Annotated in this window: 69 protein-coding genes and 5 pseudogenes (2 of these 74 cut by a window edge); 21 read left to right on the top strand and 53 right to left on the bottom strand. The window is 55.7% G+C overall.

The annotated features are described in order from the left end of the window. From CIG75_RS10305 to CIG75_RS10320, 4 genes are all read left to right on the top strand, one after another. Positions 1 to 15,807 carry the 3' portion of a non-ribosomal peptide synthetase gene (locus tag CIG75_RS10305; protein WP_094236592.1) on the top strand. Its footprint begins 8,580 nt before the window's first position, so 15,807 of the gene's 24,387 nt are visible here — the last part of the coding sequence; its start codon lies off the left edge, out of view; it ends in the stop codon at positions 15,805 to 15,807. Positions 15,808 to 15,836: 29 nt separating this feature from the next. Beyond that, the gene (locus CIG75_RS10310; RefSeq protein ID WP_094236593.1) at positions 15,837 to 22,229 is read left to right on the top strand and encodes a non-ribosomal peptide synthetase; all 6,393 of its coding nucleotides are present in this window, start codon (positions 15,837 to 15,839) and stop codon (positions 22,227 to 22,229) included. Next, on the top strand, positions 22,230 to 38,729 hold the full coding sequence (locus tag CIG75_RS10315; protein ID WP_094236594.1) for a non-ribosomal peptide synthase/polyketide synthase: 16,500 nt from the start codon (positions 22,230 to 22,232) through the stop codon (positions 38,727 to 38,729). 62 nt (positions 38,730 to 38,791) lie between these two features. Then, a complete protein-coding gene (locus CIG75_RS10320) occupies positions 38,792 to 40,087 on the top strand; it encodes an MFS transporter (protein ID WP_157729501.1) in 1,296 nt (431 codons plus the stop codon). A gap of 128 nt (positions 40,088 to 40,215) precedes the next feature. On the opposite strand, the gene CIG75_RS10325 is transcribed toward CIG75_RS10320, so the two are convergent. From CIG75_RS10325 to CIG75_RS10335, 3 genes are read right to left on the bottom strand one after another with little or no spacing between them, the layout of a single operon-like run. Then, positions 40,216 to 41,388 (bottom strand): Ger(x)C family spore germination protein, encoded by a 1,173-nt coding sequence (locus tag CIG75_RS10325; RefSeq protein WP_094236596.1) that lies wholly within the window; start codon positions 41,386 to 41,388, stop codon positions 40,216 to 40,218. Next, positions 41,375 to 42,916 carry a spore germination protein gene (locus CIG75_RS10330; protein ID WP_094236597.1) on the bottom strand — a complete coding sequence of 514 codons (1,542 nt, stop codon included), beginning with the start codon at positions 42,914 to 42,916 and terminating at the stop codon, positions 41,375 to 41,377. The genes CIG75_RS10325 and CIG75_RS10330 overlap by 14 nt, the downstream gene beginning before the upstream one ends. Then, entirely contained in the window at positions 42,891 to 43,991 is a 1,101-nt protein-coding gene (locus CIG75_RS10335; RefSeq protein WP_094236598.1) for a GerAB/ArcD/ProY family transporter, read from the bottom strand. Before CIG75_RS10335 ends, CIG75_RS10330 begins: the two co-directional genes overlap by 26 nt. A 458-nt stretch (positions 43,992 to 44,449) precedes the next feature. On the opposite strand from CIG75_RS10335, the gene CIG75_RS21210 reads away from it, so the two are divergent. From CIG75_RS21210 to CIG75_RS21430, 8 genes and pseudogenes are all read left to right on the top strand, one after another. Beyond that, a complete protein-coding gene (locus tag CIG75_RS21210; protein ID WP_227874196.1) occupies positions 44,450 to 44,692 on the top strand; it encodes a hypothetical protein in 243 nt (80 codons plus the stop codon). 174 nt (positions 44,693 to 44,866) lie between these two features. After that, positions 44,867 to 67,531: a non-ribosomal peptide synthetase gene (locus CIG75_RS10345; protein ID WP_094236599.1), complete on the top strand. Its 22,665-nt coding sequence runs from the start codon at positions 44,867 to 44,869 to the stop codon at positions 67,529 to 67,531. Positions 67,532 to 67,560: 29 nt separating this feature from the next. Then, the gene (locus tag CIG75_RS10350) at positions 67,561 to 80,379 is read left to right on the top strand and encodes a non-ribosomal peptide synthetase (protein WP_172844448.1); all 12,819 of its coding nucleotides are present in this window, start codon (positions 67,561 to 67,563) and stop codon (positions 80,377 to 80,379) included. Between the two features lie 164 nt (positions 80,380 to 80,543). Next, a pseudogene (locus CIG75_RS10355) lies at positions 80,544 to 91,427 on the top strand (amino acid adenylation domain-containing protein); the annotation flags it as partial. A 75-nt stretch (positions 91,428 to 91,502) separates the two neighbouring features. Then, positions 91,503 to 93,224: pseudogene (locus tag CIG75_RS21680) on the top strand (amino acid adenylation domain-containing protein); the annotation flags it as partial. A gap of 90 nt (positions 93,225 to 93,314) precedes the next feature. Continuing rightward, positions 93,315 to 94,100 (top strand): annotated as a pseudogene (locus CIG75_RS21685) (thioesterase domain-containing protein); the annotation flags it as partial. Positions 94,101 to 94,177: 77 nt separating this feature from the next. Next, positions 94,178 to 94,867 (top strand): tryptophan 2,3-dioxygenase family protein, encoded by a 690-nt coding sequence (locus CIG75_RS10360; RefSeq protein ID WP_094236602.1) that lies wholly within the window; start codon positions 94,178 to 94,180, stop codon positions 94,865 to 94,867. Between the two features lie 45 nt (positions 94,868 to 94,912). Further along, positions 94,913 to 95,038 carry a hypothetical protein gene (locus CIG75_RS21430; protein WP_265415029.1) on the top strand — a complete coding sequence of 42 codons (126 nt, stop codon included), beginning with the start codon at positions 94,913 to 94,915 and terminating at the stop codon, positions 95,036 to 95,038. A 542-nt stretch (positions 95,039 to 95,580) separates the two neighbouring features. Here the strand turns inward: CIG75_RS21430 and CIG75_RS10365 are convergent. Further along, positions 95,581 to 95,940, bottom strand: coding sequence for a VOC family protein (locus CIG75_RS10365; RefSeq protein ID WP_094236603.1), 360 nt, complete (start codon positions 95,938 to 95,940; stop codon positions 95,581 to 95,583). Between the two features lie 142 nt (positions 95,941 to 96,082). After that, complete coding sequence (locus tag CIG75_RS10370; protein ID WP_094236604.1) at positions 96,083 to 96,508, bottom strand: DoxX family protein; 426 nt, start codon at positions 96,506 to 96,508, stop codon at positions 96,083 to 96,085. Positions 96,509 to 96,700: 192 nt separating this feature from the next. On the opposite strand from CIG75_RS10370, the gene CIG75_RS10375 reads away from it, so the two are divergent. Further along, a complete protein-coding gene (locus CIG75_RS10375; protein ID WP_094238404.1) occupies positions 96,701 to 97,219 on the top strand; it encodes a helix-turn-helix domain-containing protein in 519 nt (172 codons plus the stop codon). 438 nt (positions 97,220 to 97,657) lie between these two features. Here CIG75_RS10375 and CIG75_RS10380 read toward each other — a convergent pair whose 3' ends face one another. The 3 genes from CIG75_RS10380 to CIG75_RS10390 form a co-directional block, all read right to left on the bottom strand. After that, entirely contained in the window at positions 97,658 to 98,350 is a 693-nt protein-coding gene (locus tag CIG75_RS10380) for a LexA family transcriptional regulator (protein ID WP_094236605.1), read from the bottom strand. A 5-nt stretch (positions 98,351 to 98,355) separates the two neighbouring features. Next, on the bottom strand, positions 98,356 to 99,237 hold the full coding sequence (locus tag CIG75_RS10385) for an acyl-ACP desaturase (protein WP_094238405.1): 882 nt from the start codon (positions 99,235 to 99,237) through the stop codon (positions 98,356 to 98,358). A gap of 456 nt (positions 99,238 to 99,693) precedes the next feature. Next, positions 99,694 to 100,218, bottom strand: a complete 525-nt coding sequence (locus tag CIG75_RS10390) for a hypothetical protein (RefSeq protein ID WP_094236606.1) — start codon at positions 100,216 to 100,218, stop codon at positions 99,694 to 99,696. Between the two features lie 68 nt (positions 100,219 to 100,286). Here CIG75_RS10390 and CIG75_RS10395 point away from each other — a divergent pair, with 68 nt between their 5' ends. From CIG75_RS10395 to CIG75_RS10405, 3 genes are all read left to right on the top strand, one after another. Then, positions 100,287 to 101,249: an MBL fold metallo-hydrolase gene (locus tag CIG75_RS10395; RefSeq protein WP_094236607.1), complete on the top strand. Its 963-nt coding sequence runs from the start codon at positions 100,287 to 100,289 to the stop codon at positions 101,247 to 101,249. 605 nt (positions 101,250 to 101,854) lie between these two features. Next, the gene (locus CIG75_RS10400) at positions 101,855 to 103,513 is read left to right on the top strand and encodes a GGDEF domain-containing protein (RefSeq protein ID WP_094236608.1); all 1,659 of its coding nucleotides are present in this window, start codon (positions 101,855 to 101,857) and stop codon (positions 103,511 to 103,513) included. A 275-nt stretch (positions 103,514 to 103,788) separates the two neighbouring features. Then, positions 103,789 to 105,360, top strand: a complete 1,572-nt coding sequence (locus CIG75_RS10405) for an aldehyde dehydrogenase family protein (RefSeq protein WP_094236609.1) — start codon at positions 103,789 to 103,791, stop codon at positions 105,358 to 105,360. 277 nt (positions 105,361 to 105,637) lie between these two features. Here CIG75_RS10405 and CIG75_RS10410 read toward each other — a convergent pair whose 3' ends face one another. The 14 genes from CIG75_RS10410 to CIG75_RS10475 form a co-directional block, all read right to left on the bottom strand. Beyond that, positions 105,638 to 112,012 carry an amino acid adenylation domain-containing protein gene (locus CIG75_RS10410; RefSeq protein WP_094236610.1) on the bottom strand — a complete coding sequence of 2,125 codons (6,375 nt, stop codon included), beginning with the start codon at positions 112,010 to 112,012 and terminating at the stop codon, positions 105,638 to 105,640. Positions 112,013 to 112,122: 110 nt separating this feature from the next. Next, positions 112,123 to 113,370 carry an MFS transporter gene (locus tag CIG75_RS10415; protein ID WP_094236611.1) on the bottom strand — a complete coding sequence of 416 codons (1,248 nt, stop codon included), beginning with the start codon at positions 113,368 to 113,370 and terminating at the stop codon, positions 112,123 to 112,125. A gap of 67 nt (positions 113,371 to 113,437) precedes the next feature. Next, positions 113,438 to 114,409, bottom strand: a complete 972-nt coding sequence (hutG, locus tag CIG75_RS10420; protein WP_094236612.1) for a formimidoylglutamase — start codon at positions 114,407 to 114,409, stop codon at positions 113,438 to 113,440. Next, on the bottom strand, positions 114,406 to 115,695 hold the full coding sequence (hutI, locus tag CIG75_RS10425; protein ID WP_094236613.1) for an imidazolonepropionase: 1,290 nt from the start codon (positions 115,693 to 115,695) through the stop codon (positions 114,406 to 114,408). The genes hutG and hutI overlap by 4 nt, the downstream gene beginning before the upstream one ends. Positions 115,696 to 115,728: 33 nt before the next feature. Beyond that, positions 115,729 to 117,396: a urocanate hydratase gene (hutU, locus tag CIG75_RS10430; protein ID WP_094236614.1), complete on the bottom strand. Its 1,668-nt coding sequence runs from the start codon at positions 117,394 to 117,396 to the stop codon at positions 115,729 to 115,731. Positions 117,397 to 117,432: 36 nt separating this feature from the next. Then, positions 117,433 to 118,959, bottom strand: a complete 1,527-nt coding sequence (gene hutH / locus CIG75_RS10435) for a histidine ammonia-lyase (RefSeq protein WP_094238406.1) — start codon at positions 118,957 to 118,959, stop codon at positions 117,433 to 117,435. Positions 118,960 to 119,260: 301 nt separating this feature from the next. Next, positions 119,261 to 120,142: a nitrilase-related carbon-nitrogen hydrolase gene (locus CIG75_RS10440; protein ID WP_094236615.1), complete on the bottom strand. Its 882-nt coding sequence runs from the start codon at positions 120,140 to 120,142 to the stop codon at positions 119,261 to 119,263. A 16-nt stretch (positions 120,143 to 120,158) separates the two neighbouring features. Continuing rightward, positions 120,159 to 121,544, bottom strand: coding sequence for a dihydropyrimidinase (hydA, locus tag CIG75_RS10445; RefSeq protein WP_094236616.1), 1,386 nt, complete (start codon positions 121,542 to 121,544; stop codon positions 120,159 to 120,161). After that, positions 121,541 to 122,806, bottom strand: coding sequence for an NAD-dependent dihydropyrimidine dehydrogenase subunit PreA (gene preA, locus CIG75_RS10450; RefSeq protein WP_094236617.1), 1,266 nt, complete (start codon positions 122,804 to 122,806; stop codon positions 121,541 to 121,543). Before preA ends, hydA begins: the two co-directional genes overlap by 4 nt. A 15-nt stretch (positions 122,807 to 122,821) precedes the next feature. After that, positions 122,822 to 124,180, bottom strand: a complete 1,359-nt coding sequence (locus CIG75_RS10455; protein WP_094236618.1) for an NAD(P)-dependent oxidoreductase — start codon at positions 124,178 to 124,180, stop codon at positions 122,822 to 122,824. Next, the gene (locus tag CIG75_RS10460; protein WP_094236619.1) at positions 124,180 to 127,422 is read right to left on the bottom strand and encodes a non-ribosomal peptide synthetase; all 3,243 of its coding nucleotides are present in this window, start codon (positions 127,420 to 127,422) and stop codon (positions 124,180 to 124,182) included. Before CIG75_RS10460 ends, CIG75_RS10455 begins: the two co-directional genes overlap by 1 nt. Before the next feature lie 34 nt (positions 127,423 to 127,456). Further along, positions 127,457 to 134,002: a non-ribosomal peptide synthetase gene (locus tag CIG75_RS10465; protein WP_094236620.1), complete on the bottom strand. Its 6,546-nt coding sequence runs from the start codon at positions 134,000 to 134,002 to the stop codon at positions 127,457 to 127,459. Positions 134,003 to 134,025: 23 nt separating this feature from the next. Continuing rightward, positions 134,026 to 138,606, bottom strand: a complete 4,581-nt coding sequence (locus tag CIG75_RS10470) for a type I polyketide synthase (RefSeq protein ID WP_094236621.1) — start codon at positions 138,604 to 138,606, stop codon at positions 134,026 to 134,028. Positions 138,607 to 139,466: 860 nt separating this feature from the next. Continuing rightward, positions 139,467 to 146,642 (bottom strand): non-ribosomal peptide synthetase, encoded by a 7,176-nt coding sequence (locus CIG75_RS10475; RefSeq protein WP_094236622.1) that lies wholly within the window; start codon positions 146,640 to 146,642, stop codon positions 139,467 to 139,469. Between the two features lie 170 nt (positions 146,643 to 146,812). On the opposite strand from CIG75_RS10475, the gene CIG75_RS20715 reads away from it, so the two are divergent. Beyond that, entirely contained in the window at positions 146,813 to 146,968 is a 156-nt protein-coding gene (locus CIG75_RS20715) for a hypothetical protein (protein WP_157729503.1), read from the top strand. Between the two features lie 165 nt (positions 146,969 to 147,133). Here CIG75_RS20715 and CIG75_RS10485 read toward each other — a convergent pair whose 3' ends face one another. The 4 genes from CIG75_RS10485 to CIG75_RS10495 all read right to left on the bottom strand — a co-directional run bounded on the left by CIG75_RS10485 (position 147,134) and on the right by CIG75_RS10495 (position 156,965). Next, positions 147,134 to 153,967 (bottom strand): amino acid adenylation domain-containing protein, encoded by a 6,834-nt coding sequence (locus CIG75_RS10485; RefSeq protein ID WP_094236624.1) that lies wholly within the window; start codon positions 153,965 to 153,967, stop codon positions 147,134 to 147,136. A 134-nt stretch (positions 153,968 to 154,101) separates the two neighbouring features. Beyond that, positions 154,102 to 154,332: a hypothetical protein gene (locus CIG75_RS20720; RefSeq protein WP_157729504.1), complete on the bottom strand. Its 231-nt coding sequence runs from the start codon at positions 154,330 to 154,332 to the stop codon at positions 154,102 to 154,104. A 358-nt stretch (positions 154,333 to 154,690) separates the two neighbouring features. After that, complete coding sequence (locus CIG75_RS10490) at positions 154,691 to 155,317, bottom strand: fumarylacetoacetate hydrolase family protein (protein WP_094236625.1); 627 nt, start codon at positions 155,315 to 155,317, stop codon at positions 154,691 to 154,693. Positions 155,318 to 155,588: 271 nt separating this feature from the next. After that, complete coding sequence (locus tag CIG75_RS10495) at positions 155,589 to 156,965, bottom strand: S8 family serine peptidase (RefSeq protein ID WP_227874198.1); 1,377 nt, start codon at positions 156,963 to 156,965, stop codon at positions 155,589 to 155,591. An 865-nt stretch (positions 156,966 to 157,830) separates the two neighbouring features. On the opposite strand from CIG75_RS10495, the gene CIG75_RS10500 reads away from it, so the two are divergent. Then, positions 157,831 to 158,403 carry a hypothetical protein gene (locus tag CIG75_RS10500; protein ID WP_094236626.1) on the top strand — a complete coding sequence of 191 codons (573 nt, stop codon included), beginning with the start codon at positions 157,831 to 157,833 and terminating at the stop codon, positions 158,401 to 158,403. 75 nt (positions 158,404 to 158,478) lie between these two features. Here CIG75_RS10500 and CIG75_RS10505 read toward each other — a convergent pair whose 3' ends face one another. Both CIG75_RS10505 and CIG75_RS10510 read right to left on the bottom strand, forming a co-directional pair. Then, positions 158,479 to 159,174: a pirin family protein gene (locus CIG75_RS10505; protein WP_094236627.1), complete on the bottom strand. Its 696-nt coding sequence runs from the start codon at positions 159,172 to 159,174 to the stop codon at positions 158,479 to 158,481. Between the two features lie 114 nt (positions 159,175 to 159,288). Next, a complete protein-coding gene (locus tag CIG75_RS10510) occupies positions 159,289 to 160,239 on the bottom strand; it encodes a phosphatase PAP2 family protein (protein ID WP_157729505.1) in 951 nt (316 codons plus the stop codon). A gap of 169 nt (positions 160,240 to 160,408) precedes the next feature. Here CIG75_RS10510 and CIG75_RS10515 point away from each other — a divergent pair, with 169 nt between their 5' ends. Then, positions 160,409 to 160,648, top strand: a complete 240-nt coding sequence (locus CIG75_RS10515; protein ID WP_094238408.1) for a glutaredoxin family protein — start codon at positions 160,409 to 160,411, stop codon at positions 160,646 to 160,648. 164 nt (positions 160,649 to 160,812) lie between these two features. Here the strand turns inward: CIG75_RS10515 and CIG75_RS10520 are convergent, their stop codons facing one another. Next, complete coding sequence (locus CIG75_RS10520) at positions 160,813 to 162,042, bottom strand: glycosyltransferase (RefSeq protein ID WP_094236629.1); 1,230 nt, start codon at positions 162,040 to 162,042, stop codon at positions 160,813 to 160,815. Positions 162,043 to 162,164: 122 nt separating this feature from the next. Here CIG75_RS10520 and CIG75_RS10525 point away from each other — a divergent pair, with 122 nt between their 5' ends. Next, positions 162,165 to 162,893 carry a hypothetical protein gene (locus CIG75_RS10525; RefSeq protein ID WP_094236630.1) on the top strand — a complete coding sequence of 243 codons (729 nt, stop codon included), beginning with the start codon at positions 162,165 to 162,167 and terminating at the stop codon, positions 162,891 to 162,893. A 103-nt stretch (positions 162,894 to 162,996) separates the two neighbouring features. Here the strand turns inward: CIG75_RS10525 and CIG75_RS10530 are convergent, their stop codons facing one another. From CIG75_RS10530 to CIG75_RS10550, 5 genes are all read right to left on the bottom strand, one after another. After that, positions 162,997 to 163,485, bottom strand: coding sequence for a VUT family protein (locus CIG75_RS10530; RefSeq protein ID WP_094236631.1), 489 nt, complete (start codon positions 163,483 to 163,485; stop codon positions 162,997 to 162,999). 107 nt (positions 163,486 to 163,592) lie between these two features. Then, a complete protein-coding gene (locus CIG75_RS10535) occupies positions 163,593 to 163,817 on the bottom strand; it encodes a beta-ketoacyl synthase N-terminal-like domain-containing protein (RefSeq protein WP_157729506.1) in 225 nt (74 codons plus the stop codon). A 98-nt stretch (positions 163,818 to 163,915) separates the two neighbouring features. Continuing rightward, entirely contained in the window at positions 163,916 to 164,098 is a 183-nt protein-coding gene (locus tag CIG75_RS10540) for a hypothetical protein (protein ID WP_094236633.1), read from the bottom strand. Positions 164,099 to 164,103: 5 nt separating this feature from the next. Further along, a complete protein-coding gene (locus CIG75_RS10545; RefSeq protein WP_094236634.1) occupies positions 164,104 to 164,703 on the bottom strand; it encodes a hypothetical protein in 600 nt (199 codons plus the stop codon). Further along, positions 164,684 to 165,292 (bottom strand): GTPase, encoded by a 609-nt coding sequence (locus CIG75_RS10550; RefSeq protein WP_094236635.1) that lies wholly within the window; start codon positions 165,290 to 165,292, stop codon positions 164,684 to 164,686. The genes CIG75_RS10545 and CIG75_RS10550 overlap by 20 nt, the downstream gene beginning before the upstream one ends. 444 nt (positions 165,293 to 165,736) lie before the next feature. Between CIG75_RS10550 and CIG75_RS10555 the strand changes: the two genes are divergently transcribed. Next, a complete protein-coding gene (locus CIG75_RS10555; RefSeq protein ID WP_227874199.1) occupies positions 165,737 to 166,294 on the top strand; it encodes an ATP-binding cassette domain-containing protein in 558 nt (185 codons plus the stop codon). Between the two features lie 133 nt (positions 166,295 to 166,427). Here CIG75_RS10555 and spoVK read toward each other — a convergent pair whose 3' ends face one another. The 19 genes and pseudogenes from spoVK to CIG75_RS10645 all read right to left on the bottom strand — a co-directional run. Continuing rightward, the gene (spoVK, locus tag CIG75_RS10560) at positions 166,428 to 167,405 is read right to left on the bottom strand and encodes a stage V sporulation protein K (RefSeq protein ID WP_407701288.1); all 978 of its coding nucleotides are present in this window, start codon (positions 167,403 to 167,405) and stop codon (positions 166,428 to 166,430) included. Positions 167,406 to 167,535: 130 nt separating this feature from the next. Then, positions 167,536 to 167,838, bottom strand: coding sequence for a hypothetical protein (locus tag CIG75_RS10565; RefSeq protein WP_094236637.1), 303 nt, complete (start codon positions 167,836 to 167,838; stop codon positions 167,536 to 167,538). A gap of 235 nt (positions 167,839 to 168,073) precedes the next feature. Beyond that, on the bottom strand, positions 168,074 to 168,331 hold the full coding sequence (locus CIG75_RS10570; RefSeq protein WP_094236638.1) for a response regulator: 258 nt from the start codon (positions 168,329 to 168,331) through the stop codon (positions 168,074 to 168,076). Positions 168,332 to 168,398: 67 nt separating this feature from the next. After that, the gene (locus tag CIG75_RS10575; protein WP_094236639.1) at positions 168,399 to 175,619 is read right to left on the bottom strand and encodes an amino acid adenylation domain-containing protein; all 7,221 of its coding nucleotides are present in this window, start codon (positions 175,617 to 175,619) and stop codon (positions 168,399 to 168,401) included. Positions 175,620 to 175,655: 36 nt separating this feature from the next. Beyond that, the gene (locus CIG75_RS10580; protein WP_094236640.1) at positions 175,656 to 176,930 is read right to left on the bottom strand and encodes an MFS transporter; all 1,275 of its coding nucleotides are present in this window, start codon (positions 176,928 to 176,930) and stop codon (positions 175,656 to 175,658) included. Between the two features lie 19 nt (positions 176,931 to 176,949). Next, positions 176,950 to 183,360 (bottom strand): non-ribosomal peptide synthetase, encoded by a 6,411-nt coding sequence (locus tag CIG75_RS10585; protein ID WP_094236641.1) that lies wholly within the window; start codon positions 183,358 to 183,360, stop codon positions 176,950 to 176,952. Between the two features lie 15 nt (positions 183,361 to 183,375). Beyond that, a complete protein-coding gene (locus CIG75_RS21215; RefSeq protein ID WP_322348612.1) occupies positions 183,376 to 185,292 on the bottom strand; it encodes a non-ribosomal peptide synthetase in 1,917 nt (638 codons plus the stop codon). Between the two features lie 15 nt (positions 185,293 to 185,307). Beyond that, positions 185,308 to 186,423 (bottom strand): annotated as a pseudogene (locus tag CIG75_RS21220) (condensation domain-containing protein); the annotation flags it as partial. Then, on the bottom strand, positions 186,330 to 188,438 hold the full coding sequence (locus tag CIG75_RS21225; RefSeq protein ID WP_227874201.1) for a non-ribosomal peptide synthetase: 2,109 nt from the start codon (positions 188,436 to 188,438) through the stop codon (positions 186,330 to 186,332). The gene CIG75_RS21225 and the pseudogene CIG75_RS21220, both read right to left, overlap by 94 nt. Before the next feature lie 1,398 nt (positions 188,439 to 189,836). Then, positions 189,837 to 189,986, bottom strand: a complete 150-nt coding sequence (locus tag CIG75_RS20725) for a hypothetical protein (protein WP_157729507.1) — start codon at positions 189,984 to 189,986, stop codon at positions 189,837 to 189,839. Positions 189,987 to 190,026: 40 nt separating this feature from the next. Then, positions 190,027 to 190,488, bottom strand: a pseudogene (locus CIG75_RS10600) (AAA family ATPase); the annotation flags it as partial. Positions 190,489 to 190,925: 437 nt separating this feature from the next. Further along, positions 190,926 to 192,206, bottom strand: coding sequence for an ACP S-malonyltransferase (gene fabD / locus CIG75_RS10605; RefSeq protein WP_094236643.1), 1,281 nt, complete (start codon positions 192,204 to 192,206; stop codon positions 190,926 to 190,928). Positions 192,207 to 192,295: 89 nt separating this feature from the next. Beyond that, entirely contained in the window at positions 192,296 to 193,528 is a 1,233-nt protein-coding gene (locus CIG75_RS10610) for an MFS transporter (protein WP_094236644.1), read from the bottom strand. A gap of 84 nt (positions 193,529 to 193,612) precedes the next feature. Then, positions 193,613 to 200,545 (bottom strand): non-ribosomal peptide synthetase, encoded by a 6,933-nt coding sequence (locus tag CIG75_RS10615; protein WP_094236645.1) that lies wholly within the window; start codon positions 200,543 to 200,545, stop codon positions 193,613 to 193,615. 20 nt (positions 200,546 to 200,565) lie between these two features. Next, a complete protein-coding gene (locus CIG75_RS10620; RefSeq protein WP_094236646.1) occupies positions 200,566 to 211,917 on the bottom strand; it encodes a non-ribosomal peptide synthetase in 11,352 nt (3,783 codons plus the stop codon). A 1,052-nt stretch (positions 211,918 to 212,969) separates the two neighbouring features. After that, positions 212,970 to 218,945 (bottom strand): non-ribosomal peptide synthetase, encoded by a 5,976-nt coding sequence (locus CIG75_RS10630; RefSeq protein ID WP_094236648.1) that lies wholly within the window; start codon positions 218,943 to 218,945, stop codon positions 212,970 to 212,972. A gap of 26 nt (positions 218,946 to 218,971) precedes the next feature. Next, complete coding sequence (locus CIG75_RS10635) at positions 218,972 to 221,902, bottom strand: type I polyketide synthase (protein ID WP_094236649.1); 2,931 nt, start codon at positions 221,900 to 221,902, stop codon at positions 218,972 to 218,974. A 12-nt stretch (positions 221,903 to 221,914) separates the two neighbouring features. Continuing rightward, a complete protein-coding gene (locus tag CIG75_RS10640) occupies positions 221,915 to 225,304 on the bottom strand; it encodes a non-ribosomal peptide synthetase (protein WP_094236650.1) in 3,390 nt (1,129 codons plus the stop codon). Continuing rightward, on the bottom strand, positions 225,301 to 230,686 hold the end of the coding sequence (locus CIG75_RS10645) for a non-ribosomal peptide synthetase (protein ID WP_094236651.1). It continues 6,848 nt past the right edge of the window; only the last 5,386 of its 12,234 coding nucleotides appear in the window; its start codon lies off the right edge, out of view; it ends in the stop codon at positions 225,301 to 225,303. The genes CIG75_RS10640 and CIG75_RS10645 overlap by 4 nt, the downstream gene beginning before the upstream one ends.

The raw sequence follows: 230,686 nt of genomic DNA on the forward strand, positions 1-230,686 counted from the left end.
CACAGCTTGCAGGAGATCATCGACCGTCATGATGCGCTGCGTACCACTTTCACAACCGAGGGCGGGGAAGTGATGCAGGCGGTCGCAGATCACCACACCCTCGTGGTGGAAAAAGCCGACCTGTCGCATAAACGATCAACCGCTCGGGAGCGCGCTTTGCACAGCCTGTTGCGAGCAGAGGCAGCCCGCCCGTTCGATCTTCACAGCGGCCCACTGGTGCGCTTTCTGCTGGTGACGCTCAGTAAAAAGCAACATGTGCTCTTCCTGAACATGCATCATATCGTCGCAGACGGTTGGTCGATGGGGGTGCTCGTCCACGAATTTACTGAGCTGTATACGGCGTTCGTGCAGGGTGCGGAGGCGTGCTTGCAGGCACTGCCTGTGCAGTATGCAGATTTTGCTTTGTGGCAGCGCGAATGGTTAGAAAGCGGCGTGCTGCAGTCGCAGTTGCACTACTGGAACGGGCAGTTCAGAGATGACCTCCCGCATTTGCAACTACCGTTCGACCGACCTCGCCCGGCGGTGCAGACCTACCACGGCGCCGAATATTCATTTGCTCTGTCTGGTGAGCTGACTCGACACCTGCACACATTAAGCCGTGAACACGGTGCAACGCTGTTCATGACTTTGCTCGCCGCGTTTAACGCGCTTTTGGCCCGCTACAGCGGCCAAAAGTTGACTGTGGTCGGCACACCGATCGCAGGGCGTACCGAGCAAACGGTCGAGCACCTGATCGGATTTTTCGTCAACACGTTGGCTTTGCGAATCGATCTGTCTGGCGCACCGAGCTTTACCGAACTGCTCAACCGAGTCAAAGAAACCGCTTTGCAAGCGTACGCGCACCAAGATGTACCGTTTGAAAAACTGGTCGAAATGATCCAGCCACATCGAGACCTGAGTCGTTCGCCGTTGTTCCAAGTGATGTTCATATTGCAAAATTCGCCGTTGGCACAGCTCGAGCTTCCTAACTTACAAGTGCAGCCGATCACAATCGAAAGCAGCACTGCCAAGTTTGATCTGACGCTCGCATTCGTTGAAAGCGAATCGGGATTACTTGGGTCGTTCGAGTTCAACACCGACCTGTTCGATGCGACGACGATCGAGCGCATGGCCGGACATTTTACGTTGCTGTTGACCGCGTTGGCTGAAGATCCTGCCCGTTCCATTTATGAAGTTCCGCTGCTGACTGAAGAGGAGCGCGAACAACTGCTCGTCTCGTTTAACGACACGGAACAAGACGATCCACTCGACTTCTGCATTCAGCAGTTGGTCACACATCAAGCGATGAAAACGCCCGATGCAACCGCAGTGGTGGCCGGGGAGGTGCGCCTGACTTACCGCGAGTTGAATGAGCAGGCGAATCGAGTGGCTCATCGTTTACAACAGATGGGCGTAGGTCCCGAATCGCTGGTCGGCGTGTACATGGAACGCTCGCCACAGCTGATCATCGGCATGCTCGCCGTGCTAAAAGCGGGTGGGGCATACGTTCCGCTCGACCCGAGCTATCCACAAGAGCGCGTTCTGTACACGATGCAAGACGCACAACTGGCTGTCCTGCTCACCGAGGAACATCTGTTTGCTGATCTGCCGACATGTGAGGCGCCAGCGTTGTGCCTGCCATGGACAGGAGAATCTTCGGCAGACGAGCCGAGCACTGAGGTCCACGCAGGCAATCTCGCGTACGTCATTTATACGTCTGGCTCGACAGGCCGTCCGAAAGGAGTGGCGATCGAGCACCACAGCGCTGCGTCATTGATTCACTGGGCACTTGGGGAATACTCGGCAGAGCAATTGGCTGGCGTGCTGTTTTCCACCTCGATCTGCTTCGATTTGTCTGTGTTTGAGTTGTTCGTCACGCTATCTACTGGCGGCAAAGTGATCTTGGCGGAAAACGCCCTGCACCTGCCACATTTGACAGCCCGCGATGAAGTGACCTTGATCAACACCGTCCCGTCGGCGATCGCCGAACTTTTGCGCCAAGACGGAATTCCAAAGAGCGTGCTCACAGTCAACTTGGCGGGTGAAGCGCTACCGTTGCAACTGACAAAAAAACTGTACGCGCACAGCACCATCGAAAACGTCTACAACCTCTACGGACCGTCAGAAGATACGACGTACTCCACTTTTACTCTGCTTGACAGAGAGATCGAAACGGCGCCGACGATTGGCCGTCCGTTAGCCAACACACAAGCGTACGTTTTGGATGAGCACATGCAAGTGGTACCGCTCGGGGTGCCTGGCCAACTCTACCTGGCAGGCGCTGGTCTCGCGCGCGGCTATCTCGGTCAACCCGATCTGACTACGGAGAAATTTATCCCCAATCCGTTTTCCGACCAAGCAGGGGCGAAGATGTACGCGACGGGCGACCTCGTACGATGGCTTGCGGATGGCAACCTCGAATACATGGGACGGATCGATCATCAAGTAAAGGTCCGCGGTTTCCGCATCGAACCGGGCGAGATCGAAGCGGTCTGCTTGCAACATGCGGCGGTCGAGCAATCTGTCGTGCTTGTGCGCGAAGACGTTCCGGGAGATCGACGTCTCGTCGCCTATGTTGCAGGGGATGTGAATGCGATCGAATCACAAGCATTGCGCAGCTTGCTGAAGGAACGCCTGCCCGATTATATGATTCCCTCCACTTTTGTGGTCCTCGACACCTTGCCGCTGACTCCGAACGGCAAAGTGGATCGCAAAGCGTTGCCTGCACCGACTTGGTCTACACCAGATGCGGTCGGTTACGTCGCACCGCACACCGAAGAGGAGATCGTGCTGACTGCCATCTGGGCGGAGGTGCTGCGCGTGGAAGAAATCGGCGTGCACGACAATTTCTTTGACCGGGGTGGCCACTCCTTGCTCGCCACACAGGTGTTGTCGCGCATCCGCGAACAATTTGGCATCGATTTGCCTCTGCGCGCCCTGTTTGAAACGCCGACCATCGCCGATTTGGGACGTGCGATCACCGCTACTAGCGGAGCGCGCATCGCACTTGGCGAGATCGTGCGGCAGGACAGGAGCGGACACTTGCCGTTATCTTTCTCACAACAGCGCCTTTGGGTGATCGATCGCCTGCTTGCCGACCGAGCCGTCTACAACATGCCGTTTGCCGTTCGCCTGCAAGGAGCACTAGACCGCTCGGCGGTTGAACGCTCGCTCGCTGCGATTCTGGAGCGGCAGGAATCGCTGCGCACCACCTTTGTCGAAAAGGACGGCCATCCCGTGCAAGTGATTCTGGAGACGGTAGAGTTACCGCTGTTCAAACGCGATTGGCGAACCGTGTCGCCCGAGCAGCGAGACCTCAAACTCGAACGGTTGCTTCAAGAAACGGCTCAAACACCATTCGAGCTGACGCAAGGCCCGCTCGTACGCTTCGGACTCGTACAGCTGGGCGAATATGAACATGTCCTGATCGTCAACATGCATCACATCATCTCAGACGGTTGGTCGATCGGCGTGTTCACGCAAGAGTTTTGCGCGCTGTACACGGCGTTTGTGACCGACAGGGAAGCGAGTCTGCCACCACTGACCGTGCACTATGCTGATCTCGCAGCTTGGCAGCAATCCCACCTGCAAGGCGAATCGCTCGAGCGACAGATCGAGTTTTGGAAACACCAGCTTGGCGGCGAGCTTCCGCCGCTGCAATTGCCAACCGATCATCCTCGCCCCGTGGTGCAATCATACCGAGGCGCAACGGAGCTGTTCACCATTTCCCAGTCGCTCAGCACTGGTCTCCATGCGCTGAGTAAGCAGCAGGGCACCACGTTGTTCATGACCTTGCTCGCCGGGTTCTTCACGCTCTTGCACCGCTACAGCGGTCAGGAAGACTTTGCGGTCGGTACACCGATTGCCGGACGCACACGCAAAGAGATGGAGCACCTGATCGGCTTCTTTGTCAACACGCTGGCTCTGCGCGCCGACCTGAGTGGAGCGCCGACATTCGTCGAACTGCTCGGGCGTGTCAAAGAGACCGCGCTCAGCGCGTTTGCGCATCAGGACGCCCCGTTCGAAAAATTGGTCGAAGTTCTTCAGCCCGAGCGCGACATGAGCCGCTCTCCGCTGTTCCAAGCGATGTTTGTGTTGCAAAACACCGCACAAGTGCAGGCAGAACTTCCCGGCATTACACTCACCCCACTCGAGGTGAATAGTCAGACGGCCAAGTTCGACCTCAACATGCTGCTGAAAGAGCAACAGGACGGCGGGCTGTCCGGCTGGCTGGAATACAGCACCGACCTGTTTGACCGTACGACGATCACCCGCATGACCGAACATTTTGTCACCCTGCTGGAAGCTGTGGTCGCACAACCTGCACAGCGCATCGCCGATCTGCCGTTGTTGCAAGCGAAGGAGCGTCAACAACTGCTTGTCGATTGGAACGACACGGCAACGGACGTCCCGATCGGCCGCATCGAACAACTGTTCACCGCACAAGCGACACGAACTCCAGATGCAACAGCCATCTCATTTAACGGACAGCAGTTGAGTTACCACCAACTGAACCAACGCGCAAACCAAGTGGCGCACCGTCTGCAAAAGCTCGGGGCAGGGCCAGATGTTCCGGTCGGATTATCGATGGAACGCTCGCTCGACATGATCGTCGGTCTGCTCGGAATCATCAAGGCGGGCAGCGCTTATGTACCGCTCGACCCCGCGTATCCACAGGAACGCCTGCATTACATGATGGAAGAGACGAGCATTCCCATCCTTGTAACCCAGCAAGGCGTGATGGCAAGCGATGCATTGCCGAGTGTGCAGAGGATCGAGCTTGACACCGATCTCTCCCTGCTCGACGAAAGTTGCGAGAACCCGGCCACTCAAGCTACACCTGACCATCTGGTCTACTTTTTGTACACGTCGGGATCGACTGGCCTCCCGAAAGGCGTGGCGATGGAACACCGTCCGCTAGCCAATCTGCTCGGCTGGCAACTGCGAGCATCCCTGAAAGCGGACGCCCGCACTTTGCAATTTACGTCCCTGAACTTTGACGTCTCGTTCCAAGAGATTTTTGCGACGCTCTGCGCTGGTGGAACGCTGGTGCTGATCGAGGAAGCGATGCGTCAAAATCTGCTAGAACTGCCAAACTTGATGATCGAGGAGAAGGTTGAGCGCCTGTTCTTGCCCTTCATCGCCCTGCAACATCTTGCCGAAGTCTGCGTAGAGCGCGATCTGTTCCCACGCCATCTGCAAGAAGTGATCACAGCAGGGGAGCAGTTGCAAATCACCTCCGCAATCGGACGCTTCTTCACAGAACTGCCGAACTGCACGCTGAGCAACCAATACGGCCCGACCGAAAGCCATGTGGTCACCTCGCAGACGCTAAACGGCCCCGCCGAATCCTGGCCGCTTCTGCCGCCGATCGGACGTCCGATTGCCAATGCCCACGTCTACGTGTTGGATGCGGCGATGCAGCCGACCCCCATCGGCGTACCAGGCGAACTCTATATCGGCGGTCCTGTGCTAGCCCGCGGATATTTCGAACAGGAGGAGCTGACAGCGGAGCGCTTCTTGCCAAGTCCGTTTTCGAAACAGGAGCGCCTCTACAAAACGGGCGATATCGTGCGTTGGCTAGCCGACGGGACGATCGATTACCTTGGCCGCATTGACAATCAAGTGAAAATCCGCGGTTTCCGCATCGAGGTAGGGGAGATCGAAGCGGTGCTGAACCAACACCCTGACATCGGTGATGCGGCGGTGATCGCGCACACCGACGAGGCGGGCAACAAACGACTGGCCGCGTACGTGACGAACGCTGGTCACACTGGTCACGCTGAACTCGCTGTGCCGAACCTGAAACGCTTCCTGCAAGCCAAACTTCCTGAGCATCTGGTACCGCACGTGTTTGTCACGCTGAAACAACTTCCGCTCACACCGAGCGGAAAAGTGGACCGCCGCTCCTTGCCACAACCGGACTTCACCACGTTTGAGCGAAACGAGTACGTTGCACCGCGAACGCCGCTGGAAGACATTCTGAGCTCCGTCTGGGAAGATGTGCTCGGACGCGAGCGCATCGGTCTGGATGACAATTTCTTCGAGCTCGGCGGTCACTCGCTGTTGGCCACCCAAATGATCTCCCGCATCCGCAGCGCGGTCGGCGTCGATCTGCCATTGCGCACGCTCTTTGAATCGCCAAACGTCGGAGCTCTGTCCGCCGCTATCGAAACAGCGCGCCAAGGGTTCGACGCTCTGCCTACGATCTCTTTGGTGCCGCAAACTCGCGACGGCGGCACACCACTCTCCTTTGCACAAGAGCGCATCTGGTTTCTCGAACAGCTCGAACCGGGCAACCGTGCGTACCACATGCCGAGCGCCCTGCGGTTAAGTGGGGAACTGAACATTCAAGCTGTGCAAGCGGCGTTCCAAGCGATCGTCAACCGCCATGAAGCGCTGCGCACCTCGTTCCGCATACAAGAGGGAGTGCCGATGCAAGTGATCGCAGACGAAGCGCGCTTGCAGATTGCGATCCACGATTTGGTTGGGGTCGCCGATGCAGAAGCGGAGGCGTTGCGCATCGCGGCAGTTGATGCCGATCGTCCGTTCGACTTGACCCAAGATCAGTTGCTGCGCGTCACGGTCTGCAAGTTGAGCGAAGCGGAGCACCTGCTGTTTACAACGATGCATCACATCGTGTCGGACGGCTGGTCCATCGGTCTGCTGGCACAAGAATTTACGGCACTGTATCGCGCGTTCACAAAAGGGGAGTCGTCACCGCTGGCCGCTCTGTCTGTCCAATATGCTGACTACGCGATCTGGCAGCGCAACCGACTGCAAGGTGACAGGCTCAATCGGCAGTTGTCTTTCTGGAAACAGCACCTCAGCGGCACATTGCCAAGGCTGTCTTTACCGCTGGACCTGACAGCAGGTGAACCAACCAGCGGCCAGCAAACGCTATGCCTGAGCGGTGAACTGACTCGCTCCTTGCAAAAGCTGAGCAGACAAACGAACGCCACGCTGTTCATGACGTTGCTCGCCGCGTTTAAACTGTTGCTCGCACGGCTCTCTGGTCAGGATGACATCATCGTCGGAACGCCGATCGCGGGTCGGGATGGCGTGGAGACGGAGCGTTTGATCGGCTTGATGCTCAACACATTGGCCTTGCGCAGCGACCTGTCGGGCAACCCAACATTCTGCGAACTGCTCGCGAACGTGCGCGAAGTGACGCTGAATGCCTACGCCCACCAAGACCTGCCGTTCGAAAAATTGGTCGAAGAGCTACAACCGGAACGCTCGCTGAATGGCAACCCCATTTTTGATGTGCTGGTCAACTTTGTGAACTTGCCGCAAATCGACGCAGAACTGCCCGGCCTAACCGTCTCGGCGGCACCGACAGCCACTCCAGAATCGAAATTCTTGATGACGCTTTATCTCCACGACAAAGCAGAAGGATTAGAATTGCAGATGGTCTATCGTCAAGACCGCTTCTCTGCGCAACGCATCCAGACGATGCTCAATCAATTGGAGCACCTGCTGGTGCAGATCATACACGACGCCATGCGCCCGATTGGCGACTACTCGCTGCGGACGGAGGAAGCTCGTGCGCTACTGCCAAATCCGAGCGTCAATCTGGCCACGCCTGCACTGGCGCTTGTACCAGCACAGATGGCAGCTTGGGCCGATCGAGCACCGAATGCGATCGCCGTCAAACAAGGCAGGAGCGAATGGACATACGACGAGTTGCAATCACGCGCAATCGAGTTGACCCATCATTTGCTGGCAAGCGGTGTGGCGCGCGGCGAAACGGTCGCGGTGGTCGGTCACAGAAGCTTTGGCTTTATCACCGCCATGCTCAGTGTGTGGATGAGCGGCGGAGTGCTTCTGGCGATCGATCAAAACCTGCCTCTCTCGCGTCAGGAGTTGATGCTCCATGAAGCGCGCGCAAAACGGGTGCTCTACGTAAGCGAAACCACCTTGACGAGACACTTTGACGCCGATGTGGTCATGTTCGTCGAACCGAACACCGGCCTGTGGACAGACGATACGAGTTTACGCGATGCGCACTCAACACCGCTGCCCGCACTGTCTCCAGACGAGGCGGCGTACATCTTCTTCACGTCCGGCACGACAGGCGTTCCCAAAGGCGTGCTCGGCACGCATCAAGGCTTGAGCCACTTTTTGAACTGGCAGCGCGATCAGTTTGGCGTAGGTCCGAAAGATCGCAGCGCTCAGTTGACCAACCTTTCATTCGACGTGGTGCTCCGCGACATCTTCCTGCCTCTGACCAGCGGTGCCATGCTCTGCCTGCCAGAAACGCTCGATGACTTGAGCGCCGAAACGATCTTGCCGTGGCTGGAAGAAGAAGCGATCACCCTCTTGCACACGGTGCCGTCTCTGGCTAGCTCTTGGCTGCACAACAGGTCACAGGGCATCCATTTGTCAACTCTGCGCCTGCTGTTTTCCGCGGGGGAGCCGTTGACCGACAGCTTCGTACAAAAATGGCGCTCTGCGTTTAAAAACGATGGCGAGATCGTCAACCTGTACGGACCGACCGAAACATCGCTCGCCAAATGTTACTACGTCGTACCGCCCGAGCCGACCGCAGGCATTCAGCCGGTCGGACAGACTTTGCCACAGACGCAAGCGTTGATCGTTTCCGAAAACGGCCAACTCTGCGGGATCGGAGAGGCGGGCGAGATTGTCATCCGCACACCGTTCCGCACCAAAGGCTATCTGAACAGGCCGGAAGAACAGGGGCGATTCGTACAGAATCCACACCGTGACGACCCAGACGACCTGCTTTACTATACGGGCGACCGCGGGCGTTATCGGCTCGACGGTTCGCTGGAAATTCTCGGTCGACTCGACGATCAAGTGAAGATTCGCGGCGTGCGCATCCAACTGAACGAAGTCGCGGCGACGCTCGCTCGTCACGACAGGGTCGAATCCTGCGCCGTCATCGATTGGAAAGATGAGCACGATCAGACCTATTTGACCGCTTATCTCGTTGTCAAAGCGGGAACAACGATCACCGCCCAAGAATTGCGACAATTTTTGGAGAATCGCTTGCTGTCTGCGATGGTGCCTTCCGCTTTCGTCCTCCTCGATGCACTGCCGCTCAATCCGAACGGCAAAATAGATCGCAACGCGCTACCCAAGCCGGAGAAGGGGAGTGCGGAGGAATCGACGTTTGTCGCGCCGACGACACAAACCGAAGTTGCGCTCGCCAGCATTTGGGCAGCGTTGCTCAAACTGGACAAAATCGGCATCCACGATAACTTCTTTGTGCGCGGCGGGCATTCACTCCTCGCCACACAGGTCGTGTCACGCATTCGAAATGAGCTGGGCGTCGAACTGCCGTTGCGAACCCTCTTCGAACGACCGACGATCGCCGCGCTGGCCGCAGGTCTTGAAGAAGGCATTGAGACTCGTTTGCAAAATGAATGGCCGATCACAGCCGTCTTGCGCCAAGGTGAATCCGCGCTGTCATACGCGCAGCAACGTCTGTGGTTTATCGATCAACTCGACCCGCACAACAGCGTGTATAACATCCCATTGGCGGTTCGGCTGAGTGGAACCATTGACCACGCGATCTTGCAACGCGCCTTCCAAGCGATCATCGACCGCCATGATGTATTGCGCACCAATTTCACTGGCGCAAACGGGGCAGGTAGGCAGATGATCCGACCAAACGCAACACTTGCGATGCCGATCACCGACCTCAGCTCATGGCAAGCAAACGTGCAGGAATCGGAAGTCGAGCGCCTGCTGCGTGAAGAAGCAGCAACGCCGTTCGATCTGAGTCGAGACCTGTTGGTGCGCACGCATCTGGTCAAGCTGAGCGAGACGGACCACCTCGCGATGGTCACCGTACACCATATCGTGTTTGACGCTTGGTCGGTCGGCTTGTTCATCCACGAGCTGACTGTGCTCTACGATGCGTTTGCAAACGATAAGCCATCGCCGCTGCCCGAATTGGAAATTCAATATGCGGACTACGCCAACTGGCAGGCGAACTGGTTGCAAAGCGGAGTGCTCGACCACCAGATGGGCTATTGGAAGCAAAAGCTCGGCGGCACGCTTCCCGTACTCCAACTGCCGACCGATCAACTGCGCACCGCTCACCAGACCAATCGTGGCGCCACACACCAATTCGCCTTGGCGAGCAGTTTGATGCAGCAGCTCGAAACGTTGACACATCAAGCAGGCGCGACGATGTTCATGACCCTGTTCGCTGCCTTCAACACGCTTTTGTATCGCTACTCCGGGCAAGACGACATCCTGCTTGGCACACCGGTCGCAGGACGCAGCCGCCGCGAGATCGAGACGTTGATCGGCTTCTTCGTCAATACGCTGGTTCTGCGCACCGACCTATCCGGCTCGCCTTCGTTTGCCGAACTGCTCGCCCGCGTCAAAGAGACCGCCTTGCAAGCCTACGCGCACCAAGACAGTCCATTTGAAAAACTGGTCGAAGAACTGCAACCGGAGCGCGATCTGAGTCGCACACCGCTGTTCCAAGTTTGCTTCGTACTGCAAAATGCGCCGCTACCCGAAATCGAGCTGCCAGGTATCACAATACAGCCGCTCGTACCAGAGCGCCAGTTTGCCAAATTTGATTTGACAATCACGCTCGAAGCGAGCGGAGTTGGCGACATGCTCGCCACATTGGAGTACAACACCGACCTGTTTGCCGCAAAGACGATTGAGAGAATGGCTCAACATTTTCAAACGCTGTTAGAAGCGATCGCTACCGATCCCGAACAGCCGATTGGAATCCTGCAACTGACCACCGCCAAAGAGCGCGATCACCTGCTGAACTGGCAGCAAGGCGCCGCCAACTTTCCACAGACGCGCACGATTCATGAGTGGTTTGAAGCACAAGTTGCCAAAACACCCGATCGCACAGCGGTAGTCTGTGAGAACGAATCTTTGACGTATGCCGAGCTCAATCAGCGGGCGAACCGCTTGGCCCACTATCTGCAACTGCAAGGTGTCCAGACGGAAACGCTGGTTGGGCTCTGTGTCGAGCGCAATGTGGAGATGATCGTCGGCTTGCTGGGAATACTCAAAGCGGGCGGAGCGTATGTCCCGCTTGACCCAACCTATCCGCCTGAACGATTGGCGTTCCAGGTGGCCGACGCGCAGATCTCGGTGCTCGTCACGCAGGAGAACCATCTGAACGCCTTGCCGTCGCACGGTGCGTTGACGTTCTGTTTGGACCGAGACTGGACGACAATCGAGGCGCACAGCGCTGAAAATTTGAACAGTGGGGCGACAGCAGATTCGTTGGCCTACGTCATCTACACCTCAGGTTCAACAGGCAGACCAAAAGGCGTCTTGATCCCACACGGCAATATCGGCCGCCTGATCGAAGCCACCGAGCGCTGGTACAAATTTGACGAACAGGATGTGTGGACCGTCTTTCACTCCTATGCGTTCGACTTCTCCGTCTGGGAGATCTGGGGCGCGCTCTTGTACGGCGGCAAATTGGTCGTCGTCCCGTACTGGCACTCCCGTTCTCCTGAAGCTTTTTACGAATTGCTCATCTCCGAACGGGTGACGGTGCTCAACCAAACTCCGTCCGCTTTCCGTCAACTGATGCAAGTGGAAAGCAAAGTCGGGCAGGCGGGTGAATTGGCACTGCGCTACGTCATCTTCGGCGGCGAAGCGTTGGATCTGCAAAGTTTGAAGCCTTGGTATGACCGCCACGGCGACAAAAAGCCGCAGTTGATCAACATGTACGGCATCACCGAAACGACCGTCCACGTCACATATCGCGCCTTGACGCAGGAAGATGTGGAAGGGGGAGCGGGCAGCCTGATCGGGATTGCGATCCCCGATCTGCAGGTCTATGTGCTCGACCAACATCTAGAACCTGTACCGCTCGGCGTGATTGGTGAAATGTACGTCGGTGGGGCCGGAGTGGCCCGCGGCTATCTCAACCGTCCGGAGCTCACAGCAGAACGTTTCCTCGAGCACCCGTTCGCAAATGATTCCAAGCTGTACAAAACGGGTGACCTAGCTCGCTTGTTGCCAAGCGGCGAGTTGGAATATTTGGGTCGGATCGACGAACAAGTCAAAATTCGCGGCTTCCGCATCGAGCTCGGCGAAATTGAGGCGGTGCTCGCACAGCACCCTTCGATCAAAGAGTGCGTGGTCGTCGCCCGCGAAGATCAACCGGGCGATCAGCGGCTGGTGGCCTATCTGGTCACCGAACTTCTGCACCCGGCGGAACCTCGTGAACTTCGTGCCTACTTGAAAGAACGACTGCCCGAATATATGATCCCATCCGTCTTTGTTTCACTTGCGTCCATTCCGCTGACCGGAAATGGCAAAGTGGACCGTCGTGCACTGCCGACGCCAACTGAGGAGCAAGCTCTGGGTGCTGAGTCCGAACCGACACTGCCACGCACACCGCTAGAAGAAATTCTGACCGTGATCTGGGCCGATGTGCTCGGTCGTGCGCAGATCGGAATCCATGACAATTTCTTTGAACTCGGAGGCCATTCGCTTTTGGCGACACAGGCCGTCTCAAGAATGCGAGAAACATTCAACGAAAATATCTCCTTGCGCCTCCTGTTCGAAGCCCCAACCGTTGCAGGTATCGCCGCACAACTGGCGCTACGGGGAAATTGCGAAGGAGACTATACCGCGGTCTCGATCCAACCGCTCGACCGCTCACAACCGCTTGCGCTGTCATTTGCTCAGCAACGGCTCTGGCTGCTCGATCAACTGTTGCCAGGCACCGCGGTGTACAACATTCCGCTGGCGGTGCGTCTGCACGGGACATTAGATCTGCCCGCGCTGGAACGCAGTTTGCAAGCGATGATCGAACGCCACGAAGTGCTACGTACTACATTCGCTGAACAGGACGGGCAACCGGTGCAGGTATTGGCCGAGTCGTCCACACTACAACTGCCCTTACTCGACCTACGAACGTTTTCCACGGCAGAACAGGAAGCGGAAACGAAACGTCTGCTCCAAGCAGAAGCTTCAACACCGTTCGATCTAAAAACGGGCCCGCTCCTGCGCAGCCGCGTGCTCCAACTGGGAACGGAAGCGCACATCCTGTTGCTGACGATGCATCATATCATATCGGACGCTTGGTCGTTAAACGTGTTCGTGCGCGAAATATCCGAGTTGTACGAGCAGTTCCGGTCTGGCAAGGCTGCAGAGCTCTGTGAATTGCCGATCCAATACGCAGATTTCGCCGCTTGGCAGCGAAATTGGCTTCATGGCGCAGTGCTGGAGGAGCAACTGAACTATTGGAAACGGACGCTTGGCGGTGCAACTCCTGTCTTGCAGTTGCCGACCGATCGTGTTCGACCTCCGGTGCAGACGAACGCTGGAGCAACGGAAAGGTTTACGCTCTCCAAAGAGCTGACCAGCAGCATGAAGCACCTGAGCCGCCAAGCGGGTGTGACGACGTTCATGAGTTTGCTCGCCGCGTTCCAAACGTTGTTGGCGCGATACAGCGGCCAAGATGACATCTCCGTCGGCACGCCGATCGCCGGACGCAACCACAAAGTGACCGAAGGACTGATCGGTTTCTTTGTCAACACCTTGGTCATGCGCGGCGACCTGTCGGGCAACCCGAGCTTCCTTGACTTGTTGTATCGCGTCCGCGAGCTGGCTTTGTCTGCCTACGCGCACCAAGATGTACCGTTTGAAAAACTGGTTGAAGAACTGCAACCAACGCGCGATGTGTCCCGCTCGCCGTTGTTCCAAGTATTCTTCGCGCTACAAAACGCACCCGTCACAAAAATTGAACGCACCGATCTGTCATTTGAGCTTCTGGAGGTCGAAAATCGATTTGTCAAATTTGACCTCGAATTGGTGATGTATGAGGACGGGGAAGAGATGGTCGGCATGCTGAAATACAACACCGTGCTCTTCGAACGCGAGACGGTGCTACGCATGATCGGCCACTTCACCAATCTGCTTCAGGCGATCGTGCAAGATCCACTGCAGCGCGTTTTTGAAATGCCGATGCTCGCCGAGGAAGAGGCGAGCGCGTTGCTCTATTGGAGCGTTGCTCCCCGCGAAGACCATTACGGAGTTTTGACTCATCAGTTGATCGAAGCGCAAGTCGCACGCACGCCCGAAAGCATCGCAGTAACTTGCGCAGACGATTCCTTGACCTACCGCGAGCTCAACGAGCGCGCCAACCGCTTGGCCCATCATCTGCAGACTTTGGGAGCGGGGCGAGAGGTATTGATCACGCTCTGCGTGGAACGTTCACTCGACTTGGCGGTCTGCCTGCTCGCGATCTGGAAAGCGGGTGCGGCCTACGTGCCGCTCGATCCCAGCTATCCACAAGAGCGCGTCGCTTTGATCCTCGCAGATTCGGGAGCACCCCTCTTGGTCACACAATCTGAGCTGTTGCCCGCTCTGCCAAAATCGAGTGCCCACGTTGTCTGCATCGACCTTGACGCAGAGCAGATCGCCAACCACCCGGCGACCAATCCCGTTTCGACTGCGACTGCAGACAATCTGGCCTACATGATCTACACATCGGGCTCGACGGGACGCCCGAAAGCGGTCATGGTCGAACATGGCAATCTGGTGGCCACGCTTTGGGCGAGCCAAGCGCAATTTGGCTTCACCGAAACGGACATCATGCCATGGATCGCATCTGCTGCCTTTGACATCGCCCTGTTCGAACTGTTCAACCCGCTGTTGTGCGGAGGCACCAGCGTGATCTTGACGCGCGAACATGTGCTTGACCTGTCCAGATTGGTTCAAGACATGCAGCGCTATACAGCGATTCACACCGTCCCAAGCTTGATGCGCCAGATCGTACAGACCATCCGTGAGCAAGCGGTGGCGCTGCAAAATTTCTCCGCGCTGCGCATGATCTTTATCGGAGGCGACGCAGTTCCGCCAGACTTGCTGACCGCGATGCACGAAGTCTTCCAACACGCACAGATTCACGTGCTCTATGGCCCGACCGAAGGCACGATCATCTGCTCGCAATACGCGGTGCAAAGAGGGCAAACGCTCGACAAGTTTTACATTGGGACTCCACTGCCGAACGCCAATTTGCGCATCTCTGACGCGTACGGAGGTATCACCCCGATTGGCGTGCCGGGTGAATTGTACATCGGTGGGCAAGGGGTGACGCGCGGCTATTACGGCCAACCTGAGTTGACACAGGATCGTTTCATCGAGCGAGACGACCGCCGATGGTACCGCACCGGTGACTTGGTGCGCCGCCTAGCAGACGGAACGATGGAGTTTCTGGGACGCATCGACAATCAAGTGAAAATACGCGGCTTCCGCATTGAACTTGGTGAGATCGAAACGGTGCTCGCCGAGCATGAAACGGTCGCCGAAACGATCGTTGTTGTCGGGGAAGCGGGCGGTGAGAAGCGTTTGATCGCCTACCTCGTGGCAACAGAAGGGCAGGCGGTGGACGTAACCATTTTGCGCGCGCACCTCAAAGACAAACTGCCTGAGTATATGATTCCATCCGCGCTGGTCGTGCTCGACACGATGCCGCTCAATCCGAACGGCAAAGTGGACCGCAAAGCATTGCCTGCACCTGAACTGGCCGTCCAAGACGAACGCGTTTATCTCGCTCCGCAATCGCCGATCGAAGAAAAACTAGCCGCGATCTGGGCCGATGTGCTCTCGATGCCGCGCGTCGGACGAGCTGACAACTTCTTTGAACTCGGTGGGCACTCCCTGCTGGCGACGCAAATCATCTCCCGCGTGCGTCAAGAGTTTGGCTTGGAGCTTCCGTTGCTCGACCTGCTAAAAGCACCGACGATCGGCGACTTTGCCAACTTGATCACCGCACGAAGCACGCAGATCGAAACAGATCGGGCACGGCCGAAGATCCAAAGCCGATCCCGCGACGCTTACCGTCGCAAAAAGTAGACCTCATAACAGATTCGGAGGAACGAGCTATGTCAGAAACAACCCCAACTGACATTTTGCAAACTGAAGAGGATGTCTACCTCTTGCCCGCTTCGTTTTCGCAACAAAGGCTCTGGTTTATCGACCGATTGCTCTCCGAACATGCGCTCTACAACATACCGTTTGCAGTCCGTTTTTCAGGATGTCTGCATCATCAGGCGCTGGAGGCGAGCATTCGAGAGATCATTTCGCGCCATGAGGTTTTACGCACGACATTCGATGTGGAAGCAGAACAATTGCTACAAGTCGTTTCGCCTTCCTCCCATTTTCAACTGCCGCTGGTCAAGCTGCCTCAGCTCCAGGCTGCCGAGTTAGAAACGATGGTCAAAGAGCTGGCGAGCAATGAAGCGAACACTCCGTTCGATCTGCAAAAAGGGCCCTTGCTTCGCGCCCAACTGCTTCGCCTCAGTGCCGAAGACCACGTCCTGCTATTCACCATGCATCACATTATCTCCGATGGCTGGTCATGTGGCGTGCTGATGCGCGAGTTGATCGCGCTGTACCGCGCGATCATAGCAGGGCAACCGTCTTCACTGCCCGACCTGCCGATCCAATATGGCGACTACGCAGTCTGGCAGCGCGAATATCTAGAAGGCGACGTTCAAGAGAAGCAAATGAGCTACTGGAAAGACCAACTTTCCGACCTGACCGCGCTGCAGCTGCCGACCGACTTTCGACGTCCGCCCATGCAAACGTATCAGGGAGCGGCCGAAAGCTTTGAACTGTCTCAACAGGTTGTGTCCCAGCTTCGCGACTTGAGCCAACAGCAGGAAGTGACCTTATTCATGACGATGCTTGCCGCCTTTCAAGTCTTCCTTGCCCGCTATTGCGGGCAAGAAGACTTCGCGGTCGGCACTCCGATCGCCGGGCGCACCAGCGAGGAGCTGGAAGGACTGATCGGCTTTTTCGTCAACACGCTGGTGATGCGCGCCGACCTGTCGGGCAACCCGACATTTGACGATGTGCTCGCGCGCGTCTGTGAGACGGCATCCCGAGCTTATGCACACCAAGATCTGCCGTTCGAACAACTCGTCAAAGAACTGCAACCGGAGCGCGACCTGAGTCGTTCTCCTTTGTTCCAAGTGCTGTTCGCCTTGCAGAATGCACCGCAAGGACACATCGAGTTGCCAGGTGTCACCATCAGCCCCGTCGAGTTCGATTACAACATGGTCAAATTTGACCTCTCCTTGCAACTGAACGAAAGCGATGGGCGCTTATGCGGAACTTTCAGCTACAACACCGACCTATTCGGCAGAGAAACGATACGGCTGATGATCGACAGTTTCCAAACCTTGCTCGCAAGCCTCGCAAGCGACAGTTCGCAACGCTTATCCGATCTGACCCTCTTGTCGGACACACAGCGCCAGCAATTGCTGATCGACTGGAATGATACGTCTACCGCCTATCCGCAAGAGACGATCCATCGGTTGTTTGCCGCTCAAGCGGAACAAACGCCCGATCACATCGCCGTAACATTTGACGACGTCAAGGTGTCGTACCGAGAGCTGAACGAACACGCCAACCAGTTGGCCCATTTTCTGAAAAAGCAAGGAGTTACTCCGCAAGCGCGCGTCGGTCTCTGCATGGAACGCTCGATCGAAATGATCATCTCCATGCTCGGGATTCTCAAGGCAGGCGCGGCTTATGTGCCGATCGACCCAGCCTACCCAGCCGATCGTTTGGCCTATCTGGCCCAAGACTCCACGGTCTCAGCGCTGTTGACACAGGCGCATCTGTGCGAAAGATTGCCGACCAATCTGCAAAACCTGCTCCTGTGGGAGACGATCGTAGCAGACGTGTCTGGAGAAAGCAGGGAAGAGCCACGATCAGAATCCGATCCGGAACAGCTCGCCTATGTCATGTACACCTCAGGCTCGACCGGTCTGCCCAAAGGTGTCTGCATCCCACATCGCGCGGTCATCCGGCTCGTCAAAGAGACCGACTATCTACCATTTGACGCACGACAGGTGTTCTTGCAATTCGCTTCGATCTCTTTTGATGCTGCCACGTTCGAAATCTGGGGCGCACTGCTCAACGGAGCACGTCTGGTCATCTATCCATCCGAACTGCCGACGCTGGCTGAACTCGGACGGGTGATACGTCAAGAAAACATCAGCGTACTGTGGCTGACCGCAGGTTTGTTCCATCAGATGATCGATGAACGCCTCGAAGACCTGTCCGGGCTCCATTTTCTGCTGGCAGGGGGGGACGCGCTCTCCGTCACACATGTGCAGAAAGCGCTCTCGCATCTGCCGAACACCAAGCTGATCAATGGCTACGGTCCGACCGAAAGCACTACGTTCGCCTGCACGCATCTGGTGTCGAGCTCAGACGATCCCCAAAGGTCCGTACCGATCGGTCGCCCTATCACCAACACGACCGCATACGTGTTCGATGCGTTTCATCAGCTCGTACCACGCGGCGTGCCAGGTGAGCTTTACATCGGTGGAGACGGCTTGGCCTTGGGCTACCTGAACCGTCCTGACCTGACGGAGGAGCGATTTGTCGCCCATCCGTTTGCGAAAGGGAAGCGCTTGTACAAAACGGGTGACCTCGTGCGCTGGTTGCCAAACGGCACGCTCGAGTTTCTTGGCCGACTTGACAATCAAGTGAAAATCCGCGGCTTCCGCGTTGAACTCGGAGAAATCGAAGCGGCGCTCACCGAGCACCCATCTGTACGAGAGTCGGCTGTCATCGTCTGCGAAGACATGCCCGGCGACAAACGCCTCGCCGCCTACTTGACCGTCTTGCCATCCGAACCCTTGCCAGCAAGTGCCGTGCGCGCCTTTCTCAAAACACGATTGCCTGCGTACATGATTCCATCTGCCTTTGTCATCCTCGACACGTTGCCACTTAACGCCAACGGCAAAGTGGAGCGCCGCCTGCTGCCCAAACCTGAATTCATCCAGAACAGCGGGGAGTACACCGCACCGCGCAACGAAACGGAAACCTTGATCACAAAAGTCTGGTCGAACATTCTGCACATCGATAAGATCTCCGTTCACGACAACTTCTTTGAGCTTGGCGGACACTCGCTTTTGGCGATGCAAGCTGTGTCTCGGTTGAGTAGCGCGCTATACCTCGCACTGCCGCTGAAAAGCCTGTTCGAAGCCTCGACGCCAGCACAACTCGCCGAATGGATTGATCAGGTGAGCGCCGACCGGAACGATTGGCCAGCCCCTCCGCTGAGCAAAGCGACCCGCGATGGACGGTTGCCGATGTCATTCGCGCAACAGCGACTCTGGCTTGTCGATCAGTTGCTGCCAGGATCTCCCGCCTACAACATTCCGTATGCGGTGCGTTTGGATGGGACGCTGAACCGTTCCGCACTCGAGGCGAGCATCGGCGAGATCATCTCGCGCCACGAAGTGTTGCGCACCACTTTTGCCGAACAAGACGGTGAACTGCAGCAGATCATCAAGCAATATCACCCCCAACCTCTGCTCAATACCGATCTGCGCAACTGGCCGGACGAAGCGCGCGAAGCCGAATTACAGCGCCTCGTGCAGGAGCATGGCGGGCGGCCCTTCGATCTGGGTGCGGACAGTCTGATCCGCCTGCAATTGGTGCAGATGGCAGACGATCAACACGTCCTGCTGCTCAACATGCACCACATCATCTCCGACGGATGGTCGATGGGTGTCTTCACGGAGGAACTCTGCAAACTGTATACAGCACAGATCAGAGGGGAGAAGTCGCCGCTGTCCGAATTGCCGCTTCAATATGCCGACTATGCGGCGTGGCAGCGAGATTGGCTCCAAGGCGAAGTCCTCGCACGTCAGGTGAGCTACTGGAAGGAGCAACTCAGCGCCCTCCCAGTGCTGGAACTGCCGACCGACCGTCCGCGCCCCGCCGTCCAGACGTACAACGGGGCGAACGAAACGTTCGCACTGACCCGTGAGCTCTCAGAAGCGCTGCTCATGCTGAGCAAACGCCACAACGTCACGCTGTTCATGACCTTGCTGTGCGCCTTCCAAACCCTGCTCGCACGCTACAGCGGCCAAGACGACATCCCTGTCGGTACTCCGATCGCTGGGCGCAACCGTCAGGAGACGGAAGGACTGATCGGCTTTTTCGTCAACACGCTCGTCCTGCGCACCGACCTCTCCGGCAATCCGACTTTTGCCGAATTGCTCGCCCGTGTTCGCGAGCGGACGCTCGACGCGTACGCACACCAAGAAGTGCCTTTTGAAAAATTGGTGCAGGAATTGCAGCCGGAGCGTGACCGAAGCCGCTCACCGTTGTTCCAAGTGATGTTTCTGTTGCAAAACACTCCGCAAGCAACTGTCAACCTGCCTGATCTGTCCTTGTCGAACTTCGAATTTGACCGTCCTGTGTCCAAATTTGATCTGTCGCTCGGTCTCTCCGAGGCAGAGGATGGCATAATCGGCACCTTAACCTATAACACCGACCTGTTCGAGCAAGCGACCATCCAGCGCATGATCATGCATTTCACCAACTTGCTACGAGCGTTCTCCGACAATCCAGAACTCAAGGTCTTACAAGCGCCACTGCTCACGGCGCAGGAACGTCATCAACTGCTCTTCGAGTGGAACGACACAGCAAAAGAGGAGCAGACAAGCTTCTGCATCCAGCACCTGTTCGAAGCGCAGGTCGAGAAAACGCCAGATGCGACCGCGCTCGTTTTTGCAGATACCGCCTGGACGTACGACGAGCTGAACAAGCGCGCAAACCGTCTGGCCCATCTGTTGCAGGCAAAAGGGGTCGGTCCTGAAGTCATCGTCGGCATTTTGGTCGAGCGATCTCCCGAGATGGTGCTGGCCGCTCTGGCGGTGCTCAAAGCAGGGGGAGCCTATCTGCCGCTCGACCCGAGCTACCCGCAAGCGCGCCTGAATTATATGGTGCAAGATGCCCAACCGCATCTACTGCTTGCCCACAGAGCGCTGAACGGGAGCTTGCCCACCTATGAAGGCGAAGTGCTGTGGCTCGACGATGAGCCACACGCGTTGAACGACCGCTCAGAACAAAACTTGGAACATTCGGCAACTCCGGACTCGCTTGCCTATGTCACGTACACATCCGGTTCGACGGGCAACCCGAAAGGCGTGCTCTCCACGCATCGAGGGGCTGTCAACTATCTGCGCTACATCGCGGACCGCTACGCCCTCACGTCGGAGGACACCGTGTTGCAACTGGCCTCCTTCTCTTTTGACGCCTCCGTGCGCGATCTGATCGGACCGTTGTTGACCGGAGCAAAAGTTGTCATCGTGCCCGACGAAGTGGCCAAGCACCCGCCCGCATTGCTCGAACAGCTCGAAACGCGGCAGGTTACGGCGATCCTCAGCATCGTGCCTACATTGCTTCACGCGCTGACAAAAGCAGCATCGGAGGCAGGAAGCCGCTTCCCGAACGTGCGCCTCGCGCTGGTGAGCGGCGAAGTCCTGTACGGCTATGTGGTTCAACAAGCGCAACAAGTGTTTGGCGCTGAAGTGCTGGTCGTCAACCAGTACGGACCGACCGAATGCACGATGACGTCCACCTACCATCCGATTCGCGGCCAGGCGAGCGAGCGCACGACGATGCTGGCAGGCCGTCCGATCCCCGGCAATCGCCTGTACGTGCTCGACGCTTTTCTAGAACCGGTGCCACTCGGTGTAGCAGGTGAAGTTTATCTGGGCGGTGCAGGCGTTACACGCGGTTATCTGAAGCAGCCGGAGTTGACCGCTGAAAAATTTATCGCGAGCCCATTTCTTCATGGGGAGCGGCTGTACCGAACGGGGGATAAGGCACGCCTGCTGGCCGATGGCAACCTCGAGTTTCTCGGACGGTTGGACAACCAGATCAAGCTACGCGGTCTGCGCATCGAACTTGACGAGATCCAAGCCACGCTGTCTACACACCCAGAGGTGCGCGAATCACTGGTCATCCTCGGTGCCGACGCAGGAGGTGAACAACGCCTGATCGCCTACGTCGTACCGAAAGTGGGAGGCGAGCTAAGCGTCCATAACCTACGCATCTTTTTGAAAGAAAAACTGCCGGAATACATGATTCCCACAGCCTTTGTGACGCTCGCGAAACTGCCGCTGACACCAAATGGCAAGATCGACCGCCGCGCCTTGCCCGTTCCAGCTCAAGCGTCAACTGTTGAATATGTCGCACCGCGCTCGCCGATCGAAGAGACGGTCTGCGCCATCTGGAGCGAAGTGCTAAACGTCGAACGGGTTGGCATCCATGACAACTTCTTTGAACTTGGCGGCCACTCGCTGCTCGCCACACAGATCATCTCGCGAATCAATGCGGCCTTCCAACTGAAAATCTCCTTGCAAAGCCTGTTTCAGGCGCACACGGTCGAATCGCTGTCAGCGATCATCGAAACCTCGCTGTTTGAAGAAATTTTAAATCTGGATGACGGAGGTATTTGATTGGATACGAAAGCTGGATTCTGGGATCGCATGTCAAAACTTTCGCCGGAACAACGCGCTGTGCTGGAAAAACGCTTGCAGGCGGCGCAAACACCAACCCAAGCGCTAGAATTGATCCCCAGACGGAGCGGTGAGGGGCCACTGCCTCTCTCCTTTGCTCAACAACGGCTCTGGGTGCTCGACCAGCTCGACCAAGGTACGACCGCCTACAACATGCCGTTCGCAGTGCGCCTGAGCGGATTCTTGGACGTTCTCGCTTTAGAAGCGACGCTCAACACGATCATCGCGCGCCACGCAACACTGCGCACGAAGTTTGCCAAAGGGGAGGATGACGGACAACCGATGCAGTTGATCGCAAGTGAACTGCACCTGCCGCTTGCCTTTATCGATCTCCAACACCTCTCGCAGGCAGAACAAGAGGCGGAAACGAAAAGGCGTCTGATCGCTGAGACGAAGACGCCTTTTGATCTGAGCCAAGGCCCGCTGATTCGTTTCTCTTTACTGCAACTCGGCACAAGCGAGCAGATCTTGCTGCTCAGCATGCATCACATCATCTCCGACGCTTGGTCGATCGGCGTCGTTTTTCTAAAAGAGTTTGCCGAGCTGTACGGCGTCCTTTCCACCGGACGACCGTCACAGCTCGCCGAACTGCAAATTCAGTATGCCGATTACGCAGCCTGGCAACGCCAGCGCTTGGCAGGCAGTATGTTTGATGAGCAAGTGTCTTACTGGAAGCGACAGTTGGCCGATCTGCCCGCCTTACAGGTGCCAACCGACCGTCCCCGTCCACCTGTTCTGACACACAACGGTGCCCAAGAGCGATTCACGCTGAACAACGAGTTGACCGAAACTTTGCAAACGCTCTCCAACCGTATCGGCGCTTCGTTGTTCATGACCTTATTGGCCGCATTTCAAGTCATATTGTCACGCTACACAGGACAGGAGGACTTTGCGGTCGGCACGCCGATCGCTGGACGAACGAGCAAAGAGACAGAAGCATTGATCGGGTTCTTCGTCGGGACTTTGGTGATGCGCGCCGATCTGACAGACAACCCGACATTCGAAGAATTGATCGAACGCGTGAAAAAGACGGCCCTGCAAGCGTACGATCATCAAGACGTTCCGTTCGATCAGTTGGTCAACGAGTTGCAGGTAGAGCGCGACATGAGCCGTTCGCCCTTGGTTCAAGTGATGTTCACTTTGCAAAATGCGCCGCTGACCTCTGTCGAACTGCCCGGATTGACGATTTCCGCACTGAGTCTGGAAAGCATCACCGCCAAATTTGACCTCGAGCTTCTGTTCCACGAATCGCCAGACGGGCTGGTCGGCCATTTGAAATACAACACCGATCTGTTTGAACGGGACACGATCGCACGCTTCACCAGCCACCTGCAGACACTCTTGCAAGCTGTTGCAGGCAACCCCACCTGCCCAGTGGCCGACTTGCCGCTCATGCCACAATCGGAGCGAGAACGGCTTCTCACAATCGGAAGCGGGAGGCAAGCGGCGCACGAACCTGCACCACTCTGCGCACACGATCTGGTTGCCAAACAAGCACAGCGCACGCCTGATCGAATCGCTGTGATCTTTGAGGAGCAACGGCTGACCTATCGCGAGCTAGATCTCCGTGCCAATCAGGTCGCGCACTACCTGCGCGCGCTGGGAGCTGGCCCCGATACGCTGATCGGCCTGTATGTAGAGCGTTCGGCAGACCTCGCGATCGCACTGCTCGGGATCTTCAAAGCGGGGGCCGCCTACGTTCCGATCGACACGGCCTACCCCCGTGAACGCGTTGCTTTGATCCTTGAAGACACTGCGGCACCGTTGCTGCTCACACAGTCCGCTCTGTTGGAACAATTGCCGGAACACAATGCGACAACGGTTTGCCTTGACACGGAGCGGGCCGTGATCGCCGAACAGCCACACACAGCACCTGACAGCGGCGTAAGGCCGGAACACCTCGCCTACATGATCTACACGTCCGGCTCTACGGGGCGACCGAAGGCGGTCATGGTCGAACATCGCAACCTGGTCAGCGTGCTGTTGACCTCGCAACAAGAATTCGGGTTTCAAACGGGCGATACCATGCCGTGGATCGCCTCGGCCGCTTTTGACATCGCGCTGTTCGAGCTGCTCAATCCGCTGCTCTGCGGAGGCACATCTGTCGTCTTGACCAAAGATCATGTGTTGGACATCGAGCGTTTGGTCGACGATCTGCAGACCTACACGGCGCTCCACACCGTCCCAAGCCTGATGCGTCAGATCGTCGAGGGCATCCGCGCGACTGGCATCCCGTCTGCCGCTTATCGCGCACTGCGTCTGATCTTCATCGGCGGCGATGCGGTGCCGCCCGATTTGCTGACCGCGATGTATGAAGTGTTTCAAGACGCGCAGATTCATGTGCTCTACGGCCCGACAGAAGGCACGATCATCTGTTCACAATTTGCAGTTCCGCGCGATATTGCGCTCAACCGCTTGCAGATCGGCACGCCGCTACAACACGCCACACTTCGGGTCTGTGATTCGGCCAGGCGCATGCAACCGATCGGCGTTCCCGGCGAACTGTTGATCGGGGGCCGGGGAGTCACTCGCGGCTATTTCCGTCAAGCGGAACTGACACGCGACAAATTCACCACACTTGAGGGACAACGCTGGTACAAGACGGGCGACCTCGTGCGCTGGCACGTGGATGGCACGTTAGAATTTCTGGGCCGCATCGACCATCAAGTGAAGATTCGCGGCTTTCGCATCGAGTTGGGCGAGATCGAATCGGTCTTGGCGCAGCACGAATCGCTTCAGCAAACGCTGGTCACCGTCCTCGAAGGCGAGGGGGGAGACAAGCAACTGATCGCTTATGTCGTGCCAGAAGCAGGGCAGGAGCTCGCCTTGGAAGATGTGCGCGGCCACTTGCGCGAACGTCTGCCCGAATACATGATTCCGGCCGGGTTTGTCGTGCTCGACGCGATGCCGCTCAACGCAAACGGTAAAATCGACCGCAAACAACTGCCTGCACCACAGTTGGCACGTGCGCACACGAGCGAGGCCTACACCGCGCCGCGCACTGCGACCGAGCAGGTGCTAGCTGAGATCTGGTCTTCCGTGCTGCACAGGGAGCGCGTCGGCATTCATGACAATTTTTTTGCGCTTGGCGGCGATTCCATTTTAAGCATTCAAATTGTCCACCGCGCCAACCGACAAGGTATCCGCCTGAAGCCGAAAGACCTCTTCCAAAACCAGACGATCGCGCGCTTGGCAGCAGTGGCAAGGATCGCAAACGATGAGGTCACGCTGGCCGATCAAGGGCTCGTGACCGGATCGGTCTTGCTGACGCCCGTTCAACGCTGGTTTTTCGACCAACAGTTTGCAGACCCGCATCACTTCAACATGTCGCTGTTGTTTGAACTGCGCGAACCGCTCGACAAAGTGGCGATGCGCGACGTGATCGACCACCTGCTGCGCCATCATGACGCACTGCGACTTCGGTTTGTCCGTGAAGCGGACGAGTGGAAGCAGTTCACAGCAACAGCAGGGGACGTGCCGTTCACCGAAGTCGATTTTTCAGACGTGCCAGAAGCGGAACAGGACACAGTGTTTACCGCGATGGCCACGACATGGCAGGAGAGCCTCGATCTGTCTGCCGGACCGTTGGTTCGCTTCGTGCATGCGACATTTGGCGGCGAACGCAACGAGCGCTTGTCGATCCTCGTGCATCATCTGCTCATCGACGGAGTATCGTGGCGAATTTTGCTGCAAGACTTGGAGACCGCTTATGAACAGCGCATCGGAAGACACGCCATACAACTGCCACCGAAGACGACTTCCTTCCAACAATGGGCGGCGCTCCTGTCGGCACATGCTCAGTCCGATTCCCTGTTGCAGGAAAAAGCGTATTGGCAAAACATGCTCCAAGTGAACGTCACTGCGCTGCCAAAAGACCGGACAGATGGTGAAAACCTGACCGGGAGCGCCGACACCGTCTCGGTCCTGCTCAGCACAGCAGAAACGCTGCGGCTGTTACAAGACGCGCCCAAAGCGTATCGCACCCAGATCAATGACTTGCTGCTCACCGCTTGGGCGGAAGCGTTCCGCGCCTGGACAGGAGAGCGCTCTCTGCTATTGATGATGGAAAGTCATGGCCGCGAGGAGCAATTCGAACATGTTGACACCTCGCGCACCGTCGGCTGGTTCACCGCCTCCTATCCACTGCTTGTGCAACTTCCGGCCACTAAAGAGCTCGGAAGCGCCGTGCAAACGGTCAAAGAACTGGTGCGCGCCGTGCCCCACCGGGGGATCGGCTTCGGGCTTTTGTCACCCGCGCTTCCTGACGGCACGCTCCCTGAAGTGTCATACAACTACCTCGGCCAATTCGACCAAGCGGGCACGTCCGATACGCATGCGCGTTTTATTCTTTCCAGTGCACCAAACGGGGCCAACAAAAGCACGCGTATGAAGCGAACGCACCTGTTGGAGATCAACGGTGTCGTGTCGGGCGGGCAACTGCGGATGAGCGTGACCTTTTCGCATCAAGTGCACGATCGCACCACGATCGAGCGTCTGGCTCATTCGTTCCTTCAGGAACTGCAGGCGATTATCGCGCAATGCGCGTCGGCAACCGACGTCACCTACACGCCGTCCGACTTTCCACTCGCCAACGTCGCACAGAGCGAATTGAACATGCTGATCGCTCGACTTGACGATCAAGGGGTTAAGGCAGAGCAGTTGGAACAGATGTACCCGCTTTCTCCGCTGCAACAGGGGATGCTCTATCACAGCCTGCTCGATGAAGCATCGGGTGTGTATGTGACACAGGTCAAGGCCGCGCTGCAAGGCGATTTAAACCTTGTGGCGCTACAAAGCGCGTGGCAGAGCGTCATGAAACGCCATCCCATCTTGCGCACATCTTTCCAAACGCTCGGCGGACGCGATCCGCTGCAAATGGTTCTGCAGGAAGTCGAGATGCCGCTGACCCTGCTCGATTGGCAAAACGATAGCCAAACTCAGCAAGAAGCGGCGTTCGAAATCTTCCTAAAAAGCGACCAAGCGCAAGGGTTCGATCTGTCAAAAGCTCCGCTGATGCGACTGACGATCATTCGCACCGCCGTGGACAAATACCGCTTGGTCTGGACGTCACACCATATTTTGCTCGACGGTTGGTCGATGCAACATGTATTCCAAGAAGTTTTCACCCTCTACGGCTCGCATGCGACGGGTCACGAACGGCAACTTGTCCAGCCTCGCCCATATGGCGACTTTATCGAGTGGCTCGGCGCGCAAGATCTCGAAGCGGCCCAGGCATACTGGCAAGAGCGCATGCATGGATTTTCCGAACCGACCCTGCTCGGCGTCGAACGCCAAACGACGTGGTTGCCGGCAGGGGAGCAGCAGTTTGAAGAACAGCGCGCTGCGCTGTCCGAGTCGGAAACGCTCGCCCTCCATCACCTCGCCAAAAAGCACCAACTGACATTGAACACGCTGGTGCAAGGCGCGTGGATGATCGTGCTCCACCGTTACAGCGGTGCAGAAGATGTCGCTTTTGGTGCGACCGTCTCCGGCCGTCCCGCCGAACTGTCTGGGGTGGAAGAGATGGTCGGTTTGTTCATCAACACACTACCTGTTCGTTCACAGCTCACAGCAACATCGGAGGTGCTCCATTGTCTGCAAAATTTGCAGGCTATGCAAACGGAAGTGCGCGACTACGAGTACACTCCGCTCAGCCTCGTGCAAGCGTGGAGCGGCTTGCCACGCGATCTGCCGTTGTTCCATTCGATCTTGGTCTTTGAGAACTACCCGATGAATCAAGAGATGGCTGATGGCGTAGGCGAAGTTGGCTCCTTGCAGATCACCGAGATGAGCACAGGTGAGCTCAGCCACTATCCGTTGACACTCGGCGTTGCTCCAGGCAAACGTCTCGCGGTGAAAATGGCTTATGACCGCCTGCGCTACGAAGATCGTACGATTACGCTGTTGCTCGGCCACCTGCTGACCGTCCTGACCAACCTGTTGACACACCCGAAGCAGCGCGTTCAAGACGTTCCGATGCTGACGAGTGGGGAACTTGCTCAGCTCGAAATATGGGGTGACGCGAATCTGCAGACCGCGCCGTTTGTCAGCACCCACCGCCGCTTCGAAGCACAAGCGGCCCAAACCCCCGATGCGATCGCCGTGCAGACTGACGAAAGCACGTTGACCTACTTTGAATTGAACGCCCGCGCCAACTGCCTCGCCCGTCATCTGCAATCGCTCGGTGTCGGTGCGGAAGTGCGCGTGCTCCTGCTTGTCGAACGCTCTGTCGAACTGGTCGTCGCCGTGCTCGGGATTCTCAAAGCGGGCGGGGCGTACGTACCGCTCGACACCTCGTTTCCAGAAGAGCGCATGAAGCTGATTCTCGACGACGTCAGCGCCGATGTGCTCGTCACCCAAGCATCACTCGCTGACAAACTTCCTGCACAAAATGGGCGCATCGTCCGCCTTGACACCGATGCTGTCGAGATCAATAAACAAGCGGCGGACAACCTGCCGACCGATGCCAATCCTAACGATCTGGCCTACATGATCTACACCTCCGGCTCCACAGGACGGCCGAAAGCGGTGATGGTCGAACAGTACAACTTGATCAGCGTGTTGCAGGCCAGCCAAACAGCATTTCGCTTCTCAGAAGGCGATGTGATGCCGTGGATCGCCTCGGTCGCATTTGATATTGCACTGTTTGAACTGCTCAATCCACTGCTCAGCGGCGGAACTTCGGTCCTGCTGACTCGCGACGAGGTGCTCGATCTGCCGAAGTTAACAGCGCGCATGCATGCTTTTTCGATGATTCATACCGTGCCGAGCCTGATGCGGCAAATTGTGCAAACGATAGAAGAGGCGGCGATCCCCTCGGAAACGTTCGACAACCTGCGCGCGATCTTCATCGGTGGCGATGCGGTGCCGCCCGATCTGCTCGGCACGATGCACAGCCTGTTCCGCAATGCCCAGATTCACATCCTCTACGGTCCGACAGAAGGCACGATCATCTGTTCGAGTTTTGCGGTGCCGCGTGATCTGCAGATCGACAAGTTCTACATCGGCCGTGCACTGCCGCACGCACAGCTGCGCATTTGCGATCGAAAGCAACAGATCGCGCCGCTCGGCGTGCCTGGGGAACTGCTCATCGGCGGACCTGGAGTTAGCCGCGGCTACTACCTCCAAGCAGAGTTGACGCAGGAAAAATACCTCGAGCAGGACGGTGTTCGCTGGTACCGTACGGGCGATCTGGTACGCTACACCACAGATGGAACGATCGAATTCCTCGGTCGTCTCGACAACCAAGTCAAGATTCGCGGGTTCCGCATCGAACTTGGCGAAGTCGAAACCGCGTTGAACACTTTAGCCGGTATCCACGAAGCGGTCGTGGTCACCGCGACAAGCAAAGCGGGCGAAAAACGCCTCGTCGCCTATGTTGTAGCCCAAGACGACTCAAAGCTGAACGGAGCGGCATTGCGTGAAGCGCTCAACCTACGTTTGCCCGACTATATGATTCCATCCGCCTTCGTCATGCTCGACCGCTTGCCTTTGAATCAAAACGGTAAAGTGGACCGTCGCGCCTTGCCGACACCCGATGCTTCGCTTTGGGAAAATTCGGACCGCGATGCGCGGACGCGCACTCCGTTAGAAGAGATCATCGGCGGGATTTGGGCCGACGTCCTAGGTCGCCAGCAGGTCAGCATGAACGAGAACTTCTTTGATGCGGGCGGGCATTCATTGCTCGTCACACAAGTAGTGACACGTATCAATGAAGTTTTCGGCCTCCAGATGCAATTGCGCGCGCTGTTCGAAGCACCGACGATCACCGAGTTCAGCAAACGGGTGCATGCGCAACAACAAGTTTCGCAACAACGGGCGATCCCACCGATCGAAACGATCTCCCGGGCTGGGGAACTGCCACTGTCCTTCGCACAGCAACGCCTGTGGATCGTCGATCATCTAAACCCAGGCACTACCGTCTACAACATGCCATTTGCCGTGCGGTTAGTCGGCGAGTTGAATCGACCAGCGCTGGAACGAACGCTCACCGAGATCGTTCGCCGTCACGAAGCGCTGCGCACCTCGTATGAAAACAAAGGCGGGCAAGCGGTGCAACAAATCGCCCCGCCATATGCGATCCACTTGCCTGTAGTCGAGTTGAGCGGGGAAGACGCAAGCGAGCAAGAAGCGGCTGCGAAACAGTATGTGGAACAGGAAGCGTCCACACCGTTTGATCTCGCCAAAGGCCCACTTCTGCGCTGTTCGTTACTAAAACTTGATTCGACTGTCCACGTGCTGGTGTTGAATCTGCACCATATCGTATCAGACGGGTGGTCGATGGGCGTTTTCCTGCAAGAGGTCGCCACGCTTTATGGGGCGTATCAGCTCGATCAGCCCTCGCCGCTTGCAGATCTTCTGGTGCAGTACGCCGACTTTGCCGCTTGGCAGCGCGATTGGTTGCAAGGGGAGGTGTATGACGAGCAGTTCTCCTATTGGAAAGCGCAACTGAGCGGAGAAATGCACGTGCTGCAACTGCCGACAGACCGCCCGCGCCCTCCGATCCAGACGCATCGCGGAGCGACCGTTTCGTTTCATCTGACAAGGGAGACGGTCCAGCGCCTGCGACACCTGTCCCGCCAAGCGGGCGCTACGATGTTCATGACCTTGCTCGCCGCCTACCAAGTGCTACTCATGCGCTACAGCAACCAAGAGGACATCGCCGTGGGCACGCCCATCGCTGGCCGCAACTGCATAGAGACCGAGAACATGATCGGCTTTTTCGTCAACACGCTGGTGATGCGCACCGATCTCTCCGGCAATCCGACGTTCGAGCAATTGCTCAGCCGCGTGCGTGAAACGGCGCTCGGCGCCTATGCCCATCAAGATCTCCCATTCGAAAAATTGGTCGCCGCGCTACAACCGGAGCGTGACGCTTCCCGTTCACCACTGTTCCAAACGCTGTTCAACCTCCAGCCGCACAGCACAGGTGATAGCGTCAAACTGCCCGGCTTGGCAGTTAAACCGCTGGAATTCGACCACGCCACCGTCAAATTTGACCTCGAACTGTCGATCGAAGATTGGGGTGATACGCTGGTCGGGCGCTTCAACTACAACATCGACCTGTTCGAAAGCGCGACGATCGCGCGTATGATCACCCATTTCCAAACGTTGCTCGAAGCGGTGACTACCGATCCGACCCTTCCGATCGGACTCGCACCGTTGATGTCCACCGAAGAACAAGAACACATGCTCCGCCAAGGACAAGGCAAAAAGGTCGCGTATGCCGATCTGTGCATCCATCAACTGTTTGAAGCACAAGCAGCAAAGACACCTGAACACATCGCAGTCCTCGCAGAACAAGGGACGATGACCTACCGCGAACTGAATGAGCGCGCCAACCAAATCGCCCATCGCCTGCAGCAGATCGGCGTCGGTAGTGAATCTCTGGTCGGTATCTTCATGACGCGCACACCGCAGATGATCGCCGCGATGCTCGGAGTGCTCAAAGCGGGCGGGGCCTATGTGCCGCTCGATCCGACCTATCCGCAAGAGCGTATTTTGTTCATGATGAACGACACCAAGATGGCCGTCCTGCTGTCTGAACAGCATCTGCTCAACGAATTGCCACCGTACGAAGTGGAAACGATTTGCTTACCTCTGGTCGAGACAGATACGGCAGACGATTTGGTCGTTCAGGCAACCTCGCGCAATCTGGCCTATGTGATCTACACATCCGGCTCGACAGGTCGTCCAAAAGGCGTTGCCGTCGAACACCGCAGCGCCGCGACGATGATCCAGTGGGCACTGGAAGAATACGCGGCAGAAGATTTTGCTGGCGTGCTGTTCTCCACTTCCATCTGCTTCGATCTCTCCGTGTACGAGTTGTTCGTCACGTTGGCGGCAGGCGGCAAAGTGATCCTCGCGGAAAGCGCGCTCCAACTGCCGCAGCTCGCCGCAAAAGACGAAGTGACGCTGATCAACACCGTTCCGTCCGCCATCACCGAACTGCTGCGCATTGACGCCATTCCCGATTCTGTTCGTTCGGTCAACCTTGCAGGTGAGGCCCTGCCTTTGCATCTGGTGCAGCGGTTATACGCACTCAAGACGGTGCAAAAGGTTTACAACCTGTACGGCCCGTCTGAGGACACGACCTACTCGACGTACCGTTTAATCGAACGAGATACCGCAACCGCACCGACGATCGGACGACCACTTGCCAACACAGACTTCTATCTGCTCGACGAACACAAGCAACTCGTACCGCTCGGCGTGTCCGGCCAACTCTATTTGACAGGCGACGGCTTGGCGCGCGGCTATCTGGGACGGAGCGATCTGACTGCCGAGAAGTTTATCCCCAACCCGTTCCAGAACGATCCGAATGGAAGAATGTATGCGACAGGTGACGTAGCTCGCTTGTTACCAGACGGCAACTTGGAGTACCTCGGGCGCATCGATCACCAAGTCAAAGTGCGCGGATACCGCATCGAACTGGGCGAGATCGAAGCCATGCTCGTTCGCCATCCCTCGGTGCAGGCAGCGCTCGCCATCGTGCGAGAAGACCTGCCGGGTAGCAAGCGCATCGTCGCTTATCTCGTGGCCGATCCCGCAAACATTGATCAGGCAAAGTTGCGCTCCCTGCTGAAAGCACAATTGCCAGACTACATGATCCCGTCCGCCTTTGTGATGTTGGACGCTTTCCCGCTCACCAGCAACGGCAAGATCGACCGCAAAGCGTTGCCCGCTCCCGACTCTGGACGGGAAATGGCCGACCGTTATGAAGCGCCGCGCAACGAGACAGAAGAGGCGTTAGCAGAGATCTGGTCAAAAGTCTTGCGAGTGGAGCGCATTGGGATACATGACAACTACTTTTCACTCGGTGGAGACTCCATTCTTTCGATTCAAATTTTGCACCTCGCGACACAGCGCGGCATTCGCTTCACGCCGAAAGATCTGTTCCAGTACCAGACGATCGCCGAGCTGTCACAAGTGGTCAGCAGCGGCGCAACACTCCTCTCGGCCGAACAGGGGTTGGTGACTGGTGATGTCTTGCTGACGCCAGTGCAACATTGGTTCCTCGACCGATTGCCGGAAGACGCGCATCACTTTAACTTGCCGCTCCTGCTGATCCTGAAAGAGCGGGCGGAGGAAGCGCTGTTGCGCGATGTGATCAAACGGTTGCTGGAACATCACGACGCGCTGCGCATGCGTTATCTCAAGCAAGCAGATGGCTGGCAACAGTTCAACGATGGCCTGAGCGAAGAGGTTCCACTGGTGACGGTCGATCTGTCCCACATACCGCGGCACGAGCAGGAAGAATCGTTCAAATTGATCGCCGACCATTACCAAGCAGGGCTTGATTTGGACGGTCACCTGTTTCAGGCGGTGCTCTTCCATTTCGGAGCGGATCGTCCGCAACGTCTGTTGCTCATCGTGCACCATCTGATCGTCGATGGCGTCTCCTGGCGCATTTTGCTGGAAGATTTGGAAACGCTCTATAGCCAGGCTCTGCGTGGCGAGCAGATGCAACTGCCGCTAAAGACCACTTCCTTCCGAGAGTGGGCAGCCCGCCTGTGCGAAGCGGCGCAGAGCGATGTGATCGCGAACGAAAGAACGCACTGGTTGCGACTGGCCAAAATCACGCCTCCAGCAATACCCTTCGACCACACGGGTGACCAAAATACGGTGGACTCGGCTCACACCGTCTCCGTGCTACTAACCCGCGATGAGACAATACGGTTGTTGCAGGAAGTGCCCAAAGCATACAACACGCAAATCAACGACCTGTTGCTGACCGCCCTGATTCGAGCATTCGCAAATTGGACAGGGGAGAGCACATTGCTTGTGAACTTTGAAGGTCACGGGCGAGAAAACATCATTGACGGCGTTGATCTCTCCCGTACTGTGGGCTGGTTCACTTCTATGTACCCGGTTTGCTTGCAACTGCCAGCGCACCAAACGCCGGGCGACGCGATCAAAGCGGTCAAGGAGCAGTTGCGCACCGTTCCGAACAAAGGGACCAGCTTTGGCATGTTGCGCTATTTGCATCCAGATACGAGCGTACAACAGGCGCTGGCAGCCCTCCCGACGCCCGAGATTTCGTTCAATTACCTCGGTCAGTTCGATGCAGGTACAACCTCGGCAGACACGATGTTCCAACTGTCAGGCCAGCAGAGCGGTAGCGCACACAGCAAACGCATGAAGCGCGACCATCTGCTCGACATCACCGCACTGATCGCAGGAGACCAATTGCGCCTGAACATGATCTACTCGACGCATCTGCACAACGCCGAGACGATCGAACAAGTGGCCGCCGCCTTCCTCGACGAACTGCGCACCTTGATCGCACACTGTCTGACGCCAGAAGCAGGTGGGTACACACCATCCGATTTCCCGGAAGCGCGGGTGCTGCAAGTCGAACTCGATCAATTTATGAACCGCTTGGGCGACCGACAGGCCGATCTTGAGCAATTGTATGAACTTTCGCCGCTTCAACAAGGGATGCTGTACCACAGCTTGCTCGCTTCGAACCAAGGGGTATATGTCACACAATTGAACCTGACTGTGCAAGGCCCACTCCATGCGGACGCGTTGCAGAGCGCTTGGAACAGCGTCCTTGAGCGCCATCCGATCCTGCGCACAGCATTTTTCTGGGACGAATCGTCAAAACCGTTGCAAGCGGTGTTCCGCAACCTGTCTCTGCCGCTTACGGTGCTCGATTGGCGCGACTTGACGTCAGAACAGCAAGAGCAGTCTTTGCACGAGTTCTTGCGCGAAGACGTTCGGCACGGTTTTGACTTGACCGCGGCGCCGCTGATGCGCATCGCCCTGATTCGGATGAAGGAACAGGAACAGCGCCTGATCTGGACGTCTCATCACCTGCTGCTCGACGGCTGGTCAACTTCGATCGTGTTCGCAGAGATGTTTGCCGCCTATCAAGCGAGTGGCCAAGGTGAGCCCCTACCACAGAGATCGCCTCGTCCGTATCGTGAGTTTGTCGCTTGGCTGCAAGTGCAAGACGAGCAAGCGGCAGAGCGTTACTGGCGCGAACGACTTGCCGGATTTATCGCTCCGACCAGCCTACGTATCGAAACGCACCGTAGCGAATTACGGGCAGGGGAGAGACGGTTTACGGAGCAAAAAATGCGGCTCTCGGCCGATCTTACCCAGTCCTTACAGAGTTTTGGCAAACAGCATCGACTGACTTTGAACACGATCTTGCAAGGCGCTTGGGCTCTGTTGCTAAGCCGATACAGTGGGGAAGACGATGTCGTGTTCGGCACGACCGTCTCTGGCCGCCCGACCGATCTCGCAGGGGTAGACAAAATGGTTGGCATGTTTATAAACACGTTGCCGATCCGCCAAAATCTGCTGGGAACAACGCCTCTCGTCTCGTATCTGCAAGCCTTGCAATCGCAACAGACCGAACTGCGTCAATTCGAATATTCGCCGCTTTTAGACGTACAAGCTTGGAGCGACGTGCCGCGCGGAGTCCCTTTGTTCGAGACGATCTTCGTGTTTGAGAACTATCCCGCCGACGAAAAAGCGGCCGAATCGATTGACAGCGCGGCAGATCTCAAGATCACCGCCGCTGCGACAAGCGAACTGACCAACTACCCGATCACCGTCATCGTCGTTCCCGGTCAGCAAATCGGCGTGAAGCTCGCCTACGACCGCCTGCGCTATGACGATGACAGCATCGAACGGATGGCGCTGCATCTCGAGACCTTGCTCACCCAGATGCTGCAAGGCGCCGAGCATCCGGTGCAATCGCTTCGTATTCTCTCACCACAAGAAGAAGCACTGCTGCACGATTGGAATGACAATCTGCGCCCCTACCCGCATCATCTGTGCGCACACGAGCTGTTCGATCAGCAAGCGCGCCAAACACCCGAACGCATCGCGCTGGTCTGCGCAGGGGAGAGCTTGACCTACCGTGAATTGCAAGTAGCCTCCAACCGCTTAGCGCGCCAATTACAAGCACAGGGCGTCGCACCAGGTCTGTTTGTCGGCTACTATGGCGAACGCACGCTCGATTGGGCGGTCGCCGTGCTCGCGATCTTCAAGGCGGGCGGCATCTACGTCCCGCTCGATCCGAAATACCCACAGGACCGTTTGGCATTCATGATCGAAGACACCAAGCCACAAGTGATGCTGACCTTCCGCAGATTTGTCGATCAAATGCCAACCCACCAAGCGCAGATCATCTGCCTTGATGATGCAGTAGCGTTCGTCGAAAAGCAGTGCGATTCAGTACCTGACTACGCGGTCACTCCTGATGATCGCGCATACGTCATCTTCACCTCCGGCTCGACCGGGCGCCCGAAAGGCGCGATGGTCGAGCACAAAGGGATGCTCAACCATCTGCTGGCAAAAGTTGACGAACTTGCCGTCACCGCAGAAGATCGCATCGCCCAGAACGCTTCGCAATGTGTTGACATTTCGATCTGGCAGTTGCTAACCGCTTGGATGGTCGGGGCTAGTACGCACGTGTTGCCAGATGAAATCGCGTTCGATCCGAGCAACCAACTCGACGAAATGCATCGGTCACGCCTGACGATTGTCGAGACCGTTCCCTCCCTGCTACGCGCGATGATCGACGAGATCGCGTTGCGCGATCCGGACCGGCCAGATCTGAGTGCGTTGCGCTGGATGATTCCAAACGGGGAAGTCCTGCCGCCTGAACTCTGCCACAAATGGCTGGATCACTATCCGGATGCATGGCTGATCAACGCATATGGTCCGACCGAATGCTCCGACGACGTCACACACCATTTCATCAGCGAACCGCCGAGCGATCAGGTAACCAACATCTCAATCGGCCGCGTGATTCCAAACATGAAATTGTACGTGCTAGATAAGTCGATGCAAGCGGTGCCGATCGGCATACCTGGTGAACTGCACATCGGCGGCATCGGTGTCGGACCTGGCTATCTCAATGATCCAGACAAAACGGCGAAGTCATTCCTGCCAGACTTCATCTCCGGTCAACCGAACGCGCGCCTGTACAAAACGGGCGACCTGGTGCGTTTCCGTCCGGACGGATTGCTCGAATTTTTGGGCCGCATCGACAACCAAGTGAAGATCCGTGGGTTCCGCATCGAGATCGGTGAGATCGAATCGGTCCTTTCGAACCACGAATCGATCGAAGAAGCGGTTGTCATTGCACGTGAGGACACACCGGGTGACAAGCGTCTCGCTGCTTACCTGATCGCCAAGCCCGATTGTGCGATCGATATAACCGCCCTGCGCGAGTACACCCAAAGCAAGTTGCCAGCACATATGGTGCCGACCGCCTTTGTCAGCATGGATGCCCTGCCGTTGACTGCAAACGGCAAGATCAACCGTCGCGCATTGCCTCAACCTGATGACAATGATGTCGCCCGCAAAAGTGAATACCTCCCACCGCGCGACGAGACCGAACACCGCCTCGCGCAGATCTGGTCGCAACTGCTCGGTCTTTCCGAGGTCGGAATTCAAGACAACTTCTTTGCTCTCGGCGGACACTCACTGCTCGCCGTGCGACTGATGTCAGAAATCCAAACGCAGTTTGGGCAAAAATTGGCGTTGCAAACGCTCTACCAAGGCGGCACGATCGAGCACTTGGCCGATGCATTGCAGCAAACGGACGAAAAACTTCTGCCAACGTCCCTCGTCGAAGTGCAGAAAGGCAACACTGCCAATCAAGCACTGTTCCTCGTGCACGCCGGCGGTGGCATGGTGCACGCGTATGTCGAACTGGCTCGCCAACTCGGTGCCGAACACACCGTCTACGGACTTCAAGCACAAGGCGTAGAGGAAGGACAAGTACCGCTGACCTCGATCGAAGCGATGGCGGCGCACTACCTGGAAGCGATTCGCTGTGTGCAGCCAAACGGCCCGTATCTGCTCGGCGGATGGTCGCTGGGCGGTGTGATCGCTTACGAAATGGCACGCCAACTCCGCGCGCAAGGAGATGTTACCAGCGATGTGTTCCTGCTCGACACGGCGATGCCGACTTGGCAAAAAGATCGCCAGCAACAGGACGAAAAAAGTTTTGCCTTGATGTTTGCCACGAACTGGGCTCGTCAATTGGGAGAAGACCTGTCCGAATTGATCGCCAAACGCGAGCAATTGAGCGAAGCGCAGATTCTCGACGCAATCTTCGAGCAGGGCAGAGTGCGCCAAATTTTCCCGCCCGATTTCGATCTGGCTGCGGTGCTGCGCGGCTACCAAGTTTTTAAACACAACATCATGGCCCAACAAAACTACAGTCCACAGCCGTATGATGGCCACCTGACACTGCTGATCGCACAGGAAAGCGCCAGCCAATTCATCGCGATGCAAGAGGTCGGCTACGTGCTCGACACGACGCTCGGCTGGGGAGAGATCGCACCAAACGTGAGCACACATGAGGTAGCAGGGGAGCATAGCACGCTGATGGAACAGCCTGCCGTTCAAGGTGTGGCGAGCTGTCTCCGGCTGTGCCTGCAAGAGTTGGAGCAAGCGACTCAAAAATAAATTGCCCCCAGACTATGACCACTCATAGTCCGAGGGGCCAACCAAGAAAGGGTGAACTGCTCATGTCGTCACCTTTATTCGTCCCGCTGAAAAACCGTTCCTATCGCATGTTATGGACGGGAGATCTGCTCTCCAGCTTTGGCAACTGGCTCGATCTGACCGCCTTGATCGTGTTGCTTGTCTACCACTGGCAACTCGGGCCGAACGAAACGGCAATCTTGATGCTGACCTTAGGTGTACCGATGGTCTTCCTCGGCCCTATGCTCAGCGTCTATGTTGACCGTTTGCCACTGCGAGGATTGATGCTCATCTGCATCGGCATCCGCGTCCTGTTGATCACAGGCTTACTTTTCGTGCCCAACTTCTATCTGCTGTTGCCGCTCGTGTTTCTGCGCTCGGCGATCGGGACGCTGTTCTTTCCAGCACGTCAAGCGATGATTCGCCATATCGTCCCGCTCGAACAAATTCCGGGCGCGATCTCTCTGGGTCAAATGACGATGTCGCTGACGATGATCGTCGCGCCAGCAATCGGAGGCGCACTAGTGACTGTGATCGGGCCTAGAAGCCTATTTGGAATTGAAGCAGTGTTGATGGCACTTTCACTCCTGTTCATCTGGCAGCTTCCAACGATCCCTCGCAAACAAACTTCCGCCCAACCAGCTTCGATTGACGATACTGAAGCCGTACAAGCAAAACGCTCGTTCTGGAACGATTTAAAGGAAGGGTTCGCACACATTTTCACCGTGCGAATTTTGACAGTCGGGCTGACGCTGATCACGATCGGCATGTTTCTCGTCTACCTATACGACGGACTGCTGGCGATATGGGCCAAAGAACAGGGCATTGTCGAATCGGGCTATGGCACCCTGATGAGCGTGATCGGTGTTGGCAGTGTGACAGGCGCACTACTGGCAGGGCAATTTCCGCGGTGGCGCAAATCGCCGCTCACTTTGATCGCAATTGTCGGCATGCTGGCAGGCGGGCTGAACATGTTGATCGGCCTCGGGGGTCTACACGTCGTGCAGTTCCCGCTGGTGATCTGGGCGATCATTTTCCTGTTCTTCGGACTGTTTGGAGCCGCCGCGACTGTGCCGTTCGGTTACATTTTGCAGACCGAAACACCGAAAGAGCTGATCGGACGCGTATCAAGCGTTTCCAGTTCCATGCAGAGCGCAGCCACGCTGCTCGCACCGACAATCGGAGCGACCTTTGCCAACCTGTACGGCACAGGCAGCGTATTCTTCGGCTCAGGAGCGTTCATGCTCGTCTTGGCGCTACTGACCCTGCTGTTGATGCGCCTGATCAAAGGAGACCAATCCAAACGGACACCGGTCGCCACGTCCAGCAGTTACAGATAGGGCTTCGAACTGGAATCGGCTGCACGACAGCAACTTTTGCAAAGATTTGAAAGGGAAGACGTGATCATAACGATGGGAGCAAAAAAGAGGCATCGATCCTTGCCCCTTTTTTGCTCCCATCTTTCAGTTCAATACACTTTTTTCCCGTAGTACACTTTTTTCCCGTATTGAACGATATCTATTTTCACGTTCACATCGTGTAGTGAATCGGCAGTTAGCTTCAATTCCCCCTGTTTGGAAAACTGTCTCCATAACTTTTGATGATGACGATACAAGACATCTAATAGATTGAGCACATCTGCGTCAAGATCAATCCCGGCCTGAAACGTGGTCATCACCTGCTTTTTCACATTCTCACTTGCCGCTCTTTTTATTTCTTCCTCACTCATACACCCCATAATTTGTGTAATGTGTCCTTTAAGTTTAATATCAATTGAAAATCGAAGCTCACCTTCACTGACGAACGGTTTTATTTTCATTTTCGGTTTCATAATGACAACGGTGAAGATTTTATCTTCGCCTAATGAGATCGGGAGCGGTGCGCGTACCAGTTCACGGTTGAGCCAAAGTAGACCGCGCGATTGTAAATACGTCATTTTTCCCACCCATTTATCCCCGATCACCACACTGTATCCATCAAATAGCATCACTCGATACTTCTTTTTCTCATCAAACCATTTGCTTTTATCAGTCCCGAGACTCGGGATGATCAACGTGTGCATCGGTTCCCGCATCATAGCTGTAAATCGATGCAGCCGATAAGGAAGCACCGGATAGGAATCCTGTTTGTTCATATCGCTCGGATCTCCCAATTTCGAGTAGACAGGGGAGGGATCGAAAACGTGCGTAGCGAGCAACAGATCTTCGATCCGCTCATCGGTCGTGTACACCCAAAATGTAGGTCGAATCTCCCCATAGCGCTGTAAGAGGTCGATCACCTCATTCACCCCTTTTTTTGCAGCCGCTTCGGTGAAGACGAGCGAACTGATATGGCTCCAAAACAAGCGGCGCTGCAAGGTGTGATACAAATCGAAGATCGCTAGGTTGAACGTTTTCCCGATCCCTTTGCCCACATAGATTGGGGCTGCGTTTTCCGATTGACCCGCACCTTCCGTTTTGCTGATACTCGTAAAATTGGGTATTTGCACATAAAGGATATAGTTGCCGTCCTGATAATCGACCCCAAGCGAAAGAACATAGGTTAAATGCTCGAGCGACTTGTAGCTCCAACAGCCGGACAGCGACACCGAGGCGACCAGCAGGAGGAGAATCCCGATCGATCTTCGTTTACGTTTCATCATCCGCGCTCCCTTCCTTGGTAGCGTCTAGCGGATGCAGAAATTCAGGACGCTTCCAGACTCTAGCTTGAGGTTCCCGCATGAAGAACAGAAAGAAATCTTTCCAACTAAAAGCAGAGACCGGTGTGAGATAGGAAATCCCAAATGATCTGATGTTCGCCATATAGACGTAGATCACAAACATCCCGACAAAAAATCCAAACAGCCCAAGGAAAGAAGACAGTATCATGATCAGCAATCGCAAAATCGAGACCGCACCGGCCAACGACTGATTGATCAAGGTAAACGTGGTGACGGCCGTTGTTCCGGCCACCACGAGCAAGGAGGGGGAGGCGATCCCTGACCGGATGGCCGCATCCCCGATGATCAACCCGCCGACCACCGCCAGAGTTTGCCCGATCTTACTAGGTAAACGGACGCCCGCTTCTCGAAACAGCTCGAACAGCAGGAGCATCAGGAACGCCTCAAGGGGGATCGTAAACGGAATTCCTTTGCGAGCTAACAGCAAGGTCGCAAGCAGGCTGAGCGGAATCTGATCCTGATGGTAGCTTGTGATCGCCACATAAAAGCCGGGCAGGAGCACGGCGACAAACAGCCCGATGATTCGAAGTATCCGTTCAAACGAGGCATAAATATAATTGGTATGCATGTCTTCCGCAGCTTTTAGCATTAAAAATAGGTTGCATGGAGCGATCAGCGAGGTTGGAACTCCGTCGATGATCAGAACAAATCGACCTTTGAGCACCGATTCGACTACATAATCCGGCCGCCCTGTATAATCCATCTGCGGAAAGATCGAGAATTTGGCAGAGATGATCCGCTCTTCGATCTGCGTTGAGCTGTAAATGCTTTCTGCATCGATCTTGTTAAGCTTTTCACGAACCTCTTTGATCGACTCCGGCCTTGCAATGTCCTCGATGTAGAGCAAGGCGACTTGTGTCTGACTGCGTGTTCCCAGGCGAAAATACTCCGTTCGGAGTGAATTTGTCTTGAGACGTTTGCGAACCAGCGCAATGTTGACCGACAGTTCTTCAGTAAAACCATCGCGCGGTCCTTTTACGGAGACTTCGCTGTTCGTCTCAGACGGTTCCCGGTTCGGCAGGTCGGCCACGTCCAGAAGAAAAGCGGTCGCAACACCGTTGATCAAAACGGCCACTTTCCCCTCAAATACCGGAGCGATCACTTCTTCTAGCACCTTCACACTTTGCACAGACGAGTATTGCCAAGCGGCTATCACTCGTTCTTGATTGGAGGTCTCGGGAACAATCGTTTGCAGCACCCTGCCCAGACTCGGAATCACTTGCTGATTGATCAGATCCACTTTGCAGACACCTGGGCAATAGACGAGCAGAACAGAGCGCGGCGCCTGTTTGGTAGGCAAGATCAGCGATTTGATCTGCACGTCTTCACATGCTTGGAACGTATCTCGTAACCACGCTTCATTGGCTGACAATTTGTTTTGAATCGGTGACCTGTGATCACCCGATTGAAGGTCCTGCCTCGTTTTATTGATAGGACTCGCCCCCTTCATTCGGTCGTTTCAGAAAGCACAGGAACAAGAGCACCAACGTGAGCACGATCACAAACCAGAGGTTGTAGGGAAGGAGAAAGTTCGTGATCAACGACAGATATTGAGCGTCTTCAAACGGAAGGAGTAAAACTACGATCAATATGGCCACAACAATACTGATCGTGAGCAGACGCTGTTTCCGTCCCGAGATTTGAAGAATTTCCGGAATCAGATAGATCGCCAGAGCTGTCCGGACGAAACTCCCAACCATCCATTGAAAGACGGAGAGAAAATCAACATGTTCAAAAATGCGGGACAGGGAGACGATTCGCCATTCCTCGGAAGCCGGATAGCGCAAAGTGCCGCCTTCGTCAGGCCCAAACTCGGCAATCGCACCGGTTAGTGGCCCTAGCATCAGTATGACTGAATATCCTGCCAGCAAGAAGAGCCGACCTTTTTTGGCCTTTTTTTTCAAATGATGCTGAAGCAAGAGCAAGATTGCGAGTTCGGACAGTCCGGACGCAGCAGGGATCATACCTTTCATGACAGGAGTTATCCCATGCTCCAGCATTGGAAAAAGAAGATCATAATGCTTGTTGGGAATATTGGCGAACATTACAAAAAAGCCAAACAAGATGACAAACGGTAGCAACAATCCATTGGTGATGGCGATCACACGAAGACCCAAAAACGCTGGATACGCACAGAGCAGAGTAAAGATGACAACCAACACCGGCTTGGGTGTCAAATACAAGTACATGAGGGCAAGCCAGGTGGTCGTATCCTGAATCGTGCTGTACGCGATCACAAACATTTGTATGAGAAAAATGAAAGTCAGTGGAATGGAAAGCAATGGACCGGCTTTTTGTTTCACCCATTGCAGCAGGTGCTGCTGGCCGCTTTTCTTCATAATCAGGTACAAGCAGGGAATCCAGAGCATCAAAAGCGCCCCGGACACCAAGACAGAGAGCCAAGCGTCCCGTCCTGCGCTGCGCAGCAGAACAGGGGTCACCATGACGTGTAGATTGATACCAACAAACGAAATAAGGATCATCGAAGCTTGCAATACATTGATTTCCCCCTGCGACCGACTCATCAGATCCCCCCACTGACTTTTCCCTAGGATGTGCAGGAACTTCCAATTCAATTAGTGCTTCTTTCCATCTCTACAAAATACAGAATGACCGCAAAGTCCTACGGTCTACGAACACCATGAGAAGAGGAAAAGCGTCACAGTTTCTTTAGTTTGATAGCTGTTATCTTCGTGATCATGGAACGTACAAAAATGATCGTGCTTGGCAAAACACGCACTTCAAGTGATTGACCAATGTTTGAACTGTACAATTTCACATGTTATGACTGTTTATTGTCAGTCGGAGAAGTCGTTTGGAGAGCATTGATTATTTAAAGAAGGATTGTTCTGTCATACATTTTGACAGAACAATCCTTCTTTAACGTTTCTGTGACAAGATTATCCTTCTATAACGGACTAATGAGAAACGCGCTATCTTCTTTAAGCGAGTTTTGCCACTGCTTGAATTCGGAAGGGAACGAGTGGGGATCGACCTTTCCAAAGTTGTGCTGACACACCACAAGTTAAAAAACCAAGGCAAGCGCAACTTGCAACTCGGCGTAGGCGAGGCTGTGAAACTGAAACCACTCACCGACACGGGGAATGGCGATGTCAAATCGAACAGCGAAACTTCGGAGCCAATGATCCGCAAGATCGAAGGAATGCGCCTTGCAGACATCGATGCTGCCATCCGCGTTTTTTATATGTTGCCTCATCGGTCATAAAATAGTAGAGGTAGAAAGTTCACTAATAAATATATCCGTTCATAGAAAATAAATTTATTCAAAGTAATAGGAGGAATATTGAAACAACTTATGGAACTACATCCAAGAAGATGTTTGTATTTCTTCCTAAAGATGTATTGATCGTAATTATTTGGAGTTTGGAGGAACCCATTTATGAAAACTTCAATCCCGATCTTTTCTACTCTACCCGAACTTTTGCAAACTAGAGCGCACCTTTCTCCAGAAAAACTTGCCTATTCATTTCTAACAACAGACGGAGACGAGGAGACGGTTACTTATCAAGAGCTCGATCGAAATGCGCGCATGCTTGCTGCCACGCTTCAAGAGCATTCGCCAGGCGAGCGTGTGTTGTTGCTCTACCCGCCTGGTCTTTCCTATATACGTGCTTTTTTTGGATGTTTATACGCCGGATTGGTGCCAGTCCCAGCCTATCCGCCGCGTACAAACGGTCATCTCGACCGATTGCAGGCGATCATTCACGATTCACAAGCCAAACTCGCATTGACAACCCCCTCGATTCTAAACGGAATCGAGCTGCAGCAATCTAACTTTCGCGAACTGCAAGACATCGAGTGGATCGTCACCTCGTCATGGGAGGGGAGCGGTTCGACCGGCTGGCGACCACCTGCTGTTGACGGGGACAGCCTTGCGTTTCTTCAATATACATCCGGCTCAACAGCCTTGCCGAAAGGTGTGATGCTGACACATCACAACCTGTTGCACAATCTACAAGCGATCGAGAACAGTTTCGAAACGAATGAGGCAAGCCGCTGTGTGATCTGGCTGCCTCCTTATCATGATATGGGATTGATCGGGGGAATCCTCCAACCCTTGTACACAGGATACCCGGTCACGCTGATGGCACCTGTCGATTTTATTCAACGACCCTATTTTTGGTTGCAGACGATCTCTCGACTAGGTGGGACGGTGAGCGGTGGGCCGAACTTTGCCTACGATCTTTGCGTGCAAAAAATCACACCTGAACAACGAGATACATTAGATCTCAGCACGTGGAAAGTCGCATTTACAGGCGCAGAGCCAGTTCGCTCCGAGACACTGGACAGATTTGCTGACTTTTTCGCTCCCTGTGGATTTCAACGGGAAGCTTTTTACCCGTGCTATGGGTTGGCCGAAGGGACTCTGTTTGTAACTGGCGGACGAATCGAAGAAGCACCTGTCATCCAACCATTCAATGCTGATCTTTTGCAACAGGGTCGTGCATCCAAAGTCGAGCCTGTGTTTGAGCATGCCCAAACATTGGTGAGCAGTGGTCGACTTACTGATGGTCAACAAAGTATTGTGATCGCATCCCCTGATACTCTCTCTTTGTGTTCAGAAGGTGAAGTAGGCGAGATCTGGGTAAAGAGTCCCAGTGTCGCTCAAGGGTATTGGAACCGTAGAGAGCAGACGGAAGAGGTGTTTCATGCCTTCCTGACAGATACGGGAGATGGCCCCTTCCTCCGCACAGGCGATCTTGGATTTGCCCAAGATCAAGAGTTATTCGTGACGGGACGACTGAAAGACCTGGTCATCATTCGAGGTCGCAACTATTATCCGCAGGATCTTGAGTTTTGTGTTCAGAAGAGCCATCAAGCCGTTCATAACAACAACGGTGCCGCTTTCTCCATCGAATTGGATGGGGAAGAGAAGCTGGTCATCGTGCAAGAGGTGGAGCGTCAATACCGCAGATCAAACCTGCAACCGGTTCTTGACCTGATTCGACAGTCGATAGCAGAAGAGTATCAACTACAGGTGCATGAAATCGTTCTGATCAAGCCGGTCAGCATCCCCAAGACTTCCAGCGGAAAAGTACAGCGACATCTCTGCCGAGCACGTTATTTGAACAATACGTTAGATGTTCTCTGTACAGATGGTTCCCAATCTGAACTGTTGAAGCTCGACCAAATTCAAGAGGAGAGACCCGATCAGTCCCTCGCAGATCCGCAAGGTTGGATCACCGATGCGCCTGAGCAACGACTGGAAAAGGTCAGATCGCACCTTCAAGCCCAGTTGGCGCAGCTGTTGCGGATGACATCCGCTCATCCTCCGTCAGATCGCCCGATCAGTCAGTTTGGACTTGATTCGCTGGTAGCTGTCCAATTCAAGGATGAGATTCAGGGTGCCTTTGGAGTTTCACTCCAACTTTCGCAACTGCTGTCAGGGCCAACCCTCGATCAATTGGCACTTTCGATCATCGAGAACCGCAGTGCTGCAGATCTTGAGGAGACGGGGATCGCTCCCGATAACAATGAGCTCACAGGCGAAACAACAGGACTTTCGTATGGCGAGCAGTCCCTTTTCTTCTTGCAGAACATGCATCCTGAAGATACTGCGTACAACATCGCCAGAGCAGCAAAGGTGAGCGGCGCTTTTGATGTGGACGCTTGGCATCGTGCCATCCTTCAGTTGACGAAGCGACACCCACAACTTCGCACCCGGTACACATTGCAAGACGGGATGCCAGTTCGAGCGATACAGGAAACGGCAGAAGTGGGATGGCTCTATCAGGATGCTCAAGCTTGGTCAGAAGTTGAGCTCCAAGATCGAATGATCACCGAATCGCATCGTCCGTTCGACTTAGAAAATGATTGTTTGTTGCGAACTTGCATCTGGAAACGTTCAGAAACGGAGCACATTCTTTTGCTCATCGCTCATCACATCATTGTCGATTTTAACTCGTTCGGCGTGATGGTTCAGGATCTGCAAACCTTGTATCAAGCAGAGATCCGACTTTCTTCAGATGCGACCGAGGCCTCTTCCAGCCTAGGCTACGGCGGCTACGAAAGCTTTGTGCGAAAACAGATGGCGTTGCTTCAGAGCGCTGAAGGCGAACGCCAACGTCAATATTGGCATCGCAAATTAGGGGGGGAGTTGCCCGTACTTCAGATGCCATCCGCTCATGCTCGCCCTGCGATACAGACCTATAAAGGCGCTGCCAGTTTGTTTCAACTGTCTGCAGACGTCTCGGCGGGGGTGCGCCGACTCGCACTTGAGCATGGCATGACGATTTACAGCACGCTCCTCGCCGCATTTCAAGCCATTTTACATCGCTACACAGGTCAAGATGATCTGCTGATCGGCTCTCCGACATCGATCATTGAAAGTGCACATGAAGTTTCCGATATCGGTTATTATGTAAACCCGGTCGTCATTCGAACCGACTTCAAAGCTGACCCGACCGTTCGAGAACTGCTCGGACAGGTTCGCCAACATGTTCTCGAAGCGCTCGATCATGCCGAATATCCATTCGCTCTCTTGGTCGAAGACTTACAACCAGAGCGCGACCTAAGTTTCCCTCCGCTCTTTCAGGCGATGTTTACCTACCAACGCTCTCAATTGCCCGAGCTGAAGGAGTTGACCGCTTTTTCGCTCGGTATGAAGGGGGGCAGTTTCAATCTAGGTCAGCTTGCTTTCGAGTCGCTTCCGCTTCAGCAAAATCATGCTGGGTTCGATCTGTCCTTGGCGATGGCAGAGGTGGAGGGGACTCTCGCTGGACGGTTTGAGTATAATACCGATCTTTTCAGCGACGAGTTGATCGAGCGATTGATTGAGCATTTCAAAACTTTGCTCGCAGCTTTTGTTACTTCTCCCGATCGTTTGGTCGCTGAACTTCCCCTGCTGACCGAATCTGAATGGCAGCAGCAGTTGATCGACTGGAACCGGTCGACTTGCGATTTTCCTGAAGTTTTGTCTGTTCACAGATTATTTGAAGAACAGGTAAGACGAACACCTGATCGGATCGCCGTCTCATTTGATGATGTGTCGCTGACGTATCAACAGTTGGATGAGCTTGCGAACCGGCGTGCAGATCAGCTTCTCGCATTAGGTATCGAAAAGGAAACGTTGGTCGGTCTGTACTTAAATCGATCCCATGAGCTGATCGTCTCCATTCTTGCGATCTGGAAAGCGGGTGGGGCCTATGTTCCGCTCGATCCGTCACATCCTCAGGAACGTGTGATATTTACCCTGCAGGATGCGCGTGCCGCTGTGCTCGTCACAGAGTCCAGTCTGCTCAGCACCTGGATGGATGAGATCGAACAGGTACTATGCATCGATGTAGATCGCAAGGATCAGCAGATGATCGATCGTCAGGTGCACCCACAATCCCACCCACATCAGCTGGCCTATGTGATCTACACGTCCGGCTCAACAGGACAGCCAAAAGGGGTACAGATCGAACATCGCTCGCTGACCAACCTGCTGTTTTCTCTTCAAAACAAGCTCTCATTTAGCGAACGCGACGTGCTGGTCGCTGTGACGACGATCACATTCGATATCTCGACGGTAGATCTGTTCTTGCCGCTGATCACCGGAGCACAGGTTGTGGTGGCAAATTCAGATCAGGTGGCAGATGCCCGCCTGCTCGCGCAGCTGTTGCAAGAAAAGAACGCGACTGTTCTCCAAGCGACGCCAGCAACATGGTATCAGCTGATCAATTCTGGCTGGCAAGGGAAGCAAGATCTGCTGGTGATGTCAGGCGGAGAGAGCATGCCGCGAGCGCTCGCCGATGATCTCCTCATGCGCAGCCGAGAGGTTTGGAATTTGTACGGCCCGACCGAAACGACAGTCTATGCTACGGGAGGGCGTGTTGGAGCACAGGGGACGGTGTTGATCGGAGAAGCGCTCGACAATGTAGAGGCGTATGTGTTGGATGCGCACTTGCAACCGGTGCCGCTCGGTGCAAAAGGTGAACTTTATGTCGGAGGGGTCTGCTTAGCACGCGGATATTTGAATCGCCTCGAACTGACGGCCGAAAAGTTCATTCCACACCCTTTCTCTTCCAGTGATGAAGCGCGTCTGTACAAGACAGGCGACATCGCTCGGTATCAGGCTGATGGAAACCTGGAAATTCTCGGCAGGGTGGACAATCAAGTTAAAGTGCGCGGGTATCGCATTGAGCTAGGCGAAATCGAAGCGACCCTCACCGAGCATCAAGAGGTGAAACAAGCGGCGATCATCGTCACCGACGCTGGTGATGGAGATGTGCGGTTGATCGGCTTTGTCACAATGAAGTTTGCCGTGACAGCTACGACACTGAAACGCAAGGAGTTACGCCATTTTCTGAAGAGCCGATTGCCAGACTACATGGTGCCTGCCCACTTGGTCATCTTGGAAGAGATGCCGCTTACCACCAGCGGGAAAGTGGATCGCAAAGCATTGAAAGTACCAGATGAGTATTACGCTGAGCAGGCAGGAGTTGTCCAGCTCGACACCGAGACGGAAAAAATCGTCGCAGAGATCTGGTCGAAAGTCCTGCGAGTGGAGCAACTCGGAGCGCAAAGCAACTTTTTTGAACTCGGCGGTCACTCCTTGTTAGCGACTCAGGTGACGACGCGCATGCAAGACGCGTTCGGACTCACCATCCCGCTTCGCCAGCTGTTCGAATGTCCGACTGTCGCTGAGATGGCAAGCTGGATCGAGGGTGCGACTCAGGAAGCACCGAACGATCTGTCGAAACATCGACTCCTCACCCCGATCTCTCGTGCGGGAGAACTACCGATGTCATACGCTCAACAACGTCTTTGGACGTTAGATCGCCTGATCGACGATCCAGCTGCATACAACATGCCGTTTGCGATCCGCTTGCAGGGGAACTTAAAAGAAGCAGCATTGGAACAAAGTTTATCGTTGATCGTCAACCGGCATGAGGCGCTTCGAACAACGTTTGCTGAAGTGGATGGTGCTCCCATTCAGATGATCGCACCTCCCGCTCCTGTCTTGGTCATGAAAAGAGATCTGAGCAACGATTCGAGCGCGGAACGAGAATTGACGCTTGAACGTCTGTTGCAGGAAGTAGCAGGGCTTGCGTTCGACCTGCAAAGCGGCCCTTTGATTCGTTTTTGCTTAGTCAAAACAGCCGATCAGGAACATGTGCTGATCATCAACATGCATCATATCATCGCGGACGGTTGGTCTATCGTATTGTTCCGTGAGGAGTTTGTTGCAAGCTACAGCGCGCTCGCCGAAGGGCGCTCACCAGATTTGGCAGAACTGTCACTTCAGTATGCAGACTTTGCAAGTTGGCAGCGAGACTGGTTGCAAGGGAGCGTTTTGGAAGAGCAGTTAAACTATTGGAATCAACAGTTAGCAGGCACGCTGCCAACGCTTGAACTACCGATCGATCATCAGCGACCCGCCTTGCAAACACAGCGCGGAAAAGTAGAGCGATTCACACTTTCTGAAGAATTGACTGTACGTTTGCGAGCTTTGAGCAGTGAGCATGGGGTGACGATGTTCATGACATTGCTCTCCGCGTTCAATCTGTTGCTCGCACGCTACTCTGGCACTCCTGACATCTGTGTCGGGACCCCGATTGCAGGTCGTCATCATCGAGAAGTTGAGCCGATGATCGGACTGTTCGTCAACACCTTGGTGATCCGAACCGACCTGTCGGAGAATCTGACGTTTGCCGAACTGCTCAGCCGCGTGCGGGAGACGGCGCTCAACGCATTCGCACATCAGGATGTTCCGTTCGAAAAATTGGTGGAAGTTCTAGTGCCGACGCGCGACCTGAGCAGAACACCGTTGTTTCAGGTCATGTTCGACCTGCAAGAGGACATCCTTACAAAAATCGAACTGCCCGATCTCGCCTTGACCCCGATCGAGTTTGACAGCGAGCATGCCAAATTTGATCTAACGCTTGCGATGGTCGATCGCGAAAGACAGCTTAGCGGCAGTTTCGAATACAATGCTGACCTTTTCGAATCGGCGACCATCAAACGGATGCTCGTCCATTTTGAGCAGTTGCTCTGCTCGATCACCGAGCGGTCTACCGAGCGGATCTCCGCTCTTTCGATGCTCACCTCGAACGAAAGAAGCACCTTGAGCGCGTATGGGAGTGGCGTAAAACGAGCAATCCCTCAGCACCTGTGCGTTCATCAGCTATTTGAAGCACAGGCCGAAAAAACACCTGACTCGAAAGCGATCGAATGGAAGTCTGGTTCGCTCAGCTACAAAGAACTGAACAGAAGAGCCAATCAGCTTGCACATGCGCTGATCAGAGCGGGCGTTCGAGTCGATCAGCCTGTCGGTCTATGCGTTGCGCGCTCTCCCGAGATGATCATCGGCATGCTGGGGATCATGAAAGCTGGCGGCGCCTATCTGCCGCTCGATCCTGCCTATCCCGCGCAACGGATCACCTACATGCTTGAAGATGCGGATGCGGACGTGTTGCTCACACAGTCAGGTTGCATCCCCGCGAATGTGCAGGGACGAACGGTGTTTCTGCTCGATGCGGATCACGATCGATTCGATCAAGAATGCGAGGAGAATCCAGCTACAGATGTTCGCTCTGACCATCTGTGCTACATCATCTATACATCTGGTTCGACAGGGGCTCCCAAAGGTGTGGAGATTGAACATCGCAACGTGGTCAATCATAACCTTGCAATCGCTGAGGAATACTCGTTGCAGCCTCATGACCGTGTCCTGCAATTTTCCTCGATCTCCTTTGACATCGCAGTCGAAGAGATCTTCCCGACTTTGGTGACAGGGGGGACGCTTTACATTCGTGATGAAGAGATGCTCACCACAGCAGAACGCTTCTTGCGTGAGATCGATGAGAGAAAGTTGAGCGTCCTGAACTTGCCGACCGCCTTTTGGTCAAGCTGGACGCATGAGCTTGCAGAACTTGGTGCAAAGCTTCCCGAGTCGCTTCGACTGATGATCGTCGGCGGGGAAAAAGCATCTCCTGAAGCGCTGACCACCTGGCAGCGGATCGCACCCGAAATCGATTGGATCAACGCTTATGGCCCAACCGAAACGACTGTCACCGCAACCTTATTTCGATCCAAAGGCAGTTCGACTAGGCTCGGCTCCATTCCGATCGGCAGACCGATTGCAAATCTAGAAGCGCACATTTTGGATGCACATCTTCAACCTGTTCCAATCGGAGTGGTTGGCGAATTGTATTTGAGCGGCGCAGGTGTCGCACGCGGCTATCGCGATCGCCCTGAGCTGACAGCTTCCGTCTTTCTTAACAGTCCCTTCCACGAAGAGGGAAGCGCACGCCTCTATAAGACAGGAGATCTCGTTCGCTGGCTCAGGGACGGTCAATTGGAGTATGTCGGAAGAGTGGATGATCAAGTCAAAATCCGCGGATTTCGGATTGAGGCTGGGGAGATCGAATCATGCCTTGAACAACTGCCGACCATTCAAGAGGCGATCGTACTTCCCGTGGAGGAGATCCCGGGCAACCCACGCCTGATCGCCTACTTGGTCACATCAGATCGATTCGATGAGCAAGAGGTCGTTGCGAGCCTTAAGGCATCACTGCCCGATTACATGATTCCGTCCGCGTGGGTCACGCTCGACAAATTTCCGCTGTTGCCAAACGGAAAGGTGGATCGACGTGCACTTGCAAGCATCCAATCGACAGCTCCAGACCGGTTGACAGAAGTTGTTCCCCGAACCGAGATGGAACAGCAATTAGCTTCCGTTTGGGAAAAAGTATTGCGGCGCGACTCAGTCGGAATTCATCAGAACTACTTTGAACTTGGCGGCGATTCGATTCTGAGCATCCAGCTCGCCTCTCGCGCAGCTGCTCAGGGCATTCATCTGTCGCCCAAAGATCTCTTTCAACATCCGACGATCGCTCAACTTGCTCAGGTCGCCAAGTGGGCAAATGAGAAGGGGACTGATGCGGAGGAGGAACCGACTGCTGGCCCCGCTCCGCTTACGCCAATTCAACGCTGGTTCTTCGAGCTGCACCATGAGTCGCCACACCAATGGAACATGCCGCTGCTGGTAGATCTAAAAGTCCCACTCGATCTGCAGGTGCTGAAGGAATCTCTGCGAGCGCTCTTCTTGCATCATGATGCATTGCGCATGCGCATCGTCCAAACGGAACGCGGTTGGGAGCAACAGTTTGACGAGTCGATCGGCGACGTGCCCTTCGAACGCCTCGATCTCACCAATCTCTCAGCGGATGAGGAAGAAGCGGTGTGGAGAGCAGAAGTGGTGAAGTGGCAGGAAAGCTTGAATCTGTTTACCGGCCCGATCGCACGATTTGTCTACTTGGACAGAGGGGAAAACAGATCGCATCGCCTTTTCTGCTTGGTTCATCACCTCGCTGTCGACGGAGTCTCTTGGCGGATCTTGCTCGAAGACCTCGAGCGCATCTATGAGCAATTGTTGCACGGTGAAGCGGTTCGGCTGCTTAGAAAAACGACGTCTGTGCAACGGTGGGCACGAGTCTTAGCGCAACGTGCACAGGAAGTGGAGATGGAAAAGGAGCTGACCTATTGGCTGGATCAAAACGTTGCAGCCGATCCACTGCCTGTAGATGATTCAGCTGGGCGCAACACGTACTCGTCACTGCGTCGCAAACGAATGTTCCTCGATCCAGCAAGCACTCGCGCATTGTTGCAGGAAGCGCCTCGAGCGTTTCGGACCAGTGTGCAAGACTTGTTGGTAACCGCTTTGGCTCAAACGATTGCTGACTGGACCAAAGGGGAGCACGTCTCGCTTGAGCTGGAGGGACATGGGCGCGAAGAGCTGTTCGAACATGCAAACCTTTCGCGCACTGTCGGCTGGTTCACCGCCACCTATCCGATCCACCTCCATCTTCAGAACCCTGATGATCCTGCCGATTCGCTAAAGCGGGTCAAGGAACAGCTTCGCTCAGTTCCACGCGGAGGTGTCGGATATGGTCTGCTCCGGTTCATCGGCCGGGAAGAGGGGAGAAGCGCTTTGCGCAAGGCCCCACAGCCGCAAGTGTTATTCAACTATCATGGGCAGACAGACATGCAGTTCGACTCTTCCAATCTTTTTGCACTTTCAGCTGAGGAAGTGGTGGCGTCCCACGGCGCGGACAACCTGAGGAGCCATCTGTTGGAGATCAACGGAGCGATTGTGGATCACCGTCTGCAACTCGATTGGGAGTACAGCGATCAGTTCCATTCGGCCGATACGATCGAGCTGCTGGTGAACTCGTTCTACGACCATCTGCAAAAATTGATCCAACTCTGCTTCTCTCCAGAAGGTCGAGGGCGAACACCCTCCGACTATCCGAACGCTGAACTTGATCAGGAAAGGCTCGATCGCTTCTTGTCACAACTTGAGTCACGTGGATTCCCCCTCGAAAACATCGAGGATCTTTATCCGCTATCCCCGATGCAGCAAGGAATGCTCTATCATTCCAACCTCGTCGAAGAAAAGGGGATGTACCTCGTGCAGATGACGCTACATCTGCGCGGGAACTTAAAAGTTGATGTGTTGGAACGCGCTTGGCAATGGGTGGTTGATCGTCACACGATCCTCCGCACCAGCTTTCATTGGCAATCGCTTCAGGTACCACTTCAAGTTGTACATCAACAGGTTCCAATCACCATTAGGAGCTTGCAGGAAGATGAACATCAACAGGTTGTACAACAGTTTCTGGACGAAGAGCGCACAGTCGGATTCGACCTTTCGAGTGCGCCTCTCTGCCGCTTGACTTTGGCCGAGATTGACAGCGAGCAATCTAAACTGATCTTCACTTCCCACCATCTGGTTTCAGATGGATGGTCTTTGCCTTTGATTTTTCAAGAGCTCTTTGCCGCGTATGTAGCTTTCGATCAGGAGCAACTGCCGCAGCAACCAACCGCGCTACCTTTTGTTCGCTATATCGCTTGGTTACAACAGCAAGAGTTGCAGTCTGCTGAGAATTTCTGGCGCGGCTATCTTGACGGATTCAGCACACCTTTGCGTTTGGGCATTCGCAAGCGAGGGACGGAACAAACGTTGCCTTCCTCGCTACCTCAAGAACAACATGCCGCCTTATCCACCTCTGTGACCGAACAGCTTGTGCGCATGTCCAAACAACAGCAGCTTACCCTCAACACGATCGTACAAGGTGCTTGGTCGATCCTGTTGAGCCGATACAGTGGAAACGATGATGTTTTGTTTGGTGCCACCTTTGCTGGTCGACCTGCCGATCTGCTCGGATCTGACGAGATGGTCGGTCTCTTCATCGGCACGTTGCCGATCCGGGTTCAGATCGAATCGACACAAGCTGTGCTTCCCTACCTACGGGCTCTACAACAAAGGCAGTCTGAGGTGCGCGAATATGAGTATACTCCGCTGGTCGACATTCAAAAGTGGAGCGAAGTTTCTCACGGACAAGCTTTATTCGATACGATTTTCGTCTTCGAAAATTACCCGATGGATCGGTCGCTGACCGAAAATGTCGGAGGTCTGTTGGTTGAAGAGATCATGTCAGAAGAGTGGAACAACTACCCGCTCACACTGACTGTTGTACCTGGTAGCAAACTGATGCTGAAAGCCATGTACGATCAAAGTTTGTATGACGATCGAGACATCGAACGGCTGTTGGTGCACTTGAGCACGCTGATCGAACAGATCGTCTCTCAACCTGAGCAAACGATCGGAAAGATGCCGATGCTCACAGCGGAAGAGGTCAACCAACAGCTGGTCGAATGGAATGATCGCAGTTGGATGTCCACCTCGGACCTGTCGATCTTGCGTTTGATTGAGGAGCAGGCGGAGCGAACGCCTGACCGCACTGCGATCCAGTTCGGTCAAGAGCGGCTGACCTACCGCGAAGTCACTCAGCGTGTCGACGCCCGTGCTCAACAGCTGCGCGCGCTGGGTGTCACGCGTGATGCGCTAGTCGGGCTCTACCTGAACCGCTCGCACGAATGGGTCATCTCCATCCTCGCCATCTGGAAAGCGGGAGGCGCCTATGTACCGCTCGACCCCGCACATCCGGTCGAACGCGTGACACGGTGCCTGCAGGATGCACAGCCGGCCGTGCTGCTCACCGAGAGCAAACTGGTCGAACCTTGGATGAACGAAATGAATCATCTGCTCTGCGTCGATTCATCTGCTGAATTGCGCGCAAATGACCAACCTGTTTGGGAGGCGATCAAGTCTGAGCAACCCGCCTATGTGATCTACACTTCAGGTTCTACCGGCGTGCCCAAAGGGGTGCAAATCGAGCATCGCTCGTTGACCGATTTTCTGTTGACGATGCATCAACGCCTGTCGTTCTCTGAGCGGGAAGTGCTGGTCTCCGTGACGACGATCTCCTTTGACATCTCGATTCTTGAGCTGTTCTTGCCGCTGATCTCCGGCGCTCAAGTGGTCATCGCAGAAGCGGAAGTGGCGGCCGATGGGAAACGATTGGGACAGCTCTTAGAAGCGGCGCAGGCGACCGTTCTTCAAGCGACCCCTGCGACTTGGTATTTGTTGATCCACGCTGGTTGGCTAGGGAAGCACGACCTACGCGCCCTCTGTGGCGGGGAGAACCTGCCTCGCGATCTGGCCGACGACCTGCTCGCGCGCGTCGGAGAAGTGTGGAACCTGTACGGGCCGACCGAAGCGACCGTCTGGGCGACAGCCGGGAAGGTGGCGCTCTCCGAGCCAGTGTCGGTCGGTCGCCCTCTGGAGCATGTGGAGACCTATGTGTTGGACGTCAGCCTGCAACCGTTGCCAGTAGGTGTCGTCGGTGAGCTATATCTGGGCGGTTCCTGCTTGGCAACCGGCTACCGAAACGCTCCGGAGTTGACAGCAAACGCGTTCATTCCGCATCCATTCGCATCCGAGCCAGCATCCCGCCTCTACAAGACGGGCGACTTGGCACGCTACCTGCCTGACGGATCGCTTGAGATTCTCGGGCGCACCGATCATCAGGTCAAAGTGCGCGGCTTCCGCATCGAACTGGGCGAGATTGAGGAAGTGCTGTTGCAACACCCCGAGGTGCACCGAGCGGTGGTCGTCGTGCAGGATGCGGCAGTGGGGGACAAGCGCTTGATCGCCTATTTTGTCCAAGCGGCTGATCAGCCTTCGGTCGAGTCGGGTGAACTCAGAAGATTTCTCAAACAGCGCTTGCCCGACTATATGGTGCCCTCTGCGTTTGTCAGCCTGACTCAGCTTCCGCTGACACCAAACGGCAAAGTCGATCGCAAAGCACTGCCACAGCCTGCTGAATTCGCGAGCGCCGAGAGGGCCTATGTTGCGGCGCGCACCGAGACGGAGACGATGCTGAGCCAGCTGTGGTCAAGCGTGTTGCGCAACAAGCGCATCGGCATGCACGACAATTTCTTCGAGCTTGGCGGACACTCCCTGCTGGCGACACAGGCGGTCGCTTTGATGCAGGAAAAGATGGGGATCGATCTTCCGCTCCGCACTCTGTTTGAACATCCGACAGTGGCCGAGTTTGCCGCTTGGATCGAAGAGCGGACAGCGACGGGGAATCACTCGTTCGCTGTAGTACCCCAACTGCCGATCGCTCGACCGTCCAAGCTTCCGCTCTCGTTCGCCCAGCAGCGCCTATGGATGCTCGACCAGCTGTTGCCCGACCGAGCAGCGTACAACATGCCGTTTGCGGTGCGGATGGAAGGTGCGCTCGACCTTGCCGCACTTGAGCTTTCCTTGCATGAGATCATCTGCAGACATGAGATCTTGCGCACAACTTTTGCCGAGCAAGCGGGAGAGCCGATCCAGGTGATTCACGCACCGCAGCAAGAAACCCTGTTGGTGATCGACCTGTCCGATCGAGCAGATGGCGAGCGGAAGGAAAGACTCGAACAGCTCATCGCCGAGGAGGAGAAGCGGGCGTTCGACCTGCAGGTCGGCCCCTTGTTACGCCAGAAGCTGGTGCGCTTAGGCGAATTTGAGCACGTTTTATTGATGACCTTCCATCACATCATCTTCGATGCTTGGTCGATCGCTCTGTTTGTCGAGGAACTGGTCTCGCTCTACGAAGCTGCGCACGAGCAGACTCTGGCACAACTGCCCAAGATGGAGCTTCAATATGCAGACTTTACGCTCTGGCAGCGCGACTGGTTGCAAGCGGACGTGATGGAGGAGCAGATCCAATATTGGAAACAGCAGTTTCATGGTGAGATTCCGATCTTGCAACTGGCGACCGACAGGCCACGTCCTGCCGTTCAAAGCGCGCGTGGGGCGGCGGAGCGGTTGGTGCTGGATGAAGAACTGACCGCAGCGCTGCGATCGTTCTCGCAGGAGCATGAGCTCACGCTCTACATGACACTGCTCGGAGCGTTCTACATCCTGCTGTATCGGTACACTGGCCAAGAGGACCTCGTCGTCGGCACACCGATCGCCGGTCGCCGACACAGGCATGCAGAAAAGCTGGTCGGTCTGTTCGTGAACACGCTTCCGCTCCGGCTCGACCTGGCGGGAGCGCCGACTGGTGAAGAGGTGTTTGAGCGCGTGCGCCAGATGATGCTCGGTGCCTACAGCCATCAGGACGTTCCCTTTGAGCGGCTGGTCGAGGAGTTGCAACCGACGCGAGACATGAGCCGGAGCCCTCTGTTCCAAGTGATGTTCGGCCTGCAAAGCACGCAGTTGACCGAGCAAAAGCTCACCGGATTGACCTTGAACCTGATCGACAAGGAAACGCCGTTCGCCAAGTTCGACCTGAACCTAGTGCTGCTCGAAGAAGGAGGGACGGTGAGCGGCTGGTGGGAGTATAACGCCGATCTGTTCGATCGCCAGACCATCCAGCGGATGATGCTGCACTACCAACAGTTGTTGCGTTCGCTTCTAGAAGGATCGACCTCCCAACCTGAGCAAGCGATCGGAAAGCTGCCAATGCTCACAGTGGAAGAGGTCAACCAACAGCTGGTCGAATGGAATAATCGCAGTTGGATGTCCAACTCGGACCTGTCGGTCCTGCACTTGATTGAGGAACAGGCGGAGCGAACGCCTGACCGCACTGCGATCCAGTTCGGTCAAGAGCGGCTGACCTACCGCGAAGTAACTCAGCGCGTTGCCGCTCGTGCTCAACAGCTGCGCGCGCTGGGTGTCACGCGTGATGCGCTGGTCGGGCTCTACCTGAACCGCTCGCACGAATGGGTCATCTCCATCCTCGCCATCTGGAAAGCGGGAGGCGCCTATGTACCGCTCGACCCCGCACATCCGGTCGAACGCGTGACTCGTTGCTTGCAGGATGCACAGCCGGCCGTACTGCTCACCGAGAGCAAGCTGGTCGAACCTTGGATGAACGAAATGAAACATCTGCTCTGCGTCGATTCAGCTGTTGAAGTGCGCGCAAATGACCAACCTGTTTGGGAGGCGATCAAGTCTGAGCAACCCGCCTATGTGATCTACACTTCAGGTTCTACCGGCGTGCCCAAAGGGGTACAGATCGAGCATCGCTCGTTGACCGATTTTCTGTTGACGATACAGCAACGTCTGTCGTTCTCTGAGCGGGAAGTGCTGGTCTCCGTGACGACGATCTCCTTTGACATCTCGATTCTTGAGCTGTTCTTGCCGCTGATCTCCGGCGCTCAAGTGGTCATCGCAGAAGCGGAAGTGGCGGCCGATGGGAAACGATTGGGACAGCTCTTAGAAGCGGCGCAGGCGACCGTTCTTCAAGCGACCCCTGCGACTTGGTATTTGTTGATCCACGCTGGTTGGCTAGGGAAGCACGACCTACGCGCCCTCTGTGGCGGGGAGAACCTGCCTCGCGATCTGGCCGACGACCTGCTCACGCGCGTCGGAGAAGTGTGGAACCTGTACGGGCCGACCGAAGCGACCGTCTGGGCGACAGCCGGGAAGGTGGCGCTCTCCGAGCCAGTGTCGGTCGGTCGTCCTCTGGAGCATGTGGAAACCTATGTGTTGGACGCCAGCCTGCAGCCGTTGCCTGTAGGTGCTGTCGGTGAGCTTTATCTGGGCGGTTCCTGCTTGGCGACCGGCTACCGAAACGCCGCGGAATTGACAGCGAAAGCGTTCCTTCCGCATCCTTTCGCATCCGGGCCAGCATCCCGCCTCTACAAGACGGGCGACTTAGCACGCTACCTGCCTGACGGATCGCTTGAAATTCTCGGGCGTATCGATCATCAGGTCAAAGTGCGCGGCTTCCGCATCGAACTGGGCGAGATTGAGGAAGTGCTGTCGCAACACCCCGAGGTGCACCGAGCGGTGGTCGTCGTGCAGGATGCGGAAGTGGGGGACAAGCGGTTGATCGCCTATTTTGTCCAAACGGCTGATCAGCCTTCGGTCGAGTCGGGTGAACTCCGAAGATTTCTCAAACAGCGCTTGCCCGACTATATGGTGCCCTCTGCGTTTGTCAGCCTGACTCAGCTTCCGCTGACACCATCCGGCAAAGTCGATCGCAAAGCACTACCACAGCCTGCTGATTTCGTGAGCGCCGAGAGGGCCTATGTTGCGCCGCGCACGGAGACGGAGACGATGCTGACCCAGTTGTGGTCAAGCGTGTTGCGCGTCGATCGCATCGGCATGCACGACAATTTCTTCGAGCTAGGCGGACACTCTTTGCTGGCGACACAGGCGGTCGCTTTGATGCAGGAGAAGATGAGGATCGATCTTCCGCTCCGCGCCCTGTTTGAACATCCGACGGTGGCCGAGTTTGCCGCTTGGATCGAAGAGCGGACAGCGACGGGGGACCTCTCGTTCGCTGTGCTACCTCAACTGCCGATCGCTCGACCGTCCAAGCTTCCGCTCTCGTTCGCCCAACAGCGCCTGTGGATGCTCGACCAGCTGTTGCCTGACCGAGCAGCGTACAACATGCCGTTTGCGGTGCGGATGGAAGGTGCGCTCGACCTTGCTGCACTTGAGCTTTCCTTGCATGAGATCATCTGCAGACATGAGATCTTGCGCACAACTTTTGCCGAGCAAGCGGGAGAGCCGATCCAAGTGATCCACGCACCGCAGCCAGAAACCCTGGCGGTGATCGACCTGTCCGATCGAGCAGATGGCGAGCGGAAGGAAAGACTCGAACAGCTCATCACCGAGGAGGAGAAGCGAGCGTTCGACCTGCAGGTCGGCCCCTTGTTACGCCGGACGCTGGTGCGCATGGGCGAAGAGGAGCACGTTTTATTGATGACCTTCCATCACATCATCTTCGATGCTTGGTCGATCGCTCTGTTTGTCGAGGAACTGGTCTCGCTCTACGAGGCTGCGCACGAGCAGACTCTGGCACAACTGCCCAAGATGGAGCTTCAATATGCAGACTTTACGCTCTGGCAGCGCGACTGGTTGCAAGCGGACGTGATGGAGGAGCAGATCCAATATTGGAAACAGCAGTTTCATGGTGAGATTCCGATCTTGCAACTGGCGACCGACAGACCACGTCCTGCCATTCAAAGCGCGCGTGGGGCGGCGGAGCGGTTGGTGCTGGATGAAGAGCTGACCGCAGCGCTTCGCTCGTTCTCCCACGAGCATGAGCTCACGCTCTTCATGACACTACTCGGAGCGTTCTACATCCTGCTGTATCGGTACAGCGGTCAAGAGGACCTCGTGATCGGCACACCGATTGCCGGCCGCCGGCACAGGCATGCAGAAAAGCTGATCGGCCTGTTCGTGAACACGCTTCCGCTCCGGCTCGACCTGTCGGGAGCGCCGACCGGCGCAGAGTTGTTCGAGCGCGTGCGCCAGATGATGCTCGGTGCCTACAGCCATCAGGACGTGCCCTTTGAGAGACTGGTCGAGGAGTTGCAACCGACACGAGACATGAGCCGGAGCCCGCTGTTCCAAGTGATGTTCGGTTTGCAAAGCACGCAGCTGACCGAGCAGAAACTCTCCGGATTGAACTTGAACTTGATCGACAAGGAAACGCCTTTTGCGAAGTTCGACCTGAACCTAGTGCTGCTCGAAGAAGGAGGAAAGGTGAGCGGCTGGTGGGAGTATAACGCCGATCTGTTCGATCGCACGACCATCCAGCGGATGATGCAGCACTACGAACAGTTGTTGCGTTCGATTCTGAACGGACCTGTGTCTGAAATTTCTCGCCTGCCGCTCTTGGCAGCATCAGAACGAGCACGATTGCTACAACTGCCGCACCCAGCAGAGATGCGTCGCTCATCCGAACAGACCCTGCATCAGCAGTTTGAAGCGATGGTGGAACGGACGCCCGACCGCGTTGCGCTCGTCTTCGAGTCGAACTCCCTGACCTATCGGGAGCTGAACGAGCGAGCCAACCGGGTCGCCGCCCATCTGCTGTCGCTCGGGGTACAGCCCAACACGCTTGTCGGCCTCTGCACCGAGCGATCGCTGGAGCTGGTCATCGGCCTGCTCGCCATCCTCAAGGCAGGCGGTGCATACGTCCCGCTCGATCCTGCCTATCCGGCCGATCGACTCGCGTTCCTGCTTCAGGATGCCAGCCTTTCGATCCTGCTGACGCAACAGCATCTGCGCAATACGCTTCCTGCTCATCGCGCACAGGTCGTCTGTCTGGATGATCACGCTCTGTTCGCCTCCGCGAGCGCTGACAATCTGCACAGCGCCGCGACGGCAGAAAGCATCGCCTATGTGATCTACACGTCCGGATCGACCGGACAGCCCAAAGGCGTGCCGATTCCGCATGCGAACGTCATCCGCCTGTTCACTTCGACTGCGCACTGGTTCCCGTTTGCAGAAGACGATGTCTGGACGCTCTTCCACTCCTTCTCGTTCGACTTCTCGGTCTGGGAGCTGTGGGGCGCGCTCTTGCACGGAGGGAAAGCGGTCATCGTGCCCTACTGGATCAGCCGCTCGCCCGAAGCGTTCCTGCACCTGCTCGCCTCCGAGCGGGTGACGGTGCTCAACCAAACGCCTTCCGCCTTCCGTCAGCTCATGCAAGCGGAAGCGGCACAATCGGACCGGCAAGCGCTGTCCCTGCGCTGGGTGATCTTCGGCGGCGAAGCGCTCGATCTGCCCGCGCTGCGCCCTTGGTTCGATCGGCACGGCGACCAGAGCCCGCAGTTGATCAACATGTATGGCATAACCGAGACGACCGTCCACGTCACCTACCGCCCCTTGAAGCGGGAAGATGCGCTGCGCGCAAACAGCGTGATCGGACATCCGATCCCCGACCTTGAGGTGTACGTGCTTGACCCGCATCTGGAGCCGGTGCCAATCGGCGTAGCGGGTGAGCTATATGTGAGCGGGGCAGGGGTAGCCCCTGGCTACCTCCACCGGCCGGAGCTGACCGCCGAGCGGTTCCTGCACCATCCGTTCCGCGCCGAAGCGCAAGCTCGCCTCTACAAGACGGGCGATCTGGCGCGGCGCCTGCCGAGCGGAGAGTTGGAATATCTCGGACGGATCGACCACCAAGTGAAGATCAGAGGGTTTCGCATCGAACTGGGGGAGATCGAATCGATGATCGGCCACCACCCGGGCGTGCGCGAAACGGCCGTGCTGGTGCGCGAAGATCGGGCGGACGACAAGCAGATCGTCGCCTATGTGGTCACCCATGTCGGTACCGAACTGCAGCCGAGCGATCTACTCTCTCATTGCAAAGAGCGCTTGCCAGACTACATGGTTCCAGCCGCCTTCGTGCTGCTTGACGCTCTGCCGCTCACACACAACGGCAAGCTGGATCGCAATGCTTTGCCCGCACCGATTGGGCAGCAGAAAGATCGCACAATTCGCTCGCAGCCGGAGAGTGCTACCGAAATCGCGATTTCTGAAATTTGGAAGGAAGTGCTCGGAGTCGAACAGATCGATCGCGAAGACAATTTCTTTGACCTTGGCGGACATTCGCTGCGAGCTACTCAAGCGGTCTCGAGAATCGGTGCAACACTCGGGATCAAACTATCGCTTCGCACCTTGTTCGAAACTCCAACTCTACGGCTTCTGGCCGAAGAGGTTCAACACCAGCAGATGAAGGAGATGCCAGTTTCAACCCAAGCGATCTGTCAGCAGTCCCGGATCGGGGAGATTCCACTCTCCTTTGCACAGGAGCGACTATGGGTTCTCGATCGTCTGATGCCAGGCAACACCGCATACAACATCCCGTTTGCACTCTCGATGATCGGCGAGCTGGATGATGAGGCACTCGAGTGGAGTATCAACGAGATCATTAAGCGGCATGAGATTCTGCGCACCACCTTGCATCAGGTCGAAAGCAGCGCAGTTCAACGCATCGCAAAACCAGATTGGCAACGCTTGACTCGCACCGACCTGCGCAGCCTCTCGTCCGCCGATTGGGAACGGGAAGTGAGTGCGCGTCTTCAAGCGGAGACAGAGCGAGTGTTCGATCTGACCGCAGGACCGTTGCTATACGTCGAGCTCCTGCAACGCGCATCTGACGATCATGCGCTTGTGATCAACATGCACCATATCATCTCAGACGGCTGGTCGATCGGTCTGCTCGTGCAGGAGATAGGCGCGCTGTATACAGCCTATGTAGAAGGTCAGACGTCTCCGCTCGCCGACTTGTCGATTCAGTACGCAGATTATGCGATCTGGCAGCGCGAATGGCTCGCTGGACAGCGGTGGGACGAGCAGTTGTCCTACTGGAAGACACAGCTCGGCGGGTCACTACCAGCTCTGCAATTGCCAACCGATCATCCGCGTCCACCTGTACAATCCTATCGCGGTGCTTCCTTTGCTTTTGCGATCGACAAAGTGGTTGTCGAAGCGCTTGAAGCGATCGGCAAAAGTCACAGTGCGACGCTGTTTATGACCTTGTTCAGCGTTTTCCAAACGCTGTTGTACCGCTATACAGGCCAGGAGGACCTCGTTGTAGGCACTCCGATCGCCGGGCGTCAGCAGCAAGAAACGGAAGGATTGATCGGATTTTTTGTCAACACGCTGGTCATGCGCACCGACCTGTCAGCGCGGCAGACATTTGTCGAACTGCTAGCTCAAGTCCGCCAAACGGCGCTCGACGCTTACACGCATCAGGATATTCCGTTCGAAAAACTGGTAGCCGAGCTCCAGCCGATCCGCGATCGAAGCAGATCCCCGCTGTTTCAAGCGATGTTCGCACTGCAAAGCGCATCGCAGGCATGTTTATCACTTCCAGGGCTTGCCATCCAGCAGATCGAAGGAGCGACGACGACAGCCAAATTCGATCTGTCCGTAACCTTCGAAGAGAGTGAACAAGGGCTGAACGGACATCTCGAATACAGCACCGATCTTTTCGAGGCCAGTACGATTGCTCGCATGGCAGACCATCTGGTGACGCTGATGAACAGCGTGATTGAAAATCCAAACACACCGGTGTCTGAACTGCAGATGGTAACAGAAGCGGAGAAGAGGCTGTTTAGCGAATGGAATGGTGAACTGCCATCACCAGCAGATCAATGTGTGCACCGCCTGTTTGAATCACAGGTGATCCGCACGCCAGATCGCATCGCGGTCGAACATGAAGGGAATGAACTCAGTTACCGTGAGCTCAATGCGCGCGCCAACCAATTGGCTCGACATCTGCAGGCGCTCGGTGTTGGGCCGGAGATGCCCGTCACCTTCTGCCTGGATCGGTCACTCGATCTGGTGATCGCCCAACTTGCCATTCTCAAAGCGGGCGGAGCATACGTGCCGATCGATCCGAACAATCCGCCGGAGCGAACTGCGTTCATCCTGCAGGATACGAATGCGTTGGTGATGGTTGCACACTCCCATCTAATCCGAGAGCTGCCCAACCTGCCGGCTCAACTCGTCTGTCTCGATCAAGATGAGGATGTGCTGTCAGCCTACTCTGGCGAAGATGTGAGCAGCGATGTGCGTCCAGATCATCTTGCTTATCTGATCTACACATCTGGATCGACTGGCCGGCCGAAAGCTGTCGCCGTCGAACATCGAAACGTGCTCTCCACTTTGCTCATCGCCCAAGAGCAATTCGTGTTCCGAGAAAGCGATGTGATCATGTGGACTTCATCCGCTGCGTTTGACATTTCGCAATTCGAACTGTGGAGCACTCTGTTTGTTGGGGGTCGCATCCTCTTGCTCTCTCGGGATCATATCTTAAACATTGACCGCATGATCGTGGATCTGACACGTGCCACCGTGGTAAATTTCGTACCAAACTTGATGAGACGCGTCATCGAAGCTACGAAATCTGCGATTCAAGAGGGGACGCGATTTGACAACTTGCGCTACCTGTTCATCGGCGGAGACGCAGTCCCCCCACAGATGTTAGTAGAGACGAATCAAACCTTTCCGCGCACAGACACGTATGTGCTCTATGGTCCGACGGAGGCTTCAATCTTCGCCACCAGTCATCTGGCCAAGCGCGGGGAAGAGGGGGATCGGATTTTGATCGGCAAGCGTTGCTTGAACGCTCAGCTCTACATCTGTGATCCGTTCGACCAAGAGGTCCCGCTCGGAGTGCCGGGTGAACTTCAGATCGGCGGACTTGGGGTTGCTCGAGAATACTTCGGTCGAGAGGAATTGACAGCAGAAAAATTCGTTACGGTCGATGGACAAAGACGCTACAAGACGGGCGACCTTGTGCGCTACCTACCAGACGGGTCGATCGAGTTTCTCGGACGCATCGACGGACAGGTCAAGATTCGCGGGTTCCGTATCGAGATCGGCGAGATCGAAGCGGCATTGACTCAACAGCCTGACATTGTGGATGCCGTTGTGCAAGTACATGAGACCGCAGCGGGGGAGAAGCGGTTGATCGCCTATGTGGCAAGATCAGAGGAAGGAAAGTTGGATGTGCGCTCCTTGCGTCACGAATTGCAGAAACGACTGCCCGATTATATGATTCCTGCTCGGTTCATCCAACTGGAAGCACTGCCTTTGAACCCGAATGGAAAAGTGGACCGAAAAGCTCTGCAGACACTTGAATGGCCCGCCATGGATAGCGAGGATTTTGCGCAGCCAAGCACTCCGACCGAAACAAAAGTGGCCGCCATCGTCGCCAACTTGCTCAGCCTGCAGCAGATCGGCGTGCATGACAACTTCTTTGAGCTCGGTGGCCACTCGCTGCTCGCCATGCAGGCGATCGCGGAGATTCGCGCCGAGCTGAAGGTAGAAGTGCCGTTGTCTGCGCTGTTTGAAGCACCGAGCATAGCGGAGCTGTCCGCCATGATCGACATTTTGCTCAACGAGACTCCGCAGCAAGAATCGAGCATCAAGCGAGCTTCTCGCTCCGCACATGCGCGGAGACGATAGATCGAACCATGTTTAGAAAGGAGAAGCAGATGACAAACGTACCTGGACAAGAGTATCTCACAGAGAGTGAGGAGCAGACGGACTCAGAAGTGTACGTATTCCCCGCTTCCTTCGCCCAACAGCGCTTGTGGATACTCGAGCAATGGATGCAGGGGAGTACAGTGTATACGATGCCGTTTGTAGTGCGGCTCGAAGGGCGACTACACTTGGACGCTTGGATCGATAGCTTTCGGGAGATCCAAGCCCGTCATGAAACGCTTCGCACCACATTTGAAATGGAGGATGGGCAACTGATGCAGGTGGTTGCCCCCTCTGCTCCTTTCGATTTTCAGATCGAAAATGTGATGGGAATGTCAGAAAACGAACAGGAACAACAGGTGCAAAAGTATGTGGCCGAACAGTTGGAGATGCCTTTTGACTTAGAAAGTGGCCCACTGTGGCGCGCAAGCCTGATTCGCCTCAAGGAAGAGAGCAATCTGTTTGTTTTGACGATGCACCATATCATCTCCGACGGCTGGTCGATCGGGGTGTTACTGAACGAATTAGCTGTACTTTATGAAGCATTCGTACACGATCGACCTTCGCCATTACCAGAACTTGAGATCCAATATGTCGACTACACCCTCTGGCAACAGGAATCATTGACGGATGAAGTTTTGGAGAAACAACTGTCCTATTGGCGAGAACAACTCGGCTCAGAAGCTCCTGCTCTACAATTGCTCACAGATCGCCCGCGTCCAGCCGTTCAGACTCATGCTGGAGCCGCTGTGTCCTTTTTAGTGGAGGAAGAGCTCTTCACAGACCTGCAAGCACTCAGCACGCAAAGCGGGACAACCCTCTACATGACATTGCTCGCCGCATTTCAAGCGCTATTGCATCGCTACTCCGGGCAGGAAGAGGTCCGGGTCGGCACTCCGATCGCCGGACGAGATCGGAAGGAGACAGCCGGGCTAATCGGCTTCTTTGTCAACACGCTCGTCATGAATGCCGATTTCTCAGATGACCCTACTTTTCTCGACTTGCTGGCACGAGTGCGGCAAACGGTCTTGGGAGCATTTGCCCATCAAAACGTTCCGTTTGAGAAATTGGTCGAAGAGCTGCGACCAGACCGCGATGCGAGCCGAACCCCATTGTTTCAGACGATGTTCAGCTTGCAGACGGCACCTGTAGGGGAATTGAAATTGTCAGGACTGACCATCATTCCTCTCGATTTCGATTTCAAAATCGCAAAATTTGACCTGAACGTAACGATGACCGAGTACGACAATACGCTCGGAGGAACGATCGAATACAACACAGATCTGTTCGACGCTGCCACGATCGAGCGAATGATCGATCATCTGAAAACGCTGCTCAAAGCGATCACTCGGGCTCCACAAACAAACATTTCGAAACTGCCCCTGCTGACAAACGAGGAGAGACAACATCTTCTGGCAGTCGGAAATCGAATGGCCGTATACGAGCGCACAACCATTGTCGAGCTGTTCGAAGCGCAGGTCTCTCGCTTAAAAGATCGGATCGCGATCTCGCAAGAAGGCATTGAATTGACGTATGAAGAGCTGAACAGCAGGGCCAACCGACTCGCACGCCGTTTGCAACAGCACCACACAGGTCCAAACGTGATCATTGGAATCTGTGCCGAGCGGACGATCGAGATGATCGTGGGATTGATCGCCATCCTGAAAACGGGGAGCGCCTATCTGCCGCTCGATCCGTCTCATCCGGTCGAGCGCATCACCTCGACGATCGAAGATGCGCAGATCTCAACGTTGGTCACCCATCAGCATCTGCTCGCCACCTTGCCCGAGCAGAATGTGAAGACAATCCTGTTCGAAGCGGCAGATGAGGAGCAAAGCGAACAAAATCTAGGAATCTCGATCTCGCCAGATCACCTGGCCTACGTGATCTACACATCAGGATCGACCGGCAAACCAAAAGGCGCATTGCTCACGCACTACAACGTGGCTCGACTATTCGATCGTCAACAGTTCTGGTTCGACTGTGATGAGCAGGACGTGTGGACACTGTTCCACTCGTTTGCGTTCGATTTTTCGGTCTGGGAGATGTGGGGAGCGCTCCTCTTCGGCGGAAAGCTGGTGATCGTCCCGCACTGGATCAGCCGTTCTCCGCATGCGTTTTTCCAACTGCTCGTGGAGGAAAAAGTGACGATGCTCTCACAAACTCCATCCGCGTTTCGACAATTGATCCAAGCAGAGCAGGAGATGAAAACGGCGGGAGACCTTTCTTTGCGACAGGTTTTTTTCGGAGGAGAGAGGCTCGACTACGAGATCTTGCGACCGTGGTTTGATCGGCACGGCGACCGATCGCCGCAGTTGACCAATCTATACGGCATCACAGAAACAACCGTTCACGCCACTTACCGCCCGCTGCGGAAAGAAGATCTGGAGCAAACAGCGGGGAGCGTGATCGGCCGTCCGCTCTCCGATACGAGAATCTATGTCTTAGACGACCATCTTCAGCCAGTTCCCATCGGCTTACCAGGCGAACTGTACATAGGTGGGGCAGGGGTTGGGCTCGGGTATCTGAACCGGGCGGAACTCACGCAGGAGCGCTTTATTCGCGATCCATTCTGCGCAGATCGGAGTGAGATTTTGTACCGCTCTGGGGACGCGGCTCGCCTGTTGCCAACAGGTGAATTAGAATACCTCGGCCGTTTGGATACGCAGGTCAAGATACGCGGCTTCCGCATCGAGCTCGGCGAGATCACCTCGGTGATCAATCAGCACCCCGATGTGCTTGAATCGACTGTGATCGTGCGCGAAGATCAGCCTGGCGACCTGCGCATCGCCGCCTATGTGGTGATGCAGCCATCCGCACAACTCGATGTGCAGAACTTGCTCTCGTTTGTGAAAATCAGGATTCCTGCCTACATGGTACCGTCAGCTTTCGTCGCGCTCGATCAATTTCCACTCACTCCAAACGGCAAGGTGGATCGTCGAGCGCTTCCAGCACCCGATGCAAACCTTTTGCGAATGCAACGTCAATTTGTCGCACCATCCACCTCGATCGAGCGAGCGTTGACCGACATCTGGTCTGAAGTGCTCAATATCGAAGAGATCGGTGTGAGCGACAACTTCTTTGATCTCGGCGGCCACTCGCTCTTGGCCACACAGGTGAGCGCCCGCTTGGGACAACAGTTGCACCTCCAGCTTCCGTTGCGCGATCTTTTTGAAAAGCCGACGATTGCCGAACTGGCCGCTCACATCGAGCGGCTCCAAGAAGGAGGGAAGCGAGCAGGGGAAAGCCCGGTCGAACAGATCCCCGTGCGAAGCCAAGATGCAGAGCTTCCACTTTCTTTTGCGCAACAAAGACTGTGGTTGTTAGACCAACTTCAGGATGAGACGACCGCCTATTCGATGCCATTTGCACTCAAGCTGAGCGGCAAACTCCACGTGGACAAGCTCTTCCAGAGCCTTTGGGAGATGATCGAACGCCATGAAGTGTTGCGAACGCGATTTGCAGAAGTGAATGATGCGCCCATCCAAGTGATCGATCCACCATCGAGAACCCCATTCACTGTTGTCGATTTGCGCGGCCTTCCTTCACAGCAGCAGCTGATCGAACGAGACCGACTTCTGCAAGCGGAGGCGAACACCCCTTTTGATCTGAAAGCTGGCCCTTTGTTCCGCTGTTCATTGCTCCATGTGGAGGAGGCGGAATGGGTATTGCTTCTCAACATGCACCACGCGATTTCTGATGGCTGGTCGATCTCGATCTTTGTTGAGGAGATGACCACCCTCTACAAATCCTTCACAGCAGGAAAAGGTTCGCCGCTCTCACCCTTGTCGATCCAGTTTGCAGACTATGCGATCTGGCAGCACAACCGGCTTCAACAAGGGGTGCTCGCCGAACAGATGTCCTATTGGAAGGAACGATTGAGCGGCGAATTGCCCGTACTCCAGCTTCCGACAGACTACCCGATCACTACGGGAGAGACGACGGGGGACTATGAGGACTTGCAGTTGACAGTTGAGCTGACCGCCCGATTGCATGAGCTTTCCAAGCGAAGCGGTGCAACGATGTTCATGACGGTCGTAAGCGCGCTCCAACTCCTGCTGTCCCGACATACTGGACAAGATGACCTGATGATCGGGAGTCCGATCGCCGGCAGACACCACCAACAGACGGAAGGTCTGATCGGACTGTTTCTGAACACGTTGGTCCTCCGCTCCGATCTGTCGGGCGATCCAACGTTTGAAGAACTGCTCGGGCGAGTGCGGGAAACGACGCTCAGCGCGTATGCGAATGCTGAAGTTCCGTTCGAAAAACTGGTCGAAGAACTTCAACCAGAACGACATCTCTATCGCAATCCGCTGTTCGATGTGCTCATCAACTACCAAAATACACCGCAAGCGGTGATCGAGCTTGACAGCCTGACCATTCAGACTTTGGAGACGACTGAGCAGGAGACAAAGTTTTGGCTCTCACTGTTTCTCTATGAACAAAACGATTCGCTGCAGATGCGCATGTTGTATCGCAAGAGCTTGTTTTCAAGCGCAAGGGTGGCAGAATGGATGCAGCAGTTGGTCCACTTGCTCGAACAGGTGGCAGATGACCCCGCCGCTCAGCTCAGCAGCTACTCTTTAGTGACCGAAAAGTCACGCCAACTCTTGCCCGATCCACTGCAGCCGCTGGAAAAAATCGCTTTCCAGCCAGTGTCTGACCAGTTTCGCTCGATTGCGGTCTCCCTTCCAGAGCAGATTGCGGTGCGTCAAGGAGGCCGATCGCATCCCTATCAGGAGCTGGCGACACGAGCTGACAGTCTCGCCGATGCTCTGCTTCAAATGGGCATCAAGCGGGGGGATGTCGTCGCAGTGATCGGAGGTCGAAGTTTTGGGCTGATCGCTACCATGCTCGGCGTGATGATCAGTGGTGGAACGCTCTTGCTGATCGACCGAGCGCTGCCTGAGGCGAGAAGGAAATCGATGCTCGACCAGGCGGACGTAAAGTTCGTCTGCAAGTTGGACAAACACATTTGTACGACCTCTGAGTCGCACATGACGCTCGAAGTTGATCCGAAGACAGGGGAACCGCTCCATCCGATTCTGCAGCGCGAGGGAATGATACTCGAAGTTCAGCCGATCGCTCCGTCCGACCCAGCCTATATCTTTTTCACATCGGGAACGACAGGAACACCGAAAGGCGTGCTCGGCAATCATAACGGACTGAGCCATTTTCTCCTCTGGCAAAAAGATTGTTTTGACATCAAGCCATCCGATCGAATGGCACAATTGATCCACCTTTCGTTCGATCCAGTGTTGCGCGATATCTTTTTGCCGTTGATCAGCGGTGCTACGCTCTGCCTGCCAGATCAGGAAGAAGAGCTCGGCACAGATGAACTGCTGCGATGGATCGAAAGGGAGCAGATCACCGTGCTCAACACCGTTCCATCGGTAGCGAGTGTTTGGGTGACAAATCCTCCCCCAGATGTATCGCTTCGAACCCTGCGCTGGTTGTTTACCGCGGGGGAGCCGCTGTCAGTCGCGTTGGTCACACGCTTACGAGAGACCTTCCCGCAGATGGGGAACATCGTCAACCTGTACGGACCGACGGAGACAACGTTGGCAAAATGCTTCTACATCGTGCCCGAAGAACCGACGCAAAGCATCCAGCCAGTCGGTCGAGCACTGCCACAAGCTCAAGCGCTGGTGTTAAACGTTCGTGGTCAGCTCTGTGGCATCGGCGAGCAAGGTGAAGTGGTCATTCGAACACCATATCGCACAAACGGATACCTACTCGACAGCGCCGATCATACCGAGCGGTTTCGCCCCAATCATTGGACGTTCGATGAGAGCGATCTCTTGTACTACACCGGAGACATCGGACGCTATCGCCCTGACGGTGCGCTCGAATTGCTCGGACGGCTTGATGATCAAGTGAAGATCCGTGGCGTCCGCATCCAACTGAGCGAGATCTCCAGCACATTGGCAAGGCATCCTGCCGTGCAAGCCTGCGCCGTGCTGGACTGGAAGGAAGGGGAGCGCGCGCAGCTTGCCGCCTATGCGGTGATCCAGCCTGAAACCAACGTCGGCGAACGAGACCTGCGTGCCTTTTTGGAACAGGAGCTGCCGTTGGCGATGGTGCCGAATGCGTTCAAGCTCCTCGACGAGCTTCCCTTGACAGCAAACGGGAAAGTCGATCGCTCCCGACTTCCGCGCCCGAGGACGAGCGATGGGGCAAGTGAAACTTTCGTGGCACCGCGCACACCGCTTGAACGGGAGATCGCTTCGATCTGGTCGGAGCTGTTAAATGTAGAGCAGGTTGGCATCCATGATCATTTCTTCGCACTTGGCGGACATTCGTTGCTCGCCACGCAAATGATCTCTCGAATGCGTCGCTCACTGAAAGTGGAGATCTCCCTGCGCTCGCTGTTTGAACGACCTACGGTCGCCAGCTTCGCTGCCTTGATCTCAGCTCAAGTCCAGACAGGGCTTGACGAGCGAGATTGGACGATCCCGATCATCGAACGAACAGAAAAGTTGCCGCTCTCATATGCGCAGCGTCGCATGTGGCTCTTGGAGCAGATGACCGGAAGTAGCCCAGTATATACCATCCCGATCCTGCTTGAAGTAGACGGTGCTCTGGACGTACAGGTTGCCGAACGCTGTCTCCAAGTGATCGTTTCACGTCACGAATCCTTGCGAACTCTGTTCAGGTTTGAGTCTGGAGATGGGGTGCAGATCATTCTTCCTCAGCTCTCCATTCCGCTGCACCTGCAAAAGTTTCAAGCTGAGGAACAGGCGATGAGCTGGCTGCAAGCGGAGTCGAGCCAAGCGTTCGACCTCGCAGAAGGCCCGCTGCTTCGCGCTTATGCCGCGGTGCTTTCACCAGAACAACAAATCTTGATGATCACCATGCATCACATCATCTCCGACATTTGGTCGATCCATATTTTCGTCCAAGAGTTTGTCGAGCTCTATCGATCATTTGCGGAGGGCCAAGCCGCCAATTTGCCTGAACTATCTGTCCAATATGCCGATTACGCGATGTGGCAAACCGGACATCTGGAAGGGAGTCAGCTGGTCGAACAGCTCGAATATTGGAAAGGGCAGCTTGCGGGCGAACTACCTGTCTTGCAGTTGCCGACAGATCGTCCTCGCCCCTCGACTCGCACCTACCGCGGTGGCAATGTGTCGTTCAGGGTGACGGGCGAACGAAAAGAGGCGCTGCTCTCGTTGGGTCAGGAGATGGGAACTTCGCTCTACATGACGTTGCTCGCGGTCTACAAGACTTTGCTCTACCGCTACTCAGGTCAGGACGACATTTTGGTCGGCTCTCCAATCGCAGGTCGCGGACGGGAGGAGATCGAGCATCTGATCGGATTTTTTGTCAACACGCTCGTCTTGCGCACCGATCTTTCTGATGATCCGACATTTGCCGAACTGTTGGTGCGCGTCAAAAAGATCGCGCTAGATGCTTTTGCACATCAAGATCTTCCTTTCGATCGGTTGGTGCAAGAGGTGGTGACTGAGCGCAACCCGAGCATCTCACCTTTGTTTCAAACGATGTTCATGTTGCAAAATCATCCGCAAAACGTGTCGGAGCTACAAGGACTTTCTTTCAAAAGAAGAGAGTTGGATGCTGATGGGGCAAAGTTCGACCTCACCTTGACCTTTGTTGAACAACCGGATGGTCTGTACGGGACGTTCGAGTACAATTCGGACATCTTTGACGCTTCGACGATTGAGCGCATGGTGCAACATCTGCACGTATTGCTTGCTGCAGTGAGTCGAGATCCTGATCAACCGATCTCCCAGATCGACATACTGCCAGCAGAAGAGCGCCATCAACTGCTTTCCTTATGGAACCAGACCCAAACTGAATATCCTGCTGACAAGTCGATTCATCAGCTGTTTGATGAGCAAGTGGCCCTCACCCCAGACCGTGTTGCGGTGAGCTTCCGGGATCAGCATCTCACCTATCTCGAATTGAACGAACGGGCAAATCGCTTGGCTGCTTATCTGGTCAGGAAAGGCGTTGATCGACAGGCATTTGTCGGACTTTCTCTGGAGCGCTCACTGGAGATGGTGATCGCATTGCTTGCGATCTTAAAAGCGGGCGGCACGTATGTGCCGATCGATCCCCATGATCCGATCGAGCGAAAAGCGAGCATTCTGCAGGATGCTGGTGTGGAACTTGTGATCACAAACGAAAAGTGGACGCATGATCTTTCCGATCGCTTGACGAACCCACCGCGCTGGATCTGCCTTGATCTCGATTCATCCAAGATCGCAGCCGAAAGCGCAGTTCATCGATCCTGCGATGTGCCGAGCGAAAGCCTTGCCTATTTGGTCTATACGTCCGGTTCGACAGGCATCCCCAAGGGAGTTGCCGTTTCGCACCGCGCCGTCCTGCGGCTTGTCCTCAACACCGAATATGTCCGTTTTTCTTCGGAGGAGGTATTTCTGCAATTTGCCCCAATCGCATTCGATGCTTCGACCTTCGAGCTGTGGGGGAGTTTGCTGCACGGGGCAAGGCTCGTCCTCTTCCCAGAGCGCCGCGCCTCGCTCACCGAGCTAGCCAATGTGATTCGCCGGGAGCGGGTGAGCACGATGTTTTTGACCACCGCGCTTTTTCATCAGATGGTCGAAGAAGAGGCGGAGGCGTTTCGAGAAGTTCGTCAACTGCTGGTAGGGGGAGAGGTACTCTCACCCGCTCATCTGAACAAGCTGCGAAACCGGGCGCCAGGTTGTCAGTTTATCCATGTTTACGGTCCAACCGAGAGCACGACATTTGCCACCAGCTATCCGGTCGATCAAGATTTCATCGGCCGTACCGTTCCGATCGGCCGACCGATTGCGAACACGACCGCCTATGTGCTGGACTCACATCTTCAACCTGTGCCGATCGGTGTGCAGGGCGAGCTCTACATCGGTGGGAACGGGTTAGCGCAGGGCTATCTCAATCGCCCAGATTTGACAGAACGCGCATTCCTGCCACATCCGTTTCTCGGCGATCGAGAGGATCGTCTCTACCGGACGGGAGATATCGTTCGCTACCTGCCGGATGGAAATCTTGAGTTCTGTGGACGAGTTGACCACCAGATCAAAATCAGAGGCTTTCGGATTGAACCGGGCGAGATCGAGACGGTGTTGAGCCAGCACCCCGCTTTGCAGGAGCAGATCGTCATCGCAAGAGAGGCTGCCCCCGGAAACAAAGTGCTCGTCGCCTATGTAGTGCTGCGCGACAAAGAGCTGTGCACCTCCCAAGAGTTGCGCGAGTTTCTACAAGAGCGGCTTCCTGAGCAGATGATTCCACACGCTTTTGTTCTGCTGGATGCACTGCCGTTGACAAGCAATGGGAAGGTTGATCGCAAAGCTTTGCCAGAGCCAGATTGGAGCGTGGTCGGCAATTCTGGTTATATCGCGCCTGCGACGCCGCTCGAAGAGATACTCTGCGGGATCTGGTCAGACGTGTTACAAGCTGACTCGATCGGAACGCAGGATGACTTCTTCGAACGCGGTGGACATTCTCTGTCTGCCACACAGGTCATCGCTCGAATCAAGACCGCCTTCGGGGTTGAGATTCCGCTTCGCGCTCTGTTCGAAGCGCCGACCGTCGCGAAACTGTCCGAACATCTCGGCCATCTGGGGACAGCGGGCGCTCCAACTGCTCCGATTCAAGCGCACTTACGGTCGGATGATCGCAATCTCTTCCCGTTGTCGTTTGCACAGCAGCGGCTGTGGGTGGTCGATCAACTGGTCGCAGATCGGTCTGTCTACAACATTCCGTTCGCTGTTCGACTTGACGGGAAGCTCGATCTTCTCGCCTTGGAAAGCGTTTTGAACCTGATCGTCCTTCGTCATGAAACGCTGCGCACGCGCATCGTGGAACGAGGAGGGCAACCGATGCAAGACGTTGTGCCTCACCGAGTCAGAGCGCTCCCGATCATCGATCTGACCCATCTGTCAGAATCGGAGCGTGAAGACGAGCTGCTGCGACTCGCTCGTCAAGATCGAGAGACCGCATTTGATCTGCGAGGTGAGGAGCTCCTGTTCCGCTTTTCACTGCTCAAAATGGCAAAGGATGATCACGTTCTGCTGCTCAACATGCACCACATCATCTCCGATGGCTGGTCGATCTCGATCTTCACATCGGAGTTGACCGCGCTCTACCAAGCGGAGATCGGCGGTGAAAAACCTGCACTTCAAGAGCTGCCGATTCAGTATGCAGACTTTGCGGTCTGGCAGAGAGAACAGTTGCAGGAAGCTGAGATGGAACGCCAGCTGACCTACTGGAAAAAGCGTTTGAGCGGTCTGAATCCTTTAGAACTGCCAACCGACAGGGCGCGTCCAAGCGTTCAAAAGCAGAGCGGGGCGGTCGTACATTTCAACCTGTCGTCCGACCTTTCCAAGGGACTGCACGCGATCTCTCGGCGCTATGGGGTCACGCTGTACATGACGCTCTTAGCCGGATTCCAGGCACTTCTCGCTCGCTATAGCGGGCAGGATGATATCAGTGTCGGCACGCCGATCGCCGGTCGGACCCATCAACAAACGGAAAGCTTGATCGGATTCTTTTTGAACACGCTGGTCATGCGAACCGAGTTTGACGACAGCCTGACGATTGCAGAATTGCTCGACCGCGTTCGAGAGGTCACATTGGGAGCCTATGCACACCAAGATCTTCCGTTTGAACGGTTGGTTCAAGAGATCCAACCGGATCGTGACCTCAGCCGCACTCCGCTCTTCCAAACGATGTTCCTGTTGCAAAACATGCCGCGAGCGGACATCGAATTGCCAGATCTCACCTTGCGCACCGTTCAGATGGACAGTGAGGTGGCAAAATTTGATCTGACCTTGACGATGGAAGAGCGGGACGACTCGATCTTTGGAGCGATGACGTACAGCACTGAGCTGTTTGATGAATCGACCGTTCTGCGCATGATCTCGCATCTGCAGATCTTGTTGCAGGAGATCGTGAACAACCAGGAACAGCCGATCAGCGAAATCGCATTGGTCAGCGAGGAAGATCGTCAACAGTTGCAAAGCGGATGGCGAGCGGAAGTGATCGACTACGGTCCAGACCGCTGCCTGCACCAGCTGTTCGAGCACCAATCGAAACTCACCCCGGATGCTCCTGCCTTGATGTACCGAGGTGAGAGGATGACCTATCGGGAGCTAAACGCGCGCGCAAACTCGCTTGCTCACACACTTCAGCAGCAGGGAGTCGGGCCGGAGGTGATCGTCGGACTCTGCTTTGAGCGTTCGTTCGAAATGGTGATCGCGACGCTCGCCGTTCTGAAGGCGGGTGGTGCTTATCTGCCACTCGACCCGGCGTACCCACAAAGTCGCTTGGCATATATGCTTTCTGACGCGATACCGCTGTTGCTGCTCACACAGAGATCGCTCAAGGAGACGTTGCCACCATGCGATCAGAATGTATGGTGTTTGGATGACGCGCCGGAGCTCTGGTCCGGTCGAGAAGAAGACCTAGACTGTCAAGCATCGATCGACAATCTTGCGTACATCACCTATACATCCGGTTCTACCGGTCATCCAAAAGGTGTGCTTGCCGAGCATCGCGGCGCGGTCAATTACCTGCGTTACGTGCAAAAAACATACGGAATCAGCATCGAAGATCGCGTGTTACAGGTAGCCTCCTATTCGTTTGATGCGTCTGTGCGCGATCTGCTCGGACCGCTGCTTGCCGGAGCTTGTGTCGTGCTGACACCGAATGAAGATGCGAAGCATATGCCCGCATTGCTTCAACATATGAGCGACCATCAGATCACCTGTGTGTTGAGCGTCGTTCCAACCCTGCTTCAAGCATTGATCCAAGCAAAGCGTGAGTCGGATGCATCGACCGATTCACTGCGCTTGATCTTAGTCAGCGGGGAAGTATTATACGGATCTCTCGTGCGTCAAGCGTATCGATCATTTGGCCCGCAGGTTCAACTGGTCAACCAATACGGGCCCACCGAATGCACGATGACATCGACCTATCAACTGCTCACGACAAAAGAGGCCGAGCGATCAACAATAGTAGCGGGACGACCGATTCCGAACAGCCAGCTCTATGTGTTGGACAAGAGCATGCAACCTGTTCCGATCGGCGTAGTGGGGGAAGTGTACATCGGCGGGGAAGGGCTATCTCGAGGATATCTCAATCTGCCAGAGCAGACAGCAAGCGCGTTTCTTCCCAATCCGTTCGCATCAGCTGAGGGGGAGCGAATCTACAGAACGGGCGATCTCGGACGGCTGTTACCTGATGGAGCGCTTGAGTTTCTCGGCCGCAAGGACCAACAGGTCAAATTGCGAGGTCAGCGGGTCGAACTCGGGGAGATCCAAACGTCCTTGCTCGACCACCCGCAAGTCCGAGATGCTGCCGTCCTGTTGCGGGAGTCACAGCTGGTCGCCTATCTGGTCGTCGATCCGGATCATCCGTTCGAAAGCGGTTCGATCAGACGCTTTTTGCAGCAAAAGCTTCCAGACAGTATCATTCCGTCCGCTTTTCTTCCGCTTGATGCGCTTCCGCTGACCTCAACAGGGAAACTGGATCGCCGAGCGCTGCCCGAATGGAAAGAAGTGCTGGAAGAGCAAACTCGGGAAATGATCGATCCGCGGAGTCCATTCGAAGAGATTGTGGCCGATATTTGGAAAGAAGTGCTTGGGCTGGAGAGGATCAGCATGAGCGATGATTTCTTCGAACTTGGCGGGCATTCACTGCTTGCAACTCGAGTCGTAACACGCATTGAAGAGGCGCTAGACATTCGTCTTCCGCTCAAGCGGCTCTTTGAAAAAACGACAGCTGAAGCTTTGGCAAACGTCATCGAGGACCTTTTGTTCTCCGAGATCGAATCGGCAGACGATGATGACGAATTTTAGTTAGTTTGCCGTGCACTGGAGGAATGTAGATGAAGAAATCTATCTCGTACGAAGATCGACTTGCCAAATTATCACCCGCACAGCGCGCGATGATGGAAAAAAGATTGGCGCGCAGATCCGAATCGGAGCCGATCGAAACCCGCATCCCGAAACGCGCAGAAAAGATGTACGCACCGTTGTCATTTGCCCAGCAACGGCTCTGGTTGCTCGATCGGCTTCTCCCAGACGGTTCTGTGTACAACATGCCGTTCGCAGTTCGTTTGACAGGACGCCTTGATCGGGCAGCGCTCCAACAGGCGCTTGTGCAGATCATCGCTCGACATGAATCGCTGCGCACTTCCTTCATCGAACGAGATGGTGAGCCGATGCAGATGATCAGCGAACAGATCGGACTGGATCTCTCAAGCGTCGATCTATCTGCACTCTCAGCAGCAGAACAGGAGCGCGCAGTTCAAATGCAGGTAAAAGAGTCTGCCAGCAAGAGATTTGATCTGCGCAGTGGCAGACCGATACGCTGTACACTGCTTTCCATCGGAGAGGAGGAGCATATTTTGCTCCTCGCTCTTCATCACATCGTCGGCGATGCTTGGTCGATCAGCATCTTGATCAAAGAGTTTTCTCAACTCTATGAGGCCTTCTCCTCCGATCAAAGCTCACCGCTCGCCGAGTTACCTGTACAGTATGGAGATTATGCTGCGTGGCAACGCGCAAACGCAAACGGGGAAGAATGGCAGGGTCAGCTCGCCTATTGGATCGACCGTCTCGCTGACAGGTTGCCTGTGCTGGATCTTCCTGCTGACAGACCCCGTCCGGCCATTCAGAGCTATCGCGGAGCAAAGGAGCGCTTTCACCTTGCTTCCGAGCTGACGCAACAGCTTCGAGCTTTCAATCAAAAGTCGGGGCTGACGATGTTCATGACGTTACTCGCAAGTTTTTTCACCTTTCTGCACCGCTATAGCGGTGCAGAAGACCTAGCAGTCGGAACGCCGATCGCCGGGCGGCGAGCGCGGGAGACGGAAGACTTGATCGGTTTTTTTGTGAACACGCTCGTCATGCGGCAAAAAGTGTTGCCGCGCATGACGTTTGAACAGCTCGCTCGCGAAGTGTATGCGCTGGCGATCGATGCGTTCGCAAACCAAGACATTCCGTTCGATCTGCTCGTCCAACAGCTGCAACCGGAGCGCGACTTGAGCCGCTCTCCGCTCGTGCAGGTGATGTTTACCTTGCAAAACGCTCCTGTCAGCAACATCGAATTGTCAGGGCTGGTCTTGACTCCTGTCGAACAGGAACTCGAAAGCGCCAAATTCGATCTTACGCTGTCCGTTGTGGAAGGGGAGCAGGATCTGGTCTGCACGTTTGAGTACAATACCGACTTGTGGGATCGCGCGACGATCTTGCGGATGATTTCTCAGTTTCAAAACTTGCTGACAGACATCCTCACAGATCCGTTGCGACCGATTGAGCATCTTGAGGTGCTCACAAAGCAGGAGCGTTACACGCTCCTTCAGGAGTGGAACAACACGGAGTGTGAGTTCCCTCAAGCACCGTTGCCTGTGCAATTTGACGAACTGGCGGCCCTATATCCTGATCGCATCGCAGTCTCGACCGATGAGGAAAGCGTGACCTATCGTGAACTGCAAGCTCGGGCAAACCGGGTCGCGCATCAACTCCTCGCTGACGGAGTCGGACCCGGTCAGATCGTCGGGATCCTGCTCAAGCGAAGCATCGAGGGCATAGTTGCGATTCTTGGCGTGTTAAAAGCGGGCGCTGCCTATCTGCCGCTCGACCCAGACTACCCAAAGGATCGGCTCAATTATATGTTGCAAGACAGCAGCGTGAAGCGATTGATCACAGATCGCCTCCAACCGGGCATTCCTTCTCATCTGTTCGACCATGTGACCTATCTGGACCAGATTCAGTTGCAAACACCTTGCGATTCTCCGGTCGTCTCAGCTTCATTAGATGATCTCGCCTACGTGATCTACACATCAGGTTCGAGCGGACAACCGAAAGGAACGTTGCTTCGACAGGTCGGGGTTTCCAACCTAGCCGCGTGGAAGCGGACAGAATTTAACTATTCGGAGCAGGAGATCATCTTGCAGTTTTCCTCGTTCAGCTTTGACGCTTCGGTCGAGGAGATTTTCTGTACGCTGCTTTGTGGGGCGCATCTGCATCTCCTCTCCGACGAGGCACGAATTTCTGCGGAGGAGTTTGCAAAGTCGGTCGAGCGAACGAAAGCGACCGCCGTCACCGTGCCAACCGCTTTTTTCCGTCTGCTCGCAGAGTCTTTCTCGAACGAATGGCAGTACAAGCTGCACTCGTTGCAAAAAATATTTGTGGCAGGGGAAGCGTTGGCTGGTCACGCGGTAGACAGCTGGCAGCAGCGTATGGGCACGCGCATCGAAATAATCAATGCGTACGGCCCAACAGAAAGCACCGTCTGCGCGACTGCGTACCGCATTCCAGATCGGTGGCAAAAAGGATCTGCGCCCGTTCCGATCGGTAAAGCGCTTCCGAATGTGAAGACGTACATCCTCGGAGCAAACGGTCAACCCTGCCCGATCGGTGTTCCAGGCGAGCTTCATCTCGCGAGCTGCGGGCTTACCGTCGGATATCTCGATCAGCCTGCACTCACGCAGCAGGTCCTTTTGCCAAATCGATACACAGATCTTTATGGAGGAACGCTTTACAAGACGGGAGACCTTGCTCGCTACTTGCCAGATGGAAGGATCGAATATCTCGGACGGGTCGACAAGCAGATCAAAGTGCGCGGATTTCGCATCGAACCGGGGGAGATCGAAGCTGTCCTTGCCTCACATCCCGATGTTCGAGAAGCGGTCGTAGTCCTCAAAGAGGTGTCGGGTGAAAAATGTGTCATCGCCTACTTGGTGACATTCGAGAACAAGGATTGGCGCGAATGGCTCCTCGCGAAAGTGCCCGATTATCTGGTGCCTTCCTTCTTTGTCGAACTTCAGGAATTGCCGCTCACCGCAAACGGGAAAGTGGATGAGAAAGCGCTCCCGATGCCAGAATCGAAAAGCGATCGCCATCGGAGAAGCGAAACGAATCGACCGTTGGAAGAGTTGATCGCCGGGGTATTTGCTCACGTATTGCAGCGAGAACATGTCTCGCCAGATGACAATTTCTTCTCACTCGGAGGCCACTCTTTGCTGGCAACACAAGTTATCACTCGCTTAAATGAGCTGTTTCGCGCCGACTTTCCGCTGCGATTGCTCTTCGAATTCCCGACGGTCTCTCGATTGGCAGAAAAAATTGATCGCTTGCAGCAGACTGGTCTGCAAGCGCAAACCCTTGCGATCACCCCCGTTTCCCGCGAAGAAGCGCTGCCGCTTTCCTTCGCCCAACAGCGGATGTGGATGCTCGACCAACTGCTTTCCGATCGCACTGTCTACTCGATCCCGATCGCGGTTCGACTGCAAGGGGATCTACGAGCGGACGCAGTTGAACAAGCGCTTAACAAATTGATCGCGCGTCATGAAGCGCTCCGCACCACTTTTTCTGAACGGGCGGGGGAGCCGGTACAAAGGATCGAACCCTTTCAACCGCGAGAACTTCCGCTGCTCGATCTGAGTGAATGCTCGCCAGGACAGCGGGAGGAAGAGGTCAGACGCCTGATGCAAGGGGAAGCCTCACAGCCGTTCGATCTGCAGACAGGTCCACTGTTTCGCAGCCGATTGCTGAAGCTCGAAGAGCAGGAGCATGTCCTGCTACTCAACATGCATCACATCATTTCTGACGCTTGGTCGATGAACGTTTTCGTCAAAGAATTCACTTCGTTCTACGCAGACTGTCGCGAGGGGAATGCAGCATCGATTCCAGACCTGCCGATTCAGTACGCAGATTATGCGACACATCAACGCCGCATGCTCCAAGGCGAGATGATGGAGCAACAGTTGAATTACTGGCGGAATCATCTCTGTGGAGAGTTACCCCTCTTGCAACTCCCGACAGATCGGCCGCGCCCGCCTGTACAAACACACGAGGGAGGCGCTGTGCGATTCGAGCTCGACGCAGAGCTGACCGAACGATTGCTCACACTCAGCCGTCATTGCGGTGCAACTTTGTTTATGACATTGCTCGGCGGGTTTCAAAGTTTGCTCGCTCGCTACAGCGGTCAAACGGACATCATCGTGGGGACACCGATCGCCGGAAGACGTCAGCAAGAGACCGAAGGGCTGATCGGCTGTTTCGTGAACACTTTGGTCATGCGAACAGACCTCGCAAACGATCCGTCGTTTGCGGAGACGATCGGTCGCGTGCGGGAAGTCGCCCTCGGCGCCTATGCTCATCAGGATGTGCCGTTCGAAAGGCTGGTTGAAGAGTTCCATCCCGAACGAGATCGCAGCCGTTCTCCGATCTTTCAGGTGATGTTTTCGCTCCAAAACACGCCCGCATCTGATGTCCATCTGTCCGATCTGACGTTGAGTGTCCTGCCGGCGGAGGAGAGAAGTGCCAAGTTCGACCTCACGCTCGCGATGACACAGCTGCCGAGCGGACTTGCTGGGTCGATCGAATACAGCACCGACCTCTTCGACCGCGCTACCATCTCGCGGATGATCGCCCACTTCGAAAACCTGTTGCGCTCGGCTGCTCATGACGCTGGCCAAAGACTGTCGGAGCTGAGCCTGCTGTCTGAACAAGAGCGTCATCAACTGATCTGCGAGTGGAACCAAACTGATGTGGACTATCCACAGGATGTGTGCCTGCATCAGCTGATCGAAGAGCGAGTCCGAAAGACTCCGGCTGCAACCGCGCTCGTCTTTGGCGATCAGACCCTAAACTTTTCTGCATTGAACGATGCTGCAAATCGCCTCGCGATTCGTCTGCGTCAGGAAGGTGTGGGACCGAACCTGTTCGTCGGAATCTGCATGGATCGCTCCGATCAGATGATCATCGCAATGCTTGCCATCCTCAAAGCGGGAGGGGCATATGTGCCGCTCGATCCGACATATCCGCAAGAGCGCCTCGCGTTTATGATCGAGGATTCGAAGCCAGTTCTGATCGTCGCCCAATCACGATTTTCCCACCTGTTCACATCGTGTGCGGCGACCGTTCTTTACATCGACCAGGAGCAGACGCTCTCTTCGCCAGAACCTGCGGAGCGCATCGCGGTCGCCGTTTCATCAGACTTGCCTGCCTATATGATCTATACTTCTGGATCCACCGGAAAGCCGAAAGGTGTGATGATCTCACATCGTTCGATCGTCAACCAGCTGTTATGGCTGATCGATACGTACAACTTTGCGGCAGAAGATCGCATCCTGTTGAAAACACCAACTTCGTTCGACGCGTCCGTCTGGGAGATTTTCGCACCTCTCGCCTCCGGTGCTCAGCTGATCATCGCACCAGATTGGCAGCAGGACGTTCAATTGCTGTCAGCTGCGATCACGCGCCATGCGGTGACCGTTTTGCAAGTCGTGCCCTCTTTGCTTCGGACTTTGCTTGAACAGGAGATGCTTCCTGTCACCGGCATTCGACATGTGTTCTGCGGCGGTGAAACTTTGCCCAAAGAGGTCGCAGAACAGTTTTTCGACCGATGCGAGGCCAAGCTGCACAATCTCTACGGTCCGACGGAGACAACGATCAACGCGATCGCTTGGGAGTGTGAACGACAGAGTGAAAGCACGATCGTACCGATCGGCCGACCTGTAGCCAACACCCGCGTGTATCTGTTCGATCAGCATCAACAACCTGTGCCGATCGGCGTTGCTGGAGAGTTGTATATCGGAGGGCGTGGAGTGGGGATCGGATACTTCAATCGCCCGGAGCAAAATGAGCGATCTTTTCTGCCCGACCCTTTCTCATCTCATGCTCAGGATCTTCTGTACAGGACGGGAGATCTTGCTCGCTATCGACCAGATGGCACCCTCGAATCGCTGGGTCGCCTCGATCATCAGGTGAAAATTCGAGGATTCCGCATCGAGCTCGATGAGATTCGAGAAACGTGCTTGCAGCACCCTTTGCTCAGCGATGCGCTCGTGCTGGCCAAAGATTATGAAGGTGGAGATAAGCGCTTGATCGCTTATTATGTTCCGCAGGAAGGGAGCCTGCTCAAAGCTGAAGATGTGCGCCAACATCTGGCTGACAGCTTGCCCGCGTACATGGTTCCATCCCGCTATATTCGGATGGAGCGAATGCCGCTCCTACCAAACGGAAAGATCGATCGAAACGCTCTGCCTACACCCGATCAGCTTGCGGGGGAGCGAGACAGCTTCGTACCGCCAAGAACGCCGACCGAAGAGCTGATCGCCGGAATCTGGCAAGAGTTGTTAGCCTTAGAGCAGGTGAGCGTGCACGACGATTTCTTCTTGCTCGGCGGTCACTCGCTGCTCGCGACACAGGCGCTTCTCAGAATGAATGATGCATTTGGCGTCAATCTCAAATTGCGGGTTCTCTTCGATCATCCGACGATCTTTGCGCTGTCCAAACGGGTCGAAGAGATGCGACATAGAGAACAGGGGAGCGGTGAGCAAAGCATCGTCCCGTCGTCGCACGACCAGCCGATTCCGCTTTCGTTCGCACAGCAGAGGCTTTGGGTGTTGGAACAGTTTCTGCCAGACACCGCCCTGTATAACACGCCCTATGCGCTGCGTCTGCGTGGCAATCTGAACACATCCGCCATGGAGTGGAGTTTCGACAAGATCATCGAACGTCATCAAGTGTTGCGAACCACATTTGTTGAAACGGAAGGAAGCGTGTACCAGTCGGTTGCCAGCAGGATTGAATTGCCGTTTTCAAAAGTGGATCTGCGCGACGTCGACCATCCGAACCGGGAAGCGAAGATGAACGAGCGGGTTCGAGCTGCGATCGAACAGCCATTCGACCTGCAGCGAGGCCCGTTGATCCGGGTGCTCCTGCTCCAGTTGGAGCAAGACGAACATCTGCTGGTGGTGAACATGCATCATATCGTGTCTGACGGTTGGTCGATGAAAATATTGCTGGAAGAGTTTGTCGCTTTTTATCGGGCATTCATTGAGAACGAGCAACCTTCGCTCGCCGAATTGCCGATTCAGTATGCCGACTATGCACAGTGGCAGCGAGATCGAATGCAGGGGGAGCATCTGGAAGCGCAATTGTCCTATTGGCGAGAACAGCTCCGTGGTGAGCTACCCGTTTTGCAGCTGCCGACCGACCGCCCACGACCACCTCAGCAGACATTTAGTGGGGCATCGAAGAGCTTTGCCGTCCCTCGTGCAACGCTTGAGGCACTGCGCAAACTGTCGCATCAGCGCAGCGCCACTCTATTCATGACTCTGCTCGCCACGTACAAGACGCTCTTGTATCGTTACTCCGGGCAAGAAGACATCTGCGTCGGAACTCCGGTGGCCGGCCGCTCGCGACAGGAAGCAGAACACCTGATCGGTATTTTTATCAACACGCTGGTGTTGCGCACCCACGTGTCAGGCGATTTGACCTTTGAGGAATTGTTGCACCGCGTGCGAGAGACGGCACTGTCCGCCTACATGCACCAAGATGTGTCGTTCGAACGGCTTGTCGAGGAGTTGCAACCAGAGCGCGACATGAGCCGATCTCCGTTGTTCCAGACGATGTTCGTTTTCCAAAACACGCCCGACGCGGAAGTTGAACTGCCGGGAATCATCGCTCAGCCGCATCCGTTTGATCACGCCGTGGCCAAGTTTGACCTAACGTTCGCCATCGGTGAGCATGAACAAGGGCTGTCCGGAATGATCGAATACAACACCGACCTATTTGATGAAGCCACGATCGACCGGATGATCGGCCATTTTCAGACCCTGCTCCATCAAATTGCCGAACAACCGGCTCAACGTCTCCCTCAACTGCCGATGCTTCTCGAAGCGGAGCGGAACCAACTGCTCATCGAATGGAACGACACGCAGATCGAATTTCCTCGCGATCGAACGATTCATGAGCTGTTTGATGAACGGGTCGCCTTGCATCCGAATCGGATTGCCGTCTCTGATCGAGAGGGACGTCTCACCTACCAGGAGCTTCAACAGCAGTCCGACCGCTTGGCACACTGGCTGAGCGACCACGGTGCAAAAGCGAATCAAATCGTGGGCATGATGATGAACCGAAGCAGACATGCACTGGTCGCCATCCTCGGCATCTTAAAGTCGGGTGCTGCCTACTTGCCGATCGACCCGGAGTATCCGCAAGAGCGGATCGCCTACCTGCTTGAAGACAGCGGGGCTCGTCTGATCGTCACGGAACAGGCCCTGCTCGACAAGATCGGGGATACAAATAAAACGCTGTTGTGCGTCGAGGACACTCCTGCTCAGCCGCTCACTCGATTGGAGCCAGGTTGTACCGCCGAAGATCTAGCCTATGTCATCTACACATCCGGCTCGACAGGGCGACCGAAAGGCACGCTGATCCGCCATATCGGCGTTGTCAACCTCGCACAATTTAAAGGAAGAGAGTTTGCTTACTCGGATGAAACGGTGTTGCAGTTCTGCTCTTTCAGTTTCGATTCTTCCGTCTGGGACACACTTTGCGATTTGCTTAACGGGGTTCACGTTCGCATCTTAGCTGGAGAGGAGCGCCATTCCATTCAAGAGTTTGCGAACGTCGTAGCGGAGACAAAGGCGACGATGACGGCGCTTCCCGCCTCATTTTTCCACCAGTTGGGCAATTTCTTGAGCGCAGAAGACGCTGCGAAGTTTGCCACGCTCAAGCGCGTCTTCGTGACCGGTGAAGCGTTGACCGGTGAAGCTGCGAGAGCTTGGCAACGTCACTTTGGCGATCAGATTGAGATCATCAACGGCTATGGGCCGACCGAAGCGACGATCGGTGCCACGACGCACCGCGTGCGCGCGCTGATTCCTGCGGATCAGATCTCCATCCCGATCGGGCGACCGATGCCCAACATCGAAGTTTTCATTCTCACAGCTGCTCAGGAGCTCTGTCCGATCAATATCATAGGGGAAATCTATATCAGCAGCGTTGGGCTCGCTACCGGATATCACAACTTGCCAGAGAAGACGGCAGAAGTCTTCCTGCCGCACCCCTTCTCGGCAGATCCGGGTGCACGGGTCTACAAGACGGGGGATCTCGGGCGTTATCTGCCCGATGGACGAATCGAGTATATGGGACGTGTAGACGATCAAGTGAAAATACGCGGTTTTCGTGTGGAACTAGGGGAGATTGAAGCGGTTCTTGCCGCTCATCAGGAGGTTAGCAGCACGGCGGTGCTCGCGCTCGATGACGAAGCAGGTTCGAAGCGATTGGTCGCGTACGTCGTGCCAACAGAAGATTCTGCGATGAAAAGCACCGAATTGAGAACGTTTCTGCTCTCGCGCTTGCCAAGCTATCTAGTGCCACCCGTCTTCCTCATGCTCGATCAGATGCCGCTCACACCAAATGGCAAGATCGACCGCAAATCGTTGCCGCTACCTGATGCGTCACAGCTGGCCGGAACTTCCAACTACGAACCGCCCCGGACTTCGCTCGAACGAGAGATCACGAGCATCTGGGCCGAAGTGCTCGGCATTCCGCTCCTCGGCGTTCATGATAACTTTTTTGATCTCGGCGGCCACTCTCTGCTTGCGACTCAGATTCTGTCCCGCATCCAGAGCGCGTTTCAGTTTCAGATTCCATTGCGCAGCCTGTTTGAAAGCCCGACGGTCGCCCAATTTGCAACGCATCTGATAGAGGTAGGGAATCGAGCGGACTTATCGTCATCCCATCTGCGCGTGCAGATCCCAAAAGCGTCTCGTGAACACCACCTGCCGCTTTCCTTTGCTCAACAGCGGATGTGGGTGCTCGATCGCTTCTTGACCGACCGATCTGCTTACAACGTTCCGTTGATCGTGCAACTGGACGGACCTTTGAACATTCAGGCGCTCGAGGCGAGCCTCAACGCGCTGATCGTTCGCCATGAGACGCTGCGGACGACGTTCGCAGAGGTGGAAGGGCAGCTTGTACAGATCATCGCTGCTGGTCTTGAGCTCCCCTTAGCGCTGGTCGACCTTTCAGAGTTCCCGCTGGGGGTGCGCAGTCAAGAAGCGACAAGGTTGATCGAGCAGGAGGTTTCGTGTCCGTTCGATCTAAACGAAGGACCGTTGATTCGCTTTCACCTCCTGAGACTCGAAGACCAAGCGCATATCCTCGTTTTGAATTTGCATCACATCGTCACCGACGGTTGGTCGCTGAACATTTTTGTGCAAGAGGTGGCCAGCTTCTACGATGCATTCACAAATGGGGAAGAAGTGAAGCTTCCAGAACTTCCGATTCAATACGGTGATTATTCTGCATGGCAACGACACCCTGAGCAAGCGGAGATGCTCAAGCAACAGCTTGCCTATTGGCAGCATGCGCTTCGTGGCGATCTGCCCGTTTTGCACCTGCCGACCGACCGCCCGCGTCCAGCACAGCAAACGCACCTCGGAGGACTCGAGCGCTTCTCTGTTCCTCAAGAGATCGCGACCGCTCTGCGCAGTTTAGGACAAGAACGAGCGGCCACCCTGTTCATGACATTGCTTGCCGCCTTTGCAACGTTGTTGCATCGCTACACCGCACAATCGGACATCTGCATCGGCACGCCAGTTGCGGGGCGTCAGCATCCGGAGACGGAAGGATTGATCGGCTGTTTCCTCAACACTCTCGTCCTGCGCACCGACCTCTCGGATGATCCGAGCTTCGCCGGATTGGTCGATCGGGTGCGCGAAACGGCTCTCGGCGCATTTGCGAATCAAGATGTGCCATTCGAATCGTTGGTCGAAGCGCTCCAGCCGGAACCAGATCTCAGTCGAACGCCCTTGTTCCAAGCGATGTTCACTCTGCAAAACGCTCCGCAGTCGCAGATTGACTTGCCAGAGTTGACAATCCGTCTGCTGGATGCTGAGCATCATGTTGCAAAATACGATCTGCATCTGACTGTCACCGAGCAAACGGAGCACCTTAGCGGTTCGTTCGTGTATAATGCTGATCTCTTTGACCGAGAGACCATACTGCGGATGAAACAGCACTTCCTCAACCTGCTCAGCGAGGCGATCACAGATTCGCAGAAACGAATCTCACAGCTCGCCATGTTGTCGACAGCAGAACGATCCGAACTGATCGCCACACCTGCTGTAACTGAGCGGGAAGTGTCGCATTGGACACTGCATCAACAGTTTGAAGCGATTGTGGATCGAGCGCCCGACCGGGTTGCGATCGTCTGTGAGTCGAACTCCCTGACCTATCGGGAGCTGAATGAGCGCGCCAACCGGGTCGCCGCACATCTGCTGTCGCTCGGGGTACAGCCCAACACGCTCGTCGGCCTCTGCACCGAGCGCTCGCTGGATCTGGTCATCGGTCTGCTCGCCATCCTCAAGGCGGGCGGTGCGTACGTCCCACTCGATCCTGCCTATCCGGCCGATCGACTCGCGTTCCTGCTTCAAGATGCCAGCCTTTCGATCTTGCTGACACAACAGCATCTGCTCGACGCGCTTCCGGCTCACCGTGCACAGGTCGTCTGTCTGGATGATCACGCTCTGTTCGCTACCGCAAGCGCTGACAATCCGCACAGCGGCGCGACGGCGGAAAGCATCGCCTATGTGATCTACACCTCCGGATCGACCGGACAACCCAAAGGCGTGCCGATTCCGCATGCGAACGTCATCCGCCTGTTCACGTCGACCGCACATTGGTTCCCTTTTGCAGAAGATGATGTCTGGACGCTCTTCCACTCCTTCTCGTTCGACTTCTCCGTCTGGGAGCTGTGGGGCGCGCTCTTGCACGGAGGGAAGGCGGTGATCGTTCCTTACTGGATCAGCCGCTCGCCCGATGCGTTCTTGCATCTGCTCGCCTCCGAGCGGGTGACGGTGCTCAACCAAACGCCTTCCGCCTTCCGTCAACTCATGCAAGCGGAGGCGGCAGAATCGGATCTGCAAGCGCTGTCCCTGCGCTGGGTGATCTTCGGCGGCGAAGCGCTCGATCTGCCCGCGCTGCGCCCCTGGTTCGACCGTCATGGCGACCAGAGCCCGCAGTTGATCAACATGTATGGCATCACCGAGACGACCGTCCACGTCACCTATCGTCCCTTGAAGAGCGAGGATACGATGCGGGCCAACAGCGTGATCGGACATCCGATCCCCGACCTTGAGGTGTACGTGCTCGACCCGCATTTGGAGCCGGTGCCGATCGGCGTAGCGGGAGAGCTCTATGTGGGTGGGGCAGGGGTGGCACCAGGCTATCTCCATCGGCCAGAGTTGACCGTCGAGCGGTTTCTGCGCCATCCGTTCCACGCCGACCCGCAAGCTCGCCTCTACAAGACGGGCGATCTGGCGCGCCGCCTGCCGAGCGGAGAGTTGGAATACCTCGGACGGATCGACCACCAAGTGAAAATCAGAGGATTCCGCATCGAGCTCGGCGAGATCGAATCGCGGATCGGAGAACATCCAAGCGTGCGCGAGACGGCCGTGCTGGTGCAAGAAGATCGGCTGGAAGACAAGCGGATCGTCACCTATGTGGTTCCCCATGTCGGTTCCGAACTGCAGCCGAACGACCTGCTCGCCTACACCAAAGCGCATCTGCCAAAATACATGGTTCCATCCGCCTTCGTGCTGCTTGACGCTCTGCCGCTCACGCACAACGGCAAGCTGGATCGGAACGCATTGCCAGAACCTGAAGTTCACCACGCGCATCGTTTGTACGTGTCGCCAAGAGACGCGATCGAACTAAAATTGAGCTTTATGCTTGGGGAATTGCTCAACCTGCAGCAGGTCGGAATCAGAGACAATTTCTTTGAGCTCGGTGGGCATTCGATCTTAGCAGTTCGCTTGTTGGCTGAGATCAAACAAGAATTCGGACAAAGCATTCCGCTCGTCGATCTTTATCAAAACAGCACGATCGAACATATCGCCGGGTTGCTTCGACAAGCGAGCTCGCTTCCCCAGATGTCATCTCTCGTTCCATTAAAAACAAAGGAAGAGGGCACCCCACTGTTCCTCGTGCATCCCGGAAGTGGAATCGTGCAGAACTACTTGCCATTAGCATCTGAGCTGAACTTCCCAGCGGTTTATGCACTCCAATCGAGGGGACTACACGATGACGAGGAACTACTGCTCACAATTGAAGACATGGCGGATCACTATCTCTCGGAGATTCGAGAAGTTCAGCCGCATGGACCATATCTGCTCGGAGGTTGGTCGCTTGGAGGAGTGATCGCGTTTGAAATGGCGAAGCGGTTGCAGAAAACAGGGGAGGAGGTCGCATTGCTTGCACTGTTTGATACACCTTCTCCACGTCGTGTTCTAGAAGAGATCGATGAAATGGACGACTTGGAGCTCCTGCTTTCGATGGCAGAGGAGATCGCGGGCCAACTCGGGATCGAGATGTCCGATTTTCGCAAGCAGGTTGAAAAAAGGGGAGCAGAGGAAGGGCTTGTCCAGCTTCACAGCATGGCTGTCGAAAAGCACTTGCTTCCACCAAATTTCAGCCTGACACAACTGATTCGTTACTTCGATGTGTATCGGGCAAACGTGAAAGCGCAAGGGAAGTACGCCTCCCCAGAAGAGAGTTGCGTACCTGCAATCGCTCTGTTTAAAGCGAAGGAGGAGGAGTCGACGATCTACAGCGATTCTGCTTATGGGTGGCACGTTTTTGCCAAGGAGGTCAAAGTCTACGAAATACCCGGTGGGCATCACTCGATGATGCAAGAGCCGAACATCAAGACGTTAGCAGAGCGTTTGCAACGAACGCTTGATGAAGCGTGTGCCGTTTCCTACCAAAAATAACCGCAAATGATGCCAAAGGGTGAGCAGGAGATCGACTTACTGTGCTTGCCCTGCGGCTCCCTTCGAGGAGGATAAGGATGCAAAACCGCGAGACCGATTATGAAAAGTACATCCGTACCACAGAGCTCTTGCAACTCCAAAAGGTGGAGGGAGAATTGTGCTGTGATGATGAGCTCACGTTTCAGACTGTTCATCAAATCTCAGAACTGCATTTTAAGCTAATTCTCCAACATCTTCGCCTTGCCAAGAGCGCATTGATTGTGGGAGAGAAGCGAACTGCCAGCCGTCAACTCCATCGAGCGAACATTCACCTGCTTCATTTGCCAACCGTCTTCAAAATCTTAGAGCAGATGGAGCCGACCCATTATCATACCATCCGTCTGGCGCTCGGGAGCGGGAGCGGGCAGGACTCACCCGGTTTTAATCAAATCTTGCAAGAAGGTCCGCAGCTGTGGGAGCCGTTTGATCAACTGCTGACGACTCATTTCATTTCGCTTTTGGAGATCCACCAACAACCGGATAAACATCGAGACTTCTTTGATCTCATTCAAGAGTTGATTAACTTTGATCAAAACTTCCAGAACTTCCGCTATCAACATTTCATGCTGGTCCGTCGCATGATCGGAATCCAGACCACGAGCTTGAAAGGAGTCCCTGCCAACCAATTGCAGCGCGGTGTTCGCCAAGAGTTTTTCCCGGAACTCTGGCAAGCGATCTGTGATCAAACCGCAGCAGCAGGGAGTAGTTACAGTGCCTCTACGAGTTGAACTCGCTGAAGCGAGCAATACGCAGAACCAAGCATCTGAAGAGAGTTGAAGGTATGGTTCCTCGTGCCGCTGCGCGTGATTGACGAAGCGGTGCGCCGTATTCGAGATGGCTCGATTACCAATGTGGCCTATGATCCCAAGACGGCCAGTTTGGTCGGCCTGGCTCTGTAGAGATGAGATGCGGGAATGACGACATTATGCGTATTTTGGCCTAATCGGTGTTGTCCAAGCTAAAAAAGACTTCGCACAACAAATGGTTATTACAAGTGGTATGGAATATCAAAGCATCACAGCGACAGTTGCAAAAGAACGGCGCTATCGTATCTTGATATAACAAACACAGGCCCTCGCTGCGTTACACGAGGGCCTGTACATTCTTAAGGACAGAAGAGGACGGAAAATGCGGATCGAGTCTCAAAGATTTTACGTCCGATAATATATATTATGTTAACTAATTTGGCTAATTTCGGATTTTGTTGTCGGTTGACACAAAACCAAACTACCGACACTATTTTTTCTTCGCTCTCAAAATGAAAAAAACCGCTCAAAGTACGAGCGGTCGTCACAAATATTTTGTCACAGTTACTTTAGCCATAGTAGCACCCATGCATTTTCCAAATGCCTTGTTGAGTTGCTTACCCCAGTCGGGTGTTTCTCGCATACAGCCCCCACCGTGGTAACGAAATACAAGGTGGGAGCTGTGTGTTGCTTGCTTACACCGGGGGTTCCCATAATTCAATACGGTTCCCCTCGGGATCTAACACCCAAGCGAATTTGCCGTATTCTGGGTCCTCGATTGTATCGAGAACCTCCACGCCTTCTTCACGCAACACTTTTACCAGTTCGAGCAAATTCTCCACCCGATAATTCACCATAAACGGAGCGGTCGAAGGGGAAAAGTACTTGGTATCTTTCGGAAACACAGACCAAACGGTCTGCCCGGCAGACTCAAACACAGAACCTGGCATGTTTGTGGCCAGTTGAATACCAAGATGTTTTTCATACCAAGCCAGCAACGCCTCAGGATGCTCCGCTTTAAAAAAGATACCGCCAATTCCAGTGACACGTTTCATTGTTCTCGCCTCCAATAATTATTTTATCGGATAAGGCGAGTCAGATCAATTGCTGTGGAACGACTCGACGCAGGCATTACCGTAGCAGTTACCTTTCCTGCTCATGCTGCCTTGCACCCCATACAGTGATCATTTCATGCGATCAGTCACTTTTTCGCGATTCCCCACCGTTGAGATCGCGTTTGAAGAGAGCATCCAGCGAGAAGCCAACGCTTCCGGAGATGGCGAAGAACGCTGTGATCGCCAACAGGACAAGGTCGATCTCATAGCCTGGCAGACTTTCGGTGCCGAAGAAACCATTGCTCGATTTGGCGAAGATGATCGCACCGAGCATCAAAGCGGAGAAGGCCATCGAAATATAACGAGTCAAAAGGCCGACAATCAGCAACAGACCACCGAATAATTCCAAATTCCCGACGACGTAGGCTAGCCAGGACGGCAAACCAAGGCTGTTGAAGTAACCGCCCACGTTGCCAAGCCCCATCTGCATCTTCTGCCAGCCATGCAGCATGAACGTAAGTCCTAGTACCACGCGCAAAATCGTTGACGCGATCCTATTTTTTGTCATTGAAAAATCCTCCTCAGTTTCATCATGGTGAACTTAGTTTTGTAATACGCACAGAAATCGTATCATCCCCATCGTCTTTCTGTCAATTATTTTTTCGCTATAGACATACTAAGTTCACCATTATGAACTAGCGAAGAACTCTCCTTCTCTGCTATAGTTGGGATACAGCTAGTGGAAAGGAACGTGATCAAGTTGAATATTGGCTGCACCATTCGAGCGATCCGCAAACGGAAAGGCATCACCATCCCGCAACTTTGCGAAGGGACTGGTCTGTCGCGGGGATTCATCTCGAACGTTGAAACGAATAAAACTTCACCCTCGATCGCCTCTTTAGAACTGATCGCCAATTTTTTGAATGTCCCGATCACCTACTTTTTCCTCACCGATAAGGAACGTATGACGGTGGTACGGAAGAACGAGCGGAAAATCAAATCATTTGGCATTTTTAACATCGAATACTTGACGACTGTCGGCCCGCTTCGTGTGATGCTGGTTGCATCACAGCCTGGTGATGTGACTGGCGAAACGCACTTCCATGAAGGTCACGAATGTCACGTCGTGCTCAAAGGGCGCTATCGAGCGGAACACGGTTCCGATTCTGTCGTTCTTGAAGAAGGCGATGCTTTTTCGTGGAACGCCAGCATTCCGCACAATGTGATCAACATCGGTGATACGGAAGGTTTATTGCTGATTGCAAGCTACAAAGAATAGGCCACGAGTAAGCCACCTGTTGGCCAATCGACCGCACCCGCTTCACATTTGACGGGTCCCACCTGCACTCCCTATCACCTAGTGAAGCCCTCACCCGCTCATGAACCACAACTGTGCAACCCCAGTGTGTGCCCCTCGCACAATCATAATATAAAGTAGTTTATAATATACTCGAAAATAAAAACCTCCCCGATCTTGAAAACTTCTGTCCTGCGAGCAGCCATCATGCGCTCGCTCGCTTCCTTCCCCACTTTTCTCACATTCAATAACGGCTGTCAGGTACTGCTACCTGTGCTTCACCAAAAGCGGCTTACCCATCTCTGGACATCCGTTTTACAGGCCCTTCCCCATTCAGGATTCGTCCCACAGCACGCTTTTACACTCAGGGTATAGAAAAAAACACTCGATCCCAGTTGAGATCGAGTGTCTTGCCTTGTTTTATAGTCGAAAAGATTCTTCAATTCGCTGCCGTAAATATTCAGCCATCACTTGTACTTCCTCGTGGCTCAATTCGGCCAAGCATTCGTGAAACTGCTTGACCAGACAGCTCATCTTCGGGTCGAGTGCCTTACCGACCGAGCGCAGGACCACCCCGGAGACGGTGCCGACGAACATCGCAAGCAGCACTTCCGGTTGCTTGATCTCGAATGTGACTTCGATCACAGCCTCTTGCAACTGCTCTTCCATCTTCCCCATGTAGTGAATCAATCCACCGAGCATCCAAGCGCAAAACTCCAACTTGTGTTCGACCGGTGGAGACGCTTGTAAGATCCGACGCTGCGCCTCCCGCACGGAACGCGTTTCTAGCGCTTCAGCAATGTGGGACACCTGTTCCCGCACCGTGCTCCAATCGGCCAGCGCAGACAAACTGTTCCGAACGGGTCGGAACATCTCGCAGGCAGCCTGCGTCGGTGAATATAGCACGACGGAGCGTCCCGTTTCATTTTCGTTGACCGAATAAGAGCGGGCGAGCAGTCCGGCCTTCTCCAATTCTTTCAACACATCGTACGCTGTCCACTTACTGACACCGACAGACTCGGCGACGGACGCATAATGTACCGCCTCCCCTTCTTCTCGAAAGAGGCGGGTCAGATGTTCAAGAAACTCTAACCTTCGTTTGGTTAATTTCATCGCGATTAACCCAAACGTCTCGAGATGCGCTCCAGACGATCGCAATATTTTAAGATATCCAGACGCGCCTTCTCCGCTTCCACCGTGGTCGGGCGCAGATCTTTGATGTTCCAGTATTCGACCAATTTCATCACAACTTGGCTATAGTAATGGGACGGGCCGTACCCGACTTCTTTTGCGATCACTTTCATCCGCTCGTCGTAGTTGGGAATGTTGTTGCCAGGCATGAAGAAGCCAAGGAGCACAGGCGCCACGTACATCAAATAGTTGGGCTCCAATTCCAAGTGAGCCATGACAACATCGCGGTAGAACGCATAGTGTAACGATTCATCCTTCGCCAGACGGCGCAACAGCGCAGCGAGCGTCTCATCGTACGGGGCCGCAACTTTTGATACGTTCGTGTAGAACACCAAGGTTGCCAACTCTTGGAAGGATGCGTAGGTGATCGCTTCCAACGGTGTGGTAAAGCTCGATTCAAAACCGCTTTCGACAACCGTTTTGCGCAACTTGTGCAATTGATCGGGGTTGGCATTGCGAGTCAGCAACAGGTAGGTTTCGAGCAAGTTGCTGTGCTGATCCTCTTCAGCTACCCATGTATGAATGAATTCTTTCATTACGTCAAGAGAACCGGTAAACGTCGAACTGAGGTATGTGGTAAACCAAGGCAGGTTCACTTCGGTAAGCAACGCCGTTTCAATCGCCATGCTCACGGCCGGCGGTAGCGTCACCTGTTCAATACTCCAAGGAATTTCTTTGTAACTGCGCCCTAACTCCCACGGAACGAATTCATGATAGCTCCAGTCAATGTTAGCCGCACGTTTTTTATGCGCTTCGTACAAATCGATGATTTTCCGTTCCAGTCGCACGTCGAGGTTGGGGAGCAAGATCATTGTAAATAGATTCCTCTTTTCTTCTGTATGTTTCGATATTTTTACTAGAAGGCGTACGTATAGAAAACATACCCAAAAAAGCAAAAAGACCAAAAAGACCAAAAAACCTGTTCTTATTTTCACTTGCATCCCTCTCTGTGTCAAGGGACTAAAGACTAGCGAGCCCGAATGTTCACGGTCTTGTCAAATTCGTTCGATTGGCGATTGCTGCGCAGGTAAGGGCTGACGACCTCAAAGCAGCAAATTGATCGTGCTTTGCGTACTTGGCACGGGAGCGAAGGACTCATCTTGTTTGCGAAATGTGGCCGAATGTTTATGCGCAACTGAAACTGAAAGCGGCGTGATCTACCAGTGAGTTGCTCTGGAGATCACGCCGCTTGATCGGGTGATAGTAGGTTGTTCGCTAAGCGTTGCCTGTGCTGTCCAGCCATCGTTATGCACAGCACAACGGTGTCACACATAGTCCCAGCGGTTTTGATACTGCTTCAGCTTAGACGTCGGTAGCAGACCTTCTTTTTGATCAATGATCAACCGAATCTTTTTGATGCACTCCTCAAAAGAGGCAAAGGTGGAGATGAGGTTCGCATAACGGTCTGTCAGATACAGAAAGTACGGCGCACGGTAGCTTTCTTCAAAATAACGAACGATCAATTCGATCGGGGTATACTTTTTGCGCTTCTCCTCCCACCTGTCCACGACGAGCGGCAATGTGGAGCGCGTGTCGTTCGCCAAAGCGACCAAGTTCTTTAATCGCGTATGAAACGCTGAAACACCCGTTTCCCCCATCGTGCGCAGCGTCTTCTCATTGTGAGGGAACAGCACGATCTTCGTAAACTTTCGCGTCTCTGCCACCTCTATGATCCTCGACAACTCCTGTTCTGAAAATCCTTCAAAAGAATCGAGCACAAACAGCGTGCCTTTTTCAACCATGTCGCCGTCACTGTGCCCGTACTCGACCAATTTCGAACGTTTCGCCATCTTCGGTCACTCCTTTCGATCCATGATACAATAGAAGAACTCAAAATGAAAAAAAGGAGCGTACACAGATGCAGGTATTGCTGTGGATACTCGGGATTTTGGTGTTTTTGGTGATCGCAATGGTAACATTGGCTTTGATACAGTATGCGCGTGTACGCAAACTGCACCCGAAGCCCGATTATAAGCATCCCCTTCACAAGCCAACTCCGAATGAATGGTCGGATGATCAGGTGACTTTCAGTTGGATCGGCCACTCCACCCTCTATTTCAATCTGATGGGGAAAACGATCATCACCGACCCCGTTTTTTCGGAAAAAGTGGGTGTGTCGCTCGGCGGGCCGCTGGTGATCGGTCCCAAACGGCATACGGCCGCCGCTTTGTCGGTCGAAGAAGTGGGCATGCCCGATCTGATCCTGTTGTCACACGCACACCTCGACCATTTGGACATACCGTCGCTGAAACGCCTGCAAAATCGCGAGACAGAAGTCATCACCGCGCACAATACATCCCCCCTGCTCAAGCGGATGTCATTTCGGCGTGTGCTCGAATTGGGCGGACGGGAAGAAGTTGTGCTTGCCGATGGCTTAAAAATTATTGCGGTGCCTGTGCGACATTGGGGGCGGAGATTTCCGTGGAACGGAACATACGGGTGGACCGGGTACCTGATCGAGTACAAAGGCGTCCGTCTGTTCTTCGCCGGAGATACGGCTTATACCCCGACTTTTACCGAACTGCGTAAATATGGCCCGATCGACATCGCATTTCTTCCGATTGGCGCCTACTCGCCCGATTCCTACCAAGGCGCGCACTGCACACCCGAACAGGCATGGCAAATGTTTTTGGATAGCGGTGCTGAAAAGCTGGTACCCGTCCACTGGGATACGTTTGTATTATCGCATGAGCCGGTCACCGAGCCGATCGAACGCCTGCTACAAGTGGCAGGCGATCAAGCGGATCGCATCTTGATCCGCTGGCATGGCGAGACGGTTCAGATACCTTTAGCTCGCTTTCACGAAACAACCCCTTGCTGACCGCAAGGGGTTGTTTCGTGATACTCACGTTGCTTTTGTAAATGACCACCAGTCGTTCTTTAATGCAGGACATCTAGCGTGTCCTTGTATTAAGCGTACAACAATAAAGAATAGTCGGTCAAGCCGGAATTTTAAAATCGAATAATATGGGCTCCAATGTGTACAAGCCTAGCGACAGTAAGGTTGCACGCATCTGGCGAGCTTTCCAGCCAAAGTCAGAGAGGCAAGCTCACTCATTTCTTTAATAAACGATAAGTCAGATCATATATTAAATGAATCATGAGGTTTATTAAGATATCGCCCGTTCAGCAGTACCGATCTGACAACAGGTGGGTGAGGATTGGATCGCGATCACGTTATCGTGCGGAAATGGACGATTGCTCATATTCACGATCGACACGCCCTCCTCCGGCGCGATGTAAAAGTTCGCCGTATACGACGCCCTCCAATCCTATCCAGTCCCACTTTTCAGATAACACTTAATATATACCCCTGTTACAAGCAGTGCAATTTACCTATATTTTTCTATTGTTTAGAAAGGTGTTGAGTAATTTGTGTAGAATGCTTTAGCTATTAATAACTGCCGTTGAAAGGAGTCTTTAGCCGTGACATTTTCACGTCTGGCCGTACTAAGCACCGTGTTCGGCCTTGCTCTATTTGTCACCGGGCTTTTCCAATTCGAGCAGCCAGCGCTCTCTATGTCCGATGCACCCATACTGATCACATTGTTCGCGCTCTTTGCCATGACCGAATTGTTCAGGCTTAAACGCAATCAATTTTTCATCTCGTTGTCACTGAGCGTTGAACTTTTGCTCTTTTTAAAATTTGGTCTAGTGCCAGTCGTGATCTTGAGCCAGTTTATCACGTTCATCGCGCGCTGGTATCAGGAAGGCAAACTGGAGTGGTGGAAAGCGCTCGCTAACAGCGGCATGCTCCTGACCGCTCTTTGCATCTCCGCCATTGCTTTTTACGGAGCAGGCGGTTCGCATAGGATGTTGCAGGACAACTTTGTCCCGCTGATCGCTTTTGTCTGTGCGTACTACCTGGCCAACCATATCATCGTTTACCTGTTCTTCCGCTACTTGCATGGCATTAAGCTCCGAGCGTATCAGACACAGATGAAATTTGACCTGTTCTCGACGGTGTTTGCTACGTCACTGGGGTTTATCGTAATTCTGCTGTTCGAAAAAAACGGTCTGAGCGGGCTTGTGGCCTTTGGGCTCCCATTGGTGTTGTGCGTCTACGTGTTTAAGCTGTTTAACGATCTGTACCGCTCCTCTTCACTGTTTCGAAATTTGACCCGACTGACCGGATATTTTTCGGGTGAATTAGCGGCCGATGTCATGTTTGGACGCGTCACCACCGAACTGCCGAAGTGGTTCGACCATGTGCAGTGCATCATCCTCGTGCGCGAGAAGGATCGACTGGTCGTGCGCTCAAAATCGGCAGGCTTATCTTCGGCTGCGGTGCAAGCGCTGGAAAACTATTTAAAACAGTATGTGCCCAACCCTGAAGAACCTACCCTGCGCAAAGGGCTGCTCAATGTTGAGCTGTTCAAACACGGCTTTAACACGCTCTTGATCTCACCGTTCAAAGGTGCAGAGCGCCATGTTGGCTTTTGCTGTTTAATCGGCACGAAAAAAAGCGAATTTGACGCGATCACCCTCGATGCGATCTCCATTCTTGCCAATCAGCTGACCGTCTCCTACCGCAACGCGATGCGCTACGCCACGATGGAGAAACAAAGCTTGTACGATGAACTGACACAACTGCCCAATCATCGGTTTCTGGAGCGCCAACTGTCCAAGGAGCTCGAGCAGGTCACCGATGCGCCGTTATCGCTGATGCTGATCGACCTCGATCACTTTAAGCAAGTCAATGACCGCTTCGGACATCTGGCCGGGAACGCAGTCTTGGAACAGACCGCCCGCCTGTTCGAACTTGCCGTGCGCAAGAGCGATTTTGTGGCCCGCTATGGCGGTGAAGAATTTCTCGTACTGCTCCCAGGCGCTGGCACTGAAAGCGCCTGTCAGATCGCCGAGAGCATTCGGGAGATCATTTCGAAACAGAACTTTTCGGTACCGACGATGGAAGGTGAAACCAAGCAGATCGGAATGACCGTCTCGATTGGTGTCGCCACCTTCCCAGAAGATGCAGAAGATGCACAGCAACTGTTGCGCTATGCCGACCGTGCCATGTATTATGGCGCGAAACGAGCAGGTCGCAACCGCGTCGCCGTCTACAACAAGAACGAATCGCAATAAAACCGCCTCCCGCAATGGGAGCGGTTTTATTTGTTCTTTGTCTTAAGCACCACTTCGAACGTTGCCAAGACCAGAAAAAAGGCGAATACAAATTGCAGCCCGACAGCGACCGTCCAAATCACCGGGTCGTTCAGGGACATGTGCGCAAACCTCCTTCCCTGCTGCCCTTACTTTGAAGGTATGCACCGCTGGTTGAAAAAAGAAATGATACTCTTTTTTCGAACTCTCCAGTACAATAAAGTTGAACTGATGCGTCTAAAAGAGGTGAACGTTCGATGACATATATGGTGCAAATCAACCCGGCGACTGGAGAAAAGGTCGCGGAGATCAAAGAGAAGTCCCAAACGGAAGTGTTGGCCGCGATGACTCGCGCTCGCGCCGCTTTTCCAGCTTGGTCGCAGACGCCACTTGATCGGCGGCTGGCATTTTTGCGCCGACTGCGTGAACTGTTGGTCGATCAGATCGATGAAGTGGCCGCAACCATTGCCCAAGCAACTGGCAAAGTGCAAGTGGAAGCGGTGATGACTGAGATTTTTCCGACCGCCGACATCATCCATTATTATGAAAAGCGAGCGTCCGACTTCTTGGCGCCCAAGCGTGTGAAAACCCCTTTCGTCTTTTGGGGCAACCACTCCTATGTGGAATACAAGCCGATGGGCGTGGTTGCGGTGATCTCGCCGTGGAACTACCCACTCTACCTGTCGATCGTTCCGATCCTCTCCGCGCTGGTAGCAGGTAACTGCGTGTTGTTTAAACCGTCAGAAGTGACACCTTTGGTCGGTGTGCTGATTGAAAAGCTCTTCGCAGACGCAGGTTTTCCAGCTGATGTCGTCCAGGTCCTGCACGGCGGACGTGAGACAGGTCAAGCGGTCGTCAGCGCCAAACCGGACAAAATTTTCTTCACTGGGTCGGTCGCCACTGGCAAAAAAATCATGGCTGCAGCTGCCGAACATTTGATTCCCGTGGAGTTGGAGCTGGGTGGAAAAGACCCGATGATCGTGTTCGCCGATGCGGATCTCGACCGTGCAGTGCGCGGGGCATTGTGGGGTGCGTTCACCAACGCAGGGCAAGTGTGTATGTCGGTGGAACGCGTCTATGTGGAAGCGCCAGTCTATGACGAATTCGTGCGCAAAGTGGTTGCCGCAACACAGGAACTGCGCCAAGGCGTGGAGTTTGGCTCGATGACGTATCCCCTCCAGATGCAGCTGGTGCAAGCCCACATTCAAGATGCGGTCGAAAAAGGGGCTCGTGTTGAATGCGGAGGTCATGCCTTGCAAGAAGGCACTTTGTATTTTGCCCCAACGGTGTTGACTGGGGTCAATTCTTCCATGCGGTTGATGCAGGAGGAGACTTTTGGCCCTTTGCTTCCGATCCTGCCCTTTGCGACCGAAGAACAAGCTGTGAAACAGGCGAACGACTCGGAGTACGGGTTAAACGCATCGGTGTGGTCGCAAGATCTGGTGAAAGCAAAGCGCGTCGCCACACAATTGATCTCTGGCAATGTCTGCATCAATGACGTGATCACCAACGTCGCCAATCCGCATCTACCCTTTGGCGGTGTCAAACACAGCGGCATCGGTCGCTATCACGGGCCAGAGGGCCTGCACACCTTCTGCCATCAGACCTCGATAATGGTCAACAAAGGCACGAAGCCGCGCGAAATCAACTGGTATCCTTACACGCCGGAACTGCAAGACGCGTTTCATACGCTGACCCGCCTGCTCTTTGGCAAAAAGCGCTCCGTTCCTTTCCCCGCGCTGAAGAATCTGTTCAAGCAAATGCTCCGGACGTATCGAAAACAAAACGGGCAACCTTGGCAGGGTGAGCAGAAGAACCTGCCGATGTAAACTGGTGCCTCAGCAGGTACGAATATGCTGACAAGGCTCGCTACCTCCCCCCTTGTTCGTGACAGCAAAAAGGACTGTGCCGACAGCACAGTCCTTTTTGCTTTGCCTTATTGCTTTGCCTTATTGCTTTGCCTTATTGCTTTGCCTTATTGCTTTGCCTTATTGCTTTGCCTTATTGCTTTGCCTTATTGCTTTGCCTTATTGCTTTGCCTTATTGCTTTGCCTTATTGCTTTGCCTTATTGCTTTGCCTTATTGCTTTGCCTTTTTGCTTTGCTTTTAAAACAGTTCGTCAAGCTCGAATTCCGCTTCTGCTGCGATTTGCATCTGCGAAAGGCGCAGACTCGGGTCTTCCACGAGTTGGGCTAGCACACGGGTATACTGCTCTAAAAAACGTTCGATCGTCTCGCCACTAAAGCGCAACGGATGGAAGCGGGTCAGGACTTGGATGTCATGCTCGCCTTCATAAACATCGACATGCAAATCGAGTTGAACAGAAGGGTCACCATCAAAGCGATTGTGCACAAAGTCTTGCACCTCAAGGTTCCAAGGTGCAAACAACTCGGGCAAGGAGCGATTGGTCAGCGTTACGCCAGCTTCCAGCACGATCTCGTCGATGTGAGCGTTCTGTCCGACAAACACCACGGTATACAGCGGTGCCACCGCCAGCCCTTTCGCGCGCAGATCTTGCAACACGAGGTCGAACGGATAGTCCTGATGCGCATACGCTCCGATCGCAGAGCGCTTCACCTGCTCAATCGCCTGATAGCCGCTGAGGTTGCCAGAAAGGTCGGTTCGCATCGCCACCGGGTTGACCAGCACACCGAGCACCCCTTCCAAATCTGGGTGGCTACGTCCCGAAAGCGGCGCGCAGAGGGTGACCTGATCCTGTCCACTCAAGAGCGACAGCCAAATTTTAAACCCAGCCAAGAGCAGTACGTACATCGTTGTCCCCTGCGCGGCGGAAAGCTCCCGCAGTTTCGCCGTCAGTGCTGCATCGATCTGCCAACTGCGCAACAGATCGCTGGCCGACCATGCAGCAGGTGGCAAATCGTCGCGGGGCAGTTCCGTCGCGCTCACTTCATGTTGCAACTGCTCCGCCCAGTACGTTCGCTGCGCCTCCAATTGCCCCGTCGCTAACAGATTGTTCTGCCATGCTGCATAGTCCGAATATTGAACGGCGTTCGGCAATGCGGCATCGTGCGGTTCCGCTTGGTAGAGCTGGCTCAAATCCTGCATGAACACCGCTTCAGACCAACTGTCATAGGCGATGGGATGCAAGGTGAGCAACAGCAGATAGTCTTGCTCTTCCAATTTGTACAGCCCAGCGCGAAAAGCAGGCTCCTCCCGAAAATCGAACGGTGTTTTCTGCTCCCGCTTTACTGCTGCGGCCAATTGCTCCCAGCGCTGGGCAACGGGGCGATCGGTCAAATCGGTATATGTGATCGGCCGTTCCAGCTTCTCATGCACGATCTGTACGGGCATCCCGTCGCGTTCCGCAAACGTTGCCCGCATGATGCTGTGACGGTCACAGAGCGCTTCGTAGGCGTGAAGGAAACGATGGTGGTCGAGCGGCCCTTGAATCCGCTTGGCACTGACACCACCACACGCGTTAAGCGGGTCGATCAAGTATTGAAACCAGAAGCGCTTTTGCGCGTGAGACAGCTCATAGTCGGCTTGCACGGCCAAGCGTTCGATCGCAGACAGCGTCACTTTAGTCCCGCGCAGTTCCTCCACCTGTTCGGACAACCCCGCGATGGTCGGAGCCTCAAACAGCACCTTCAGCGGCAGATGCACCTCCAGCCTGCGGTTGATCCGCGATAAAATGCGCGTCGCCGTAAGCGAATGCCCACCTAAGTCGAAGAAATTGTCGTAAATCCCAACTTGTTTTACATTCAGAAGCTCCTGCCAAATCTCAGCGATCACCTGCTGGGCTTCCGTCTTCGGTGCAGTAAAACTGACATGCAGATCGGGACGCTCCTCGCCAGGATCGGGCAACGCCTTGCGGTCGATTTTGCCCGAAATGGTCGTCGGCAAAGCGGTATCCAATTTGACAAACCGCCACGGCACCAAATAGTTGGGCAAGCGCTCGCTCATATAAGCCCGCAACGCTTCCGGCGTCACACGCTCTGCGCCATCTTCGCGCGGCACGCAGTAGGCGACGAGACGATAACCGTCGCCGCCCTGAAACGCTTTGACAGCCGATTGTTCGAGATCAGGGTGAGTCGCCAGCACCGCTTCGATCTCACCGATCTCCACACGCTGCCCCCGCACTTTGATCTGGTCGTCCCTTCTCCCAAGGAACATGATCTGCCCGTCCCGGCGGAAATACCCGCGATCGCCCGTCTTGTACATCCGCTCGCCGCTCACAAACGGATCTGGGATAAATGCGGCCGCCGTCTTCTCCGGGTCATTCAAATAACCTCTGGCCAGACCGACTCCCGCCAAATAAAGGTCGCCCGGCACCCCGACAGGAACGGGTTGCAAGTTGGCGTCCAGCACATAGCAACGGTTGTTATCGAGCGGGCGTCCGACCGAAACGATCTCCGACTCTTGCGTATCGGCCTCCGTGCAGGTATGGACTGTGGAATCGATCGAGACTTCTGTCGCGCCCCACGTGTTGTGCAGCTCACAGCCGACACGCTCCTGAAAAGCGCGCACCAGATCGGAGCGCAGCGCCTCTCCGGATGAACCGACATGACGCAGCGATTGCAGCTTAGCCCGGTCTTCTGCTGTCACCGCATCGACGAACAGCGCGAGCATACTCGGGACGAACGTGATGAACGCCGCTTGATAGGAGATCGCCGCCTCCACGATCGCCCGCGGGTCTTTGTGCAATCCTGGTTCCATCAGCGCGATTCGCCCGCCGACCATCAGCGGCCAGAAAAACTCACAGGCTGCATCGTCGAACGTCAAGGTCGTTTTTTGCAAAACGGTCTCCCCTGCCTGCAAGCGATAGTGGCGCTGCATCCACAACATGCGATTGACCCAGCCTTTGTGCGTGGAAGAGACACCTTTAGGTTGGCCTGTCGAGCCAGACGTATAGTAGATGGACACCAGATGCTCGGAATTAACCGCAGTGTGCGGTGCAGTGGCCAAATCTCCGTGTAGGGTCTCCGCGCTGTCCAACTCCACATACTCGACAGCCATCCCCTGTGGCATCTTGTCGCGAAAGGCGCTGTGTATCAAGCAGACAGGAGCGTTCGCATCGGACAAAATTTGCCCAATTCTGGCGGTCGGCGCATCCGTATCGAGCGGCACATATGCCCCGCCCGCTTTCAAGATCCCAATCAACGCCACAACCAGCTCCAGCGAGCGCTCGACACAAACGCCAACCGCTACATCGGGGCCGACACCGAGCGCAATCAGCTTGTGCGCCAGGCGATTCCCCTGCTCGTCCAAGTCTCGATAAGTGATGGTTTGAGCACCATACACCGCCGCGATGTCATCAGGTGTCCGCTTGGCCTGCTCTTCGAACAGCTGATGCAACAAAAGCTGTTCAGGGAACGCAACCTGAGTATCGTTCCAGCCATACAGCACCTGTTCGCGTTCTTCCGCAGTCAACAGTGGCAGTGTGCTGATCGCCAGATCCGGTTGCTGCACAATGCCCTGTAGCATTTCACAGAAGTGGGCCATCATGCGGTCGATCGTCGCTTCCTCGAACAGGTCGGTGCTGTATTCCACCTGCGTGAACAGTCCGTCCGCCTCTTCGGTCATCATGACGGTGAGGTCGAATTTGGCAGTGCCACTGTCAAGGTCGGTCACCGTTGCGGTTAGACCGGGCAGGTTCAATTGCGTCATCGGCACGTTCTGCAGCGCGAACATCACTTGGCAAAGCGGAGAGATTCCAGCGCTTCGCTCCGGTTGCAACTCCTCGACAAGTCGTTCAAACGGCACATCGCCATGAGCCATCGCTTCCAGCACCGTCACGCGCACCCGCTTCAAAAGTTCAGTGAAGCTAGGATTGCTTTGCAGATCGGTGCGCAAGACTAGCGTATTGACAAAAAAGCCGATCAATTTTTCCACCGCAGGATGACTGCGTCCAGCTACAGGAGAACCGACGATGATGTCCGTCTCGCCCGAGTAGCGGTACAGCAACGTTTGAAACGCCGCCAACAGGGTCATGTACAAAGTAGCACCTTCGCGGCGGGACAACTCCTGCAATCCGCTGAGCAATTGAAAATCCAGCCGATACGTCTTCAGTTTCCCGCGCTGGGACGGCTGAGACGGGCGTGGGCGGTCACTCGGCAACTGCGCGACAGGCAGTGTGCCGCCAAGCTTTTCTTTCCAATACGACAACTGCCCATCCAATCGCTCACCGGACAGCCAGGCCCGTTGCCAGGCGGAAAAATCAGCATATTGCACAGCCATGGCGGGTGGACGCGCCGCCGTTTTTTGTGTGAAAAAGGTGTACCAAGCGGCCAGTTCTTCATACAAGATCCCCTGTGACCAGCCATCCGCAATGATGTGATGCATCGTCAACACCAGCAGATGTTCTTCGGCGGCCAGTTGGAACAACCGCGCTCTGAACAAAGGCCCGCGGGACAAATCAAACGGAGTGCTCGCTTCCGCATTCACGGCACCTGTTGCCTCTTCGCGGGTCAGCTTTTCCGCGCGCAGTCTGATCGGCTGCGCATCGCAGATCACTTGCAACGGTTCGCCATCCACCTCTGCGAAGACGGTGCGAAGCGATTCATGACGCCGCACGATCTCCGTCAAACTTTCATTCAGCGCCGTAACATCTACACACCCTTGCATCTCGATGGCGACCGGGATGTTATATACGGCCGTACCCGGTTGCAAACGGTCGAGAAACCACAGCCTTTGCTGAGCAAAAGAAACGCTGGCTGTGCCGCATTCTCCTTTTGGTATCGGAAGCAAAGGCACGGCCAACTCTGTCCCCGATCGCTCGCCGACTAGACGAGCTACCTCGCCCACCGTCTCGGTCATGAACAGGTCGCGCACCGTCAACTCCACCGACAGCCGCTCGCGAAGGCGTGCTGCCGCCTGTGTCACCTGTAGCGAGTGTACGCCAAGTTCGGCTAGGCGGTCATCCATCCCGATCGGCACGATGCCGAGCACCTCTTCCCACACCGCTGCGACATCCCTTTCTTGCGGTGTGGACGGTCCTACATAGGCCACGGAGAGTTCGGGACGCCCTTGTTCCGGCTGTGGGAGCGCTTTGCGATCGATCTTGCCGTTCGGTGTAACTGGCATCTCGGTCATCAGCACATAGCGCGTCGGCACCATAAATTCGGGCAGACGAGCCGCCAAGAACGCCCGCAGAGCGGACGGCACGTAAACTGCTTCCTGTTCCGCCATGACATAGGCGACCAATCGCTGCTCGCCTGGCACATCTTCCCGCAGCACCACAGCAGACTGGCGTACCGCTGGTGCTTCTTCCAAAACGCGCTCAATCTCGCCGAGTTCCACGCGGTAGCCGCGGATCTTGATCTGATGATCGACACGTCCGATAAACGCCAACGCGCCATCTGGCATCCACTTCACCAAATCCCCCGTGCGATACATCCGCTCCTCCGACTCACCCGAGCTCACATCGGGCAGAAAACGCTCCGCTGTTAGATCGGGCGCACCGTGATACCCGCGTGTCACCTGCAATCCGCCAATGAACAGTTCCCCCGGTTCACCGATTGCGACCGGCTGCAAATTGTGATCCAGCACATACGCTGTAACGCCTCGGATCGGATGCCCGATCAATTGTGCATCCTCTGGAGTCATCACTCGCTGAAAGGTTGACCACACCGTACATTCTGTCGGGCCGTACGCGTTCCAAATTTGCGAACCTGTCTGCAACAATCGCTCAGCCAACGGCACCGACAACGCCTCGCCGCCAGTGATCGCACGCAGTTTCGGATTACCCTGCCAGCCTGCATCGAGCAGTAGATGCCACGTGATCGGCGTCGCTTGGAGCAGCGACACGCCCTGTGTCTCCAACACGGCGCGCAGGGCAGCCCCATCGCCTGCCAAGCTCCGTTCCCCGATGATCAAAGTGCCGCCAAGCATCAACGGCTGGTAAAAATCGAGTACCGACATATCGAAAGCAAACGAAGCGAGGCAGAGATGGACATCATCCTCCCCGATCTCCAACTGCTCGGTCAAAGCTTGCAACAGATGATAGACAGAACGGTGTTCGACAGCCACTCCTTTCGGCTTTCCTGTCGAGCCCGATGTAAAAATCACATAAGCCAAGGAGTTTGGCGATGCATCGTTCACCACATTCTGATCGTAATTTGCAGAGTTCGCTCCCTTTATCTCATCGAGCCACAAGGTCTTCGCCCCATGCGGCGGCAACGCGTCCTCCAAGGTCCGCTGCGTCACGACCAACTGCACATCTGCCAATCCCATGATGTGTGCCAGTCGCTCGGCCGGATAGGTCGGATCAAGCGGCACGTACGCTCCGCCCGCTTTCCAAATACCGAGCAGACCGATCATCAACTGCACGGAGCGGTCTGAGCAAATTCCGACCAGCGTCTCTTGTTGTACGCCGTTCGCACGTAACTCTTCGGCCAGACGGTTTGCCGATCGATTCAATTCGCGATAGGTCAAGCGTTCAGTTCCGCTCACCACCGCCACACGATCGGGCGTTCGCGCAGCTTGCTCTTCAATCATCCGATAGATGCATCGTTCGCTCATCAAACCAGCGCCCCCCTCTATAACAATAACTTCTATTTATAATAACAATAAATAACTAAAATAAAAAGCCATCAGAAATCTGATGGCTTTTGTAAATAGAGATGTTCCCCTTACGGCTGCTCGGCAGGCTTCGGGGGTTCTGTGGTAGCGTTCGCCGCACCCAAGTTCAGCTTGAACAACGGCAGAGCGAGCAGCATCCCGATAAAGAAGAGACCAGCCGCCAACTCGAACGCAGTGGTCAGCGAGAACATTTTTTTCAGCGGGCCGGCAAGACTCATCGTCACTACCATCATGCCCATGAACAGCGGGTTCAAAATACCGTTGGCCCGACCGATAAATTCCTCTTCGGTCGTCTTCAACATGATCGTGTTCACCCCGATATGAATGCACGGTAAGAACAGACCTGCTAAAAACTGCGAGCAAAGCGTCAACACAAAGTTGGTTGACCAGCCGGTGACCGCAGTTGAGATCGTCACGGCGATCATACCGATGACAAGTAAGGCATGGGGTGGAATCTTCTTGGTCAGGCCGATCACCACACCACCGCCGATCAGCATCGCCGCACCGTTCGTCATCATCAACCACTGCACGCTTTCTTTGGGCAGACCAAGATTTTCCGTGACGAGAAAGATCGTCAGCGGTTGGATGATCCCCAAGGCCAGACCTGCAGCGGCAAAGTTGCCACCAAGAATCTTCAGCACCGGTTTGGACATCACGTAGCGGAAGCCATCCTTCATCTCCGTAAAGATCGATGTATCTTTCGCCACGTTGTGCTCTTTCTTATCGGCAGGAATCATCGTCAACACAGCTGCAGACGCCAAGAAGGCGATCCCCATGACCCCGATCGACACTTTGATGCCGAAGTTTTGAAAAACCAGGGTTCCGAGGAACGGACCGATGATCATAAAGATCGACATCATCGTTTGAAACAGCGCCATGCCCATCTGCATCTGATGTTCCGGAACGTGCTGTTTAAACAGCTTCAACATCGAAGGCTGCGAGAATTGAGACAGGATCGCAGACACCAACGTCGCAAAGAAGATCGCTTGCCAATAGCCGGTCATCAACGTCCCGAGCACTGCAAAGATGGACAGTGCACTGAGCACATCGGACCAGATCATCGTCCGCTTCGGACGCCAGCGGTCCGCATAGGCACCACCAATAAAAGAAAACAAGAAAATCGGGGCAAACTCGGCAACCGAAATCATCGAGACGGCAACTTCATCACCATTGGTCTGCTCCATGACGTACAGCAGCACCGCGAAGTTGCGCACCCAAATGCCGATTTGCAATAACAATCCAGACAATACGATTACTTGGACGAATCGATTGCGGAAGAAACTCGCCGTATTTGACATGTTCTTCCCACTCCCCTCACTACAACTAACTTCCATTTCCTAGAATAGCCTTTGTTAACCGTTCTGTCTAGCGAACATCACGTTGAGATACACCCGCGAGGAAGGTCAACATAAATTGCACGGCCAGCCTTGACGTGACATTGCGCACATCAACGGTCGGGTCGATGCAGACAAAATCAAGCCCTTGCACCTGTGGTAGCGTGCCGAGGTGGTACAGCGCATCCATCGCATCCCACGGGTTCATCCCGCCCGTGCCGATCGCCGGACAACCGGGTGCAAACGCTTGGTCGATCACGTCCACGTCAAAGCTTACGTAGAGCACGTCAGTTCCGTCCCCTGCGATTTCAAGCGCTTGGGTCAAAATCGTCTCCATCCCTTGGCGATAGACGTCGCGAGCGGTATAGACGGTGACACCATGTCCGGTCACATAGTCGTGGTACGGCTTTGAGTTCATGAAGCCGCGAATGCCGATCTGCACGATATTCTTCCCGTCCACGATGCCCGATTCGAGGATGCCCCGAAACGGTGTACCGTTCGAGACGCCGCCATCCTCGAAGTTGCGCACATCATGGTGAGCATCAAAATGAATGATGCCGACCTTTTGGCCAGGATGGCGATCGACGAACGCTTTCATCGATGGGCATGTGATCGAATGGTCACCGCCAAAGATGATCGGGATCAGGTCAGGATGCTTTTGATAAAGTGCACGCAGGCTCGCTTCGATGCGGCGGTGTGACTCGGCGTTATCGGTGACGTGCATCTCGATGTCACCGAGGTCGCGTACCGCCAGACTTTGCAGATCCACCCCGTATTCGAGCGAGTAGGTGGTGAACGATTTAAAAGCGGTGCGAATGGCGGCCGGAGTGGTCGAGGCACCGGAGACGGAGATCGACGGCTTGGAAAGTGGAATTCCGATCACGCCAGCCGTCAGTTGCTCCTCCCCGTCCCATGCCGAGATCCAACGAGCTACCTTCGTTTCCATCTGATCGCGGAATGCCGCTTGGTCCGGCGTTTTCAAGTGCGGGATCTCATGGCTCATCTTGCTTCCTCCTGCACAATCTGGCGCTCCCAGACTACGACTTGACCGTTTTTGATCACACCAAACGTGTGGTTGATGCCAAAATGGTACGGCAGGTACTTGATGTTCGGCGCGTCAAAAATCGCAAGGTCGGCACGCTTGCCCACTTTGATCGACCCGATGTCGGTCGAGCGGCCGAGCGCGTTGGCCGCATTGATCGTACAAGCGGTCAAAATCTCCTCCGGCGTCATCTTCAAGTTGAGCGACGCCAGTGCGATGATCAACTGAATCGACTCGGTTGGGCAGGAACCTGGATTGTAGTCGGTTGATAATGCGACCGGCAGGTTGTACTTGTCGATCATATCCCGGGCACGCGCATGGTTTTGCAAACCGAGATTGAACGAAGTGCCTGGCAGAAGCACGGGCGTCACGCCATTGTCGGCCATCTCTTGCAACCCTTCATCGGTGGCCGCCAGCAGATGCTCTGCGGAGATCGCGCCGATTTCACCTGCCAGTTGCGCACCGCCGAGCGGTTCGATCTCATCGGCATGAATTTTCGGCATCAGGCCATTGCGCTTGCCTTCCATCAGGATGCGTCGGGACTGCTCGACGGTAAACACTCCGTGCTCACAAAACACATCGCAAAATTCGGCGAGGAACTCATCGGCGATCTTCGGCAACATTTCGTTGACGATCAGATCGACATACTCTTCGGTGCGTCCCTTGTACTCCGGCGGTACCGCATGTGCACCCATGAAGGTGGACACGATATCGACCGGATGCGTGTCATGCAATTGTTTGGCGACGCGCAACTGCTTCAGCTCATCGGTGGTGGTCAAGCCATAGCCGCTTTTCGCTTCAACTGTGGTTACGCCATTCAGGAGCATTTCGTTCAGGCTCTTGCGCGCTTTTTTGTACAGCTCCTCTTCGGAAGCGGCGCGAGTCGCTGTGACGGTCGAGAGAATCCCGCCGCCTTGCGCGAGAATCTCCAGATATGGCACGCCGGAGCGTTTCAGTGCCAGTTCGTGCTCCCGCGAGCCACCGTGCACGAGGTGCGTATGGGGATCGACAAGACCCGGTGTGACCAGACGGCCGCCGACATCGATCGTTTCAGCGATGGTGACGCCACGCAAGTTCTCCATCACTTCCGCTTCGGTTCCAACATGAACGATGCGCCCTTCGTGAATGGCCACCGCCGCCGTTTCGATCTCGATCACCTCGTTCATCTCCGCGCCAAATCGCGGAGCATCGCCGGGCGGCGTGACCAGCCGCCCGATGCCGGTTACCAGCAAATCAAGTTGTTCCATGCTCATCCTCCTCGCTCGTTCTATCGCTAGCTACTACTCTTGTTCGCGCATCGGGATGCGGATGCCGTGCGTTTCAGCCGTTTCGATCGCTTCGTCATAACCTGCATCGACGTGACGAATGACGCCCATGCCCGGGTCGGAAGTGAGCACAGCTTGCAGACGCTCCGCCGCTTCAGCGGTGCCATCTGCAACGACGACCATTCCCGCATGCAACGAGTAGCCCATACCGACCCCGCCGCCATGATGTACCGAAACCCAGGATGCGCCTGCGGAGGTGTTGATCAGTGCGTTCAAGATCGCCCAGTCGCCCACTGCGTCAGAACCGTCTTTCATCGCTTCTGTCTCGCGGTTCGGTGAAGCGACAGAACCGCAGTCGAGGTGGTCGCGCCCGATGACGATCGGAGCCTTCAGTTCCCCATTTTTGACCATTTCGTTGATCGCCAGACCAAACTTGGCACGCTCGCCGTAACCGAGCCAACAGATGCGGGCCGGGAGACCTTGGAAGGCGATCTTTTCGCCTGCCATCTCGATCCAGCGGCGCAGGTGATCATTTTCTGGGAACAGCTTGAGGATCAGTTCGTCCGTCTTCTTGATGTCTTCTGGATCGCCAGACAAAGCCGCCCAACGGAACGGGCCTTTGCCTTCGCAGAACAGCGGACGGATGTAGGCCGGAACGAAACCTGGGAAGTTGAACGCGTCTTGGACCCCTTCATCAAGCGCCACTTGGCGGATGTTGTTGCCGTAGTCGAACACGGTGGAGCCGAGCTTTTGCAGGTCGAGCATCGCTTGGACATGAACGGCCATGCTTTGCTTGGCCAGGGCGATCAATTTGTCCGGGTCGCTTTGGCGCAGCGCTGCCGCTTCTTCCAATGAATAGCCTACCGGAATGTAGCCGTTCAGCGGGTCATGGGCCGATGTTTGGTCGGTGACAAAATCAGGCTTGATCCCGCGGCGTACAAATTCCGGATAGATTTCTGCAGCGTTGCCGAGCAGACCGATCGAAAGCGGACGTCCTTCCGCTTTGGCCTGATTTGCCAGTTCCAGCGCTTCGTCGAGCGTTGTCGCCATCACATCACAGTAGCGGTGTTGGATGCGGCGTTCGATGCGGGTCGGGTCAATCTCGACGGCGATGACTACGCCTTCGTTCATCGTGACAGCCAGCGGTTGCGCACCACCCATGCCACCGAGCCCTGCGGTGAGGGTCAAGGTGCCTTTGAGCGTACCACCCGTCTGTTGGCGGCCTGCTTCAGCAAACGTTTCGTACGTGCCTTGCAGAATGCCTTGGGTACCGATGTAAATCCAAGAACCGGCCGTCATTTGGCCGTACATCATCAGACCCTTTTGCTCCAGTTCGCGGAAGTGCTCCCAATTCGCCCACGCCGGAACGAGCACGGAGTTGGACAGCAGTACGCGCGGTGCGCGCTCATGCGTTTTAAAGACGCCGACCGGCTTGCCCGATTGCACGAGCAGAGTCTCATCGCTTTCTAGACGCTTCAGTTCACGGACGATCGCGTCAAAAGAAGGCCAGTTGCGCGCAGCTTTGCCGATGCCGCCGTAGACGACAAGGTCTTCCGGACGCTCTGCCACTTCCGGGTCGAGGTTGTTCATCAACATGCGCAAAGCGGCTTCCTGAACCCAGCCTTTTGCGTTCAATTCGGTACCGCGCGGAGCGCGGATTTCACGTTTTTGTTGGTTGGACATACGTAATTTCCTCCTTAGGATCGATCATTTCAACTCTTACATCAGTTCGCCGGAGATGTTTTCCACGGCTGTGATCCACTCGCCTTCTAACAGAGCCGCAGCCACCTTTTCAATATCATCGCTGGTCGAGCGATCGGTCAACACCGGCGCCACGATGCCGCGCAACAGGTCGTACAGCTTGCGCGTTGCCGGAGCCAGCCCGTCTGCGCCAACAAATTCGGCCGCTTCACCAGCACAGATCAGTTCGATGGCCAGAACTTTAGACACGTTGTCAATCACTTGAGCCGCATGGCGAGCTGCCGTCGTCCCCATCGAGACGTGGTCTTCCTGATTGGCAGAAGACGGGATCGAATCGACAGAAGCCGGATGGGCCAGAACTTTATTTTCCGAGACGAGCGAAGCGGCCACATATTGCGGAATCATCATGCCCGACTCCATGCCCGGATTGTGGCTCAAAAACGCCGGAAGCTCGGAGAGGGCAGGGTTGACCAGTCGCTCCGTGCGGCGCTCCGAAATATTCGCCAACTCGCTCATGCCGATTTTCAAGAAATCCATTGCAAACGCGATCGGCTGTCCATGAAAATTGCCGCCGGAGATGACTTTGCCTTCTTCCAAAAAGAGCAGCGGGTTGTCGGTCGCCGAGTTGATCTCGATGGAGATTTTGTCCGCGACATAGGACAACACTTGACGCGATGCCCCGTGCACTTGGGGCAGGCAGCGCAGCGAGTAAGCATCTTGGACGCGGATCTCGCCTTGGCCTGTCGTCAGCTTGCTGCCTGCGAGCAATTTGCGCAGGTTGCTGGCCACACCAATCTGCTCCGGATACGGGCGGACACGATGCACCTCTTCCGAAAAAGCTTCCGGGATGCCGCGCAGACACTCGACGGTAAGGGCGGCGATCATGTCGGCCGCCTTGGCGAGACGCTCCGCTTTCACGAAGGTCAAAGTGCCGATCGAAGTCATGATTTGGGTGCCGTTGATCAGGGCCAGACCTTCTTTGGCCTGCAACTGGATCGGGGTCAGACCGGCCTTCTGCAGAGCCGCTCCGCCAGAAAGGCGTTCCCCTTGGTAATACGCTTCCCCTTCGCCCATCAATACGAGCGCCAGATGCGACAGCGGTGCGAGGTCACCCGATGCGCCAAGCGAGCCTTGCTCCGGCACGACCGGGTGCACGCCATGATTGAGGCAATCGATCAGCAGTTGCAGCGTCTCGGTACGAATGCCCGAATATCCTTTTGACAGAGCGTTCGCGCGGAGCATCATCAGCGCGCGCACAGCTGGGATCTCCATCGGCTTGCCAACAGCACAGGCGTGCGAGCGGATCAGGTTGACCTGCAGTTGTGCAGCGTCTTCCGGCGAAATCTGTACATCGCTAAATTTGCCGAACCCGGTAGTGACCCCGTAGACCACCTTCCCAGTCCGTACCAACTCCTCGACCATCTCTCGACAGTCCTTGACGCGCTGCCATGCCTCATCGGCCAGCGCGACCGGAGCATTTTTAAAGGCGACCTGCGCCACATCTTGCGCCGTCACCTGCACCCCGTCCAACATCACGGTTGTCATCTCTTCCATTTCACGTTCCCCTTTCAGCGCTTTAGCAAAAGAAAGGGACCGGGCAGAAGTTACTCACTTCCCCCGGTCCCTTTTTTACAAAAGAGGCAAATATGCGATTGTCTGTGTACTACCTGATATGAGTACCTCATCCCAATCACGCGCCTTTGCAATTTCTTTTTAATGTTTCTTATCTTACATTCTCACATTCTAAGCAACCAGTTGTCAAGTGCGTGCCTTTACACGACGGTCAAGGAGACGATGCATTTTTGCCGCATCGAGCTCCCATGCCGTTGTGCTTTGAGTATCGACTTTACAGATCGACCATCTCGCCGTACGTCTCCGGACGACGATCGCGATAGAATTGCCATTTTTGGCGGACTTCGTAGATCATCTGCTTGTCCATCTCTGCTACCAGCACTTCATCCTGATCGCGAGCTGCGACCGCAACCATCTCGCCGCGCGGGTCGGCGAGGTACGATTGACCATAGAACTCGCCCATGTTCCACGGCGCTTCCACGCCAACACGGTTGATCGCCGCGATGTAGTACCCGTTTGCCACCGCATGGGCAGGCTGTTCTAGCTTCCAAAGGTACTCGGAAGTGCCTGCTACGGTCGCTGACGGGTTAAAGACGATCTCCGCGCCTTTGAGCCCCAGCACGCGAGCACCTTCTGGGAAGTGGCGGTCATAACAGATGTAGACGCCGACTTTGGCATATCGGGTGTCAAATACGTTGTACCCGAGATTGCCCGGTTTGAAATAGTATTTTTCCCAGAACCCGTGCGGCGGCTCGCCAGCCTCGACGTGCGGGATGTGATGCTTGCGGTATTTACCGAGGTAACTGCCATCTGCATCGATCACCGCAGCGGTGTTGTACAGCGTACCGATGCCTTCTTTTTCATAGATCGGCAGGATGATGACCACTTCCAGTTCCTTTGCCAGCTTCATAAACAGTTGCGTGGTCGGACCCTGTGGAATTTCTTCGGCCGCTTCGTACCATTTCGGAGTTTGTTCTGCGCAGAAGTAAGGGCCGTAGAAGATCTCCTGCAGGCAGATGATCTTAGCGCCTTGCGAGGCGGCGTCGCGCACCATTTTGATGTGCTTGGCGATGGCCACCTCCTTGTGCACCGCAACCGGTTCGTCACCGTGAATTTCATGTTTGGCTTGGATAAGGCCGATTTTGACTTTGTGCATGGTCGTACAATACCTCCTAGGGGCGCTTAAATTTGTTGCGGCGAATGAAGCGTCCATTGCCTGCCGTACCGACAAATTGTTTGTCGCGAATGACATAGGTGCCGCGCGACAGCACAGAGACCACTTCACCGTGAACTTCCATGCCTTCAAACGGATTGTAGTCAACGTTCATGTGATGCGTGGTGGCCGAGATCGTGCGGGTGACTTCCGGATTGAAGATGACGATGTCAGCATCAGAACCGACGGCGATCGTGCCTTTTTTCGGGAACATGCCAAACAATTTGGCCGACTTGGTCGAAGTGATGTCAACAAATTGGTTCAACGAGATGCGCCCTTTGTGCGCCCCTTCCGAGTACAGGATGCCAAAGCGGTCTTCGATCAGCGGGCCACCGTTCGGAATCTTGGTGAAGTCACCTTTGCCAAGATCTTTTTGCCCTGCGAAGTTAAACGAACACTGGTCAGAGCCGACCGTTTGCAGAATTCCGTTTTTCAAGGCGCTCCACAGCACCTCCTGGTTCCACTTTTCACGCAACGGCGGCGACCAGACGTATTTGGCACCTTCAAAGTCCGGTTTTTCCAGACTGGTGATGTCAAGCGTCAGGTACTGCGGGCACGTCTCGCCGTAGACATTCAAGCCGCGCTCGCGAGCTTCCGCGATGCGCTGTACCGCTTCGGAACAAGAAACATGCACCACATAGAGCTGAGAGTCGGCCAGCGCCGTCAGCGCGATCGCGCGGCCTGTCGCCTCCCCTTCTGCCACTGGAGGACGGGTATGGGCGTGATAGATCGGGTCTGTGTTGCCTTTTTCCAGCGCTTCCTTGATCAGATAATCGATGACATCACCATTTTCAGCATGCACTTGTACCAGCGCGCCCAGTTCTTTCGCGCGGATCAGCGTTTTGAACAGCGTTTCATCGTCCGCTTGGAACACATTTTTGTAGGCCATAAACACTTTCAGGGACGTGATGCCCTCTTCGTTCACCACCTGCTCCAACTGTTGCAGGACGCTGTCGTTCGCTTCAGCGATCATCAGGTGGAACCCGTAGTCGATCACCGCTTTGTGATCCGCTTTGGCATGCCAAATTTTGATCGCATCATTCAAGGTCTGGCCTTTGCTGGTCAAGCAAAAGTCGATGATCGTCGTCGTGCCACCAAACGCGGCAGCCCGAGTGCCCGTTTCAAAATCATCGGCTGTCGTCGTGCCGCCAAACGGCATGTCGAGGTGGGTGTGCGGGTCGATGCCGCCCGGGAAGAGATAGCATCCGGAAGCATCGATCACTTCCGCATCGGTCACGTCCAACTTCTGTCCGATCGCGACGACGCTCTCGCCATCGATCAGCACGTCCGCTTGGTAGGTGTCGGCAGCGGTGACGACGGTGCCGCCTTGGATCAGCTTTTTCATCTGGCAGTTCCCCTCTCTTGTACCAATTCGCCCCACGTCATGTGCGGTTTGCCAGTGTCCACCGGAATCATGTCGATGGCACCGTCCACCGGGCAGACCAGCGAACACAGATTGCAGCCGACACAGTCATCTTCGCGCACTTGCAGGATCTGCTTGCCGGTCGCTTTGTCTTCCACACGGTCGATGCACTGGTGGGACGCGTCCTCGCAGGAGATGTAGCACTTGTTGCAGTTGATACACGTCTCCGTGTTGATGCGGGCTGTCACTTTGTAGTTCAGGTTCAACGAGCCCCAGTCGGACATGGTGTGCACCGATTTGCCGACGATCTCGCTGACCGAATCGATTCCTTTTTCATCCAAATAGTTGTTGAGGCCATCGATCATATCTTCGACGATGCGGAAGCCGTGATGCATGACGGCGGTGCAGACCTGTACGTTCGTCGAGCCCATCAGCATAAATTCGACCGCATCGCGCCAACTCGAAATGCCGCCGATGCCAGAGATCGGCAGTGCGACCTGCGAGTCATGGGCGCATTCTGCGACCATGTTCAGCGCGATCGGTTTGACCGCCGGGCCGCAATAGCCGCCGTGTGCGCCTTTGCCGTCCACGTTCGGTTGCGGCAGCCACGAGTCGAGATCGACACCGATCAGCGAGTTGATCGTGTTGATCAAGGAGATCGCATCGGCCCCGCCTTCGCGTGCAGCGCGGGCCGTGTAGCGGATGTCGGTGATGTTCGGCGTCAGTTTGACGATCACAGGCGTCGTCGCCACCTCTTTGATCCACTCCGTCTGTTGACGCACCAGCTCGGGATGCTGCCCGACGGCCGCCCCCATGCCGCGCTCCGCCATGCCGTGTGGACAACCGAAATTGATTTCGAGGCCGTCCACCCCGACCGCTTCCACCCGCTTGACGATCTCATGCCAGACTTCGCGAACCGGGTCAACCATCAGCGAAGCAACCAAGGCCCGGTCAGGAAAACGCTTTTTCACTTCGGCCATCTCTTTTAAGTTCACTTCTAGCGATCGGTCGGTGATCAACTCTATGTTGTTCAGCCCCATCAGCCGCTGTGTGCCAACGCGATAGCCGCCAAAGCGGGAGGAGACGTTGACGATCGGGTCGCCGAGCGTTTTCCAGACCGCGCCGCCCCAACCTGCTTCAAAGGCGCGCAGGACTTGGTAGCCGGTGTTGGTCGGAGGTGCTGAGGCCAGCCAAAACGGGTTGGGCGACTTGATGCCGCCCAGTTCAATGCGTAAATCGGCCATGTGTGTGCCTCCTCTTTATACGGACAATGCGGCGGTGCTATGCAGCGCTTCATGGATCGAGCGTGCCGCCTGTTTGCCTTGTTGAGCGGCCGACACGACCATCGCGTCGGTGCCGCCTTGACCGCCGAAAATAAAGTCGCCAGCTGCGTAGACGCGCGCGCGGGACGTTTCCAACGTCGCTTTGTTGAGCGTCGGAATGCCATGCTCATGCTGAAGTCCAAACGCTTCGATCAAAGGTAGCAAGCGGGTTTGACCGATCGCTTTGATCACAAAATCAACTTCGATCGTCTTTTCGCTCCCTGCTACTGGCGTAGGTCTGCGGCGGCCCTTCTCATCCGCTTCCCCAAGTTCCATCCCGATCATCTCCACTGCGCTCACATGTCCGCCTGCACCCAAAATGCGGGTCGGCGCGCTCAACCAGCGGAACTCAACCCCATCTTGTTTGGCAAATTCGTACTCGAAGTCATAAGCGGTCATCTCATGTTCGGTGCGGCGGTAGTAAATCTGCACCACTTCGGCCCCGAGCCGCTTGGAGCAGGTTGCGGCGTCGATCGCCGTATTTCCCGCCCCGATCACCGCCACTTTTTTGCCGACCATTGCGTCGGTCAGCTCCTTGGTTTTCGTATCTTCTACAAAGGCGATCGCGTCGAGCACACCGTCCAACTCTTCGCCTTCGATGTGCAGTTGCGGCACGGCCCCCATGCCCGGTGCGAGCAAGACCGCATCAAAGCTGGCCAGCAGTTCATCGGCGGAGATATCAGTGCCGACGCGCACCCCATAGCGGAACGCAACGCCGAGCGCTTCCACCTGCTCCACCTCCCACTGCGGAATCTCCTGCGGGAGACGGAACGAGACGATGCCGTAGGTGTTGAGGCCACCTGCACGCTCTTTTGCCTCGAAGACGGTGACCGCGTACCCAAACCGTGCCAATTCGCGGGCGGCAGAAAGTCCGGCTGGACCCGCTCCGACCACCGCCACACGCAGACCGTTCGATTCCCCAGCTTGAAAGAGCGGCGTTTGCGCCTGCATCGCCCAATCGGTGACATGGCGCTGGAGCAGGCCGATGAGGATCGCTTTGTCCGATTCACCATTCAGGACGCACGCGCCTTCACAGAGTTCGGACGTAGGGCAGACCCGGGCGCAAGACGCGCCGATCGGATTGGCTTCCATGATCGTGCGCGCAGAGCCAAGGAGATTGCCCGTGGCGATTTTTTTGATAAACGACGGGATGTCGATGCCCGTCGGACACGCATGCATGCAAGGAGCATCATAGCAGTACAGGCAACGGTTCGCTTCGTCCAACACCTCTTTTGGACGCAGCGGCGGCATGACTTCGTAAAAGTTAACGTTCAGCTTCGTGAGCGGATTCGCCATCATCGTCCCCCCATCGGTCGGCTGCGATCGATCCGCTTGATCATCCCAGCACCGCCATCACTTACGGCCGTGCCTTTTCTAGATTCGATCTTCGCCGCGATTCCTTCGACAGTCGCCACTTCAAACAGGTCGCCTAAACTGTATTCAATCTTGTGCGCCTCTTTCACACGAGAGACGAACATCGTCGCTAACAAGGAGTGACCCCCGCGTTCAAAGAAGTTGTCGGCCGCCCCCACTTGCTCGATTCCGAGCAGTTCGCCAAACATCGCAGCCACTTGCTCCTCCAATTCGGTGCGCGGCTTGATATACGGGCGGTTGGCCGAAGTCAACACGCCACCTGGTGCCGGAAGTGCTTTGCGATCGATCTTGCCGTTGGCGTTGAGCGGAAACTCCTGAAGTGTGACGAAAACGGCTGGCACCATATATTCGGGCAGCGTTTGCTTCAAGAAGTCGCGCAGTAATGCCTCATCGGGCGTCTGACCAGGCTCGGCGACCAGATAGGCGGCGAGGTTTTTCTCCCCTTGGTGTTCAAAGACGGTCAGCACCGCCTCTTTGACCTGTTCATGGCGGACGAGCACCGTTTCGATCTCGCCAATCTCAACGCGGAACCCGCGGATTTTCACTTGACCGTCCATCCGCCCGAAGAATTCGATGTTGCCATCGGGGAGGAAGCGCACCAAGTCGCCCGATTTGTAGCGCCGCTCGCCGTTTACGGTGATAAATTTCTCCGCGGTCAGCTCTTCACGGCCATAATACCCGCGCGTAACACCAAGACCCGCGATGTGCAGTTCGCCCGGTACGCCGAGCGGAACCTCTTTGCCAAAGCGGTCACACACATAGAGCTGTGCGTTCGCGCAGCGCGTGCCGATCGTATATTTTTCACCTTCTTGACCGCGCTTTGCCAAGTATTCGGTCGCGAAGATCGACGTTTCGGTCGGACCGTACAACACGTACGACTCTGCATTGTGGAAGACTTCGTTCATGTCTTTGAGCAGCTGTGGCGACACCACATCGCCCGCCGAATAGAGCTGACGGAGCTTGTCAAAATTGGCGCCGTTCTCTTTCGCCTTCCGTCCAGCATCGACGATTTGGCGCATCAGACTCGGCACTGCATGCATGGTGGTGACTTCTTGCAACTCTTCGGTCAAGAGTTCTAGGTTGGTGATGTGCGCGCGGGTCAACACCTTCACACGAGCGCCGATCAGCAAGGGGTTCATCACTTCGAACAGCGAAACGTCAAAGGCAACCGAGACGACCCACGTCATCACATCGTCTGCAGTAAAGCCGCACGTCTTCTGCATCGCGAACAAAGTGGAAAGCAGTTGGTGATGCTCGACCGCCACCGCTTTCGGAGTTCCGGTCGAGCCTGATGTATAGATCAGATAGGCCAGATTTTGCGATGTGACATCAGTGACCAAATTATCGGTCGCATAGCCGGAGAGCGTTTCCCCGTCCGTGTCGAGGCAGATCAGGCGGGCGTCGTGAGCGGGGAGCTCTTGCGCCAGATGAGACTGCGTGACCATGACCGACGCTTTCGTATCCTGCAAAATGAATGCAGTGCGCTCCGCCGGGTTGCTCGGATCGATCGGCACATAGGCGGCCCCTGCTTTGAGAATCCCCAGCTCCGCCACGATCAGATCGATGGAGCGCTCGACGCATAGCGTGACGAGCGACTCGGTGCCGATGCCAAGCGTTTGCAGATGGCGAGCCAACTGGTTCGCGCGAGCATTCAGCTCGCGGTACGTCAAGGTCTGTCTTTCGCATTCTACTGCGATGTTGTCCGGTGTGCGTGCCGCCTGCTCTTCGATCAAGCGGTGGACACAGCTGTCGGCCGGGGCAGGCAGTTCACCGTTCCATGTTTTGAAAAGTTGCTGTTCCGCATCTGTCAGCATCTGCAGATCATAGACCGGAGTGTCCGGGTTGTCTAAGAGGCTGGAGACCAGGTGGGTAAAATGTTCGGCCATGCGAGCGATCGTGCTCTCTTCAAACAGGTCGGTACAATATTCGAAGCCACAGAGCAGTCCATCCGGCAGTTCCGAGCAGAAGAGCGACAGGTCAAATTTTGCAGTGCCGCTTTCGTGTGGGACTGTCGATAAGGTCACATCTTGCAAGTGCACTTCTTCGCGCGGCGTGTTTTGCATCGCAAAAAACACTTGGAACAGCGGCGAGTACGTGCGGTTGCGCTCCGGCTGCAATTCTTCGACCAGCTTTTCAAACGGGAAGTCCTGGTGTTCAAATGCATCGAGCGCATCTTTTTGGACGCGTTGCAACAGATCGCGGAAGCTTACGTTTTCCGACAGGTCGGCACGCATGACCAGCGTGTTGACAAACAGCCCGATCAACTTTTCGATGCCGTTGACGTTGCGCCCTGCGATCGGTGTGCCGACCCAGATGTCCTCCTGTCCGGTCCAACGGGCCAGCAGAACGTTGAAGGCAGCAAGCATTGTCATAAACATCGTCACGCGTTCCTGCTGATTAAAGTCTTGGAGCTTTTTCAACAGATCGCCTGAAAGCATGTGCTTGTAAACTGTCCCGCGATAGCTTTGCACGACCGGGCGTTGCTTGTCGGTTGGCAGTTGTAGGATTGGCATCGAGCCGCCCAGTGTGTTTTTCCAATAGGAAAGCTGTTTCTCCAGCACGTCCCCGGTCAAGTAGTTAAACTGCCATTCTGAGAAATCTGCGTATTGGATCGTCAAGTCTGGCAGCGGAGAAGGTTGTCCTTTCGCGAACGCTTCGTAGATCGCCGCAAGTTCGGTGAAGAACACCCCCATCGACCAGCCGTCGGAGATGATGTGGTGCATCGTGATCAGCAGCATGTGATCATCTGCAGCCAGTCGCAACAGGCGGGTTCGGACCAGCGGTGCCTGTTTGATCAGAAACGGCCGCGCAAATTCTTCTTTCGCCAGCTCCTGCGCTTTTGGAAAGCGCTCCTCGAGCGGAAGATACTGAAGATCGGTGATCGGAATCTCGACCACAAGCTCCGCGTTGACCAGCTGTTTCAAACCATCCTCCAACATTTCGAACGACGTGCGCAGCGTTTCGTGGCGGTAGATCATTTCATTGATCGTGTCGGTCAACGCGTCCAGATCGAGCTTCCCTTGCAGCCGCACAGCATTTGGCATGTTGTAAAACGGGTTGCCCGGCGAAAATTGATCGAGCACCCACATGCGCTGTTGGGCAAAGGAGGCGCGAAGTTCATAAACTTCATCCTCATGAATCGTGTGTGTATTTGAAGTTGTCAAGCTAGGTCATCCTTTCGTCTCGTGAATAATCTCCCTACTTGCGAGTTCGCTTCGTGCTGGCCATGCGGTCTCTGACCGCGATTTTCGGCTGGGCGAACTCCTGCTCGTCAGCGGTTCGAATCTGTTCAATCAAGGCGGCCACCTCTTCGATTGTCACCGCTTCAAACAGTTGTTTGAGCGGCAGGACAACGCCGAAGCTTTGCTGAATGGCCGTATGCACATGGGTCGCCAATAGTGAATGCCCACCGATTTCAAAAAAGTTATCGTGAACGCCAATCCCCTCTGTGCGCAGCAGCTGCTGCCAGATTTCGGTCAACCGTTGCTCCGTCTCACTCCGCGGTGCGACGTACGCCCGCTCTGATGCGGTCGTGCGCTCGGGCACAGGGAGTGCATTGCGGTCGATCTTCTGGTTTGGCGTCAATGGAAACGCGCGCAAGAAAACAAAGTTGCTTGGCACCATATAATCGGGCAGTTTGTCTTTGAGCAGGGCGCGCAGCTCGCTGACAGTGGGTGCCTCCTCTGCCGCGATCAGATAGGCGACGAGTCGCTGATCTCCAGGTGCATCTTCACGGAGCAAAACGAGCGCATCGCTGATCTCCGTATGGCTTTGCAAGACCGCCTCGATTTCCCCCGTCTCGATCCGGAAGCCACGCAGTTTGACCTGATGGTCGATCCGGCCGTGGAAATCGATCTCACCGTTTGGCAACCAGCGGGTGAGATCGCCCGTTTTGTAGAGCCTTCCATACGGGCTCTCGATAAAAGTTTTGGCCGTCAGTTCTTCGCGGTTCAGGTAGCCGCGAGCAAGTCCTACCCCTCCGATGTACAGTTCCCCTGGCACGCCGACCGGAACTGGACGCAGCGCCCGATCGAGGATGTACAGTCGGTTGTTGGCAAGCGGTCGTCCGATCGGAATCACCTGTGGGTCCGCGGTAAGTTCGACCCGCCAATAGGAAGCGAAGATACATGCTTCGGTGGGACCGTACATGTTGTAGATCTGTGCGGAGGGCAGTGACTCGGTAATGCGGGCACAAAGCTCATAGGACAACGGTTCTCCTCCGCACAATAGGTTGCGTAACGACGACCAGTTCCTGAATCCCGCCTGATCGACCAGCAACTTGACCTGCGACGGCACGGTGATGAAAAAGCTGATCTGCCGCTCTTGCGAAACTTCGAGCAGATACGCTGCATCCGTATGACGTCCCGGTTCTGCGATGACCAGTTCCCCGCCGATCAAGAGCGGCGCGAACAGCTCAACGACCGAAACGTCAAACGAAAACGGCGTTTTCAGCAAAAAGCGATCCTGCTCGGTCAAGGAGTTCGTATCGATGAGCCAACGTGTGTTATTGACCACGGAGCGGTGTGAGAGCATCGCCCCTTTTGGACGACCCGTTGAGCCAGAGGTGTAGATCACATAGGCAAGGTTGTCCGGAGTGACTTGCACCGCCGGAGCGACAGCGCTCTCCGCTGCGACCAGATCCCACTCGCTATCCAAAGCGATCACGTTCGCCGCTCCTGCATGCGCGGCCAGACGCTCGCGCAGATGGGACTGGGTCAGCAACACCGCCGCCTGCGCGTCTTCGATCATGAAGGCGAGACGGTCGTTTGGATAGTCTGGGTCGAGCGGGACGTAGGCACCGCCCGCCTTCAACACCCCATAGACGGCAACGATCATCTCCAGCGACCGCTCCGTGCAGATTCCGACGCGCACATCGGGGCCGACACCGAGCTTCTGCAGATGGTGTGCCAGTTGGTTGGAACGCGCTTGCAGTTCGCCATAGGTCGTGCACTGCTCTTGGTAGCGCAGCGCGATCGCATCAGGCGTTGCATCCGCTTGGCGGTCAAACCATTCGTGAAGGGTCAATTCCGCCTCCGGTACTTCTCGCTCCGTTTGGTTCCATTCGACGATGATTTTCTCCTCTGCTGTTGCTGAGATCAGGTTGTAGTCACAGATTTGTCGGTCGATGTTCTCGGTGATGCTTTGCAACAAGCTACAGAAGTGAGCGAGCATCGATTCGATCGTCGCCCGATCAAACAGATCGGCATTGTATTCGAACACCCCGCGCAGACCGTTTTCGTTATCGACCATGTTGACAACAAAATCGTAGTCGATCGATTCCTTTTCCACGCCGAGGCGCGTCAGCATCATGCCTGGCAACTGCACCTTCAGCCCTTCCACCTGTAGCGCGGAGCCCGGCGTATTCAACAGGGCGAACACCGCCTGCACCAGCGTGGCATGGGAGGTGCTGCGCTCTGGCCGCACCTCTTCGACCAGTCGTTCAAACGGCACGTCCTGATTCGCATAGGCGTCGAGCGTGGTACGTTTGACGCGGGCGAGCAGGTCGCGAAACGTCGGATTGCCAGACAGATCGGTGCGCAGCACGATCGTGTTGACGAAAAATCCGATCAGCCCTTCCACCTCTTCACGGGTGCGGTTGGCCACAGGCGAGCCGAGCAAGATGTCATCTTGGCCGGAATAGCGCGACAACAGCGTGTTGAACGCCGCGAGCAACAGCATGTACAAAGTGACCCCTTCTTGCTGGCAGAGCTTGTGCAGATCGTCTGACAGCGTTCTCGGCACTTCAAACGCCAACGATTGGCCTCGAAAGGTCTGAGCGGCTGGCCGCGGCCGATCGGTCGGCAGTTGCAGGACGGGCAGCGAGCCAGCTAGCTGCTCGCGCCAATAGGTGAGCTGTTCTTGGAGCAGTTCACCTTGTAGCCACTCGCGCTGCCACACGGCAAAGTCAGCATATTGAACGGGCAATTCGGCAAGCTGTGACGGCTTGCCATGCGCATGGTGATCGTACAGGTCCAGCGTCTCCTGATAGATGCGGCTCATCGACCAGCCATCGGTGATGATGTGATGCATGATCAGCACCAAGATGTGGTCTGCTTCTGACAAGCGCAGAAGCGTCAGCGAAAAGGGAGGCACTACATCTAGCTGGAACGGTCGTTTGTACAGTTCAGCGATGCGTTGCTGCGCATGCGGGAATCGCTCCGATTCGGGCAGGTCTTGCAGGTCGATCAAATCGAGTGTCCGCGGCTGGTACGGCAGTATTTTCTGCACCAGTTTGCCTTCTGTCATCAGGAAGGTGGTACGCAGATTTTCATGGCGGGAGATCAGATCATTGAACGCCGCCTGCAGAGCAGCCAAGTCGATCGCGCCTTCGATGCGTACGACTTCCGGGATGTGATAGGTCGGCGTGCCTGGAGAAAGTTGTTCGAAGAACCAGAGACGCTCCTGCGACGATGACATCGGCAATTGCTCGGTGCGGGGCTGTGGTAGCACTGGCCGTGTCTGCACACCGCGCGTGTCCCGCTTCGCCACTTCGATCTGTACTGCCAACGCGTGAAGCGTCGGCGTTTCAAAAAAGAGTTTTAACGGCAACTGCACATCGAACGCTCGGCGCACGCGCGATAAGATTTGCGTCGCCAACAGCGAGTGACCGCCAAGCTCAAAGAAATTTGCCGTGGCGCTCACCCGTTCCAAGCGCAGCACTTCCTGCCAAATCCCAGCCAATTCCGCTTCGACGCCAGTGCGTGGCGCCACAAACGTCTGCTCTGCCAGTCCTTGACCTCGATCGGGCGCCGGAAGCGCCTGTCGATTGACCTTCCCGCTTGGTGTGAGCGGCAAAGCATCGAGCATGACGAACGCAGACGGCGCCATATATTCGGGAAGTTTGTTGAGCAAAAAGAGTCTCAGGTCACCTGCGCTCAGCTCTCGTCCCACATGTGCGACCGTGTAAGCGACGAGGCGCTTCTCGCCTGGGATGTCTTCGCGGGCGGTCACGACTGTCGAGTGCACTCCGTCATGTTGAACCAGTGCCGCTTCAATCTCACCCAGCTCGATGCGGAAGCCGCGTATCTTGACCTGATTGTCGATTCGTCCCAAATACTCGATGTTGCCGTCTGGCAACCAGCGCACGATGTCCCCCGTCTTGAACAGACGTCCTGTCCCAAACGGATTGGGCACAAACCGTTCCGCCGTCAAATCGGGCCGCTGATAATACCCTCGTGCCAACACAGCACCGCCAGCGTGCAATTCGCCTGGCACGCCGATCGCAGTCTGCTGCATGTTGCGGTCGAGGATGTAAAGTTCTGCGTTGGCAATCGGACGTCCGATCGGGATGTTGACCGCATCATGCGACACCGCTTCCGTCTCGTACCAGGTGACATCGGCCGCGACTTCGGTCGAGCCATATAGATTGAGCAAAAGCGCTGTCGGCACCGCTTTTTGGAAGCGCTGCGTCAGTTCGACCGTCAGCGCTTCCCCACTGCAAACCCAAAAGTTCAGGTCGGGCAACTCTTTTTGCAGATCGTCATAGCTGTCAAGCAACGCGCGCAATAAGGACGGCACGAGCACGATCCGTGTCACGCGTTGCGTTCGCAGGGCCGGAACAAAGTGCTCAATGTCTTTGACTGCCAAATCAGAGAAGATCACGAGCGGCACGCCTTGCAGGAGCGGCCCCCAGATCTCCCAGATCGAATCACCGAAATTGAGCGACGTTTTCTGCGCGCACACCTCGCCCGAAGCAAACGGGTAACGCTCCCACATCCAGTGGAAGCGGTTGACCATCGCGCGGTGCGTGCCTTCGACCCCTTTCGGTTGGCCTGTCGAGCCCGACGTGTAGAGGACGTACATCACGCTGCCGGCGTCCGATTTGACGTCCAGCCCCGCCGTGCTCTCCTTGGCGATTTCAGCCCAGTCGGCATCGAGGCAAATCGTTTGGGCATCGTGAACGGGCAGTCGCTCGAGCACGCTGGCTTCGGTGAGCAACAGGCGGACAGCAGAGTCCTGCAACATGTACGCTTTGCGTTCCTCCGGATAGCCGGGATCGATGGGAACATACGCTGCCCCCGCCTTGAGAATGCCGAGCAGCCCGATGATCATGGCAGGCGTTCGCTCCATCGAAATCCCGACCAGCGTTTCCCTCTCCACGCCCTGCTTCTGCAGGAATCGCGCCACTTGGTTCGCCCGCTCCTCCACTTCGCGAAAGGACAAGCTCTCATTTTCAAACAGGAGCGCAGGGGCATCTGGCGTTCTTGCGGCTTGCGCGGCAAACAGTTCAGGCACCGTCGCATCCTTTGGAAAATCGGCGGTCGGCCCGTTCCATGCTCCGGCACACAAATCGATCTCCCGCTCAGTGAGCAAAGACAGCGTGGCGATCGGTTGGTCGGCATCGCTCAAGATGCTGTGCAACAAGTTTTGGAAGTGTGCACCCATGCGTTCGATCGTCGCTCGGTCGAACAGGTCGGTGTTGTATTCGAATTTCACGAGCAGTCCCGCCTCTTTTTGCATCACATAAAGCGAGATGTCAAACTTGGACGTACCGCTGTCCAATTCGCGGGCTTGCAACTGCAAACCTGGCAGTTTCAGCTCGGGCACTGGGGCATTTTGCAATGCGAACAACACTTGGAACAACGGGGAAAAGCTCATGTTGCGCTCAGGTTGCAGGTGCTCGACCAATTTTTCAAATGGCAGGTCCTGGTTGGCAAACGCGCCGACCGCCGTCTGTTTCACGCGGGAGAGCAGACTGCGAAACGACAGGTCACCGCTGACACCTGTGCGCAGGACGATCGTGTTGACAAAAAAGCCGATCATCCCTTCGATCTCCGCTTTGTTGCGGTTGGCGATCGGGGAGCCTACTGAGATGTCCTCCTGCATGGTATAGCGATAGAGCAATACTTTAAAGGCGGATAGCAGTGTCATGTAAAGCGTGACATCTTCTCGTTTGCTGAACGCTTCTAAGCGCTGCTCCAATGCTTTGGGCACCCAAAAATCGTACGTTGCACCTGCAAAAGTCTGCATCGCCGGGCGCGGGCGGTCGGTAGGCAGATGAAGGGTCGTCAAGCCTTGGCCCAGCTGCTCCTGCCAATATCCAAGCTGCTTTTGCAACACCTCGCCTTGCATCCATTCCCGCTGCCAGTGTGCAAAATCGCCGTACTGCACGGGAAGTTCGGGGAGCGGAGAGGGCGACCCCGCCAAAAATGCTTCATAGAGTGCGACCATCTCCCCGATCAGCACGCCGAACGACCAGCCGTCACCGATGATGTGGTGCATGACGAGCACCAGCGTATAATGGTCTGCCCCATGCTGTAGCACGGTCGCGCGCAGGAGCGGGCCGGACGTCAAATCGAACGGCCGCTTCGATTCGGATGCGATCTGCGCTTCCAACTCCGCTGCTGCCAGGTCGGTCACATCCAGCAATGGAATGGTCAACCTCAGATCTGACAACACCGTCTGCATCGCTTCCTCTTCCCCTGCTGAAAACACGGTGCGCAACACTTCGTGGCGGGAGATGACCTCCCAGAGCGCGCGCTCGAGCACGTCGAGGTGCAGGTCGCCTTTCATCTGCACCGCATATGGGATGTTGTAGGTCGCCGTGCCCGGTTCCAATTGATCGAGCAGCCAGACACGCTGTTGCGAGAAGCTGAGCGGTGTGCGGCCAGACGGGCGGCGCGGGATTCCGTTCGGTTTGCCCGCTGCTTTTGCCGCTTCGCCGCGCATCCGCCGCTTGAGCAGTTCACGCTGGGCGGGGGTGAGGGTGGAACGCTTTTGTAAAATGTCAGTTTTGTTGTCCATCTTCTCGCATACACCTCCGGAGCCTAGTAGCTCAAAGCCTCTTCGTCACTCAGTTTGGAGATTTCTTCGATGATCAGTTCTTCGATGATGATGGCAAGTTCGGCGACAGTCGATGCTTCAAACAGGATGCGCAGCGGCAAATCGACTTGGAAGGAACTGCGCAGACGAGTGATCAGCTGTGTGCCGAGCAGCGAGTTGCCGCCCAATTGGAAAAAGGAATCGTGCACGCCGACCGCTTCAATGCCAAGCAGATCTTGGAAAATCTCGGCGATCAGCTCTTCCCCTTCATCTCGCGGGCCGACATAGGCGGTGTGCAGATTGGGACGGGCGTGCGCCTGACCGACAATTTTGTCGTGCATGCGGTCGCCATCACCCATTTGTCGTTCAAATCGAATCCATTTGTTCAGCGCGGAGGTCAGGTCTTTAGGCGAAACGATCAGTGTAGACGCTTGCTCCTGCGCCAAGACGCGGCCGATCGCATCGAGCATTTGGGCGCTTTCGCCTGGCTCCCAGTTGACCAGCAACCACGGGAATGATCCTTCGCGCTGTTGGTTGTTGGCGAACGTGTCGAGGAACAGGTGTGCGGCTGTCGGCGCCACCAGTCCGATGCCGCCAAGGATGGACGAAAGCGACGAATTGATCAGGAAGAAATCGAGCGGTTTGTCGGCAAACAGTTTTTGCAAAGCGTACGCTCCAAAGATGCGCGGCTTGAAATGCGGTTCACATTCGGCAAATGTCGTCTCGGCGATCGTCGTCATCGTGTCGCGATCGACGAGGCCCGCGGCGTGGATGACACCATGAATCGTGCCCCATTCTTGCTCGGTGGCTTTAATGACAGCGGCCATCTGAGATTCATCCGAAACATCGGCTGTGACGACACGCACTTCCGCACCGAGCGCCTCTAGACGGCGCACGTTGTAGATGCGTGTGCCGATGTGGTCTTCGAAGTGCTCCCCTGCCAGCGGGTCGGCCCACTGTTCGCGGGATGGAAGCGGTGTGCGGGTGACGAGGACGAGCTTGGCTTGCACCGTTTTGGCCAGGTACTCGGCGTACCAAGTGCCAAATGCGCCGAGGCCGCCCGTGATCAGATACACACCCTTCTCCCGTAGACGACGTGGACGCTCCGCCACCTGTGGCAACCGGTGTGGCTCGAACGCTTGCACGAAGCGATGCTGTCCGCGGTAACCGACCAGACGGTCTGCGCTGCCCGCAGCCAACTCGTGGAGCAACTGCGTTTGCAAGCGCTCGCCTTGCGCGGAGGACAGCTTCGGCAGACGCACATCGATCATGCGGCACGTGATGTTGGTGTATTCCTGCGGGATGACTTTGCAGGCGGCGAGCAAGGTCGCTTTTTCGGCAAACGGTAGATCGATGCTCTCGATCTCACCGATCCGGTCGGCGATCACCCAGAGATCGAGCGGATCGGCGATGTGCAGACGAGAGATCGTCTTGGCGAGATGGAGCAGTGAGTACAGACCGAGCGTCTGCGCCAGTTCGAACTGCCCTGCCAGATCACGGTCGCCAGTCACGCCAAAAAGGTGTAGGATCGCTTCGGGCGTTTTGTCCTGCTGGAGCAGGTCTTGCAGCACCCGTTCGTAATCGGTTGCTGAAGCAGGATCGATCACATAGCGCCCAGCATCAGTCTTTTCATAGCGCTCTCCAGCATGGACCTGAAACACTTCATCTTCTTGTGCGGTCAGACGGTTGGCCAGCGCTTCACCCAGCCCCTCCCGATCGACAAAGACCAGCCAGCGCGACCGCTTTTTGGGGGAACTCTGCGGCATGGCGAGGTTCCGCTTCCAAGTCGGGAGGGAGAACCAGTCGGCCACGTCCGCCTTGACCTCTTGCTCGGGGATTGCCATGCTGGTGCTACCTACGGTCGCGTGGTGCGGCTCGATCCAGTAACGGCGACGTTCGAACGGATAGGTTGGCAGTGGCACGCGCAGGCGTTGCTCTTCGGCGCTAAACGCTTTCCAGTCGATCTCCACCCCTTCTAGCCACAGCTGTCCGAGCGTGCTAAGCAGGACCTCCACATCGGAGCGCTGGTCAAACGAAGCGCGCATGGTCGGGAGTACGGTGCGACCGGGCAGATTTTGCACGACAAAGCTGGACAAGGTCTGCCCTGGCCCGACTTCGAGCAACAGCAGATCAGGGTCCTCGCAAAGGGTGTGGACGCCTTCTGCAAAACGTACCGTCTGGCAGAGGTGGCGCGACCAGTACGCCGGGTCGGTCACTTCATCTGCAACCGCCCACGTTCCCGTCACATTGGACAAATACGGTAGCTTCGGAGCCTGCGGATTGGCACGCTTAACCAGTTCGGTCAGTTGCGCTGTGATCGGCTCCATCAACGGCGAGTGGAACGGATGGGTTGATTGCACGCGAGAGCAGGCGACTCCTTTGGCCAGCAGTTCCGCTTCCAACGCGGCGATCTGCTCATGCGTACCAGAGAGCACGCAGTGCTTCGGTGCATTGAACGTTGCGAGGTACACACCAGGGGACAACAGCCCCTCTACCTCTTCCGCACTCATCGGCACGGCCAGCATCGCGCCACCCGGCAGTTCTTGGATCAGCTGAGCGCGTTTGGCGATCAGCATCAAGGCCGCTTCCAAGCTGAACACTCCGGCGTGGCAAGCTGCCACATATTCACCGAGCGAATGGCCGATCATCGCCTGTGGACGCACACCCCATTCGATGAGCAGACGGCTTAGCGCATATTCGATCACAAACATCGCTGGCTGAGCATAGCGCGTTTCGTTCAGCGTTTGGGAAGCGAGATCGGCCTCCCCGTCACGGCGCAACATTTTGCGCAGATCGAACGCTTGTCCAGACTGCTCGTCGCTCCTCGCCGCTTTTGCCGGATCGAACAGCAGATCACGCAGGTCTGCATCCAGATGTTTATTCAAAATCTCACAACATTCATCGACCGTTTCCTTAAATAGCGCTTCGGTCTGGTACAGTTCATAACCCATGTTGATGTACTGATCGCCAACGCCAGTGAACAGAAATGCCACTGGGCGCTCACGCATCGGCGCGGTGCGGCTCATCAAGCGCAACGGATCGCGCAAGCTCAGCGCCTCTGCCCCCTGCTCGCGGTTCTGTACGACCAGCGCACGACGGGCTGCAAAGCTTTTTCTGCCCACTTGCAACGTGTAGGCGACATCTGCCAATTTTTGCTGTGGATGTGCGGTCAGATGCGCAGACAGGTTGTCGGTCGCGTCCTCCAATGCGGTTTCCGTTTTGGCTGACAGCAGCAACAACTGCCACGGTCTCGCCGCTTCCCCGCTCCCATGCTCAGGCGCTTCTTCCAACACGGCATGCACGTTCGTGCCGCCCAGTCCGAACGAGGACACGCCAGCACGGCGCGGCGAGCCGTCCGTTTCCCATCGGCTCAGTTTGGTGTTGACGACAAACGGGGAATTTTCGAAATCGATCTTCGAGTTGGGCTGTTCAAAATTCAAGGTCGGCGGTATCTCACCATGTTGCAGGCTTAACACCGTTTTGATCAGTCCGGTCACCCCGGCTGCGGCATCGAGGTGGCCGACATTCGTTTTCACAGATCCGATTTTGCAAAATCCGGTGCGGTCAGTGCTGAGCTGAAACGCCTGTGTCAGCGCCGCAAGTTCGATCGGATCGCCAAGCTCGGTGCCTGTCCCGTGCGCTTCGATGTACGTGATCGTGTCCGGCTCCACGTCGGCCATGGCCAGCGCTTCTGCGATCGCCTGGGACTGGCCCTCGACGCCCGGTGCAGTAAAGCCCACTTTTTGCGCACCATCGTTGGTGATCGCACTCCCTTTGATCACCGCATAGATCGTATCGCCATCCAGCACAGCGTCTTCCAGCCGCTTGAGCACGACCACACCTAGACCGCTGCCCGGCACCGTCCCTTTCGCGTTTTCATCAAAGGCGCGGCAGTGTCCGTCCGGCGACAAGATCGAGCCGCTGACATAGGTGTAGCCTGCTGCCTGCGGAACGGCGATCGACACGCCGCCTGCCAAGGCCAGATCGGTATCACCGATCAACAGACTTTGGCAAGCCAGATGCACGGCTGTCATCGAAGTCGAGCAAGCGGTGGAGACCGACACGCTCGCCCCTTTTAAATCAAGCTTGTGCGAAGTGCGGGTGGCGACATAGTCTTTGTCGTTGGTGATCATCAGTTGAACATGTCCGACCCCGTCCACCAGTTCACGGTTGGGAAGCAAGTTGAACAACAGGTAGCGGGAGATTCCCGTTCCCGCAAATACGGAGATCGTTCCGTCATATTGGTCCGGATCATAGCCCGCATGTTCGAGTGCCGACCAAGCGGTTTCTAAAAACAAGCGGTGCTGCGGGTCCATGATTTCCGCTTCCCGTGGGTTAAAACCGAAAAAGGCGGCGTCAAACTCCTCCACCCCGTCTAGCGCCGCATTCGCTTTCACAAAATTTGGGTCTTGCAATTTGGTATGACTCACTCCTGCTGCGAGCAGTTCTTCATCGGTGTAAAAGCGCACCGACTCCACTCCATCGCGCAAGTTGTTCCAAAACTCCTCAATATTTTTCGCTCCTGGGAAGCGGCCAGACAATCCGACAACTGCGATCCCATCCAACGTTCGATCCTCTTGGCTCATCTTCAAAATGCCTCCTGACGGTGCCTGAGTTCTTCAGTTAATCTTGATAAAAATTAAGAAACCGTTATTTTCCTTGCTCCTCTTCATATTCTTTGTTCTAAAATCGGAAACCTCCTTAAAGCGCTTAATTTATTACCGAATTGTCGAAATAAATCCGATCAAAAAGGAACAGCCAATCGGCTGTTCCTTTCAGATTGCAGACAAATGCCCTTCTTGACTGGGGACAAATCCTCCCGCAGCTCGCCATCCATTTCCCTGACCGTATTGACCTTCATCTTCGGTAATTATGGCTTTCTGTACTTTTCACAAAATTATTGACAGACCCAACTAAAAGGACCTGAGGTCGGTGGAATACCGAACTCAGGTCCTTGCCAACTGCGCGGCTGGTTACCAGAGATTTAGTAAAACGCCCTTTGGTTACCAGCACGATATTCGGACACAGTACCATCAGCTGTGACTGTTGATGTATACGCGCTTACTACAGCCGTACTTGTCAGCAACATCCCCACAGCGAGAAAACCACTCACCCATCTCTTCACTATTATCACCTCCTTTTTGATATTTATTGATTGATATACCACTTACACATTTAAAAATCCTGCACATTGATCTAAGCAAGCAAGGCGCGTGCTCTCTCCGCTTCCTGCTGCTGTTCGTACCAATCTGCATTCATCTCCGCATCCATCATCCGGCAAGCAGCGATCTCGGCAGACACCTGCTCCCGCGGCTGTACGCGCCTTCTAGCGGGACTTTCGCGAGAATAAACGTGAGTATCGCTTCTTGGCTGTCCGGGCCGAAACTGTTCTCGTCGCAGAAAATCGTCACGCAGAAAGGAACAGCCAACCGGCTGTTCCTTTTATTTAAATCAAATGTCCTGCGCGTCCCACTGTCTGCAACAGGTTGTTCAGTTTTTCGGCTACCTCCTGCACGTTTGGCTGGAGGAACAAACTGTGATGATCGCCAGGCACCGGAACCACATGCACATCGCCTTTTGTGAACGCTTGCCACAGCTTAGGCTCCACCAACGGATGAGCCAACTCTTGCTGTTGTGGCACTTCCGAGCAGCGGAACAGCGTCAAGTCTGCGCGCACATTCGTTGGCGGCACATAGGAGAACCCGGCGATGCCGTTGTTCATCATGACGCGCATCTTCTTGCGCATCGCTTGCGGGGTCGTGCCTTCTGGCAAACGATTCAACTCATGCGCGCGGCGCAAGACAAGGTCAAGTCCTTCCTCGAACGACAGATCTTGTAGCAAAGACAGATCGAGTTCAACCTGGGCGGCCTGATGAATCAACGCCACCTCCTCCGACTGCTGTCCGGCATTGATCTCCCCGTTTTCCGGGTCGATCGGCATGACGTCAAACAGGCCGATGAACTCCACAACTTGCCCTTGCGCTTCCAGCTGCAGCGCGAGGTCAAATGCCGCAACTCCGCCGAACGACCAGCCTGCGAGGCGATACGGACCTTCCGGCTGAACCGCTTGAATCTCAGCCAAGAAGCGCTCCGAAATTTCTTCCATCGTCGAAAGCGGGGCTTCATCCGACTCGTAACCGACCGATTGCAGTCCGTATACGGTCTCTGCTTCGGCCAAGCCTTTCACCAATTGCAAGTAGCTCATCACCCCGCCCCCTTGCGGCGGAAGCAGGAAGAGCGGTGGACGGGTTCCATCCCCTTTTTTCAAGAGGACGAGCACGGAGCTTTGTTCCAGTTCACGCTCCCCGCGCAGGTGACTGCACAGGCCAGCCACAGACGGCGATTGGAACAGCGAGGTCAACGGCAAGATGACGTCAAAGCGTCTGCGGACCGCTTCGAGCAGCGCAACCGCCTTTAACGAATGACCGCCGATCTCAAAGAAATTGTCGTTCATGCCGACCGGATGCATTCCGAGCACCTCTTCCCAGAGCTGCGCCATCGCCAACTCGATCGCGTCGCGCGGTGCTGCGTACATGTACTCCCCCGCTGTCTGCTCGGGCAGCGGCAGTTTTTTGCGGTCGATCTTGCCAGTCGGAGTCATCGGCATCGCCTCGAGCAAGATGAAGAAGGACGGTACCATCTGTTCGGGCAGGCGGGCTCGTAAGGAACTGCGCAACTCGCCTGCCGACAAGCCCCCTGTTTCCTTCGGCACGACATAAGCGACCAACTGCTTGTCAAAAGCTTTGATCTCACGCGCCAGGACGACCACTTCTGCGACCGCCTGAAGCTTGCCCAACGCCGCTTCGATCTCACCAAGCTCAATGCGGAAGCCGCGAATCTTCACCTGGTTATCGATGCGCCCAAGGAAGTCGATCGACCCGTCCGCCATGTAGCGTGCCAGATCACCCGATTTATACCAGCGCTCCCCGTCGATTTCAACAAACTGTGCTGCCGTCAGCTCCGGTCTGCCAAAGTACCCGCGGGACAGGCCACTGCCACCGATGTAGAGCTCGCCTGGCACGCCGATTGGCACGAGGTTGCCGTGCACATCGTACATGCGGATTTTAGCATGATGCATCGAGGAACCGATCATGTAGCGCTCCATCGACGCATCGCGCGGAACCGGGTACTGCGCACAGATGATCGCCGCTTCAGTCGGACCGTACAGGACGCGAACTTCGGCGTGGCGGAACGTGCGGTGCATGTCATTGAGCAGTTCTGGTGGCACCGCATCGCCGCCGATAAAGATCATGCGCAAGTGGTCGAAGCAGGACGTATCGATCGCTTGGCTTGCGATCAGGTCTACGATTTGACGCATCAGGCTCGGAACGGTATGGATCAGCGTATAGGTTTGCAGATCGCGAACAAGAGCTGGCAGGTCGAGCAAGTGCTCTTTGTTCAAAATGACCGATGTCCCGCCTGTGATCAAAGGATTGAACAGTTCGAAGTACGCGATGTCAAATGCGAACGAGGCGACCCACGGGAACACATCGTCTTTAGAGAAAACGAAATGTTGCTGGCTTGCCAACAGAGTCGCGATCAGTTGACGATGTTCGACCATGACCGCTTTCGGACGCCCGGTCGAGCCAGACGTGTAGATCAAATAGGCAAGATTGTCCGCGCGTACAGGTGAGGTCACGTTACTGTCCGCATCCTCCACTGCCTGAGGAAGCTCCTCATCGATGAGCACCGTCAGCGCTTGGTGAGGCGGTAAGCTCGGCGCAAGTCCCGTGCTGGTGATCAACAGCGGCATGTTCGTATCTTCCAAGATCAACGCGAGGCGCTCCTCAGGATAAGCAGGATCGAGCGGCACAAAAGTGCTGCCCGCCTTTAGCACGGCAAGCAGTGCGGTGACCAGATCCAAATTGCGGTCGAGGAACAGGCCGACCAGTTGCTCCGGGCCTGCACCTAGACGTTGCAGGTGACTTGCCAAGCGGTTCGCACGGGCGTTCAGTTTGCGGTACGTCAGCGACTCCGTTTGCCAAACCACGGCGGTCGCGTCTGGCGTGCGCTCCACCTGTGCTTCGAAGAGGTGATGAACGCAGAGCGTTGGCTCAGGTGCGACAGTAACTTCGTTCCACGCCCCGAGCAGCGGCTGAAGATCGTCCGCCGTGAGCAGTTGCAGTTCGGTCAGCTTTTGCTCAGGATGCTCGACGATCGCATGAAGCAACGTTGCAAAATGTCCGATCCAGCGCTCCATCGTCGCCCGCTCGAACAAATCGGTGCGATAGTCGAAGTGCAGTTCTAGACCTGCGTCGTGCTCGACGAACGTGACCGCCAAATCGAAGGCGGTGCTCGATGCTTGCATCGGTAGCGGCATCAAGGCAAGCCCACTCTGCTTGGCTTCGTCCGGTTTGCGTATCACTTGGAACATCACGGAGAAGAGCGGAGAGCGGCTCAGATCGCGCTCTTGTTTGGCCAATTCTACCAATCGGTCAAACGGATACTCATGGTGGGCGTACGCATCCAAAGCCACTCGTTTCGCACGCTCGAGCATATCATCAAACGACAGGTTGCCCGACAGATCGAGGCGCAGTGGCAAAGTGTTGATGAAAAAGCCGATCAACTCTTCCAGTTCCATCACATTGCGTCCGGCTTCCGGTGTGCCGATCACAATATCCTGTTGCCCGCTCATCCGAGATAGGAATGTGCCTAGCGCGCCGAGTAGCACCATGAACAAGGTCGCATCATGTTGCGTGCCCAAGGCGTTTACTTTGTCAAAAAGGTCTCGGTCGAGCAGGCGATGGATGCTGTTCCCTTCAAACTGCTGTAGCGCCGGGCGCGGATGGTCGGTCGGCAGATCAAGCACGGGAAGATCACCTGACAACTGTTGTGTCCAATACGCTTCCGACTTGGCCAGAAGCCCATTCGCCAAGCGGTCATTCTGCCAGTTCGCAAAGTCGCGATACTGAAGCTGAAGCGGTGCGAACGGGCTAGCCTCCCCTTTTGCGTACGCTTCATACAGCTTGTGGAACTCATCGTGAAGCAAGCCCCACGACCAGAAGTCGGTCACGATGTGGTGCTTGGTGATCAACAGCGCATGGCGCTCCTCACCAAGCTTCAGCAAGCGGATGCGGATCACCGGACCATGTTCGAGGTCGAACGGCAACGTCTGCTCTGTACGGATGAGCCGTTGCAATTCGGCTTCTCGCTCCGCTTCTGGCCACGACGAGAGGTCTTCGAGCGGTACGTCCAGATGATAAGATGGTGCGACTCGCTGAACTGGCTCCCCATCTTGCATCGTGAAAGTGGTTCGCAACACCGCATGGCGGTCGATGATCGTTTGAAAAGCACCAACCATCGCGTCTTTGTGCAACGCGCCTTCGATCACATACGCTTCTGGCATGTTGTATGCCGTGTTCTCAGGTGTCAAACGCTGGATGAAATACAGACGACGCTGAGCGTGTGACATGGGGTAGCTGTCCGCTTCAGGCAGGACAGGTATCGTCTGAGAAACGCCGTCAACCTCTTGTTGAGCGCTGACATGCGGCACCAAGTCACGCAGTGTCAAATTTTCGAAGAGGATTCGCAGCGGCACGTCGAGGCCGAGCTTTTGCTTGATCCGCGAGCGGATCTGAATCATTTTCAAGGAGTGTCCGCCAAGGTGGAAAAAGCTGTCGTCGATCCCGATGTTTTGGCGCTCCAGAATTTCACTCCAGATCTCGGCCAACGCCAGCTCCAATTCAGATCGCGGGGCGGTAAAGGAACTGCTTTCTTGCTTGACCGCCTCCGGTTCTGGTAGCGCTTTGCGGTCCACTTTCCCGTTCCGATTGAGCGGAAAGGCGTCGAGGACGATGATGTGCTCAGGAATCATGTACTCCGGCAGGCGATCATGCAGATAGTCACGCCATGCGTCCCCTTCCACCGCTGCGGAGAGAATCACATAGGCGAGAATGCGGTTTTGCCCAGCTCCGTCGGGGCGCACGATGGCGATCGTCTGCTCGACCGCTGCATGGGTCAAGATCGCAGCTTCCACCTCGCCAAGCTCGATGCGGTGCCCACGGACTTTGACTTGAAAATCGACGCGGGAGACAAACTCCAGACGTCCGTCCGGCAGGTAGCGCCCGAGATCGCCAGTCTTGTACATGCGATCGCCACGGCCATCTGCAAAAGGATTTTGCACAAACGCCTGTGCGGTGCGCTCCGGGTCATTCAGATAACCGCGACCAACACCGATGCCTGTCATGCAAATTTCACCTGTGCACCCGATCGGAACGGGGCGATTCCACGGGTCGAGAACATAGACGCTAAAATTGGGAATCGGAGTGCCCAGCGTAACAAAATCGCGGTCGAGATCGCAGTCGGCATGGTTTGTTGCGGTGATCACTTTGTGCGACGTATCGTCCGAGCATTCGGTCGCACCGTACGTATTGACCACCTTCACCTGCGGATACGCGCGAAGCCAGCGCTCGCAAAGACCGCTGCGCAAGCCTTCCCCGGTGGACAGCATATAGCGCAAGGCTGGCAGTGCGGCCTCCTCGCCCTGTTCTGCTACCGCCTGCAAGAACATTTCGATCACAGCGGGCACCATTTCGAGGATCGTGACATGATCGCGCTGTACAGCGGCAAGCAGTGCCAGCGGGTCCATGGCGAGATCATTTTCATAGATGACAACCGTACCGCCGACCATCAACGGCGCTAAAAACTGCCAGACCGAGATGTCAAAGCAGTGCGACGCATTTTGGACGACGATGGAGCGGTCGGTCAGCTCGAGCAGTTCGATCTTCGCATACAGATGGTTGAGCATGCCGACATGCTCAACCATCGCCCCTTTCGGCAAACCGGTGGAACCGGAGGTAAAAAAGACGTTGGCGAGATCGTGCGGTTCGTTGCAATTGGGTGGGTTGGTATCCGAATAGCTGGACAGTTCGTCCAACTGATCCAGCGAAAAGATGAGCGCCTGTGGGGACAGCTCATTGCTGCGCTCATTCAGCCCATCTTGTGTCAAGATCACAGAGGCGCCCGATGTTTCAATGATCGAAGCGAGGCGTGTATCGGGGTGAGCCGAATCGAGCGGCACGTATGCTCCGCCCGCCTTCATCACGGCGACGATCGCCGTCAGCATGTCGATACCGCGCTCCGCGAACAAAGCAGCCAGATCATCCCGGCCAAAACCTTTTTCGCGCAAGAAATGCGCCAAACGGTTGGCACGCGCGTTCAGTTCAGCGTAAGTCACTTGTCGATCGCCGCAGATCGCTGCGACTCGATCGGGCGCCTTGGCCGCCTGGTCTGCAATCACTTGGTGTGCAAAACGATCGAGCGGATAGGAGGTAAGCTTCGAAGCGGAGAACGTGCCCAACACCCCTTCCCGCTCTACTGCGGGCAACACGTTCAATTCACCAATGCGCGCCTGAGGGTTTGTGACGATGCTTGTGAGCACCGTTTCGAGGTGCAGCAACATCGCGTCTGCCGTTTCTGTCTGCAGACGGTCGCCCGCATACGTGGCACGAGCCAGCCACGTCTCGCCCACTTCCAGATCGAGGGCGAGCGCGAGGTCCCCCCCTTCCCGCTTCGATTCCAGGGTGGCGCGCAGTCCGCCCGCCTGTGTGACTGGCGATTCGTAGACGGTAACCGAACTGCTGTACAGTTCCTGACCCTCGCCAAGACTTGCGTAGTTTCGCACTTCAGCGAGCGGAAGTACGGCAAAGCTGGCCATCGTTTCGATCAGCCGGTGCAGATTGCTCAAGAACGAACCCACCGCTTCGTCTCCATCGATGCGCACATGCACTGGAAGCGTATTGCTGAAACGGCCAACCATCCCTTCCGCTCCAGCAAGCGTGGCTGGGCGCCCCGAAAAGCCCGCGCCAAATGTCACGCGATCCTCCCGCGAATACAGGTTGAGCAAAAATGCCCACGCTGCCTGCACCAGCGTCCCCGCGCTGATGCCTTGCTCAACTGCCAATTGCTCCAAGGAGCGGGATAGCCCCGCCGAGAACGTGCGGCTGGTGACACCTGGCGCTCCCGCTTTTCCTTCGCGCAGGCTTAACAGCGGTGTTGCCGCTTCAAACTCGGCAAGGTGCTGGGCCCAGAACTCACGAGCAAATGAGCGATCCTGTGCGTTTAACCAGTTTAGATACTCTTTGAATGACGCTCGATGTACCACAGGAAGTGCCGTTCCTTGAACGAGTACCTCAAAAGCGGTCAACAGGTCAGCTTGCACGATGCGGCGGCTCGTCTCGTCGAGAATCATATTGTGATACGTCCAGATCACGACCGCATTGGCCGCATCGAGCACGGCCACCGTCACACGGAGCAGTGGACCTTCCCCCAGGTGAAACGGTTCGCGTCCCGTCTGTGCCGCTTTTTCGATTTCTGCCGTCGCTTCCTCCCCACTTTTTCCGGTCAGGTCGAGGATTTCCACCGGGATCGGGCGCGTCTTCAACAGCACCTGTACCACACGCCCGCGCACAGGACGGAACACGGTGCGCAGCAACGCGTGTTGAGAGATGACGTGAGCAATGGCCGCCTCCCAGTGCGCAGGATCGAAAGAACCGCTCAGATGCAACCGCACCTGCGAAACGTGTGTCTTTGCATTTTCTGGGTCCTCCTGCTGGTAAATGCGCGTCTGCAAGAGAGACAGATCGAGAACTTCTTGGACGTTTTCTTTTGACAAATAGTTCACAGGGCAACCCCCTTCTTAATTGAACAGCTCATCAAGGTCTTCCTCATAACGCAGAACATCTTCGGGGCACGCATGCCCTGACTCGTACAAGTGTCGAGCAAGATCAACAACAAGGCGTTCGAGTCGCACTTGTCCCGATATCCCATTGCGGCGGTGAGCAGCTTGACAAAATGATCGACAATACGAACTTCTGTCGTGCCGCTCAACCGCACGACGTGATGGATCTGCGTCCTTTTCCAACTGCGATAGAAAAAGCGATCCGCTTCGTCTGCAACGCATCGACAGGTGTGCGGGTCGCAGAAATTGCTTCTCCTTTTAAAAAGTGATCCGCGTAAATCACTACATTCATCCATTATAATAATTCTTCTAAATTTACAAAAAACCTCCCAAATAAGTTAGTTAGAATCTAACTTAATATTAATCCTTCGACTTTTACTTAACTTCATACAGAAGGAGCAGCCGACAAGCTGCTCCTTCTGCGGATGACCGACTCAAATGAAAAGTTCATCCAATTCTTCTTCTGTCAACGCCTGATCCTCTTCATTGTTGAGCGGCAGTTCGCCAATTGAGCGATCTGGATCTTCGGAGATGCTTTCCAACAAAGTCTGCCATTGCTGGAGCAGTCGTTCCATCGTCACTCGATTGAACAGATCGGTGTTGTACTCCACCATCGCTTTCATTCCATCGGCGCGCTCTTCCACATACAAGGTGAGATCGAACTTTGCGATTCCTAGGTCGGACTCGACCATTTCCCAGCTCAAACCTGGCAGTTGCAACGAGTCGAACCCGACGTCCTGCAGGACGAACATCGTCTGAAACAGCGGGGAATATCGGCGGTCAGACTGCGGTTGCAGCTCCATCAACCGCTCGAGTGGCGCCGCTTGATGAGCCAGCGCATCCAACGTCACATCGCGGACGCGCTGCAAGACGGTGAGAAACGACGGGCTGCCCGACAAATCGCTGCGCAAGACCAGCGTGTTGACGAAAAAGCCAAACACGTTCTCCACTTCGGCCCGCTCCCGCCCTGCGCTTGGCGATCCGACCACCAAATCGCTCTGCCCGGTCCATCGGTACAAGAGCACGTTGAACGCCGCCAGCAACAGCATATACATCGACACCCCTTCACGGCGGGCGATCTGTGCCAAGTTGTCCAGTCGTTCCGATGGCAGTTCGCGCGTAAGTGTTGTGCCCACATAGGTCTGCGTTGCCTGTCGCGGATGGTCAGTAGGCAAATCAAGCACTGGCAAGGTCCCAGAGAGTTGCCGCTTCCAATAGCTCATCGTTTGTTCCATCCGTTCGCCGTGCAACACTTCCTGTTCCCATTTGGCATAGTCGGCAAACTGAAGCGTCATTTCCGGCAATTGTGGCTCTCGCTCCTGCGTGATCCCCGCGTACACCTCGCCCAGTTCTTTCATAAAAACTTCGACCGACCAGCCGTCTGCAATTATATGGTGCAGATTGAGCAGCAACAGATGATCGTGCGGTTTCAGCTCGAACAGATCGGCACGGATCAACGGACCTCGAGCTAGATCGAACGGCTTTTTGGCTTCTGCGAGAATCGTTTGCCACACTGTCGCTTCTTCCTGTCCGCTGTGAACCTGCACCATCAGTGTCAGATCAGCGATCACCCGTTGCATCGGTGCGCCGTCCACTTCAATAAACACGGTGCGAAGCGCTTCATGTCGCGCGACCAATTTTTGCATACTCTCCGTCAACGCCGCTCGGTTCAACTCCCCGCGCATGCGGATCGTCAGCGGAATGTGATACAGCCCGTCGCCAGCCTGCACCTGTTCGATGAACCAAAGTCGGCGCTGGTTGTTCGATACGGGAAACAGTCCGTTCCGCTCGGCCATGTGAATTGGCGGCAGTTCCACACCGCGCCCAAGATGCATGATCTCTTCCGTCAGGCTGGCCACGGTCGGCGCTTGGAACAGCGCTTTGACCGACAGATCGACACCAAACAGCTTGCGCAACCGGGCTACCGCTTGTGTCGCCAAAAGTGAATGGCCGCCGAGAGTAAAGAAATGATCCTCACGCCCCACAGCGGGCAGTTCCAACACTTGCGCAAAGACACCGCCGACCAATTCTTCCTCCTGTGACCGCGCCCCACCACCGGACGCGCGATCCAGCACGTCCTCCTCCGGCTTTGGTAGACGGTTGCGGTCGATTTTGCCATTCGGGTTGAGCGGAAACTTCTCCAGAAATACGAATGCGGACGGCACCATATACTCTGGCAGCGATGCGGACAGATGATCGCGCAGCACACTTGCGGTCACCTCGTCTTGCTTGACCACATAAGCGGCCAGACGCTTGTCGCCCGGCACATCTTCGCGGACGGTGACCACCGCTTCCCGCACCGCCGCGTGACGTCCCAGAACCGCTTCGATCTCCCCGACCTCAATCCGAAAGCCGCGAATCTTCACTTGGCTGTCCATGCGGCCCAGAAACTCCAACAGTCCATTTTCCAACAGTCGAACCGAGTCACCCGTGCGATAGAAGCGGCCCGCTTCTCCGCTGCCAAATTTCTCTGCGGTCAGCTCTTCCTGCCCTCGATAGCCGCGTGCTACCCCGGCCCCCTCTACGATCAGTTCGCCCGGCACGCCAAACGGTACGAGATTGCCGTGGCGGTCACATACCCGCAGATTGGCATTTTTCAGATTCGTACCGAGCAGACAGCGCTCCGACAAATTCCCGCGCCGTGCGAGATAGTGGGTGCACAAAATGGTCCCTTCGGTCGGACCGTACAGCACATAGACATCGGCCTGTGGAAACATCTCGTGCTGCATCTCCAACAGGTCGGCATACACCGCATCCCCGCCGCAGAATAGCAGTCGCATGTTGGCATAGTCGGCCGGAGCGCGCCCTTCCTCCCGCATCGACTGCACTAGTTGACGCATCAGGCTCGGGACGGCAAACATCGCGGTGTAACTTTGCACTTCCTCGGCCCAGCGCGGAAAATCGAGCAACAGGTCTTCTGGCAAAATCACAGTCGTTCCGCCTGTCATCAGCGGGCAGAACAGCTCAAACTGCGCGATGTCAAACGCCACAGAAGCGGTCCACGGCATCACATCGCCCGCTCGAAACCCAAACTCCTCCACACTCGCCCACAGCGACGAGATCAAGTTCTGCTGCTCCACCATCACCGCTTTTGGACGTCCGGTCGAGCCGGAGGTGTACAAAAGGTAGGCCAGTTGGTTCAGCGAGAACTCCAAATCGAGGTTATGGACAGGTTGATTGGCGATCTCAGTCCACTGTTCATCGATCTGCACGACCTGTGCACCCGTTTCGGTTAACAGACCTGCTAAGCGCGCTTGCGTGATCACGATCGGTGCCTTAGTATCGTCCAACATGTATTCGATCCGCTCTTGTGGATGTTTCGGATCGAGCGGTACATACGCGGCACCTGCCTTATGTACGGCGAGCAAGGCGACCGCGACTTCCATCGACCGCTCCATCAGCACACCGACCAGCGTATCAGCACCCGCGCCCAACTCGCGCAGGTGGCGGGCTAAGGAGTTGGCTTGAGCGTTCAATTCTCGATAGGTCATCTGCGCTTCCGCCATGCGCAGCGCCACCGCTTCCGGCGTCCGCGCCGCTTGTTCCTCCACGATCTGATAGACCGCTCGCGTCGGCTCTTGCATCGTCCCATGCAAGACGGGCTGCTCCATCCCAGTGAGCAATGGCAGTTGCGAGATCGGGCTGTTAGATGCAGTCGCGATTCCTTCGAGCAGAGTTTGGAAATGTCCGGCCATCCGCATGATCGTCGTCGCTTCAAACAGGTCAGAAGCATATTCAAACCGTGCAAGCAAGCCGCCCGCACGTTCTTCGACGACGACCGCCAGATCAAATTTCGCTGTGCTGCTTGTCAGATCGAGCGGCGTGGCCGCCAGCCCCGATACCGAAAAGTCGGGCATCGGCATGTTCTGCAAAGCAAAAAACGTCTGAATAAGCGGCGAGTAGCTCAGGTTGCGTTCTGGCTGCAACGCTTCGACCAGATTGTCGAACGGCAAATCCTGATGCGCATACGCTTCCAGCGTCGTCGTGCGCACCTGCGCCAACAGATCGTCAAAAGCTGGGTCGCCCGACAGGTCAGTTCTCATCACCAGCGTGTTGACAAAAAATCCGATCAACTCCTCCACACCACCATAGTGACGCCCTGCGATCGGTGAACCGACCAGTTGATCAGTTTGATCCGTATAGCGATGCAACAGCACCTTGAAGGCTGCCAGCAACAGCATGTACAACGTGACATTCTCCTGCCGCGCCACCTTGTCCAACTTCGCTTTCAACTCGTTTGACAAGGTCAAAAACTCTACCGCACCGCGATAGGTCTGCACCGCCTTACGGGGATGATCGAGCGGCAGTTCGAGTAGGGCCGGTGCGCCTTGCAACTTGTCTGACCAATAGGCGAGCTGTTCTTCCAACACCTCCCCTTGCAACCAATCGCGTTGCCACGCCGCATAGTCGGCATACTGCACGCGCAGTTCTGGCAAGGAGTTACCTTGATACAGTTCCGCCAGTTCGCGGAGCAAGACCCCCATCGACCAGCCGTCAGAAGCGATATGATGCAAGTTGAGCAACAGCAGATGCTCATGCTCCAATACGGGCACGACCTCGACGCGCAACACGGGGCCGTTTTCCAGATCGAACGGACGATCTGCCTCCCGCTGCAACCATTGCAGAGCTATCTCTTCATCCATCTGCGGGTGAAACGTCACCGCCGCTCCACCGTGGCTAAATGGCGCGATCACCTGATGCGGTTGACCGCTCTCATCGACATAGGTCGTGCGCAGCGCTTCGTGACGCCCGAGGATGGTTTCGATGCTCCGCGTGAAAGCGGCTCGATCGAGCGGCCCCGTCAAGCGCAGGGCATAAGGCACGTTGTACAGCGCGCTGCTCCCTTCCAATTGATCGAAAAACCACATCCGTTGCTGGGCAAACGACAGCGGTTCACGACCCATCCGCGGGACGGGGGAAATCGCGGTGCCCCGTGCTGCCTCCCCGCTAGCCAATATCCGTTCCAACTCACGGGCCAGTTCTTCTGCGCTCTGCGCCTCCAAGAGGCTTTGCATTGGAAGTTCCACGTTGAGCGCTCGGCGGACGCGTGAGATGACCTGTGTCGCCAGCAGCGAGTTGCCGCCTCGTTCGAAAAAGGAGTCGCGAATGCCGACCTGCCGCACGCCAAGCACATCTGCGAACGCGCCGCACACTAGCTCTTCAACCTGTGTGCGCGGTGCTGCATAGCCTTCTTCTGAAGTCCATTCCGGCTCAGGCAAGCGTTTGCGGTCGATCTTGCCATTCGGGTTGAGCGGAAACTCGGACAGGTAGACGAAAGCAGACGGTACCATGTAGTCGGGCAACGCTACTTGTAAGTGTTCGCGCAGTTCGGACACCGTCGGAGCGCTCACTTCCGACTCAAGCACCAGATAAGCGACCAGACGCTTCTCCCCGTCCCCATCCGCACGGGCCGTCACTACCGTTTCATTAATTGCCACATGAGTTGCAAGCCGTGTTTCGATCTCCCCGATTTCGATGCGAAACCCGCGAATTTTCACCTGATTGTCGATTCGGCCCAAGAAATCAAATGTCCCGTCGGCCAAGCGCCGCACCAGATCTCCTGTGCGGTACCAACGCGTTCCGTCGAGCTCCACATATTTTTCTGCGGTTAGATCCTCGCGCCCGCGATAACCGCGGGTGACCCCGTGTCCCCCAAGATACAGTTCGCCAGGCACCCCAAGCGGCATCAGATTCCCATGCCCGTCGTAAACCCTCATCCACGCATTTCCAAGCCTTTTCCCGATCGGGTAGCCCTCAATTTTCTCTTGGCGTTTGGCATGGTGGGTGGAGCAGATGATCGCCCCTTCCGTCGGGCCGTACATCACGTGAACCTCCGCATTTGGAAACGCGCTGTGCATCTCTGCTAACAGGTCGGGTGCAACCGCATCGCCGCCGACGAGTAGCAAGCGCATCTGCCCATACTCCTCTGCTGTCCCACCAAGTTCTCCGATCGATTGTACAATCTGCCGCATCAAGCTCGGCACGGCATGGAGCGCCGTAAATCCTTTGATCGTTTCGATCAAACGTGGAAAATCGAGCACCTGCTCGTGAGCGATGATGACCGTCTTCCCACCGGAAACCAGCGCAACAAACATCTCCAAAAACGAGATGTCAAAAGCGACAGATGCAATGAGCGGCATCACATCATCTTCCGTAAATGAAAAATGGTGCACGGTCGCCTCCAACGTGGACATGACGTGGCGGTGTTCGACCATCACCGCTTTCGGCTTACCTGTCGATCCCGAGGTGTAAATCAAGTAGGCCAAGTTGTGGCCTGCCGCCCCCAGTTCCGGACGCATGTCGGGCTGCTGCGTGATCGCCCCCGCTTCCGCATCGAGCAGCACGGCACGGCACTCCGTCTCGGGAAGCTGGTCGAGCAGGTGTTGATAGGTGACCAGCACGTTCACCGCCGCATCTTCTAGCATAAATTGAATTCGGTCTTGCGGTAGCTTTGGATCGAGCGGAACATAAGCCCCGCCCGCTTTAAAAATCGCCAAGATCGCGACCACGACGTCGAGCGACCGTTCCATATACAGACCGACCAGCACTTCCGGCCCGACACCTTGTGCACACAAGTACATGGCCAAGCGATTGCTTCGTTCCTGCAGTTCGCCGTAGGTGAGCGTCGCCCCTTGGAATTCTAACGCGACCTTGTTCGGCCAGCGCTCAGCCTGCGCATCCACTTGAAGATGCAATAGTGGTGCATCACCACCCGACAGTTCGTCCTCCTTCGCTGCCAATTCGCGACGCTCCCGTTCGGTCAGCAAAGGAAGTTGCCCCAGCATCCGCTCCGGCTCTTGGACAGCCCCACCCAGCAAAAGGAGAAAATGTTGGCTCAGGCGCATGATCAACTCTTGCGAATAAAGAGCACCGTTGTAGCTCCAGCGCACCGTATCGGCAGACAAATCGAGTATCAGCGGATGCGCACTGACAGTCGCCAACGACACCTCCTGCACTTGCCCTGCTTGTAACAGCTCCTGAAATGACATCGTGTCCGAGAGGCTCGACCACAACGCGATGCCGCGGTCTTCAGAAACTCGTGCGAGCACGGCAATTTCCTGCTCAGCCGTATAACGGTATAAGAGCGTTTGATACGCGGTGAGCAGGATACGTGTATCGCCGACCCCTGCCTGCTTCGCAAAAACACGCAGTTCCGCTTGCAGCTCTTGTGAGAGCGAGAGTGTAGATTCGACCGTTTTCACTTCATTTGTACGTGGCAGATCAGCCAGCACCTGCACCAACGGCAACTGTTGTACGGATTGTTCCACAAATAGCCCTCCTACTAGAAAAGTTCATCAAGTATCGACTAGTCCCGCTGTTCTTCCGAAATCTTCTGTAAACTGTGCTCATAGGCAAAATTGGGCCCGTCGCTCACCGTCGCTTTTGTGCGCGAGATCGCTTCCTACCAGCGCAGCGGCTGTTGAAGAAACGAGATCGGAGATAGCAACGCCATGTGAAAGCCGCTGCAGATCACGTCGGAAAATTGGCGCTCCACGATGGCGGCAATCCCCGACGTGGTATGCACAGACCGTGCCTCCGCATCCTTTACAACTGATCGCAGTCGCACCGAATTGCCATTTTGTCGTGGCGAGTAAGCGGGCACAGCCAGCACGCCCGCATATAAAACAGTCAAAAAAGGCTGACACATACTCCATCCCCGAAGGGTACAACAGCAGCGCCCGCTCACCTACAGCATCCAAATTCTGCAGCCAAGCGGCCACCGCCCGCGCCTTTACATTCAACGCCACGTAACTGATCTGTACTTCTTTGCCAGCTTCCATCCAAAACGAATATCTTGCTCGTTCCGGCTGTTCCACCTTTCATTTGAATTTACTTATAATTATACATTGTTGAAAACGATTACTTCAACCGATTCATCTAAATAAATTTTGAATCGCTCTCATCTGATAAAAAATAAACCTTACAATCCCAAACCTTCCCGATCACCAAACAAAAATCCCTTGTGCCACTGCGCACAAGGGATATTTCGATTAACGCAAGCGAATCGTGCAAGAACCCATCAACTCTTCGCCCCAAAATAGCTCTAGATGATCGCCATCTTGTAATGCTCCGACTCCGGCTGGAGTGCCTGTGAACAGCAGATCACCGGCTCCAAGCCCGAAATGCTCAGCCGTATACTCAAACAGCGCTTGTAGGTCGAACACCATATCCCCGATGTTGCCACGCTGGACTTCCACACCATTTTTCAGCATGCGAAACTCGACGTCCAATGCACCTTTCACGCCTGGAAACGGGCGGTCTGCCGTGACGACTGCCGAATTTTTGAACCCTTTCGCCCGCAGCCACGGATGGCCTTTTTTCTTCAACTCCGACTGAACATCGCGCAAGGTCAGATCGAGGCCCAGACACATCCGATCAACCGCCTCGTCCACGCTCATCCCCTGGACAAACGATTTATTTACGATGACCACCAATTCCAGTTCATGATGGATCTCGCCTTGATCGGCAGGCAGTACAATCTCCTGACCTTCGGCCTGCACCAGCGCATGAGTCGGCTTGGAGAACAGAAACGGCGTAGTCGGCACCTCATTCCCCAACTCGGCCGCATGTAGTCGGTAGTTACGACCCACACAATAAATGTTGCGAACATCTTCCATCAAAATTCCCCTTTTCTTCTACTGTCAAACTATCAAGTCATGGATGTATTCGTTTCACTCCCTGAAAATCCTGCCTTCTCACCCATGCGGAACAAGCACACCGTTTGCTCGTCTCATGCACCGCTTCCTGCGAGTACGATCATAAAAATTCCCACTTCTCCACCTTCCCATGCCCGCAGATTTTGCCATGCCTTTATCGAACTTCTGTTCCTGCATGCGCGGCATACAAAAAAGCACGCCCTGCAACAGGCGTGCTTTCGATCTTTCAGAACTATTTGAGAGCGTTCTTCGCGTTGATCAGACCGAAGCCGGAGTACTTGTCGAAGCCCTTGTCGAGAATGTCGGTCGTAGTAGACATGATTTTGTTCTTAACTTGTGCCGGAGTCAGCTTGTCTTTGCCAGCTTTCGCGATGATAACGCCTGCCAGACCTGCAGCTTTCGGAGAAGCCATCGAGGTACCGATCATCCAAGCGTAGCCGCCACCCGGATAGGTGTTCAGGGTGCGTGCGTTTGCATCGCGCAGAGACGGATCCAGGCCCGGTGCCCACAGCGGACCGTAGTCGCCGCCCGGAGCGGAAACATGAATGTGCGCCGCACCATAGTTGGAGTAGTAAGCGCGGTTCAAACCGATACCGTTCGATGCAACGCGCAACATCAGCGGAGAGGACGGGCTACGCAGGGTGGCACCTTTTGCATCCGGACCGAAGATGTCTTTCGTCAGTTGGGCCGGGTTGGAGATGTTCATCCCGTTGTTACCGGAAGAACCGACAACCGTAACACCTTTTTTCGTTGCGTACGAGATTGCGCGTTCGAACAGCAGTTGGTCAGCGATTACATCTTTCGGGGTGCTGGACGGATCTTGAATCCAGTTGTAGCCACCAAGCGACATGTTGACAACGTCAACGTTGTCATCGCCAGCCGCTTTCAGCGCTGCTGCGATGTCAGAAGTTTCCGCGCCGCCGGTCGGACCGAATACGCGGTATGCTGCGATTTTCAAGTCTGGGCCGATACCCTTCACGCGACCGTTCGCAGCGATTGCCCCTGCAACGTGCGTACCGTGACCCGCTTGGTCGATCGGATCGGAGATGCCCGGTACAAACGATTTGCCGTAGAGGTAGTTGTCTTTCAGATCCGGGTGGTTGTAGTCGATACCGGTGTCGATAACACCTACGACGATGTCTTTGCCATCGGTTGTTTTACCAGTACCACCTTGCATCGTCCAAGACTCGCCGTTGATCGTAACTTGTTTGATGTCCCATTGGTAAGTATTATACAGGTCAGGCGTTACGGAAGCCGTTTGCTCCGGGTAGAACTGTTCTACAGCTTCACCAATCGTATCCGGGAAGATCGTGCCTTCCAGACCTACCGATTGCACGTACGGCGAAGATTTCAGCGTTTTATTGAAGTTCGGATTGCTGGTCACAACTTGCACAGCACCCAAATCGGAGAGCGTCTTCGTGATGGTACCACCAGCGTTGCTCAAGATGCTTTCAAAGTTGCTCGGAAGAGCCGACTCATTTTTAAATACTACCAAATATTTTTGTTGTCCTTGTGCAGCTTCTGCCTGCGGAGCTGCGCCCGGTGTCATGCCTGCAAAAGCAGTGACGCCCAAAGCTAAAGCTGTAAAAAATGCTGTTTTCTTTTTCAATGTAATCTCTCCCCTTCGTTGTTATGAGCTCTGTTTTTAGACTAATACATCTATTCGGAAATTACAATAGCCAATTTCGGAAAGTTTAAAATTGCGAAACTCTAGTAAGATAGCACTTACTTTTTGCGACTTATTTCAAGGAGCAAATCACTACAGATCAACCATTCACCAGCAGTGTTGAAGTTTTCGCAGTAGCACACAATCGAAGAAAATTTCAAAGTTTGCGAGACAAAGGGATCGATATCGTTTACTTGAGCATGAATTTGGAGAGTGGAGAGCAGTCAGAATCATGTGTATCCGCACATTATGTAACAGAAAAACTTGGACGAGATAGGTACTTTGTTTTTACATATGAAGAAATATAAAGAGAGTCGATTCGTAAAGAATCGACTCTCTGGCAATGGATCAAGAGATTTTGGAACGGCGTTTTCGCACCATGTTTACCGAATGTTGTAAAAATGGAAAACGACTCTATTCGCTTATTGTCATTCTAACACTGTGAGATCGGCACGAAACTTTGCGATCAGTACGGTTGCTAGAACGATCGGAGATTATCAGATTGCATGCCTTTATGCCTTTAAGTGAAAATTACATCTATCACCGTCATTTCTTCCATTAGACATTCGCGACGAAATAGAACCTGTGTACGCAATCTGGATCGACACCCCGATCAGCTCCTCCTATCGTCCCACGATCGGTCGCCGTTTGGCATAATTTTTGCTTCCAAAAAATACATGCACATCACCACGATTGGACATGCTATACTGCGAAGCGGAGCCCTAAAATCAACAGGGCTCCTTTTTCATGTAACCATACGCAAGTTCGTTGCGTCATATACAACACAAACACACTGGAGGTGCTGATCATGAAAAAAGCGCTGACTGTACTGCTCAGTTGCGCGGTATTGACGGGCCTTGTTGGATGCGGGACAAAAGACGTTGTGACCGGGCAAGCCGACCAGCAACCGGCCGCTTCGCAAAACGAAGAAATTCCTGGCCTGTTCCACAAAGCGGAGTCGAACGGTCTCGAAGTGATCGTTAAAGCGAGCAAGATCAAATACAAGCCGGGCGAAGAGATGATCATTCAAGCCCACATTCGCAACACCACCCAAAAAACAATGTTTCTCCAAACCCACAACGGTTGCGACACCGGAGTCAACATTTTTGTTCCGATCAACCAAAGTCAATTCGCGCTCGTGCCAGAAGGTGAAGCAAAACACTGTATCGAAATGATGGGCGTCAAAGAACTCAAGCCGGATCAAACGATCACCCATCAGGTAAAACTGCAAGCGAAAGACGATGTACAGCAACAAAATGTCAAAGCGGGTGCCTATGAAATCAAAGTCTCTGTGGACCTCACCTCGATGGACCACGGCATGATGAACACCGAGCCGCCCCAAACCATCACGATCTCTGCCCCCTTTACCGTCGTCGAGTAACAGAAACAGGAGTCCGCACTAACTTTGCGAACTCCTGTTTCACTTCTCTGCCCAAGCAACCACGCTGCCCGTTCCTTATAATTCGATCAAAATCAATTCGCTATCCTCGCTCGCCTCCAGCGCCAAGTGCTCTTCCTCCACCATCTTCACCTGATCCCCCTTTGCCAGAAGCGTATTCCCAATTTTCACGCTTCCGTTAATCACAAAGAGGTAGGCTGGCTTGCTGCCCAATTCATGATGCAATGCATTTCCAGCATCCAGCGAGGCCACATTGAACGTCACGTCCTGATGAATCCCGAGCGCTTCTCCCTTGGGTGTCCCGGAGACCACCGGAAGCCACACGTTTTTCCGCTCATCATTTCGAAACGACTTTTGCTCCCAAGACGGGGTAAGTCCCACTTCATTAGGAAAAACCCACATTTGCAGCAAATGGACAACCGTATCTGGAGAATTGTTATACTCCGAATGGAACACACCGGTGCCCGCAGTCATCCGCTGCACTTCCCCCGCCCTGATCACGCCTTTATTCCCCATCGAATCTTCATGGGTCACTTCTCCTGACACCACAAATGTCACAATTTCCATATCACGGTGCGGATGCATCCCAAAGCCTGTGTTCGGTTGAATCCAGTCCTCATTAAATACACGCAAATTTCCAAAGTTACGGTTGCTCGGGTCATAATACTGATCAAACGAAAAATGCCAGTAGCTTTCCAACCAATCAATCTTCGAATGATACCGATCGGCTGCCGGAATCACTTGCATCGCCATACGATTCTTCCTCCCCTAAAAAGTAACTTTACTTTCTAAACCAATACTAGCATACCTTATTTTCCCCGAATGTGAGCAACCTAACAAAAAAAGTCGGGATTTTTCGTCCCGACCTTACTTGACATCTCGCTCATCTTCCTTTTCAGCAGTCGCAACTTCCACCCTCGCTGACTGTGTTGGCATACGCCCTTCCTGAAGCCATTCGCCAAGTGCCAAGAATCGCTCCACAAAGCGAGCAAACCACTTCGAATTCACAATCAGATCGGCTAATTTCACACATCCATAGGCAAACAGCATTCCAGCAAACATATCGATGACCCAATGGATCTTCAAATACAAAGTCGAGAAAATGATCGACCAGCAATAAAACCCGATCACCCACTTATACCAGCGGCTCTTCTCCCGCAACGACAGCAAGATCGCCGCAAACGCGATCGACGTATGCATCGACGGGAAGCAATTCCACGCGGTCGTAAACTGCTGCTCCGGCGTCAGTGGCCGTGCCAACAAGTCGGGAGTGCCTTGCACAAACCAGACTTCTTGCAGCAAGATCGTATTATAAAAGGGTAAAATCAAAGGAACCTGCAACAGATACCCAGCCAGTGAGTACAGTGCGAGGCGCTTCACATCCTTCGTAAAAAACGCCCGGATTACACAGATCCAATAGGAGAGCGTAAAGCCGTTCATATACACCCAAGCCAGATAGTTGGTCAACCATTCCGGCTGCCACACGCGCGCCCAAGCTGCATCATTAAACGGGATCGAATTGAACCACTCATTCCACTGGAAAAAATGGCGAATGTTCTTCGTTTGAAATGAGATCACTTCATTCCACATAGGCCCGCCATATTTGTAGATCATATAAAAGGCGAACAGCGTAATGAAGCCGGCCGGTAAAAACTTGCGCCACGAAATCTCATTCGCATCTTGCTTCGTCCCTAGCAGGGCGAGGAGCAGAACGACCAAGCTGTACATCCCCCAGCTTTGAACTTGAAAAACAGCAAATAGCACAGCAGCCGTAGCCGCAATCAACACAGGGAACGAAACCTTTTTCAGAACCAACACGAACACGGCACTCTCCTTTGCTCCACGCAGGGTTACAAACGCAACTCAAAGTATAGCATCTCTTAGGCAACGCTGTCTTGACGATTTTACCCGATTCTGTTTTCCCGCTTACAGAAATCGTTCGATCACTCGCTTATGATGAAGAAAAATAAGTTTGGAGCTGATCAACATGGCCAACAAAAAAGTCGTCATCTACACGCAACCGACCTGCCCGCCCTGCTTTGAAGCGAAAGCATGGATGACCAACAGCAACATCCCTTTCGAAGACCGCGACATCCGCCAAGACGACAAGCACATGCAAGACCTGATCAACTTAGGTGCCAGCGCTACACCGGTCTTTCTCGTCGGCGACGAAGTGATCATGGGCTATAACCAACAGAAAATCAAAAGCGCTTGGGAAGCGCTCTAAGCAGTGACCAGCACCGCCTCGGCGGTGCTTTTTGATACAACAAAGGCACTTCACTCACGGCGTGAGGAAGTGCCTGCTCTTTTTCACTACACTCTAACTTTCTGCACGGTGGCATGCAAGATGGGAAGCGAGCCGAGCAGTCGTGCTGTACGCTCGCTCCCCCGCTATTGCCCGCGCTGGATGCGCTGACAGATCCTGACCAACTCGGCCACCACACTTTCCGAGCGGAAGCGGTCGATCTCCATCTGTCGTGCCTGTTCCTGCAACTGTGGAAGTCCGGTTAAGTACGCTTCCAACCCCTCTGCAATCGCCGCTGTATCCTCCGGATGATGCACCTGCCAGCCGTACTCGTTGAGGAGACGGCCCGCCGTCCCTTTCGTGGACGTGATCCCCAGAATCGGGCGATACGCCCCCAGATAGTCGATCAATTTTGACGACAAGAACAAATTCACATCGCTTGGCGCATCGACCAAAAGCAACAGATCACTCTCAGCCATCAGCTCCAAACTCCTTCGAAACGGTACCTGTCCCACGCGATTCACACGCAATCCCAACTGCTGTTGTGCGTCCTCTAGCAACCCGTGAAACGAACGTTCCACATTGCCTACGACCTGAAGTTCTAAGCGCTTTACCAGATCGGGACGATGTTTCTGCAAAATGGTCAGACCTTTGATCAGCGGGGCTGGGGAACGCAGCCCGTAAAAGTCGCCGATGTACGACATCACAATCGTTCCATCGCTCCTCTGCGGTGCATTCCCGCGGTACAATTCAGCATCAAAATGGTGCGGCAGTACGGTGGCGCGCTCGATCACGCCTGCACTTTTGTACACATTCGCGTACAAATCGCGCATCTCAAGCGTTGGAAAAATCAAGTGATCGGCCTGCTCGATCACTTGCCGTTCATACTGTTCGACGACCGCTTTCGTCTTCCCATGCAGGGGATGATACGGATTGTGCCCCCACGGATCGCTAAATTGCGCCACCCAAGGAATTCCCCACCGCTGCTTCGCTTCCAAAGCCAGCACATGGCTCGCACCTGGCTGCGAACGGCTGTACAGCACATCATAATCGCCCTTCAAGTTCGCCATCGCCCGCTTCGCCTCGCGCATCCAAATCGGATTGTCGATCGCCGTCAACCTCGCCATCGCCTCGCGATACACTTTGCGCAACACCCTCGACGACGGCTTCGGATTGGCCGCGCGGATCACGTTGACCGCAGGGCCCATCTCCTCCACCAAAAACTGATCCTCTTTAAAATCGGACTCCTTGCCAACCGTAAGCATATCCACCGCATACTCCCGCGACAGAAACTTTAACGTTTTCGCTACTAATATCGATTCCGCATTTAAAATCGGCGGCGCAAAGTAGGAGATCAAAAGCATTTTCTTCGACATGATCCATCCACCATTCTCTATGTATCTTCACCTTGTCCGGAAGGAATCCAAATTCACTGGTCAGTCATTTCATTTTCATCTTACCCTATGCATATGTCTGGTACAAGGAGGTGACTGTCCCGATGAAACGAACCAGCAAGCGCTTCTTACCTCAACGCTCTCATCTAATTCTGTACGCGTTGGCACTTCTCGTAGCCGCCCTGTTTCTCCCGGCCTCGGTGATGGCACACAAGCCAATATTTGTTGAGCGCAACATCGGAGGCTATGAGCAAGCCTATGAAATTCCTTCCCCGTCCGTCTCCTATGCCACGTACGGTGAACTAAAAACGCCGCGTGCTGTCGATGTCTACAAAATCACATTGACCGAAGCTGCACCGTTTTACGCTCGCCTCTCCGTCCCCAAACAGCCGCAGTCTGAAACGTTCGGCCCAGCGTTCGTTCTCTTTGGTCCAGGATTACCGACGACCAACGAACCGCCAAATTATCCGCTCGATCTCCCGCCAGCGCTCGGACGTGCCATTCTGCTTTGGAAAGGGGAAGCGGACGAATTTTACGAACCTTTCACGCAAACGACCTACCTTGAACGCCAACTGATCTCCAAGACGCTTGAGCCTGGCACCTACTACATCGCCGTCTACGACCCAGCAGGCCAAAGCGGCAAATATGTGCTCGCCACTGGTGACCAAGAAGAGTTTGGCCTGAGCGACTTGATCAAGTTCCCGGCCACTTGGTACAAAGTACGCATGTGGTATAACCCGAACCAAACCTGGCTGATCATCGCCTGTGCACTCGCCTTTTTGCTAAGCAGCCTCTACTATCTCAAACGGATACGCCATCGACCTGAAGACTGATTGAACACGTTCTCTTTGGCGAAACAGTCCGCAGTAGCTAAGGACAGCGCTCTCGCTGATCCTGATCCTCGAAGCTACTCAGCTCAACAAAAAGAGAGGGCGCCTAGGCCCTCTCTCTTTTTCGGATCAACAACAGCGACCAGACGTAGCCGCCCAGCACCTTAGCCAAAAATTGTCCTGCCACCACCCACGGGATGAACATACCAAACGCGATGGTCGGAAACGTGACCGAGTCGATCGCAGCCGAGGCGACGTTGGAGCCGTTGACTTTGACAAACCTCGGATAACGACGCATCAGATGATAGACGACCGTATCGACGATGCCCGATAAGGCGAACGCCACAAACGAAGCAAGTGCGACCTGTGCTGCCTCGCGGTACATAATGTAAGAGAGGATCGAACCGACCAGCACCAGCAGTCCCATGTTCAGCCAGAGTTTCCTGCCCTGCCAGCGCTCATGCAACGCGTCCCGGGTCGTAATATCGAGACCGATGAACAAAAATGCGTTGATGATCGTCGATGCCGGTCCGAACAGTGCCACCGAGAGATTGGCCGCCACGATGGCTGCCAAATACAAGCCCACCAAAAACATACGAAACAAACACCTCCACTACGGGCAACACCAAATCAAACGAAGATTGACAAGGATGCCATTTCACATCTCCCTATTATATACACAAAATTTGATTTCCACGGAAATTAGATGATTCGGGCGAATGTGACAAGGAGCGCGCCGATTCGTCCTCTAGCTCTTCTAAGTTGCGCAATGATGAGTTCTTCCACGTCAAAGGTCAACTCCTGCACGGTGCTTGCCTCAAGGCCCTCACACAGATTCTTCCAAAACTGCACTACATCATCCGCGCCTGAAAACCGCCCCGCCATCCCCACGATGGAAACCACGTCGAGCATATCTTTGATGCTCAACACTCTCTTCCCATTCATTTGATACTTTATCTATACTTCCCTCATAAAGTATCGCCCTTCATTTAGACACAAAAAGAGGCACCCTTTGTGCGGAGTGCCTACTGTAGATATGATTTGTCACAAATCGGACAGACGCCTTTTCGCAAAGACTCTTCCCGTAGTTCGATGTGTGACAGGATGCGTCCTTCCCGCATCCCAGCCACGTGACCGACCCGCCGTCCCAGCGCGTACCCAATCAGTACGACGAGCAGAAAAAGCGCCATCATGAGCAGTTCTGTCACGTCTGCTACCCCCTTTTACGCGACCCGATTCCACCAAATTGCGCAATGATCATATGCACCAGCGGGGCGGCGACCAGCACCTGTACCGTTTTCATCGGTGAAAGCAGGACTGAGGCGAGCAGAAAGATAAACATCGCCAACGTCACTTCCACAAATCCAAAACGAATCGCCAAATTATTCTGACCTGAACGGCGATCATATTGCAAATCCATCAGATCATCGAGCAATTGGATCATCGCCATCACGCACAGCGCCCACAACGTCAAGCCGATGCTGGTCGCCCAGCCCGAGATGGCGAGCACGATGGCCGACTCGACCCACCCGGGCAGGCGGGTCGGCATCTTCTCCAACAGATCATGCCCCATTCCGATCGCATAAGCGGCTAGAAACAGGGCCAATGCAACCTGGGGTGCCAGCGCCATCGCCACGCCAAACCCAAGCAGTGCATAGGGCAGGCAGGCCCGCCCCAATCGGATCGCCAGCGTGTGCCGCCCGACGCACTGATCGTATTCCACATCCAGCCAATCGTCCATCAGTTTGATCGTCAGTCCTGCCAGCACAATGCCGATCCACTCGACCAGCAGGCTAGACCAGACGCCAAACATGCTCTTTCACCTCCCGAAACCCTTGGCGGTAAAGTGCCGAGATCGGCAACAGATGAAGTCCCTTCAATTCCTTTTGTAATAGCCGAAAACCGCTCTTTCCTTCCGGCAGATCGGTCTTGTTCGCCAAACAGAGATACCCGCTCTTGCGCTGACCAAGTTCGGCGATCTGCAGATCCAAAGCACCTAGCGCTTGCAAGCCACCGACGCGCTGCACTTCCTTTGCATCGACCAGATGCAGGATGCAGTCGGCGTGACGCAACTCCTGTAGCGTTTGCGCCATCGCCTCCCGCATTTCGAGGTCGGGGTGAATGCCGTCAGCAAGTCCGGTCGAGTCGGTCAGCTTAAAGTGTCGCACGCCTTTTCCTCTGGGCAACTCCAACTGGATCGATTGCAGGTTGCGAGTCTTGTGCAAACCAGTACCTGATAATTCTTGTCTGGCGCTCACCATGTCCAGTTTGCGCTGCCGAGTGGTGCCGTCAGGAAGTTGAAAAAAAACTTCCATGCGTTGGAGACCTAAATATTCTGCAAAATTGATGCAGAAGATCGTTTTACCTACGTTGGTTCTCCCAATCACGAGACAGTTCCTCATGTCTGAGTCCCTCCCCCAAGACCAAATCGTCCGGCTCGATGCGCATCCGTTCGTCTCCGTTCCTGATCAAGCGCAGCCGCAACTTCTTCCCTTGCGAACTTTTATACAAAATGCTCCCACCTCACTTTCGAAAAGGTTGATACAGCGTATGTGGGCGCAGAGAAATTGTGATTACCTGTGCGAGGAACAATGGGACTTATCAAACGTTATTGCTTGAATTTCATAAAAATACCTACCTCCGCATGGATGAAGAGTTGCGATCGCCAGACTTGAACCTTCTATCAATGAAATCTAGATCATAAATTTATCGGAAATTCTGTTAATAGTTATATTCAAAATAATACCAATTGTATTATGATAAGCTTGATCGCCTTTACCTGACTTGGAAAGGATTCCCATCATGACGAAATCAGATCCATCCGATTCCGTTCCGTTAAAGCATTATTGGAAATTACTCGTCAAGTACCTTTCACCGCAGAAAGGGCGGGTTTTTCTATTTTTTTCCTTCCGCCGCGAAGCAGCTATACGCCGCAGTCGCCTCGACTGTTCACCGATACGATTCAAGACAACATCTTGATGGGCCTCGAGGCAGACGAAGCGTTAATCGAACAAGCTGTTCACCAAGCGGTCATGGAACGCGATCTGCATGACATGAGCACAGGCTTGCAAACGATGGTTGGCACGAAAGGTGCCCGCCCCTCCGGTGGTCAAGTGCAACGCACCGCAGCCGCGCGCATGTTTGTGCGACAACCTGAGTTGCTCGTGTTTGACGATCTGTCCAGCGCCTTAGATGTAGAAACCGAACGCCTGTTATGGGAGCGCACATTCGAGAATGCAGAGACAACCTGCCTAGTCGTCTCCCACCGAAAATCTGCCTTACTGCGCGCTGATCACATCATTTTGCTTCAAGATGGTAAAGTGGCAGCGGAAGGCACACTTCAAGAAATGCTGGCGACGAACACCGAAATGCAGAAATTGTGGTCCGGGATCGGCGACGAATAGACTTCCAGGCAAAAAGCCGCCTCAGCGTGATGCTGAGGCGGCTTTTTATGACTTTTACATTCGGAGGTAGCATACCCTATAGGGGCAAACTATCGATATACCTATACTCATATCCCGCGTAGACAACTTTGCCTTACCTACGGTGGTGCTCCCAATCACGAGAAAGTTCCTCATGTCTGAGTCCCTCTCCCAAAACCAAATCGTCCGGCTCGATCTTCATCAACTCATCTCGCGTCGGACTGCTAGCCTCGAGCAGTCGTACCGCTTGCAGTCGCACCGCTTTTTCGATGACATTGCGCACCATGCGGGCGTTGCTAAAGTTACGCTGGCCACTTGTGGCCGAGTTGCGCAGGAATGTGCGCAGTCTGCTTGACGCTTCCGATGACAATTTGTATTCGCGCTTGCGAAGCATCGTGTCGGCGATTTGCATCAATTCCGATTCGCTATAGTCCTCAAAGTTCACCACGATCGGGAAACGAGACGGCAGGCCAGGGTTGGTGCGCAAGAACAGATCCATTTCATGACCATACCCGGCCAAGATGATCACCACGTCATTCTTGTGATCTTCCAGACCTTTTACCATCGTGTCGATGGCCTCTTTCCCAAAATCTTTTTCACCGCCGCGTGCTAGGGAATACGCTTCATCGATAAACATAATACCGCCCAATGCTTTTTTGATGTGGTCCCGCGTCTTTTGCGCCGTATGTCCAATGTACTCCCCGACCAGATCGGCGCGTTCCACTTCGACCAGATGTCCTTTGGACAGCACGCCCATCTCGCGCAGAAGTTTTGCGAGAATGCGGGCGACCGTCGTCTTTCCCGTGCCCGGGTTCCCTTTGAAAATCATATGCAACACGATCGGCTCCGTGGCTAGTTTCGCTTGGGCGCGCTTTTGTTGGATTTGCACAAATGCATAGATCTCCTTGACCAACGTCTTCACTTGCTTCAGGCCGATCATCGAGTCTAGCTCGTTCAAAATTTGCTGAAAGCGCTGCATCTCTGACTGCGTCGAACGGTTCCCTTCTCTGCGCACCGCAGGAGGGCTCCCCGATCCGTACAGCCGTCTTAGTGCTTCGTTCAGCGCCACCTCCCCGTTGCGGTACTGATCGATCACATCCACTCCATCCCGCTGGTTCGGCGGCTTCTGACCGCTCCTCAACACGTTGTTTCCACCTCACTTTGACAAGAGTGTTGTATAGCCTATGTGGCTCTTGCGGGATGGGTGAATGTCTACGGTCACTCTATCCAACGTAAAAAAGCCGGAACTGATTTCCGGCTTGCTGAAATTTCTTGTAATCGTCCTGATCAAAAGGCAGTTTAAGTGATCGATGCAGTCTTATAATTATTGATTTCAAGTACAGCTCGATTGAATGGCGATACAAATACTGAACAGGCATGGGGATGTACGTTGTTCCAAAATTACCCATCTCTTCTGCATACTCCTTTGATTGAAACAAGAAGTCTGCGGTTTTTTGGAAAGTGTCTGCAGTCGCTGCAAAACCATTATCAATATGATCTGTTGGTGGCAAAAAAAACTCATTCAAAGTATCATCTCCCCTTTTAGGCTTGCACTTCGCAAATATGCACCGGACACCTTGTGCAGCGACTCGGAAAGAAATAAAAATGCCCTGTAGTTAGAAAGGGCGGCTCGGCCGAGTAACGACTTTCACCATTCCGTGTGATGTCAAGCCATCGTGATCTTAACTAATCTGCTCCATTTTCAACTCGGTTTCGTGGTTACACTTCGGGCATTTCCCTGATACTTTGTAACGAGTAGCTTTATTTGGCACTGGCAAATTTGCGGCCAAAACAACGGCTCGAACGGTTTGAAGTCACATCGATCGTCCGCGCGTCGCCCTGATAGCCCGGCATCATCACATCGACGATCGCCAGATGCACGCGCTCCTCCTCCAGCAGCCGCGACGCCGCCGCTCCATCCTCCGCCGGAAGCACGCGATAGCCTTCTTTTTGCAGATAAAAACCAACCAAAGTTCGCAGATGCGGATCATCATCTGCTATCAGGATTGCAAGTCTCATCGGGTTCCCTCCATCTCCACTCCATCATAACAAAAAAGCGTGCAGAGTTCGTCTGCACGCTTCTTGCCTATCTCACGATCAGTTGCTGATAGAAACGCTGTACTTCTTCGGCTAAAACCTCAACGTCCGGCGCTTGCAGCAGCGCGTAGTGATCGCCTGCCGCGCTCGCCAGCTGAATCGGTGCGTCGATCAGCGTGCTCCAGCCCAGCGTCGGGTGGTCGTCCGCATCGAGTGCCCCCCCGTTGGCGAGGAGGAGAAGGGTCCGGACGGACACGCTTTGCGCAGGGGCGTACTGCTCTTGGGCCCGCACGTTCGCCTCGTACAAGCGGAACAGTTTCTTCAGTCCCGGCAGGTCGAGTTCCTCCGGCGCCATGCCCTGTGCCCGCAGCGATGGCCACAGCCCGTCAAGCGTGCCGTGCGCTGTGAACAGCTGCTCCAGTTGGCCTCCTGCCTCGCTGCCTGCCGTCGCCAGCAAGTCGCGCAGGAATCCGTGCAGCAAGTCCGCATCGCCTTTCGCCGCCGACCGCCGGTACAAGCTGACCGGCGCAAAGCTGTCAAACAGCGCCAGCATCGCGACCTCCTCGCCGCTTGCCTGCAGCTGCCGCGCCATCTCAAAGGCGACCACGCCGCCAAACGACCAGCCGCCGAGATGGTACGGCCCATGAGGCTGTTCCGTGCGCAGCGCGGCGATGTAGGACGCGGCCATCGCTTCGACCGAAGCGAGACCGGACGCCTGCAAGGCATAGACCGCAAAGTCCTGTTGCAAAAGCGACGCCAACTGCGCGTAGCAGAACGCGGTGCCGCCGATCGGGTGGACGAGGAAGAGCGGGGTGCCTGTCGCTTGTCCGACTGCAAAACGCACCAGCGGCGAAAATGCTGCCGCCTCGTCGCGGTCGCGAAGCGCAGCGGCCAGCTCGCGGATCGTCGCCAGCTTGAACAGCGCGTTCAAGGGCAGTTCGCGGCCGAAGCGCTGGGCGATTCGCGAGATCAGGCGGATCGCGGCGATCGAGTGCCCGCCGATCTTGAAGAAATGATCGTCGATGCCGATCGGGCGCTGGCCGAGCAGCTCTTCCCAGATCTGCACCAGCTTCGCTTCCAACTCATCGCGCGGCGGCGACAGAAGCTGTTCCCGGCTCTCCGTTTCCCCGGTTCCGAGGGCGGCGAGCGCCTTGTAGTCGGCTTTCCCGTTGTGGTTGACCGGAATCCGGTCGAGCAGCAGGAGCTGCGGCACCATGTAGAGCGGCAATTTGGCCTGCAGATACGCTTCGATCTCCTCCCGGCGCGCCGGGTCGGCGACTGTATAGCCGACGAGGACCGGCTCGCCGTTGCTGCCCTTCGGAGCCGCGACGACCGCTTGCTGCACCGCCTCGTGCTCGCTCAGCACGCGCTCGACCTCGCTTAGCTCGATGCGCAGCCCGCGAATCTTCACCTGGCTGTCGTTGCGCCCCAGATACTCGATGTTGCCATCGGGCAGGAAGCGCGCCAAGTCCCCGGTGCGGTACAAATGGCCTCCGGTGCGGAAGAGATCGTCGAGGAAGCGCTCGCGAGTCATCTCCGCGCGGTCATGATAGCCCCGCCCGACCTGCACGCCGCCGATGTACAGCTCGCCGACCGAACCGATCGGCACCGGCTGCAGCTGGGCATCGAGAATGTGCAGCTGCGTGTTCGCGACCGGTCGCCCAATCGGTACCAGCGGCCACGGGCTGTCCGGGCGGCACTGCCAGTACGTGACATCGACCGCCGCTTCCGTCGGGCCATACAAGTTGTGCAGCTCGGCGGTGTACCGCGCGAGGAATTTCTGCTGCAGCGGGAACGGCAAGGCCTCCCCGCTGCAGAACACCAAGCGCAGGCTCGCGCAAAGCGCCGGGTCGGCCGCTTCGACGAACACATTCAGCATCGACGGCACAAAATGCAGCGTCGTCACGCCCTGCGCGGCGATCAGTCCGCTCAGGTAGCGCAGGTCTTTGTGTCCGCCCGGACGGGCGAGCACCAGCTTCGCCCCGGTCACCAGCGGCCAAATGAACTCCCAGACCGACACGTCGAAGCTGTACGGCGTCTTTTGCAGCACGACATCCTCCGCCGTCAGCCCGTACTGCTCCTGCATCCAGAGGATGCGGTTGCAGATGCTGCGGTGGGTGATCATCGCGCCTTTCGGTTTGCCGGTCGAGCCGGACGTGTAGATCATATAAGCCAGCGTGTCCGGGTCGTACGGCGCCGGTTCGAAGTCCGCTTCGCCATCCATCCCGGCAGCCTCCGCCAGCAGGTCTTCCGCGACCAGCACCGTGCCGATGCTCGGCGGCACCAGATCGAGCCACTTGCGCTGAGTGAGCAGCACGCCGATGCCCGCATCTTCGAACATCTCCTGCAAGCGCGCTTCCGGGAACTCCGGGTCGAACGGTACGTACGCGCCGCCCGCTTTCATGATGCCGTACAAGCTCGCCACCAGCTCCAGGGAACGCTCGAACAGCAGGCCAACTTTTGTCTCCGCGCCTGCTCCTTGCGCCTGCAGCACGCGGGCGATCTTGTTCGCCTGCGCATTCAAGTGTCCATAGGTCCACTCTTCCCCTTCAAACTGCAACGCGGTGCGGTCGGGCGTTTTGGCAACTTGCTGTGCGAACAGGTCGTGGATGCAATGCACCGGATAGTCGCGCTCCGTCTCGTTCCACGCCGCCAACTGCCCGAGTTCGGCCGGAGACAGCAGGTTCACCCGCTTGTGCTCGGCGTCCGCATCTTCGGTCATCGCGGTCAGCACCGCGCGGAAATAGCCTGCGATGCGCCCGATGCTCTCTTGGGAAAATTGGGCCTGGTCGTAGCGCAAGTCCAGCCGCACCGCCGCATCGAGCTCCAAGCCAAACTCGGCGCCAAACGCAAATGAGGTGTCCGCATGCCCTCTTTCGTCCACGACCTGCAGATGCGGATACTCCTCCACTTCGTTTAACACATGGAAGTGGGTGTAGTTGAAGAACGTCTCAAACAGTTCCTGCCCGCCTTGATCCTGCTGGATCTGCGCCAGCGGATAGTGGCGGTGCGGCAGCGTCTCCTGCTCTTTTTCAAAAACGGAAAAGATCAGTTCGCGCCAGGAAGCGGACGTCGGCTCGACGCGCAGCGGTAGCGTGTGCAGGAACATGCCCAGCGTCCGCTCGCTGTCCTGCTGTTCCGGGCGGCCGTTGAACACCACCCCGGTCAGCACGTCGTCTTGGCTGCACAGCAGGCTGACCACCCGCAGATGCGCCGTCAGCAGCACGCTTTTCACCGGTACGCCGAGCTGGCGGGCCAGTCCGGTCACCTTTTCGGACAGCTCGGGCGCGATCGCCACGCGTTCCATCCCCATCGCCGACGGCAGCTCTTCCCCGATGCGGGCCTGTCTGCGCGGCAGTTGGTTCAATGTCGCGCCGGACAGCCGCTCCCGCCAGAACGCTTGGGTCTGCTCCGAACGGAGCGCCTTTTGTTCCAGGCGGATGAACTCTTTGTATGACGCGACGGGCGGCGCGGGCAAAGGTTCGGCCAGCCCCAGATGGTGCAGGTACAGGCTGAACAACTCGGTCTGCAGCGTCGCCACGCTCCACCCGTCCAAGATCGCGTGATGCTCGGTGATGCCCAGATGGAATGTCGCTTCATCCAAACGGTGGAAGGCAAAGCGCAGGATCGGAGCTTGCGTCCAGTCGATCGGATGCGCGCGCTCATTTTCAATCCAAGCGTCAAGGAACGCGGCCTGCCGGTCGGCCGCTTGGCCGCGCAGGTCTTCGAACACCATCGGCACCTCGGCCTCGCGATGCACCAACTGCATCGGCACGCTGTATGTGGTCAGATCGAACGAGGTCCGCAAGATCGCATGGCGCGCAGCCATCTCCCCGACCGCTTTTTTCCATGCCGCTTCCTGATAAGGAGCTTGCAGCTTGAAGCTGTGAACGTTGTGATACAGATGCTGGCCGGCGTCCATCTTGCTGTGGAAGAGCATCCCCAGCTGCGATTGGGACAGCGGATAGGCGTCTTCGATCCCCGGCAAGAGCAAGGCGCGGTCTGCTTCGCTGAGCAGCTCGGCTTCTGCCGCTCCTCCCTTTTCCGCTTCTCCCGCCGTCGCGATCGCCTGCAGCAGACTGCGCACCGTCGGGTGCTTGAACAGCTCCTGCATCCCGATTTCGATCCCGGCCGCCCGCGCCTGATACAAGATCTGCAAGGAGCGGATCGAATCCCCGCCGAGTTCAAAATAGTTGTCGGTCACCCCGACCTGCTCCACCTGCAGCACGCGCGACCAGATCTCCGCCAACGCCCGCTCGGCATCGGTCGCCGGAGCTTCGTACGGACGGGACAGAGAGCTGCGCTCCTGCTCCGGCACAGGCAAGGCGCGCACGTCCGTCTTGCCGTTGATCGTCACCGGCACGCTGTCGATGTTGACAAAGAAGCCCGGCACCATATACTCCGGCACTTTCCCGGCGACGAATTCGCGCAGGCGCTCCGTCTGCAGCGCATCAACTCCGCTCCTCGGCACCACGAAGCCTACCAGCCCTTGGCTGCCGGACGGCAGCGTCTTCACCGCCACGACCGCTTCGGCCACGTCCGGGTGTTGCAGGAGCGCCGCTTCGATCTCGCCCAGCTCGATGCGGAAGCCGCGAAGCTTCACCTGCGTGTCGGCGCGACCCCGGTATTCCAGCTCGCCGTTGGGCAGGCGGCGGGCCACGTCGCCCGTCTTGTACAGCTTGCCGGATCCAGCTGCCCCGTACGGATGAGGCAGAAAACGCTCGGCGGTCAGCTCCGGCCGGTTGTGATAGCCGCGCGCGACTCCAGCGCCTTCGACATACATCTCGCCAAACACGCCGACCGGCACCGGCTGCAGTTCTTCATCCAACACATGCACCTTGAGGTCGGGGATCGGCACGCCGATCGAACTGCTGCCAACTGCCGCCGCCTCTTCCCCCGAGATGACGCGATAGGTGACATGCACCGTCGTCTCCGTGATCCCGTACATGTTCACCAGCTGCGGCTGTTGGTCGCCATGTCGGTCAAACCACGGACGCAGCACGCGGAAGTCGAGCGCCTCGCCGCCGAAGATCACATAGCGCAGCGACAACGCTGCCGACCGCTGCAGCTGATCGACCCCGATCAGCTGACGGAAGCTGGACGGCGTCTGGTTCAGCACCGTCACCTTGCGACGGGCGAGCAGTTGGTAAAACGACTCCGGCGAACGGCTGACCCAGTACGGCACGACGACCAGTCGCCCGCCGTAGAACAGCGCCCCCCAGATCTCCCACACGGAAAAGTCGAAGGCGTAGGAGTGGAACAGCGTCCAGACATCCCCTTCGCCAAAACCGTACCAGGCCTCCGTCTGCGCAAACAGGCGATGCACATGGCCATGCTCGATCAGCACGCCTTTCGGTTTCCCCGTCGAGCCGGACGTGTAGATCACATAGGCCAGATTCGACGGCTGCACATCCAGCGCCGGATTGTCGGCCGCATACGCCGCCAACTGCTGCTGAACAGCATCCAGCTCGATCACCTGCAGCCCCTCCGGCCGTTCGTCCAGCACGCCGCCTTGCGTCACCAGCACCTTCGCGTTCGCATCTTCCAAAATGAAGCCTGTGCGCTCCGCTGGCGAGGCCGGATCGACCGGCACATAAGCAGCGCCCGCCTTCAGCACGCCGAGAATCGCCGTGATCATCACAAGCGACCTTTCCAAACAGAGCACGACGAGGTCTTCCCGCTGCACGCCGCTGTCCAGCAGCAGGCGCGCCAGGCGGTTGGCCTGCTCATTCAGCTCGCGGTAAGTCAGCGTCTTCCCTTCATACTCCACCGCCACGCTGTCCGGCGTGCGCTCCGCCTGCTGTTCAAAGCGCAGATGAATGCACTCTGCAGCTTCCGCTTGCTGCGGCAGCGCTTCCAGCCCCGCTTCAAACCTCTGCCACTCTTCCTTCGTCAGCAGCGGCACTTTCTCCACCGCCCCGTCCGGGTCGGCAGCCAGCCCCTCCAGCAGCACGAGGAAATGCGCGGCCATCCGCTCCACCGTCGCCGGGCCGAACAGCTCCGCGTTGTACTCAAAGCGCCCCTGCGCCTGCCCCTTGCCCGTGCGGACATAAAAGGCAAAATCAAACTTCGCCGTCACAGCGGGCGTCTCAATCCCCGTCACCGTCACGCCCGGCAGCGACAAAAAGCTCTCCTCGCCGCTTTCGTTCAAGCACTCGAACAAGACTTGGAACAGGGGCGTATGATGCAGACTGCGCTCCGTGCTGACCTCTTCGACGATCTTGTCAAAAGGCGCCTCGGCGTAGGGCATCATCTCCAGACACGCCGCCTGCACTTCCTGCAGACGCTCCCGGAACGTCACGCCGCGCTTCATTTGCGCACGGTGCACCAGCGTGTTGACGAAAAAGCCGATCACCTCTTGCAGGCCGTCCTGATTGCGGTTGGCGTCGAGCGTCCCGATGCAGAAATCATCCTGGCCGCTGTAGCGGTACAAAAACACCTGCAAGGCGGTCAGATAGACCATAAACGCCGTCGCGTTCTCCGCATGCCCCAGCCGCTCCAGCGCGGCGGCGACCCCTTCGCCAATCGCAAATTCATAACTGCCTCCGCGACTGGTCGGCTGTGAGCTGCGCGGACGGTCGGACGGCAGGTCGAGCAGGGGCAGATGCCCCTCCAGCCGCTTTTTCCAGAACTGCATCTGCTCGGTGAACGCGTCTGACTCCAGCCATTCTTCCTGCCAGACCGCATAGTCGCCGAACTGCAGCTCCGGCTCCGGCAGTTCGACCGTCTCCCCGGCGGCAAACGCCGCATAGTGCGCCTCCAGCTCTTGGAACAGCACCTGTACCGACCAGCCGTCGATGATGATGTGATGAATCGTCAGGAGCAGCAGATGATCGTTGTCCGCAAAAGCGATCAGATGGGCGCGGATCAAGGGCCCGGTCGCCAGTTGGAACGGCTTCAAAGCTTCCGCATGCGCCAGCTCCATCGCCCGCGCATCTCGCACTGCTTCCGAGAGACCTGTCTCGCTCAGCACCGCCAGCGGAAGCAGCAGGCGGGGCGCCGCCACTTGCACCGGCACCCCTTCGTCGTAGAGCAGGCGGGTGCGGAGCGCCTCATGGCGCTCCACGACGGCGTTCAGGCTGTCACGCAGCGCCTGCACATCCAACCGACCGCGCAGCCGCAGCGGGAAGGACAGGTTATACGCCGGATTCCCGGGGATCAGTTCCTCTAAAAACCAGAGGCGTTTTTGCGAAGCGGAGGCGGGAAAGACATAGCTTTCCTCGCCTTCAAACACGCCTTCCAGCAGCGCTTCGTTCGGCTTTGTAGGCATGAGGTTCGTTCCTTTCGTGGTGGATTTCGTGGTGGATTAAGAAGCCTGTTCCGCCGCAGCGGCCGGCGCTTCCGGGATCTTGTCCAGCTTGGCCACCGACGAGGTCAGGATCACGCCGCTGGAGATCAGCATCCCGGCCGCCCCGACGACGAGCGTCCACTGAGTGCCGATCGCATCTCCGAGGAACCCGCCGAGCATCGCCCCGACCGGTATCGAGCCGAAGATGATAAAGCGCAGCGATGCGTTCATCCGGCCTTGCAGATGGTCCGGCGTGATCGCCGTGCGCAAGGAGCGCTGGTTGATGTTGTAGATGACGATCATCGCCGCATCGACAAACTGCGAAACCATCAGCACGATGATCGCAAGCGTCACCGAGAGCAGAGAGGAGAGCGGCACCAGCAGGTAAAACACGCCGGCCAGGGCCAGCGACAGCACCAGCGTCTTGCCGAGCGACAGTTTTTCCGCCACTTTGCCGGCCACCGCAGCGCCGGCCATCGCGCCGACGCCGCTCATCGTGAAGATCAGGCCCAGCATGAACGGCGAGAGGCTGAGCTCGCGTGTGACATAGAGGATGTAGATCGCTTCCATCGCCAGCCCGAACAGGTTGAACAGGCCGGTTGCGACGGTGATGCGGGCAAGGATCGTATTGCCGAAGACGAATTTCAGCCCGTCGCGGATGTTCTGGAACACGTTGTTGTCTTCTTTCTCTTCCGGCAGGGACGGCTTGTCCTCTTTGCGCTTGATGATGATCAGCGTAAAGGCGGAGATGAAGAAGGTGATGCCGTTGATCAGGATCGCCACCGGCGCGGTCAGCAGCTGCACCAGCGCGCCGCCGATCGCCTGGCCGCTGATCTGGGAGGCGGAGTTGGAGAACTCCAGTTTGCTGTTCCCTTCCACCAGCTCCTCCGTCTTGACGATCGACGGAAGGTACGACATGTAGGCGATATCAAAAAAGACGGAGGCGGTACCGACCAGAAACGAGATCGTGCACAAAAGTTCAAATGTCAAAAATCCTTCCCAAGCTGCGTACGGAATCACCAGCAGCCCGACGCCGCGGATCACGTCGGTCAGGATCATGATCGGTCGGCGGCGAAGCTGGTCGACCCAGACGCCGACAAACAGCGAGAACAAAATGTACGGAAGATAGCCGATCGCCGTCAGCATCCCCATCTGCACCGCGTTCACGTTCAACATGAGCGCGGCGATCAAGGGCAGGGCCAGCGTGGTGATCTGGGCCCCGAACATGGACAGAGTCTGCCCCGTCCAGAGTTTCATAAAGTCAGGATGTTTCCAAAGTCCTGTAAATTTCATGAGTTGTATAAGCTCCTTTTTACAGCTTCTTCGACGTGCGCTGGGCACGCTTGAGCGTCGGTGCGGCCGCAGCGGCAACCCGCTGTGTAGCCGGCATTGCGTCGATGCGGGCGGCGAGGTCGGACAAGAGCGGCGTTTCAAACAGCGCGCGCACCGGCACATCGGCGGCGAACTCTTTGCGCAGGCGGAAGATCACCCGCGTCACGAGCAGCGAATGCCCGCCGAGGCGGAAGAAATGATCGTTGGCGCCGACCCTTGCCGCGCCTAGCTCCTCCGCCCAGATCGCAGCCACTTTTTGCTCGGTCGGCGTGCGGGGCGGCAGATAGGCATCTTCAGCCGCCGCGAAGCTCGGCAGGGGCAGCAGCTTGCGATCCACTTTCCCGTTCACATTGAGCTGGAACTTCTCCAGTACGACAAACGCGGACGGAATCATATACTCCGGCAGGCGGTCTTTGAGGAAATCGCGCAGCTCCTGCTCCTCGACCGCGTCGCCCGCCAGGACGAGGTAGGCGGTCAGATACTTGCCGATCACCGCGTCTTCATAGGCGACGACGATCGTCTCTTTGACCAGCGGATGCTGGATCAGGTGCGATTCGATCTCGCTCAGCTCCACGCGGAAGCCGCGGATCTTCACCTGATGGTCGGCGCGCCCGACGAATTCGAGGTTGCCGTTTGGCATCCAGCGCGCCAGGTCGCCCGTGCCGTACAGCCGCTCGCCCGGCGCCAGCGGATGCTCGATGAATTTTTCGGCCGTCAGATCCGGGCGGTTCAGATAGCCGCGACCCACGCAAGCGCCGCCGATGAACAGCTCGCCGGTCACGCCAAGCGGCGCGGGCTGCAGCTGCTTGTCCAAGATCCAGACCTGCTCGTTGTAGATCGGCTTGCCCAGCGGGATCATCTCCCCTTCCGAGCCCTCGCAGAGATACAGGCTGGAGAAGACGGTCGTCTCGGTCGGGCCGTACGTGTTGTACAGCTTCACGCCCGCAAACGAGGTCAGGTAGCTTTTCTTCAGCGCGTCGCCGCCGGAGAGCAGGATGCGCAGCGAGTGGCCGGTCAGGTATTTGTTCAGCTCTTTCGTCACCAGCGACGTGGTCGCGATCGCCGTGATCTGTTTGTCGCGGACAAAATCGGACATGTGCGCCATGTCGAGGAAGTCGTATTTGTTGACGAGGAACAGGCTCGCCCCGGACAAGAGCGCCGGGAAGATCTCCTCCAGCGAGTTGTCGAACGCCAGCGTCGCCTGCTGTAGGAAGCGGTCCTCCGGGATGATCCGGAACAGCTTCTGGAACGCATCGACAAAACAGACCAGGTTGCGGTGTTCGAGCATCACGCCTTTGGGCACGCCGGTCGTCCCCGAGGTGTGCAGGACGACAAGCAGGTGCTCCGGGCCGTTTTGCAGGGGCAGGTTGCTGTCCTCCTGCTCATAGAGCTCCGGCGCGGTCATATCGTACACCGTGCCGGTGAAATCGGTCCAATCCTGCGGCTGATCGAGGTAGGTCAGGAACCATTTGGTCTGAGCGCCGCCAAGCACGGTGAGCACCCGTTCGCGCGGGGTGGCGATGTCCAGCGGCATGTACGCGCCGCCCGCTTTTAACACCGCCAGCACGGCGACGATCATCTCCAGGGACGGCTTGGCCATGATGCCGACCAGCGAGTCCGCTTCCACCCCGGCCGCACGCAAGGTGCGCGCCAACTGGTTCGCTTTGCGGTTGAGCTGTCCGTAGGTCAGCTGCTCGCCGTTGTACTCGACCGCCAGCGCCTCCGGGTCGCGCTCGACTTGATGCTCGAACATCTCCTGCACGGTCAGGTGCGCCGGGAAATCTTTTTCCGTCGAGTTCCAGCTCTTCATCAGCTGTAGCTCCTCCGGCGTCAGCAACGGCAGCGCGGCGATCTTTTCATCCGGCGTTTGCAGCGCGCCTTCCAGCAGCAGTTTGAACTGGTCGGCCATCCGGGCGATCGTCGCTGCGACGAACAGGTCTGTGTTGTAGTTGAATTCCAGCGCCAATCCTTCCGCCGTCTCTTCGGCGATCAGCGTCAGTTCAAATTCCGCCTCGTCGGTGTACACCGCTTGCGGCGTCACGGTCAGGCCGGAGAGCTTCAGGAGCTGTTCCGGCGTGTTTTGCATGACGAACATCGTCTGGAAGACAGGCGTCCGGCTCATGTCGCGCTCGATCTGCAACTCTTCCACCAGCTTCTCAAACGGCAGGTCTTGGTGGGCAAACGCGCCCAGCGCGCCTTCGCGGACGCGGCCGAGAAGTTCGCGGAAGCTCGGCTCGCCCGACAGGTCGGTGCGCAGCGCCAAGGTGTTGGCGAAAAAGCCGATCAGCGGTTCGGTCTGGGCCAGCGTGCGGCCCGCGATCGGCGTGCCGACGACGATGTCCTCCTGCCCGGTATAGCGGTGCAACAGCGTCTGGTAGGCGGCGAGCAGCGTCATGAACAAGGTCGCGCCCTGATCGCCGCTCAGCTTCTTCAGATCCTGCAGCACGCTCGCCGCCAGCTCGATGCGGTGGTACGCGCCGTGGAAGCGCTGCACCGCCGGACGCGGCAGGTCGGTCGGCAGTTGGAGCACCAGCAGCTCGCCTGCGAACTGCTCTTTCCAGTAGCTGAGAGGTTCGGCCAGCACATCGCCTTGCAGCCAGTCGCGCTGCCAGGCGGCAAAGTCGGCGTACTGGATCGGCAGCGGTGCCAGCGCGGCAGGCTGGCCGGTGCTCTCTGCTTCATACAGCCTCATCAGTTCCTGCATGAATACGGTCAAGGACCAGCCGTCGGAGATGATGTGGTGCATGACGATCATCAGCGCAAATTCTTCCGCTCCCGTCCGGTACAGTTTCGCGCGCAAGAGCGGCCCTTTTTCCAGATCGAACTTCACCTGTGCGTCTTGGCGCATCCGGCCGGTCAGCTCTGCTTCGCTCAGCTCTTCGAGCGGCAGTTCGATGCGGAACGGCGGGAGGATCACCTGCTGCGGCACGTTGTCTTCCGTGCGGAACACGGTACGCAGCGACTCATGGCGCGCGACGAGCGCGCCGAGGCCCGCTTCCAGCGCGGCGCGGTCCAGCGGCCCGGTCAGGCGGTAGAACGAAGGCATGCGGTACGCCGCTTCGTCCTGGACGAGCTGATCGAAGAACCAGAGTCGCTGCTGGGCGAAGGACAACGGCAGCGGCTGCGTGCGGTCGGCCGCCGAGATCGTCACTTCCTGCGCCAGTTCTTCTCCGGCTGCGCTGAGCAGTTCGGCCAGCGCAGCCAAGGTCGGCTGTTCGAACAGCACGCGCAAGGGCACGTCGGCGCCGAGGCGATGGCGAATCCGCGAGGCTGCTTGCGTCGCCAGCAGCGAATGGCCGCCGAGGGCAAAAAAGTTGTCTTCGCGACCGACGCGCTCCATGCCGAGCAGTTCCGACCAGATCGCCGCCAGCTGCTCTTCGAGCGGCGTTTGCGGCGCGATGTAGTCGGCCATCCCGTCGCGGGTGAGCTCCGGCGCGGGCAAGGCGCTGCGGTCGATTTTTCCGTTCGGGGTCAAAGGCAGGGCGTCCAGCATCACAAACGCGGACGGCACCATATATTCCGGCAACTTCTGTTTGACGTTGCGGCGCAGATCGTTGACGGTCGGCGCAGAACCTTCTTTGGCCACGACATAAGCGACGACGCGCGGGTCGTTCGCCTGATCTTCGCGGACGATGACCATCACTTCCTGCACGCTCGCGTCTTCGGCGAGCACCGCTTCGATCTCGCCGAGTTCGATGCGGAAGCCGCGCACTTTCACCTGATGGTCGATCCGGCCCAGATAGTCGAGCGCACCGTCCGGCAGATAGCGCACCAAATCGCCGGTGCGGTACAGCCGCTCGTCTTCCCCTTCGAGGAACGGATTGGCGATAAACTTCTCCGCCGTCAGCTCCGGGCGGTTCAGATAGCCGCGGGCGAGACCTGCGCCGCCGAGGTAAAGCTCGCCGGACGCGCCGAGCGGAACAGGCTGCATGTGCGGGTTCAGCACGTATGCTTTCGTATCGGCGACCGGGCGGCCGATCAGCGGAGAAGACGCGGCCTGCCGCTCCATCTTGGCGAACGTCGAGTAGGTGGTGTCCTCCGACGGGCCGTACAGGTTGTACACGCTGTCCAGCGTCGGCAGTTCGTACAGGCTCTGCACCAGCGATTTTTTCAGCGGTTCGCCCGCGAGGTTGATCACGTTGACGTTGGCCGGGATCGCCCCCAGGCGCAAAAGTTCGGCGATCGCCGACGGCACGGTGTTGATCAGCGTGACTTCGCCCTTTGCAGGCAGTTCCGGCAGGTGCAGCGCGTTTTGCGCGAGGATCACCCTGCCGCCCGTGCTGAGCGGGACAAACAGTTCGAAGATCGACAGGTCAAAACAGATCGACGTGGAGAACAGCACGCCCGCCAACTCCTGTGCGGTGTACACCTCCTGCGCCCATTGCACCAGCGTGGCGGCGCTGCGGTGTTCGATCGCCACCCCTTTCGGCCGTCCGGTCGAGCCGGACGTGTAGATCACATAGCCGAGATGGTGCGGCGCAGTGGCGCGCTCCAGCTGTTCGGCGCTTTCCAGCGCGATCTGGGGCAGCACCTGCTCTAGGCAAACTTTTTCCCCTTGGAACTCCTGGAGCCGATCCGCGAGATGGCCTTCGGTCAGCAGCAGTGCGACCTGCGCGTCTTGCAGCGTGAACAAAATGCGCTCCTGCGGATAGTTCGGGTCGAGCGGCACGTACGCGCCGCCCGCTTTCAAAATGCCGAGGATGGCGACGACCAGCTGCGCGGTGCGCTCCATGCACAGCCCGACCAGCGATTCCGTCCCGATGCCGCGCTGCTGCAGGAAACGGGCCAGCTGGTTGGCGCGCCCGTTCAGCTCAGCGTACGTGATGCGCGTCTCGCCGTCGATCAGCGCCACCGCGGACGGCGTTTTCGCCACCTGCGCTTCGACCAGCTCGGGCAGCGTCTGCTGCGGGAAGCCGGACGCGGTGTCGTTCCACGCCACGAGCTGCTGGTGCAGGTCGCGATCGCTCTGGAACGGCACTTCCCCGACCGGTTGCTCGGGGCGGGCGGTGAGGCTGCCGAGCAGATTGACAAAATGCTCCGCCATCCGCTCCATCGTCGCCGGGTCGAACAGGTCGGCGTTGTACTCAAACACCGCCTTCATCCCGTCCGCTCCCTCTTCCATAAACAAGGTCAGGTCATATTTCGCCGACCCGTTGTCCACTTCGAAGCGCGAGACGGTCACGCCGGGCAGTTCGACCGCCGACGCCGGCGCGTTCTGCACGGCAAACATCGTTTGAAACAAGGGCGAATGGCTCAGCGTGCGCTCCGGCTTCAGCTCTTCGACCAGTTTCTCAAACGGAACATCCTGATTGGCGAACGCGTCGAACGCGACCGTCTTCACCCGCTCCAGCAGGTCGAGGAACGTCGGGTTGCCGGACAGGTCGGTGCGCATGACCAGCGTGTTGACGAAAAATCCGATCAATTCTTCCGTCTCCGTCAGGTTGCGGTTGGCGACCGGCGAGCCGACCAGCATGTCCTCCTGACCGGTGTAGCGCAGCAAAAGCGTCTTGTACGCGGCCAAGAGCACCATATACAAGGACATGTTCTGCTGACGGCACAGCTCTTTGACCGCGCGGCTCAGCTCTGCAGGCAGTTCAAACGCATACTCCCGGCCCCGGAAACTCTGGGCCAGCGGGCGCGGCCGGTCGGTCGGCAGCTGCAGGAGCTGCAGTTCGCCGCGCAGCTGTTCCTTCCAATACTCCAGCGACTGGGCCAGCGCCCCGTCTTCCTGCACGCGCTGGTTCTGCCAGACCGAATAGTCGGCATACTGGATCGGCAGCTCCTTCAGCTCCGGCGCAGCGCCTTGCAGCAGCACCCGGTAAAACTCGGTCAGCTCGCGGAACAGCACGCCTGCCGACCAGCCGTCCGAGACGATGTGATGCACGTTGAGCATCAGAATGTGCGAGCTCTCGTCCAGCTTGAGCAAATACATGCGCACAAGCTGTCCGGCCTGCAGGTCGAACGGCAGCTGCGTCCACTCAGTCAGCAGCTCCTGCGCCCGCCCTTCGCGCTCCGCTTCCGGCAGCGCCTGCAAGTCCACTTCCTGATACGGCAATGCCTGCAACGGATCGACCTTCTGGCACGGCTCGCCGTCCCTCTCTTCAAAGCGGACGCGCAGCACGTCATGGCGCTTGCAGATCTCCTCCACGCTCCGTTTCAGCACGGTCGCATCCAAGCTGCCTTGAATGCGGAAGAGGTACGGAATGTTGTAGGCCGCCTGGCCCGGATGCAGCTGGTCGAGGAACCACAGCCGCTTCTGCGGATAGGAGGCGGGAACCCACTCGCGCTCCGGCTGGCGCTTGATCGTTTGCACCGGCTTCTTGTCCCGGCTCAGCATCTTCGCCAGCAAAGCCTGTTTGGCAGATGCCAGCCCTTCCTTGTTCACCGTCATCTCCGTTCCTCCCCCTTATTCGTGATTGAGAAGCGCCAGCGCTTCTTCTTCGGTCATGTTTTCGAGCAACTCCATCAGCAGCCGCTCCACTTCGTCGGCCAGCTCGTGGAAGAGCGGTTTGGCAAACAGAGTGCGCAAAGGCAGCTCCACGCTGAGCTGGCCCCGGATGCGGGAGACGACCTGCGTCGCCAGGAGCGAGTGTCCGCCGAGATCGAAAAAGTCGTCTTGGGCGCTGACCTTCTCCAGCTTCAAAATGTCCATCCAGATGTCGGCGAGCACCTCTTGCACCGGCCCCTCCGGCTCCATAAACGCCGCTGCGCTCTGGTGCGGCAGACGGTCGGGCAGAGGCAGCTGTTTGCGATCCGCTTTGCCGTTGGCGTTGAGCGGCATCGCGTCGAGCTGCATCAGGAACGACGGCACCATATAATCGGGCAGCAGCTCGCGCGTCATGCTCCGCAGCTCCTCCAGGTTCAGCCCCTGCTGCGCATCGAGCGCCACCACATAGCCGACCAGCCGCTTGAGGCCGTCGGTGTCGTGGACGATGACGAGCGCTTCCTTGACCTTGTCGTGCTTGAGCAGCGCCGCTTCGATCTCGCCAAGCTCCACGCGCATCCCGCGAATCTTCACTTGGTTGTCGGCGCGGCCGATAAACTTCAGGCTGCCGTCAGGACGGAAGTACCCGAGGTCGCCCGTCTTGTACATGCGCTCGCCCGGCGCGAACGGGTCGTCCATAAACGCTTTCGCTGTGCGCTCCGGGTCGTTCAGGTAGCCCTTGGCCACCCCGATCCCGGCGAGGTACAGGTCGCCGCTGACGCCGACCGGCACCGGCTGGAGATGCTCGTCGAGCACATAGCAGCGGTTATTATCGATCGGCTTGCCGACACAGACTGCGCCGTCCTCCTGCAGATCGTCTTCCGTGCAGACGTGGATCGTCGAGTCGATCGACGCTTCGGTCGCGCCCCAGGTGTTGTTCAGCGTCCCCGGCATTTTTTCAAAGAAGCGGCGCACGGTGGTCTGGCTCAGCGCTTCGCCGGAAGACAGCGTGCTGCGCAGGTTGCGAAGCCCCCCTCTGTCCGCTTCGGTCAGCTCGTCGAGCACCAGATTGAGCATGCTCGGCACGAACTGGATGTGTACCACTTCATAGCGGATCGCATCGTCGATCATCGCCCGCGGGTCGACCTGCGCGCCCGGTTCGATCAGCGCGATGCGCCCGCCGGTCATCAGCGGCCAGAAGAACTCGACCGCCGAGTCGTCGAAGGTCAAAGTCGTCTTCTGGAGCACAGTTTCGCCCGGCTGCAGGCGGAAGTGATTTTGCATCCAGCACATGCGGTTGACCCAGCCTCGGTGTTGGCTGACCACGCCTTTGGGCTTGCCGGTCGAGCCGGAGGTGTAGTACACGGAGATCATGTGCTCGGGCGTGACCGCGACCTCCGGCTTCTCCGCCGGCTCTTGGTCGATCTGCGCCCAATCGCTATCGAGGAACAGGAACGGCACCTCCTCGTGCCAGACCGCCTCGCGCAGCTTTTCCTGCGTCAAGCAGACGACCGCCTGCGAGTCTTCGAGGATCCCTTTCAAACGCTGCAAGGGCGCATCAGGATCGAGCGGCAGGAACGCGCCGCCCGCTTTCAGCACCGCATAGAGCGCGACGACCAGCTCCAGCGAACGCTGGACACAGACGCCGACCACGCGATCCGGGCAGACGCCCTTTTTAATCAGCGCATGGGCCAGCTTGTTGGCGCGCTGCTCCAGTTCGAGGTAGGACAGCTCCTGCCCTTCGTACACCGCCGCCGCCAGATGCGGCGTCCGCTGCACCTGCTCTTCGATCAGCTCGTGCAGCACACGATGCGACGGGAACTCGACAGCATGGTCGTTCCACGCCGCAAGCTGAGCTACCTGCGGGGCGGCGATCATCGGCAGCTCGGAGATGTTCATCGAAGCATGCGCGACGATGCTCTCCAGCAGCGTGACGAAGTTCTCCTGCATCCGCTCGATCGTCTCACGCTTGAACAGCCTCGTGCTGTATTCGAACAGGCCGGCCAGCTCGCTCGACTTGGTTTCGGTCAAAAAGAGGGTCAGGTCATAGCGCGACGTCCCGGCGTGCACCTCCAGCGGCGACACGTCCAGTCCCGGCAGCGCCAGCGTCTCCTCCAGCTTGTTTTGGAACGCGAACACCACTTGCGTCAGCGGGGCATGGGCCTGGTTGCGCTCCACCTGCAGTTCGCGCACGAGGCGGTCGAACGGCACGTCCTGATGGTTGTACACGTTCAGGCAGCGCTCTTTGACCCCTTGCAGGTAGTCGGAGAACGACAGCTCACCTTGGAATTCGCTGCGCAGGACGACCATGTTCACGAAAAATCCGATCAGGGCGTCGAGGCCTGGCAAGCTGCGGTTGGCGATCGGCGAGCCGACCAGGATGTCCTGCTGTCTGGAATAGCGGTGCAGCAAAATGTTATAGGCGGACAGCAGCACCATATAGAGTGATGCTTCCCGCTCCTGCCCCAGTTCGGCCAGTTGTCCCGCCAGCTTGGCCGGAACGGAAAACGAGAGCCGGTCGCCGTCATACGCCGGCAGCGCTGGGCGCGGATGGTCGGTCGGCAGCTGCAGCAGCGTCTGTGCGCCGGCCAGCTCTTCCTTCCAAAACGGCAGCTGCCTTTCCAGTTCCCCGCTTTCCAGCCACTTCCGCTGCCACACGGCGAAGTCGGCGTACTGGAACGGCAATGCTGCGAGCGTTAGGTCTCCGCCTTCCAAAGCGGCCTTGTAGGCAAGGCTCAGCTCTTCCAAGAACACGACCCCCGACCAGCCGTCGGTGATCATGTGATGCAGATTGAAGAACAGCACATGCTCTTCCGCCTCGACAAGGAACAGCGCCGCCCGAATCAACGGGGCCTGCTCAAACGCAAACGGCACGCGGGCCAGCCCGGACAATTTTGTCTGCAACAGCTCTTCGCGCTGTTCGCCAGGCGCGCCGGTCAGGTCGGTGATCGCAAGCGGCAGGTCGGCTTCCAGCGCGATCCGCTGCACCGGCTGGTCACCGGCCAGCACAAACGCGGTGCGCAGCGTTTCGTGGCGCGAGGCGACCTGCGTGAGCGCCGCCTGCAGCGCGGGAACGTGCAGCTCCCCCGGATGCGGTAGGCGTACGGCTCGTTGTAGACGGCGCTCTCCACATCCATCTGCTGCACGAACCACAAGCGCTCTTGAGTCAAGGCCAACGGCAGATCCTGCTCGCGCCCGACCGGCACGATGCCAGCCTGCTGCTGCACGGCGATGCTCCGCCCATTCGCTTGCAGCGCGGCGGCGAGCAGCACGGCGTTCGGCTGCTCGAAGACCAGCCGCAGATCGACCCCTCCGTCAAGCGTTGCGCGCAGGCGGGTCATGACTTGCGTGGCGGTGATCGAGTCGCCGCCGAGTTCGAAGAAGTCGTCCTGTGCCCCGACGTCATCCAACCCCAGCACGTCAGCAAAAATGGCACACAGATGCGCTTCCATTTCGTTTTGCGGCGCCACATAGCCCGCGCCAAGCTCCTGACGGCTGATGTTCGGCACCGGGAAGGCATGGCGGTCCGTCTTGCCGTTGGCGTTCAGTGGCATTGCGCCAAGCGTCATCAGATAGGACGGCACCATATACTCCGGCAGCAGGCCTTTGAGCATCGCCCGCAGCTCCTCGCTGCCCGGCGGGCGATCCGCTTCCAGCGGCACCACATAGCCGATCAGCCGTTTCAAGCCGGCCGTCTCCTGCAGCAGCACAGCCGCTTCCTTGACATTCTCATGCCGCAGGAGCGCCGCTTCAATCTCGCCGAGCTCGACGCGCATCCCGAGAATCTTGACCTGGTTGTCGGCGCGGCCGAGAAACTTCACCGAGCCGTCCGGGCGGATGTACCCGAGGTCGCCCGTCTTGTACATGCGCTCGCCCGGCACAAAGAGGTCGTCCCGGAAAGATTTCGCCGTGCGCTCCGGGTCGTTCAGATAACCGCGCGCCACCCCGATCCCGGCGAGGTACAGCTCCCCCGTCACGCCGATGCCGACCGGCTGCAGCTGCTCATCGAGCACATAGCAGCGGTTGTTGTCGATCGGCTTGCCGACGCTGACCGCGCCGTCCTCTGTGCTGTCCTCTGGCGTGCAGACGTGAATCGTCGAGTCGATCGACACTTCGGTCGCGCCCCAGGTGTTGTTCAGCGACCCCGGCATTTTTTCAAAAAAGCGGCGCACGGTGGTCGCCGACAGAGCTTCGCCTGACGAAAGCGTGCTCCGCAGTTTCGCGAGCGCCAGACGGTCGGCCGCCGTCACTTCATCGAGCACCAGATTGAGCATGCTCGGCACAAACTGCACATGCACCGCCTCATAGTGGATCGCCGCATCGATCATCGCGCGGGGATCCACCTGCAGGCCCGGCGCGAGCAGCGCGATGCGCCCGCCGACCATCAGCGGCCAGAAGAACTCCACCGCCGAGTCGTCGAAGGTCAAGGTCGTTTTCTGCAGCACCGACTCGCCCGCTTTTAATTGGAAGTGATTCTGCATCCAGCACATGCGGTTGACCCAGCCGCGGTGCTCCGAGACCACCCCTTTCGGCTTGCCGGTCGAGCCCGACGTGTAGTACACGGAGATCATGTGGTCCGGCGTGACCTTGACCTCCGGCTTCTCGGCCGGCTCCCGGTCAATTTGGGCCCAGTCTGCCTGCAGATCGACAAACGGCACGCCGTCGTGTTCGATGCGCGCCCGCAGATGCGCTTGGGTCAGGCAGACCACCGTCTCCGAATCCTGCAGGATCTGTTTCAGCCGCTCCAGCGGCGCCTCCGGGTCGAGCGGCAAAAAAGCAGCCCCCGCCTTGAGCACGGCGTACAGAGCGACGACCAGCTCCAGCGAGCGCTGCACACATACGCCAACCACGCGGCCCGGCCCTGCCCCCTGTTTGATCAGATAGTGCGCCAGTTTGTTGGCGCGCTCCTCCAGTTCGAGATAGGTCAGCGCCTGATCTTCATAGACGGCAGCCGCCAAGTGCGGAGTTCTCTGCACCTGTTCCTCGATCAATTCATGAAGCACACGGTGCGACGGAAAGGCAACGGACGTCTCATTCCAAGGCATCAACAATAGAATCACCTGTCTCAGATATATTAATTTCAGTGAATAACTATATCGTATAAAATTTTTTGATTTTTTAACACATCAGGTAGTATAAGCTAAGCATAACCCTCTGTCCAGTAAAAATAAAAGTCAATTCTATCGTCTATCTAGAAGTATTCATTATAGGATTCTTAACCCTGCGTAGTTATCAGAAACTATCCCAGAAAAAAGCAAAGGCAAAATTGTTCATGGCAATCATTGACGAGATTTTGAAAACTCCAGAGTCAACTGACTCTGAATAATTGGCGACCTTACTAGCCGGAGATATTGAAAAGGCGGTGAACTACTTTGAAAAGTATTGGTGTTGCTTACGCTGGTAGAGCATTGGTTTACCTATCCCCGCCGTAGTATGTGTGGCTGCAGTTGCTGCTGTTACTTTATTGGCCATCGGTTTTTACATAGGTCGTAAAACCGCGCAATCTCAAGCCGTTTAACTCTTCCATGAATAACAAAAGCCTGTCAGCCATTTGCGCTGACAGGCTTTCTCTATATAAGACCAAGCGGTCATCTTTTATTTTAATATTTACCGCACCCACATCAACTGCGGGTTTGGGCTGGCTTACTTCAGCAATTAGTCTATAAAAAGGCGCAGCTGCCCAGTCCCTAGCAAACTGTCATCTCCCTCGTCAACAACCTGCACTTCACTACAACCAGACATATTTTAACCTTGCCAAGGATATACTGGTAGTAACCTCGCTTCAGTGAGGAGGTGATCCGATGCAAAAATGGGTGTGGGAGCTGATGTGCTTCATCATTCTGCACGATGTACTTCGCATTGTGCAGTTAGCGCTCACTCCTAACTGCTAATCAATCAAAAACCTGGGCGATTATGGATGGAAAGGGTCCATTCTCCCCTGATAGAATATCAAAATAAAACATTTCCGTTTTAGTCTTACATACCAAAAGTCTGTCGGCCTCGTGCCCGACAGGCTTTTTTACACTTTGTAACATGGAAGAAAACTCGGTGAAAGACTGAGAACGGAACACTTCATCAAAGAAAGCCATTGATGTACTTTTCAGAAGATCCTAGCTCGAATCAAATTCCATCAACTTATGTTGCCGACACACTTGGAACATCATCGAGAACGAATCTCCTAAACACTAATGAAAAGATCTCGGCTATTGATCTCCATCAGATCACTGATCACGTCTGCCAAAAAGGCTTGGCCCCTCTTGTAACGTTTGCCTGATTAACGCTGGTGAATATCCGTGGAGTTCGTATACCTGTCGTTGGCTCAAGCCCTCTTCATTGATCAGTCGGTTGAAGAGTGGGTAAAGCAGTTCCCGCTTGAACTTTGCGCGATCATGCGTTTTCATCCGTGGAATACCATGCACGACAAACAATTGTTTGACTGTCCACTAGGAGTGGCCTGTCATTTCGCCGATCGCTTCGAAAGTCAAAAGATCCCCCCAATACATGAGCACCAGCTTGTCCAGATCCGGCACAAGATCTTCCCATTTGTAGCAGAAATAGCAGAAATCATCCCCGCCCCAGCGAATCTCCGGCATGGTGAGAACATCCTTAGATCGGTATAATTTTTCAAACCTTAGTCTTTACCATCGTGTCGATGGCCTCTTTCCCAAAATCTTTTTCACCGCCACGTGCTAGCGAATACGCTTCATCGATAAACATAATACCGCCCAATGCTTTTTTGCTGAGGTCTCGCGTCTTTTGCGCCGTATGTCCAATGTACTCCCCAACCAGATCGGCGCGTTCCACTTCGACCAGATGTCCTTTGGACAGCACGCCCATCTCGCGCAGAAGTTTTGCGAGAATGCGGGCGACCGTCGTCTTTCCCGTGCCCGGGTTCCCTTTGAAAATCATATGCAACACGATCGGCTCCGTGGCTAGTTTCGCTTGTGCGAGCTTTTGTTGGATTTGCACAAATGCATAGATCTCCTTGACCAACGTCTTCACTTGCTTCAGGCCGATCATCGAATCTAGCTCGTTCAAAATTTGCTGAAAGCGCTGCATCTCCGACTGCGTCGAACGGTTCCCTTCTCTGCGCACCGCAGGAGGGCTCCCCGATCCGTACAGCCGTCTTAGTGCTTCGTTCAGCGCCACCTCCCCGTTGCGGTACTGGTCGATCACATCCACTCCATCCCGCTGGTTCGGCGGCTTCTGACCGCTCCTCAACACGTTGTTTCCACCTCACTTTGACAGGAGTGTTGTATAGCCTATGTGGCTCTTGCGGGATGGGTGAATGTCTTCGGTCACTCTTTCCAACGTAAAAAGCCGGAACTGATTTCCGGCTTGCTGAGATTCCTTGTAAAAGGCAAGTAACGCTTTTCTGTCCAATTTCCATTGGGAGTCAACTGCTAGCAACAGGCTCTGGCGGTCGTTGGAGCACAAAGGTCAGGAAGACCAGCGTGGCGATCCCCATGAGAACCGCCAGCATTTTATGGCCGGATGGATTTGTGGCTGTGACTTGGCTATGATTTACGATCTCAAACGGCTCGCTCCTTCAGATCCAGATTGATCCCTCTTGTGCCAGCTTCGCGATGAATCTGCTCGAATCGAGCATGTTGTTCCGAGACAGGTGTGCGTTTGGCACTGAAGACCGACTGAAGCATGTGCACGGCATCGTTCACCTCGCCCAGCGTAAGGTTCTCGCCTTTATCCTGTTCATGAGTCATCTTCATCAGCTTGATTTTCTGATACGGTTCTAGAACGCCTTTCTGATACTCTTCGTCACTTGGATTGTAGTTCTTGGTGCAGACTGCGATCGCCAAGCAACGCTCGATCATCGTGAGGAGATTGCGCTGCCTGCGAGCTACTGCATTGGCTTGCAGATCTTGGAGTTCCTGTTCCAAGAGCTCGCGGTCTTCTTTGAGATCATAGGCGAACCCTTTGATCGCTGGGGTACAATTTTTGATAAGATTGCGCAGCACTTTTTTCGGGCCGAACTCGATGGCGTGCGTGACGCCTTGCGCTTCGACATACACAACCGAATCCTGCCATTGCACCGCACTGACGATCTGGTCTCCAAGGTTGTCGATTATCGCTTCGCAATCCGTGTACGGCCGTGCTGTCACGTTGGAGAGAACCGGCCATTTCAAGTCCGCGAATTCGCACTTGGAGAGCTCTTCTTTGAATTTGACCACTGCACCGTTCATCAGGGGGCTGTGGAAAGGAGCGCTGACTTTCAACGGGACGATGTAGCCTCCGTATTCAGCAAGTCTCTCACAGATCGCGGCAACCGCTTCACTATGACCGGAGATCACGACTTGGTTCGGAGTATTGTAGTTGGAGATCACGGCGACTTGACCGTCGCTCGATGCTCGTTCGCACTCCTGCAGCACGATCTGTCTGTCGATGTTCTGGATCGAGGCCATCGCCCCGATGCCCGCCGCGACCGCCTCCTGCATGAACTTCCCGCGTTGATGCACGAGACGGACAGCGTTTCGGAACGAAATGGCGCCCGCGCAGGTCAGAGCCGAGATCTCGCCGAGGCTATGACCCATTAGGAAATCCGGTTCAATCCCTTTTTCTTGTGTAAACACGCGAAACGCCGCTACGCTGTGCGTGAGGATGGCCGCCTGTGCGTTTTCCGTCTTCGTCAGTTCTTCGATACTGCCTTCAAAACACAGTTTCATCAGGTCGAATCCCAGCACCTCGTTCGCTTCTTCAAACACCTCGCGCGCGATGGCGTGCTCCTCGCACAAGGCTTGCCCCATCCCTACGAACTGGGAACCCTGTCCTGGAAATACAAATGCAATCTTGCTCATCGGATCCTCAACTCCTTTTCGATGTAGCCTTGGTGTTCTTACAGAAAAAACGTCTGTTTGGAAGCAGACGTTTCCTCCAGTGTGGTTCTTTATTTGTGATCGATTGCGACTCCCGCATCGGCCACTTGCGCATCTTGTTTCATCTTGCGGATCGGCAGCAGCGTTCCGATCAAAGCAACGACCGCGCACACCATGTAAATGCTGGAGATACCGCCCGTTGCGAAGAACGTCAACGTACCGAAGACGATCAGATCGATGACGCCATCGACGATAGACAGCAACGAGATCGTCGTGGCCCGCACATGAGAAGGAATCAGATCATTGCTGAGCTGCGTGTAGATCGGGACGCGAATCGCACTGACAAACTTCAGAACCAGATAGACAGTCAACGCGACGAGCAGCGCGTCTCCGAACAGACTTGCGACCGCCAGCGCACCGACGACCAGCAAGCCGCTGAAAAACATCAGCCCAATGCGAGAGAAGCGCTTTGTGAGCCAGCCGATCGAACGAGCGGAGAAGAAGCCGATCAATGCGCCTACCCCGTACATCACCCCGATGTATTCGACCGCGAGACCTGCGTCTTTCAAGAACGGCTGGTCAAACGCTTCGAAGGCCACGACCCCCGCGATGAACACGAACGTGGCGTTCAACACCATGATCAGCAATTGCGGAGCCTGACGAATGACGCGCAGGCCTTCACGAACCGAGGCGAAGACACTCTCATCCTGAATCGGACTCTCAACCTTTTGTGGAAGGCGCACGAACAGGATGAAAATCAGAGACGCGATGTTAAGAGCCAGCCCCAATGCGATCAGCAGGATGAACTGATCTTCGCGCAAGTCTTGCGCAAGGTATCCGCCGATGACAACGGCGAACAAGGTGGCGATGAACGTACCCGATTGAATTTTTCCATACGCGTCAACCATCAGCTCTTCTTCGTTTGACTCTTTCAACGAGTCATAGATCAGCGCTTGGTCCGAGCCAGAGAAGAACGCCATAGACAAGCCATTCAGGATCGAATACAAGTAAAATTGCCACGGTTGGTCTGCGAAGAACAGCATGCAGAGGCTCGCGATGCGAATGCCCGCACCAGTTAGAAACGAGATCTTGGGATTAAAACGGTCTGCATAGACCCCTGCCGGAACCTCGCCGAGCAGAAGGGACAAGCTCCAGAACACTGGAAGCAGCAAGATATGGAACTCCGTCAGCCCTCTTGCAAAATAGAACAAGGTAAGTACTGGGGCGATAAAACTGGTGCCTTGTAAGATCGTGATCCAGAACAAGATCTTGATGTTATGAGCTGCAAGCGTATTTTTTTTCAAAATGTCACCCCGAATTGTAGGTTGTTCAAGAGGTATCGCGGAGCCACGCTGTGTCTTCGATGGCCCCGCACTTCTCCTCTTCGTCTAGTTAAAGACAGCCGTTCTGGACAGCTCTTTCAATCGCGCCTCTGGATTCTGGATCATCTGCTTGAGCAGGTGAATGAAGTTGTCCGAAAGCGTTTGGATGGTCTCCGGCTTGAAGAGCTTGGTACTGTACATCAGGTCGATCTTGATCTCATCTTGGGCTTCGTGTGCGTGCCAGATGAAGTCGTACTTGACGGAGCATGCTTCTTGTTCATAAGGCGTGAAAGTCATGTTCCCCATCTTCGCTTCGCTGATCTCCATGTTGTGGAGCACGAACATCGTGTCGTACAGCGGGTGACGACTGAGGTCCTCGCGCAGGTCCAACTTGTCCACTAGGTCAGCATATCTATAGTCTTGGTTCTCAAAGGCTCTCAGCGCGCATTCCTTCACGGTCTCCAAGAACTCGCGAATGGTGAGTTCTGCTCTCGGGACGTTGCGCATCGCCAAGCTGTTCGTGAACGTTCCGAGTACATTCTGCAAGTCGGAATAAGGTCTCGCCGCCATCGAAGTGCCCACGACAAGGTCCTCTTGGTTCGTGTATTTGTGCATCAAAATGTTGTAGCCCGCGAACAACGACATAAACAGCGTGACACCGGAGTCAGCGGAGAAGTATTTCAACTCCTTGACCAGCTCTCGATCGAGATCGAATTTGAGGCGGCCGCCTTCCAAGCTCTGGATCATCGGTCTCTCGAAATCGGTCGGGAAGTTGAACTCAGGAACACCGTCTGCGAACACGTCCAGCCAGTACGCTTCCTGCTTCTTCATCGCTTCCGATTCGCTCTGCTCAGCCAGCCAGACGGAGTAGTCCTTGTACTGGATCGGCAACGCTTCGAGTTCCAGCCCCGCGTAGAGCGCCATCATCTCGCCGACCAGAATGTTGCCCGACGTGCCGTCGGTTGTCGTCTGGTGCATGTCGAGGATCAGCACATGCACGTCCGACTCCATCTCGGCAAGCCCGACCCGGATAAGTGGCGTCTGTTCCGGGTGGAACGGGCGAACGAAGTCGTTGACCACCTCGTCGATCTCCAGGCTGGTCGAGAAGATCTCCATCAGCGTGAAGTCTACGTTCTGATGCACCTTCTGTACGGGAACACCGTCAATCATCTCAAAAGAAGTACGCAGGATCTCATGGCGCGAAATTAACGACTGGAACGCTTTTTCTAGTTGACCTCGGTCCAGAGGCCCTTCGATGATCGTCACGAGCGTCTTGTTGTACAGGGTTCCAGTATCACGAGCGCGGCTGTGCTTGAGGACTTCCTGCACTTGTTGCGGCACAGGGTAATGCTCTCGCTCTTCGACAGGCAGGATCGCGGATGAAACGTCCGCAATGCTCGAAACGAGGATGCTCGCAATGTTTCGGATCGTCGGCTGCTGGAAGATGTCCCGCAGCGGGATCTGGATACCGAACTCCTTGTTGACTCTTGCGATGAAGAGCGCGGCCTTCAAGGAATGTCCGCCGAGATCGAAGAAGCTGTCGTTGACCCCAACTTGATTCAGTCCGAGCATTTCCTGCCAGATGTCAGCCAGTTTCGCTTCTGTCTCCGTCTCAGGCGCAACGTATTCGGTGACAGCGCTGAACTGCCCTTCGAATGCAGGAAGCTGTTTGCGGTCGAGTTTGCCGTTTGGCGTGAGCGGCATCTGCTCCAACTGTAGGAAGTAAGACGGAATCATGTAATCTGGCAGTTCTTTGGACAGGTGGCTTCGGATGCTCGCAGCGGTCACTTCGCCATGCGCCGTATAGTACGCGCCGAGGTATTTGGTCCCGCTCGCATCCTCTCGTGCCACCACAACCGCTTCTCGAATCGATTCGAGCTGTAGAATGCAGGATTCGATCTCGCCCGTTTCAATCCGATAGCCTCGGATCTTCACCTGATGATCCGCGCGACCGATGAACTCCACCGTTCCATCGGCCAGCCATCTTGCCATGTCGCCCGTCTTGTACAGCGTGCCGCCTGCTTCAAACAGATTCGCGACAAACTTTTCTGCGGTCATCTCAGGTCGTCTCCAGTAGCCGCGCGCCAGAGATTCCCCTGCGATGCACAGTTCACCCGGGATGCCGATCGGTTGCACACGCTGGCTCTTGTCCACGATGTAGAAACGAGTGTTGGCGATCGGTTTCCCGATGCTGATGCGCTCCACGTCGGTCATGTCCTGAATCGCAGACCAGACTGTCGTTTCAGTCGGGCCGTACATGTTGTAGATGCGCGGACCTTTCAGTTTCTTCATCGTGGACAGCAAGGCTTCTGGGAACGCCTCACCCCCGACCATGATCTCGGTGAGTCTCTGCAAGGACTCCAGACCGTTCGCATCGCTCAAGAGCATCTTGAGTCGGGACGGCGTGGTCTGAAGCATGTCCACACGCTGCTCGACGATCACTTGGCCGAGCAGTTTCGGATCGACCTGCTGGTTCTCGTTGGCGACCACAACGCGCAGCCCTTGGGTCAGCGGCAACAACGTTTCCAGAACAAAGATGTCAAAGGAGATGGTCGTCAGGCACAGCACCGTCTTCCCTTCTGCGAAGTCGATCGCTTGCGTCGTGCCCGCGATGAAGTTGTTGACCGCCTTGTGCTCGATCATGACGCCCTTGGGCTTGCCCGTCGACCCGGACGTGTACAGAATGTACGCCATATCGGTCGGCATGTTGACGTTCTGCACAAGTTCCACTTCGCCTGCCCACAAGCTGGCATCCTGCAGGTCCACCGTTTCCCCTTGGAACGGGAGACGCGCCAAAATATCGCCCTGCGAGACCAGCATCTTGGCTTGGCTGTCTTCGAGTATGTACGCAACGCGGTCTTCTGGATACGTCGGGTCAATCGGCAAGTACGCAGCCCCCGACTTCAAGATCCCCAGAAGACCCACGATCATTTCCAAGGAGCGATCTACCATCAAGCCGACGATGCTCTCTCGGCCGACTCCACGGCGGCGAAGTTCCTGCGCCAGTTGGTTTGCCTTTTCCTGCAACTCTCGGTAGGTCAATTTCCCGTTGCCACAGACGACAGCAACCCGATCAGGCAAGCGCATCGCCTGATCATCGAATCGCTCATGGATAGTTGTCGCGCTTTCGTAGTCGGTCTTCGTGTCGTTGAAGCCCTGAAGAAGCGTGGATCGTTCTTCCACCGTGAGCATGTCGATCTCATCGAGCTTGATCTGCACGTTCTCCGCTACGATCTCCAAGATGCGGATGAAATGCTGCGCCATTCGCTGGATCGTCGTTTCCGTAAACAGCTTCGTGCAGTATTCAAGGCTGAAGTGGATGCTCTCATCCGTATTCGATGCAGTCATGTTCAGATCGAACTTAGACACCTTACTACCGAGCTGGTACGGCTCAAACTTCAGGCTTCCCGTGTCCGCTTCGCCGCTGTGCATGTTCTGCAGCACGAACATCGTATCGAACAGCGGATTGCGGCTCTGGTCTCTGCGCAGGTTCAGCTTGTCGATCAGGTCTTCAAACTGGTAGTCCTGGTTGTCAATCGCCTTCGCCGCATGTTCCTTGACTTCATCCAAGAAGGTGCGGAAGGTCTTTGTGCCCGTCAGATAGTTGCGCATCGCCAGCGTATTGACGAACATGCCGATCACGTTGTCCAAATCGGCGTGGCGACGGCCTGCGATCGGCGACCCTACGATGATGTCCTCTTGTCCCGTGTACTTGTACATGAGGACGTTGTAGGCCGCGAGCAGAAGCATGTTCAGCGTGCTTCCCTCTTGAGACGTGATGTGGAAGAGCTTCTTCGTCAGCTCCTGCCCCACTTCGAATTCATAATTGCTGCCTTCAAAGCTCTGAATGGCCGGTCGCGGATAATCGGTTGGCAAAGCAAGCGCCGGGATCTCATCGGAGAAGACCTCCAGCCAGTATTGCTCCTGTTTCTTGAAGTCTTCCGCCTCGAACAGTTCCGCCTGCCAGACCGCAAAGTCACGGTACTGGATCTTCAGCTCGTGCAGTTCGACGCCTTCATAGAGCTGAATCAACTCTTCAATCAGAATCCCCATGGACAGACCGTCCGAGATGATGTGGTGAATGTCGAACAGGAAGAGGTGCTTCTCTGCTTCGAGTTTGACAAGCGCCACCCGCAACATCGGGAGCTGGCTCAAGTCAAATGGCTTGACAAAATTCTCGATGATCTGGCCGACTTCGCTCTCGCTCGCCTCCACGTGCTCCACCTTCAACTCAAACGGCGGATGGATGCGCTGCACCAGCACGTCCTCTACAAACTCAAAAGTGGTGCGCAGCGACTCATGACGCTGGATCAGCGTTTGGAAAGCGCGTTCGAACGCTACTCGATCAAGGTTCCCCACAATCGTCATGGCCCCTGGCATGTTGTAGCTGATGTTATCGCTTCCGAGCTGGTTGAGGATAAAGACGCGCTTCTGCGGCGGCGATGCCGGATAGAATTCCTTCACCGGCTGCTTCTGGATGATGTTGTCCTCGGAGCTGCGGCTGCCGATCGTCTCTTCCAGCGTGTAAAAGATTTCGCCGAGCAACTTGTCCCCGAAGAAGAGAGACAACGGCACATCGACACCGTACATCTTCTTCACTTTGCCAGCGAACTGCATGACCATGATCGAATCGATGTCCAGATCGGCCGTGCGGTCCTCCCTGCTGTAGCTCTGTCCGGTATACACTTCACCGAACATCTGGGTCAGGTTGTCTTGCACAGGTAAATCGTTCTGGACGACCGCTTCTGCCACCTCGGCCCCCGCTCCCCCAGCCCCCATCTGAACCAGTTCACCCGGTTGGATGAAGTAGCTAGATCTCGTGAACACATAGCCTGGCAAGCTCACCCGTTTGCGGTTCTCGCCCACATAAGCTGCCTTCCAGTCCACGTCTAGCCCGCCTCGAATCAGGCCGTTGAGCGCTTCCATGAACGAACGGGTCTCCTGCGTCAGATTCAGCAGGGACACATTCGGAAGCTGACCAAACGCATGTTCAAACCGCTCGAAGACTTCGCGCTTGAAGCAGAACGTGACGAAGGTGTTGATACCCGACTTGACGATCTGCTGCCCAAGAGCTTGCAGTTTGGCGTCTTCGATCACCTTCATCGGCTGGTTGTACCCTTTGATGCGCGCTACGGTTTCTTCGAAGGTTTTCTTTTTCATAATCAGATCGGCCACAAGGTCACCAATCCCTAAGCCCAAGACAGCTTTGACCGGAATGGAGTGGGCAATGGCCAGCTTGGCATAGGCGTACATGGAGATAAGGTAGGCCACTCTTGCATCTCGCTGGTCTTCCTGATTCGCAAGCAGGGCTCTGCACGCTTCCACGCATCGCTTGAATTGAGGATGCTTGGCATACATTTGGTCGATCGCCTGCATGTCTGCACCCTCCAGATCAGGGATCATGAAGATAGCGCTGACGGCCGCCTTATCAGTACTTTGGGTATTGTCAGTCGCAGCTTGCTCGTCCTTGTTAGCCACGAACGCCTGCAAGCCTGCGATCAATTCCGCCGTGCTGTCTGCTACAAAAGACACCTTTTTAGCAAAATTCCGTCTGCCTGTATTCAAAGTAAAGGAAATGTCGTCCAAAAGCAACACTTGATTACTTTGTAAATAAATCGACAGTCTGGAGGCCATCGCATCCAAAGATTGTTCGGTACGGGCCGAGAGCAGCACCACATTGCTGTGGTCTGCTTCTCGCTCTTCCGCAACCGCTGGAGCTTCTTCCAAAATAGAGAAGACGTTGGTGCCGATCATCCCCAGAGAGGAGACGCCCGCTCTGCGAACCGACTCGGAATGCCAGTCGGACAGCACATCGTTGACATACATCGGAGACATTTCAAAATCGATCAGCGGGTTCGGTGCTTCGAAGTTGATCGATGCCGGAATCTGCTTGTGCTTCAAGGACAGGACCGTTTTGATCAAGCTAGCGATTCCGGCTGCTGCGTCCAAGTGCCCGATGTTCGTCTTCAAGGAGCCGATGGCGACAGATTGGCGTCTGTACCCAAGCTCGTTTAAGGCTTTCGAGAGCCCTGCCACTTCAATCGGGTCGCCGATCTTGGTCCCCGTGCCGTGTGCTTCGATATAAGACAAGGTTCCCGGTTCGATCTTGGCGTTCTTCGCACTTCGCAAGATCGCCTCGGCCTGTCCCCGTTCGCTTGGCGCTGCGAGCCCGTTGGCTCTGTTGCCGTTGCTGTTGATCGCACTGCCTTTCACGACCGCGTGGATCGGGTCTCCATCTTCTAGCGCATTCTGGAGCGACTTGAGAATGACGATCCCGCCGCCTTCTCCGGCCACCGTGCCGTCCGCTCTCTTGTCAAACGTGCGCACCTTCTGCTCTTCGGACAGAACCGACTGCTTCTGAATGTCCTTCTTCTCTTGCGGCAGAATGATCAGACTCGTACCGCCTGCGATGGCGATGTCAGCCTCACCAAGTCTCAAGCTCTGGACGGCATAATGAAATGCCGCCAGAGAGGATGAACACGCAGTATCAAATGTGAGTGCAGGTCCATTGAAGTTGTAGACATACGCGATTCTACCTGCATTCATGGAAGGAATGCCGTTCAGAGATTTCATCGCGGATTCTGTCGAGATCTTGTCCGTATAGCGATTCTCGTTGCTGGCGATGTACATGCCGACCGTCTGATCCGAGAGTTGGTTCGGCGCGTAGCCTGCGTTCAGAATCGCTTCTTCCACCAGTTCGATCAGCAGTCTTTGCTGCGGGTCGATAAACCGAGACTCCTCTTTGCTGATCGAAAAAATCTCCGGTTCGAACTGCGAGACTTGTCCGACATAGCCGATTTTCATAAAATCTCGTTCAAACACATCTGGAATGATAGCACTCAATTCTTCCTTCCTGCTGGTCGGGAAATCTCGAATACTATCGACTCCGGTCACAAGGTTGTTCCAGAAATCATCGAGGTTGTTCGCTTCCGGGAACACGCCAGACATGCCGATGATCGCAATGTCATCGTCCTTGGTTCGGGCATGGGGAGTTTCCACGATCTGATCACTCCTTCTCTCTAGAGGGTAAATTTGAAGATCTCGTCTTCCGGTTCTTCGTCCTCGACGATGTTCAACTGGCTCTTGATGTGCGCAGCGATCTCCTCGATGGTCGTGTAGTTAAACAAGTCGGTGACGCGCACGACTTGAGACTCAAATCGGTCATTGATCAAGTTCGTCATCTGCATGACCGTGATGGAAGTGCCGCCCAAGTCGAAGAAGGAATCGTGGATGCCAATTCTCTCCTCCGGCATGGACAATATCTCCACCCAGATGCTGACGAGCTGGCTCTCCGTGTCATTGCGAGCCGATACGTACTCCGCGCTGCTCGTGAAGGTGGCTTCCGGCTCAGGGAGCGCTTTGCGATCCACTTTGCCATTTGGCGTCTGCGGCAGTCTGTCCAGTTGGACGAAGGCAGTCGGCACCATGTAGTCTGGCAGTTCCTTCAGCAGGTGAGCTCTCAAGTCAGCACCACCCAGCTCTTGGTCTGCAACGAAATAGCCACAGAGATACTTGTTGCCTTGCTTGTCCTTTCGATCGATCACAATCGCATCCCGAACGAGCTCTTGCGCCAAGAGTTGCTTTTCAATCTCGCCCAGCTCGATACGGAAGCCTCGAATCTTGATCTGGTTGTCCAAGCGGCCCAGATACACGATCTCTCCCTCTTCCGTCCAGTAGGCAAGATCGCCTGTGCGGTACATGCGTTGTCCCTCTTCGAACGGGTTCGGAACGAACTTCTCCGCGGTGAGGTCCGGTCTGTTCAGATAGCCTCTTGCCAGACCATCGCCTGCGATGCAGATCTCCCCGGCCACGCCTATTGCAACCGGCTTGTCGTAGGCGTCCACGATGTAGATGCGCGTGTTGCCGATCGGTTTGCCGATGACCGTTTTGTTCGGCACGCACTGGGTGAAGATCGCGTCCACGGTCGATTCGGTCGGGCCATAATGGTCGGTCAGCGTATAGCCTAGCGACAGGATCTGATCTTTCAGCGATTCTTCTAACTTGTCGCCGCCGACCATCACATGGTTCAGGCAGTCGATCTTGTCCTGGCTAGCCAAAAGTTCTTTCATCGTCATCGGTAGCAAGTTCACGATCTCGATCTGATGTTCCTTGACGAAGTTCGTGAAGGTGTTGCGGTCAAGCGCGTCTTCCTTGCTCAACATGTAGACGGTGGCTCCCGAGATCAACTGTGGGAAGATCTCTTCAACCGAGTTGTCAAAAGAGACGTTCGACATGTGCAGGAATCGCTTGCCCGGCAAAGACAACATGCCGCTCAGCCAAGTCGCCAAGTTGATGACGCTGCGCTGTTTCACCATGACCCCTTTTGGCTTGCCGGTAGAACCGGACGTGTAGATGACATACGCCAGGTCTTCCGGCTGGGTGTCGCTCGTCAGGTTCTCGTCATCTCCCGTGAACAGGTCTGCATCATCCAGTAGCAAGGTCGTTCCTTCGAAAAGGGTCTCGTCCAAATAGCGGCTGTGGGTGAGCAGCAGTCTTGCCTGGCTGTCTTCTAACATGAACTTGATGCGATCGACAGGATAGTACGGGTCGATTGGCAGATACGCGCCGCCCGCTTTCAAGACGGACAAGATGCCCACGATCATGTCGTTGGAGCGTTCGCACAGAATCGGCACCAGTTCTTCTCGCTGCACGCCAGCTTCGCGCAAACGGCAGGCGAGTTGGTTCACTTTGCGGTTCAGTTCCGCATAGGTCAGCGTGACGCCTTCAAAGTGTACAGCCGGGTGGTCAGGCTGCTTGACCACTCGCTCTTCGAAGAGCTGTTGCAAAGTCTTCGTCTTCTCATACTCTTGTTGCGTCGCGTTGAAGCGAACCAAGATCTTGGTTCTCTCCTCCAGAGACAGGATCTCAAGGTCGGAGATCTTCGCGTTCGGATCGTTGACGATCTGTTCCAGCGCCTGCACATAAAGCGAGATGAAGCGTTCCATCGCTTCCTTGGAATACAGATCCACCGCGTACTCCAGGCTGAACTTGAGGCGCGCTTCTTCCTGCACGGCATCCAAGGAAAGGTCAAACTTAGAGATCTCATTTTCCATGCCGTGGTTGGAGAAGAGCAGCCCGCCTGCTTCAAACACTTCTTGCCCGAAGCTGTGCAGCGAGAACATGACGTCGAACAGCGGGTTGCGGCTCAGGTCGCGCTGCAGTTCCAGTTTGGCCACCAGTTCTTCGAATTGGTAGTCTTGGTTCTCATACGCATTCAGCGTGTTCTCGCGCACTTCGTCGAGGAACCGCGTGAAGGTCTTGCTTCCGGCTGGTGCGTTTCTCATCGAGAGCGTGTTGACGAACATCCCGATCATGTTCTGCAGGTCTGCATGGCGCCGGCCAGCGATCGGAGTGCCCACCACGATGTCTTCCTGCCCCGAATATTTAGCCAGAACCACATTGAACGCCGCCAAGAGCAACATGTACATCGTCGTGCCCGTTTGCGCTGTGATCGCCTGGAGCTTCTCAGTCAGGCTGCCTTTCAACACGAAGTTCAAAGTCTCCCCTTTGAAACTGCGCTGCAACGGTCTCGGGTAGGTCGTCGGGAGGTTCAGCACCGGAATCTCGCCGCTGAACAACTCGTTCCAATACTTCTCCTGCTCCCCGATCACGCCCGTCTCGATCTGTTCGTTCTGCCATGCAACAAAGTCTTTGTACTGGATATTCAGCGGTTCGAGCTCTTGTCCGGCATAGAGGCGGATGAACTCTTGCGTCAAGATCTCCATCGAGACCCCGTCCGCGACGATGTGATGGATGTCGAACAGCATCACATGCTTCTCCTCAGAGAGTTTGACCAACTCGACGCGGAACAGTGGGGCCACATCTAAGTTGAACGGCGTTACGAAGTTCTTCACTGCCTCGCGGATCTGCGCTTGTTCCTCCTGCTCCACGCTGACCGTCTCTGTGTAGCAGATGTCAAAAGCAACATCCTCGTGGATCTGCTGCAGAATCTCTCCGCCTACCATCTTGAAGGAGGTGCGCAGGGATTCATGTCGCTGGATCAACTGCTTGAAGACGCTCTGCATCTGCGACAGGTCGATTTTCCCTTCCACCACCATCGCAATAGGAATGTTGTAGGTGACGGCCGCCTCGTCCATTTTGTACAACAGGTACATTCTGCGTTGGGCCGCAGAGGTTGGATAGACACCCTGCTCATAAGCCTCCAACTGAACCGCCGGCTTAATCTCTTGGTAGCTCTGCTTCGCTGCGGAATCGACCAAGACAGCCAGCTCTCGGATCGTCGGTGACTTGAAGACTTCCTTGAGTGCGAGGACTGCGTTGCATTCCTGCTGAATGCGAGATACGAGCACGGTGGCGTTCAGGGAGTGACCCCCCATCTCAAAGAAGTTGTCGGTGACGCCCACGTTCTGGAGACCCAGAATGTCGAACCAGATCTCAGCCAACTTCTCTTCTGTCGGGGTAGACGGAGCCACGTACTCATTGCCTTTGATGATCTGGCCTTCCATCTTAAACAATTCCGCTCGGTTCAACTTGCCGTTGTTCGTCAGCGGAATGCGCTCCACCTGAATCAGATAAGCTGGAATCATATAAGTCGGAAGCTCTTTGGCGAGGCGTTCTCGCAGCGCCAACGCGGCCAAGTTCTCCTCAGAAACGAGATAGGCGGTGAGGTACTTGCCGTTGATGTCATCTTCTTGGGCCACCACGACAGCTTCCTGCACATACTCAACGCCAAGGAGCGCCGCCTGCACTTCGCCAATCTCGATTCGGTGACCGCGGATCTTCACCTGTTCGTCGATTCGACCGAGGTACTCGATCTTCCCGTCCGGAATCCATCTCGCCAAGTCGCCAGTCTTGTAGATGCGTTCGCCTTCCACAAACGGGCTGTCCACGAACTTCTCTTCCGTGAGATCAGGTCTGTTCATGTATCCGCGGGCCACGCCGTCGCCGCCTACCCAGAGCTCGCCTGGCACGCCAATCGGCTGCAGGTTGCCATGCTTGTCCACCACATACGCCGTCGAGTTGGAGATCGGTCTGCCGATCGGAATGTTGACCTCGTAGTCGTTGTCGATAACGTAGTATAAAGAGAACGTGGTGTTCTCTGTAGGGCCGTAAGAGTTAGAGACCACCTGTGCCTCGCAATGGTTCCGAACAAGGTTGATCGTCTTCGGAGACAACGCTTCTCCCCCGACATGAAGGTTCTTGAAACCGGAGAACATCGTCGCGTCATGTGTCGCCATCTGGTTGAACAGCGATACCGTGATGAACATCGAGGTGATCTCATAGCGTTTCAGCACATCGCGGAACTTCTCTGCATCCAGAATGTCCGTCTTGTCCACCAAGTAGAGTCTCGCACCATTCAGAAGCGATCCCCAGAATTCGTAGGTGGTGGCGTCAAAAACGACAGCACCGAGCTGCAGGAATCTATCTTCTGGCGAGAAGCGGTCAAAGTTGGTGTTTTTGACGAGTCTGACCACGTTCATGTGCTCGACCATGACGCCCTTTGGCTTGCCGGTGGAACCGGACGTATAGAGGATGTACGCCAAGTCATGCGGCCCGTTCACCGGCTCAGGATCGGACACGTCGCCTTCGTACAAGCTGCTGTCTTCCAGATCCACGAGTTCCTGCTCCAACTCGAAGTTGCCAGCAAGCTCCATCGTGGTCAGGAGCAGGCGAGCGCCGCTGTCTTCTAGCAGATAGTTGACGCGCTCAGCCGGATATTCCGGGTCTACTGGAACATACGCACCTCCTGCCTTCACGATCGCGAGCAGTCCGACCATCATCTCGAGCGAACGCGCAACCATGAGTCCGACGCGGACTTCTGGCCCTACGCCATTGCCTTTTAACACCCAAGCCAGGCTGTTCGCGCGCTCGTTCAATTCTTGGTACGTCAACTGCTCTTCCCCGTACACCAGCGCAATGTGATTCGGATACATCTCCACCTGTTCAGTGAACAGTTCCGCAATCGTCTTGTCTTTCGGATACGCGGTCTTCGTCTCGTTGAAGTCGAAGAGGATCTGCTGTCGTTCTGCGTGAGACAGAAGAGAGATCTCACGCAACTTAACATCCAGGTTCGCCGCAACCGTCTCCACGAGTTGTAGGAAATGGTTCGCCAGACGATCCACCGTCTGCTTGTCAAAGAGCTTCGAGCAGTACTCCAGCTCGAACTCGATCTGTTCGCCCTGCTCCTCTGCCATCAGCGTGAGATCGAACTTGGCGACTCTGCGGCCGTGCTCAGATGGCGTGAAGGTGAGCCCGTCCGTCTCCATGATCGTTCTCTCCATGTTCTGCAAGCTGAACATCACATCGAACAGCGGGTTGCGGCTCATGTCGCGTTGTAGATCGAGCTTCTCAACCAGATCCTCCAGCGGGAAGTCCTGATTCTCGAACGCCTCCAGCGCATTGTGCTTGACATCTGCCAGGAACTGACGGAATGTCTTCTCCGCTTCCGGCTTGTTGCGAAGCGCCAGCGTGTTGACAAACATGCCGATCACACGGTCAAGGTCGCTGTGATTCCGTCCGGCCACTGGGCTACCGATAACGATGTCTTCCTGACCGCTGTACTTGTGGAGTAGCACGTTTAACAAGGCCAGAAGCGCCATATACAAGGTCGCGCCCTCGTCCACGGCCAATTTCTTCAAACGGCTGGCGAGTTCGCCGTTCATGCTGAACGCGATGCGATCCCCATCAAAACTGTACACAGACGGTCTCGGATAATCGGTCGCCAAGTCCAGAACGGGCACTTCGCCTTCGAACTGCTGTAGCCAGAACGCTTCCTGCTTCTTGAGCGCCTCTCCGCGCATGTGGGTCTGCTGCCAAGCGGAGTAGTCTTTGTATTGAATCGAGGGCCCGGGCAACACATCACCACGGTAGAGGCTCACAAACTCCTGAATCAAAATAGACACGGAAACGCCGTCCGAGATGATATGGTGCATGTCGAAGAGCAACTTCGTCTTGCCCGTTGGCAGTTTCAACAGCGCCACTCGGATCAAAGGAGCTTCGTTCAAATCAAACGGTCTGATAAAACCGTCGATGTCCTTCTCCGCTTCTCCTTCCGTAGCCTCCAGATGCAGGATCTCAAGCTTTGCATCCTCATGAACCTTCTGAACGACCTCGCCATCCTTCAGTTCAAACGAAGTTCGCAACGATTCATGTCGCTGCACCAACTGCTCGAACGAGCTCGTGAACCGTTCCACATCCAGTTCGCCTTCGATGTCGAGCACCTGTGGCATGTTGTAGTTGATGTCAGCCCCCTCTAACTGAGAGAGGACAAACAATCTGCGCTGTGCCGAAGACGCGGCATAGTGATCGGCTTCTGCGACCCGTTCAATCTTCGAATAGTGATCGCGTTCTGCAGTCTCCAGCCATGCGGACTGCTCCTGCAGGGTCGGAGCCTTGAACAGCTCGCCGATCGGCATGTTCGAACCGAATTCCTTATGAATCTTAGAAGCGAGTGTCGCCACCTTGAGAGAATGTCCTCCGAGATCGAAGAAGTTGTCATACAGCCCGACTCGTTTGACGCCCAGCACGTCCTGCCAGAGCTTCGCCAGCTTCTGCTCCACAGGGGTAACAGGCGCCACGAACTCAGCATCGTCCCCTCCAAACTCCGGCTTCGGCAGAGCTTTCCAGTCAATCTTGCCGTTCTGAGTCAGCGGAATGTGGTCGATCTGAACAAAGAGCGCCGGAATCATGTAATCAGGCAGCGGCTGGCCTGCATAACGACGCAACTGCTCCCACACGATCTTCGCGTTCAGAACCACGTATGCAACCAGATACTTCCGCTCCTCACGATCTTCATGCGCCATCACAACCGCATCTGCGACGGCGTCGTGGCTCAGTAGCACTTCCTCAATCTCGCCAATCTCAATTCGATGGCCCCGAATCTTGACTTGCTTGTCGATCCGCCCAAGGAATTCGATCGTTCCATCTGGGAGCCATCTCGCCAAGTCGCCCGTTTTGTACATCCGCGTCCCTTCTTGGAACGGATTGGGCACGAACTTCTCCGCCGTCAGTTCCGGGTGGTTCAGATAGCCTCTCGCAAGATTGTCGCCCGCCACACAGAGCTCGCCAGCCATCCCGACCGGTTGCAGACGATGATGCGCGTCCACAATGTAGACTTGCGTATTGGCAACCGGCTTGCCGATCGAAATGTTCTCGCTCCACTCGGTCACCGGATGATACGTGGACACGATGGTGTTCTCTGTCGGTCCGTAGCAGTTGTAGAACAGATAGTCATGCGGACGATACACTCTCAGCTTGTCGCCGCCGGTGTACAACAGTCGCAGGGAGTTGTTCTCCAACTGCATGAACTGCTCGCACAACTGAGTTGGCAAGTACGACACCGTAATGCCGTGCGTCTGGAAAATGTCATTCAGAGCGACAGGATCGAGTCGGCTCTCCTCCGGAATGATGTAGAGGGCTGCCCCGCAGATCAACGTCGGGAAAATCTCCATCACCGACACGTCGAATGCAAATCCTGCATACTTCGCCACCTTGTCCTGCTCCGTCAGGCCGAACGTGTCAATTTTCCATTGCGAGAAGTTCACCAGCGAACGATGCTCCACCATGACCCCTTTGGGATTGCCCGTCGTGCCCGAGGTGTAGATCACATACGCCAGATCGGATACATCGCCCTCACACGCGGTCGGCACATTCTGCACCTCGAAGTTCTTCTCCAGGATGTCGCAGATCACGTCGCCCTCGAAGTCTACCTTGTCACAGATCGCCGACTGACTTAGCAGAAGCGCGGCACGGCTGTCTTCCAGCATGAATTTGATGCGGTCCGTCGGGTACGCAGGGTCGATCGGAAGGAACGCAGCGCCCGCTTTCAAGATGCCAAGCGTGCCGATCACCATGTCGAGAGAAGGCTGTAGCATGATGCCCACGATGTCAGTACGACCGATGCCGCGCGCGCGCAGAACGGCAGCCAGAAGGGAAGCTCTCTCTTCCACCTCGCGATAGGTCAAGCTCGTGTCTTTGAAGATTGCCGCGATGCGATCCGGCGTCTTCGCCGCCTGCTCCTCGAACAGCTCATGAATGCGCTTGTCCAACACGAACGGAGCTTCTGTCGCGTTGAAGCCATTCACAAGAACTTGCTGTTCCTCGCTCGTCAGAATCTCAAACTCGCAGATCTTGGTGTCAATGTTACTGACAACCTCTTGCAAAACGCGGATAAAATGTCCGACCAGCGCCATCATGCGAGGTTCGGCAAACAGCTTGGTGCTGTATTCCAACTCGAACTCTAGCGTGTCGTCTTTTTCCGTTGCGGACAGGGACATGTCGAACTTAGACGTGCCCGTTTTAAACGGATACGGCGCAAACTTCAACTGATCTACCTGCAGTTCTCCTAGCTCCATGTTCTGAAGAACAAACACCACATCGAACAGTGGGTTGCGGCTCATGTCACGCGGAACGTCTAACTTTTCCACCAGCGCTTCAAACTGATAGTCTTGATGCTCATAGGCGTTGACCGAGTTCTCTTTGACCTCTTGCAAGAACTGCTTGAAGCTCTTCTCTCCATCCGGCTGGTTCCGAAGGGCGAGCGTGTTGACGAACATCCCCATCATCGTATCGAGGTCTGCATGTCGGCGGCCTGCCACCGGACTGCCCACCACAATGTCGTTCTGCCCAGTATAGCGAGCCAGCAGCACGTTATACGCCGCGAGCAACGTCATGAACAAGGTCGCGCCCTCTTGCACCGCCGTTTGCTTCAACTGTTCGGTCAGTTCCTTGTCCAGACGGAAGGTGAGGGTATCACCTTCAAAGCTCTGAACGGAAGGTCTGGAAAAATCTGTTTGCAGATTCAGCACCGGAATATCTGTCACGAACTGCTCCAGCCAATACGCCTTTGCCTGTTCCATCCCTTCCCCTGCCAAGAGCTGATCTTGCCATGCTGAGAAGTCCTTAAAGTGAATCGACAGCTCCGGCAGTTCGGCCCCGCTGTACAGGCTCACAAACTCCTTAATCAGAATCCCCATCGACGTGCCGTCGGAAATGATGTGATGGATGTCAAAGAGCATCACATGCTTGTCTCCCGCGCATTTCATCAGCCCGACACGAAGCAGTGGCAGACGGCTCAGGTCAAACGGTCTGACAAACTTTTGGATGACGCGCTCAAGCTCCTCCTCACGGCCTTCGATCCGGCTTACCTTTAGCTCGACGCTCTCATGAACGCGCTGCATCGGCGTGCCCTCGACGAGTTCGAACGAGGTGCGGAAGATCTCATGTCGCTGCACCAGCGCTGCAAATGCCTTCTCGAAACGCTTAACATCGAGCGGCCCTTCGATCGTCATGACTTGCGGCAAGTTGTAGCTGGTTAAGGTCTCGTCCATCTGGCTCAAAATGTAAAGTCGCTTCTGTACGGAAGACAGCTCATAGCACTCTTTTTCTTCTACTTTTTCGATTCCCGCATGCACGCCCTGCTCCGCCGTTTCAAGCCAAGCGGCAAGAGCCTTTACCGTCGGCGTGTTGAAAATCTCGCGGAGCGGAAGGGTCACGCCATATTCAATCTGAATCTTGGCGACGAGCGTACCGGCCCGAAGCGAGTTCCCGCCGATCTCGAAGAAGTTGTCCTCGATATCGATTCGGTCTTTGCCCACGACCTCTTGGAAGAAAGACAGAATGCTCGCTTCCATGTCTGTCGTTGGCGCGGCGAGCACTCGATTCGCCTCTTCCTCTTGAATCAAGCGCTGAATCTCTTCCAGCACGGAATCGAAATCACCCGCTACATACTCCTCGACGAACTTGTAGCGCTGCACTTTGCCGGAAGTGGTTTTCGGGATTCGCTTCACAGGGATGATGTGTTGGAGATCAAGCCCCATGACGAGGTTGATGTGCTTTTTCAATTCACGCTCTACCGTGATAAAATCTTGAACCGACTTGCGGTAGAGCACAGCCAGCATGATGTCCTCTTGCTGCGTCGTCTGATTAAACACGCTGAAGGCCGCCGAGTCCGAAATCAGCGAATCAGGCATCGTGCTGACAACCCGTTCAATGTCATGTGCATAGTAGTTCTGACCGTTTACGAAAATGATGTCTTTCGCGCGACCCGTCACGATCAGACGTCCGTTTCGAGTAAAGCCAAGGTCGCCGGTGATCAACCAGCCATCTGGAGTAAACGCTCTCTCGGTGGCAGCTTGGTTGTTGTAGTACCCGCTCGTAACGTTGTTGCCTTTGATCTGGATGTTCCCGATGACCAGATCGTCAACTGGATAATTCTCTTCATCACAAATACGGAAACCGCAATTCTCGACCGCCATCCCCAGATCAATAAAAGACACCGCGTTATCTGCATCTGAGTCCTCCAGAACCATGGCGCGCTCCCCGGTGATCAGACTGTTGCGATCCAGATATAGCGTGATCAGATCCTCCTGCGGCGGCGGGAAGGTCACCGCCAAGCTCGCTTCGGCCATACCGTACACCGGATACATGACATTGCGCTTCATGCCGTATTGCTCCATGACATCCAGGAAGTCGATGCAGACTTGGGTCGAGATCGGCTCTGCTCCGTTGAAGATCAAACGAACACAGGACAAGTCCCACCCGCTCGTCACCTCCTGGTCGCGCGAGCTCTTGCGCTCCAAGAGCTTGAGTAGGTACTGGTACCCGAAGTTCGGAGACGAGAGCAGCGTCGCTCTGTACTGGTTGGCTTTCTTCATCCACAAGATCGGATTTCTGGAAAAAACAGACGTCGTCATGCTGTATTGCGGAATGTTCATGCGGAGCGGAACGAGATGCCCCCCGATCAGCCCCATGTCATGCGTCAACGGCATCCAACTCAGCACGGAGTCGTTCTCGTTCACCCCGCCGCTGGTGATGATCGCGTTGATGTTCGTCATCAAGTTCTTGTGAGTCAGGACAACTCCCTTCGGATCGCCCGTAGAGCCGGAAGAGAATTGAATGAAGGCGATATCGTCAGGATCCGCCTCGTAGACAACCCCTACGCCCGCATCCCCTGCCACTTCATGCAACAGAACCGTTCTCGCGTTGATCTCTCGCATGAGAGAGGCCATGCCATTCTCTTTTGAGAACTCTTGCAAGGAAGACGCAATTTTCCCATCTGCCACAAGCCAAGGATTATTCAGTGTATTCCAGATCCTAAAGAATTTCTGTTTGTGCTCCACATTGCTGCCCACTGTGATCGGAACCGGAATGATTCCCCCCAACAAGCAAGCCCAATAGAATTTAACAAAATCTTCATGGTCGTCGATCTGAAAAACCGCTTCATCGCTGCTCTTCATACCAACTGCCTGAAGGTCGTTCAAGATGCCCAGCGCAGAGGTATAGAGGTCGCGGTACGAGATGAACGACTCTTTGTTTTCCCCGTTTATAAAAGTTAGTCCGACCGTACTGTTGGATCTCCCAATCTCAGAGATCACCTGGACAAGACTATGTATATCCGTGGTCATTGACATTTTGACTCACCTCTTGAATGAATTCTTGACGGACATTCCAATGTAGCATGGCCAGATCTCGTCCTAACTAAGAGCTTCCATTTAAATGATTTAATAAAATTCACCAAAAGCAGCCACATATCCCTCTCTGATTATAGATTGTCCGGAATGTTATATAACGAAGAAGAATTAATAGTGTTTGAAAATATTATAATTAATGAATGATTCTATCCCTTTTATGCATCAAGGAATTTAGTAAATATACCACATCCGCATTATATAATAAATATATTTTTATTAATATTATAAACATAAAAATAGTAACGACAGATAAGATACAGGATAGCTCCGATCTATAGCTACAATTTCAAATATGTGGTAAGTCAATATGCATCAAGTTACTCATACAGCGGGAAGACGACCCTCATGAAACATACAACCAAACTTGCAATGACCACGAATCTGGCCGCCGCAGTCGTTATGGGGATCGTGCTTCTGTTTACACAGAAGGTACAATTACAAAAATCAAGCTTCTGAAACGCATCGGGTATGGAATCCCGTCGTTCCTGAAGCTCAGATACCGCATTCTGTCGTATTAAGTAAAACTTCCAGCTCACAAACCTCGATACTGCCTCGCATGCCTCACCACAACATTTGCGCGAGAGTCAATAGAACAACCCTCTTTGCTATACTTGTAAAACTCAGAGGGAAATGGATCGTAAGGTTACTTGAACAAGAAAAGCGAGCCACCTAGATGGGGGCTCGCTTTTTCATTACTTCATTCCGAATCCTTGTACGTTCATATTCCCAAATCCGCACTTTTGCAGTGCTCTCTGTATCAGGCGAGGTTTCGCAGGTTGCAGCTGTTCTAGGTCATTTGCAGTAGCATAGAGCTCCATGCTGCGACAGGGCTGTTGTTCATAACGGGGATCGTCGATTACCGTACTGATCGCCAGGTTGAGAAACACGGCCTCCTCTTCTTCACTGAGCAAGCTCAATTCGGCAGGTCGGCCATCTTGATGCACAGCTCAGGCAGAATTGAAGCGATCGTCATCTTGAGTTACCCCGTTCTTTCAGTCGTTGCCATCTGTCAGCAGTTCTCCCGCCGGCTGTGCCGGGTCGGCCGTTATGCGCTCGATCATCGCTTCGAGGTCGCCGATCACGCGGGTGATTGCGGCGTCGGTCAGGTACTTGCGGTAATACGACATATGCAGCTCGATCTGCTTTCCGATAAACACGTCAAAACGCAGTGGGTGCTCCATGCGAGCGATGAAATCGTTCTTCTGCGGCGGAGAGGACAAGCCGTAGATCTCTTTGTCGTTCATGATGCCGTCCAGCGTGGAGGCGAAGGAACCGAGATTTTGGAAGACCATGAAATTTTGGAACATGCGCTGTTCATGCGGCCAGTTGATCCATTCGCGAATCTTCCGCTGAGGCGTAATGTCGAACTGGGACAATTTAAGCTGGCTTTCCTGCACGTGCTGCAACAGTTCCTGTACCGACTGCTGCTCATCGATCACGATGCGCAGCGGCATCATGTTCATAAGTTGACCTACGACCGCCTCGATGCCAGCAAAGGCAGGCTGGCGTCCGGATGAGACAACGCCGTACACGATGTCGCGGCTGCCGCTGTAATGGCTTTGCAACAGCGCCCATGCCGTTTGGATCAGCACGTTGACCGTCACTTTGTGCGAGCGCGCCAAACCGTGCAGCTTTTCAGTCGTCGCAAGAGACAGGAACTGCTGTTGACGGCCGAACCCTTCCTCGCTGCCGATCCGGTTGCCCGGAATGCTTTCCGTAAACGGCACCGGCTCGGTGTAGCCGTTGAGATTTTCCACCCAGTACGCTTTGGCCGGGATCAGGTCGCGATTCATGCGCCAAACAGCGTATTCGAGGTAGGGCCGCCCCTCCGAGACTTCGGTCGGCTTGCCTTCGCACAGCGCGCCGTAGTTGTTAAACGCCTCGTTGTTTAAGATCGTGTAGCTCCAGCCGTCCATGAACAAGTAGGAGTTGCTCCAGACTCCGCGGTACAGGTCTTCCCCGATTCGAACGAACAGCATCGACCACGGGGTTTGCCGCTTTAAGTAGTCCATGCACTGGTTCCACTTGTCTTCCAGATGGCGCTGAATCCCGGCCTCCTGTTCCTCCTCGCTGAGATGGCTCAAATCGAGGTATTCAAAGTCGACCTTGGCGTGCTTCGCCACCACTTGCACCGGCTGCTCGAGCCCTTCCCAGGCGATCTGTGAGCGCAGGTGGGCATGATGGTTCACCGTGATCTGCCAGGCTTGAGCGAGCAGGTCCGGCCGCAATTCCCCTTGCAGCACGCCAAAGCGGTGTACAAAGAACAGACCGGGCTCCGGATTGGCGTGGAGCTCTTCGAACATGTGCTGCTGCATCGGCGACAGCGGATACACGTCCTCGATTTCCAGCTCCTCTCCGACCATCTCGTTCAGGTCACATCGGTTGAGCTTGACCAGCGGATAGTCATATGACGTATCCTCCGTCGCTGCCGCCTCCTGCTCCTGTTCCAGCACGACGGCCTCCGTGGCCAGATCGACGACCGTCTGGTTGCGGAAGAGCTGTTGTGGCGTCAGTTCCAGGCCGGCGCGGTAGGCTCGGGAGATGACGAGAATGCTTTTGATCGAGTCGCCGCCGATCTCAAAGAAGTTCTGACGAATGCCGATCTGCTCCACCCCCAGCACTTCTTCCCAGATCTGCACCAGCGTCTGCTCGATCTCGTTGCGCGGCGCTTCGTAGGCAACCGCAGTATCGGACAGCGTCAATACCGGCATCGGCAGCGCTTTGCGGTCGACTTTTCCGTTAGAAGAAAGCGGAAACTCCTCCAGCAGCACATAGTGGGTCGGCACCATGAAGTCGGGCAGCCTCCCTTTGGCATACGCTTTTAACTCCGGCAGCAGTTGTCGGGAGATCTTGGCGTGCAGCGGGTTGTTCGCATACTGTCGGAAATCGGTAGGAGCAGCAGGCTCCAGCGTGGCGGCCGCTTCGGCAACAGGCTGTGGCGCGACGCTCCCCCGCTTCGTGAATCGCACATCGAAGGCCGTAGGCTGAAAGGCATTCGGCATGATCTCAAGCCCATAGCCGCACGCTTCGGCGAGCTGCCACAGCGTTTCCGGATCGACAGCGGAAGGGGCCGCCTGTTCGTCGATCACCCGGCGCAGTTCGCCGATCATCTTGCTGCCGTCGAATTTCGGCAACAGCATCAGCGCCCGGCGCTCCGTTTCCAGACGGGCGTTCGGGACCCCGCGCAAACCCAATTGCTCCGGGGCCGATTCCTTCAGCGCCTGTTCGAGCAGGCTGACGTTCCAGCCGTCGGCCGCCCAATCCAGCCACAGCGTATCCTGTGCCTGTGTCCCTTCACCGACGCGTAGAATCACGTCGTAGCGGAACTGGTTCAATTCGTTGTGGTGATGGCCGCGCTTGAGCAGCACTTCCACACCGGACAGCTGCGGGTATTCGCGAAGCAGCGCATCGAAAAACGCCGGGTCGAGGTTCAGCTCCTCGTCTTCGGCCAGCATTTTTTGCACCAGCATCCGCAACTGCTCAACCGTCATCTCATCGGCCGCTTTATGCAGCTGCACCGAAGTATGGAACGCTTCGAGCAGCGGCAGGCTGCGGATGTCGCCGAGGAAGATACGGCCGCCCGGGGCGATCAGGCGCATTGCGCCGTCAAGGAAGCGAAGCAGGTAGTCGACACCCGGGAAGTATTGCACGACTGAGTTGATGACCAGCGTGTCAAACGAACCGGCTGCCAGCTCCGTCAGTTGGTCGGCAGAAAGCTGCTCCAAGGCGACAGGCAACGTGCGCTCCATCCGCACCAAACGCTCCCGGATGAAGTTCAAGCCGACAGCAGAGAAGTCGGTGCCAAGGTACTGCTCGACGTGCGGCGCGATCGGGAACAGCAACAGCCCTGTGCCGCAGCCGACTTCAATCACCCGGCGCGGCCGTTGATCCAAAATCCGGTTGACGGTGTTGCCGACAAACTCTTTCATCTCGTCGCGGCTTAATGGTTCGCCCGTGTAGGAGCTGTTCCAGCCGACCATGTTGAATTCCGATTCGTCCTCGCCTATCGTCCGGCTGTAGGTCTCGTCAAATACGAGCTGCCAGTTTGCAACCTGCTCTTTTTTGAGTGAGCTTTCCTGAACGGGCGCCTCTGCTGCCTGATAGTCGGAGTTTCGCGTGACATAGGCGATCAGGCGCTGATCCTCTTTGTCATTTTCGCGCACCATCACCACCGCCTCGCGCACCGATTCGTGCTGCGCGATCACCGCCTCGATCTCACCGAGCTCGATGCGCAGGCCGCGCAACTTGACCTGATGGTCAATGCGGCCGATATATTCGATCGTGCCGTCCAGCAGGTAGCGAGCGAGGTCGCCCGTCTTGTAGAGGCGGGCGCCAGGGTCGCCGGAAAACGGATCGGCAATAAATTTCTCAGCGTCCAATTCCGGGCGGTTCAAGTAGCCGCGCGCCACTTGGACGCCGCCGATGTGCAACTCGCCCGGCACCCCGATCGGCACCGGCTGCAGATGCTCATCCAGCAAATAGAGCTGCGTGTTGGCAACAGGACGCCCGATCGGCACCGAGCGGCGTCTGCTGTCTGTACTGCACGGCCAATAGGTGACATCGATCGACGCTTCTGTCGGGCCGTACAAGTTGTGCAGCTCAGCCGACATCCGCGAGAAGAAACGCTCTTGCAGCTCATAAGACAGCGCCTCCCCGCTGCAGATGACCCGCTTGACACTCTTGCAGGCGGACAGGTCTTTTTCTTCGAGGAAAACTTGAAGCATCGAAGGTACAAAATGTAGCGTCGTGATCTTCTGCTCGCCGATCAAACGCACCAGATACACGCTGTCCCGGTGGCCGTCCGGACGGGCGACGACCAGTTTGGCGCCCGTGATCAGCGGCCAGAAGAACTCCCAGACCGAAACGTCAAAGCTGAACGGCGTCTTTTGCAAGACGGCGTCCTGTTGATCCAGGCGATACTCGGCCTGCATCCACTGCAGGCGGTTGATCACACCACGATGTGGCACCATCACCCCTTTCGGCTTGCCGGTTGAGCCGGACGTATAGATCACATAGGCTAGATTGTCCGGAGCGACGATGTTTGGCAGGTTCTGCCCACTTTGTCCGGCGAGCAAGGTATCGAGTTCGTCGAGGTGGATGACGTGCGCGTCATGCGGCGGCAGTTCATCTGCCAGATGCTGTTGGGTGAGCACGATGTTCAGGTTGGCGTCTTCGATCATGAAGGCAAGACGCTCTTTCGGATAGTCCGGATCGAGCGGCAGATACGCGCCGCCCGCTTTCAAGACCGCCACCAGCCCGATCACCATTTCCAAGGAGCGCTCGGCACAGATCCCGACCACCGTGTCGGCCGTTACCTGCAGCGAGCGAAGATGATGCGCCAGTCGGTTCGCTTGGTCGTTCAGTTCACGATAGGTCAGCTCGCGGCCTTCGAACACACAGGCGGTGGCGTCAGGCGTTCGCTCGACCTGCTCTTCGACCAGCTGATGCAGGCTGTCGATGCGCGGGTACTCCACGGCGGTACGGTTCCACTCGACGAGCAGTTGCTTACGCTCCGCCGCGGTGAGCAGCTCAAGGTTCGCAATCGGCCGTTCCGGCTGTTGCAGGGCGGCTTCGGCCAGCACTTGGAAATGCCCTTTCAGACGCTCGATCGTCTCCGCCGCGAAGATGTCGGTGTTGTATTCTAACGTGATGAACACGCCGTCCGCGTGTTCCACCATTGAGAACCACAGGTCGAATTTGGTCGTGTTGCTGTCGATCTCGGTCGGCGTCAGCACGACATCTTCCAGCACCAGATCCGGATTTTCATAGTTGTGGTACGCGAACATGACCTGGAACAGCGGATGATGGCTGAGGTCGCGGTCCGGCTGCAGCTCTTCTACCAGGCGGTCAAACGGCAGATCTTGATGTGAGTAAGCACCTTGCGCAACTTTACGCACGTGGCGCAGCAAATCAGAAAAGCTGACCGCTTCGGCAGGGTTGATGCGCAGCGCCAGCGTATTGGCGAAAAAGCCGATCAAGTTTTCCAGCTCGATGCGGTTGCGACCGGCGACCGGTGTGCCGATGACGATGTCCTTCTCTCCGCTGTAGCGCATCAACAGCGTGTAGAGGACGGAGAGCCAGGTCATGAACGGGGTGACCCCTTGCTGTTTGGACAGCTCATTCACCCGCACCGCCATTTCCGATGGCAGCACGAGCGAAGTTCTCGTCCCTTCGTAGGACTGCACCGCCGGGCGAGGACGATCTGTCGGCAGCGGCAGCAGTGTCGGCGCGCCTTGAAACTGCTCTTTCCAGTAGGAGAGCTGGTTCTGCAGCACTTTTCCTTGAAGCCACTTGCGCTGCCAGAGCGCATAATCAGCATATTGGATCGACAGCTCCGGCAGTGTGGACTGCAGCCCGTGGGCATTGCTGTGGTACAAAGCGGCCAGCTCTTTAATCAGCAGACCGGACGACCAGCCGTCGAAAGCGATGTGGTGCACACAAAGCGCCAGCACATATTCATCGTCAGCCGTTTGAATCAGTTGGGCGCGCAGAAGCGGGCTTTCTTCCAGCGAGAAAATTCCTTTGTTGACCGCCTGATACAAGCGATCGATCTCCGCATCCCGTACATCGCCCTGCAATTCGCGCACATCAACTACTTCGAGATGATAGGGAGCGGCGGGTTCGATGATCTGCACCGGCAGATCGTCCACCGTCTCATAGCGGGTGCGTAGCACTTCATGGCGGCGGAGGATCTCTTCGAAACTTTTTTCCAATGCTTCTATTTTGACGTTGCCTTTCAGCCGGATGCCGCCTGGAATGTTGTAGGCGCTGCGGTTGGGCAACAGCTTGTCGAGAAACCACAGCCGCTGCTGGGCAAAGGAAAGCGGAGCCTGACCCTGCTCGTCGCGGGGACGGATGACTTCACTCTCCGAAGTCTCTTGGAAGCCGCCTTTTTTCAGCTGTTCAAGGAGCGCTCTTTTTTCCGGGGTCAGACTCGACAGGCGATCTTTTAAACGATTGGCAGACATGTAAGAACCTCCTCCTCTCTCCGTTGTTAAAGCCGCTCGAGTTCTTCGATGAGGGCCAGTTCCACAATTTCGGCAAATTCGCCGATCGTCGTCGCTTCGACTAACTGCCGCATGTCGAGTTCGACTGGGTACAGTTTTTTAATCCGTGCGATCATCTGGATCGACAAGAGCGAGTCGCCGCCCAGTCGGTAGAAGTCGTCATCTAAAGTCACTTGGTTGATGCCGAGCAGCTCCGACCAGATTTTCGCGATGTTCAGCTCGATCTCATTGTCCGTGTCCAAAAGCACGGCCTCGTCCGTTCTTTTCGCGCTTACGCCTGCCGTGAACGGCTGCACGATTGGCTCAACCCAGTAGGACTGGCGTTCGAACGGGTAGGTTGGCAATGGAATACGGCGGCGCGCTTCCCCATTGTGGTAACCCGCGCCGTCGACCATGCCGCCTTGCAACCAGATCTTGCCCCAGATCACCTGCAGGTGCTCGGCGGCTGAGCATGGCGCATTCTCAACGCGGACAGTCGTCCAGAGAGCACCGACCTGCCCTTCAGGCAGCATGCTGCGGACCTGCTCGCCAAGGAAGCCCAACGTGCCGATTTCCAGGTAGAGATGCGCCGATTTTTGAGCCCAGGCCTGCAACCCGTCAGCTAACGACACGGGGGTTCGCAGCTGCTCCGCCCAGAAGCGGGCATCAGTCGCCTGCTCCACGCTCAGCCAATCGCGCATCGTCGAGCACAGCACAGGCAACTGCGGCTCGTGCAGGCGCACCACCTGCAATTTTTCCATAAAAGCGCCGACTGTCGCTTCCGAAATGGCGGGCGGAAGCGTAAAGCGTTCGGTGACCACCGTGCAGCGGACATTAAAGTCGGCCAGATCGCGCTGAAATTCCTCGATCGACGCTTGCGGGCCAGCGATGACCGTGCAGTGCGGGCCCGCCGCTTCGACCACCGACAACTCACTGCCGAGCACCGGCGCCAGTTCGGCTGCCGAAAGCGGCACTTCCAGCGCGGTTACCTGCGGCAGCGCTCCGAGCAGCCGCGCCCGTTCTGTCACCAAAACCAATGCATCTTGCACGGTCAGCACTTGAGCCAGAGCCGCCGCGACAAAGCTGCCTACGCCGTGCCCGATCAGCGCTTCCGGCTGTAGCCCCCAGTCCAGCCAGAGCTTCGCCAGCGCGTATTTGAGCACGAACAAGACGGCGTCCTCCGTTTGCTGTTGCGGGGCGGACAGCGCGAGATCAAGGTTCTGTCCGGTCACTGCAAGGAATACCTCCCGCAACCTGTCGAACTGTTGGCGAAACGCCGATTCGGACGCATACAGCTCCTGTGCGGTGCGCCGCAGCTCTTCAGCGCCGCTGCCTGAGAACAGAAGCACCGCCGGACGGCGCGCCATGTCGGCCGCACCGTTGATGACGCGGTCGGAAGGGCGATCGCGGAGCATTCGCTTGGCCTCTTCGACATCGCGACAGGGCACGAGGCGTCGAAAAGGGTGGGAGGCGCGCCCCACCTGCAACGTGTAGGCGGTATCGGCCAGCGAGACTTGCGGGTGCTGTTCGAAGTGCCGGAGCAGGCGTTCGGTCACCGCTTCCAGCGCTGTGCTCGTCTTCGCCGACAGCATCAGTAGTTGCAAATCGCGCGAAGGGCCTGTGGGAACGCTTGCTGGCGCTTCTTCAAGGATCACATGCGCGTTGGTGCCACCCATGCCAAAGGAACTGACACCAGCTCGTCTCGGCCCTTTTTCGCTCAGCCACGGACTCAGTTTGTTGTTCACATAAAACGGGCTGTTGACAAAATCGATCTTCGGGTTTGGCAACTCAAAATGAAGGGACGGCGGCAGCAGTTGATGCTTGAGCGACAGCGCCGTCTTGATCAGCCCGGTCACGCCGGCCGCCGTATCGAGATGCCCGACATTCGTCTTGACCGAACCGATCGCGCAAAATCCTTCGGCTTCCGTCCGGGTGCGGAACGCTTTGGTCAAGCCGAGGATTTCAATCGGATCGCCAAGGTTGGTGGCGGTGCCGTGCGCTTCGACGTAGGAGATCGATTCGGCTGGCACTTTGGCCACCGCCATCGCTTCGCTGATCGCCGCAGCCTGGCCTTCTGCGCTCGGGGCGGTGTAGCCGATTTTATTCGCGCCATCGTTGTTGATCGCCGAACCGCGAATCACAGCGTGGATCGTGTCGCCGTCGGCTAGCGCGTCTTCGAGCAGCTTCAGGACCACGACCCCGACGCCGCTGCTGCTCACTGTGCCCCCCGACCGGGCATCGAATGCCCGGCAATGCCCATCCGGGGACGCGATCGAGCCTTCCTGGTACTGATAGCCGGAGATCCGCGGCACGCCGATGGAGACGCCGCCCGCCAAGGCGATGTCGCACTCGCCGCTGATGATCGCCTGACACGCCGTATGTATCGCCACCAGCGATGTCGAACAGGCCGTCTGCACACAGACGCTGGGGCCAGTCAGGTTGAGCTTATAGGAAACACGGGTGGCCAGGTGGTCTTTGTCATTTCCCATCACCACGCTGGTCAGACCGACCGCATTGATGATCTCTTGATTAGGAAAAAGGTTAAAGTACAGATAAGTGCTCAGGTTGGAGCCGCCATAGACGCCGATGCGGCCTCTGTACTGCTCCGGGTCGTACCCGGCATGTTCCAGCGCCTCATGCGAGCATTCCAGAAACAGGCGCTGCTGCGGGTCGGTCACTTCCGCCTCCCGCTTGGAGTACCCGAAAAAAGCGGCGTCAAACATGTCCGCGCCGTCGACCATCCCTTTGGCGGGCACGTAGTTCGGATCGTCGACCTGCTCCGCCTCGATGCCAGCAGCCAGCAATTCTTCTCTGCTAAAAAAACGGATCGATTCGATGCCGTGTTTTAAATTGTCCCAGAACTGTTCGATGTCTTTCGCTCCGGGAAACCGTCCGGTCATCCCGATGATGGCAATCTCATGGCCATGAAACTGATTCATACCGGTTCCTCCTTATTGTCTGGCATCGCGGCGTTGCTGTCGGCCTTCTTTCCGCCGCTGCATCGCGTCGCTCCGCGCTTCCGCCGCCAGTTCCGCCTGTTGCATGGACAGGCTGTCACGGCTGTCGTGATTTTCCGGAGCGCTAAGCAGTTTGGCCAGCGCATAGACGGTCGGGTGCTGAAACATCTCGACCAGCGCGATGTCCCTGTTCAATTCCCGGCACAGCTTGGTGTGCACTTGGATCACCAGCAGTGAATGCCCGCCCAGATCAAAAAAGTTGTCATGCAGGCCAACCTGGTCCACCTTCAACACTTCACGCCAGATCGCGGCAATCAAGACCTCCGATTCGCTTTGCGGCATGACAAATTCAATGTGCGTGTTGCGCTCGATCTTCGGTTCCGGCAACTGATTGTGGTTGATTTTTCCGCTCGGCAACAGCGGCATCTCCTCGAGTGGGATAACAGCGGAAGGAACCATAAAGGCCGGGAGCAGCTCTTTGAAACGCTGTTGCAGGGACAAAGCCAATTGGCGAGCCGGCGTCTCTTCGCCAGGCGCTTCTGCTTCGAACGGATTGGCGATGTTCTTGTCGAGCGTGATATAGACGATCAGCCTCGTGTCGCCTTCCACTTCCCGCGCCAGAGCGACCGCGTTGCGCACGCCGTCCGCCTCATGGACCAGATTTTCAATCTCGCTCAATTCGACGCGGTGTCCGCGAATTTTCACCTGATGGTCGGCGCGACCGATGATCTCCAGCGCCCCTTCCGCATTCCAGCGCGCCAAGTCGCCTGTCTTGTATAGCCGCTCCCCGCTTCCGGCTGCGGCAAAAGGGCTTTGCAGAAAGCGCTCCGCCGTCAATTCCGGCCGGTTTAGATAGCCGAGACCAACCCCGATCCCACCGATGTAAATCTCGCCGACCGCGCCGATTGGCACAGGTTCCAGGCGCTCGTCCAGCACGTAGAGATGCATGCGCGGAATCGGCCGTCCGATCGGGATGGCGTGGCGCTCATCGCCGCGCTCGCAAAACCAATAGGTGCACTCGACCGATACTTCAGTCGGCCCGTACATGTTGATCAGATCGGCTTCCGATGCAACATGAAACCGCTCCAGTAGGCTGGTTGTCATCAGTTCCGCCCCGCAGTAGACCTGACGCAGGTGCACGCACTCTGCAAATCGCGGCTCATCGAGCAGCATTTGCAACTGGGTCGGCACCACTTGGATCACCGTCACCTGCTCATGAGCCATCAAGCCAGCCAGATAGCCGGGGTCGCGATGCGCCCCTTGACGGGCGATGACGATGCGCGCGCCTAAGGACAGCGGAACGAAAAACTCCGTCACAGAAGCGTCGAAGCTAAACGGCGACTTCAGCACCTGTGCATCCTCCGTCGTCATCGGGAAATCATCATGGTACCAGCGGATCGTGTTGCAGATGCCCCGATGCGCAGTGACGACACCTTTCGGACGGCCGGTGGAGCCCGACGTGTAGATGACGTACGCCGGATCGGAAGGCAGTGCCCCACCCTCGGGGTTGTCTGCGTTCGAGCGGGCAATCTCCGCCCAGTCGCGGTCGAGGCAGAGCAATTTCGCTTGGTTTGCAGGCATGTTCCCGGCCAGTGCTTCCATCGTCAACACAAAGCGAGCTTCGGAGTCATCCAGCATGAACTGCAGACGCTCCGCCGGGTAATCGGGATCGAGGGGAAGATACGCCGCACCCGCTTTCAACACGCCAAACACCGCCACCACCATCTCAAAAGAGCGTTCCATGAAGATGGCGGCCAGTTGACAGCGGCCCAGCCCCTGCGCTTTTAGGTGATGAGCCACTCGGTTCGCCCGTTCGTTCAGCTCTCGATAGGACATCGTCCGGCCTTCGAACACAAGTGCTGGATGATCGGGGGTGCGCAGGACCTGCTCTTCAAACAATTGATGTAACAGCTCGTCGCGCACCGATACCGTCTCCGTTTCGCCCAACTGCACCAGATGCGCTCGCTCTTGTGCCGTCATGATCGGAAGCTCCGAGATTCTGCTGTCCGGCGCATTGACGATGCTTTCCAAAAGCGTCAAATAATGATGGGACAACCGTTCGACCGTGCCTGCCTCAAACAGGTCGGTCTTGTATTCAAATCCGCCGGCCAGTCCCCCGTCTGCTTCCCATAGAAACAGCGAGAGGTCAAATTTGGCGGTGCCGTTGGTCTGCTCGAACACGTCCAGCACCAAGCCGGGCAGTTCCAGCGCTGTGGACGGCGCGTTTTGCAGCGTGAACGTGGTCTGGAACAGCGGAGACTGGTTCAGGTTGCGCTCGACGTCCAGCTCTTCGACCAGCCGCTCAAACGGAAGGTCTTGATGCGCAAACGCACCGAGCGCCGCCTTTTTCGTGCGCTGCAGCAGCTCGCAAAAGGTCGGGTCGCCCGACAGATCGAGGTGCAGCGGCAGCATGTTGACAAAAAAGCCGATCAGCCCTTCTTGCTCCTGTCGGGTGCGGTTGGCAACCGGTGTGCCGATCACGATGCTCTCCTGACGGTTGTAGCGGCAAAGAAGCGTATAGTAGGCTGCGAGCAGCGTCATGAACAGCGTGGCTTCTTCCCTGCGGCTCAGCTCCTTCAGCCGCTGCAGAAGGCCAGCAGAACCCTGCATCCGCACCTGACCGCCGGAAAAGCTCTCTTTGCCGGGACGGGGGCGGTCGAGCGGCAGGTCGAGCAGGGCCGGAGCACCGGCGAGATGATCCTTCCAGTACCCGAGCATGCCGTACAGGTGATCGTCTTTTAAATGATCACGCTGCCAGACCGCAAAGTCGACGTAGCTGACCTCAAGCTCTGGCAATTGCACCTCTACCCCCTGCGTGCGGGCCCGGTAAAAATGGATCAGTTCCTTCAACAGCACCCCGCGCGACCAGCCGTCAGTGGCGATGTGATGCATGGTCAGCATCAGCCGGTGCTCCTCGTCCTCCTCGCGAATGACCGAAGCGCGAAACAGCAGGTCACGGCCGAGGTCGAAGGTGCGCGCCGCCTCTTCGGTCATCAGTCGCTCCGCTTCCGCCTCCCGCTCCCCCTCGGGCAGACCGCTCAAGTCGATCAGCGGCAGGGCAAACGGTTTGGGCGGATGAATCCGCTGGACGGGCCGCCCCTCGACGGCAGCAAACGTGGTGCGGAACACCGCCTGCCTGTTCACGATTTCCTGCAACGACCATTCCAACGCCTTCAGGTCGAGGAAGCCGCGCAGGCGAAGCACCAGCGGAACGTTGTTCATCGGGCTATCTTGGTACAGCTGCTCGACAAACCACAAGCGCTGTTGAGCAAAAGAGACAGGGGCGGTTTTCACATCGCCGTTTTTCTTTTGCATCAACTGAGCCAGCATCGCTCTCTTTTCTTCCGGCGTCATTTGATCCAGTTGTTTGATGTTCGAACTCATTGTGCATCCTCCGCTTCCAGTAACGCTTTTTGGAGCAGCAGCTCCACCTCTTCATCCGTTAACTCCAGCTCCTCGAGCAGCCGAAGCGCGTTTTCCCCATCTGTCTGCCGTTTCATCGGTTGTTCGATTTGCTGGGCCGACTCCGCGATGAGCCGTTCCACTTCGGCGGCGAGCAGCGCCGGAGTCGGTTTTTCAAACATCAAGCCGATCGGGAGCGGCAGGCTGTAGATCTCCCGCAGCTTATAAAGGACCTGCATCGCCAGCAGAGAGTGACCACCGAGTTCAAAGAAATGGTCATTCCGGCCGACACCTTCTCTACTCAAGACTTGTTGCCAAATGCCAGCCAACAACTCCTCCGTTTCATTGTGCGGTGCCTCATACTCGTTCATCGCCGGAATGAGATCCGATACAGGTGCTGGCAAAGCACGGCGGTCGACCTTGCCATTTGGCGACAGAGGCATCGCTTCCAGCCAGAAAAAGATCGACGGTACCATGTAGTCTGGCAATTGCGCTTTTAACTGTTGACGCAATTCCAAGTCAGTTACAGTTTCTTGCTCATCTGCTGTCAAATACGCTACGAGACGCTGATCACCCGGTACAACCTCCCAAACGGTGACAACCGCTTCCCGCACGCCGGAACAACTGCCCAGCACCGCTTCGATCTCACCCAATTCGATCCGCAAACCGCGGATCTTCACTTGGTTGTCGATTCGACCCAAATACTGAATCGTTCCGTCTGGCAGCCATTTTGCCAAGTCACCAGTTTTATACATCGCTACCCCCGGCATCGCGGAGAAAGGATCTGCGATAAACCTCTCGGCAGTCAGTTCTGGACGCTTGTAATAACCATTTGCTACCTGAATACCGCTAATATGCAATTCACCCGCCACACCTGCTGGTACTGGTTGCAGGAACGGATCCAGAATGTACAAGGTGGTGTTGGCAACCGGCCGACCGATTGGCACAAATTTGCGGTCACTGTTTGGTTCACAAGCCCAGTAGGTGACATCGACGGAAGCCTCTGTCGGTCCATAGAGATTGTGAAGTTGCGCTTGACTGATTTCAAAGAAACGTTCTTGCAGTTCGAACGGCAGCGCTTCACCACTGCAGAATACGAGGCGAAGCGACGTGCAAGTCTGAACCTGCGATTCTTCCACGAAGATCTGCAACATGGAAGGAACGAAATGCAAGGTTGTAATCCCCTGTTCTCGAATCAGTTCGACCAAATACTCGCTGTCTTTATGACCTTCCGGTTTCGCCACAATCAGACATGCTCCAACGAACAACGGCCAGAAGAATTCCCATACTGAAACGTCAAACGTAAATGGTGTTTTCTGCAACACCCGGTCCTCAGTGGTGAGTTTGTATTCCTCTTGCATCCATAACAGGCGGTTGATGATCCCTCGATGTGGTACCATGACGCCTTTTGGCTTTCCTGTTGATCCCGATGTGTAAATCACATAAGCGGTATCCTTCGACATCGTTGCAGTCACAAGATTGTCAACACTCTCATCGGCTAACTTCGCCCATGTGGCTTCCAGATCAAGGTGCATCACTTCTGCGCTGTATGCTGGCAGTTTGTCATGCAAATGCGATTGACTCAACAAGACAGAGACTTGTGCCTCTTCTAACATGAAAGCTAATCGCTCTGCTGGCAGGAACGGGTCCAGCGGCAAATACGCGCCACCCGATTTCAAGATTGCATAGAGGCTGATCACCATTTCCAATGAGCGTTCCATGCAGACACCGACCAGTACATTCGGTCCGACACCCTGCTTTTGCAGATGGTGTGCCAGCCGATTGCTCTGCTCATTCAGTTGGCGATACGTCATGCCTTCACAGCCCTCAAACGAAACGGCCAGTTCATCAGGCGTTCTTTCCACCTGTTGTTCAAACAGATGGTGTAAGAGTTCAACTTTCGGATATTCAACTGAAGTTTCATTCCATTCCACCAGTATTTGATACTGCTCATCCGCCGAGATGACCGAGTGGATTTCGTAGCGACCTGATGGGTCCGAAGCTATTTGTTCCAATACATTCTGGTAGTATGATCCGAATCTCGCTGCCTGCTCAGGAGTCAAATCCGCTTCATTCCAACGCAGATACAGTTGCACTTCCGCACTTTGTGAATCCAATCCGAACTCGACGGCAAACACAAAACTCGAATCCGCAATCGATCTCTCACCGAGGATTTCCACTTCTGGAATGCCCGACAGCGTTTCATAAACGTGGAAATGCGTGTAGTTAAACGCAGTCTCGAACAACTGTTGCCCACCTAAATCCTGCTGAATTTGCGCCATTGGATAACGACGGTGTGGCAAAAGTTCACGTTCGGTGGCAAATACCGTTTGAACCAGTTCCTGCCAGGTCCCCCCTGCTAACTCCAGTCGCAATGGCAACGTGTTCAAAAACAGGCCAAGCACTCGCTCACCATCCACTTCCTCGATCCGACCGTTGGTGACAAAACCAGTCAACACATCTGATTGAGCCCCCAACACGTTCAACACGCGAATGTGTGCAGCCAAAAGAACACTCTTTAGTGGTACATTCACCTGTTGCGCCATCAGTTTTAAGCCATGGGATACCTCACTCGGCACTTCGACTCGAGTCAAATGCATCTGGGATGGCTTCGTGCGATCTCTTCCTTCGATTCGCGGAAGTTGAGTAAACGTGAAGCCTTGTAGCGTTTGCTGCCAATACGCTTTTGTTTCTTCCGATCCTAGCGCAGTCTGCTCCAATTTGACGTACTTGTGGAACTGCGACTGCAGAGCTCCCGAATCTGGTGTCTCACCTTTTACAAAAGACATGTAGGTTACAAAAATTTCTGTGAGCAACGAAGCAACCGACCATCCATCCAAAATTGCGTGATGCTCCGTCAAACCAAATTGAAAAGTCTCCTCATCCATTCGATGCATACTGACACGAAGCATCGGCGGACATTTCCAATCAAACGGACGTTTCAATTCTGCATCGAACCAACGATCCAGCGCTTGTTCTCGTTCACCTGCTGGCAGATCACGCAGATCGTATACTTCAAATGGAATTTCCACATGACGATGTACCAATTGCAAGGGTTCGCGATAACCAGTCAATGCAAACGAAGTACGCAAGATTGAGTGACGAGACGCCAGTACCGCTAACGCTTGCTCCATCGAATCTTGATCAAATGGTGCGCGCAGATGATGAAGTGACACATTGTGATAAATTGCTTGCTGAGCTTCTTTTTCGCTGTGGAACAACATGCCCAATTGCAGTTGGGTCAGTGGGTATGCATCCTCCAGATTGGCTGGCAACTGCGTACGTTCTGCTTCGGTGATCAGCGAAAATGGTGCCTGTTTTTCCATTTCACGATCCACTGAGATCAGGACACCCGATTCTGTCAATTCATAAATCGACTGGTGACGGAACAAATCTTGCAAGGTGAACTGGATGCCTTGCTTTCGTGCCTCAGCGAGTACCTGAATGCTCAGAATTGAGTCGCCGCCTAACTCAAAGTAGTTATCTTGAATGCCAATACGTTCCACTTTCAAGACCTTTGTGAGAACGCCCACCAACTTTTCCTCGGCTTCATTGCGAGGTGCTGTATAAGTACGCATCTGTTCGGGACGGTTCTCTTCAGGTGACGGCAATGCACGGTGATCGACCTTGCCGTTTGCAGTCAGCGGCAAAGACTTGAGGATAACAAATGCGGCTGGGATCATGAACTCAGGTAAATTCTGCAACAAGTACTCTCGAAGTTCACGCGGAGTTAGTTGCTGATCAACATCCGTCACTACGTAGCCGATTAAACGCTTCTCGCCATCCGTGTTTTCCCGAACCAGCACTACGGCTTCGTGTACGTGCGGATGCTCGACGAGGCTGGACTCGATTTCGCCAAGCTCAATCCGGAATCCACGAACCTTAACTTGATGGTCGATGCGTCCCAAATACTCTAGGTCCCCGTCCGGCAAGTAACGTGCCAAGTCCCCTGTTTTATAGAGACGTGCATCCGGGTCGGTCGAGAATGGATTTTGAATGAAACGTTCATTGGTGAGTTCCGGACGATTCAGATAACCACGGGCGACACCTGCACCGCCGACATACATCTCCCCACACACGCCGATTGGTACGGGTTGGAGATATTGATCGAGCACAAAGACCTGCAAGTCCGGGATCGGAACACCGATCACGCTGCCCGTTCCACTTGCTACGTCCACCCAACGGATCGGACGATACGTGACGTGAACGGTTGTTTCCGTGATCCCGTACATGTTGAGCAATTTCGGCCGTTCATCGCCATGACGCTCGAACCACGGTTTCAAACTTTGCAATTCCAGTGCTTCACCACCGAAAATCACATAACGCAGTGCCAATGGTTGGGCTGCTTCCCCTTTTCGTTCCTCCGCTTGGATCAGTTGGCGGAATGCAGACGGTGTTTGGTTGAGCACTGTCACCTGTTCACTGACCAACAGGTCTAGGAAGTCCTCCGGAGAACGGCTGACCCAATACGGCACGACGACCAGTCGACCGCCGTAGAGCAGCGCGCCCCAGATTTCCCACACTGAGAAGTCAAACGCATAGGAGTGGAACAACGTCCAAACATCCCGTTCATTAAATCCATACCACTGCTCCGTTGCTTTTAATAAGCGGATTACGTTCCCATGTGGAATCAAAACACCCTTGGGCTTACCCGTCGAACCGGACGTGTAGATGACGTAGGCTAGGCTGTCAGCGTTCGCTTCACACGGCAAGTTGTCCGACTTCTGACGGCCGATGACATCAGCATCACGGTCAAGGCAAATCACTGGAACCTGATGCTCCGGCAATTTGTTTAACAAGTGCTCTTGTGTCAGCAAGACGGCGACTTGAGAGTCCTCAAGCGCATACTTGACTCGGTCCTGTGGATAGTTGGGGTCGAGTGGCACATAGGCGCCTCCCGCCTTCAACGTCCCGAGAATGGCGATCACGATTTCGATCGATCGATCTAAGCTGATTCCGACTTTCACTTCTGGACCAACGCCAAATGCGCATAAATAGTGAGCCAGTCTGTTTGCTTGCTCATTTACTTCACGGTACGTCAGGCGCTGGTCTTCCATCACCACTGCCTCAGCATCAGGAGTTTGCACGACCTGTGCTTCAAACCACTGATGTATACATAAATCCCGCTCAAACTCTTGCCATTGACCTTTGCCTTGTGTCAACATTTCCTGCATTTCTGCTTCTAGGAGCAATGGTAACCTTGACAATTCAGCATTTGGATTGGCTGTCACACCAACGAGCAATGCTTCGAAATGTCGAGCCCATCGGAGAATCGTTTCACGGTCGAACAAATCGCTGTTATATTCAAATTCCGCCGCCAATCCTCCCTCATGTTCACGCATCGACAACGTCAGGTCGAACTTG

Origin of the sequence: Tumebacillus algifaecis (assembly GCF_002243515.1) — a bacterium.
GTDB classification, from domain to species: domain Bacteria; phylum Bacillota; class Bacilli; order Tumebacillales; family Tumebacillaceae; genus Tumebacillus_A; species Tumebacillus_A algifaecis.

What these genes read in the sequence shown, in the direction of transcription:
- CIG75_RS10310 (WP_094236593.1), top strand. Translation starts at nt 15,837, where the DNA reads ATGTCAGAAACAACCCCAACTGACATTTTGCAAACTGAAGAGGATGTC.
- CIG75_RS10320 (WP_157729501.1), top strand. Translation starts at nt 38,792, where the DNA reads ATGTCGTCACCTTTATTCGTCCCGCTGAAAAACCGTTCCTATCGCATG.
- CIG75_RS10325 (WP_094236596.1), bottom strand. Translation starts at nt 41,388, where the DNA reads ATGATGAAACGTAAACGAAGATCGATCGGGATTCTCCTCCTGCTGGTC.
- CIG75_RS10330 (WP_094236597.1), bottom strand. Translation starts at nt 42,916, where the DNA reads ATGAAGGGGGCGAGTCCTATCAATAAAACGAGGCAGGACCTTCAATCG.
- CIG75_RS10335 (WP_094236598.1), bottom strand. Translation starts at nt 43,991, where the DNA reads ATGAGTCGGTCGCAGGGGGAAATCAATGTATTGCAAGCTTCGATGATC.
- CIG75_RS10345 (WP_094236599.1), top strand. Translation starts at nt 44,867, where the DNA reads ATGAAAACTTCAATCCCGATCTTTTCTACTCTACCCGAACTTTTGCAA.
- CIG75_RS10350 (WP_172844448.1), top strand. Translation starts at nt 67,561, where the DNA reads ATGACAAACGTACCTGGACAAGAGTATCTCACAGAGAGTGAGGAGCAG.
- CIG75_RS10360 (WP_094236602.1), top strand. Translation starts at nt 94,178, where the DNA reads ATGCAAAACCGCGAGACCGATTATGAAAAGTACATCCGTACCACAGAG.
- CIG75_RS10365 (WP_094236603.1), bottom strand. Translation starts at nt 95,940, where the DNA reads ATGAAACGTGTCACTGGAATTGGCGGTATCTTTTTTAAAGCGGAGCAT.
- CIG75_RS10370 (WP_094236604.1), bottom strand. Translation starts at nt 96,508, where the DNA reads ATGACAAAAAATAGGATCGCGTCAACGATTTTGCGCGTGGTACTAGGA.
- CIG75_RS10380 (WP_094236605.1), bottom strand. Translation starts at nt 98,350, where the DNA reads ATGAAATTAACCAAACGAAGGTTAGAGTTTCTTGAACATCTGACCCGC.
- CIG75_RS10390 (WP_094236606.1), bottom strand. Translation starts at nt 100,218, where the DNA reads ATGGCGAAACGTTCGAAATTGGTCGAGTACGGGCACAGTGACGGCGAC.
- CIG75_RS10395 (WP_094236607.1), top strand. Translation starts at nt 100,287, where the DNA reads ATGCAGGTATTGCTGTGGATACTCGGGATTTTGGTGTTTTTGGTGATC.
- CIG75_RS10405 (WP_094236609.1), top strand. Translation starts at nt 103,789, where the DNA reads ATGACATATATGGTGCAAATCAACCCGGCGACTGGAGAAAAGGTCGCG.
- CIG75_RS10410 (WP_094236610.1), bottom strand. Translation starts at nt 112,012, where the DNA reads ATGAGCGAACGATGCATCTATCGGATGATTGAAGAGCAAGCTGCGCGA.
- CIG75_RS10415 (WP_094236611.1), bottom strand. Translation starts at nt 113,370, where the DNA reads ATGTCAAATACGGCGAGTTTCTTCCGCAATCGATTCGTCCAAGTAATC.
- hutG (WP_094236612.1), bottom strand. Translation starts at nt 114,409, where the DNA reads ATGAGCCATGAGATCCCGCACTTGAAAACGCCGGACCAAGCGGCATTC.
- hutI (WP_094236613.1), bottom strand. Translation starts at nt 115,695, where the DNA reads ATGGAACAACTTGATTTGCTGGTAACCGGCATCGGGCGGCTGGTCACG.
- hutU (WP_094236614.1), bottom strand. Translation starts at nt 117,396, where the DNA reads ATGTCCAACCAACAAAAACGTGAAATCCGCGCTCCGCGCGGTACCGAA.
- hutH (WP_094238406.1), bottom strand. Translation starts at nt 118,959, where the DNA reads ATGACAACCGTGATGTTGGACGGGGTGCAGGTGACGGCGCAAGATGTG.
- CIG75_RS10440 (WP_094236615.1), bottom strand. Translation starts at nt 120,142, where the DNA reads ATGCACAAAGTCAAAATCGGCCTTATCCAAGCCAAACATGAAATTCAC.
- hydA (WP_094236616.1), bottom strand. Translation starts at nt 121,544, where the DNA reads ATGAAAAAGCTGATCCAAGGCGGCACCGTCGTCACCGCTGCCGACACC.
- preA (WP_094236617.1), bottom strand. Translation starts at nt 122,806, where the DNA reads ATGGCCGATTTACGCATTGAACTGGGCGGCATCAAGTCGCCCAACCCG.
- CIG75_RS10455 (WP_094236618.1), bottom strand. Translation starts at nt 124,180, where the DNA reads ATGGCGAATCCGCTCACGAAGCTGAACGTTAACTTTTACGAAGTCATG.
- CIG75_RS10465 (WP_094236620.1), bottom strand. Translation starts at nt 134,002, where the DNA reads ATGGACAACAAAACTGACATTTTACAAAAGCGTTCCACCCTCACCCCC.
- CIG75_RS10470 (WP_094236621.1), bottom strand. Translation starts at nt 138,606, where the DNA reads ATGAGCCAAGAGGATCGAACGTTGGATGGGATCGCAGTTGTCGGATTG.
- CIG75_RS20715 (WP_157729503.1), top strand. Translation starts at nt 146,813, where the DNA reads ATGATCGACAATACGAACTTCTGTCGTGCCGCTCAACCGCACGACGTG.
- CIG75_RS10490 (WP_094236625.1), bottom strand. Translation starts at nt 155,317, where the DNA reads ATGGAAGATGTTCGCAACATTTATTGTGTGGGTCGTAACTACCGACTA.
- CIG75_RS10500 (WP_094236626.1), top strand. Translation starts at nt 157,831, where the DNA reads ATGAAAAAAGCGCTGACTGTACTGCTCAGTTGCGCGGTATTGACGGGC.
- CIG75_RS10505 (WP_094236627.1), bottom strand. Translation starts at nt 159,174, where the DNA reads ATGGCGATGCAAGTGATTCCGGCAGCCGATCGGTATCATTCGAAGATT.
- CIG75_RS10515 (WP_094238408.1), top strand. Translation starts at nt 160,409, where the DNA reads ATGGCCAACAAAAAAGTCGTCATCTACACGCAACCGACCTGCCCGCCC.
- CIG75_RS10520 (WP_094236629.1), bottom strand. Translation starts at nt 162,042, where the DNA reads ATGTCGAAGAAAATGCTTTTGATCTCCTACTTTGCGCCGCCGATTTTA.
- CIG75_RS10525 (WP_094236630.1), top strand. Translation starts at nt 162,165, where the DNA reads ATGAAACGAACCAGCAAGCGCTTCTTACCTCAACGCTCTCATCTAATT.
- CIG75_RS10530 (WP_094236631.1), bottom strand. Translation starts at nt 163,485, where the DNA reads ATGTTTTTGGTGGGCTTGTATTTGGCAGCCATCGTGGCGGCCAATCTC.
- CIG75_RS10545 (WP_094236634.1), bottom strand. Translation starts at nt 164,703, where the DNA reads ATGTTTGGCGTCTGGTCTAGCCTGCTGGTCGAGTGGATCGGCATTGTG.
- CIG75_RS10550 (WP_094236635.1), bottom strand. Translation starts at nt 165,292, where the DNA reads ATGAGGAACTGTCTCGTGATTGGGAGAACCAACGTAGGTAAAACGATC.
- CIG75_RS10570 (WP_094236638.1), bottom strand. Translation starts at nt 168,331, where the DNA reads ATGAGACTTGCAATCCTGATAGCAGATGATGATCCGCATCTGCGAACT.
- CIG75_RS10575 (WP_094236639.1), bottom strand. Translation starts at nt 175,619, where the DNA reads ATGCCTACAAAGCCGAACGAAGCGCTGCTGGAAGGCGTGTTTGAAGGC.
- CIG75_RS10580 (WP_094236640.1), bottom strand. Translation starts at nt 176,930, where the DNA reads ATGAAATTTACAGGACTTTGGAAACATCCTGACTTTATGAAACTCTGG.
- CIG75_RS10585 (WP_094236641.1), bottom strand. Translation starts at nt 183,360, where the DNA reads ATGACGGTGAACAAGGAAGGGCTGGCATCTGCCAAACAGGCTTTGCTG.
- CIG75_RS21215 (WP_322348612.1), bottom strand. Translation starts at nt 185,292, where the DNA reads ATGAACATCTCCGAGCTGCCGATGATCGCCGCCCCGCAGGTAGCTCAG.
- CIG75_RS21225 (WP_227874201.1), bottom strand. Translation starts at nt 188,438, where the DNA reads ATGCCTTGGAATGAGACGTCCGTTGCCTTTCCGTCGCACCGTGTGCTT.
- CIG75_RS20725 (WP_157729507.1), bottom strand. Translation starts at nt 189,986, where the DNA reads ATGCCGGAGATTCGCTGGGGCGGGGATGATTTCTGCTATTTCTGCTAC.
- fabD (WP_094236643.1), bottom strand. Translation starts at nt 192,206, where the DNA reads ATGAGCAAGATTGCATTTGTATTTCCAGGACAGGGTTCCCAGTTCGTA.
- CIG75_RS10620 (WP_094236646.1), bottom strand. Translation starts at nt 211,917, where the DNA reads ATGTCAATGACCACGGATATACATAGTCTTGTCCAGGTGATCTCTGAG.
- CIG75_RS10630 (WP_094236648.1), bottom strand. Translation starts at nt 218,945, where the DNA reads ATGTCTGCCAATCGTTTAAAAGATCGCCTGTCGAGTCTGACCCCGGAA.
- CIG75_RS10635 (WP_094236649.1), bottom strand. Translation starts at nt 221,902, where the DNA reads ATGAATCAGTTTCATGGCCATGAGATTGCCATCATCGGGATGACCGGA.
- CIG75_RS10640 (WP_094236650.1), bottom strand. Translation starts at nt 225,304, where the DNA reads ATGAGTTCGAACATCAAACAACTGGATCAAATGACGCCGGAAGAAAAG.